Genomic DNA, 221477 nt, shown 5'->3' on the forward strand with positions numbered 1-221477 from the left:
CATCAATAATCGGTTTGTCGGTTGGCCACTCAATTAAGGCGGTTTTGTCGGTGCCGAAGATGTGGCGGCCGAGCGTTGACTTTCCCGAACCGGAAGGGCCGACGACGAGGCCAAGGCGCCAATCCGTGTCCTCGATCGGGAGGTCGACGGAGAGTTCAAAGCGACTGCCGTCGTCGACATTAAAGAGGCTCCGGACGCGAGCCGCCCGGTAGCTGTCGAAACTTTCGCAGGTGTTGATGAGATCAAGTTTCAAGTCACCACCACCTTAATCTTGCAATTACGGATGGCGGAAAGCGCGTCATAGAGCTTTGCCTGCTCGCCTTCGCTTTCGCAGACGAGAATGACGCCCCACTGCGGTTTATAGCCGTACTTGTTTTTACCGGGGGAAGATTTTGGAAGTGGTGGAAGGTCTGTCGTTTGAGGCATTAAGCCGCTCCTTAAATCGCCGCTCCTGGCGGTCGGTTAAGGGCTCTGCTGGCCTCAAGTGATTGATGGTGCCGCAACGGCGGCACTTGATTTCGATATCGTTAGATATGGCGCCCTGTCCAGCCCGAAACAGCAAGGCTGAACAGGTGCCGCAACGAATGTTTTGCATATCAAAAAGCTCACGAGTCAGTCACAAGAAACCCGCCCTGCAGGGTACGGGTGCGACGGTTATCGTGTGTCGCTGTCGGACGGGTTAGGTCGCCAAACTTTGGCCCGTCGCTTGGGGTGTTTCAGCACCCCGGCCACCCGGTCTTGTCTGGGTGGCTGTTCGCAAATCCTACGGCCTTACGAGGCCGAGGCGGGGCACAAGTCCCTCTATGATAACGCACCGCTGAAGCCAGTTCACATCAGCTGTGGGAGCGGCAGCGCCACCGAAGGCCGGGGCAAACCTGTAAGTGGAATTCGCGTCGTCATTGACCGCGTCACAGGGTATGCCGCCATAGACGATCGGCATCCATCCGCCTGCGCCCGAGTTGGCTCCCCACATCAAGCCGCCGCCAGTGTAGGTTCGCAGGCCATTGTTGGCGCGCGTGACGAAACTGGTCGTTGGGGTGCGCTGCAATGGATTGGCTTTGGCGAGCATGATTGCCGTGACTGTTTTCCCCGCCATTGAAGCACGCTCGGCCGCATCGAACGAGTTGGACAGGCTGGAGAAGTGCCCGTTTGCATCGGCCGGCTTGACCCTGGCAGAATAGGCCGCTCCGGAACCGGGGAAGATGTTGGCGGGGTCCGTATCCTTCGTGACGGTGTTACCTGCCACGTTCTGGAAGTTCACGGGAACCGTGCTCGGCCAGTTCGCGAGATCACCATTGCCAAAGAGATTGGCGCCGACCGGCAGTTCCATCCAGCTGACCGTCGAAAACGCAGCCTTCCGTGCTCTCCTGAATGTATCCAGAAGCGCATCGGTGACCTTTTGCGCACCGGCCGCATTGGCTTGAGTGTCCGAAGGGTGGACTACGGGCGTCGCCTCGCCAGTCCGGTACAGGCTCGCATCCTTGCCGGCGTCGATAAAAAGCTTGTGGCTGTCGACAACCGTAAGGCTCGGGAAGACAGAAGCTACGCCAAGAATGGCGTTATAGACCTTGTCGTAACCGGATGTGTCGCGCCACGGGTTTTGCGTCGTGATGACCTGCGGAACGCCTTGCCATTGCCAGCTTATCAGGCCGATGACCGACCAGAACAAGCCGCGTCCAATCGCCAGATCGTTGCCGGGCGTTTCAAACGTGGACATGTTGTGGCCGTGATGGATGATTGCCACGTCCGGTTTCGGAATGGCATCGACTGCGGCCGGTTTGCGCGAGGCCTCGAACATGCAGCCGGCAACCTGTCCCGGCAAAGAGGCGAGCCAGACATCAATGGTCTGCGATGTACCGTTACGCAGGGTCACCGGCGCTGCATATTCCTTCGGGCCATTGGCAGATGAACCTCCCCATTCGGCCCAGCGGTGCATGATGACGGTGGCGTTATAGAGATCGCCCAAAGCCACCGCGAATTTGTAATAGGTGCCGAACTCCGAATGCGCCGTGCTGTCGCCGTCGATAAAGATGACGACGTTTTCACCGGCTTCCAGCTTCGTCTTTATCGGGCCGAAAGCATTGGCAACGGATTGTTCGCCCCTCAACGGCGAGGGCATGAGCGACACGTCGGCCGGCTGCGCCAAAGGGATGTTAAGGGAGCGAAACAGCCCGTTCATTCGCCGCTCCACGCCTTGATGACCTTGCCGTCATTGTTGCCCGAAAGGGTGAGGCGCACATTCGGGCATTTGGCGAACCGGCGCATCGGCGGAATGGTGCTGGCGCTGATACCGCCAAGCGACACCCACGGAGCGGCAATATCTGCCTGCCCCTCGATGTTGACGACGGCGGAAGAGCCGGACGGAATGTCGGCCTGGATGGAAAAGTCACCAGCAGGGTTGAATACGCCGCCGATAGCGGTTGCTGTGTTCGCATTGAGACGCTCGGTCATCGTGTGTCCTTTTGTGTCTGGTTAAACTGAGGGGGCGAGAATTTGCGCCGCACGCTCGGCGCCAAAGAGGTCGGTGGCGATCTGCACCAGGAGCTGCCACAGTTCATGGTCGCTGCGGTAGGAGTTGGCGCTTTCGAAAATTCTGCGGACGCGAAAGGGCTGCTGGTCCATTGCCGCCCCGACCTGATCAGCCTCGGCGTTGGTCATACGCGTCCAGAGATCAACCGAGTAAACGACCGTTACAGGATCGGGAACTACCGGGGCCTGAAACTCGCCATCCACCAAAAGCCACCCGAGCTGCGGAACGGCTTCGCCGGTCTCAAGCTCGATCATCTCGAATTGAGACGGCAGCGAAAGCATGGACACATCAGTACTCAGGCAGACCGCGGTCCCACCCACGACAACAACCTTCATCGTTCCCGATGTGTCAGCGCCACCCGTGAATTCGTAAAACAGCCGGCTCCATACATAGAGGTCCGCACCGTCCGACTGCCGCCGCCAGAACAGGGCATTGGCAGGCATACCGAACGGTATTTCGTCGGGAACATAGCTTTCCCACACACCACGATTTTTCATGAAATCACCTTTACCCGGTCGCTACCGTTACCCAGTTGCCGCTAACGTCTGTTTGCTGAACGGTTCGATGCCGGACGTTTCGAACTCCCCAAGCACCATCTAGAAACAGGCCAGTTACGAACGCGCCAGACGGGGCTTCATTCCAAACAAATGCAGTAGTGCCAAACTCGGCTAGAGCACCAAGGCGCACTTGCCGAGCCACGGACGGAACAACGTCCATAACGGTTCGCGCTTGCGCTGCCGTGAGGTCCTGCACATCGCCGGTTCCTGCGGCAGTCCTTCCTTTGATTGTTGCCGTAGCAACATTCGAAAGCAGTGCATTTGTAACAATGCTGTTCGGTGCCTTCTTCAGAACCTTGGCTGTCGCGTCTGCGAAAACTGCCATATCATTGGCCACTACGCCGCCGTTGGGTCCGGTAACGTCTCCGACCGTATCACTAGAGCCGTCAATCCTTTTCCATGCCGTCCACGTACCGCCCGCTTGCCTTCTGTGCCAGATGATGTTTGTACCGCTGAGATTGTATGCGGTTTGAACACATCCGCCGCTTCCGAAGCTGGTTTGATCCATGACAAACGAGCCGGAAGAAGGTGGGTTTGATGGTACCGACGTACTTCCCCACCGATACGAACAGGTTGCGATGGGCAGGCTGTTGAGATCGTCTGTTGCGGTCAGCAGAACGCCGGTGCCACCCAAACCAAACGCGCCGACGATCATGGAAGCACCCGAACGGGTGTCGGTGACACTATCCTGTGGGTATGTCACAGGACTATCTCTGAAAGCGCCGATCCAAGCTAACTCAATCACTCCACCCGCAGAGTTGGTGAAGTCAATTCTAACGTTGATAATAGTCGAGTCTTTCCAGTCCGATCCGCCTGCCGTCAAATCCCACATATCGAGAACAACAGTAGTCCAATCACCAGAATTCTCCCTAGTCCATGTCTTTCTGTACGAGGAGCTGTAGGCATGGCCAGAGGTAGAATACAGGACGATGTTTTCTAAGGAACCCGCCGTCCTTTTCATCTTGAACGCGATGTAACGCGCTCTACTTCCCGGAGCGCCAACCGCGAAAACGAACTGCGGGTCTGTCCCGGTAGATGTCAAAACAAGATTTTCACCATTCTGCGACTTTGAGTAGCCAGAAGATGAAAGGGCATTTAGCCGAGAGAACCCGCTAAACAAAACCTCAGCCGAAAGCATACCGGCTGCCTTCAACCCCGGAGGAAGAACAGTGTCGGATATCTCTCCAGTCAGGAGATTTGATGCATTCTTTGCAAAGTCCTCCGTGGCAATCTTCACCCACGCGGAAATGTCCGCATTGAGCTTTCGCCTGAAGAACACAGTGTTGAGCGCACCGACGCTGAAATACCACTGGAACATCGCCGCGCCATTGTGAACGCTTGTGAAGCAATTACCGGCCCCGGCTCCTGGCGGGCCATTCACTATAGCAACGTTGCTGTTCGCGACGCCTACCCATCCGGTTTCGCTGATAACGTCGAGAGCATTGGCAGCTGTCACAAAGGCGGGCGACCCCTGCAACCGCGTCGGCAACTGGGCATTCGGGATCGCTCCAAGCGCAGCATAAGCCGCAGAACTGTTGAGGGCGGCAATCAGCGATTTGCCGAAGGGCGAGAGATCAGCAAGGGAAGCTTCGCTGTTCTCACCAAAGGACAGGACCTTGCTGGCGGCAGGTGTCAGCGCCGCAAGACCGGACAGCACTGCGTTGTTAAGGCGCTGGATTTGGGTCGCCAGTGCCTGCGCGTTGGCAACGCTCTGCTGACCATAGGCTGTATCGCGCATGATCGCGTAGGGGTAGGTTCCGCTCGCTCCCTTCCACTTGGTCGCGGCCGTTATCTTCGTATCGGTGTCGACCGTGACGATCGGCATGGCGTTGCCGTTAGCCGCTTCCGGATAGACAATGCCGCCAACGACAAGCGAAGTCTGCCAGCCGGTACCAGTACCGGTGATGACATTTGATCCATTGGTGAGCGTGATGGTGCCCGTGGCGTAAGGTGCAGTCATGTTCAATCTCGCTTCGGGATGCCAAAGATGTAGTAACGGATGCCGACGACCGGCGATGATGGGTAGGTGTAGGAAACGGAGTAGCTGCCGCCACCGTTGTCGATGACGCGAGCGTAGGCGGGAGCTCCCGAGAAGGTCGTAAAGACGGCCGCGTCCGGGTAGATGGTCACATATGAACTGTCGCCTGAATCTCTCCAGCTAAAACCGACGGTCGGATGACGGACACGATGTTTGGCGGTAATCGGTGGGCGGATCATCTTGGAATAGGAGTTGTCGCCGCCATTCTGCCCGCTGAAACCGGAGTGCACCGTCATGTAGCGGACGATCGGATAGAAGTTCGTCGTGTCGATCGGGATGGACGTATTCTGTGCGCCGCTACCGACACCGAAGTAACCTTGGGCAAGCATCGAGATCGCCGGCCAACGGCTGTCGATAACGATGTCGGCGAAGGAAGGAGGATCGCCTGAACCCGGTCGCAGAAACTGCACAACGTCTTCGCCGTTCACGTTGAACATTCGGAAGACATCGTTGTTGCCCGTTGTCGGCGGTGTCTGGTCGTAGGCAATGACCATGAAGCGCGCCCGGCATCCACCATTCGGATTGCTGAAATAAAGCCGGTCACCGGCAATGCGCCAGTCCGCTCCGCTCTGTGCTTCGTGAGGATTGGCAGGATAGACGATCGTGCTGCCCGTATAGAAATTGACGATGCACATAGTTCCGTCAGGCACGGCCATCGGCAGCACATATTCCGAACCACCCGGAGGCACGTAGATATCATCAGCCGCAACAATTTTTGTAGGTCGATTGGAAGCATCGAAGGCGAGTTGCGTTCCGGAAGCGGTGTCGACATTGTAACCGGGCTTTGCAATGCGAAATCTGTCACTGCCTATATCGACTGCATAGTGCGCCGGATTGCGTGGTAATGGCTGGGCATCGACGATGCCGGCCTCATCACCCGGCAGGTTCCAGACCACGAGCTCGTTGGTCAGATAGTTGTAGTTCCCGGAGTTAACCGAACCGAACATGTTGGAGAGCGCCAGTATGTCGCCGAAGGTGCGGTAGTTATTATCAACGATGGTGCGGTTATTGAGCTTCCAGCCGAAGTCACTTTGATCGTTGAACGGCATCACGGTGGCGATGCGCTCGCCACGGCTTTCGTAACCGTAGGTGCTTAGGATCGAGCGCGCGTTGACGTAGTAATTGTCGGTGATGCGACGAACCAGGACATCAAACAGAGGCAGTGTGTAGTTTAGGCCGGGAAAATATGCCGCCCGGTAAAATACCCGGTTTTGGGGAACATCGGTCGGGTAGCGCCAACTGCGCATAGTGAAGTTATCGACGCTGGCGCCAGGCGGATAATTGTATTCGCCGTCCCGGAATGGCTGGGTGTCGCGGCCAGCAATCTTCGCCTGGACGGCGAATTTCGAATTGTAGAGGAAGGCTCCCAGCGTGCTGTCATGGGTCATGGCCGGGTCGTAAGTGCCCTTGGTCATCTTTAGGCTACCAACACCCTCGTAGTCGTCGCCGATATGAATTTGGATCATGAGCGAATCCTTATCCGCCCGTTCTTGATGTCGATCGTCATCTTGCCGTTGTTGCCTTCGATCAGGCCGGCTTTGATGGTGCCGATGTCGGCGACGGCAAGCTTTGCGCCTTCTTCACCGAATGTGAACACGCCTTGGCCGCCCGAGCCGTCCGGGGCGACAATGATAAACCGGTCCGAATAATGGATTTCCTGCGCCTTCAGAACGCCGCCCTGATTGATGATTTCGAGGATGAATGCTCCCAGCGCCGTTTGGTCACCTTTTTGGGCACGCACCGCAAATTCGACGTTTGCAAGAGTGTCGCCGACCGTGGTGGCTTTCATCGAAAGATAGCCCTGCGCCGACACGCCGTTCACTTCCGCCCGCACCCCGTTGAGACTTGTCGCGAACGCGGAGTCGGCCTCGGCCCGTGCCGTTTTCTCTTCGATGACATCCGCGCGGGCCTGATCTACCTCAGCCTTAACAGTCACGATACTGCCGGCGAAAGCCTCATCAGCTGACGCGCGAGCAAGCCTTTCCTCGACGATTGATGCATTGGCATTCGCGACATCTGCTGAGACTGTCGTTATTCTCTGCGCAAGCGCCGCGTCCTCTGTAGCTCTGACGGTGCTTTCCGTTTGTATCAGCGCCTCAGTCGTATCAACCCGCGCCGTTACGGATGAAATCTCCTGTGCCGCTGCTTCATCTGCAGTGACACGCAGGCGTTTTTCGGTGGCGATCGCAGCGAAGGCTTTTCCGGCCGCCGCTCTCAGCTCCTGCCGATCGACCTGGCTGGCGCTGCCTTCCAGTGAAAGCGCCACTGCGATTTCTTCCATGCGCTGGAAGACGTTGTCCATGTCTCGATTGAGGCGGGTGATGGTCTCCTTCACGTCGTCGCGAACCTGCCCGAGACCGACTGTTACATCGGAAGGATCAATGTTCGGCGTCCGGACCGGAAGCCAGCCGCCCCAGTCGGTCGGGCGGTTCGAGGTGGGAACGAACTTTCCGCGCGCCTGGTAATCTGCATTACCGGCAAGCACGGCATTCAAAATCCATGCATAGGGAGGCTCGTACATGACAGTGGCATCGCCGCTATCGAACACGAGCTCGTCTGTCGCCGTCAGTTTCACCTGGACGCGCACATAGCTGACATCGTCCTGACCGGGTGCGCAACGCACCTCGATCGTCGGGTAACGCGGATTGCCTTCAGCGTCGGGAAGCGTGGCCGGAAACACCTGCCAGCCGTACATGGGCTGCGGCGGTACCGGAACGGGACCAATCCAGCCAATGACGGGCGGCACGATGATCGACGGCGGATCATAGTCGGACGGGTCGATTTCCTTGATGACGACGCGCTGAAGGCGGCCGGGCATCGGGATTGCCCGCACAACCAGAAACTTCTTGTTCGAATAGCCGTTTTCGTCGCTCGACCATGCAACGGGGTCGTTAGGCTCAAGTGCTGCCGCATTCGGCGGCAAGGTTAGTTCGTGCGTGCGCCAGCGCTGTTCATCCAGAATCATCGTCGAAGTAAGGGACTGCACCTGGGCAGATATGAACACGGCGTCGAAACGGAAAGACACAGCCAGACGCTCGCCACCGTCACGGGCAAGCAACTCAGGCGATGACTGTTCCCGAGCGTCCTTGTCGGCCCAGCGCTGCGCCGGTTCCGGATATACACCGGTGATGGTGTTGTGCGTGGCTGCGATCGTCGGGAAGGGTTCAAAGTCCTGGTCGGACGTGACGACAATTTCCCGATCGGAAAAACTATAGACGGCGGCACCTGGCGCGCCGATGAGCACTTTGATCCGGCCACCCACTTCGGCCAGCCGGCCGCTGCAACCGAGGCGCAAATCCTCGATTACATCGAGGCCTTCCCGATCGACGGTGACTTCCAGGCCGCCCTGGAACTGGCGACGGCCGCCGCCCATATCGCGATCGGCTTCGTTGAGTGCAGCAATCCACGAGGAGACCGGGAAACGGTAGGCGGAGAAGTTGCGGCCGCCGTGAACCCACCGGCCATTGTAATAGATGCCGCGCGCGATGTTGTAGATCATCAGCGGCAGGTTATTGCTCGTTTCCCAAGTCGAGGGATCGTGCCAGCGGTGTGGGCCATTGCCGCCGACGCTGCTGTCCTTGCGGATGTCGTAGAGCCGCATAGGTCGCGGCTGGTAAAGGCCCTGCGGGAAGCCGTTGCGGAACAGCTCCTCGTGGCGACGGGCGGTTACGATGACGATCTGGCAACCACGACCGATCATCGTGTCCTTGTACGGGCGTTCGGCGCGGCCACCAAAACGCGACAACAAAAAGCTGTCGGCCGTGGTCTGCGATCCATCGAGATACTTGAACCAGAGATAGTCCACGCCGTTACGCCGGTATTGCGCGACGGGAAAGCCACGGCCGTCCGGGTGCGGTTCATTCCAGAGGATCGTACCGGCCGTATCACCGAACCACGTAGCATCCACGCCCTGCGGACCGGCATAGGAGGGGAGGCAGGAAATCTCGATGACTTCTGTCGCATAAGCGTTAGGGGTGTTTTCTTCCTCGCCCCAGCTTCCGAAATACGCGCGGCGTCCCGCCGTTGCCCTGGTGCCGATCAGATAGGCGCGTGGGTTGCTTTCTCCCATCTGGATCGAGAGCTTGACGCCACCGGTGCTCTGCTGGTTCTTGCGGGCATCGCGCCGCGCCTTCGCCTGCTGGTAAAGTGACAGGCCGACATTGATTGCAAGGCCGATTGCGAGCTTGACGAAAGTACCGGCAGACAGGATCGAACCGGCAATACCGGCGATCAGACCGCCGACGGGCGCGGCTTTAACAGCCGTCGCGGCAAACAGCAGAAATGCGAGTGTCCATAAAAGGCGCTTCAAAGCCATTCTAACCCACCTTGAAGCACATGGCGGCTTTGAGCAGATCGACAGTGCCGATGCCCGTTTCGCCGAGAACAAAGATGCGTTCGCCATTGACGACGCCAAGCGCATGGCCGATCGGCCCGCCGACTTCGATTGCGGCGATATCGCCCACACGGGCTTCGCTCGGATGGATGACTGGCAGCATCGAGCCGACCAGTTCGCCCAGCGTCTCGAAACCGAGATCGCGGATCAGGCGGGCGGCGCTGGCGGCATCATGGTAACGGTCAATGGCAAAGCCGGTCATGTCGACGCCGGTCTGTGCCTTGACGAGGCGGCCGGCAAGTCCGGGGCCGCAATCGTGATCGTACCAGGCAAAGGGCTTGGCCTTGATATCGTCGATCGCGGTTTCGAATTGCCGTCTCCAGTCGGCCAAGCGGGTGAGCGTGATCATTTCGTCCCCCACGGAACTTCCCAGGTGTCGATCTGGCCGGCGTAGAGGTAGAATTCGTCGTTGTCGCGCAGGCGCTGTGCCTCATAGGAGGTCTTTTCGGGATTGGTGCGGCCGAGCATGCGCATGACCTCGGAAACGACCTTCAGCGTTGCCTTGCCCTGTCCACCGACGCGCGGCACCTTGATCGGCGCGCCGTCAACGATACCGATAAAAACCGGCTCTTCAGGCGCTGCCGGCATGCCGGTGTCCGGACGCAAGGTGATGTCGTGGATCTCGACGTAAGCGCGGTGCACGTCATATTCGCGGGTGATCTTGCGGGCGATATCGGCGATCTTCGAAAGGTCGATCGTCACGGTCTGGATTGTGAAATCCGAAACACGCGGGATATCGCCGATCGAAAGCAGGTTGCCGCCGCCATAATAGGGCCGCGTCACGGTCGTGCCGTTCTCGCCCTCGATGACGGTCAGGCCGAGATCCTCGTCACCGCTCCAGACGCCGAGACCTTCTTTAAGGCCGGTCTGTCGGTTCTTGGCGACAATCCAGACCGCCTTCCGGTCGACAAGGCTGTCATCCTTCACATTGTTGAGGATCTCGGTGATTTCGGTTGGTTGGTTTCTCACGTCAGCTCCTCTTCTTCTGGAGTGCGGTAAAGGCCGCGCCCTCTGTCACCGATCGGCGTGCGGTTCCGGGCTTGTGGGTGGTGGGCTGGATGATCATGGCGCAGGCCGGGCGGGCGAGCGTGACGGGGGCGCCGATGGCGAGCGTCATGGGCAGGCGCGGATACACGCGGATGTCGGCAATCCCGCCCGCCGTGCCGATCACGTCCTGCGACACTTCGACAAAGGCGTAGCGCGGCGCTTCCTGCGTGCCGTAGACGATCTGCATTTTATCGCCTTCGGTCAGAACGTAGTTCGCCGGCAGGCCGTTTACCTGGGCGAGATAGCGGTTGCCCGTCGCGCGGATTTTAACGGTCGCGCCGGCAACAATCGTGCCTTTCGGATCGGCGGCCGGGAACGGCGACAAGGGGTCGACCAGCAGGAAGGACTGCTTTGCGCCTTCCAGCGCCCGGATGCGGGCAGCTATTCTTTTCAGCTCCGCATGCAAGCCACGGCCGAGCGTGACGGTCGCCCGCCAGAACGGGTCCGCCAGTTCGGCCTGCCAGAGATCGCCGTTACCGTCACCAGACAGTTCGTCGTTGCGCTGGATGTCCCATTCGACGGTTTCGATCGGCAGGATGTCGTTGATACGGGCAAGGGAAAGCGGGGCGACCATCAGCGCAACCTCGGATCGCTGTCGATCTGCGCCATGCGGTTCGGCAGATTGCTGTCATAGGTTTCGACAATGCTTAGCGCGATTTCAGGCGCGTCCTCGGCAACGACCTTCTTGACGATCGGAATGATGTTGCCGCTGTCATCGACTGACAGGCCAAGCTTTATCGCAAGCTCGATACGCTGCCCGCCGGCGCCGGCGCTGATGTTGCCGGCCTGCTTTTGCGACATCAGCGGCGAGACATCGGCCGAAACACCGAGACGGCCGGATGCATCGCGGGTGAGCGGCATGATCGCTTCTGCACCATCTTCGCCCATCAGGCCGGCGCCTTTGGCGAAAGCGAACATGGTGGGTCTGTTCACGACCTGGTTGGAAAAGCCGTTGATGCCATCAAGGAAGGTGCCGCCCTTGGCATAGAGACCGCCCGGAGCGGACGGGAAAGCACCCTTGCCACCGCCGAACAGACTGCCGAGACCGCCAAGCAAGCCGCTGAAAAGACCGCCGCCTGAACCGCTCGATGCGCTGGACACGCTAAACATGCTGTTCAGGACATCGTTCATGAGCGTGTCGGCAATCCGCTGAAGCGCTTTCACACCGGCGTTGCCGAAAGCATCCCAGACGCTTTCGCCTTGGCGCAATCCGTCGAAGAAGGTCGATGTGAAATCGCCGGCCAGATCGCGGGCATATTGAAGCTGAAGGTTTGTCCGGAGGAGACCGGCCTCGTAGCTGTTGAAATCGACCGGCAGGCCGGATGACCGAAGGCCACCGGCAATCTGCTGGTCGATTGCGGAGCGGCCGAGCTGCTCGCGTTCAAACAGCAAGTCGGCCTTCAGCTTGGCAGATGCCGCCGCCTCGGCATATTTCTTGAAGGCTTCAACGCGGCTGTTGATCGCCTCGACCTGTGCGGCGGAAAGCGAGCGGCCCTTCTCCTCGGACTGCTGAAGCAGATCGAGCTTGAAGCGCAGAGCGTCGGATGCAACGCCGGTCTGTCCCGCAAGTTCAGCCTCAAGTTTCATCTGGGCAACGCGGTCATCGGCCGTCTTGATCAGATCGCGATAAGCGTTGGCGGTCGAACTGGCGGCACGCTCGGCCGCGCGATCGCGGTCGCCAATAGTGATTGGTTTGGAGCCCGGCAGGGGGACATTCGTGCGGTTGCCGTCGGAATTGATTACGGTAGGATTCTGGTTGTCGATCCTCCGAAGCGCGTCCTGATAGACGCCGTATGCGTCATCACGTTGTTCACGGTTCCTCGCATTGGAAAGAGCTGTTTGATACAGCCGCTGAGCATTTTCTGCTTGGGTCATCGCTGGAATTGCGATGCCAGCGAGTTCGCGAAGTGCCTTATTCAACTCTTGGACGGCGGAAACTTGATTCTGTGCCTTGCCACCAATCAGGCCAATTTGGTCGACCATTCCGGGAATGGCACGGGCGGTCTCGACAACGCCTTCATCCTTGAAGTCGCGCATTTCCTTTGCAAGCTTGCGTAGACCTTCAGGCACGTCATTGTTTGCTGCTATGCGTGCCATCGCATCGCGAAAGCGCAAGATATCAGGTTCACCGCTGCGGATAGAATCGCGCAACTCGATAAATGCTTGACGCCACTGTTTTACGACATTCGTGTCGGTGTCTTTCACATACGGCGCGATCATAGGTGAGTAGGAGCTGCGAGCGGTGGCCGCTTCCGCTATCAAGTCGCGGGCGTCCCGCAGGCGGTCGCGGATGTCAACGAGGGTGCCGGTAGAGCCCTCGTTGACATATTCCCGAAGCCCCGAAGCAGCCTCGCCATAGCGCTCCTTCAAAGTCTTGATCGTTTCGGCGTGCCCCTTCAGAACTTCGTCTGTCGACTTGGCTCCCTCTTTCGCGGACGTGAAATACTGGATTGCAGCAGCACCGGCCGCAATGACGCCGATCGTCACCAGCGAGACGGGTGACACGACTGACATAAAAGCAGCAGCTAAACCTCGAATCGGGTTCTGCATGCCGCCGATAATTGCCGAGAGCTGAGTGCCTTGCTGGAGAGCAATCTGTAATGGCGACATGCCCATTGCGGTGGTGACACCGATATCCTGCAATTGCGCAGCGATGTTGGCAGTCTCGAAACCCCTAACGCCAGTGTTTACGCTGGCTGCGACGGGTGTGTCCGCGATCGCTTTGTTGCGACCCTTGATCGCGTCGATGCTGGCAAGCGTTGATCGACGGCTACGATCAATCGCCGCTGTCATCTCATCGGCAGAGAGTGCGCCGGCAGCGTGCGCGCCCCGGATTTCCAACTGCGCCTGTTTGTACTGCATAATGACCGCATAGAGCGGATTGTACTTGGCGCGCAGGCGGTCCAGTTCAGCGCCGGTACCGCTTCCACCCAGAGGCGTCCGGAGACCTTCACCGGCAGCCCGGTTCAGTTTTTCCAGCTGCTCGGCTGTCTGATCGGCCGCAGTACCTATCGAGGATACGGCCTTGCTGGCCTCGGCGGCACCCTGTTGCGCCTTGCTCGGATCGATCTCGATTCGGGCGGAAATTCTCAATGGGTCAGCCATCAGCCATCCACCTCGTTGAGAACGCGCATCGCGACACCTTCCATGTAACGGAGATCGGCGAAAACATGCGCCGGCGCGGCGATGTCATCGAGGACGAGACGGCAGGCAGGATAATCGAGGCCAAGCCAGATCACTCCGGACATGCCAATAGCCATGCGCCACTGCGTTTCGCAGGCGCGGAAGGCGATGTAGCTATCCCAGGCGGTGGGCATGATCTGGATATCTTCCTCAACATCAGGTGCGGCGGTGAAACGAACGCCCATCTTTTCGAACTGCTTGCGGGCGTCGTCATCGATGGCGACGGGTTTGCTTCTGTCGGCACGGCCGAGGCGGGCATGCGCCCAGGCCGTAGCGACTAATTCGAGTTTCCCAGGCGGGCCTTGTCTTCGGAGATGGATTCCCGGTAGGCGCGGATAAGTGCGTTTTTCACACGGGTGTGGGCGCAGACGATTTCGACCGTTTCGGGATTGAAGGGAATGGCATTGTTATAGTCGTCAAAGACACCATCCCAGCCACGCAACACGTCGGTCAGGGATTTGAAGTCGTGGGCGGCAAGCTCATCATTGATCCTGCGCAGCTCCTCTCCCTCGGTCTCGGGTTTGACCTGCTCAAGAATGGCAAGGCGCTCTGCATCCCTCGCTTTGGCGCGATCTGGCGAGATCAGTGCGAACTGCGCGATGAACTCCTGTTCGAGCAGTTTTCCGGGAACGTGCGGGTTCGGCTCGATCACTTTTACGGGCCAGGGGAAGGTAAGTTCCTGAGAGAGTTTGAAGGCCATTTGAGTTCCCTTAAGCGCGCCTCAAAGGCGCAATGTCAGTCCCGGATGATGATGCCGCCCTCGGCCGGTTGGCTCCGGATTTTCGGGCAGGCCTCGTAATTGTGTTTGTTTGAGCCGCAATAGGCGCACCGCAGATGAAGCCGCGTTGCGCTGCCGTTCCATGTTTTCGGGCACGCTTCGAAGGTGTGGAGCTGGGAGCCGCAATAGGTGCAATAAATGCGCATCGGCTCCGGTCCTCACTGGAAGGTGAGCAGGATCTCGTCATTGCCTGCTGAGGTGGGCGTGAACATCAGCGGCAACGTGTTGTTCATGATGCGCTGCGTTTCGCCGTAGGTGGGGCGGCCGATCTGGACGGCAGGCGCATCGAACTTGACGATGTTACCTGCGACCGTGCCCTGCTGCGCAGAGAGGACGCCCTTGGTGTGGGCACGGGCGATCTGGAACCAGTTCTTGTCGGCAAGGTGCGTGGCTTCCATGATCGCGCTACCCGTCATTTGGCGGTCGGTCTGCTCGATCGATTCAGAGTTGATGAGCATGCGCGGCTCGATCTGGTTTGCCAGATCGAAGGTAATGCCCTCACAGGCGCCGGCGTAACCGAACAGGGAGAAAGCTGTATTCGCCTTGTTGACGGGAAGTGGCGCGATGAATTTGGTGACATCGACGGCAGGCAACGCGGTGTCAGCAATCGTCCCGATCAAACCGGTCATAGTGAAGACAAAACGCGGAATCTGGCGCGGTGTCAGTCCAAACGTCATGGTGCCACGCGTGCCGACCAGAACGTGATTGACGCCGTCGATGTTGAAATAATGCGTGGTGCTTTCGAACAGCTTCGAGACCGGTTTGTATTCGACTTTCTGACCGGCCGTTACGATTTCCTGCCAACCGCAGGAGCGCAACGCCGGGCCGAACGCCGGGGCTGTGCCTGCGACACCGGAACCGGCAATCTCGATCTCGTAAGAAAGACGGGCATAGTTGCCATCGAGAATGATGCCCTGATGACCCATGTAAGGCAGCACCAGGTCACGGCTCAAATCTTCGCCGAGCAGCGGCTCAAGGCTCACATTCGTGCCAAGCATCGCGTTGGCGAGGCCGGTCGGTACAGCGTCCACGCCATAGGTTGCCTCGGGTTTCAACATCAGGGCGCGATTGCGCCAGTACCGCTTAGCCATTGTTCTGTTCCCTTGGTTTCCGACCGGAACCGGTCATGTTCTTGCGGACCGCCTCAAGGGCAGCTTCGCTCAGGCCGGCGTCGGCCTCTTTCTGTTCGGTGCGGCTCACCAGTTTCAGGGAGCCGTCCTCATTGCGGATGTATGAGCCACCCTGGCCGTCCATCATCGTGTCTCCTGGTAGTAGGCGCTGGTGAACACGTCCTCGAACCAGACGACGCCGTTCAATGCCTGTTGAATTTCGCCTTCGACATGCTCCAGCGGGTCGGATGCGCCTTCCGGCAGGAAGCCGAGCAGCTGGCCACGCACGAAAGCCTTCAGCGCCTCGATGTCGCCGCGTGCCGCGCCGTTGTCGCCTCGGGAAAGGTTCTCGGTGACAATCACGACCGCGACATCGAAGGCCGTTCGTTGGCGAACAATGTTGACGTGCTGATTTGGCGCGGACTTTTCGTGCGAGACGTAGACATAGACGGCAGGAAGATTGTTCGGCCGATCCTTCACGTCCGCGAGTTCGGCCGCATCGCCGCCGATCGCAAAGGGCGTGTCGTCTTCCAGGAGACGGGCGAGAATTGAATCGATCATCGTGCTTGACCTTCCAGAAAATCCTGACCGATCTCGACAAGCCGTGTGCGATCCTCGGCAGAAAAACCAAGGTACGGGCGTGCCGGAACGGCGATGGTATGTTCGCCGATCGTGATTTTCTTCTCGACCGAGCCTTTCTTCCCGCGTGTCACGAACCGCGACTTGCCGCGTATTTTCGCCAGCGATGCCCGTTGGCTACGGGCGTACATCTGGATTTGGCCGCCTTCCTGGTGGACACGGGCATAAACAAGGTTCGAACCGACAGAAGCGGACCGATCATCGGAATGCCCGACGACGCTGCGATAAAGCGCGGTAGTCACCCGCAGGATGTTGTTTGCGCCGCGCTGCCGGCCGCGTATTTTCTTCAGCTGCGTGCGACGGGCGAGCGCCTGCCACTTCTGCCCGTCTGGACCCGTCTCCAGTTCAAACCGGCGTTGTGTCGAAAAGACCAGGTACGCGGCAAAGGCCGATGTCAGTTCGCCGGGATGCGCGACAGCAAGGCCGATCCGCGAGAGAACCGGCGTCAGTTCGTCATCGAGATAGATGGCCGAGCCCGTCATCAGAAATCCTTCAGGCTGTCACGGGTGAAGACGCGACCAGGCGCAGACGCCCGAACCGAACCGCCGCCTGCAGGCGCCGGCGTCTCGCCGCCGTCCGTCAGTTCGACCAGGCCGCGAGACACATCGCGCAGGAAACCGATCGCCTCGTTATAGGCGCGGGTGACCGGGCTATCCTTTTCCGCCGCCTTGCCGTGAAGGTAATAGCGGGCGATATCGGCCGCGTTCTTCGTAAGCACCGGTGGAACGACGCTCAAAGGCAGTTTGAGGACCTTTTTCAGGTAGCCATCGATCAGGGCGGAGGCGTCGGAAATGGCGCGCTCGACGACAACAGGATTGATCGTTGAAACCGGCTTGTTGACGCGGTCCGTCAGTTCGATCAGTTCTTTTTCGCCGAAACGGTCGATCAGGTCCTGTTGCGTGACGTAGGTCAATCGATGACCTCAACCGTTAGGAGCGGCTCGGCAAGGATTGCTTCCAGCTGCTCGGGCAAAAGCTCGCCGGGGCGATAATCGATCGGCCTGGACGAATGAGCGATGCCGCCGCGACGGAAGCCGTCTCGCTTTGAGGTGACGCGCAGCAGGGGCGGGTATTCAGCGGAGAGGGAGTCAGTGAAGGGAGACAACAACGCATAGGACAGCGGGAAACGGCGCTCGAATTCATCTCGGGTCATGGAAGCGTAGTCGCCGGCATGCTCCTGCAGGCCGGTATCCTCTTTTTTAGCGTACTCCCGGATTTCCTTCAGGATCGCGTTTTCTTCGACCAGCTCACGCACGATGCTTGCCGGATTGTCGCTGCCGATCCAATCCTGAAGTTCGGGATATTCCCGCGCAACTTCTACGATGATCTCAAGCAGCTTGCCGCCGATCGCAGCCAGCGCGAGGGTCTCGTTAAGATGGGCGATATCCTCGACCTTAAGCGCAGCGGAACCGGCATTCGCGCCGGCTCCGTCCGCAACGCCCTGGGAGGGTTCGGTGGAAAGGTCGACCGATGCGGTGGCCGCATCCGCATCGGTCTGAGCGTGCCCTTCGCCGGGGAGGTCCTGGTCAGCAGCAGAACCATCGGCGTCGGCCGGGCCGGTATTGTTCCCGTCAGGTGCTCTCAAACCTGACGGGTCAGATGCAACCGATGTGGTAACGGCTGCATCATCCTGCGTGCCATCCGTCTTGACGGTCTCAAGATCGACGGCGGGCGCGGTGGAACGGGATTTCTTCGGGGATGTCGTAGGCTTCGACATAAGAGCTATCCTTTCGAGGGCTTTGCGAAAGCGGCTGGGGAGCGGTTTTCAAAAAGCCCTCCCGACTGAACGGGAGGGAGGTAGGCGGCCGGAGGCAGATCAGGCCAGCCAGGGAACAACCATGACTTCGGCGGTATTTGCCCAAGGGTTCGATTCACCGCCGTTGACGAGGATGCTCTGGACGATGCGCTTGGCAGCGCCTTCGAGGCTGGGCGGCACGACCAGGAGAGACGGCATGATGCCGAGCGGGCGACCAAAATCACCCTTCATGCCAGTCAGCGCTGCACGGGCAGCTTCGTAATGGGCGACATCGAGCGTCTGCTTGGAGCCCCAGGCCTGTTGCCAGAAACCGAAACCGACTTCGCATCGGCCATCCACGCCGTAGATGTATTCCTTGCGGAAGAAGACATTATCGTCGTCTTCCTTGTCCTTGCGGACGAGGTTCGTGAACGGTTTACGGTTCTGGTAGATCAGCGGCTTCAGCGGACGGGAAACATCAAGCAGGAACCACGGTGTGCCGTTTCCGCCGTCAGTGTTGGCCACATTGATGAGCTTGCCGTTTTCGTCGAGCACGGGATGATCGGTATCGAAGAAATACTGGCCATCGTAGCAAAGCGACGTGAATGCTACTTTCAGCAAGGCGAAGACGAGTTCGTCGGGGAAGGTTGAGGCCGAATTGCCCAGCTCCTGGAACAGCGGGCCATAAATACCAAGATTGTCGTCCTCGAAGTCGGTACGATCGACACCGATGGTGTTCTCGAACGAACGGTTCTTCAGCGTGTAACCGCTTTTCGTCATCGCATTGATGACGCGATCGCCAATCCATTCACGGAAGCGCGGAGCCTTGCCCAGCCAGCCATATTCATTCGACGCGGTGGTCGAGTTCACGATCGTGGCAACGCGCTGGTAGAGCGACGTTGCGGACCCCAGGCCCTGCTGGAATGAGGCATTGAAGCCAATACCAGCAGAGCGAAGAACAGCACTATTGAGTTCCATTGACTTGCCTTTTTCAGGTGTGAGTGATCCAGACACCCTGGTCATCGACATCGGCGATCCTGCCGACGATCGAGCGGGTGCCGCCGCCGTTGGTTTTCGCGACGGTCTGGTCATCGACGCCGTAGGCATCGCTGCCGATATCGGCGCGGGTGATGAGGTCTGCCGCGGCCGAATTGTCCCAGCGGTAGGTTCCGAGTTCCTGCTCGGCCAGTACAGCGCCGTTGCCGCCGCTCGTGTTGTCGACGAACTTCGCGTTTCGGGCTGCGGCCTTCAGGGTCGCGGCGGCCGTGACCGGCACGAGAAAGCCGGTCGCGCTGATCGCGACCATTGCGCCTGCATAAAGCTTGACGCCGGCGGCGACCGGGACGTGACGCGTGGTGCGTTCACGACGCGGGGTGTTGCGGTCTGCGGAAAGGGCGGTCAACGGCTTGCCTCCATCGCTTCCCTGGACTTCACCATGTCCTCGGGCTTCAGGTTGAGTTGCCGCATGATCGCGATATCCGCATCATCGAGAGTGGCAGTGGGGCCGGTTTTCGGGGCGGTGACCTGGGCGCGCTGCGCCGAGGTGAGCACCGGGGCCTTGCCCACGAACTCCTCGAACTTCTTCGGATCGGCCTTGTGCATGGAAACCGCCCAATCCTTCAGCGACGGCGCAAGCTTGCCATCGCGGATCGCGTCGCCGACTGCGGCCTCCGCATCCTTGTTGGCGTCCTTGTCCTTCAGCGCCTTGAGATCGACCTGCATGGCGGTGACCTGCTCGATCGGAACGAACTTCGTCGGATCGGGCGTGGTGGCAGTGTGGGCCGACGACAGAACGCTGACGATGTCTTCGACGCTGGCGTCTTCCTTTTTCCCGGCCGCGATTGCGATCTTCTTGCGGTCGGCGAAAGCGGTATGGACCGCCGTGGCGATCGCCTCGGACTTGGCGTCCTTTGTAAGACCGGCAGCAACGGCAATTGCCGTCGAGCTGGTCAGCAGCGAATTGATGGCGACAAGCACATCGTCTTCGCTGCCGCCCTCGGCAAGACCGAGAGCAGCGAGCAAACGTTTCATGGAAACCTCTGTGGTTTGGGCTGCGGAAAAAATGGAGTGCGCCGAGATCTCGAACAGGTCGAGATTGGGGACATTGGTCAGCGCCACGGTCTGAAGGGCGAGAACCTCGCCCGCCTTGGTGTGGAAATAGACCGGGGAAATGTAGCGGTACTCTTTCGCCTTGATCGCGTTGGCGGCGGTGGCCGTCCATTCGACGCGGCCATAAAGTCCGTCCGGACGCGCCTCGACTTCCTTGATCCAGCCGGCCGCAGGGGCGGGCTTGCCATTCTCCTGGCTATTACGGCTCTGGTGTTCGTAGTCGACAAGAATATCCGTCGAACCGGCATAGCGCCGGGTCGTGTCAGCGATGCGCTGAAGGGATACGAGATCGCCGGCATGATACGGGCCGCGACCATCGCGACCGGAAAATGTGCCGGCCGGAATGAGCTTCAGCCAGACATCGTCCGTGGCAGTTGCCACCAGCTCGGCGGAGTGCGCCGTCAGGAACGAGGAAGAAAGAAGGGTTGCGAGAGCGTTTTTCATGCTCCTATCTAGAAGCGGAGCGGCTCTCTTCGCTCACGTGCAAAACTGCACCACGGTTTGGAGCTTTGCGCCGGAACCGAACGGATCATGAATAAGGCGACAGATCGAACCGGGCAAGGGACGTAGGCACCAAAGTTGAGGCCGATTAAAAGCCCGTAGAAGCGTTTTTGCCGTCCGGATGATGGATGGCGCGGTTCGATCCCTGCAAACGCTCTCTGCGGGCTTGTGTTCCTTTCGAAACTATGGCGGCGGTTGAGGCGATCCTAACCCGTTTGCCATCTTTTGCGCCAGCAGTTGCGCAACCCTCGCTTCATACCCTGCCTTGCCCGGATTATAACCCCAGCCTGGATCGATGCCATCGGGAACGCGGGTCACTTCGCCGGTGCGCTTGTTGACGAAATTGCGCCAGGTGTTTTCCGGTGGCTCGAAGATCAGCTTTTCGCCCAGGGCAATCAACCGGTCGATGTCACGCTGCGAGAGGCTCTGCAGCGTGCAACGGCATCCCCAGCCGCAAGGCGGTGCCCATTCGTTCCAATAGGGATGGTCGATCGGCAGAACGAGATTGTGCCGGCGCGCATGCTCTGGGCGGACATGGTCGTCGCGCATCGTGACGTAGCGAAGGAACGGGCGGTTGCGCCGGTTCTGCTCAAAGCTCGTCCAGTGACCGGCCGCGTAGGACACGCGCATGTTGGTGTCGAAGATGGTGCGCAGCCGTCGCGCGCTGCCGAGTTGCGCCGGCACACTTTCCCCCGTCACGGGATCCGCGACGAATTTCTTGCCCCACCAGCCCTTCGCTTCGAGGATCGGCCGCAACTGGCGGGATGCCTGCTCGATGGTCTGACCTTCATTCAAGAGGCGCTCAATGGCCGCTAGAATGTCATTCAGGATATCGAAACCGGCAGACTTCGCGACGGTGAAGCTGGTCGCATGCTCGGCTTGCCACATATCGAGATAGGAAATCGTCTCGACCGGCGAACCAGTTCGGGCGGCAAAGGCGGCGATGGCATCGCGGGGCGGCAGGGGCTGAAGGATTGCTGCCACGCGTCAGGCCTCGTCAGAGAGGGTTTCGTTGCCAAGCCCCGCCAGGCGAGCGGAGAATGCAGCACGGGCGAGTATTTCCGTGAGCGCGTTCACGTCCATGGACACGAGGCGCTCCTGAAAGATGGCACGGATCTCGGCAAGGTCTTTTGCCTTGGCGATCTGTGCTTCAAGCCCTTCGACAACAGGCGCGACCATCGGCTCCCAACCATCGTCAGAAAGGATGCTTGCGATACTGTCGTCGATCGCATCGCCCGGCGCCGGTCGGTCTGCCACGCGGTGCATGGAAATCTGCGGTTTGGGTGGCGGCAGTTTCTCGGGCTTTGTCGATGGGTCGGTTTCTTCAGCGCTCGCGCGACTGGCTGGGCGCAGCAGCTCCTCGTCCTTGTCCGGGTCTTCGATACCGAGCTTGTCACGAACCTTCGCCATGCCAACCTTGCCGCCCAGGTTCACGAACGCGGTGACGTTCTTCATGTATTTTTCGAGGTCGACTTCCTGCGGCCGGCCGATGCGGATTTTCGGATAGGCTTTCTGCGGTCCCTTGTTGAGGGAGATGTAAGCCACCACGAAATCACGATTGAGCGTTGCCGCCAGTTGCTTGGCATCCGAACGCTCGATGTCGGCTTTCACGCCGTCATGAACCTTGCCGACTGCATAGCCGCCCGCGATCGCGTCCGTGGTGCCGGTCTGCCCGAGAACGACTTTCGATGTCTGTTGGTCGAGAAAGTTGGCGCGCTTCTCGTAGAGTTCATGCGAGCCGGAAATATCCGCTTTGACGAACTCAACCGACATTGAGGCCGGTACGATCGCAGAATAATCAACGCCAATATTGGCAACCGCCTGCAGCAGGACTTCCTTATCCTTTTCGCTTGCACCTTCTCCCCATTTCCCCAGGCGGAGCGGCTGACCATAAGCTTCGCAGAAGATGGCCCAGTCTTTCATGGTGAAAGACTTGAACAGGAACGTCCAGCAGACGGCGCGGGCAATACCGCCACGGATCGGCAGGCCGGATTTCACCTTCGCCTGGTGAACGATCCACTTAAACGGAGCAAGCGGCACGTCGCCGGCGAGGTCCCGCAACAGGAGCGTTTCGCCGTCGAGCTCGTCGAATCGGAACCAGCGCGGATCTCGCCATTTGAGCGCGACCGGGTTCCACTGGCTCGACGAGGTTTCCCAGATGATTTCGGTAGCGGAAAAACCTTTGCCGATCGCATCGAGCATATCGATAAGCTCACTTTCGAAAGCGTCACGCTCGATGAAAGCGCGCACCATATCGGCATTCTCGACATCGTTCGCATCTTCGCTTGCCGCTTCGACGGTTATTTCCAGTCCGGCCACCTGCAGCTTGCGGGCGGCAAGCACGCCGGCATAGTGCAGGTCGCGTTCCTCCATGTCCTCGGCAAGCTCGAGATATGCCTGCGGCTCGCCGTTCACGGATGTCCTCAAAAGGCGGCCGAGCTTCGCCGGCGTCAGACCGCTGGCTTGATGCTCCGTGTTTGGACGGCGCACGCCCATCATGGTCGGGGCGGCCTGCTCCTGCTTCAGGGCGGCGGAGGTGATCGGGTTTCCCCACTGGTCGATGAGCTTGGCCATCAATAAATTCCTCTCGATCGACGCATGGAAGAAAGGCGCGTCGGCGCACCGTCATCGCGATCGGTGTTTGGGCTGTCGAACTTGGTGGAGGCTCTAGGGACAGCGACGTAGCCGTACTCGTGCCACTGCATGCGACTGGCGAAATAGGCCAACGCCAGTGCAATCGTGTAGTCGCCGTGTCGCTTCTTGCCGGTCTCGCCGACGCGCACTGGCGGCACCATCGGGATGCCCCGGATAACCTTGACCAGGCGAAGGTCGGCAAGATGATTGTCGTTCTTCGAGATCGAGATGGCGTTGTCTTCAAAAGCCGCTTTAACAGGCGGCATATTGATGCGGTACCAGTCCTGTGAGAACTTGATGGCCCACACGAGGCCGCTGCCCTGGTCGTTCTCCCTCAGGCCGAATATGCGACCCATATCTTCAGCGACCGTCCAGCCCATGCCGGTCGCGTCGAAGGCAGCACCGATCAGCCGCGGCGCGGCCTTAAGGATCATCTTTACGATCTGCTTTTGCTCATCACCCGGTACGCCGCGCATCTCCACCGTCAGTGCAGTTTCACGCCGGAGGTTTTTGGTAAGCGCAAGAAGGGTCGCAACCGAAAGGTCAGCGACACGCGCAAAGTCGAAACCAAACGCGTAAAGCAGTTCGGGATCGAGGACTGACAGGGCGGCCGCCAGTTCTTCGATGAATGGAGCGACCAGGGCTTCCTGATCCAATTTTGGGCGTTGTAGAAAGTCGAGAGGCAATTCGAGCGAAAGCACTGGCGCGTCTGATGTCATCCGCGCTTCGATCAATGGCGCTGACAGCCATGTCCCGCTGCCCATGGTCGGAATGCAGAACAATTCCTCATCGGCACCATCGCCATAGAACTTGATGATGTCTTCGCGCCAGTCAGCCTCTGCTTCAGGCGTCCATTCCTTGCCCGTGACAAGGCAAATGCGCTCATAGAGACCAGCCTCTAGAGCCTCATCGAAATCGATCCGCATATGCTTGTAGGCAGACCGGCCGGAAAGGATGTCCTGTATCTGAACGTTGAATTCATTCTCGACGCCGTTGTGCGTCGAACAAACAACGACCTGGCCGCCCCACATCAGGAATGCCAGGGCAGCTTTCAGAAGCTCTTTCAGGCTGTCCACGAAGGCCGCTTCGTCGATCATGACGACGCCCTGTTTACCACGCAGCGAACGCGGCGCAGACGACAGGCCGATGACCTCGAAGCCGGAAGCGAACTTAATGCGGAATGCCTGTATCGAACGCTCGCCTTCCTTGTCGCTGTCGTCGAACAGAAACTCTTCCATTTCCAGCGCGGCCTGATTGTAGGCTCGCGACCACATGGCGCAGGCATCGATAAACTCGCGGGTCATTTCCTGCGAATAGGAAATGTACATTACGTCCATGCCACCCGCTTCGCGGGAACGCGCAGCGCGCAGGACGGCGTAGGACGCAAAACCCCATGTCAGGCCGATACGGCGGGATTTTTCGATGAACAGGACGCGGCAGGCCGTGCTTTCCAACTGCGCAATTGTCTTGGCCTGATATGACAAAAGCGCCTTGCGGGCTTCGATCTTGTCCAGGAGGGCGTCGGTCGAGAGCCTGCGAGCCTCGGCCCACTGTTCCTTTGAGATCGGGCCGGTCATTTCGAGACACCCAAAATCTGGTCAAGGATTTGCTCCGCACTCTCGGCGGATATGCCTCTTGCCTTGGCAACGGACTTGACGGCCTCGGTAGCTTTGGCAGCAAACTCCGCTTCGACCTTCTGGCGGCGATTGGTAGACACACCCTGGGCGCGGGATGCAGAAAACAGGGCATCCGCGAGAGCCTTTGCGCCCTTTGGATCAAAACCGGCCTCGCCACCGTTGGTCACCAGTTCGAAGACAAGCGTCTTGATGGCCTCGGATGCAATCAGGGTAAGATCGTCGGAAGCGGCTGCATCGAACTTGCTGGCCAGTGTGGATGCGATTTCTCGGGTCTGGTTGAGCCGTTGCGTCAAAGTTGCAAGACGGATCGAATAGCGGTTGAATGCCGAAAACGACGGTATGGAAAATTCCAGCTCGCCACGATGCTCCCGGTGGAGCAGTTCCAGCTTGCCGACAAACTCTTCGTAAATGTCGGTCTGGGTGCGCTCCCTGTTCTGGAGTTCAGACGCTGCCCAGGCAACCGCATCTGCGCAAGCCTCGGGCAGCAATTCGATACCGGAAAGTCGTCCGCGCCCCTTCATACTCATTCGCCCGGCTCCGAAGGGCGTGTCACGCCTTCGATTGTCGTGTCGCGCTGAAGGTGGCGGCGGCCGCGCTTGTTCAGCGTGGCGATTATGACGCTACCGGCTTTCGCCAGCGTCACAGCGTCCCGCTCGGCCAGAAATTCCATTTGCTCGTGGATCCACAATCTGGTTTCCCGGATAGCGAAAAGCGGCATGATTTCTTCAATCATGCTGCTGTCGAGCGATCCGTTTTCTTGTTCGGCCAGCGCTTTGAGAATGATCAGCCGGGCGCGCTCGCGGCGTATGCGTGCCCAGTCAATACCGATGTTAGACATTGGTCTGCTTAGCCCTTTCCAGTAGGAGCTCGTTCATCGCTTCGCCGTTCGCCTTGATCGGTTTCAGCGTTTCATTGAGGGTGTCGAGACGCCCGTTGACCTTCTCAAGAGCAAGCTCCAGACGGTGCTGGCTTTCACGGTCGGGCAGATGCTTCATGTCGCTTTCGACCGATTGAACGCGTCGATCGAGGCCGATCAGCTTTGTTTCATGTGCTTCGGTATCGCGCTTGAGCGCGGCGACATCCTTTGTCAGTTCCTTCTCGCCGCTGTTCATCCAGACCTTGATGTGGCCGAAGATGGCAATGACGGAGAGGGCTAGGCCGCAGTAGAGGGCGATATCGGTAGCTTGCATCAGCGCAGCCTCTTTTCGTGTCGGGTTTGGCAGGCGATGCAACGTGTCGCCGATGGCATGGCGATGCGGCGCTCACGCGGAATGTCGTTTGGACAATCCTCGCAAACCATCGTGCCGGGACCCCTCAAGGCCTGTCTCGCAGCCGCTATCTTTGTTTCGCGTTCCTGTTCGGCCCGCTCGGCAGCGAGATCAAAGGCGGCGTTTCCACCTAAATTCATCTTGGGGTCTCCGGCGCATTGTCGATCGCTGCGACGGCGGCCGCACGGCGGGCATCGCAGGACAGGATTTCGGTGCGATCGGCTCCCCATCGCGTAGTGACTTCCCGCTCCGTCATGTCGCGGTCCGGCAGATCGCCAGTAACGCAGGGAACCCGCGAGGCGGGGGGGACTGTAGCTTTGACTGTTTTGACGATAGTCGGCGGTGCCGGCTTCGGGTCAGCGGGGGAGCAGGCGGACGCGATCGCGGCCAAGGCCACAAGCATCGCCATTCGGCAAGGCCGCATTCTCATTCTCCAGTTTCTCTTTGTTGACGTTTAGTGCGGCGATCCGGATAGACGTGTCCCGCTCAAGCTCCATGGCGAGATGAACCTGCGCCGCCTCGGCATTGGCAGCCCTGGTGTTGGCTGTCTCAATCTCGGCTTTCCAGTGTGCGTTCCGCTCGGCCGCTTTCGTCGTGACTGCCGTTTCCACCATGCTGTTGACGGCGGAAATGGAGAGCCAGCCGAGGAAGGCAGCGACAGCAAGAAACGCCGCTGCAATGACCAGGGGCGTGACCGCCTTCGAAAGCCACGCCCCGATCATTGGGAACCCTCCGGGAATTCGGCCGGCACGTCGCGCGGATTGTAGGGGGGTCGCGAAGGCAAAACGGAATCGGAGCGGAGTGTGTTGGCGTAGTCCATGGCGCCGGCGAAACGATGGATGCCGAGCATGGCCGCGATAAGAAGGATCATGGACGGGACAACGATGTTAGCGAGTGCCACGGCGTTGTCGCTCCCGTTAAGGCCAGCCCAAACGATGCCAATGATGACTGACCAGGCGAACCAGAGCGAGATCCACAACTGCGCTTTCGTTGTGCGGTAGGATGGCTTTTTCATCTCTGCTCACGCCTCACTTTTCGAGGCGGGCGCACCGGACGCGGTAAGCTGTACCGCGCCGCCGATCGGATCTTCGCCTGTCTTGGGCCAGCGCACGCCACCATCAACAAGGCGATCTTTTTTGACGCGGGCGATGGACACGGCATTGTCCTGGTTACCGCCCAGAACATGATAGTGCGTCCGATCCTCACCGACATAAATGCCCACATGCCCGCCACCACTCCGCTCGAAAACAAGGATTGCGCCGCGTGCGATGCGGCCTTCCGTGCCGAACTTTTTCCAGTTCAGCGCGCCGAGCGGGTTGGCGAGGAGGGGTTCTCTGGGGAGCGTGGCAGCAATCACATTGCCGATAAACAGGCCGCACCAGGGTGTGTCATCATTCTGGTACCAAGAGGCAATCCAGCCGCCGAGCTTCTTTGCCCACCCCATAATGACGGGATTGGATTTCGAACCGGGGATTTCGGTAATGCCGATGTATCGGCGCGCTTCTCGCATCCAGACAGGTTCGGTCGGAACCGGCACCTTAGCGTAGGTGATGAGATTGCTTTCAGGGTTCTTGCTCTTGACCTTGCGCAGAGCATCGACAGTCACTGCATCCGCCCTGCCGGTGAGAGGCAGATGATAAGCGTCCTGAAAGCGTTCGATCGCCTTGATGACTTCGCGCCCATAGACGCCGTCCGTCCTGCCGCCATAAGCACCGGCATCCCGAAGTCGGGAAATCAGCCATTCATCAAATGTTTGGGTGGTCATTATAGCCCCTTCAAGAGGGGCTTAAGGCGCCCCCGTCGAGAGGACTATTGGGCCGTTCGGCCCATGTTCTCATGAGTGCATTTCTGCACCACGGAACTAAAACAGGGAGGCTTGTCGATCGTCCGGCCGCTTGCGGCGATGCTCGATTACTGTGCGGCGTGATACGCCGGTAAGCGCTACGATCTGATTATTGGAGTAGCCTTTTTCGATTAGTTCCGCAATCGTCGAAGCGCGACGGCGTTTGTCCCCGTTCATGGCAGGGGGAACCACTAAATGTTTGCTGCCCCATGCAACGGCTATGGCTTTCGCTGCATCGAGCCCGACAAGGTCGGCCAACCAGTGGTTTGGGGTAACAGTTTCCGGAATGTAGATTTGCAGGCCCGCTTTTTCACGGCCGAGTATGATCGCGGCCCGTTCGCCGGCAACATCGGCGATACGGTTCAACAGCGGTGTCATGTAGGCGCGATCAGGCAAGTCGGACATCAGTTGCTGCCCTCAATTTCTGCAACGATCATGCCGTCAAGGCGCACATTACGGCGAAGCGCACGCAGGCGCTGTTTGGCATCACGTTTCGAATAGGCCCAGAGAGAGAACGACCAGGGCTTGTCGCCGTGGCGGTAGCTGAAGGAATAGAGCTGCATTGCGCGGCCAGCCGGATCGACAAGCGACGGAGCGGCAACATCGCGCAGGGCAGGATCGCGGACGAGCGGGACGGCGGTTTGCGTCATGATTTGCCGCCCTTCTTCTGGCGGCGAACCTGCGGCCCGAAATGGTTCATGACTGTGATCCACTCGGCATCGCTCAAATTCCGGTAGCCGATGCTTTCGTTGGCAATGTGGGTGACGGCCTGCCAGAAAGCGTTCGGCTCGCCCGGATGCAGGATCGCCCACTGCGCGCGGGCGATCTTGTAACCGTGGCTTTTCTCGAATGGCTCACAAGGCACCCGATCGGTCCAGGTGACGCCGGCACGCGCAAGCATGCTCTTCAGCGCCTCAACGACACTGGCACCGTCGCTCGCCGTATGGACAAAACGCAGGTCGGAAATTTCAGGCAATTGCCGGCCCATGGCAAAGGCTTCCAGCGCGCTGTCGCGGCGGTCCTCGATGACACCGAGATTGTAGCAGGCGATCCAGAGCGCCCGCATCTTCGGCAGGTACTTGCCGGAAAGCTTGCGCTTGCCGTCGCGACCGTCCTGGCGAACCGGGGCGGGTCTCGCCACGTTGCCGCGCAAGCTTACAAGAACCTTCTGGCGCTCGGCCTCGGTCATGTCCTTGGTCGATGATTTGCCTGTCAGGATTTCCAGCTTGGCGCGATAGGTGAAATCGTCCAGGCCGAGTTTCTTCTGCTCGATCTTGATGGCGGCAATGGTCTTGCTCATCTCGACAGCCTCCCCGCAACTTGGGCTGCGATGTCGGAAAGGCAGAACTCCGAAGAGCGGCTTTCTTCGCCTTCCTCGGTCACGACCAGGACGAACATCTTGCCGCCCTTGGCGTGAACAAAATGGCCGTCCTTCAGAAATGCGTCGATCAGCGCCGTCAGCAGCTGATCAGGTTCAAATGTCCTCGGCATCGTAGGCCTCGCTGATTTCGGTGGTTGTGAAGGTGGCTTTGAAAACCGGGATGAAAAAGCGGACGTAGACGAACTGGACGGACCAGCCGCGCGATTGCGCCTTTTCCCAGGTCTCGCGTTTGCGGTACTTGGATGCGATCGCCTTGGCGGCGGTCTCACCCCATGTTTTCGGCTGAAGCTTTCCGGACGGAGAGCAGAGCACGTGGCCTTTGGTGAAGGCCGCAGGGATTTGGCGCTTACTCGTCATGGGCGACAAACTCCAGTTCGCGGGGGTGGCAGTTGCTGTAATGGTCGTCACCATGGAAATGCACTTTGACGTAGTGCCGATGCGATCGGCCTTCCGGCTTGATCTTGCCGTACCGGGCGGTCACCGTGTGCCGGACAAGCCGGTTCACGGTGATCTCAATGCCGTAATAGTTGCGGATGTAGTCGTAGCTCATAGCAGCCTGCGCCCCTTTGTGCGGCGGTGCGGACCCTTCGCCAGGCGGACGCGCAGCATCTCCTCGAAACCCTTGACTGCCGAGATCGCCTGAAGGTCGTTTTCAGCCTCGGGCAGGCCGGGAACGAGCAGTGTGTTGCCGTCATAGGCATGGCGGGCGCACACAGAAAGAATGCGCTTCAGGCGGCGGCCATGACCGGTGACGATCCTCATAGTGCCTTTCGGCACGCGGCGGCTGACAAAGGTTTCGCCCGATCGGTAGCAAACGATGTGGGCCATCAGTTCACCCCGTCATCCATGACAGCATCGACAAGGCCGTCCTCGGCGATCTTCTCGACCAGATCGGTGATAAGCGTTTCCACCGACATGTTGCGTTTCGCCGCGAAGGGCCGAAGCATCTGCCGGATTTCGAAGTTCAAACCGATCCTGGCGACGTTCTGCTCCCCGACGCGGTAACCCGTCTCGCGGGGTATCGGCACAGATGCGGGCTTTGGTTTCATCGGCACCAGAGCGCAGACGTTGTTGAGCGGAATACCCGTCTTTTCTGCGATTTGCCTGTTTGAAAATCCTTCGGCCCGAAGTGCCCGGATGGCATCAGTTCGCGACGGATAATTCAGGCAGGGTTTAGGAAGGCCGGTGTTGTTCATGCCACACCGCCTTCCGGGAATACGCGTTCGATGTAGTCGTAGTCATCGTTTGCGGCGACGTGGATGCCTGCTTCACTGACCGGCCCATACCCTTCGACGAAGTCACTCTGGTTGAAGTCTTCCAGGCCATGGGCAAAAAGATCAGCGATACGCCCGGCGTGAGCAAGATAAGCATGCTCATCAGTTCCGAGATCAGTGATGACGGAATTGAATTCCGCCATGGTCTTGGTGGTGAACTTGCTTTCGTCCAGAGTGACGACGACGCGGCGGGTGACATCAAAAACGAAGGTTTTCATTTCCACCTCACGCATCAGCAATGTTGAGAGAAATGCGGATCCACTCCGCATCGTGCGATTCCCGGAAGCTGAAATGCAGGTACTCTTTCGAGCCGATGACCCGCACGGCGGCATTGATCGCCTCCATCGCATTGATCCAGCGCGGATCATCGCTTTCGATCTTGAACAGTTCAAAGACGGCGTCCTTGCTGATCTTGCCAGCCTGATCGACATTGAAGGCACGAGTGACGAGGCCACGGATTTCAGCGCGGCCGTCTTCCGTCCATTCGTTCAGGCATTCGTCGATCAGACCTTTCGCGACCTGTAGCTGCGGCCCGAACTCGATCAACTTGTTCACGCGGGTCTCGACGGACATCAGCCCGTCGATGGTGCGGTATTTTTGGTTACCGGCTCCGGCGCGGCCACGTTTGACGAGGCTATACTGGGCCTCAAGATTGCGATCGAACTCGGCAATATCGGCGCGGGTGTGCTTCTTGAACCGGGCCAGCTCGGCGGAAAGCGGCTTGGCGAACGCGATAATCTTGCGGACCATCTGGTCCTCAAGAAAGTCTGCGGCCTTCACCAGGGCGAGCGGCGTCAGGCCGCCGTCTGCGTTGGTGACATATTGCTTGCCGTTCACGATGGTGATGCCGGCTGCGGCCTTTTCTTCCAGAATTACAGCTTCCATGGGTTTAACCTCATAATTTAATGTGAAAGGGGATCAGGCCGCGTCGCCACCGGACGGCGCGGAAGGTGCAGGGGCATTGGAGCGTCTCGGGCGGAACTGGACGACGTTGCCGCCGTCCTCGATGTCCGGCCGCATCAGCTGAAGAACCTCGGCCGTAATCGCGTTCATGCTGGAAATCAGCTTCAGGCGATCCTCGAAGGCGCGGCGGTTCCACTCCGCGCACGACCAGGCGTTTTCGAGGTTGCGAGCATGATCGGCAATCTTGCCAACGCTCACCACCAGCCTCGACGACATGGCGCGGTCGAGATGAATGTGGCCCTTCTCGGCCAGCTCCGCATTGAGGCCTCGGTAAAGCTCACGCAGAAGATCGGAAACGCATTCAGGCTTCGCCGTCATTCTTCTTTCCTCCAAAGTTCGGGCGGATGATGTTGCCTTCGGCCTTTTTCAGAAGGCCGGTCAGTTCGCCGGTGGCGAGTTGCTCGGCCGTCTTGGCGAGAAGCTTCCCGGCCTCACTGTCGCGCAGGATGGAAAGCTCCAGCTCAAGATGGCCGGCCTGCTGTGACAGGGCGCGAAGGGTTTTCAGGACGGTCTGGGCGGAACGTGCATCCAGCTCCAGCTTTTCGTCCGCCTTCATCTTTCTGGCTTCCGCGAAGATGCTGGCGAGATACTCCAGATGAGTTTTCAGGGAGGGAGCCGCCGATGTCATAGGCTGTCTCCCATGTCGCGGTTCTTCCAGGCGGCCTGAAGATGCTCCAGACGCACACCTTCCTCGCCATCTCCGATGGCAAGCATGGAGGCGGCTTTCATGGTGCGATCGATCTGGCGCAGCGCGCCGGGCTTGCTGGCAATGCCTTTCAGGAAGGTGGCGCAATCGGTGCCTTCCTCAACGCCCCACGCCTTGATGAGGATCGCAGCGTCCGCAGCCGGGTTGCGCGCCGTCCTGACCTGTCGGTCAAACCGGGAAAGCACCTGCGCGCGGCTTGCGACTGAACGCCCGACGTCCTTTATGAAGGCCGTGGCGGTATCCTCATTGCCGAGCAGGGCAACACCGCACTGGTCGTTATCGACGAAGTGGCGCAACTGGTTGATGGCTTCCGGTACGGCGTTCTGCGCCTCGTCGATGATCAACAGCGAGCCTTCACCGACACGTTTCAGCTTGGCGCCGATCGAGCGGACGAACCGCGCGGGGTTATGCTCATGCACTTCCAGTGCCGCGCAAAGTTCAACGAGCATGCCGTGAACGGTTTTGGTGCTCGGGCTAAGTGTCGCCATGAAGACGTGCGGCCGCGTGTTCAGGAAGTGCTTTGCAGCGGTGGTTTTACCGGAGCCTGCGGGCAGCGTGACGCGGATGAAACCCGATGTCACTTGGGCAAACAGCAGGGCGTTGTAAACGTCCATCCCCACCGCCGTGCGCTGGAATGGGGGCGACACCGGCATCGTGGCCGCCATGTTCTGGCTCGCGTCGAGCGCATCGAGCCAGTTGGCAACCTTCTGGTTGATGTTCGACAGGACGCCGAGATATTTGCCGCCAAACCACGGCGACAACGTGCCGTCAGGTACGTCGGTGCGGCGGGACACTTCGGCTTTCGTCCAGCCAAATTCTGTCGCAGCGTCAACCATGCGCGATGTCAGCTTGCGCCACTCGTCTACGTCCGGAGCAGGGTGCTTCGCGATAAACTCGATTGTCGGTTGAGACTGGTCCCACACGCTGTTTGTGTTGGTCGTCTTTTTCATGCTAAGGTTCCTTTGTTCAATTGCGGGGCGGCCTTCGGGTCGCTCATTTTTTTTCGCCCTGTTGGACTGGAACCGTACTCAGTACTTTTCGGCTCTTCTCTTGCGGGCAGGCTTGCTGCCTGCCTCGGTATTCCCCGTGGGGAATTGGATGATTGCGCTTTCCCCGCCCGCCAGTCGGGCGAGGCCACGCGCAAAACTGTCTTCGAATTGATCGGGGCTGACCGTCTCGACCGGCGCATGTGCGAGGTTGCCGGTGACGAGGCGCGTGACGACGGACCGAACCGGTGTCTGCGGACGCTTCGCGGCCTCGGCCTTCCGGCCTTTCTCCATGATCTCGCCAAGCTGCATCGGTGAGAGCGCCGCATTGCTTTTGGCCACCGCCTGAAGGTTCTTGACGTGCGTCTTGCGCGCCTTCTCCTGACGACGGGCAGCGCCCGTATCGGCAAAGCCGGTTTTAGCCAGGCAGTCGGCATCACAAAGGAAGCGGCCTTCGGGGTCATAGACCTTGACAGGCTTATGCAGGTCGGCCGGGTCGAACCGAACCGTCAGCTTCTTGCCGATCCACTCATTAAGCACAGCATTCCAGTAGCGGTTGCCATGCATATGGATCGCGCCGTCCGGCTTGCGCGCCGTGATGGCAACGGCCGACAGCATCCAAAGCGAACGCTGTGCCATGCTGGCATAGCGAACAATGGTGGATGGTTCCGCGATCGACGCGTCGAACGTCTGCGCGAAACTGCGACCGTTGGCGGTTTCCGTGGTGCGGTTGAGCCGGTGATTATGCTCGTCAACGCAATGCGCGACATGGCGCTGGAGCGTTTCGAGCGGAATGGCGCTGTTGCCGTAGTTTTCTGGCTTCGCCTCTGGCTTGTTGCCGGTGTAGCAACCGGACATCGACGGGTGCTTGGAGATTTCCTCGGCAAGATCGCGCCAGGCGCGTTCGATCGGCTTCGACTGACCGGAGCGTGGCTTGACGAAATGCGGCTCGATGTCGAGGGTTTTCAGGAGGCCGGCAACGTCGTCCTCATTGACCTTGAAACGGTGGCGGGTTTTTGCCCCGCCCGAAATCATCTTGCCCGCAAACGCGCGGCCGTTGTCCATATAGATGTGATAGGGCAGCATGCCGTCATGGTTCTCGATCATAGAACCGATGCAGGTGCGGACGGCCTCCCAAGTCTCGGCCTCGGCCAGCGTCCACGAAAGCACCTTGCGGGAATAGATGTCCTGAATACCGATGAGTATGATGCGCACCGGCGTTTGAGACCACGGAACCCGAACAAACAGATCGAGCTGGTGACCGTCGGTGTTGACGATCTCCATGGCATGCAGGTGCGCCACGGTGCGCTTTTGTGCCGGGAAAAGCTGTTTCGCCTTGTCCTTGCCTTCGCGGGCAATGATCTGGGCGGCCTTCGGCACTTCCGCGTCGAGGCGGCGGCGCAAGGAACGCTCCGAAGGGATCGGTGACAGGTTCTGGTCACGGGCGACCATCATCATGCGACGGTAGCAGGCGCTAAAGGATGGACGTTCCGGCCGCAGGAAGTCGGATTTCAGGATTTTCCATGCTTCCGGGTGGCAAGGGGTGACATCGGCGGCTTCACCGTTGGCGCTGCCCGTAAACGCTGGGGCGAGGGCGGCAAGCCAGTCCTGGCGGGAATGGCCTTCGACCATCTTGCGCCACTCGTAGTAAGTTGCCGGCACGATATCGGCCTTGCGGGTAACGTGGGCGACGGCATGTTTCATGCTGATGCCCGAGGCCCGCAGTTCCTCAACTTCCGTCAGGACGGCGAAGCGGGTCTTGCAGATGGCTTTATGGGCATCTGAAAGGGCCTCAAAACGGTCCCAAAGCATCTTTGAGAGCTTCGTTGGGCGCGGATCGGTCGGCTCCGCATTGAGGAAAGCAAGCTTCGCCTGCGCTACCGGAGGCAGGAAGGAATAATGGTACTCAAACCCGCCGCCCTGACCGGCCTTCGTACGGGCTTTCGCGGTGGATCGCACGCCAGAGCGAGCGATAAACAACTCAAGCCCTTGGCGCGTGCTCGGAACGCCCGGCAAAGCTGCCTGGGCCAGTTCGGCGGATGTGAACCATTCTTTCTTCATTTGCGCACCCGACGAATGTGCACCGGCGTCGCCTGAAGAACTTTCAGTTCCTGGGCGAGCTTCTTTTGCTCTTGGCGAATGCGTGACATTTCCGCGAGGCGGGCTTCGTCACCTTCAAGCAGCAACAGGCCGTCATCGGAAACGACGACATCCCAGAGCCAGAAGGCGTTTGTCGCGCGGACAAAGGCCTTGAAGCGCGGCATGCTGATGTCGTGGGCCGTCTTGCTTTCAGCGGTGTAGCTGTCGAGAGCGGACTTCGAGACCTTGTCGAGGCCGAGGTAATAGGCCATGCGTGCCGCGATGGTGTCGCGGTCATACTGGCATTCGCGGATGGCACGCGCCATTTCGCGTTTAAGGGTCGAACGGAAGCGGTCGATATCGAGACGTTCCGATGCAGAGCGCACCGGGAAAACTGTCTCTTTGAAAAAGTCCATCTGGTTGGGATCGCGTTTCGTGCTCATGCTGCCTCCTCGCGGATCGCAGCCATGAGGGCATCCGGCGTGTTCGACATGCCGATGTGCTCAAGGAAGCTTTCGCGGGTTTCGTCGCTCGCCTCGTCCCAGGCGGCGATCAGTTTCGTGAGGATGATGGATTGAGAAGGGGCGGGTGGCGTGGCCACCAAAGCCGGGGGCTTGGTGAAAGCCAGTACCTTTTTCACATCCGGGGTATGCTTCAACGCGGCGGCTACAGCGATCTGGTCTTCACGAGGAAGCTTGGCCAAGGTCAAAAGCTGCGACTGATCGTTCTCAGCCGTAGTACCGCGCACCGCGTGCCTCAAAACCGGATCAAGCTTAGTCCCAATACTGACAGCCCGCTTGTAGGTGTCGTGGCTAATCCCGAGGCGTTCTTGCACTTTCTCGGATAGAGCGCGCCCCTTTGCGAACAGCAAAGGCGCATCGTGCGCCTTTGACTGGTCGCCTCCACGAGTAATTTTTCCGTGCTTTTCTTCCCACAGCTCGCGGTACTTCATGACGAAGATGGCGCGATCGAGCGGGTTCAACTCGTTTCGATAGAGGTTCTCGGAGATTTCAAGCAGCTGCGCTTCAACGGCATCGGCCTTAACGACAATGGCGTCGATCTCCGTCCATCCAAGCAAGGTCGCTGCGGTGGTGCGATAGCCGCCCGCAATGAGAGTAAAGGGCGTGCCCTTCCTCGCAGGCGTCTTGCGGATCATGATCGGGCTGATCTGCCCGTGTTCTGACATCGAAGCGGCAATCGCCTCGACGTAATCCATGTCGATCGGGCGCAGGCGCTCGCCGATATGGATACTGGTTACGGCAACGCGAATGAACTCAGCCATATGCTGCGTCCTGTCCGGCTGCTTCGTGCAGCATGGTCATGAAGTTGTCTTTTGCCCGCGCGGCAATCCGCTCGTAAGCCTTGTCAAATACCGGTTCGAAGCGTCTCGCCTCGACGATGCGGACAGCCTGCATCACGGTCCATCGGGCGACGCCGAGCAACACGACCAGGCGTCGGCGTGGCACGTTGAAATCGACATGAAGCACATAGATCGCCAGCTGGCGGGCAAGCTTGGCGTCGAACATTTCGGCTGGCGGGTTGATGATGTGACGAAGGGGAAGGTGATTGAAGTGAGAGCGGGTGGCGCGGTAGCTGGACGCCACCATCGCCTGCAGGCGCTCTTCATCGGAATAAGGATTGACCATCGAAAACCTCGGGTTCGTCGCGCGGCGACGGCATTGCGGCAGATCGATGCCGGGGCGGTGGGGACCGGGATTTGGGCCGCCCCGGCATCTGGCGTCGCTCCCAGGGGGTAGTAGAGCGACGGTTCGGGAAATCAGCGAGACTTGAGGCCACCAGCGCGGGCGAGGATGCGGCAAAGCTCCGGCTGCATGTCCATCGTGAGGCAACCCACAAGCTTGTCGTCGATGTCGTCGGCACCCTCGCCAAGGAGGAGATCGACCAGCTTGTTTCCGGTGGTCATGTGAACATCGGCGTCCATGACAGTGGCACCCGCCTCGGCCGTCAAAAGGTCGGTCAAAGCCTGCTGCAAGATCGTGTCGTCGAGTGTGATGGATGCAGGGGAATAGCCTGCTGCAAGCTTGGCCTCGTTAAGCGCGTGGGCCGCCAGTACGATGGTGCGGGCATGACGCAAACGTTCGGTGTCCGCAGCTTCCAGACCGACGACGCAGGCGATGGAGTGCGGCTGCTTAATCCCGCGTTCCTCTTTTCCCTTCGGAGTGTGCTGATAGGGCGATACCGAAGCGGCACTGAAAAGAAGCACATCAGAAGGGTGCGGCCGATCGATCAGGCCGTTTTTGACGCGTTCGTGCCAGTGGGCGAAGTCGTCGAACGTTGGCCCTTCGAGATTGCGCTTTTTCACGGCGTTGCCGAAGAAATAATATGCTTCACGAACTGACTGTCCGCGCTCGACGATGTTGTCGAAAGTGGTGATGACCAAGTCCATAATGCGTGGCGGGACACGGTCAAAGAAAGGCACGGCGACGTAGTTGCGGACTGCTGCGCTCATAGAGCTGCTCCATAGTGTTTGAGGACGGTGAAAAGGACGGCCGAAACGCCTGCGAACGCAGGACTAAAAATCAGCAGGGTTTCGGCCCACCGGCACACGCGAGAGCGGGCCGGAATGAAAATCGGGGTGTCGAAATTGGCATGCGGTTTCGTCATTGTGGGGTGACTGCTGATCGGCGATGGTCGGTGTGTGGAGCGGTCGAGAGATTGGGACTGACAGCCGGGGCGAATGAACGCCTTGCACTCGTGCGGTAGGCTAGAGCAGCAATTCGGAACCGCTTCACGCTTCATGCTGCGGCCTGATCCGCTTCGACGGCGCGACGGCCGTTCCGGTAGTTTTCCGATGGCTGCGGGCTAAGCCTGCGACCATCGGCCAAGTAGCGGGAGAACCAGAGAAGGTGCGGCCGGGTATCAAGGGCCGCTGCAATAGCGCGTTCGCCAGCCACATGAGGCTCGTAAACGGCGTTACCGGCCGTGCCGGTCGGCAGGCAATATTTCTTGTCGATCTCGGCAAGCGTAATTTTGGCAATGATGAGCATGCCCTTAATCCGGGCAATTTCTTCCAGCCGCCTGCGTTCGGCAAGGGTAACCTTGCCGTTGTCAGAGACACGGTGCATAAAGGATTCCTTCCAGAAGGGAGGCCCTGACCGGCCTCCTTTTTTGGGGTTATTAATTCTGCGAACACAGAAAGGATTAATGCAAATACCGGGTATTGTAAACCTGTATTTTGCATTATTGCGACGGATTTGGCGCGACCTGAAACATTCAAGACCCCGCTAGCTCTGCGACTGCGGGAAATTCGTAAATCTCTTGGTGATCCACCAAGGGACCTCTTCGCGAAAACGCTCGACATTTCCGAGAAGACGCTCGGTAACTACGAGCGCGGAGACAATGAACCGGACGCCTCCGTTTTGCTTGCGTATAAGCAGGTTTACGGCGTTGATGTTGCGTGGCTGCTGACGGGAGAAGGACCTATGTTCAGCGAGTCTGCCATGCCGGTCGCTGGAGCCGATCTTGTTCAAATCCCTCTATTCGATGTTCAGGCCGCAGCCGGTTCGGGTTTGATAGCGAAAGAGGACGGCTTCCACACGTCCGTTGCCTTCAGTCGCGCGTTTCTTAGGAGTATCGGGGCAAAACCCGAAAGTTGCATTATGCTGGAAGCTAAAGGCGAAAGCATGCTGCCGACCATTCCTGACGGCGCGTTCATGATCGTCGATCAAAGCAAGACCAACATCGTCGATGATCAGGTTTTCGTGTTCCGGGTTGGCCCCGGCATCAAGGTGAAGCGCGCAAACTGGCGCATGGATGGTTCGCTCGAATTGCGCTCCGATAACGAGCAGAACGGTTACCCGAAGGAAGTCATCGGAGAGGACGTCGCTGATGATCTATCCGTAATCGGCCAAGTGCTCTCTCTCCTTCGTCGAGCATAAATGCAAATTCAATGAGAGGTGGCATTGACTCATTTTGCAATGAGAACAAAATAGGAACGTAGTAACGCCAAATGTGAGGTAGAGGGTATGGCGCCAGCTGATAAGTTCGTTGTTGTTCCATTCGCGGAGCGGAGACCTGAGATGGTGAATGTTGATTGGAAGCTTGCGCCGAAAAATGCCCGCTGGTGGGCCGTCGATGCCAATGGCGAAGCGCACTGGTTTTGTGAACCGGATATCGCAGCGTTTACGGACTTCTGGTTTTCAGAGTCGATCAGTGCACCTTCGTTCAGCTTCGACGGCGATTGGAGAACGAGCCTAACAGAGCGCCCGTCACGGTTTGGCCTGGTCAGGTAACGCAAAAAGCCGCGTTGCATCTTCACGCAACGCGGCTTTTCCTAATTGTCTTTGATTTCATTGCAAAAAATCGGATTTTCTCGAACCTGCAAGGCAGTTGCATGTTCAATTTGGCTTCTGGCCGGTCATTCGTGCCTGTTTGAGAGATACCCGCGTCAGGCTGCCGATTTCTTAAAGGCCGGTTTTCTGGGGTTTAAGGGGTCTTAAAAGACAGATAGGGTGGTTTTTGAAGAGTTGTTGAGGGCAGTTCGGATTTTCGCCGGTTCTGCCATGACGGATCGCAGATCGCGCCGCCAGTCTGTCAAACTCGATTTTGATTGCTGCTCGCCTGCACGCTTGAAAGCCCCTGATTTATAAGGCTTTCTCGCCAATTCCCACATATTCCCGGATGTTCCCAGAGATTCCAGTAAGTGGTGACAAAGTACACTGGACGTGCGTTGAGAATTTGCGGCATTCCTCGCACTGCCTGTGGCTGGCCGGACGCCAAAAAAAGGGAAACCCGCTTGCCGTATCGAAACAGCCAGCGGGTCTCAACCTTTACCCCCTCCCACAAGGGCGAGCGAACAAAAGCACATCAAATGAATTATGACAAGATCAAGGCGACCATATTGTTGCGGTAGAAGACTCTGTTTGCCAGTTTAGCGGCGGATGGCAGAGAGTAACCACTTCCGTATGCCGCTCGTAAGGGGAGCGGTAAGACACGATATTCTCGTTGCAGCGTAAGGGTGCGCCGGCAGCATACACATTTGCAACGGCACGTGGGTGATGGTGCACTTTGTATTTCGGGGCCGTTTCCCTTCCGTAAGTGATCATGTCGGCAGCGAAAGAAGCGGCCGGGATGGACAGGACGGCAAATACGGCAACCACACAAGTTCGTCTGAGATTTATGGACATGAGCTATCCCCTCGTGTTGACCAACGCAGGAAAACGCGATGCGCCCGGGAGCTGTTCCCTGTGCCAAATGGTATTTTCACGGGGTGACAAAAAAATGCCCGCTCGCGGCGGGCAATTCAGAGGGGAACTGAGGTTAGGAGCCTCGCGTCAAGAACGGATATCCTCGCCATAAGTTCCGCCTGATTACACGTCGCCCGATAAAAATCATGCACGCCAAGCCGACAGACCGGGAGCGGCGTCTTCATAAGCAATCGAAATAACGCAAATAACTGTGTTCTGGGAAATTTGGAGCGGGCGAAGGGATTTGAACCCTCGACCCCAACCTTGGCAAGGTTGTGCTCTACCCCTGAGCTACACCCGCTCAAATCCATCGGTCCGGGGTAGTACGCTGAACCGTGGGCCACCGCAATGCGGCGACGGGCGCTATATCGCTCAATCGATTTTGGAATGCAACAGGGAAATGACAAAAACGCGAAAATTTCTTTGAGAAATGCGACAAGCGGCGGAAATGATTGGGAATTTTCGCGCCGTCGCTTTTTCACGCGTTGCCAAGCCGCGGTTGCCCCCTTAATCATGACGGAGAGGATATCGGAATCGGCAAAGGCAGGCGGCAGGATATGGCGGAAAATTCTCCGAAGACGGCAGCGGACTTGTTCGCGTTTCTGGACGGGCTCGGCATCGAGCATAAGACAAAACAGCATGAGCCGGTCTACACCGTTGCTGAATCCCAGTCGTTGCGTGATCTAATCCCGGGCGGCCACACGAAGAACCTTTTTGTGAAGGACAAGAAGGATCAATATTTCGTTCTGACCGTTGAGGAGAACGCGGTCGTCGATCTGAAAAGCGTTCACAAGACGATTGGCGCGGCAAGCCGCGTATCCTTCGGCAGGCCGGAAAAAATGCTTGAATATCTGGGTGTCGTGCCGGGATCTGTCACGGTTTTCGGCGCCATCAACGACACGGGTGGGCAGGTCACCTTCGTACTCGACAGCGATCTTCTGGAAAACGAGCTTATCAACGGTCACCCGCTTTCCAACGACCAGACGACGACGATAGGAAACAAAGACCTCATTCGCTTCCTGGAGGCGACCGGCCACACGCCGCTTGTCTTGAAAGTCAGCGAGTGAGATACGATCTTTGCTTCAACCAAGACAATACGACAGAGATTACGGGAGACCGGCATGAGCGGCACGAACAATCCTTACGGCAGTTCCTATGGCGGGCAGATGTCCGGCAACGCGCAATATAGCGGGGAGCTGAACGGCGCGTCTTCCGGTCACATCAAGGACACCACAACGGCGGCCTTCTCCAAGGATGTTCTCGAGGAATCGCGCCACCAGCCGGTTCTGGTGGATTTCTGGGCACCGTGGTGCGGCCCATGCAAGCAGCTGACGCCGGTTCTCGAAAAGGCAGTAAACGAGGCGAATGGCCGCGTGAAGCTTGTGAAACTGAATATCGACGATCACCCGTCTATTCCAGGACAACTCGGCATCCAGTCCATTCCCGCCATCGTTGCTTTCCTGGATGGCAGGCCGGTGGATGGCTTCATGGGCGCGGTACCGGAAAGCCAGATCAAGCAGTTCATCGACAAGATCGCCGGACCTGATGCGGGTGATCCGAAGGCTGAGATCGAAGCGGTTCTGGCAGAGGCAAAGCAGCTTCTGGCGGATGGCGATCATAATGGCGCGGCACAATTGTTCGGCGCGGTTATGCAGGCCGATCCCGAAAACGCCGCCGCAATCGCTGGTATTGCCGAATGCATGATTGCCGTTGGACAATATGAACGGGCAAGCGAACTCCTCTCGTCCCTGCCGGCGGAAGTGGCCGCAGATGCTGGCATTCAGCTCGTTTCGAAAAAGATCGCGCAATATGAAGAAGCCCGCAAGATTGGCGACCCGGTGGCGCTGGAACGTGATCTCGCGCTCGATCCCGATAATTACGAGGCGCGTGTGAAGCTTGCCAAGGTCCTCAATGCTCAAGGGCGGCGGGATGAGGCAGCGGATCATCTGCTCTATGTCATGCGCAAGGACAGAACCTTTGATGATGACGGCGCGCGCCGCCAGCTTCTGGAGTTTTTCGAGGCCTGGGGCTTCAAGGATCCGGCAAGTGTGGCCGGGCGCCGGAAGCTTTCGTCGATCTTGTTTTCGTAATGCGGGCATATCCCGGCCATGGCGGTTGATCCGCCGGCCGGGCAGCGGTGAACAGGGGGCTTGATCCCATGCATGTCGGAAATGCGAGATATGTGAAGAACAACGATTTGCCGGAAACTGTGCCGGTATTTCCATTGTCGGGCGCGTTGCTTTTGCCGGAAGGCCACCTGCCGCTCAATGTCTTCGAGCCTAGATACCTCGCCATGATCGATATGGCACTGGCCGGCCACCGGGTCATTGGCATGGTGCAGCCGGCCCTTCACGTCATTGAGGGGGGGCATGATGGTGGTGCTTTGAGCGCTGTCGGATGTCTTGGTCGCATCACTTCCTTTTCGGAAACCGGGGATGGGCGTTATGTCATTTCGCTCACTGGCATCTGCCGCTTCCGCCTGCTGGAAGAGGTGGATGTGGGCAAACCCTATCGCAGTTTCCGGCACGCGCCCTTCATCGCCGATCTTTCCGGCGAGTATGATGAGGACGCTGTGGACCGCGAAAATCTGCTGCGGGTATTCCGTGCGTTTCTGGATGCGAACCAGCTGGAAGCCGATTGGGAAAGCGTGGAGCGCGCAGGCAATCGTGTCCTCGTCAATTCGCTTTCCATGATGTCTCCCTTTGGTCCCGCCGAAAAGCAGGCGCTGCTGGAAGCGCCTGACCTGAGGACGCGGGCCGAAACATTGATCGCCATCACAGAGATCGTTCTTGCCCAGGGCTCGGGCGAGGCCGGTACTGTGCTGCAGTAGGATCGCCGCCATGGACGACAGGATGAGCAATGCCGATCCCAAGCTGCTCGAGCTGCTGGTCTGCCCCTTGACGAAGGGACGTCTTTCCTACGATCGCGCCCGCAACGAGCTTGTGTCCGAAAGCGCAGGGCTCGCCTACCCGATCCGCGACGGGGTGCCGATCATGCTGATTTCCGAAGCGCGCAAATTAGAAGACTAGCGTTAGCCCTGCCTGCCGCTCTCTCCACAGTGTCACGTCGCAAATTGACGATGATGCGTTGACAACCGTGCGTGGATTTGACCAGAGTCCCGCCCGACATGTCTGTTGCGGGGAGAAAACTGATGTCGTTGCGCGCGCTCGTCCGGATCTCGTTGATTGCGGTCTCAACCGCCATTACTTTTATTCCAGCTGTGGCGGCGGAACCTTCCCGCAAGGTGGTTACCACCAAAAATGGCGATTATTTCGGGTTCGATCTCAGAACCGAGCAGAATGTCTCGCTTGAGCAGTGCGGCGAGATTTGCGTCGGCGATACCGCCTGCAAGGCGTTCACCTACAATCCCAAGGTGCAATGGTGTTTCCTTAAATCGGATTTCAATCAGCTCAATGCCTTCCCCGGTGCCGTCGCCGGCAAGATCGTGCAGGTTGTCGCTGAAGCCGATATCGGTGCACCGCAGCGTCTTTCTTTCGTGACTGATAGCCTGCAGCAGGAAGCGCGCCGGCTGAAATCGGGCCTTGCGGCAAGCGCGGAGCAGGAGAGCCAGGGACTGGAGAACCTGCTGCAAACGGCAAGGCAGCAGGCGGCAGCCGACGCGATCGAAACCTACAAGGCGGCTCTTGCGATTTCGCCCGATGACGGTGCTCTCTGGGCCGAATTTTCGCAAAGGGCGGCGCAGGTTACCGACAATTACGCGATTGCGGGCCAGGCCGCTTCCGCTGCCATCAATGCCTATCAGTTGAGCCGCACGGTCAGTGCCCGCACCGAGGCGTTGAACCGGCTGGCCCAGGCTTTCGAAAAGACCCAGAATTATCGCGCGGCGCTTAATGCCTATAAGGAGAGCCTCACACTTTCCGATAATGCGCAGACGAAGGCGGCCTATGCCGATCTGCGCACGCGCCAGGGATTCCGCGTCATCAACAATACGATTGATACGGATAGTGTCAGCCCGCGCGCATGCGTGCAGTTTTCCGAACCGCTGGTGAAGAACGGTGTCGATTATTCCTCTTTCGTCACATTGGATGGTGCTGCACCCAAGGCGATCGAGTCGAAGGGCAGTGAGATTTGCGTCGAGGGGCTGACCCATGGTCAGCGTTACAAGATTGCGTTCCGCGCCGGCCTGCCGTCCTCGGTGGAAGAACCGCTGGAAAAGCAGGTCGATCTCGATATCTACGTGCGTGACCGTGCAGCGAGTGTCCGCTTCACCGGCGAGAACTTCGTGCTGCCGGGCACGGCGCGGCGCGGCGTTCCCATCGTTTCGGTCAATGCCGAAAAGGCCGATCTGAAGCTTTACCGTGTTGGCGACCGTAACATCACGTCGGTCTTGGCAAACTCGCAGTTTTTGACGCAGATGGACGGTTACAACGCCGACCGTATTGAAAACGAGATCGGCGAGCTGGTCTGGCAGGGTTCGATAGACATTCAGCCGGATCTCAACAAGGACGTAGTGACGAGCTTCCCGGTGGACGAAGCCTTGCCAGAGCGGAAGCCCGGCATCTATGTGCTGACCGCCGTACCGCCCGGCACCGCACCGGAGACATGGGATTCGCGCGCCACACAGTGGTTCCTCGTTTCCGATACGGGCATCACCACCTATGCCGGCACCGATGGCCTGAACGTATTCGTGCGCTCACTCGGCAGCGCCGCACCGCTTGGCGGGGTGGATTTGCAATTGCTCGCCAAGAACAACGAAGTGCTCGGCACGGCAAAGACGGATGCAGACGGCAGGGCAGTATTTTCGGCAGGCCTGATGCGTGGCACAGCGGCGCAGGCGCCCGCCATCCTCACAGCGCGCAACGGCGACAAGGACTACGTCTTTCTGGACATGACGCGCGCCGGTTTCGATCTTTCCGACCGTGGCGTGACTGGCCGCGCGGCCCCCGGCGCCATCGACGTGTTCAGCTGGACAGAGCGCGGCATCTACCGCGCCGGCGAGACCGTGCACGCGGCAGCGCTGGCCCGTGATGTTGACGGCAAGGCGATCGAGGATCTGCCGCTGACCTTTATCTTCTCGCGTCCTGATGGCGTCGAGGACCGGCGTTTCGTGAGTGACGGCAAGGCGCTCGGCGGCCATGCGGTCGATCTGCCCTTGCAGGCGAATGCCATGCGCGGCACCTGGACGCTGCGCATTCATACCGATCCGAAAACGGCTGCGATCAGCGAAAAGAGCTTTCTGGTCGATGATTTCGTGCCTGATCGCACCGAATTTGATCTTTCCAGCAAGGTGAAACAGATCGAGCCGGGTGCGGAAACGGCAATCGACGTCGATGGCCGTTATCTCTACGGCGCGCCCGCAGCCGGCCTGACGCTGGAAGGCGAGGTCGCCGTCAAGCCGACCCGCACGAGTACCGACTTCGAGGGTTATTTCTTCGGTCTGGCCGATGAGGAAAGCGAAGAGGAAAATCGCACCGCGCTTGCCGATCTGCCGGCGCTGGACGAAGAAGGCAAGGCAAGCTTCAATGTCGATCTGACGGATTTGCCTTCCACCACGCAGCTGCTTTCCGCCAACATCACTGTTCGGATGCGCGAGGCCGGTGGCCGCGCCGTCGAACGATCTCTGACGCTGCCGGTGAAGGCGCAAGCACCTGTCATCGGCATCAAACCGCAGTTTTCGGGTGATCTCGCCCAGAATTCCGTTGGCCGTTTCCACATTATCGGCGTGACAGCTGATGGCGCGAAACAGGCGATGAGTGGCCTTAACTGGAAGCTCATCAAGGTAGAGCGAAATTATCAATGGTATCGTCAGGGTAACTCCTGGCGGTACGAACCGGTGGAATATACCAAACAGACCGAAACCGGCACGGTTTCCGTCGATGCCAATGGCGGTGAGATTTCCGTGCCTGTCACCTGGGGCCGCTACAGGCTGGAAGTGGAAGGTGCCGGCAATGGCGCACCGGTTTCGAGCGTCGAATTTGATGCTGGTTTCTACGTCGAGGCAAGCTCGACAGAAACGCCGGATGCGCTGGAAATCGCGCTGGACAAACAAAACTACAAGATCGGCGATACCGCAAAACTCAAGGTATCGTCGCGTTTTGCCGGTCAGCTGATGGTCACGTCAGGTTCGGAAAAGCTGATTTCCGTGCAGAATGCTGAGATCGGTGAGGATGGCGGCGAGATCGACATTCCTGTTACCGAGGAATGGGGCGCGGGGGCGTATGTGACGGCCACGCTGTTCCGTCCGGGCGATGCGCAGGAAAGCCGCATGCCGATGCGCGCCATAGGCATCAAGTGGCTTGCCGTCGATCCCGCCGAGCGCAAGCTTGCGGTAACGCTAGGCGCGCCGCAGAAGACGCTGCCGCGTCAGCCGCTCGAAATTCCGATCAGTGTCGCCGGCGCGGGCGTGGGCGAAAAGGCCTATGTCATCGTCGCGGCTGTGGATGTCGGCATATTGAACCTCACCCGCTATGAACCGCCGAAGCCGGATGAATGGTATTTCGGTCAGCGACGGCTGGGGCTGGAAATCCGCGACCTCTATGGCCGCCTGATCGACGGCTCGCTTGGCGCCACCGGTCGCCTGAGAACGGGCGGTGATGGCGGGGGCGCAGCACTGCAGGGCAGCCCGCCCACCGAAAAGCTCGTGGCCTTCTTCTCGGGACCTGTCGAACTTGACGCAGACGGCAAGGCGACGGTGAGCTTCGATATTCCTCAGTTCAACGGCACGGCCCGCATCATGGCTGTCGCCTGGACGAAGACGGGCGTGGGACATGCGGTCTCCGACGCCGTCATTCGAGACCCCGTGGTGGTGACTGCCAGTGCACCGAAATTCCTCGCGCCCGGAGATGTCTCGCAATTGCGGCTCGATATCGCCAATACCGATGGCGAGGCCGGCGACTACCGGCTGGATGTGACCAGCAACACGGCGCTTACAGTCGATCAGGGTGAGATGTCGCAGACCCTGGCACTGCAAAAGGGCGGGAAGTCGTCGCTGACCGTGCCGTTGACAGGCGAACAGCCGGGCAATGGCGCAATCACCATCAAGGTCTCCAATGCCGCCGGTCTTTCGCTGGAGCAGGTATTGAATGTTCCCGTGCGTCCAGCCGTTCTGCCGGTCACGACGCGGCGTGAAATCAAGATCGCGCCCAATAGCAGCCTGACGATAAATGGCGACCTTCTGGCCGATAGCATGCTTCTCGGTTCGTCCGTCGCCGTCAACGTCACACGCTCGCCAGCCTTCGATATTCCGGCGCTGGTGATGATGCTCGACAAATATCCTTACGGCTGCGCCGAGCAGACGACGAGCCGCGCTTTGCCGCTGCTTTATCTCTCGGAAATGACCAAGGATAGCGGCATTGCCGAGGACCCGGATACCCGCCGCCGCGTGCAGGAGGCGATCTACCGGGTGCTGTCCTTCCAGTCGAGTTCCGGCAGTTTCGGCCTCTGGTCTCCCGGTTACGGAGATCTGTGGCTGGATGCCTATATCAGCGACTTCCTGACCCGTGCGCGCGAGCAGGGTTACGATGTTCCCGAACAGGCGATGGTGCAGGCTTTGAGCAACCTGCAAAACGGTCTTTCCTACGATAGCAACGTCAAGGATCGCGGCAACGAGATCGCCTATTCGCTTTACGTTCTGGCGCGCAACCGCAAGGCGGCGATCAACGATCTCAGATATTATGCGGATACGGCGCTTGCCGATTTCCCCACACCGCTTGCCAAGGCGCAGGTTGCCGCGGCCCTTTCGCTTTATGGAGATCAGGCACGCGCGAAGACTGTGTTCGGTGCCTCGCTCGATATGGCGAGCCGTGCCACCAAGGTTAGCTTCGCAAGGGCGGATTACGGTTCCGCCCTGCGTGATGGCGCAGCGACGCTGGCGCTTGCGGCGGAAAGCCGTCCGGTTCCTGCCGTCGTGCCGCAACTTGCAGGTGCCGTGGCGAAGGAATGGGAAAAGAAACCCTATACCAGCACCCAGGAACAGGCATGGATGCTGCTTGCCGCCCGCGCCGTCAAAGGTGAGGACAAGGATATCCGTCTTGATGTGAACGGCGATTTGCAGACCGGCGGGTTCGGCAAACGGATGACCGGCGACGAATTGCTGGCGGCACCCTTGAAGATCGCCAACGCGTCGGCTGATCCGGTCACGGCGGTGGTCACCACGGTCGCGCCCCCGGCACAACCGCTTGCCGCCGGTGGCGAGGGGTTCACCATTACCCGTACCTATTATTCCATGGATGGCGAGGAGGTGAACGCGAGCGAGGTGGTGCAGAACGAGCGTTACGTGGCGGTGCTGAATGTCACTCCTAAAAATGACTGGCAAGCACGCATTCTCGTGACTGACCTTCTGCCTTCCGGTTTCGAGATCGACAATCCGAGCCTCGTCAATTCTGCCGCCCTTTCGAATTTCGACTGGTTGCCGGAAACCGAAGCTGCGCATACCGAATTCCGCTACGACCGGTTCGTTGCGGCCTTCGACCGCACGGCTGGCGACAGTTCGGAAATCACGCTGGCCTATGTGGTCCGGGCCGTCACCCCGGGCACTTATGATCATCCGGCGGCCTCGGTCGAGGATATGTACCGGCCGCAATTTTCCGCCCGCACGGCAACGGGCCGCATGGAGGTGCGTTCGGCAACCCCATGAGGCGAAAAAAGGCGATCATCGTCGGCATCGTGTCGGCCGCTCTGCTTGTAGGCGGTGCGGCCTTCGGTCTCGATGCGCTGGACAACGCCTATCCGCCACCGCTGGAGGCTGCGCAGCAGCGGTCCTTCGAGGTGCTGGATAGAGACGGGCGGTTGCTGCGCGCATTTGCGACACCTGATGGCCGCTGGCGGCTGAAAACCAGCGCTGCAGAAGTCGATCCGCAGTTCCTGCGCATGCTGATCGCTTATGAGGACCAGCGTTTTTACGACCATCACGGCATTGACCCTTGGGCGCTGCTGCGCTCCGCCTGGCAATTGGCAAGCAACGGCCGGATCGTCTCCGGCGCCTCGACGCTTTCCATGCAGGTGGCGCGGCTGATCGAACCGCGCACCGACCGGTCGTTTTCGGCGAAATTTCTGCAGGGATTGCGAGCGCTCCAGATCGAAAGACGGCTCGACAAGGCGGAAATCCTCGATCTTTATCTGAATATCGCGCCTTATGGCGGCAATCTTGAGGGTGTTCGTGCCGCAAGCCTCGCCTGGTTTGGCAAGGAGCCCGCCCGGCTCGACACGGCAGAGGCGGCTCTTCTGGTGGCGCTGCCGCAATTGCCGGAGAAACGCCGACCGGACCGCTTTCCGGATGCGGCAAGGCAGGCGCGGGAGAGGGTTTTGCAGCGCCTTGCCGTAGAACGCGTGGTGGGTGAAGGGGAAGCAGAGCGGGCGACCCTTGCAGCCGTTCCCGCCAACCGGCGTGATCTGCCGGCCTATGCACCGCATATGGCGGCTGCCGCACGCGTGAAGTTTGCCAATGCCACCGAGGCGCACTCGACGCTCAGATTGCCGATCCAGCGGGAACTGGAAGCCGTTGCCCGCCATGCAGCGGAAAAACTGACAGAAAAGGTCTCCGTCGCCATCGTCATGGCCGACGCGCAGACCGGTGATATTCTGGCTGAAGTTGGTTCCGCGGATTATCTCGATACTGCAAGGCGCGGTTTCGTGGAGATGAGCCGCGCCGTGCGCTCGCCGGGCTCCACCCTCAAGCCGTTCATCTATGGCCTTGCCTTTGAAAATGGTCTCATCGGGCAGGAAACCATCATCGAGGATCGCCCGGCGGATTTTTCCGGTTACCGCCCGCGTAATTTCGATATGCATTATCAGGGTGATGTCAGCATCAGGCAGGCACTGCAACTGTCGCTCAATGTGCCCGCCGTAAAGCTTCTGGATGCTGTCAGTCCGTCTGCGCTGATGGTGCGTTTCCGCCGCGTGGGCGTGAAGCTCGTGCTTCCCACCACCGAGGCGCCGGGGCTTGCCATTGCGCTAGGAGGTGCTGGTATTTCGCTGGTTGATCTGGTGCAGCTTTATGCGGGCCTTGCCGGCGGCGGCGACCCTGTGCGGCTGGGGGACGGTGTGCGCTCCGCGCCGCAACGGCTTGCCGGAGATCGGCTGTTTGCCGACGCTGCGATCTGGAACGTCTCCGACATTCTGTCCGGTGTGCTGCCGCCACTCGGCATGAAGCAGCGCGGCATCGCCTATAAGACCGGCACTAGCTACGGTTACCGTGATGCCTGGTCGGTAGGTTATGACGGGCGGCATGTCATCGGCGTGTGGGTCGGTCGTGCCGATAACGGCGCCGTCCCGGGCATTGCCGGTTATGCGACGGCAGCCCCGATCCTCTTCGAGGCTTTCGAGAAATCCGGCATAGCTATCACGCCAATGCCTGCTGCACCTTCTGGCGTCGCGCGGGTGGCCGTGAGCGACCTTCCCGCCAACCAGCGGCGTTTCACATTGACCGCAAGCGGCCTGCTTTCGGCCTCAAGGCGCGAAAGCGCGCCGCGCATCGTCTATCCACCGGAAGGGGCTAGGGTGGAGCTCTCCAGCCATTCAGGCATTTCGCCGCTAGTGCTGAAGCTGCAAGGCGGCCGCGCGCCCTTCCGCTGGCTCGCCAACGGCAGGCCGCTCCCGGATGCTTCGCTCCGCCGCAACAGCGAATGGCGACCGGAAGGGCAGGGGTTTTCAACGCTGACCGTGATCGACGCCGATGGCCGCGCTTCGAGCGTGCGCGTTTTCATCGAGTGAATTTTTGAGGTCTTCGCTGAGGCCGTTATCGACGTTACCTTCCCAGTCAGTAGGGGTGGTGAAGCTGATATTATCGTCCGTCTGATCGGCGCGGAAGCGCGCTCCATACGACCTCAAATGGTTCACCTTAACGGCATCATTTCATTGCGATTATCGTTCACGACCGGCTTCATCAAGCGATTGAGCAATGGGTGAAAGCAAATATTGGATGATTTTTCGTTGACCAGTCTTGATTTCTGCTTGCACAGACAATCCAAGCCCTAACTTGTGTTCCTTGTTTTGCACTTTAATCGTTGTCGAAAGCAAGTGAATCCGTGCGGCGTAGACAAGCCCTGGTTGGGCCGGACGCGCTGTATCGCTAAGTTCAGGTTTACGGTATTCCGACAGATCAATTGCGTCCCGACTGATGCTTTCGACAACGCCAGGCACCAGGCCGTAGTCTGTAAAAGGGAAAGCCTCCAACTTGACCCGCACTTCCTGACCTTCGCGAACCTTTGAGTTACATCGTAAGCCAACGGCGAAGGCCAAGTTGTGGGTGGCGTTATACCTCGGAAGTCCTGATGCAAACATTATCGATAGTTCTATGATGAAGCGTCCAATTCAGGTGATCAAGTCTAGACGGCGATTGCGGTTCCGATAACAGCCACTGCGACCAGAGCCGCGGGCTGCCGCATCTTTGCTTTCTCACCGTTTTGGGGCATTGATAGAACCGCACGCCCCATCGGCTGAGCTTTTTTTGCTAGGTTCCGCTGAAACACTGGATCTGCTTCTGTTCTCATCTGCTGCCAAATACATCGGTGCCCTTCATGGCGGGCGACATCGGAGATGAGGAACAGATTTGGGGTGGGCCTGCTCATTGGGAATTAGCTATTACTTATAACAAAAAATGAGCCTCTGATCTGTGACGTTAGGGGGGCCTATTGGGAATACGTAAAATAAGTCGCGCTAGGTTATATGTTGCCGGCACCACGCATGGACTAACGCGGAGTGTTGGCCGACTTTTATAGAGTGGGCCTTTTCTCCTTCCGTCTCGGCAATTGCGAAGCCTACAGGATGTCTAGTTAATATAATTTCAGTCGGCGCCTTTCCGTTTACGAGCTTAAATGCCGTCCACAGAAACGTCGCGTGAATCACTATCGATACGCTCCTGAAGTGAGAGCACAACAGCTTGCAGGAATTCTCGGCGTCGAGGATCGGCAGTCGCACCCAACGTCATCTTCAATCGGCCGCGAATCCTGTTCATAAACCCTACGTGATCGAAGCTGTCAGCAGCAATGTTCACCTCAACTTCGTCCATGTAGTGCGAGAGGTAAGGTTTCAGCTCGAGGTTGGCGTCCATTTGATAACGAGTGGCCATCTGCTCTCCGAGCGTAGTCATCTGTACGTACGGGCCATATTCGTCTATCATTAAATTTCCTTCCTGTGCGTTGGCACCTTAGATAGGAACCCTTTTCGACAAGCGCGAGATGTATTTAATCCCATCGCGAAAACGTGAGCCGCTTGTTAAGCCGAAGTGAAAATGCTTCTCAGCTTTGTATATCGCCTTCGGTGAGTACGCCGGAGATTCTAAGCGCTTGACTTATTTCGTTCCACTGCATGATTGCCTGCTGGGCAAAAATCGTCGGCGTTGCCGCTGAATTACATTCGTAAGATTGGACACCAGTCGTCTTGTGTTTTTCGGTGTAGGCGAACGTTGCCCGGAGTACACCTAAAACATGGGTTCAAAGGGGTTTTCTTTGCTGCTTCCGAAGATTTCCCCGCGTCGATAGCGCCAAGTATGAGAAATAGCACACCAATGATAAGTAAAGCCCCGAGCCCAATCCATCCCACGCCCCAAGTTTATTTATATCAGAACTGAAGAATGCCTGGGACAATAGGACAGCGCAAGAAACGAAGCGGCAAATCCTCACCGAGAATGAGAGGATGATGAAGCTGTGTGGGGTGAAGCCATGACCGGCCCCGAGATAATGGCTGTCAGCGGGTTCTTCGTGCTGCTGTTCGGTTGCCTCTTCGGCCTCTGGCAGTACGTCGACGCGAAGATCAGCGCCGCAAAGATGGAGGCGTCTGGCGCCGCAACTGCGGCTCCGGCAATGGCGCCCCTTGCGAGGGAAGAGCTCGCGGCTCACCGCCTGCATGTGGCGGAAACCTGCGTCCGAAAGTCCGGCCTTCGCGAACAGACTGAGCAGATTATGGGCGCTATCGGCGCCGTGAAGGATACCGTCGACAAGATGACGTTGCGCGTGGATCGCATCGTTGAAAACAATCAAAGCCGCGCGCGACGCGGGGCTCTTGAGTTAACCCGCCTGCCGATAGGTGGGCGGGTTTTATTTGCTAGTGAGGGTAGTGCCCCCAGACAGCGCCAAGTCGACGGTTCGCCCTTCGATCTGCAGCACCTGGCGGCGTGCTTTTAGTTGCCCTACTGGACGTCTTTCCCCGTCCTGTAAATGACCTGCCCGTTGACGACGGCTCGCTCGTACCCTCTCCCACCGCCTTGATCGATCCATTCCCTGCTGTTTCCGGAAGGATCTCTTTGCGGTTCCCTCTCTGGTCGAACATAATCATGGCGGTCACGGTCACGACGCACATAGTCGCGACGATTGTAATTGCGCCGGTCATAGTCGCGGTAGTATCGTTCACGCTCATTGGAACGATACTGAACGCTCGACGCGTAGTAACCGCCCGATCGATATCCGCTGTCATCCACGCATCCAGAGAGGATACCGACGGACAACATACCAATTGCTACGCTTAATAGTCTCATGATTTCGACTCCCGATGAGTGATTTAACGTCGACAAAGCGTCGCAGTTCCATGGACAATGACGCTTGCGATCTTAACCAGGGGTGAATGCTCAATTGTGGCTTGCGACGGTCGAGGACATTTCCAGTGAGCAAGACGATTGTAGGATGAGTTGCCTCGGTAGCGATGGTGGCAATATTTGGTAACGGGGATTCGCCATAACGGCCAATGCCTCGGCCTCGCGCTTCTGTCGAGTGATGCGAGTTATCATCTGGGCGGCTCCTTGTGAGGGTAATGCTCCCAGCAGTGCCAGGATGACTTCTCAGCTTTGCTCCGGTTGTAACTAAAGCCACCCCATTTACGGCAACCCGAATGCTCGCACCTGATTTTCATGAACGCCGTCACCGGCCTTACTGTGCTGGTCCGCTCATTGGTCTGTCTCCAGCTGCCACAGTCGCCAGCCTCCAGCTGGTGGAGCAGACTTTAACTTGGTGGCGCGCTGCGTGTGATAAAATCCCCTTCTGATGGGGGAGGCCGCCGCGCTGGACGCATGTGAACGCCTCGTTGTCATTACCTTTAGATATCTACTCGCTACTTTTTGATGTTTTTGCCCTCAATAAGATGATAATTCCACGTACAACTTTTCGCCTCGAGGTGGCTCGAGACGCTAATAAAGCTCCTTAAAGCCTCCACGAACGAGATATCTAACTTGAGCAGGTATGCAGCGGAAAGGATCTGGGCTCTATTTGCAGTGCAAAGTGGTTCCTTCGTTGCCAGATTGATCATTTTAAATGCAATCTGTTTTCCTCTTGCCGCCGATTGGTATGTATAAAAAGGTGAGGGATCCGGGTCGGGTTGCGTAATGAAATCAACGGCCCTCGCAGGACGTTAGGTGAGGGCGCACAACTGTCGGCCCGGACCCTTATTTGTTTTTATTTTCAATGCGTTATGATCTAAAATCTGCAAGATTTTGGTGTCCACGAGAGGATTCGAACCTCCGACCCCAGGATTCATACCACTTCGGCTTTAGCCGCCGCCCATCTCCATTGGATAGGACGTTCGTGGTCTGGACTGTCCCTTCACCATGAGCCTTTCGGCTTTTAGGTGCTGCCCATCCAGTCTCTACACCTTCACCGGATTTCTCCGGAGCTTGGCTCGGGATTGGCATGCTGGAAGACCAGCGAAGCTTTCCCCGACTTTGAGCAGATCGATTGCGTCGTTTCCGGGCGCAACCCCCAATTTGTCTTAGGAATCCTGTGCTCTATCCTGCTGAGCTACGTGGACACTGAATTGCTCTTTAACCTGCCGTAGCCGGCGGATCAACCGCGTTCTTTATCGCGGTCGATCCGTTCCTCTGCTTTCTTTGCGTCCCGGCAGTCAGTTCGTCAGGCGTTGCTCGGCAAGTTTCACCCAATAGGAAATGCCGTAGGCGATGGCGTCGTCGTTGAAATCGTATCCAGGGTTGTGAAGGCCGGCCGAATCGCCGTTGCCGATGAAGATGAAGGCACCCGGCCTTTCCTTCAACATGAAGGAAAAATCCTCGCCCGCCATGGAAGGGTCGACATCGGGGTCGACGTTCTTTTCACCAGCCACATCGCGGGCGACGCGGATGGCGTGGTCGGTCTCGTCCGCATGGTTGAAGGTCACCGGGCAATAACGCTCATAGACGACCTCGGCTTCCGCTCCATTTGCTAGCGCTATGCCTTCCGCCATCTGCTTTATGCGATCCTGCGCGAGATCACGCACCGTCTCGTCCAGACTACGCACCGTGCCGGCAATCAACGCGTCGTTGGGAATGATGTTGTGGCTCGAGCCGGCATGAAAGCGGGTGACGGACACGACCACGGATCGGATCGGATCTGCATTGCGCGAGGCGATCATCTGCAGATTGCCGACGATCTGTGCACCGATGGTGATCGGGTCGATCGTGCGGTGCGGCTGGGCCGCATGGCCGCCACGACCTTTGACAGTGATCGAGAACTTGTCCGGTGCCGCCATGATACCGCCCTTGCGGATGGCGAACGAGCCGAACGGAATACCCGGCATATTGTGCATGCCGTAGACCTCATCGATGCCGAACCGCTCCATCAGGCCGTCCTCGACCATGGCGAGCGCACCCGCACCGCCTTCTTCGGCGGGCTGGAAGATAACCGCGATGGACCCGGCGAAATTGCGGGTTTCCGCGAGATATTTGGCGGCGCCGAGCAGCATGGCGGTGTGGCCGTCGTGGCCGCAGGCATGCATGGCGCCTGCGGTTTTGGAAGCCCAGGGTTTGCCGGTTTCCTCAAGGATGGGAAGAGCATCCATATCCGCCCTAAAGCCGATGGTGCGATTGCCCGGAATATTGCCTCTGATGATGCCGACCACGCCCGTGCGGCCAAGACCGGTCACGATTTCGTCTACGCCGAAAGATTTCAGCTTGTCCGCAACGAAAGCTGCGGTGTTGTCGACATCATACAAAATCTCGGGATTTTCATGCAGGTGACGCCGCCATTCGCTGACTTCCTGCTGAAGTTCGGCGGCTCTGTTCAAAATCGGCATTCGTTCATTCCTGGGTTCATCGGTGCGGCATGGCGTAAAAGCCTATCCTCCGCGGTGGATAGTGCGCCGCATAATTGACGTAATCAATGTACTTTGCCATTGCTAGGACATATATGGTGAATATTGCCATTCCCTGACTGAAGACGGGAATTCGAGGATAAGCCTTGCCACAGAATCTTAAATCGCCAAATGCCGCCCGGCGGCTCTCCGCAGCCATTGCCATCATGACCGCCGGCCTTGTTGCCGCTGCACCCGTGGCGAATGCCAATCCGAAAATGGTGGTGGATGTCAAAACCGGCAAGGTGATTTCCCACCAGGAAGCGTTCCGCAAGTGGTATCCGGCCTCGCTGACCAAGCTGATGACCGCCTATATCGCCTTTTCGCAGATGAAGGCCGGCAAGCTCAGCCCGCAGACGGAAGTGGTGATGAGCAAGAAGGCCGCCGACCAGCCGGCCTCGAAAATGTATTTCAAGCCCGGCCAGAAACTGACGATGGACAGCGCGCTGAAGCTGCTGCTCATCAAATCCGCCAATGATATCGCCGTGGCGATTGCCGAAACCATCGGCGGCACCAGCGATAATTTCGTGGCGCAGATGAATGCGCAGGCACAGCGGCTGGGCATGAGCTCCACCCGTTACATCAACGCCAACGGCCTGCCCGGCAAGGGCCAATATACGACGGCGCGTGACCTTGCGCTTCTGGCGTTGATCATCAAGCGGGAATTCCCGGAATATGCCCATTATTTCTCGCTGGAAGGTGTCACCACCGGCAAGAAGGACTACGCCAACTTCAATATGCTTGTTGGCCGCTTTGATGGCGCAGATGGCATGAAGACCGGCTTCATCTGCGCATCCGGTTTCAACCAGGTGTCCTCCGCCGTGCGCAACGGCCGTTCGGTCATAACTGTGGTGCTGGGGGCAGATAGCCTTGCCGGGCGAACCGACCAGTCCGCTGATCTGCTGCAGATGGGACTGACGGCGCCCTCGGGCCAAGGCGTTTCACTCGCCTCGCTGGCACCCTATGGCGATACCGCCGAGGTAAACGACATCAGTGCCGAAATCTGCAATCCGAAGGCAGCCAAGGTGCGCAGCGAAAGCCGCGACGAGACCGGCCGCATGGTCATCCATTCGCCCTACGTTACGGAAATGACCCGTCCGCCGGAATATTCTTTCGCGGGTCTCATTCCCGGCAGTGAGACGGTGGCGGTCAACACCGCCAAGGGTGCAAGCGCCAAGGGACAAGTGGCCAACGTGCCGATTCCCATCCCGCGTCCGACATTCTGATTTCGCCTAACCGCACTCTTTATGGATGAGGGCGCGCGCGAAGCCTGAACGCTGCGCGGAATGTGTATTCGCAGCTTCGGTTTGTTATGATATTACAGTGTCGCTCGTGGCCTTCAGGCTCCGGGCGATTTTTTGTGATTATTGCGCGGTTCCGGATCTAATCTCGTCCAACGATCTGCCGGAGCGGCCATCAACATACAGGCAAGACATGTCTCGCGATCGCATACCGGTTTCCATCATCACGGGATTTCTCGGCGCCGGAAAATCGACGCTGCTCAACCGGCTTCTCAAAGACCCCGATATGAGCGACGCCGCGATCATCATCAATGAATTCGGCGATGTCAGCATCGACCATATGCTGGTTGAAAGTGCAGGCGAGGGCATCATCGAACTGGCGGAAGGCTGCCTTTGCTGCACCGTTCGCGGCGAGCTGGTGGATACGCTGGCGGAACTGATGGACGGCATCCAGACCGGCAAGCTGACGCCGGTGAAGCGGGTCGTGATCGAAACCACTGGTCTTGCTGATCCTGCTCCCGTCATGCAGTCTGTCATGGGCAACCCAGTGATTGCGCAGAATTTCGTTCTGAACGGCATCATTACGGTTGTGGATGCCGTGAACGGCCTGTCCACACTCGATAATCACGAGGAAGCGGTCAAGCAGGCGGCGGTGGCCGACCGGCTGGTGATGACGAAGCGCGCGCTTGCTGATGCTTCCACAATTTCCACGCTGACGGCCCGCCTTCAGGCGCTAAACCCGCGCGCGACGATCGAGGATGGTGACCGGGCCGACTGGAGTGCTGCCGCACTGCTGGATAACGGTCTTTACGATCCCGGCAGCAAAAATGCCGATGTCGGCCGCTGGCTGGGGGAAGAGGCGGAACACGATCACCACGACCACGACCACGACCACGATCATGACCATGACCACCACCATCATGGCGACCACGATGGCCACCATCACCACCACGATGTGAACCGGCACGACGCGTCGATCCGTTCCTTCTCGATCATTCACGACCAGCCGATAGCCCCGATGGCGATAGACATGTTCGTGGACTTGCTGCGTTCGGCGCATGGGGAAAAGTTGTTGCGGATGAAGGCCGTCGTCAAGCTGTCGGACAATCCGGACCGACCCCTTGTGCTGCACGGGGTACAGAACATTTTCCACACACCCGAGCGCCTCGCGGCATGGCCGGACCCATCTGACCAGCGCACGCGCATGGTGCTGATTACCAAGGATTTGCCGGAGGCGTTCGTGCAGGACCTGTTTGCTGCTTTCACCGGCACGCCGGTCATCGACCGTCCGGACAGGCAGGCGATGACGGACAATCCGCTGGCGGTTTCGGGGTTGAGGTTTTAGGTCGCAAAACTGTGGTTTAAACCTGTGGGCAGGGCACCCTTTACCTTGTCGAGTATCTCTCCCTCAAGCGGGAGATCGAGTGGAGTATTCTCGGCAGCGAGGGTAATTACGCTCCCTTCACGATCCTGAATCGGTGTCCTTTGGTCAACGTCGTAGTTTCAACCAGGCTATGCCCATCCTGGTTGCACATATGGGCAATATCGATAACCGCCAGCGGGTCGGTCGTCTCTACAACAAGAACATCGCCCGCCTGCAGGCCAGAGAGTTTTTTACGGCTTCTTAAAACCGGAAGGGGGCATTTAAGCCCCCTCAAGTCGAAAACTATGTCAGCCGTGTCGGTCATTCCTTGGCCCAGAACTTCCAGAACGGCTTCTTTTCCGGCGCTTCCGCTGGCGGTGCTGCGGAAAAAGCGAGCGGGTTCATGGCCGGCACAGGGACCTGGGCGGCAGTTCCGTTCTGACCGGGCCCCGAAGCCGCAGGCGTAGCAGCGGCAACCATTGTCGGGGCCGCCGGGGCAGGGTTCGATTGCGGAGCTGCGGGCTGGGTTGCCGAAGGATGCGGGGTCCGCAGAGAAGACGCGGTTGCGGTGGTCGCCGGCGAAGACGAGGTCACCTGCTGCGCCTTCTTCTCCATCAGCGCGGCATATTCCGTTTCCTTCATCAGCTTGCCGGCCTTCAGCGCCGAGCCTGTCGGAGCATAAGCGGGTTCGCGGCCCTTGCGTTTTTCGGCAACCAGCGCCTTGCGCTCCGCCTCGCTCGGGTCGTACCAGGCCATGCCGTCATATTTCTTCATCGCCTTTTCATAGGCGAGATCATAGGTCTTTTCGTAGGTCGAAAGCGCGCTCACCAGTGCCGGCGGCGTGCTCATGGCGGGGCATTGCGCAGATGCGTTGAACGTGCCGCCTTCGGTCTGCTGGTTGAAGACATATTTCTTCTCGCAGACATTCACTTCTGGCGGGCGTTTCGTGACTTCGAAATTGTCGTAACCGACCTTCAGCATCTTCCAGAAATCGAGATGTTCGCTCTGGCGGTGGCGGGCCATGTTTTCCGCGGTCATGCGGAAGGGAAAGGCCTGCAGCTGAACGGTCTTCTGGCCACCCTTGAAGGCGTCGCGGGCGAAACCGTAGATTTCAAGAATCTGCGCGTCCGTCATCGAATAACAGCCGGAGGACGAGCAGGCGCCATGGATCATCAGGTTGGTGCCGTTGCGGCCGTTGGCGGCATCGTAGCGGTTCGGAAAGCCGGTGTTGATGGCGAGGTAATATTTAGAGTTGGGATTGAGGTGCGCGGGCGTCAGGTTGTAGAAACCTTCCGGCGCCTGCCGGTCGCCCTCTTTCACCTTGGGGCCGAGTTTGCCGGACCAGGCGCAAATCTGGTATTCGGCAATCTTGTCGAAGCGGTTGTCGCGCTTGGCCTTCCAGATTTCCAACGCGCCTTCTTCCTTGAAGATGCGGATCATGATCGGCGAGGTGCGATCCATGTTCTTCTTGTCGATCTCGGCAAGAATGGACGGAGAAAGCGGGTAATCAACCTTGTTCTTAACGTGGGAGACGTCGCGTTCGACGGTTTCGAGCGTATCGTTGCAGCCGCTGAGAATGAGCGCGGTGCAGGCGAGAAGTGCAAAATGTGTCAAACGCATGATCTGATCCGAAAGACGATGGCACGGGCGACGGAGTTCTACACCGTCCCGCGTGTATTTTAAATACGGTATTAACCGTTTACATCTTCTTAACTCAAATCGGACCCGCCCCTGCGACCGCCGATACATCTGTTGATGTGACCGGACTATGGCCGAGTTGGGGCGAGATTCAAGGAAAATAAGGCTGGAGCTAGATTGTTTTGGCTTCTTTTCGATCCACCAAAAAATCTAACTCCCTCTTTTTGCGCATTTCCGGACGTAAACCGCTGCGCACTTTTACTGGAAACGCTCTAAAGGTTTCTGCCGATATCCAGGAATTTCTGGCGGCGTTCGGCGCGCAGCTGCGTGCCCGAGCGCTGCGAAAGATCGGCGAGCGCCTTGGCGATAACGTCACCCGTGGCACCAATCACGGCCGCCGGATCACGATGCGCGCCGCCCATCGGCTCGGGAATGATGCCGTCGATGACGCCAAGCGACTTCAGATCTTCCGAGGTGATTTTCATGTTGGTCGCGGCTTCCTTGGCACGGGTCGAATCGCGCCAGAGAATGGAAGCGGCACCTTCCGGCGAAATCACCGAATAGATCGCATGTTCGAGCATGTAGACGCGGTTGCCCGTGGCGATCGCGATTGCGCCGCCCGAGCCGCCTTCGCCGATGACGACGGAGACGATCGGCACCTTGACGTTGAGGCACATTTCCGTCGAGCGGGCGATGGCTTCTGCCTGACCGCGCTCTTCTGCGCCGACGCCGGGATAGGCACCTGCGGTATCGATGAGGGTCACGACCGGCAGCGAGAAGCGGTCAGCCAGTTCCAGCACGCGGATCGCCTTGCGGTAACCTTCCGGACGCGGGCTGCCGAAATTGTGCTTCAGGCGGCTTTTGGTGTCATTGCCCTTTTCCTGGCCGATAATGGCGACGGGCTGGCCATTAAAGCGGGCAAGGCCTGCCTGAATGGCAGCGTCTTCGGAAAATTTGCGATCGCCTGCAAGCGGCGTGAAATCCGTGAACAGCGCCTTGGCGTAATCGACGAAATGCGGGCGCTGCGGATGGCGCGCGACCTGCGTTTTCTGCCAGGCGTTCAGCTTGGAATAGATGTCCTGCATCGCGTCATTGACGCGTGATTCCAGGCGATTGATCTCCTCCGAGGTGTCTATGCTCTCGTCTTCATCGGCAAGCTTCTTCAGCTCGATGATCTTGCCTTCAAGGTCCGAGATAGGTTTTTCGAAGTCGAGATAATTGTGCATGAGATCCGTTTCCGATCGTTTTGCGCAAGGTTTGAGCCGGATTATCCGGCGGTTCCGGTCGCTCTAATCAAGGTTTTTGCCCTGTTTGGCAAGGGGGTGATGTGTTTGTACCAGCTCTTGCAGGCGTTCTTCCAGCACATGTGTATAGATTTGTGTCGTGGAAATGTCGGAATGGCCGAGCAGTTCCTGCACGGCGCGCAGGTCGGCGCCGTTCTGCAGAAGGTGGCTGGCAAAGGCGTGGCGCAGGACATGCGGTGACACCGCCGAGGGATTGAGGCCCGCTCGAATGGCAATGTCCTTCAGGTCGCGGGCGAAAACCTGTCGCGGCAGATGCCCTTCCTTGCTGTTTGAAGGAAACAGCCACGGACTTTCCGGACTGTCAGCCTTTTTGGGGGACGCGGGCGTCCTGCTTTTCTCAGGTACGAGCGACTTCCTGGCCGCGTCGTATTTGTCCATCGCGTCGATGGCCGCGCGAGACAGCAGCACCATGCGGTCCTTGTTGCCCTTGCCGCGGATCATCAGGAAGCGTCCCTCCTGGCGCAAAACCTTGACCGGCAGCGAAACGAGTTCGCTGACGCGCATACCGGTCGCGTAGAGAAGTTCGAGCAGGAAATGCATGCGGATGCGGGCAAGCTGGCCGGGGCCGGTTAAGGCGGCCTCTTCAGCAGCGATGCCAAGAAGTTTTGTCACGTCCGCGACGCTCATCGTCTTGGGCAGGGTGAGGCCCTTCTTGGGCGCATCAATGGTACCGGTCGGGTCGTCGCCGCGAAGTCCTTCAGAATAGAGGAACCGGTAGAATTGCCGCATGGAAGACAGGCGTCTTGCCTGCGACGTGGCTGCAAAGCCCTGAGTGGAAAGATGGGTCAGATAGGCCGACAGGTCTGCCGTGGCGGCTTCCATCAAGGACTGGCCTCGGCCACCGAGAAATTCACGCAGATCGGAAAGGTCGCGTTCGTAAGAAGAGAGCGTATTGGCGGCGGCACCCCGTTCGGCGCTCATCATTTCCAGAAAACTTTCGAGCCGCGCGCCGTCCCGCCCGCTCATCTCTTTGCTACTCATGGGGTGCGCCTTGCCGGCTCCGCCGACGGCGGGTTCAGCCGCTCGGAAGGAATGCGCACCGTCACCTCGCGATCATTGGGCTTGACGAACATGACCAGCAGCACCATGCCGCCATAGATCAGCCCCGCGATGGTTGCCAGTATCATCGTGAAGCGGAAGAGGGTTGGCATGGCGGCTCCGTGAGGGTGGCAGTCTGAATGTATATGCGGTGCAGCGAAAGCGGCGACAAGATCAAAAAGCGGTAGTCCGCCGCTGCCGCATGCGGCGATGAATGTGATTCAACGCAATTCAGTCAGCAATTTGGCTTGACGCTTCGTAAACATTTGCAGATATCCATGCCAAACGGGCTTTCAATTTTATGAATGAAAAGAATTTATCTGTCCCGGTCACACTCGGGGAGCAAGCGCGGGCCAAGCTCGCCGGGCGCAACGTCGTCTTTGTCGGACTGATGGGGGCTGGAAAGTCCGCGATCGGTCGCATGGTCGCCCAGCAGCTCAAGGTCTCCTTCATCGACACGGATGTCGAAATCGAGCGTGTTTCCCGCATGACGATAGCCGAACTTTTCGCCACCTATGGCGAGGAGGAGTTCCGGGCGCTGGAAACGCGGGTCGTCAAGCGGCTGCTGCGCGGTGGCCCCAAGGTCATTTCTACCGGCGGCGGCGCTTTCATCAACGACAATACCCGCCGGCACATCACGCGCGGCAGTGTGTCGCTGTGGCTGAAGGCCGATATCGAGGTTTTGTGGGAAAGGGTCAACAAGCGTGATCATCGCCCGCTTCTCAAGACCGAAAACCCCAAGGCCACGCTGGCGGCCCTGATGGAGAAACGGTATCCGATCTATGCGGAAGCGGATCTGACCATCGAATCCCGCGATGTCCGCAAGGAGATCATCGTGACCGAAGTGCTGGCCGCCATCGCCGGCCTTGAACAGAAAGACTGAGCATCATGACGCCTTCCGAAATCCACACCGACGAACGTCTTGTCCATGTGCCGCTCGGTGAGCGCGCTTACGACATTCTGATCGGACCGGGCCTGATCGGCAGGGCGGGCGGCGAGATTTCGTCGCGGCTGAAGGGCAGGCGTGCCGCTATCATCACTGACGAGCATGTTGCACCGCTTTACCTCGAAGGCCTGATGGACGGCCTGCAGACGGATGGCATCGAAGCCGTTTCGCTGACCTTGCCCGCAGGCGAGAAGACCAAGAGCTTCGAACATCTGGTCACTGTTTGCGATGCCGTTCTCTCCGCACGGGTGGAGCGCAACGATGCGGTGATTGCACTTGGCGGCGGTGTTATCGGCGATCTCGCCGGTTTTGCGGCGGGCATCGTGCGTCGCGGCGTGCGTTTCGTGCAGATACCGACCTCGCTTCTGTCGCAGGTGGATTCCTCCGTCGGCGGCAAGACGGGCATCAATACCCGCCAAGGCAAGAACCTTGTCGGCGTTTTCCATCAGCCCGATCTGGTGCTGGCCGATACGGCGGTGCTCGATACGCTGAGCGAGCGCGAATTCCGCGCCGGTTACGCCGAGGTGGTGAAATACGGCTTGATCGACAAGCCGGACTTCTTCTTCTGGCTGGAAAAGAACTGGGATGAAATCCGCACCGGCGGTCCCGCCCGCATCCAGGCGATTGCCACAAGCTGCCAGGCGAAGGCCGATGTGGTGGTGGCCGACGAGAAGGAAAACGGCGTACGCGCCCTTCTGAACCTCGGCCACACATTCGGCCACGCGCTGGAGGCAGCAACGAATTATGACAGCAAGCGGCTGGTGCACGGCGAAGGTGTCGCCATCGGCATGGTGCTGGCGCACCAGTTTTCCGCCCGCCTCAACCTTGCAAGCCCTGATGATGCCGCGCGCGTCGAAGCGCACCTCAAGGCGGTTGGTCTGCCAGTGTCAATGAAGGATATTCCAGGTGAACTGCCGCCGGTCGAGATGCTGATGGCGGCAATTGCGCAGGACAAGAAGGTCAAGGGCGGCAAGCTCACCTTCATCCTCACTCACGGCATCGGCCAGTCCTTCGTGGCCGACGATGTCGCGACGTCCGAGGTGCAGTCTTTCCTGTCGGAAAAGCATCCCGGCTGAGGCTTAAGGCGCGCGTTACCTAGAACCGCGTCGGCTCCCCCGGCGCCGCCGCCTCGATGGCGAGGGCATGCAGCCCGGCGTCGAGTTCCGGTTTCAAAAGTGCATTGATCGCCCGGTGGCGCTCAATGCGTGACTTGCCTGCGAAGCTTTCAGACACTATCTGAATACGCATATGCGTCTCGCCGGTGCCGGTTATGTCCGGCTGATGGCCGGCATGCATCTGGCTTTCATCGATCACCACCAGGCGTTCCGGCGAAAAGCTCTGCCGAAGCTTTGTTTCTATGCGTTCTCGCAGGGACATGCGATGGGCTCCAATCCTGTTGGCTGGTCTTTAAAAGGGGCTACCTAAAAGCCTGCAACATTCCGCTTTGTCAATTCTTGTTGTGCGCCTTTTCGCACCCCATAATCAGGGCATCATGAAACTGGATTCGAAATATTTCGACCGCATCCGTACACGCAGAAAAAGGGACAGGGAACCTGAGGTTCAGGCCCCGACCTGCCAGTGGGACGGATGCGACAAGCCGGGCGCTCACCGTGCACCTGTCGGCCGCAATGCCGAGGGGCAATTCTTCCTGTTCTGTTTCGAGCATGTGAAGGAATACAATAAGGGCTATAATTATTTCTCCGGGCTGTCTGACACCGAGATCGCCCGTTACCAGAAGGAAGCGATCACCGGCCATCGTCCCACCTGGACGGTTGGCGTGAACAAGACTGCGCGCGACAGCCCGCTGCACTCCACGCTGCGTTCCGGCGCGGCGGGCGCGGCCAATGCCCGCATCCGCGATCCTTTTGGCTTCACGAATGGTTTTGCAAACGGGGCAAAGGCCGGCGGCCAGCGCCTGCAGCAGGACCGCAAGTTGAAGACGCTGGAGGCGAAAGCCTTCGATACGCTCGGCCTTTCTGCGGGTGCAAAGCAGGAAGAGATAAAAAGGCGCTATAAGGAGCTTGTCAAAAAGCACCATCCTGATGCTAATGGTGGCGATCGGGGCTCGGAAGAACGTTTTCGGGCTGTTGTTCAAGCATATCAATTGTTAAAGCAGTCAGGTTTCTGCTAAGCCAACGTTCGTGTTTACCGCCTGATTGATGATGTGGCCGGGTGGCCGCCGCCCGCCTTGGAGACGTGATGAGCAAAATCGACCTTGATATTTCCAACCTGCCCGACACGACGGTGTCCGTGCGGGAGGTTTTCGGCATTGATACGGATCTGCGGGTTCCCGCCTATTCGCAGGGCGACGCCTATGTGCCCGACCTTGATCCCGACTATCTTTTCGACCGCGATACGACGCTCGCTATTCTTGCTGGTTTTGCTCACAACCGACGCGTCATGGTTTCCGGCTTTCACGGCACGGGCAAGTCCACCCACATTGAGCAGGTAGCTGCCCGCCTGAACTGGCCCTGCGTGCGCGTCAATCTTGACAGCCACGTCAGCCGTATCGACCTCGTCGGCAAGGACGCCATCGTCCTTAAAGACGGCAAGCAGGTCACCGAATTCAAGGACGGCATTTTGCCCTGGGCTTACCAGCACAATGTCGCGCTTGTCTTCGACGAATACGATGCCGGTCGCCCGGACGTGATGTTCGTCATCCAGCGCGTGCTGGAATCCTCGGGCCGCCTGACGCTGCTCGACCAGAGCCGCGTTATCCGTCCTCACCCAGCCTTCCGCATTTTTGCGACCGCCAACACGGTCGGCCTCGGCGACACGACGGGCCTTTACCACGGCACGCAGCAGATCAACCAGGCGCAGATGGACCGCTGGTCCATCGTCACCACGCTGAACTACCTGCCGCATGAGCAGGAAGTGAACATCATTGCCGCCAAGGTAAAGAGCCTCAACAATCCGAAGGGTCGCGAAACCGTCTCCAAGATGGTGCGTGTGGCCGATCTTACCCGTTCGGCCTTCGTCAACGGCGACCTTTCCACGGTCATGAGCCCGCGTACCGTCATTACCTGGGCGGAAAATGCGGAAATCTTTGGCGATCTCGCCTTTGCGTTCCGCGTGACCTTCCTCAACAAGTGCGACGAACTGGAGCGCACGCTGGTTGCCGAACAATATCAGCGGGCTTTCGGCGTCGAGCTGAAGGAAAGTGCTGCGAACATCGTTCTCAGCGCCTGATCTTCCCCGGCTTGTCCGGAGAACATCACCGATGACTTGAAGACGCCGGCGGGCCGCGCATCCTTGGATGGGCGGCTCCGAAGCGTCGACAACTGACAGGAAAGACAATGGCAGCGCGCGGCGACAATTCCAGAGCAAAACCGGGTACGGCGGTCGATACCGAACCGTTGCGTCAGGCGATTGCCGGATGTGTGCGATCGGTTGCCGGCGATGCAGAGGTTGAGGTCGTTTTCGCCAATGAGCGGCCTGGCCTTGCCGGAGAGCGCATGCGCCTGCCGGAAATTTCCAAGAAACCCACCGCGCAGGAAATCGCCGTCACCCGTGGCCTTGGCGATTCCATGGCGCTTCGCCTTGCCTGCCATGACGCTGACACCCATGCGGTGATGTCGCCGCAGGGTGCCGAGGCGCGGTTGATCTTTGACGCTGTTGAGCAGGCGCGGGTGGAATCCATCGGTGCACTGCGCATGCCGGGCATGGCCTCCAACATTCAGGCCATGAACACGGAAAAATATGCCAAGGCGAATTTTTCGGGCATCAACACGAAGGACGATGCACCGCTTGCCGAAGCCGTCGCCCTTTTGGTGCGCGAGAAGCTGACCGGCGAAAAGCCACCGGCCAGTGCCGGCAAGGTTCTCGACCTGTGGCGCGACTTCATCGAGGACAAGGCCGCCGGCGACCTGAGCGACCTTTCCAAGGTGATTGGCGACCAGAAGGCTTTTTCGCGGCTGGTGCGCAAGATGCTGACCTCCATGCAGATGGCGGAGGAATTCGGCGACGACGATAACGAGCCGGAAAGCCAGGAGGCAGAATCCGACGAGGAGCAGCCGCGCACTAACGAGACCGAAGAAGAACAGGTCGAGGAAGAAGCCGGTTCCGATGCGACGCCCGCTGATGAAAGCGAGGCCTCGCAGGAGGAGATGGAAGAAGGCGAGATGGACGGCGCCGAGATGTCGGACGAGGAAATGTCCGACGATCTCGATGAGGATTCCGAGACGCCCGGCGAGACCCGCCGCCCCAACAGCCCCTTCGACGATTTCAACGAGAAGGTCGACTACCGTATCTTCACCCAGGAATTCGACGAGGAAATCCACGCCGAGGAACTGTGCGACGAGGCGGAGCTTGACCGCCTGCGCGCGTTTCTCGACAAACAGCTCGCCCATCTTCAGGGCGCCGTCGGACGTCTGGCGAACCGGCTGCAACGCCGCCTGATGGCGCAGCAGAACCGTTCGTGGGATTTCGATCTGGAAGAGGGCTATCTCGATCCGGCTCGCCTCGTGCGGCTTATCATCGATCCCATGCAGCCGCTCTCCTTCAAGAAGGAGCGCGACACCAAGTTCCGCGACACGGTGGTTTCGCTCGTCATCGACAATTCGGGTTCGATGCGTGGCCGCCCGATCACGGTTGCGGCCACCTGCGCCGATATTCTTGCGCGTACGCTGGAACGGTCGGGTGTGAAGGTGGAGATTCTCGGCTTCACCACCAAGGCGTGGAAGGGCGGTCAGTCGCGCGAGCAATGGCTGGCCAGCGGCAAACCCGGTTCGCCGGGTCGGCTCAATGATTTGCGCCATATCATCTACAAGTCGGCGGATGCACCCTGGCGGCGTGCACGGCGCAATCTTGGCCTGATGATGCGTGAAGGCCTGCTGAAAGAAAACATTGACGGCGAAGCGCTGATGTGGGCGCATAACCGCCTCATCGGCCGCCCCGAGCAGCGCAAGATCATGATGATGATTTCGGACGGTGCGCCGGTGGACGATTCGACGCTGTCGGTCAATGCGGGCAATTATCTGGAGCGGCACCTGCGCGCCGTTATCGAACAGATCGAGACACGTTCGCCAGTGGAGCTTCTGGCGATCGGTATCGGCCATGATGTGACGCGTTATTACCGTCGCGCCGTGACGATCGTGGATGCGGACGAACTGGCTGGCGCGATGACCGAACAGCTTGCTGCTCTCTTCGAGGATACCAATACCGCCAGCTCGTCCCGCAAGGTTCGCCGTGCGGGATAAGCGGGGCCGGGCTTTTCTTTCCTGTAAATCGCTGGCGATGGCTGCAGTTCTTGCGGTCGCAGCGCTTGTTCCGGTTCCCATCGGCGCGTCGACCATCGATGTTCCGGTCAGCGTTCGTCTGTTGTCAGGCTTCGAGGTTGGCACCAGCGCCAGGCGTTTCGGCAAGCTGGAATTTATCGGCGGCATGGTGATGAGCACGCCGGAAAAACTATTCGGTGCCATATCCTCCATCCGCTTTCGCCCAAACGGGCAGGAATTCGTTGCTGTGCTGGATACCGGCCACTGGCTCACGGGCAAGATCGCACGCGGCCCGTCGGGCGCGCTGTCCGGGTTGGCTGACGTGCGTATCACTGCCATGCTGGATGCCAGCGGCCGTGAACCTTCCCGCAAGATGGAAATGGATGCGGAAGGTCTGGCGCTGCGGGATGGCAAGGTATTCGTCAGCTACGAGCAGCGGCACAGGATCGATGCCTATCCCGATCCGGGGTTCGAGACCTCAAAGCCGCTCAGCCGCCTGCCTCATCTCATTCCCAACAGCGAACTACGCCACAATGGCGGCATGGAGGCCCTTGCAGTCTCGCCGGCTGATTCGCCGCTTGCCGGTGCCCTTGTCGTGGTGGCTGAAAAAAGCATCGATGCCGACGGCAATCTTCTCGCCGCCGTACTAGAAGGCCCGTTGAAGGGCACATTCGCGGTCACCCATCACCCCTCATTCGACGTGACGGACGGCGCTTTCCTGCCCAATGGCGACCTGCTGCTTCTGGAGCGTCGCTTCAATTTCGCTGAAGGGGTGGGGATGCGCATCCGCCGCATCAAGGCTGCCGATATCAGGCCAGGCGCGGTGGTGGATGGCGAAATCCTGCTGGAAGCAGGCATGGTCTACCAGATCGATAATATGGAAGGCATGGATGTGGTGAAGGGGCCTGATGGTTCCACGCGCCTCATCATCGTTTCCGATGACAATCACTCATTTCTCCAGCGCAATCTGATGCTGGAGTTCAAGTTGGTGGAGTGAAGGTTCACACCTGCTGCGCCGCCTTGTAGGCAGCCATCAGATCCTCGACGGGAATGCCGTCGATCTTCATCCCGGTCATTCGGCATCCTGTTATCTGCGCGCCGGACAGGTTGGCGTTGCTCAGTTTCAGACCGGAAAGATTAACATCGTCGATCGACCAGCCGGACATGTTGCTGTCGGTAAATGACGCGCCGGAAAAGTTGATCTGGTTGAAGCTGGTTCCGGCGAGATTGACGTCGTTGAACATCGTACCCGACAGATTGACGTCGTTGAAGGTGGAGCCTGAAAGCGTGGCGCTGGCGGCCTCCACAATATCGATAACGTCATTGATCTGCATATCTGCCTGCCTCTGAGCTGTGCCACGGACCGCAGACTGCAACGCAGTCGGCTGGTTTGCAAGCGCGATTCGATCCACGCTCCCACCCCAGCCTTAAACCTGGATGACAATGGTGTCAGCCCGATTTGGCGACCTTTGGCATCGGCTTCAGCGTGTTCATTAGTGCGCCGTAGGGCAGGAGCATCACGAGGCCGACGAGGATCTTCACCGAGAGGTCGCCGAGCGCCCAGGAAATCCAGCGCGGTGCCTCCAGAGCGAAGATGCCGAGCACGGGGGCATTTTCAATGGCGAAGGCATCGTTGGGACCGACGAAGGAGAAACTCGCAGCAAAGGCGATGGAGAAGAACAGCGCGGTATCCAGCACCGAACCCAGCATGGAGCCGGCAAGCGGTGCGTGCCACCAGCGCTGGCGGCGCAGGCGGTTGAAGACGGAAATATCGAGCAGCTGGCCAATCAGATAGGCGGTGCCGGAGGCAACGGCGATACGCGGGATCGAGGTCCAGAAGGACAGTGTGACACCAACAATAAAACCGGCAAGTACGACGCGGCGCGCGACTGACGGCCCGAACTGGCGGTTTGTAAGGTCTGTGACGAGGAAGGCGACCGGATAGGTAAAGGCACCCCAGGTCAAAAGATCGCCGAGATTGACGCCGAACAGCGATCCGGAAAGCGGGTATTGCACCAGAATATTGGACGCGACGACCACCAGTGTCATCAGCAGAACGTAAATGAGCGTGTAGCGCAGGTAGGGCATTTTTTTATCCTGGGTGATGCCACCAGTTGGAGCCGAATTAGAACAAGCAAAAGGCTTGAGCGGCATAAGCCATTCAAGCCTTTTGAATATCAGTGATGTCGAAACCGCTAATTAAGCAGCTTCGGCCGTCTTCTTGGCGATCTGGCGGCGCAGGAGACGAGCGCGCATGCTCAGTTCGTTTTCGCCGGACTTCAGAAGGAAGGCATCGAGGCCGCCACGATGTTCAACGGAGCGCAGAGCTGCTGCGGAAACACGCAGGCGGAAACGCTGGCCGAGAGCATCGGAGATCAACGTAACCTGGCAGAGGTTCGGAAGGAACCGGCGCTTGGTCTTGTTGTTGGCGTGGCTGACGTTGTTGCCCGTCTGGACGCCCTTGCCGGTCAATTCGCATACACGGGACATGGGTACACCTATTTCGTTTGTCTGTTTCACCACTGGCTCGCCACCGGCAAAACCGTGGTGGCAATCCAACTGGCCATGATTGGAAAGTTGCGGTTCTATAGTCAGACGGGACTTAACAGTCAAGCCGCTCGCGAGCAAATGAAAGGAAATTCCGGCGTTTTCAACCGGCATCCGCTTTTTTATTGCCACAAGTCGGCGTATATGATCGCCCCATAAGGCCGCTTCCGCGCCTCTTTTAAGGTGATATCCAAATGATTGCCAGAGGAAAAAGCATTTTCATGGCTGTGACAATGGCGTTTGCAGGCGTATCTCCCTCGCTCGCCGCCGAAGCCCGCCATACAAGCGAATACAGCATCAATCTCGGTATTCTACCAATTGCCAAGGCAAGTTTTTCGACTCGCATGAACGGCCCGAACTATTCGATTTCCGGTTCCTTCAGCTCAGCAGGGCTTGCAAGCGTTCTGGCGGATATTTCCGGCAAGACGACGATTTCGGGTGCCAAACGCGGCCATCGGCTGCAGGCGAACACATATTCGCTTGTTTACAAGGACGGCAAGCGGGTGCGGACCTATGATGTGGTCTATCGTAACGGCAACGTCACATCGACGACGGTGAAACCGGAGCCGAAGGCGCGGCCGGACAATTGGGTGAATGTGAAGGACGGCGACCTTCGCTCCGTCCTCGATCCAATCTCTGGCCTCATCATTCCCGCCGGCGGCCGCATCTGCCCGTCGCGCCTGCCGATCTATGACGGCGAATCGCGACTGGATCTGGTGTTGAGCCCCAGCGGCACCAAGCCCTTCAAGACGAATGGCTTCAGCGGCGATGCCGTGGTCTGCAAGGCACGTTACGTGCCGAAGTCGGGCTATCGCCAGGGGCGCAAGGATATCGAATACCTGAAATCCATTTCCATGGAGATCTGGTTTGCCAAATCCGACAATATGGATGTCTATGCCCCGGTCTACGCCGTCATTCCGACGCGGGTAGGCCAAGTCTACATCACCGCCACCAAATACGGCGGTTGATGCAGTTACGGCGTATCGCCCGGCGACCAGCCGGGTTCGGCCATCACGAAGCTTGAAAAGGCGAAACCCGGCGAGACGGTGCAGCCGACGAGGGTGAAGTCGCCGAGGCTTTCGGCCGATTGCCAGCAATTGGCAGGCACGATCACCTGCGGGCGCTCGCCTTCCAGAATGTCGGGGCCGAGGGTAAAGGTCTGTACCTCCCTGCCATCTTCGGAAAGATGCAGGGTGATCGGAGCGCCGGCATAATAGTGCCAGACCTCCACCGCATCGGTGACGCGATGCCAGTGCGAGCGCGTCCCCTTTTCCAGAAGATAATAGATCGCCGTCGAATGGCCGCGCTCACCACCTGCCTTGTCGCGAAATGTCTGGTGGTAAAAGCCGCCCTCGGGGTGCGGCTCCAGTTCCAGTTCGCGAATGATCGCTGCCGAAGACAGATCGGCGCCCATCAGAAATTGTCCTTGCGTGTGCGGATTTCGGCAAAGACTTCGGCATCGGTTGCGCCTTCAAGGCCAAGATGACTGCGGATGCCGGCATCGGCCACCCGCATATAAGGGTTGGTCTGTTTTTCCAGCCCGATGGTGGTGGGAATGGTGAATTCATTCGCCTGCCGCGCCTTTTCGACGCTTTCGGCGCGCTCGATTAGAGCCGCGTTATCAGGATCGACGGTGAGCGCGAAACGGGCATTCGAAAGTGTATATTCGTGGCCGAAATAGACTTTCGTGTCATCCGGCAGCGCCATTAACTTCTGGAAAGAGTGCCACATATCTGTTGCCGTACGTTCGAACAGGCGACCGCAACCCATGGCGAACAGCGTATCGGCTGCAAACAGCAGGCCGTCATCGGGAAGGTAGTAGCAGATATGCCCCGCCGTATGACCGGGTGTGGCAATGACCTGAACGCGCCGTCCGGCAAATTCGAACTCGTCGCCATCGGCCTGGGACCGGTCGAGACCGGGGATCGCAATCGCCTCATCATGTGGGCCATGTATTTCGCACTGGAATTTGTCCTTCAGCGCCAGATTGGCTTCCACATGGTCCTGATGGTGATGGGTGGTGAAGATATGCGTGAGCTTCCAGCCATGCCCATGAAGAGCCTGCAGGATGGGGCCTTCCTCCGGCGCATCGATCGCGGCGGTCGCCCCGCTTTCTGGATCGTGCAGCAGAACGCCAAAATTATCACTGCGGCAAAGAAAGACGTCTATTTCCAAAGGTTTCATCGTGGTCCTCTCCATTTGCCGGCCTTGGCCGGCGCATTTGTCCGCCTGAATTTCAATGTAGGCGCAGACGCCTTGAAGTCCAACCGCCTGATGCTACATTCTCGCCCATGAACACCGATATCGTCGATCTGCGCGAATTCTATCATTCCCCGCTTGGCCGCTCGGCCGAGCAGGCGATCACCATGGCGCTTTCATCGCTCTGGCCGCCTTTGCCGGAGGAAAGGCTGGTCGGCCTCGGTTACGCCGTGCCGTTTCTGGAGCGGTTCCGTCATGACACGGAGCGCACCTTTGCCTTCATGCCGGCGGGGCAGGGAGCGGTGAACTGGCCGGCAGGCGAGCTTTCCTCCACGGCGCTGGTGTTTGACGAGGAGCTGCCGCTACCCGATTCGTCGATAGACCGGGTGTTGATGGTGCATGCTCTGGAATTTGCCGAAAATCCGCGCGAAACCCTGAAAGAACTCTGGCGGGTGCTGGCGCCCGGCGGGCGTCTGGTGATCGTGGTGCCGAACAGGCGTGGGGTCTGGGCACGCATGGAACACACACCTTTCGGCTCGGGCCGGCCCTATTCGCGCGGGCAGTTGACGGCGCTTCTGCGCGAGACCAATTTTACGCCGGGGGCAAGCGCCGAAGCGCTGTTCTTTCCGCCCACCACCAGCCGCCCGGTACTGAAATTCCGCCGATACCTTGAGCTTACCGGCCGCAGGCTCTGGCCGCTGTTTTCCGGCGTTATCGTGGTTGAGGCACAGAAACGTCTCTATCAGGGATTGCCCGTTACCCAGCGCGCCTCACGCCGGGTTTTCGTGCCGGTCCTGGCGCCTCAGGGTGTGCCCACCACCCGCACCGCCGCAAAGCACGGAAAGCCGCGCTGACCCTCGACAAAGGGGCCATTCCGGTCTAATGCCTCCGGCATTGCTTTTGCCGGGCTCCCCGGCGCATTTCCGAAGGTCGATCAAATGAGTGCAGAGCTTAGCCAACCTCTTCCGCGTCCGGGTATTCTGGATATCGCCGCTTATGTTCCCGGCAAGGAACACGTGGATGGCGTCGCGAAGGTTTATAAGCTCTCCTCCAACGAAACGCCGCTCGGGCCAAGCCCGAAGGCGATCGAGGCATTCGCCGCCACCGCCAGCCATCTGGAAATCTATCCCGACGGACAGGCGATTGCGCTGCGTCAGGCGATTGCAGACGTGCATGGCCTCAACATAGCGAATATCATGTGCGGTAACGGCTCGGATGAGCTTCTTGGCCTGCTCTGCCACGTCTATCTGGGTACGGGCGATGAGGCGATCATCACCGAACACGGTTTCCTCGTCTACAAGATCCAGATCATGGGTGCGGGCGCAACGCCGGTGACGGTGAAGGAAAAGGATTGCGCCGTCGATGTGGACGCCATTCTTGCCGCCGTCACGCCAAGGACGAAGATGGTTTTCATCGCCAATCCCGGCAATCCCACCGGCACCTATGTTCCGGTCGCGGAAATCCGCCGCCTTCAGGCTGGTCTGCCGAAACATGTCGTGCTCGTGCTTGATGCGGCTTATGCCGAATATGTACGCAAGAACGACTACGAGGCCGGTCTCGAGCTGGTGTCTGGCAACCGCAACGTGGTGATGACGCGCACCTTCTCCAAGGTTTACGGTCTGGCCGCACTGCGCGTCGGCTGGATGTATGGTCCGGCCGCCATCATCGATGCGCTGAACCGGGTGCGTGGTCCGTTCAACATGAGCGCGCCGGCGATCGCAGCGGGTGCCGCGGCCATCCGCGATCAGGCATTCCTGGAAAAGGCGATCTCTCACAACACGCTCTGGCTGGAGAAACTCACGACGGTCTTCACCGGTCTCGGCCTCAAGGTCACGCCATCAGTCACCAACTTTGTCCTGATCCATTTCCCGGACCAGGATGGCAAGCGTGCACCAGATGCGGACGAGTTCCTGAGCCGCCGCGGTTATATCCTGCGTGCCGTGCGCGGTTACGGTTTCCCCAATGCCTTGCGTATGACGGTTGGTTCGGAAGAAGCCAATCTTGGCGTCATCGCCGCGCTCACCGAGTTCATGGGGCAGGCGTAATGGGCGAGATCATGTTTGAGCGCATCGCGCTTGTTGGCATCGGCCTGATCGGCTCGTCCATTGCGCGCGACATCAAGGAACTGGGTCTTGCCCGGCATGTCACGATTTCCACCCGCAGCGCGGAAACGCTGAAGCGGGCAGAGGAACTGGCGCTTGGAAGCGAGTATACGACATCCGCCGCGCAGGCGGTCAGGGATGCTGATCTTGTGATCGTTTCAGTGCCGGTCGGTTCATCCGGGGCGGTTGCCGAGCAGATCGCGCCGCATCTGAAGCCCGGCGCCATCGTCACCGATGTCGGCTCTACCAAGGCCTCTGTCATCGCGCAGATGGCGCCGCATATGCCTGACAATGTGCATTTCATTCCTGGACATCCGCTGGCGGGTACGGAAAAATCTGGCCCGGATGCCGGTTTTTCCGGTCTTTTCCGCGAGCGCTGGTGCATCTTCACGCCGCTGCCGGGCACGGATGCGGAGGCGCTGGAAAGGCTCAAGGATTTCTGGCGGGCGCTCGGCTCGCGTGTGGATGAAATGGATGCCGAACACCACGACAAGGTTCTGGCGATCGTCTCGCATCTGCCGCACATCATCGCCTACAACATCGTCGGCACGGCGGACGATCTGGAGACGGTAACCGAGTCGGAAGTCATCAAATATTCCGCTTCCGGCTTCCGAGATTTCACGCGTCTCGCCGCCTCGGACCCCACCATGTGGCGCGATGTCTGCCTGCACAACAAGGATGCCATCCTCGAAATGCTGGCACGGTTCTCGGAAGACCTTGCTTCGCTGCAAAGGGCGATCCGCTGGGGGGAGGGCGACAAGTTGTTCGAACTGTTTTCCCGCACACGCTCCATCCGCCGCTCCATCATCGAGGCCGGTCAGGACGTCGATACGCCTGACTTTGGGCGTCACGCGCTGGATCAGAAGAAGTAGGGCGCTGAAGTGATATTGATATCGGCGGCGACGGATGACGATATCGAATGGCTGCTGCGGGAAGACAAATGGATCGATGAGGATTGGTTGCGGCGTTGCGTCGGACGCCGCGAATATCTCGTCGCGAAAGAAGATACGATTCTAGTCGGTTTTCTGCGGTTCTCGATGTTCTGGGGTAAGATTCCCTACATGGACATGATCCGCGTCGTTCCTGAGTTTCGGGGACATGGCGTCGGCGCAACGCTTACAGTTTTTTGGGAAACTCTGATGCGTGAGCAGGGTGCCTCACTGGTGATGACGTCCAGCCAGCAGGACGAGCGGGAACCGCAGATGTGGCATCGTCGCAATGGATACAAAGAAGCCGGCATCCTGCATCTTTCAAAAATTCAGGATGCCGCTGAGGTGTTTTTTACAAAAGCTCTCTGTTAAATCGGCGGGATCTTCCCCAGCGGAATGAAACCGCTGACGGTGGCGCGGCCGCGATCCACCACGAGGTCGACGGACGCCCTGTCGCCGCCGCCGGCGAGTGCGCGGAGCATTTTGCGGGCGGTATCGATGGTGGATTGCAGCTGCGGAAACGCCTGCTTGGCATTGTCCGACCAGGCGTCAAGCTTTTCGATCTCCAGCTTGAACTGGCCGGAGAGATAGCCCTCATTATCGAAGGAGAAAGGGCCGCTGATACGCATGGTGCGGCCTTCGCCGATATCAGCGACCAGCCGGCGAAGCTCGCCGCTCGCACCGTAAAGCCCGGCCGTATCGCTGCCGTCTACCATACCCGCCTTGCCGGCAAGGGTGACATCGGCGATGGCGTTGAGGCGCGGCAGAAGTTGCGGCCAATCCTTGATGACGGTTGACGAGTCGGTCAACGTTATCGCGCCGTCTAGATCGGCGCCGTTCTGGCGCAGATGCATTTCCGTCTTGGCGGCATCGAAATCGATCGTCTGGCCAGTAACGGTGGAAACCGCCTGAGCCTTCAGGCCGTCGATGACAAGCGAGGTCCGGTCGATACCCCTAAGCTTGGTGACGATGCTCGACTGCATGTTCTGCCAGAGGGCTGAAACCGTCAGGCCATGCGCGGTGCGGATTTCAGCCGGTGCATCCAGTTCCCAGACAATGTGGCCGGGATTGTAGACCTGCGCTGCGGAACGCAATTCTCCGAACGAGGCTGAAACGCCATTCTGCTTGTCGTCCACCGTTACCTTGGAGCAGAAAAGGCCGATGCGGAACGGATAACCCTTGAAGGCAATGTCGCCGCATTCGCCGCTGACGTTTCTGGCCTGCGAAGGCGAGATGACGTTCAGAACCGTCTGCTTCAGCTTGTCGGCGGCATAAAACCACCCGGCCGTGTAAAGTCCGATAACCAGCACGACGGCGATACCAAGCCAGAGGAATTTTTTGACCGTGCCGGATTGGCTTGACGATGCCATATTGATCTCCGATGAACAGACTTCAGATAAATTCGATTTGGCTTGGGATATGGACGATTTTTGGGTCTTTGGCTACGGTTCGTTGATGTGGAACCCGGGCTTTGCCTTTGAGGAAAGGCAGCAGGCGCGGCTCCACGGTTATCGACGCTCCCTCTGCATCAGTTCAAATGTGTACCGCGGCACTGAGGAGAAGCCCGGCCTTGTTCTCGGTCTGGAGCGCGGCGGCTCCTGCCTCGGCGTTGCCTTTCGCGTGCGCGGAGCGGACCATGGTCCGGTCATGGCCTATCTGCGCGAGCGCGAGCTGGTAACGAATGTCTACAAGGAACGCGTCGTTGCCATTGCGCTCGCCGATGGCACGCGCGGCAGTGCCGTGACCTATGTGGCCGATCCCGCCCACGAGCAGTATATTGGTGGTCTGGGTGTCGCGGAAGCGGCTACGATCGTGGCTGCCGCATCGGGCCGGTCCGGCCCGAATACCGATTACGTCTTCAATACCGTGCAGCATCTGCAGGATATGGGTATTCGCGACACGCTGCTGGAAAGCATTGCCGCCAGTGTCGGCACGATCGCGGTTTAGCCGGCGGGAGTGTCTTGCCCCTGAAGTTCTGCGATACGCTTCACGGCGGTCGGTGGCAGCGGCAGGTGCGGATTGTTGCGCGCGGTCTCCAGCAGCAACTCGTCGCTCGCCTTTTCCGTCACCTCGATCAATGTCTTGAAAAACACGTCCGGGTCCAGTCCCGGCTCGATGGCCGGCAAGATCCGCACCTTGAAATGGCCGGGATAACGCATTGTCGAGCGGCGTGGCCAGAAGAGGCCGGGATGCATGGCGACCGGAATGACGGGGACTTTGAGGTCGCGGTAAAGACGTGCGATGCCATAACGATATTCGGGCTCAGCGCCCGGTGGCCGGCGTGTGCCTTCGGGATAGATTATGAGTTCGCGGCCAGCCGCCATCTCCTCTCTCGCCCGCTCCATGACCTTCAGCATCACCTTGCCGCGCGCGGCGCGGTTGACCGGGATCATGCGCTGCTTCATCGCATACCAGCCGAACAGCGGGATCCACAAAAGCTCGCGCTTCAGAATATAGACCGGATCGGGAAGGTTGGGCAGCAGCGCATAGGTGTCCCAGAAGGACTGGTGTTTGGGGGCGAAGATACAGCCGGTTTCGGGAATGTTTTCCAGCCCCTCGATCTCGAAGGTGGTGCCGACAATGGTCTTCATCAGCCAATGGTTGGATCGCGCCCAGTTCTTGGGGATTTCATAGGCTACTCTGCGCGGCAGGATGAAATAGATCGGCGTGAGCACGATCATGCGGACAATCAGATTGAGATAAAACAGCGTATTGAAAAGAAAAGAGCGCAGCTTGAGCATCGACAGACTTCCCGGGTTGCAGCCGTTCCGAAGCTCAGGCGCGCCTCGATGCCGGATGCCGATGCCAGACGCCTACACGAAAACAAGGCTCCGCAGCAAGCGTGTTCTCTCCGTTCTTCCATTCACGGGGAGGAGGTTGCCGCCTTGATCGTGGGGTGATCGGCGCCCGCCTTGCGCAGACCGTCGCCCTTGCCGAGCCCGGTCAGGTCTCGTCCTGCTGCAATCACGAATTTCATGTATTCGTAGAGCATGGTTCGGACCACATCCGGCTCCGCGAACCAGTTGGTGCGGGCAAGGTCGGCGCTGATAACGGGATAGGCGATGAATTGGGTCTGCGGGCTGGCATTGTGCAATTCATGCAGGCTGCGATGCATATGGTAATTGTTGGTGACGACGACGATGGAGGAATAACCGTGGTCGCGTATCCAGCTCGCCGCCTCATTGGCGTTGCCGATAGTGTCTATGGCCTTGTAGCCCATGTCCACGCAGCAGGAAAACATGTCCGAAGAGCCTTGCGTCATCTTGCGGATTTGCGTGCGGGTGGTGGCCGGATTGACGCCGGAAATCAGAAGGCGCTTGCCAACGCCGTCCCGCAGCAAGCCGACCGCCTGTTCGATGCGCTGATAACCGCCGGTCAGAACGATGATCGCGTCGCCCTTGGCGCCTTCGGGCGGGCGCATGGAGGCGACCGAATCTGCGAACCACAAAAAACCGCCGGAAAAAGCCCCGAGAGTAATGACGCAAAGCAGGATGAGACCGCGAATAAAACGGCGCAGGCGACTTCGCCGCGACAACAGGCCCTTTTTTGCCTGTCGCGTGGTCGTCTGCTCCTGATCATGGTCCGTCCGACTCACAAACATTCCTCCTGAATACTCGCCGATTAAGGCAAGGAACAGGCATTTTTGTCCACCGTCCGCAAGTTACATCCGGCGTGTGAAGGGTGCAGTTTCCTCGCGAGATCCGGGAGACGGCGTCACGATGCGACACCGTCGCTTTTAGACGGATCGGAACGGACGCGGTCGATATCGTCGATCGTGCGGATGACGGTCACACGCGCGGTGATGGTGGTGAGCAGCGCGATGATGATCATCGTCGTGGCGATGCCGATATAACCACTGAGGCCAACGGAAAAGGAGCCGAAAAGCGCACTTGCCTGATCGCTTTGCGGCGTTGCAACCGTGCTCGATTGCCAGAAACCGGCGGCAAGGAAAACCGCCGCGGCAAGGGCGCTGCCCGCTGCCGCACCTTTCAGGCTGATCTTCAGGAAGTGCTTCTGGAATTCCCGCGCGACGAAGCTGCTTTCGGCGCCGACGAAATGCAGCACCTCGACGATGTGCCGGTTGCCGGAAAGCGCGCCGCGCGTTGCAAACACCACCGTCAGCACCATGGCGGTGAAGACGAGGATCAGGACCCCGACGCCGATCATGACAGTGGTCCTGGCCATGGAGACGAGCCTGTCGACCCATGTACGGTGGTCATCCAGAAACGCCTGTGGAATTTCAGCCTTCAGCATATCGCGCATGGCCTGAAAATCGGGCGGGTGGTTTTCGTCGATGGTAATCACGACGAGGCGCGGTACGGGCAGTTCGGAAAGATCGAGGCCACTGCCGAGCCACGGCTCCAGGAGACGCGCGGTGGCGGCATCATCGAGGATCGTGCCATCCCGCGTGCCGACGAAGGTGAGCGCCAGAGTACGCGCCTTGGTGAGCGCTGCATTCATGTCCAGCCCGTCCTCGGGTTTGATCTGAATGGTGATTTCGCGAGAAATCTGGCTCTGCCAGGTGGCGGCGGTGGCACGTACCATGGAAACGGCACCAAGCGTCAGGCAGGCGAGAAAGGCCATGATGGCGATCACCACCATCAGCGCATTGCCCTGAATGTTGGAGGGCGGCAGAATGGGTGCCATCGGGCGGATACGCATCGGCGGCCGCTTCGGTGCGGTCGCCTCTGGTCTTAACTGTTTGCGGTTGATCTCATTCATAGATGTCGAGCCGCCCTTCGGTGAGGATCATCCGGCGTGCGTCGATCTGGTCCATCAGGCCGAAATCATGGGTGGCGATGACCACAGCGGTACCCAGCCGGTTGAGCTCCAGAAAGAGGTTGAGAAGGCGCTTGGCCATCGGCGGGTCGACGTTGCCGGTCGGCTCGTCGGCCAGCAAAATTTCCGGCTGGTCCATCAATGCGCGGGCAATGGCGGCTCGTTGCTTTTCCCCACCGGAGAGGATGGCCGGAAGCACGTTGATGCGCTCGCCAAGCCCGACCCATTTCAGAAGCTCGATGACGTCGTTGCGGTAGGCGCTTTCTTCCTTGCCGCGCACACGCAGCGGCAGGGCGACATTCTCATAGGTCGTCAGATGATCGAGCAGTCGGAAATCCTGAAAGACGATCCCGACGCGGCGGCGCAGCATGGGCAACTCGCTGCGCGGAATGCGCGACACATCGCGGTTGAACATGCGGATATTGCCGCGTGTGGGCTGCAGCGACATCAGCAGCAGGCGTAGGAACGTGGTTTTGCCGGCACCGGAAGGGCCGGTCAGAAACTGGAACGAACCCTTGGGAATGTCGAAGGTCATGTCCCTCAGGATTTCGGGGCCCATGCCGTAACGCAACCCGACATTTTCGAAATGGATCAACGGACTTCCAGTCTCTTCGTTTCGTGGTGGTTCGCAAACCGCTGGCGCGTGAGGCCCGGATGCGCCGTTTAACCCGGTTCCGGTGGCCTATGCGAGCCGTTTTTGCGAAGCATTAACCAATTAAATTTAAAACTTGGCAGGATTCGTTGCAATGCCCAGTTTTGCGGGCCGGAAAACCTCACCCAAGGAATTCTATGGCTATGTTCCGTTCATCTCGCCGGCAAGCGGCATTCGATTTCGACCTCCTGATGCCGGAAGCGCCAGTGCGCCGTACGGCGCGGGCAACCCACGCCGGCCCCGATGTGGTAGACGCGGAATTTGTCACCATCAAGGAAAACCGTGTCCGTCAGCCCGGAAACGATAATCGCGGCGCGATGCGCCGTCAGATGGAAAAACCGCCCGTCACCGCCAGTGCTCTTGGTTACGCGTTCATCGGCTGGGTGGACCGCAAATTGTCGCGCTTGTCTGTGGATGCCTATTCGGCGTTGGTTGCGGCGCTCGTCATTTTTGTTTTCATCTGCTCAGGCGGCCTGTCGGTGGTCGTGCCGGAAAAGCCGGTCGTTGCGGCCGCAAACCCGCTTGCCATTTCCCATGTCACCATCACGCCGCAGGAGGCTGGCGGCATGGATGTCCTGCTCATCAACGGTATTGTGGAGAACAACGGTACCGCTCTGGAAGAGGTGCCGGCACTTCGCGCCGACCTCTTCGTTGCCAAGGGGCAACTGGTCGCCAGCATGGTCATCGAACCGCCGGTCAGGCAGATGCAGCCCGGTTTCAGCCACGGATTTTCGGCAAAGTTGCGCCATCCCGGTGGAAAAACGCCTGACATCAAGCTTTCCTTCGTCGAAGCGGGTGCTTCCGAACGTTGACTGTGCTAACGCGTGGTCTTCGTATTTTTACTGAAAGGTAAAATCGGCAAGGCGCAGCACAGGAGAAAGAATGCCCGTCGTCCGTGGAAAAAACATTGAGCCGCTTTACACCGCCGAGCAGATTGCCGAGCGCAATCGCGACATGGCCAAGCATATAGCGAGCGGCCCGACCAAGGATTTGCTGGTCATCGCCGTGCTCAAGGGATCGTTCATTTTCGCGGCCGATCTCATCCGCGCGCTGCATGACAGCGGCCTTGCCCCCGAAGTCGAATTCATCACGCTTTCGAGCTACGGTGCCGGCACCGTTTCGCAAGGGGTGAAGATCGTCAAGGATATCGACAGCGACGTGAAGGACCGCGATGTTCTTCTGATCGACGATATTCTCGAATCCGGCCGCACGCTGCGTTTCGCCAAGGAACTTCTTTACGAACGCGGCGCCCGTCACGTCACCATCGCCGTGCTGCTCGACAAGAAGGTCAAGCGCAAGGAAGATCTGGAGGCCGACTATGTCGGTTTCGAATGTCCCGATTATTTCGTCGTGGGTTACGGCATGGATGTGGCTTACGCCTTCCGCGAACTACCCTTCGTAGGCGTCGTCACGGGCGACGCCTGACGATTTCTGCCGTGCCGGGATGGGACATGCCGGAGACGCCTCATTAACCATTCACCCAGCGAAACCCTGGGTGTTTACCTCTTGAAAAGAGGAGCCTGCGATGTTGCTCACGGCTGGAAATGATGCCCAGGAGCAATGATTAATGGCGAAGATTCTGATTACCGAAGATGAGGATGCATTGCGGGCTTTCGTTGCCCGTGCGCTGCGTCTCGACGGTCACGAGACCCACGAGGCGGCAGACGGCGAGCAGGGGCTGGAGAAGCTTCAGGAAACCAATTTCGATCTCCTTCTTTCGGATATCCGCATGCCGGTCATGGATGGCATCGAGCTGGCGCACCGCGCCGCCGAACGCTTCCCGGCCATGCGCATCCTGTTGATGACGGGTTATGCCGAACAGCGCGAACGTGCTGATGATCTGGCAGAAAAGATCGTGGACGTGGTTTCAAAACCTTTTGCGCTTCCGGATATCCGCAAAGCTGTTGCGCGGGCGCTCGCGGCCTGAGCGATAAGGCTACAGAGATTTGAGAAAGGGTGGCCCTTTGGGCCGCCTTTTTTGTTGCGGAGTTGTCAACTCTCTCCGCCGTCATGCTTGGCACAAGGCCGAGGATCACGTTGAGTGTTTGATAAGCTGGCCTTTCCTCAAAAATGCGCGAGGTTAAACAGGCCCGATCGCTAGGAATGGCGGCCTCCATCCTCACCGTATATCCAGCAACCGCTCCAGATAACGCCGCTCGATTTCACCCGGCGGGTTGTTGCCGAGCTTTTCCCGGATAGCCTCGAGAATTTCGCGGGCGCGCTGCACGTCGATCTCATCAGGCACCTTCACCTGGTCGCCGAAATCGGGGCCGGTTGTGCTGCGCGGACGGCCGAGTGGATCGCGGCCGTTCTGTCCGCCTTGGCCCGCCATGCCTTCCTGCCCCTGTCCGGGCTGCTGTCCCTGCTGGCGCATGGCCTGCATGATCTGGCCCATCATATCCTGCGCGCCCTGTCGCAGCGCGTTCAGCGCATTGCCCTGACCTTCGACCGCCTGTTCGCCCTGGCTTTTGCCGAGTGCTTCGCCGGCGCCTTCCATTTCCTGCTGCGCCTTGCCGAAGTTTTCGCCCGGCTCCATGCCGAGATCACGAAGGCCCTGCTGCAATTCGCCCAGCTGCTTGCCCAGCGCGTCCTGCTGCGCCCTCAGATTTTTCAGCGCCTCGCGCAATTGTTCGGCGGTCATCTGCTCGCTCGGCTGTCCGCCTTGCTGGCCGTTTTCGCCCTGCTGGCCCTGTTGCGGTGATTCACCGTTTTCACCCGTCTGCGGGTCCTGACCTTCGCCGCCATCCTGCGGGTCGCCGCGCTGCATGCGGTCACGCAGCGCCTGATCGAGCTTGAAGGTCTCGTCCATCAGCTTCTGCTGCTGTTGCAAAATTTCACCCAGCTTGTCGATCTGCTGGCGCATCTTGCTGCTTTGCTGCTGCCCCTGCTGGCCCTGACGTTGCGGCCGTCCCGCCTGCAGGTTGTTCATCATGCGTTGCAGCTGCGAGAGCATTTCCTGTGCTGCGTCACGGTTGCCGGAGCGCGCGAGGTTTTCGATCTGGTTCATCATGTTTTCCAGATCGCGCTGCCGCAAGACGTTTTGTGCCTGCTGGTTCATGTTGGCTTGCGGCGCATTCTGCATGCGCTGTGCAAGCTCGCTCATGAACTGCTGCATCGCCTCACGCAGTTCCTGCATCAGCTTGGCGACTTCCTCATCGGAGGCATTGCGCTGAAGCGCCTCGGAAAGCGCTGTCTGCGCATCACGCAGGCGTTTTTCCGCCTGCGAAAGATCACCATCCTCGATGCCGAGCGCGATCTCCCAGAGATAATCGGCGGTGTTCTTCAGCATCTCCTCATTATAGGCGAGCCGCATGCGGGTCTGCGCCGATTGCAGCAGGAGATAGTGCGTGGTGTTGGGAATGGTTTCATCCGGACGCAGACCAACCGCCTCGTTATAGGCGATCGCCTTTGGCATCTGGCGCGTGTCGAGTGAGAATATCTGCCGCTGTTCGGCAACCGAAGCCGCCAGCGGTTCAGAGAAATTGCGGCCCGGCAGCACCATTTCATGCGCGGGGCTGCGGCCGGTCTGGCCGGCACCGTCTGTTGCCACCAGCGTGATGCGCACGCGCTTACCTGCCATGGGATGTTCGGTCAGGTTGCGGCTGGTCAGCCCCTTGATCTCGCGGTTGTTCTGCCGCGGCAGGTCGAGCTTGAATTCCGGCGGCGGGTAAAGTGCTGTTGCACCCTCCGCAACGCCAAGCGGCTCTATGATGGCGTGGGCTTCCTTGATGCCATAGTCGTCCTTGGCGGTGAAACCCACCTCCAGCGCACCATTGACGGCGCGGCGCGGCATGTTGTCGAAGCCGATGGTCGGTGGCTGGTCAGGAATGACGTTGAACACCCATTGTTCGCCATTGGCGGTGATCATGCCGCTTTCGGTCACATCCATCGCAAAGGTGCGCGGCGTGACAGGTTGATCCGGCGCGCGTTTTTCTGTCTGTGCCGCCACATCGCCACTTGCGCTGTCGGCGCGTGCCGCTTCGGGGGCAAGCTTCTGCAGGGCGCCGGCGGTCTCAGGCTCGAAGGTCACTTCCTCGCCGCCATCGCCACCGGTCATACGGATCGTCAGTTTGGAGGATTGCGGCACGGACACCGCGTCGTGGCCTGTCGCATCGCGCCCTGTCAGAAAAATCGGGGCGCGGCCGGTATAGGCGGGCGGCGTGACCCAGGCGTCGAGACGGATATCGGGATTGAGCGGACCGGCTGCCGGTCGGCTACGGAAGGCATCTGCAATCGTGCCTGCACCATTGGAATAGGAAAAACCGAAGGCGACAACCAGAAAAAGGGCGGGAATGGCGCGTAGTGCCGAGCGGTCGTAACGGGCGATATCGGGTTTCGGCAGGCCGGCATTCAGCGCGGCGATGCGTTCCGCCATACGGATCTGGTGTTCTTTCCACAAGGCGCGGGAAATGGGGGTGTCCAACGCTGGTTCGTCTTCCTGCACGCCGACTGGCTGGTGAGCGAGACCATTGCGTTCTTCCAAAAGGCGGGACGCGTCGTTGTCTGTCGGCCATTTCAGCCGGACGATTGGCAGGATGGTGCTGATGAAACCAAAAACCAGCAGGAAAACAATGCCCAGCCGCACGAAATCAGGCATCTGACGGTAAAGTCCGAACCATGCGAGCGCCAGAAACGCGGCGGTGATGGAAAGTGGCCACAGCGTCTTCGGTGCTACTCTTTCCGCAAACAATACGATTTTTGCGAAGAAGCGTTTAGCCGCAACCCGGCGGGCAAGATCCGGCCGCTGCGCGAATGCGCCGGTTGGGCGCTTTCTGCCTGTCCTGTCCTCTCCGGCTGTGGTCATCAATCCGTTCTCCCGGTTCTGGCCACGTCAAACGCCATTCCCGGAACGGCGAGCTGCTTGTATTATGAGAAGCAAGGATAACATTCTTTGTGGCGAAGACGAGGGCAAGCGGATGCTCACCCCCATTTTTTAGGCAGCTTCGCTCAATTGTGATCGACCAAGCCGGATGTATGGCGGATCAATCGAGCCAGGCGGGTACTGAATCGAGAGCGATCAGCTCTTCATAGGTTCCGCGCGGGCGGATGACGTGGAACTTGTCGCCCTTTACCAGAACTTCCGGCACCAGCAGGCGCGAATTATAGGTGCCTGCCTGCACGGCGCCGTAAGCACCGGCGGAGCTGACGGCAATCAGATCACCCGGCTGCGGTGCGGCCATCTCGCGGTCCAGCGCCAGATAGTCACCCGTTTCGCAGACGGGGCCAACGATATCGGCCTTGATGCGAGGGGCGTCCACCGCGGGCTGCACGACCGGGCGGATGCCGTGATAGGCCTCGTAAAGCGTCGGGCGGATGAGGTCGTTCATCGCGCCATCGACAATCACGAAGTTCTTTTCGCCGCCATCCTTCACATAGATCACCTCCGTCACCAGAATGCCGGCATTGCCGACGATCAGGCGTCCCGGTTCGGTGATGATCTTGCAGTTGAGGCTCTTCAGCTCGTTCTTGACGATATGCGCATAGGCATCCGGCAGCGGCGGCGGATTATTGTCCTCGCGGTAGGGAATGCCGAGACCGCCGCCGATATCGACGTGACTGATCGTGTGCCCGTCCGTGCGCAGGGATTCCACCAGTTCTCGCAGCAAGCGGAACGCATCCTCGAAGGGCTGCAATTCTGTGATCTGGCTGCCGATATGCATGTCGATGCCGGTGACATCGATGCCGGGCAGGGTGGCGGCATGCGCATAGACCGCACGCGCCCGCTCATAGGAAATGCCGAACTTGTTCTCTTTTTTGCCGGTGGAAATCTTGGCATGGGTGCGCGCATCCACATCCGGATTGATGCGGAAGGACACATGCGCCCTTTTTCCGGCTTTGACGGCGCGCAGGTTGAGGACCTCAAGCTCCGGCTCGGATTCGATGTTGAAGCAGTAGATGCCGGCTTCCAGCGCGTAATCCATTTCCGCCACCGTCTTGCCGACGCCGGAGAACATGATGCGGTTTGCCGGTACACCGGCGCCAAGCGCGCGGCGCAATTCGCCGCCGGATACCACGTCGATACCCGCGCCAAGCTTTGCCAGCGTCTTCAGAACGGCCTGGTTGGAATTGGCCTTCATGGCGTAACAGACCATGGCGTCCACATCGGCGAAAGCGCCTGAGAACACCTTGTAGTGGCGCTCCAGCGTCGCGGTCGAATAGACATAGAACGGTGTGCCGACCGCCTTGGCGATCTCAGGCACGGGCACGTTTTCGGCGTGAAGCACGCCGTCGATATAGCCAAAATGGTTCACAGGCTTTTTCCCGTCAGAGAAGCTTGTCGAGGATGAACGGCCGCTCCGCCGTTGCCGGCTTCGTCTCGGTTCCGTCGGCATTGCGCTTGTTGCGCATTTCGACCGGCGTGCTCGGCGGATCGATATCGCCTTTTCGCCCGCAGGCACTGAGAGCAAGACTGACGGCGAGTGTCATGCCGATGGGAACGATGAGATTGCGCGCGGTTTTTGAAAGCATGAGCCTGTCCAAAGGAAATATGTGCTTCTCTGATAACGAAAAACAGGGCGCTTGTGCACCCTGTTTCTTGTGATCGCAGCGTAACGCAGATTTATGAGGGCGGCGGAGAAAAATGGAATCGTTTCCGCCGCTCATTTTAATTTGTCTGCGCATCGGATTTTCCGAAAACCGCTTCACACTTTTCGGTCCGATGCGTTAGTTGCGTCCACGCCACCAGGCGATCTGCTTCTTGACCTCGGAAGGAGCCGTTCCGCCGAAGCTGGTGCGGCTGGCAACCGATGCCTCGACTGAAAGAACGTCGAAAACGCCGCTTGTAATGGCCGGATGGATCGCCTGCAGGTCTTCCAGCGAAAGATCGGCCAGATCGCAGCCTTTCTTTTCCGCCAATGCCACCGCATTTCCGGTCACATGGTGGGCGTCGCGGAAGGGCAGGCCTGCCTCGCGCACCAGCCAGTCAGCAAGATCGGTGGCGGTGGAATAGCCCGAACCGGCGGCCGCACGCATGCGGTCCTTGCGCACCTCAAGGTCGCGGATCATGCCGGTCATGGCGGCGATGGCCAGTTCCAGGCTTTCGGCGGCATCGAAAACCTGTTCCTTGTCTTCCTGCATGTCCTTGGAATAGGCGAGTGGCAGGCCCTTCATCACAGTCAAAAGCGCCACCAGCGAGCCGTTGATGCGGCCGGTCTTGGCTCGCACCAGTTCGGCGGCGTCGGGGTTCTTCTTCTGCGGCATGATCGACGAGCCGGTGGAAAAGGCATCGGACAGGCGGATAAAGCCGAATTGCGGCGTCGACCAGATGACGATTTCTTCGGCGAGGCGCGACAGATGCGTGGCGCAGATCGAGGCGATCGACAGGAACTCCAGCGCGAAATCGCGGTCGGAAACGGTGTCGATGGAGTTGCGGGTCGGCTCGCGGAAGCCGAGGGCCTTTGCCGTCATGTGGCGGTCGATAGGATAACCGGTGCCGGCCAGCGCTGCTGCACCGATCGGGCTTTCATCCAGATGTTCGATCGCGTGACGCACGCGGGCGCGGTCACGGCCGAACATTTCCACATAGGCCATGCAATGATGGCCGAAGGTGACGGGTTGGGCCGTCTGCAGATGGGTGAAGCCGGGCATGACCGTATCGGCATTTTCCTCGGCGCGGTCGAGGAAGGCGGCGATGAGCGCGGTCAGCATGCCTTCCGTCTTCTGCAGCTCTTCCTTGACCCAGAGGCGGAAATCGAGCGCCACCTGGTCGTTGCGCGAGCGGGCGGTGTGCAGACGCCCTGCCGCCGTGCCGATGAGGGTGGCAAGTCGCGCCTCGATGTTCATGTGAATGTCTTCGAGCTTGCGCGAGAATTCGAAGCTGCCGGCCTCGATTTCTGACAGGATCGTGTTCAGGCCGTGAACGATCTTGTCTTTATCTTCCTGCGAAATAATGCCTTTTTCCGTCAGCATGGTGGCATGCGCTATAGAGCCGCGGATGTCCTGGGCATAAAGCTTCTTGTCGAAGCCGATGGAGGCATTTATCTCTTCCATGATGGCTGATGGCCCGGAAGCGAAACGTCCGCCCCACATCTGGTTGGAGGATTTATGATCTGTGCCGTCAGCCATGTTCTGCGTGCCCTGGAGTATTCGATGACAGAAAAAAGGCCGTTCAGGCTTCCTTCCGCCAGATTGGTTGCAATTGCTGCCGTTGCCGGTGTCGTGTTCGGCGCGGGTGCGGTCTGGTTCAGGCATATTGGGTCTGAGAGCCCGGTTCAAGGGGCAGCGGTTGCCGAGGCCGGTTTATGTGAAGGTGCGGCAAACCGCATCGCCTCGCTGAAACCCCTTCTGAAGGGCCAAGTGGCGGCCATGTCGGCCACGGATACGCCGCGCGTCATCCCGCTGTCTTTCAAGGGTCCGCAAGGGTCGGACATGTCGCTTGCCGATCTCAAGGGCAAGGCGGTTCTCCTCAATCTGTGGGCCACCTGGTGCGTGCCATGCCGGGAGGAAATGCCTGCGCTGAACGCACTCGAGAAGGAAAAGGGCAGCGATGGCTTTGAGGTTGTTGCGGTCAATATCGACACCGGCGCGGACGAAAAACCGAAAGCCTTCATTGACGAATACAAGATCGACGCGCTGAAACTTTACCGCGACAGCTCCATGGGCGTCTTCAATGTTCTGAAAAAGGAAGGGCTGGCTTTCGGCCTTCCCGCAACGCTTCTTCTGGACGAAAAAGGCTGCCTGATTGCCGCCATGAACGGTCCGGCAGCCTGGGACAGCGAAGATGCCAAGGCGTTGGTATCGGCAGTGAAGGCTAAATAATTGTCCAGTGCGGGAGGGATTTTCCTCCTGTCATCTCGAATGATATCAGAGGAATATCTCTTGCGCCTTAGCGCGTCGGAACAGGTGTCTCGCCACGGTAATCGTAAAAACCGCGACCAGATTTGCGGCCGAGCCAGCCGGCCTCGACATATTTCACCAGCAGCGGGCAGGGGCGGTATTTGCTGTCGGCCAGCCCGTCATGCAGCACCTGCATGATCGACAAACAGGTGTCGAGACCGATGAAGTCGGCAAGCTGCAACGGTCCCATCGGATGGTTGGCGCCGAGCCGCATGGCGGTGTCGATTGCTTCCACCGAACCGACGCCCTCATAGAGCGTGTAGATCGCCTCGTTGATCATCGGCAGCAGGATGCGGTTGACGATGAAGGCGGGGAAATCCTCGGCGACGGTGATCGCCTTTTCCAGCGTCCGCACATAGTCCTTCGCCGCATCGAAGGTCTTTTCGTTGGTGGCGATACCGCGCACCAGCTCCACCAGCTTCATCACAGGCACCGGGTTCATGAAGTGGATGCCCATGAACTGTTCGGGACGATCGGTGGCGGACGCAAGGCGGGTGATGGAGAGGGAAGACGTGTTGGTGGCCAAAAGCGCTTCGGGCTTCAGTACCGGGCAGATCTGCGCATAGATCTTGCGTTTTATTTCCTCGTTTTCGGTAGCAGCCTCAATGACCAGATCCATGGGCGCCAGATCGTTGACGTCAGTCGAACCGCTGATGAGCGCGAGCGCATCTTTGCGGGCGTCGTCGGAGAGCTTGCCGTTGGTGACCTGACGGGCAAGATTGCCGTTGATCGTGGCAAGGCCGGCTTCGATGCCGTCCTTGGAAAGATCGTAAATGTGCACCTTGTAACCGGCCAAGGCGGAAACATGCGCGATGCCGCAACCCATTTGACCGGCTCCGATGATACCGATGTTTTTAAAGGGGGCGGTCATATGCTGGTCTCCTCATGGGATTTCATCTGCGTCATTTGCGGCGATGTTACGCATATCGCCGAAAAAGAGAAGGCGGCGCGTTCAAAAAACGCGCCGCCTTTGGCTAAAGGCTTAAAATCACAGAGCCTTCTGGAGTTCTGGCAGAGCCTCGAACAGGTCTGCGACGAGGCCGTAATCGGCAACCTGGAAGATCGGCGCTTCCTCGTCCTTGTTGATGGCAACGATGACCTTCGAGTCCTTCATACCGGCCAGATGCTGGATGGCGCCCGAAATGCCGGCAGCGATGTAAAGCTGCGGTGCCACGACCTTGCCGGTCTGACCGACCTGCCAGTCGTTCGGTGCATAACCCGCATCGACGGCTGCGCGCGATGCGCCGACGGCTGCACCGAGCTTGTCGGCAACCGGCAGGATCACTTCGCGGAACTTTTCCGAGGAGCCGAGTGCGCGACCGCCCGAGATGATGATCTTCGCAGAGGTCAGTTCCGGACGATCGGAAGAGGCGAGCGCGTCGGATACAAAGACAGAAACGCCGGGGTTCTCGGCAGCACCGATGGTTTCCACCGGTGCCGAACCACCTTCAGCGGCTGCCGCAAACGCGGTGGGGCGCACGGTGATGACCTTCTTGGCGTCGCTTGCCTGCACCGTCTGGATGGCGTTGCCGGCATAGATTGGACGTTTGAAAGTATCCGGGCTGACGACCTCAATGATTTCCGAGACCTGGGCCACATCGAGAAGGGCTGCGACGCGCGGGGCGACATTCTTGGCCGAAGCGGTCGCCGGTGCGATGATGACGTCATAGGAAGGGCTGAGCGAGACGATCAGCGCCGCCAGCGGCTCGGCGAGCGCGTTGGCATAGGATGCGTCGTCGGCAAGCAGTACCTTGGCAACGCCGGACAGTTTCGCCGCCGCGTCGGCGGCACCCTTCGCACCGGAGCCGGCAACGAGCACGTGGACGTCGCCGCCCATCTGCGTTGCCGCCGTCAGCGTCTTCGCCGTCAGGTCGGAAAGGGTTGCGTTGTCGTGTTCTGCCAGAAGAAGAATGGCCATAATGTAATCTCCCTTTTCTGAAACCTTAGAGGACGCCGTCGGCTTTGAGCTTTTCGACCAGCTCAGCCACCGAGCCGACCCTGATGCCGGCCTTGCGGCCTGCGGGCTCCTCGGTTTTCAACACCTTCAGACGCGGCGTGACATCGACGCCGAAATCGGCCGGGGTCTTCTTGTCGAGTGGCTTCTTCTTTGCCTTCATGATGTTCGGCAGCGAGGCGTAACGCGGCTCGTTCAGACGAAGATCGGTGGTGACGACAGCGGGAAGTTTCAGTTCGACCGTCTGCAGGCCGCCATCGACTTCACGCGTCACAGCGACCTTGCCATCAGACGGTACGACCTTGGAGGCGAAGGTGCCCTGGCCCCAGCCGAGAAGGGCGGCCAGCATCTGACCGGTCTGGTTACTGTCGTCGTCGATCGCCTGCTTGCCGACGATGACGAGGCCGGGCTGCTCGGCTTCCGCCACGCCCTTCAAAAGCTTGGCGACGGCTAGCGGTTCGACCGTCTCGTCGGTCTCGATCAGGATGGCGCGGTCGGCACCCATGGCGAGCGCCGTGCGCAGCGTCTCTTCCGCCTTGGCAGGGCCGATCGACACGACCACGACTTCTTCGGCCTTGCCGGCTTCTTTCAGTCGCAGAGCCTCTTCCACCGAGATTTCGTCGAACGGGTTCATCGACATCTTCACATTCGCGAGTTCAACGCCCGAACCATCCGACTTCACGCGGATCTTGACGTTGTAATCAACAACTCGTTTGACAGGGACAAGGATCTTCATCGGCGGTTTTCCTCAAACTCCTGTCCGCGAGGCGACAAGACCGCGCGGACCTCCAAAAACAGGTTGGCGACATGGATAAGCATTTTTCCCGCAAATACAACGGAGCAATGTTCATTATCACATGCACGCAAGGCATACCTTACGTTGACGTTAACGTAAATAATTTATCTCTTCGTCAACGGCTCATCTGCTCCCGTCATAGCCCCGTTCGATTTGCGACAACCCCGCCGTTTGCGACGGATTCTTGAACTGCGCCGCCCTTGGCGGAACAATCGTGCGGTCGAACAGGGGAACGTCCGGCCGGCGCATGAAAATTACCATCACAGCCCCGGCCAATATGCCGCCCACATGTGCCCCCCAGGAAACATTTTCCTCAAGGCCAAGTGCCAGCATCAGAAATTGCTGTCCGATCCATAGCGCCAGCGGAATGAAGGCAGGCAAGGGCAACGGAATGCGCATGAACACCAGAACCCAGACGCGCACCTTGGGATGCAGGAGAAAATAGGCCGCGACGACGCCGGAAACAGCGCCTGATGCACCGATAAGCGGCCCTTCCGACATGGGTGCGACAAAGCCGTGCAACAGCGCGCCGGCTATGGCGCAGGCGATGTAAAAGATAAGGAAACGGAAGTGGCCGAGTGCGTCCTCGACGTTGTCGCCGAAGACCCACAGAAACAGCATATTGCCTGCCATGTGCCAGAAATCCAGATGCAGGAACGCATAGGTGACGACGGTCAGGTCATCCGGCACCACCTGCAAGGCGGGCTCCAGGTAGGCGTAGTCGAACACCACAGCCGGGATGAAACCGAGGCCGAGCGCTGCGGCATTGGCCTGGACGTCGCTGGCAAGCACGCCGGTAAATAGCCATACCAGCACGTTGACCACGATCAGGCCGATCGTGACATATTGCAGCCGGATATGTTTGAGGGAATTCGCATCGTGCAGCGGTATGAACATCGAACGCCCTTCGTTTGTGCGAGAGATAGGCTTTAGCGGTTCTTGCCGGGAACCCACAATATGTCAGCCTTGCCCATATCATTGGCAAAACGGGCGGCAACGAACAGGAAGTCGGACAGGCGGTTGACATATTTCAGCGCTTCCGGGCTGACGATCTCGTTTTCAGCAACCGAGAGCTCCACCATGAGCCGTTCCGCCCGTCGGCAGATCGTGCGCGCCAGATGCAGATTGGCCGCCGCCGCATTGCCGCCCGGCAGCACGAAGGAGGTCAGCGGTTCAATTGCGGAGTTGAGGTCGTCGATTTCGTTTTCCAGCCGCGTGACCTGGCTCTCGACAATGCGCAGCGGTTCGTAGGCCGGCGGCTCGCCGGTTTCCGGGGTCGCGAGATCCGCGCCGAGGTCGAACATGTCGTTCTGGATGCGGAACAGCATGGCATCCAGCTTTTCCATGCTGGCAATATCAGTATTGGCGGTATGCAGCCGCGCCACGCCGATCGCCGAATTCGTTTCGTCCACCGTGCCATAGGCCTCGACGCGAAGATCGTGCTTCAGGCGGCGGGGACCGGACACCAGCGCCGTCGTGCCCTTGTCGCCGGTGCGGGTGTAGATCTTGTTCAGTTTCACCATGTCAGCGTCCGCCGCCGGTGAGCCAAAGGGTCAGCATGATGAGCACGATGGCGATGGCCTGCAACAGGAGGCGAAGCTGCATCAACTTGTTGGAACGGTTGGCGTCTTGGCCCTTCAGCATGTTGAAAAGGCCTCGTATCAGCACGATGACAACGAGGCCCATAACGATAAGGGCCAGAACAGTGGTGAAGCCGGACATTTAGGGGGTACTCCTCCTCAATCGAATCTGCGCAGCAGACGATAGAACAGTCCGGCAGGCAAGAGCCGTTTCAGCAACAGCCCCTGTTTGGCGGGAACGGTGACGGGATAATGCGGTTTTGGCTTTGCGGCGGTCAGGGCGTGTTTCAGCACGGCGTAAACGGCATCGGGGCCAAGCTTGTGGCGGTTGACCGGGCCGGACCCATCCATCCGCGCCAGCTGACGCTTGTATTCCACAGCATGGGCCGAGTTTTCCAGATCGATCTTGTCCCTGACGTGGGCAAGCGCCGTCGTGGTGAATTTCGACGTGATCGGCCCCGGTTCGATCAGGCTCACATGGATGCCGCTGCCCTGAAGTTCCATGCGCAGCGTGACGCCAAGGCCCTCGATCGCGAATTTCGATGCGGTATAGGCACCACGATAACGATAGGGAACAAGGCCGAGAATGGAGGAGCAATGCACGATGCGCCCTGAACCGCGCTGGCGCATGAAGGGAATGACCCGCCGCGTCAGATCGTGCCAGCCGAAGACGTTGGTTTCGAATTGCTGCCGCAGTGCTTCCACCGGCAGATCCTCCACAGCACCCGGCTGGCCATAGGCGCCATTGTTGAACAGCGCATCGATGCGGCCTCCGGTTCTGGCCGCAACCGTATCCAGGAGAGCCGCGATGGTTTCGGGCTTGGTATAGTCCATGATCAGGGTTTCTATGCCCTGATTTTCGAGCGCGGCCATATCGACGATGCGACGCACGGTGGCAAACACCCTCCAGCCGTCGCGGTGAAGCGCGCCGGCACAATGGGCTCCGATGCCCGAGGAACATCCGGTAATTATGATGACGGGTTTTTCAGGCATCTATGCCGCTCCGGAAAACCGAATGTTGCGCTGGCCCGATGGTCTGGCCTGTGAAAATTGTATTGCGCAAAATCTGTATGCCTGCGGGAACCGAAAGGCGGGCTTGTGCGCTGTACAAAGTAGAGCTGACTTCCCATATTCGGGGCGAAGTTACAAATGAAATGCCGATGAATGGAGGCGACATGGTTGCCGCAGTGCGCCTGGCAGGCAAGGTTGCCTTCGATGCCTATTCTCATTTTGCCGAGGATGACGGCTGGGCGATGGCGAGCCACATGGCGCTTTCCATCCTGCTGGCGCTGTTCCCGTTCCTGATTTTCGGTACGGCTTTGGCCGGTTTTCTGGGGGCTGACCAGTTTTCCGAGACGGCGGTGCATCTGATTTTTGACACCTGGCCGGAAGCGATCGCAGGTCCGCTTGCCGCGCAGGTGCAGCAGGTCCTGACCATTCCGCGCGGCGGACTGCTCACGATTTCGGTGCTGGCGGCCGCATATTTTGCCTCCAACGGCGTCGAGGCGCTACGAATCTCGCTCAACCGCGCCTATCGCGTCACGGAAACGCGCTGGTGGTACATCACCCGTCTTCTCAGTCTGCTTTATGTGTTGATCGCAGTGGTGGTCTTTACCGGCATCAGCATCGTGCTTGTTGCGGTGCCGGTCGCAACGTCATTTGCCGAGCAGCGATTTCCCTGGCTGACGGATGCGCTGAACACGGTTTCCAGCCTGGGACTTTACGGCACCATCGTCGTTCTGACGGTCGGGCTGGTGGCGGCGCATCTGTGGCTTCCGGCCGGCAAACGCCGCATCTGGGATGTCTGGCCCGGCATTCTGCTGACAATGATCTTCTGGGTCATCGGCGCGGCGATCTTTGCCTATTACCTCTCCACCTTCGCCAATTATGCCGCCACCTACGCCGGTTTGGCCTCGGTGATGGTGGTTCTGGTGTTTCTTTACATGGTGGGTGTCATCTTCATGCTGGGCGCGGAAGTGAATGCCGCTCTGATGAAATACAAGGTCCGGCAGATCATCCGCCGCAATATCTCCGGCAACAGTGCGCGCCGCGAGCAGGTGCTAGAGGAGCCCGACAAGCCGGCGGATATCTGACGGCGTTTTTCCTTCCGCCCGAAGCGCTGAAAGGCCGGTGCTGCCTTCGCTTTTCGAGAGCTTGCGCCCATCAGCACCCAAAATCAGCCGGTGGTGGTGATAGGCGGGTGGCGGCAGGTCCAGCAATTGTTGCAGCAGCCGGTGAATGGCGGTTGCGTTAAACAGATCCATGCCGCGCACCACATGGGTGATGCCTTGCAGCGCGTCATCCAACACCACGGAAAGATGATAGCTCGAGGGGGCGTCGGAGCGCGACAGCACCACATCGCCCCACAGCGCCGGCAAAGCTTCGATTTCCCCGGTCTGCCCGTCGCCGCTCTCGCGCCAGAACAGCTTGCTGTGCAAGGTGCGGACCGCCTTTTCCATGTCGAGCCGCCAGGCGTGTTGCCTGCCTGATGCCAGAAGTTCGGCCCGTTCCGCCTGCGGCCTTTGCCGATCTATTGCGGGGTAAAGCGGCGCGCCGTCGGGATCGCGCGGCCAGAGCCTTCCCTCTGCCTCAAAGGCCCTGACAACGGCTTTCGTCTCACCCCGGCTTAAGAAGGCGGGATAGGCGAGGTCGGCCTCGACCAGCCTGTCGAGTGCTGTGCGATACTCATCGAAGTGCTCCGATTGCCGCCGCACCGGCTTTTCCCATTCCAGTCCCAGCCAGCCAAGATCATCATAGATCGCCTGCTCCAGCTCCGGAGTGCAGCGCGTCTGGTCGATATCTTCGATGCGCAGCAGAAAATGGCCACTGTTTTCCCGCATCATGTCGTGGTTCAGAAAAGCGGAAAGCGCATGGCCCAGATGCAGGGCGCCATTGGGGCTGGGCGCAAAACGATAAACCGGTTTTTGACGGACGGGCGAAGGCATGGTTTCTTCTGCCATGTTTTGAAGCGCCTCGCCACCCGGTGCCGGGCCAACGTGAATATGGGCTGTGCAGACATGAAAATCATCAGGGGCCTCGACGATATCAGCGAAGGTCTGGCGCATCTTGCCCGCCTCGATCCGGCTCTTAGCCTTATTATCGAAAAAGCCGGTCCGTTGGAGTTGCGTATTCACGAGCCCGGCTTTGCGGGCCTTGCCCATATCGTCGTGTCGCAGATGGTGTCGCGCGCCAGCGCCAACGCCATATGGGTGCGTATCCTTGCCGGCACGGGCGGGGCGGTGACGGCGGAAAACTATCTGGCGGTGCCGGAAGAATTGCGCGCCACATTCGGCCTTTCCCGGGCCAAGGCAACAACGCTGGAAGGGTTGGCGCACGCGGTTGCGGATGGCCGCATCGATCTTGATGCCGTCAGTCGCAAGGAAGCGGATGTGGCCCTTTCTGAGCTGGTGGCGCTTCGCGGCATTGGTCCGTGGACGGCGGAAGTATATCTGATGTTCTGCGGCGGCCACCCCGACATTTTTCCGGTTGGCGATGTGGCGCTGCGGGCTGCGGTGGGCCACGCGCTTTCGCTCGAGGCACGGCCGGATGCGAAATGGTTGGCGGCGCGGGCGGAACTCTGGACGCCCTGGCGCTCCGTCGCCGCCCGGCTGTTCTGGGGCTACTATGCAAATATCATGCGGCGCGCGATGGTGCCGCTACCCTGATATGGCCGCGCGGCGCTAGAAGTCTGCGATCCGGTAGGGCAAGGCCCCACGTGAGAGATGATCGACATGTAGTTTGCGTTTTAGCGGCGGTACGGCGCGCTGCACGCAGTCGACCCTTTCGCAAACCCGGCAGGAAACGCCGATGGGCTTGAAGGAGGCGGCATTGGCGAGATCGAGTGTATCGGCATAGACGAAATTCTGCGCATGGGAAATTTCGCAGCCGAGCGCGATGGCATAGCGTGGCCTGTCCGTGTTGAAACCGGCGCCGGCTTTTTCGATCTGTGTGGCGATGGAAAGATAGCGCACGCCGTCAGGTGTTTCCGCCAGCTGGCGTACTATCCTGTCGGAGCTTTCGAAGGCCTGATGAATGTTCCAGAGCGGACAGGCCGCGCCGAAACGGGCAAATTGCAGCCTTGTGGCGCTGTGGCGTTTGGTGATGTTGCCAGCCCGGTCGATCTTGGCGAAAAAGATCGGTACGCCTTTCTGACCAGGGCGTTGCAAAGTGCTGAGCCTGTGGGCCACCTGTTCAAGGCTCGCGCCGAAGCGCACGGCCAGAAGTTCCAGATCGTGGCGCAATTCCTGCGCGGCCCGGTGAAATTGCCCATATGGCAGGATCAGCGCGGCGGCGAAATAGTTGTGAAGGCCGATGCGACAGATTTCCGCGGCTTCGGCGCTACGGAAACCGGCGCCGGCCAGCACTCTGTCCACGGTTGCTCCCGCATGAAGCTGGGCGATCTGAAGCGCAAGCTGAAAACAGCGGGTCGGTACTGCCATGTAGGAACTGAGCGCCAGCGTTTTGCCGGCCGGATCGAAATGCCGGATCAATCCGCCCGCCGCCTCCGTTCTGGTGATATGGACACCGAAGCGGCTGCGTAGATGGGCCGCGAGAATGCCGTAGGTCTCGCCGCCCTCTATCTCCAGTTCGTATGCAAGTTCTTCCGCCAGAAGATCGATCTCGGCAACGTAATTGTCGACGAAGTGGAAGAAATCGCGGACCTCTTCGTAAGGTGTTCTTTCCACCTGCGCGGTTCCCCGCCCCAGCCTGTCATCCAGCTGCACCAGCTGCTCGCTATTTTGCCGGTAGGCCTGGTGGGCGCGCAAAAGCGCATGGGCAAAACCCGGTGCGTTCTGCGCAATCAGCTTCAGCTCCTGCAGCCCGGGCTCGTAATTCAGGAACAGCGGGTCTTTCAGGGCCTCGCGCACAGCGGAAACCAGCCGGTCGTTTTCGCCGGTTGCCAGCTCCGTCACGTCGAGCTGGAATTTTTCCACCAGCGTCACCAGAACGCTGGCGGAAACGGGTCGCTGATTGTTTTCGATCTGGTTCAGATAACTGGCCGAAATGCCGAGCCGTTCGGCAAACTGTGCCTGCGTGGCGCGGGCGTTTTCGCGAAGGCCGCGGACCTTGCGGCCGATGAAGAGCTTTTCCATAGCCATGTTGCAACTTTGCAAAAGTAAATATTGCAAATATTTATGCCACGCATACGCGCACGATCAAGGCTTCTAGGCGAATGTTTTCTAAGCTATTGATTTTGAGGAAACGCATGGAGGAAACATGCCCAGCATTCTGGAGCAATTGCAGACGCGCCGCGACGAAGCGCGGCTCGGCGGCGGCGTCAAGCGCATTGAGGCGCAGCATGCCAAGGGCAAGCTGACGGCGCGCGAGCGCATCGATGTGTTGCTGGATGAAGGTTCCTTCGAAGAGTACGACATGTACGTTACCCACCGGGCGGTGGATTTCGGCATGGCCGAACAGAAGGTGGCGGGCGATGGCGTCGTTACCGGCTGGGGCACCATCAACGGCCGGCAGGTCTATGTTTTCAGCCAGGATTTTACCGTGCTCGGCGGTTCGCTGTCGGAAACCCATGCCCAGAAAATCTGCAAGATCATGGATATGGCCGTGCGCAACGGCGCGCCCGTGATTGGCCTCAACGACAGTGGCGGCGCGCGCATTCAGGAAGGTGTTGCTTCGCTCGGCGGTTATGCCGACGTTTTCAAGCGCAACGTCATCGCCTCCGGTGTCGTGCCTCAAATCTCTGTCATCATGGGGCCGTGTGCCGGTGGTGCCGTTTATTCGCCTGCCATGACCGACTTCATCTTCATGGTGCGCGATACCTCCTACATGTTCGTAACCGGGCCGGATGTGGTGAAGACCGTGACCAACGAGATCGTCACGGCGGAAGAGCTGGGCGGCGCCTCCACACACACCAAAAAATCCTCCGTTGCCGATGGCGCCTATGAAAACGACATCGAGACGCTGGAACATGTGCGGCTGTTGTTCGATTTCCTGCCGCTGAATAATCGGGAAAAACCGCCAGTCCGGCCTTTTCATGACGATCCCGCACGGCTGGAAGCGCGCCTCGACACGCTGATCCCCGACAGTTCCAACAAGCCATACGATATGAAGGAACTGATCCATGCGCTCGCCGACGAGGGCGATTTCTTCGAATTGCAGGAGGCGTTTGCCAGAAACATCATCACCGGTTTCATGCGTCTGGAAGGCCAGACGGTAGGCGTCGTCGCAAACCAGCCGATGGTGCTGGCCGGGTGTCTGGATATTGACAGCTCACGCAAGGCCGCCCGCTTCGTGCGCTTCTGCGATGCCTTCAACATTCCCCTGCTGACACTGGTGGATGTGCCCGGTTTCCTACCGGGAACGGCGCAGGAATATGGCGGCGTCATCAAGCACGGTGCGAAACTGCTGTTTGCCTATTCCGAGGCGACGGTTCCGATGGTGACGCTGATTACCCGCAAGGCCTATGGTGGCGCGTATGACGTGATGGCCTCGAAACATATCGGCGCTGATGTGAACTATGCTTGGCCAACTGCGGAAATCGCTGTCATGGGCGCAAAAGGGGCAGCGGAAATCCTCTATCGCTCGGAGCTTTCCGATCCGGACAAGATCGCCGCGCGCACAAGGGAATATGAGGAGCGTTTCGCCAATCCCTTCGTGGCGGCAGAGCGTGGTTTCATCGATGAGGTTATCATGCCGCATTCCTCGCGCCGCCGCATCGCCCGTGCCTTTGCTTCGCTGCGGGGCAAGAACGTCGAAACCCGCTGGAAAAAGCACGATACCATTCCGCTCTGACCTGCTCTGGGGCTGGAAAAATACTTTGGCCACCTTACTATAATGATGTTCAGGCGCCCGACCTTCGGTGCCCTCCCGAAACGCACAAGGACTGATTTTTATGGCCGAGAACTCCTCCGCAGATAATTTTCCCGCCGGATATGAAGTGCCCAAGGTCTGGACCTGGGACAAGGGTAATGGCGGCCAGTTCGCCAATATCAATCGCCCGATCGCCGGTCCCACCCATGACAAGGAATTGCCGGTCGGCAAACATTCGTTGCAGCTTTATTCGCTGGCAACGCCGAATGGCCAGAAGGTCTCGATCATGCTGGAAGAATTGCTGGCCGCTGGCCACAAGGGCGCCGAATATGATGCCTGGCTGATCAAGATCGGCGAAGGCGACCAGTTCGGCTCCGGTTTTGTCGGCGTCAATCCGAACTCCAAGATCCCGGCGTTGATGGATCATTCGACGCCCGAGCCGACCAGGGTTTTCGAGAGCGGCTCGATCCTCGTTTACCTCGCGGAAAAATTTGGCGCTTTCCTGCCGAAAGAGGGCAATGCCCGCACGCAGGCGCTGAACTGGCTGTTCTGGCAGATGGGTTCCGCCCCCTTCCTCGGCGGCGGTTTCGGCCATTTCTACGCCTACGCCCCGATCAAGATCAAATATGCTATCGACCGTTACGCCATGGAAGTTAAACGCCAGCTTGACGTGCTTGACCGTCATCTGGCCGACAACCGTTATCTGGCGGGCTCGGAATATACGATTGCCGACATGGCCGTCTGGCCCTGGTATGGCAAGATCGCGCTCGGCCAGGCTTATGGCGATGCCGGTGCTTTCCTTGAAGCCGCCGGTTATAAGAACCTTATGCGCTGGACGCTTGAAATCGGCGAACGCCCTGCGGTCAAGCGCGGCGTGATCGTCAACAAAACCTCGGGCGATCCGTCCGAACAATTGCATGAACGCCACGATGCCTCCGACTTCGAGCAGAAGACGCAGGACAAAATCGGCAAGGCATAACGAAAAGACTAGAGCGCTTCTGGTTTTAATAGGACCATGGAAGCGCTCTAATTATTTGAATTTACGCATATCCAGACGTAAAAGCGGACCCGCTTTTAATGGAAATGCTTCTGGAAGGACAAAAGATGGCGAACCTGCCCGAAATGACCAAACACAAGGGATTTCCCTCCGGCATGCCGAGCACGGGCATCCAGTTCACCATCCGCCGCGCCAATCCAAAAGGGGTAACGCCCATCAAGATGATACCCCGAAGGGCGCGGGACGATTCCAAGGAACACCGCATCGATGCGGCCTTCCTGCACTCGCTCTGGCACCATTTTGGTCCCGAGCCGTTCGAGCGCGGTAATCTCGACGCGGCCCGCCTCAGCCTGCTGTTCGGCCGCGAGGTCTTGCCGGCGGAAAAGAATTTCGATCCGCTTTCCTACCAAGCGATGCTTGTCATTGACGAGCGCGTCGCCCGGCAGAATTTCCCGGAATCCTTCGAGAACTTTTTCGAGATTTGAGGACGGCATACGGCATTTGTCGTGAGGGGAAGAGGGGAGAATAATCGCGTGATCAAGAAAATCCTCATCGCCAATCGCGGCGAGATCGCCTGCCGGGTCATCAAGACGGCGAAGAAGATGGGCATTGCGACGGTTGCCGTCTATTCGGATGCTGATGCCAATGCTTTGCATGTGAAGATGGCGGATGAGGCCGTTCATATCGGTCCGGCGCCCTCGTCGCAGTCCTATATCGTCATCGATAAAATCCTTGCTGCGATCGAGAAGACCGGGGCTGATGCGGTGCATCCCGGCTATGGCTTCCTGTCGGAGAACGCTGCCTTTGCCGAGGCGCTGGAGAAGGCGGGTGTCATCTTCATCGGCCCGCCGGTCGGCGCTATCCAGGCCATGGGCGACAAGATCACCTCCAAGAAGCTCGCGGCGGAAGCCGGTGTTTCCACCGTGCCCGGCCATATGGGGCTGATTGGGGATGCAGATGAGGCGGTGAGGATCGCCTCCGAGATCGGTTATCCCGTGATGATCAAGGCTTCGGCCGGCGGCGGCGGAAAGGGCATGCGCATCGCCTTCAACGATGCGGAGGCGCGCGAGGGTTTCCAGTCTTCAAAAAACGAGGCGAAATCTTCCTTTGGGGACGACCGCATCTTCATCGAGAAATTCGTCACCCAGCCGCGCCATATCGAAATTCAGGTGCTGGGCGATCAACACGGCAATATTCTTTACCTTGGCGAGCGAGAGTGCTCGATCCAGCGCCGCAACCAGAAGGTCATCGAGGAAGCGCCATCGCCCTTTCTTGATGAGGCAACGCGCAAGGCCATGGGCGAGCAGGCCGTGGCTCTTTCGAGAGCAGTCGGTTACCATTCGGCCGGAACGGTGGAATTCATCGTCGATGGCGAGCGCAATTTCTACTTTTTGGAAATGAATACGCGCCTGCAGGTGGAACATCCGGTAACGGAACTCGTCACAGGCATTGATCTTGTCGAGCAGATGATCCGCGTGGCATCAGGCGAAAAGCTGTCCTTCGGGCAGACCGATATAAGGTTGAACGGCTGGGCAATCGAAAGCCGGCTTTATGCCGAAGACCCCTATCGTAATTTCTTGCCCTCCATCGGCCGGTTGACGCGGTATCGCCCGCCGCAAGAGGGCGAGCAGGAAAACGGCACCGTGATCCGCAACGATACCGGCGTCTTCGAAGGCGGTGAAATCTCGATGTATTACGATCCGATGATCGCCAAGCTTTGTAGCTGGGCAAAGGATCGTGAAACCGCCATCGATGCCATGGGGCAGGCGCTGGATCGTTTCGAAGTGGAGGGCATCGGCCACAATCTGCCGTTCCTCTCGGCTGTCATGCAGCACGAGCGTTTTCGGGCCGGCCGTCTGACGACGGGTTTTATCGCCGAGGAATTTCCGGAGGGCTTTTCCGGGGTGGAGCCCGATGAGGCTTCCGTGCGCAAGCTCGCAGCCATCGCCACCGTTATCCACCAGCGGCTTCAAAACCGTGCGGTCGAAATTTCCGGTACCATTGGCAATCATCGTCGCATTGTCGGTCAGGACTGGGTGGTTTCGCTTGGTCAATCCCGTCGAAGCGTCAGCGTGGAAACCGGTGCTGAAGGCATGGCAATCCGTTTTGAGGATGGTGCTGCGCTGACGGTCGCTACCGGCTGGCTTCCCGGCCGCAGCCTTGGCCTGTTCACGGTGGGGGGCGAGGTGATCGCCGCCAAGGTCGATCTTGCCGGTGCGGCGGTTCGTCTGCGCTGGCGCGGCATGGATGTTCTCGCCCATGTGCGCAGCCCGCGCGTGGCGGAACTGGCGCTGCTGATGCCGGAAAAGCTGCCGCCCGATACGTCGAAACTGTTGCTCTGCCCGATGCCGGGCGTCATCACCGGGATCTCGGTTGGCGAGGGGGACGAGGTGGAAGCCGGTCAGGCGCTGGCGACGGTGGAGGCAATGAAGATGGAGAACATCCTGCGTGCGGAAAAACGCGGCCGGGTCGCCAAAGTGTCGGCAAAGCCGGGCGATAGCCTCGCCGTGGATGAGGTTATCATCGAATTTGAATAGGGCTTGATACCGTTTTTGAGGAACGGATGAGGGGCGGAGCGGGTTACGGGGTAGGCTGGATTTCGGTCACGATCACCAGTCACAGTACTGAAAATGAAATGCAGAAGGGGAGATATGCATGTCGGGTGAAAAAACGGTGCGGGATTGGCTGCAGCTTGCCGAAAAGGAGCTGAAGCGTTCACCGGATGCACTCGTCTGGCATACGCCCGAAGGCATTGACGTCAAACCGCTTTACACGGCCGATGACCTGAAAAAGGCTTCACATCTCGATGGCCTGCCGGGCTTTGCACCCTTCACGCGCGGCCCGCGCGCCACCATGTATGCCGGGCGGCCATGGACGATCCGCCAATATGCCGGGTTTTCGACTGCCGAAGCTTCCAACGCCTTTTACCGCAAGGCGCTCGCCGCCGGCCAACAGGGTGTTTCGGTCGCCTTCGATCTTGCCACTCATCGCGGATATGACAGCGACCACTCGCGCGTTGAAGGCGATGTCGGTAAGGCAGGCGTAGCGATCGACAGCGTCGAGGACATGAAAATCCTGTTCGATGGTATACCGCTCGAAAAGGTCTCCGTCTCCATGACCATGAACGGGGCCGTCATTCCGGTGCTCGCCAATTTCATCGTTGCGGGGGAAGAGCAGGGTGTCTCGCGTGCCGCACTTTCCGGCACCATCCAGAACGACATTCTCAAGGAGTTCATGGTCCGCAACACCTACATCTACCCGCCCGAGCCTTCGATGCGTATCATTGCTGATATCATTGAATATACGGCGAAGGAGATGCCGAAATTCAACTCTATTTCGATATCCGGCTATCACATGCAGGAGGCAGGTGCCACGCTGGTGCAGGAGCTTGCCTTCACGCTGGCGGATGGGCGGGAATATGTGCGGGCCGCCCTTGCCAAGGGACTGAATGTCGATGATTTCGCCGGCCGCCTGTCGTTCTTTTTTGCCATCGGCATGAATTTCTTCATGGAGGCCGCAAAGCTGCGCGCCGCCCGCTTCCTCTGGTCGCGCATCATGGAAGAGTTCAAGCCGCAAAAGGCATCGTCGCTCATGCTGCGCACCCATTGCCAGACATCCGGTGTGTCTCTTCAGGAACAGGACCCTTACAATAACATTGTCCGCACCGCTTTCGAGGCCATGTCCGCCGTGCTGGGCGGCACACAATCGCTGCACACCAATTCCTTTGATGAAGCCATTGCCCTGCCGACAGAATTTTCCGCCCGCATCGCCCGCAACACCCAGCTTATTCTCCAGCATGAAACCGGCGTCACCAAGGTCGTCGATCCGCTGGCCGGTTCCTACTACGTCGAAAGCCTGACGGATGAACTGGCGCAAAAAGCCTGGGCGCTGATTGAGGAGGTGGAGGCGCTTGGTGGCATGACCAAAGCGGTGGCCGAAGGCCTGCCCAAGCGATTGATCGAGGAGGCGGCCACGCGTCGGCAGGCGGCCGTGGACAAGGGCGAGGAAGTCATCGTCGGCGTCAACCGCTACCGTCTGGAAACCGAGGAGGATATCGACGTTCTCGATATCGACAACGCCGCCGTACGCGCCGCGCAAATCCGCCGCCTTGAGGACACCAAACGTCGCCGCGACGGCGGGGACGTCTCGAAGGCGCTGGCGGCATTGTCTGAAATTGCCCGTAGCGGCAAGGGTAATATTCTCGAGGCGGCAGTCGTCGCCGCCCGCGCCCGCGCCACCGTCGGCGAGATTTCCGATGCGCTGCGTGCCGTCTTCGGCGATTACGTTGCCGTGCCGGAAGTGGTGGAGGATATTTACGGAGAAGCCTACAAGGACGAGCCGGAGCTTGCCACGCTCGCTACGCGGCTTTCCGGCGTGGCAGAACGGCTCGGCGTCAAACCGCGCATCATGGTCGCAAAGCTCGGGCAGGACGGGCATGATCGCGGCGCGAAGGTTATCGCGTCGGCCTTCGGTGATATCGGTTTTGATGTGCTGGCCGGGCCGCTGTTCCAGACGCCTGCCGAGGCAGCCGATCTTGCGGTTCAGAACAAGGTGCATGTGGTCGGCATGTCGTCGCTTGCCGCAGGCCACAAGACGCTCGCGCCGCAGCTTGTGGAGGCGCTCAAGCAGAAGGGTGCCCAGGACATCATCGTCGTCGTCGGCGGCGTCATTCCGCGCCAGGATTATCAGTTCCTGCTCGACCACGGCGTTTCGGCGATTTTCGGACCCGGCACCAATGTCATGGATGCGGCCAACAAGGTTCTCGATCTGCTGGAAGGCATCCGGCGCAACGCGTGAGAGGAATACGGCCATGTTCGGAAGATTGAACCACGTCGCCCTTGCCGTGCCCGATCTTAATGCCGCGGTTTCGCGATACAGGGCGCTTGGCGCTCAAGTTTCCGAGCCGCAATCCCTGCCCGAACACGGCGTGACAGTGGTTTTCGTTCAGGCTGACAATACCAAGATCGAACTTCTTCATCCGCTTGGAGAGAACTCCCCGATTACCGCCTTCCTCGAAAGAAATCCGGGTGGCGGCACGCATCATCTGTGCTTTGAGGTGCCGGATATTCTGGCCGTGCGAGACGATCTCGTCCAAAAAGGCATCCGCATTTTAGGTGATGGCGAGCCGAAGATCGGCGCGCATGGCAATCCCGTTCTCTTCCTGCATCCAAAGGATATGGGCGGCGTGCTTTACGAGCTTGAGCAGGTCACTCCGACACACGTCTGAAACACAGACCCCGTACCGACATCCCAAAACACGCTGGCGAAGTGATTCACCGGCGGCAGTTGCCGTTCGCTTGTGCTGAAAACATGGGTTTCGTTTGTTTTCTTTTGACATTCGTTTTGTTTTCGTTTTTATGACGATAATCTTTCAACGTAGGGGGAAATGGTCCCCGGCGCTGTCTTGGGAGGCCCTATGTCCGGCGAAAACATATTCGATCTTTTTGTCATCGGCGGTGGCGTGAATGGTTGCGGCATTGCCCGCGATGCCGTGGGTAGGGGCTATTCCGTGGCGCTTGCGGAAAAGGGCGATTTTGCCTCCGGTACGTCTTCGGCAGCCACCAAGCTCATCCATGGCGGCCTGCGTTATCTCGAACATTATGAGTTTCGTCTGGTGCGCGAAGCCTTGATGGAGCGTGAAATTCTGTGGGCCATGGCCCCGCACGTCATCTGGCCCATGCGCTTCGTCCTGCCGCTCCAGAAAGGCGGCGTGCGTCCGGCATGGATGCTCCGGCTTGGCCTCTTTCTTTATGACAACCTCGGCGGCCGCAAGCTTTTGCCGCCGACGCGCACGGTCGATCTACGGCAAGACCCGGCAGGCAAACCTCTGAAGCCGGTCTTTGCCAAGGCTTTCGAATATTCCGACGGCTGGGTGGACGATGCCCGTTTCGTGGTTCTGAATGCGCGTGACGCGGCGGATCGCGGTGCGACGATCATGAACCGCACGCGGGTCGTTTCCGCACGGCGCGAAGGCGGCGTGTGGCTTATCGAGACGCTGGACGAAAAGACCGGCCGTTCAGCCACGCACAGAGCGCGCATGCTGGTGAATGCCGCTGGCCCATGGGTGGATAACGTGCTGTCCGGCGTGTTCGGCCGCAACGATGTGCACAATGTTCGTCTCGTGCAGGGCAGCCACATCATCGTGCGCAGGAAGTTTTCCGATCCGCGCGCCTATTTCTTCCAGAACCCGGACAACCGCATCATCTTCGCCATTCCCTATGAGCAAGATTTTACGCTGATCGGCACCACGGACCGCGACTACAAGGGCGATCCGGCCAAGGTACGCATCTCCGAGGAAGAGATTTCCTATCTTTGCAATGCCGCCAGCGAATATTTCAGCGAGCCGGTGAAGCCGGATGATATCGTCTGGACCTATTCCGGCGTGCGCCCGCTTTTCGATGATGGCGCTTCAAAGGCGCAGGAAGCCACACGCGACTATGTGCTGAAGGTTGAAGAGGCAGAGGGCGAAGCGCCGCTGCTCAATATCTTCGGCGGCAAGCTGACCACCTACCGGCGGCTGGCGGAACATGCTCTGGAAAAGATCGGCGCAGCCATCGGAGAAAAGGGCAAGCCCTGGACGGCGGGCTCGTATCTGCCGGGCGGTGACTTCGGGGTGGAAAGATATGACGCCCAGGTGAGGGCGCTTGTCTCCCGTTACCCATTCCTTGATGGACGCCATGCCGAGCGGCTGATCAGAAACTACGGCACGAAGGCTGCGGAACTGCTCGGTGTCGCCACCGATGTTTCCGGCCTTGGCCGGCATTTCGGCGGCACACTTTACGAATGCGAAGTGCGCTGGCTGGTGGAACACGAATGGGCCTTTGCAGCCGAGGATATTCTCTGGCGGCGCACTAAACAGGGCCTGCGGTTGAGCAGGGACGAGGCTGCCGCTCTGGATGAATTCGTTTCCACGCTGACTGGTGTCAAGGAAAAGGGCGAAGCCGTGACGGAGCAGGCCTGAGCTTTTACGAGTTGTCCCGTCAGTTCCCCGAGTTCCTTGCCGCTCTTTCAGGGCCATCAGCGCTCAATATATAGTCGTCGGCGGCGGACAGAGCGTGTTCCATATGCCCTTCGAACACCAGTTCCGGTTCGTTGGGCGCGATGCCGATTTTTGGCATTCCGCCGAAGCGTACCGACTGCGATTGCGCAAGGCCATCGTGAAGGCCGATTTCCAGAAGATCGAAATAGCGTGTGCCGGGGCCAGTGATGAAGACCGGCATATGGCCGTGCAGGCTGAACAGACGTGAAAGGCCGTTGCCGAGTGCAAGCCCGGCTGTGCGGAAGGCAAGCCGCGCCATGCGCCCGCCGGCGCGGGCGGAAGCGGCGATCTTGTCCACTTCGGCAATCGGCACGAATTTTGCCGGTTCCGCCTGCGGCGGGGCCTCGAATGCCGAACGCAGGATTGCATAAAACCCTGAATAGGCCTCGATACAGCCTCTGGTGCCGCAGCGGCAAAGGGCGCCATCGGCCAGATGCAGCATATGTCCGAAATTCGGCGCGCTAACCTCTATCCCGCCACCCGCGGCGCGGGCAATGCCGAGGCCAATGCTGTGGCCGAGCGACAGGGTGACAAGTGCCTCCGGTTTCGGGCCGTCCTTTGCCTGCTCCTGCATCCAGATGGCTTTTGCGGCCAGCAGCGTTTCGTTGTTCAGCGTCACGCGGATGCGGCCGTCCTGAGAAATGAGCTGCTGGAAATCTATCTTTTCGGTTCCGAGCACCGGCGACCAGACGAGCACCGCCGCTGCCGCGTCCACAAGCCCCTTGCTGCTGATCGACACCTGGAGAATGTCGTGCCGGTCGATGCGCGAACGGTCCGCAAGCCGTGCGAGGCCGGAGAGGATCGAGCCGCCGAATGACCCTTTTTCAGCCGTGATCCTCTGCTCGGTGAAGCGGTCCACCAGCTTGCCGGCATAGTCGACCAACGAATATTGCACGCTGTCGGACGAAATGATGACGATGGCGACGTGGCAGAAAGCACCATCAGGCCCAAAGAGGATGCGCGGCCGCCCGCGCCCGGCGGCGGCTAGCTGCTCTTTGCGCAGGATTAGGCCGGCCCGCTCGAGTTCCGTGGTGATTGCGGAAACGGTGGCGGAGGCAAGCCCGGTGAAGGAGGACATGTCCGTATGGGATAGGCTGCCATGAAGGCGCAGCGCTGCCATCACCGACAGGCTGTTTTTCTGGCGCACCAGTTCCGTGCTTGCAATGGCGGACATGGGCTGGGGTATGCTCCCTGAACGGCTTTTTTCCTGTCGTGCTTATCCCCTCTGATGACGCACGCCACGAGCAAGATCAAGGCACCCGGATGCTGCCCGCAGCCGTTGTTGACAGCATGGGGAATCTCTGACATTAATTTTCTCGACTGTCGAGAAAATTGTGAAATCACAGAGCCCGACAGCTTTTTCCGGGCGTTTTCCCTGCATGGAGGTGCAGGCTTCGCCCTTACCGGGAGGACATCATGAATTCGTTTGCCAAGCTTTTGGCGGGTACAGCTGTACTCGTTTCCCTGCACACCGCAGCCATTGCTGCTGATCTCGTCGTTGGCGTTTCCTGGTCCAATTTCCAGGAAGAGCGCTGGAAGACGGATGAGGCGGCAATCAAGGCAGCTCTCGACAAGGCCGGTGCGAAGTATATTTCCGCCGATGCGCAGTCGTCCGCCGCAAAACAGCTGACCGACGTGGAATCGCTGATTTCCCAGGGCGCCAATGCGCTGATCATTCTTGCGCAGGACAGCGACGCGATTGGCCCGGCCGTTGAAAAGGCCGTCGCTGAAGGTATTCCGGTGGTGGGTTACGACCGCCTGATCGAAAACAAGAACGCCTTCTACATCACCTTCGACAACAAGGAAGTCGGTCGCCTTCAGGCCGCCGAAGTCTTCAAGGTCAAGCCGGAAGGCAACTACGTCTTCATCAAGGGTTCGTCTTCCGATCCGAATGCGGACTTTCTTTTTGCCGGACAGCAGGAAGTCCTGAAGGCCGCTGTCGACGCGGGCAAGATCAAGAATGTCGGCGAAGCCTATACCGATGGCTGGAAGCCGGAAAATGCCCAGAAGAACATGGAGCAGTTCCTGACCAAGAATAACAACAAGGTCGATGCGGTCGTCGCCTCGAACGACGGAACGGCCGGTGGCGCAATTGCCGCTCTTGCCGCGCAGGGCCTCGCAGGTTCTGTTCCCGTATCCGGTCAGGATGCGGACTTCGCCGCGCTCAACCGCGTTGCGCTCGGCACGCAGACGGTATCTGTCTGGAAGGATAGCCGCGAACTCGGCAAGGAAGCTGCCGGCATCGCGCTGGAACTTGCGGGCGGCAAGAAGATGACGGAAATCAAGGGCGTTGCCGCTTTTGATGGCGGTCCGAAAAAAGTGACGATGCAGTCAGTCTTCCTCAAGCCCATCGCCATTACCAAGGACAATCTGAACGTCGTCATCGACGCCGGCTGGATCAAGAAGGAAACGGCCTGCCAGGGTGTAAAGGCCGGATCCGTCAAGGCCTGCAACTGAGACCGCTAGGTTGATGTTTGGGCGCCGCGCCACTGACACGTGGCGCGGCGCCTTTCAGATGTAAGGAGGACCGGCAGTCCATGGCCGACATGACACAATCCAATTCCACAGCGTCCCCCAAGACGGAAAAGACGGGCTCGATTTCGCGTTTCATCAGTGCCACGGAGCTTGATACCCGGCTGCTCGGCATGGTCGGCGCGCTTCTTCTGATCTGGATCGGTTTCCATATTCTTTCGGGCGGGCTGTTCCTGACGCCGAGAAACCTCTGGAACCTCTCCGTCCAGACCGCTTCGGTCGCGGTGATGGCGACAGGCATGGTGCTTGTCATCGTTACCCGCAACATCGATCTGTCGGTCGGGTCGATCCTCGGTTTTTCCGGGATGATCATGGGTGTTATGCAGGCGGAAATCCTGCCGCAGCTCCTCGGCTTTGAACATTGGGCGACATGGATCGTCACGCTTCTGGTCGGCATTCTTGTCGGCGGAGCGATCGGCATGCTGCAGGGCTCGATCATCGCTTTCCTGAACGTGCCGTCCTTCATCGTCACACTTGGTGGCCTGCTGGTCTGGCGCGGTGGCACATGGTTTGTCACCAGCGGCCGCACCGTGGCGCCGATGGATTCCACCTTCCGCCTGATGGGTGGCGGCACCAGCGGCTCGATCGGTGCGACCTGGAGCTGGATCGCCGCCATTGTCGCCTGCGTCGCCATTGTTGCGGCAATCCTCAATTCCCGCCACCAGCGTCGCCGTTTCGGTTTTCCGCTGCGGCCCGTCTGGGCGGAATATTTCCTGGTGGCACTTGGCTGCGTCGTCGTCGTCGGTTTCGTGGCTGTCGTCAACAGCTATCCCTGGCCGGTCAACATTGCCCGCAACTATGCCGATGCCAACGGCATAGCCTGGCCTGATGGTGGTCTGTTCATTCCGCACGGCATTGCCATTCCGGTGCTGATGGCGCTTGCCGTCGGCGCGGTGATGACCTTCATCGCCACGCGGCTGCGCTTCGGACGCTATGTGTTCGCAATCGGCGGCAACCCGGAGGCGGCGGAGCTCGCCGGCATCAAGACCCGCTGGGTTACGGTCAAGATATTCACGCTGATGGGCGTTCTATGCGCCATCGCTGCGGCAATCTCGACTGCCCGCCTCAACGCGGCCACCAATGCCCAAGGTGAACTGGATGAACTTTATACGATCGCGGCGGCGGTCATCGGCGGCACCTCGCTTGCCGGCGGCGTCGGCACCATAGCGGGCGCGATGCTCGGCGCGCTCGTCATGCAATCGCTGCAATCCGGCATGGTGCTTGTGGGCATCGATACGCCCTTTCAGCGCATCGTGGTCGGTGTGGTTCTGGTCGTCGCCGTCTGGCTCGACACCATCTACCGCGCCCGCGCCAAGTAAGAACCGAGGAGAACCCCAATGACGGAACAAGTCACGCCCCTCGTGGAAATGCGCAATATTTCCATTTCCTTCGGTGGTATCCATGCGGTGGAAAACGCCTCTGTCGATCTTTTCCCAGGTGAGGTGGTGGCCCTTCTTGGCCACAACGGCGCCGGCAAATCGACGCTCATCAAGATATTGTCCGGTGCATACCGGCGGGATGGGGGCGAAATCCTCATCAACGGCGAGGATGCGGATATCCGCAATCCCCGCGACGCCAAGAAATACGGCATCGAAACCATCTACCAGACGCTGGCGGTGGCGGATAATGTCGATGCGGCGGCCAATCTTTATCTCGGCCGCGAGCTGAAGACGAAATGGGGAACATTGGATGATGTCGCCATGGAAGCTTCGGCCCGCGAGGTCATGGGGCGTCTCAACCCCAATTTCCGGCGGTTCAAGGAGCCGGTGAAGGCGCTTTCCGGTGGCCAGCGGCAGTCCGTGGCAATCGCCCGCGCCATTCTGTTCGATGCCCGCATCCTCATCATGGATGAACCGACGGCAGCACTCGGGCCGCAGGAAACGGCACAGGTCGGCGATCTCGTCAAGGAACTGAAACGGCAGGGCATCGGCATCTTCCTAATCAGCCACGATATCCATGACGTCTTCGATCTCGCCGACCGGGTGTTCGTCATGAAAAACGGCAAGGTGGTCGGCCATGCCCGCACGGAAGATGTGACGAAGGACGAGGTCCTCGGCATGATTATTCTGGGCAAGGTGCCGCCGGGTGCTGTGGCGGGTCCGGGCGCGGTCGTTGCCTGACGACAGAATTCTGTCGTCTTTACTTCCACTACAAATCGAGGCCCGGTAAAAACCGGGCCTCGACAAATGCTGGGAACAAAAGTTCTTGGAGTTGACTAAAAAATATATGCGTCCGGTGTGTTTCAGCCCAGCCGGAACCGCAGACGAAAAATGTCTGCGGCTCTGCGCAATTGCAGACGCGGTCGTTAAAAAGCGGTGTTTTAATGGAGTTCGGCGTGTGCGAAACTGCTGCCGTTCATTTCTGCGCCGGCCGGTAGCGAGCCATGCTGATTGATGTCCTGGGCCAGCGACAGCAATGCCATTTCTAGGAAATAGGTCGACATCCCCAGTTCCAGAGATTTGGAGCGCTGGCAAAGATAGGAAACCATCCGCCCGAGCGCCAGAATCTCGTCTGCATTGTCCTCTTCAAGTATTGCTGCGGTAGACGCCACCATGATTCCCTCTCGACAGTCGACAGTATGAAAACGCGTTGATCCCGCGTTGTTCATTTTCGACCACATCGAGCGTCACGCGAGCGTCACACCTGCGTCAATCGTCGCTCTTGTTTTCCGGCGCGCCGTTATTTTCCGCCGCTTCGGTAGCCGCAAGCGATGTCACGAGGGCAACGATGCTCTTGCGCACGGTTGCGCTCTTGATTCGGGCAAAGGCCTGATTGAGCGAAAATCCTTCATTCGACGCAACGAAAGACTGCATGGCATTGATCGTGCCAAGGGCGGGATTGGCGTTTCCGACATCCGGCGTCGCATTGGCGAACAAAGAGCTGACATCGACGCCGAGAACCGATGCAATGGCTTGCAAACGGGACGCGCCGACGCGATTGGCACCCTTTTCGTATTTCTGGACCTGCTGGAAGGTAATGCCCAACCGGCCCGCCAGCGCGCTTTGACTCATGCCGAGCGACTTGCGGCGCATTCGGATTTGTGTACCCACATGCACATCGATCGGGCTGGGTAGTTTGGCCTGCATCATGAACTCCTCCAGTTGTGAGGTTCTTAAATTGGATATTTATCAATTAATATTGTTGAAGGTAGACATTCAACACAATTTCCACGGGTATTGTGAGGTGTTACTGATAAAGTAAGGCTGTTTTCCGTCGGTATGCTGTGCTGGTTGACGGTTTATCACCTTTGTTGCACATCGCAATGCCCCGTTTCGGCTGGCAAAATGGCTCCAGCCTGCCACGCCGATGGCTTGAAAGCCCAGTCTTTCCCAAATTTTCCTGTTCTCTCGGTCGAAACCGTCGAGCGTTTCCGCATCACCGAAATGGGGAACCCAGACGAATGGCTTCTCTTGGTCGGAGCGCACGATATTTTCGACAAGCACGTTGTTATAAAGCCGAGGCAGGCATTTTTTGGTGTCGATGGCGGGTAAAACCGGAATGGGATTTCGCAGGATTGCGAAGCCCTGCTGTGCCAGCAATAGAACGGAGGCATCCAGTTTTCGTTTCAAATCCATCGCATTACGGGCGTTGCATTCATGGGCCACCGGATCCGCAACCAGCAATAGCGGGTGGCCATCGCGTCTTAGACCTGTGACCGAAACGAACTGGTCGACGTGGAAACCGCATTGGTGGATTTTTCCGAAGGTGATCGCCGGAGGCGACGTGTTTGCCAAGGTAAGAGCGATTGAGGCCGAGGCATTGCCGAGGTCTTCCGGCCGATATCCGAAACTGCGCACGGTTCTGTAGTCGAGTGCCTGAACCCGCCGCCATTGTTGCGGCCGTTCGGTTGCCGCATTGTTTGCCATACCCCTGTCGTCCTGCAGGCTGGAATGGCCCACCAATCGAAAGTCCGGCCCGACTAGCTGGTTACCGCCCGGCAAAGTGACATGCGAAGCGTTGGCGGCAAGCCCGAGACGATTGGCGAGCTCGCCAATGATGGCGCTTTCCGATGCACAAAGCAGTTCGGTTGCGATCCCATCAGCAGTCCGAACGTGGAACACGTCCTGTATCCACGGGTGCGAAACGCTGCTGGTTGCATCGAGCGGCAACAGTTCTGCGGTGCAGGTGGCTGCCAGCCTGCTGAGCCAGCTTTCAGCGGAGGCGAGACAGGGGCCATCGATAAGAACAAGGGCCGTGACGTCGGAAGGCAGAGCCGAAAGCAGGTTTCCGATCGGGATGAGAGGAGATACGCCCCCGTCAGCCCTGTCACCCGCAAAAAACGCGGCGGGCAAGGCAAGCGCGATTGTCCGGATCAGCCCTCCGCAATCGGGCAGCAGAGATGGGTGCGGGGCAGCGGTCAAGACGCTTTTTCTCCCGCCGTCTTCCGCGTGGCCAATTGCTGGAAAAGTACCGTGTTCTGTAATTTCCACGATTGCGGCGGCGGGGATGGCAATTCTCCGCTGCCAAGCAGGCCTAAAAGCCGGGCCGCATCGTTGCGTTTGGCGGAAACCGCGTTTCCGGCCAGAAAATTTGCGGTCTCGAGGTTGAGGTTTGCCTCAGTTGCCATTGCACGCCATGTCCTGCGGTTAAAATGCAGCTTGCGGGCGGCGTTCAGCAAGGCGTCGTGTTCCTCTGGGGCGATAGCGGCGCGACACGCTTCGAGCGTCGCTTCGGCATCGACAAGCGCGATTGTCAGCGGGCGGTAGTCGAGTTCGCCGGGCGCGTGGCTGACTGCCACATCGGCGTCGGAAAAACGCAGCCCGTCCCGATAGGCTTCAAAGATTTCGCCGATGCCGATCATGCCGAAGGCCGCGCATTCCGCCGCTCTTAGCGCGCCCATGCTGGCGGCACCAAGAACAGTGACGCCGCCTGTCAGTGCAAACAGGATTTCCTTGTGCCACACGGCGGCGCAGTCACCGTAGAGGCCGTCGATCAGCCCGATTGTCCGGGCACCCTGCTTTACCGCGTCGAAAATATCGCCGCAGGCAGCCGGGCCACGAAGATCGAGGCCGGAAATCTGCGCGGGTGTGATGCCGTGGATGGACGGGCCCGCAAAAACCACCGGCTTCATCAAAGGCCTCCGAGGTTCAGGAACCGGTCGAGCGTCCGCTGCGATATACGTTGAAGGCCACCACCGGCAGGGGTGAGGCCGCTTGCCAGAACCCGGACGACATGCAGACCGGATACGCCCGTTTCCAGCGCAAAGACATAGATGTCGTCGATCCCGGCGGCAAAAAGATGCTCTGCAAGCTGACGCCACGGGGGTAGAGCCGGATCGCTAATCGCAAAATCGAGACTGGCCGGGATCCGGTCCATCGGCCGCACCTCGGATGCCGCCGGTCCCGCCGCAAACATATCCCGCTGGTAGCGCAAAGGAGAGAGATCGTCCCTTGCGCCGCTGATGTCAGTCAGTCGCGACTGGATCGCCTCCAGCAGCGCGGCAATTGCCGCGTCATAGGTGCCAAACCGGCACGCTGCGCCGGCAGCGCTGCGGGTGGCAAGTCCGTCCTGCGCGTGGATTGACCGTGGCAGGCTTGCCATGACTACAGGCACGCCGAGCGTATTGGTGAGATCAAAGAAGCGGGGCGGCAGTCCGATATGTGAAAGGTGTTGAACAAGAGCATCGAAGGATGCGTCGACACCCATCGGCAACACGACCGGTTCCGGCGCGATATTGCGGGTTTCGAAGGTATCGACGAGAAAGCAGGCGTCGTTTTCGATGAGTTCGAGCAGGGCGTGCAGAACCGCGTGGTCATGGTCGAAACCCGCCGCAAGACCTTGCGAACTCATGAGAAAGGCCTGCCGGTCCCAGGGGAAATCCGTGCGAAAATCCATGCCCACCAGTTCATAGGGGGCAAAAACCTCCAGCTGCTGGCGTATGGATGTTCCCTTCACCCAGGCGCGTTGGTTTCGCAGATCAAGAGTGTCCGGGTCGACCCGGCCGATTGTTTCGAAAGGAACGAGAGGGGCGCCCTTGTCCCGCATCTCACGAATGGAGCCGAAAGTGGTGATATGTTTGCGGGTGTCTTCGGCGACGGCACCTTCGATCGCTTCCATGATCGCGGAAAGCCGTGCCTGCTCCGCGACAAGCCCCTTGCCCTGGGAGACAGACAGTCCGCGTGAATTGGGCCGCGTCGCGAACCAGACGGGTATGCCGATAATATCGAGACCGGTCACGTCTCCGACGCGGGTAATCCCGAACCGCCGAAGCAGTTCGGGATCAAAGAACGAAGCGTCCGGATGCCCTAAAGCCGCTGTCGCTGGAATATGTGCGCCGTCAGCGGTCAAGGCTGCGGGGCCGCAATCAAGGCGCCGCGTTGGTGTCGTCGGCAAGGATGGCGTCGAACAGCTCGCCGGTGACGGAACCCGCCGGACCAACAGCCTTCAGGGCCGATTCGATCGGTGCCTGCACCATGCGGTTGAAATCCCAGCCGGCATCGATCACTTCGCCGACAAAGGCGAAATCGGCCTCGGAAACGACAGCGCCGCCGGCGACGAGGGCTTCGATGCCCTGGATCTGTACCTGATCCAGCTCGTTTTCGGGCTGGCCGTCCTGACGAACGAGCATGGATTTTGCTGCCGCAGCAACGCGCGCGTAACCGTCCACACCGGGATGGCTGGCTTCATAGGCGGCAATCGTCTCATGCGAGACGGACGCAACCCTGAGCGGTGCCGTGCGAATGAAGAGAACGCCGAAACCCTTTTTTCCGACAATAAAGAAGTGCGAGGACATAATAACTCCTATTTGATCCCAGCTAATCGAAGTGCGTTATAGAATTTTTCATTCGCTACCGGGTCTCGGTCTGGGGACAGGCTGCTGATTTCCCTCGCCGTCATACCCGGATAGTTTTCCTGAAGCCTGCTGCCGGTTTCCCGGGCAGCGTCCAAATCACCATGGAGCGCGTGGCTCGCGGTCAAGACGCGCAATGCCGGCTCGTCATTTTCCATGCGCGCGCACAGTTCTACTGCCGCGCCGTAATCCTCACGCTTGAACGCGATGCTGGCGCCCGCCCACCAGTATATGTCGGGTGCGAGCGGATTGAGGTCGATGGCTTGCTGAAACTTTTCCCATGCGGTTTCGGCATCGCCGAAATGGGCGAGCGCATCGGCATGCTGGAGCAAAAGGTCGGCGGAGTTGGGCGCAAGCGCCTCGGCTTCGAAGAACCTTTCGGCGGATATGTCGAAATCCCGCTGGTAGAGCGCCACGACGGCGCACATCCAGTGGCCGACGCCAAGAGCGGGATCGATTTCGACGGAGGCGTCTGCCTCCGCCTTGGCGCGGTGCAGCAGGTGGGGGTCGTTGCCGCCCAGCATCAGCCATTCCAGCTGCAGGCTCTGCGCCACGCGGGCGCGGGCAACCGCCATGCTGTTATCCAGATCGACTGCCTTACGGAACATCGAGCGGGCTCTTCGAAGAAGCGGCAGGTCGCATTTGCCGCGCAGAAGCTGCTGGCCCTCCAGCAATTGCCGGTAGGCCTCGCCGCTGTGGTTGCGGTCTGGTTCCACCTGAAGCCGCTCGATCTCGCGGGCAAGCCCCGCGGCCACCTGTTTGGACAGCAGTCGAAAAGCGGCGTGAATATGCCGCGCGGTCAGCACAACCTCCAGCGACCAGACGATTTCTCCGGTCGCTTCCTCGATCAGCGCTACCGACATGCGGGCATCGTCGAAAACCGTGGAGACGATGCGGTAATCCGCCCGCAACATTGCATAACTGTCGTCGGTCCGGTCGTGTGTCGCTACAAAGGTGCTGTGCGTCGAAAGAACGGTGAAGGTCCGGTATCGAACGAGACTATTGGCGACATCCTCGACAAAGGCGCTCATCACCGGCGATACCGCAAGCCCGTCCACCCGCACCGGACGGCTGAAGGCGACGCGTGGTTTTGCCATCGGTTTTCGGCGGCTACCCTCATCCGGTTCGGCGGGGGATACTATCGTCGAGGCCAGACTTTGTATCCGCCGTCGAAGCGCCACTGTCTCGGCCTCCGGAGGTCGGTCCTCCTGGCGGAGCTGTTCCATCAGAAGCTGGAAAATTCCCTCGCAGGCGCTGGTGTTTCCCACCCGCGCATAGGCCGCCATGGCGGCGCGGTAGGTTTCCTCGCGCTCCGGCTCGATCTTCAGCGCGCATTCGGCAAGCGATGCGATGTTGTTCGAACTGGCGCGGCCGAACCGCGTCAACTCCTCCAGAAGCGGTGTATAGCTTGAAAAGAACAGGTCCTTGAGACGGCGTCGCTCAGACAGCAGCCAGAGATAAAGGTGGTCCTGCCCAGCCTCCAGCCCCTCCAGCAGATCGCCGCCGAATTCGAGCAGGGCTTGCAGCCGCTGCATCGGATCTTCTGCTCTCGCACCGGCAAGAAAGATCGCAAGGTCGGTTCGCTGCGCCAGCTTTCCGGCCTTCAGGTCGTTTCCTTCTGTCAGAAGGATGGCATCGTCATCGCTCGACAGCTTCTGGAGGCGCAGGATCAGCTGCCGCAAATTGCCGAGTGCCCTTTTTTGCTCGACGTTTTCCCACAACAGCGATGCGGCCTGCTGGCGGGAAAGGGACTGGTTGGGAGCAAGGATCAAGGCGGCAGTGAGCGCAAAGCCCTTGGACGGGAAAAACGCTTGCCGCACCGCATCGCAGCGCGGGGTGCCAAAAAGCCGGATCGGTATCAGTTCAGCGTTCCCAGCCAATTTCGTTCCCTCATGAATCACCATCTAACAATGTGTCCGGGAAATTGAAAGTCATCATTGGCGTTCCATTTGACGCTGGTGTGACGCCGCTTGCCTATTGTCGTGAATAGAGGCGCGGGCGACGGGCGGAAAACATCAATCATGCATCAGGCAGGCATCGGGAATTTTCGAAATTGATAGCGTTTAACGGAAGCTACATGGCGTTCGAGCCGCGTACTGAACCTTACCAGCGTGCCGACGACGTCGGTTATGCGGTGTGTGAGTTCATGTGGTTCAAAGGGCGCCCGTTCTATCCGGTCTCGGCGCTGGCCCATGCGAAGGTTGCCCATGCCAGACTGTCGGCATGCGACGACGAAGATGAGGACAATCTCGATATTATTTTCCGCATGCCATTTGCGGCCGGCGGGCATTTTTTCGAGATCGTGCTGCGCTCCAACGAAGGCACTTCTTACGGTGGCTGGCTGTGGGGAGAAGAGCTGGAAATACTGAACGAGGTCGTCAACGGCTATCGCGTTCTGGCGGGGAAGTTCGAAGACAGGCGGATCCGGTTTGAATATTCCAAGCGGTCTCATCGCTACCGGACAGCCGAACCGCTGCCGGTCGAGAAATCCGTCTTCCTGATCCAGCGGGAGGTAAGGCCTTACGCGGGAAGGCACGATTTGCCGGGAAGCCCGGCACGTTAATGGCGGGGCTGATGCCGATGCGTTTCCGGGGGAGCGCAAAAGCGTGGGGCGAGAAGGGGTTCAACTGGCGCGGCGCGTATTGCGCGCATCGCAAATATGCCCGGTAAAGCCAAGGCTTTGTCGGGAGCAGCAGGTGAATTTTTTTATTTTTATTGTGTGGAAGATTTGTGATGCCCAATGGAGGTAACATGCGTAACAGGCGGGTGTCATCACAGCTATTAGCGGTGAGTTGCGCCTCGGGTGACGACGTGCTTTCCCTTGACGGGAGCGCCAACGACGGCCCGCGTCCATCAGTTGCGAACGACAGGCTTTATGTCGTGGGCGAGCCGGTTTCCAGGAAGGCGCTGAAATCTCGCCCGCCGGAGAACCAGGTTGAGGAAGAGGCTTTTCGCGTGGCGGAAATCAGCAATACCGTCATCGATGTCGATATCAGACTTGCAAAATGGGCCTGGGCCGTGCTGGTGATAGCGCATTGCTGGCTGATCTATTTCATGGTGACCAATCTCGGCTGAGGCCTTCCCCGGGACATGCGCTCCGGCCTTTAACGCACTTCTCCGACGCCGTGCAGGATCATCGCCGCCGCACCGAAGGCCACGGGGTCTGTCGCAACCACATCCGGCAGCTGGATTTTCGGCTGTATCACCTTTGCGCCGTCGAACGGGTCCGAGCGTTCGTAATCCAGCCATTCCGCCAGCCGCTGTCGTACGATCCTTGGTAAGGTGCCGCCGACAAAGATTGCCGTGGGCGCCAGAACGGCGCTGACAGCGAAGGCGAGGCGCGCAACCTCGGGTCCCGCCCGTTCCAGCCACGCCTCAAACACGGCGGAGTTGCGCAAGAGGTAATCCGTCCAGACCTCGGGTGCGCGCCCCGAGGGTTTTTCTCCCACATGCTCCAAGCACCATGCCGCCAGGTCTTCGAAGGAGGGCCGCGAGGTGCTGCGGCCGCGCAAGGCGCCGATCTCGCCGGCATTGCCGAGATAACCGCGATAAAGCTCATTTTTGATAATGATGCCGCCGCCGATCCCCTCGGAGAGATAGAGATAAGCGAAATTTTCGTGTCCGTCCGCATTGCCAAGCGTCAGTTCACCCATGGCTGCGGCATTGGCATCATTTTCTATGATCACCGGACAACGCAGCGCCTCGCGCAGCATGGCGGAAAGGTCAGGCCCGGCCCAGGAAATAACCTCTTCGGCAAGATCGAGCGACATGGCTTCCTTGCGAAAGCGGGTCGGCATGGCAATGGCCGCGCCGATCAGTTGGCTCCTGTTGATTGCATTTTTCGTCAGTAGTTCTTCGGATCCGTCCTGAAGTGCCCGTTGGACATCGGAAAACGCGTCATAGGAGCCGCGCATCTGCAATTCTCCGACAATCTCTCCGCCGAAATTCAACAGCGTCAACATCACCGAATAACGGTTGGCGTGCGCACCAAGGGCGTAACCGACGGTTTTTTTGAGCGTGAGGTCGATATGGGGCGCGCCACGGCCTTCCTGCCGGCGTGCACCTTCCTCGATGATACCGCGCTCAAGCAGATTTCGCGTCATCATGCTCACGGCAGCCGGCGTTATGCTGCAATAGTCGGCAAGTTCGACCCGCGAGGCCGAACCCTTGCGCCTGATATATCCCAGAAGCGCGCCCTGTGTTGCGCCAATGCCTGCCAGCCCGCCCTGCCGTCTCTCAGTCAAAGTTTCACTCTCCCGCGCTTTACCTAGGGAAATGTCATGAAGCTGTTAATTAAGCAACTTAATTAAATAATCAGTTTCAACGGGAATGGATCACATGTTCAAGTCTCTCACCCTGATGGCCACGGTTGCCCTCGGCGCGCTTTTGCCGGCTGTCGCCTTTGCCGAAGACATCAACATCAAGCTCTGGACGCTCGCCGACAAGAATGCGCCCGGCCGCGTCACCAACATCGAAGCTGCCGCCGGCATCATGAACGCGCAGTTCAAGGCAGCAGGCGTCGACAAACGCGTCGTCATCGACATCAACAACAGCGCCGTGCAGGGCTGGGACTCCTTCGCGCTCGACACGCTGAAGGCGTTTTCGGTGGGGCAGGGGCCGGATATCTACATCCTGCCGCATGAATGGATCGGCCAGTTCGCGCAGGACGGCTATGCCATGCCGATGGAAGACAAGATCGCCGCTGCTCCCTGGGTCTATGGCGATATCCTGCCGGTTCTGTGGAATTCGGCCAAGGCGACGGACGGAAAGATTTACGGCATTCCGCAGGACGCGGAAATCCGCATGTTCTTCTACAACAAGGACATGCTGCGCAAGATCGGCAAGGACGAAGCCTTCATCGAAGGCCTTCCGGCCAAGGTCGACGCCGGCGAATTCACGCTCGACGATCTGACGGCCCTGTCGAAGGAAGTGGTAGACGGCAAGGCCGCACAATACGGCATGCTGCACCGCCCGAATGTCGGTATCGACTATCTGATGGTGTTCCAGTCCTATGGCGTGAAGTTCATGGACGAAAAGACCGGCAAGCTGATGTTCCCCAAGGCCGAAATGGCCAAGGCGCTCGGCTGGTATGAGCGCAATGCCAAGGAAGGCGTGACGCCCGTCGACAATACCGCCATGAGCTGGGAGGCGATCCAGACGGCCTTCAAGCAGGAAAAGGCCTTCATCTTCCATCAGGGTGTCTGGGCGGTTGCCTGGCAGGTGGGGGACAAGAACGGCGCGACCTGGCCGACCGACGGCAAGGGATATTTCAACAAGATCGGCTGGATTTCCGCTCCGGCAGCCGAAAAAGGCGGCAAGCCGGCCAACCTGTCGCACCCGCTGCTCTACACCCTCAATCCGAAGAGTGCCAATGCCGATATCGCCGCCGATCTCGTGGCGCTTGCGACATTGCCCTATTTCAACAACGAACACGCCGTGACATCCTATCATACGGCCATCAGCAACGCCCAGACGGCCATGCCGAAATACCGCGATAACTGGGTACTCTCCGCTGCTTCGCCGATGATGAAATACGCGCAGTTCGTGCCCAACCACACCAAGTTCGGCAGCTACAACAAGGTGCTGTTCAGCGGTCTGCAAGCGGTTGAGACAGGCAAGATGACGGCCGCGCAGGCGGTCGATTTCATCGCCGACGAGCTTGAGCTGCAATTTGGCGCGGAGATCGAAATCCGCGACGCCGCAAGCAACTGAGTTTGCCCGAAACCATGCCGCCCGGTTCTGCCGGGCGGCTTTTCCGCGTTCCCACCGGTATATCGTAATGTCTCAATTTCAGCTTCGGGCGCGCCGCCCGGCCCGGCCGATCTTTTATCTGGCTCCGGCTCTCGCCTTGCTTGGCCTGTTCTTTCTTGCCCCGATCGTCGTCAATCTGGTGATCGCCTTTACCGATATGGGCGCAAATCTGAGGGTCGGCAAATTCACGGTCGAGAATTTCCAGCGCATGTTTCAGCGCGACGTGCGCCTGCCGATGGTGTTGCTGACGACGCTGATCTATGTCGGCGCAACGCTGTTCATCTTCAATATCGGGCTTGGCGCGCTTCTGGCCGTTATGACCACGGCGATACCGGACCGGCTAGGCAACTTCTTTCGCGGCCTCTGGCTGCTGCCGCGCATGAGCCCCGCCGTACTTTATGGCGTGCTGTGGATATGGATCGCCGATCCGACGTCTTCCGGCCTGCTCAACCAGTTTCTTGGCGCGCTCGGCGCACCCGCTCTCAACCTGCGCAACGACTTTCCGCTGTTTCTGGTAGTGGTGGCGAACGGTGTCGTCGGCGCGTCTTTCGCCATGGTCATCCTCACATCGGCCATCCGCTCCATACCGTCGCATCTGGCCAATGCCGCGCGCGTCGATGGCGCCAGCGAATGGGGTGTGCTTCGCCATGTCGTCGCACCCGCGCTCTCGGCACCGATCCGTTTCATCACGCTCTATCAGGCGCTCTCACTGATGACGACCTATGAATATATCCTGCTCATCACCGGCGGTGGGCCTGTCTACGATTCCACGACCTATCCGCTTTATATCTACCGGCGCGCCTTTGAAAACGGTGCCTATGCCTATGGTGCTGCACTTGCGCTTGGCCTGATGGCGATAGGCGTTGCCATCACCCTCATTCAATGGCGCATCAGCAATATGCGCTCGACTTTTGCTCCCGCCAAAATCGAGGTGCTGTGATGACGCTCGCCCACACCCACTCACCTGCCCACAGCAGGCGTGCCCTTGATCTGAAGCCGGACTGGACGCGTCTTGAAAGGCGCAGCCTTGCCCATCGCGCCGGTTTCGTTCCCGTCATTCTTGTGTTCCTGACGGTGATTTCGGTTCCGGTTCTCCTGCCCTACCTGTGGCTGCTGGTGAAGTCGCTCACGACTTCCGACGACAATCTCAGCCGACTTGTGCTGTGGCGCAGCGGCGCAATCGCCGCTTTTGCCTATGGCGGGGCGATAGCAGTTGCGCTTCTTTCCGCGCGCCTGCGCAATCCCACGCTGCTGTGGCTGGCATTTGGTGCCGTGGTTGCGGCGCTCGTCTTCGTACTGGTGCTGCCGCATCTGACTATCGACAACTACAGTTTCCTCTGGAGCCGCGATATCGAGAAAACCGGCACCACGCGCATGGCGCTGATGCCATCCGTCTGGACCGCCATGCGCAGTTCACTGCTGTTTGCCGCTTCCCAGACGCTGATCGTCGCGCTGGTCGCCACGCCGGCCGCCTATGCGCTGTCGCGCTTCACCTTCGCCGGGCGTGAAAACGTGCTGCGCGGGCTTTTGCTGCTGCATGCCTTTCCGGCGCTCGCGCTCACCGTCGCGATCTTCGTGCAACTGCATTACATGGGCCTGCTCAACAATCTCTTCGGCGTCGTGCTGGTCATGAGTGCGCTTGAGCTGCCGTTTGCAATTTTTGTTCTCAAGGGCTTTTTCGACAACGTTCCCTGGGACATCGAAATGAGTGCCGTCACCGATGGCGCGACCCGCTTCCAAGCCTTTCGCATGGTGGTTCTGCCGCAGGTAAGAAGCGGGCTGATCGCGGTTGCCACCTTCACCTTTCTGCGTGGCTGGGAAGAATATGTCTTCGTCCAGACCCTGCTCATCGAAAAAAGCCAGATGACGATGAGCCTCTATCTCTTCTTCGTGGCACAGGACAGCGCCGGCGTGAACTACGGCATGATCGCTGCCGTAGGCATCATCTATCTGTTGCCTGTGCTGATCATTTACATCTTCACGCAGAAATACATCACCCAGATGAGTTTCGGCGGGATCAAAGGATAATCGCCATGGCCAGGATCACCCTCGACAATGTCACCAAAAGCTGGGGCGACACCCGCGTTCTGCAACCGATGACCCTCTCCATCGAAGACGGCGAATTCGTCGCCGTTCTCGGGCCGTCCGGATGCGGAAAGTCGACCACGCTTTTCCTGCTCGCCGGGCTCTACGCGCCGACCGCGGGTCAGATTTCTTTCGACGGCCACAACGTCAATCGCATCGATGCGCGCGACCGCAATGTCGGCATCGTCTTCCAGTCTTATGCACTTTATCCCAACCTGACAGTGCGGCAGAACATCGCCTTTCCGTTGCGTTTCAAGAATGTTCCGCGTGAGGAGGCAGCGCGACGGGTGGAGGAGGCGGCAAGCCTCGTGCAGATCAGCGCGTTGCTCGACCGACGGCCCTCGCAGCTTTCCGGCGGCCAGCAGCAGCGTGTGGCGCTTGCCCGCGCGCTGGTCAAGGAACCGAACATCCTGCTACTGGACGAGCCGCTTTCCAATCTCGATGCGACCCTGCGCATCACCATGCGCGCCGAGCTGAAAAGCCTGCAGAAGCGCCTGAAGATCACCACGCTGATCGTCACCCATGACCAGATCGAGGCGATCACCATGGCGGACAGGATCATTTGCATGAACAACGGCGCCATTGCCCAGATCGGCACGCCCGATGATCTTTATCGCAGGCCCGACAATCTGTTCGTGGCCGGTTTCATCGGCACGCCGCCAATGAATCTCTTGAAAGGATGGGCGCAGGGCGGGCAGTTGCAGATTGGCGATGCCCTGCTCGACCTCAATGCCCGCTGTGACGGCGAAGTCACCTTTGGCCTGCGCCCGGAAGATATCGCCCTCGTCACATCGTCCGAGGCGCGGCTTGAGGGGCAGGTTACCACCGTCGAGCCCATGGGGCGCGAGGTATTCTACACGATCGATACGCCCGCAGGCATGATCCACGCGCTCGAATATGGCGAGACGATACGCCACGCGCCGGGAGATCGTGTCGGGATCAGCTGCAAATCGGCGCTGACGCTCGTGTTCGATGCCGCCGGTAACCGCATCGCCGGGCTGCATGCCGATCTTTCCCACCATTCGACTATTCCGGCGCGTGAACCGGAAGCCGTAAACTGACAGGAATTTCCATGCCTAAAATCGTCTCCCATCGCGGCGCCAACCATTTTGCGCCCGAAAACACCTTTGCCGCCGCCGACCTCGCCTTACAGCAGGGAGCGGATTACATCGAGCTCGACGTGCGCGAGAGCGCGGACGGCGTGCTTTATGTCTTTCACGACGAAACGCTGGATCGTACCACCAATGGCACGGGTCCCATCGGCCACATGCTGTCGAGCGAGATCGATGCATTGGACGCCGGCAGCTGGTTCGGCGAAAACTTCAAGGGTGCGGCTGTACCGCGGCTCGATGCCTATCTCAGCCATTTGCGCGGCCGCTGCGGCGTCTATGTCGAGCTGAAATATTGCGATCCCGTCAAGGTGGCGGCACTGGTACGGAGCCTCGGCATGGTGCGCGACACCTTCTTTTTCTCTTTCTCCGAAGAAATGCGCCGGGGCCTGGCCGCCGCCGCGCCGGAATTCCGCAAGATGATGACGCTCGATATCGCCAAGTCGCCTTCGCTGGCTGCGGCTGTTCACCATGCCTCGATCATCGAGATCACACCTGCGCAGATGCGCAAGCCCGGCCTTGTCGCGGCATGCCGCAAGGCGGGTCTGGAAATCATGGTTTATTATGGCGGCGATGATGCCAACCTTCATAATGAGATCGCATTGGCCGGGGTAGACTACGTCAATATCGACCGCCCGGACCTGTTCGATACGGCGCGCCGCGCCGTACGGCAGCCTGAACTCGCATGACCTTCCTTACCCCTGGAGATGATGACATGAGCAATCTTATTGGAACCGGCTTCAACGCCAGCTCGGACGACGGTGAACTGGCCACACTCGAAAGCGATCTTCGTGCGCTTGCCGAAATTGGCTGCGACACCGTTGAAATCGCCGCAACGAGCCTTGATCTGATCGCAGGCGGTCGCATCATCGAGGAGCGCGCTCAACGGTTCGTGGCGCTCGCCAAAGAATTCGACTTCCGTTACACGGTGCACGGTCTTGTTTCGTCCAATTTCATGGACCCGGTAACGTGCCGCTACCAGATAGATGCAGCCAAGGCGCTGGCCGTCCTGTGCGATCGCATCGGCGCGGGCATCCTCGTTCAGCATGGTGGTGCCCTGCGTGCCGACCAGATCGCCGAGCGGGCCGATGCCGATGCCCGTGAGCGGGAGGCGCTTTTCGAGCTGGCGGAATTCTGCAAGCCCTATGGCGTGCGGGTCGCGCTTGAGAATATCTTCTCCACCGAACCCGGCCAATATCGCCAGACGCCTGCCGAGGTGGCCCAGACAGTTAAGGCCATAGGCCATGATAACGTCGTGGCGCTGATCGACTTTAGCCACGCCTATCTCGAATCCACCTATCGCGGGCTCGATTTCCGCGAGCAGCTTCGCGCCATGGCGCCGGTCGCCGGCCATCTGCATGTGCACGATTCCTTCGGCCGGCCACAGGGCTTTTATCAGCCGTATTTCGACCAGGAAAATACCGCTCTCGGCATCGGCGATCTGCATATGCCTCTCGGCTGGGGAGATATCGACTGGCAGGGCATCTTCTCGGAGCTGACCTTCCTGCCGGATACTGTGCTGATGATGGAAATCGGCCGCCGCTACCGGGCCGAACAGCCCGCGAGCCTTGAAACGGCGCGTCATCTCATGTCGCTCTACACTGAGCGGATGCAGATCGCGGCTGAATGACTGAACTGAACAAGGCCCAGCCGACAGGCTGAGGTCTGAAGCGCCGGCAGTTCTGAACGCAACTGCCGGCGTTTTTCGCTACGCGGCCCAGTCGGAAAGCGAATAGGCTTTGATGTAATCGATCATCATTTGCGAACCGTCGCTGAAATCAACCGCCGACGGCGTTCCTGCCATGCCGCCGACAGCAAGATTGACGACCATATACATGGGGTCGTGCATGTCATCAGGCGTATCCGTCTGCGCCACGGCGACGTCGTCGAAATACCAGGTAATATGTTCCGCATCCCACAACACGCCATATGTGTGGAAACCTTCCGTGCTCGGCACGCTGACATTGTTTATGACTGATGTCTGTTCTCCCGTTGCATTGGAGTGGGTGGACATGATCAGCGTATTGGGGTTTTGCCCACGCATCTCCACGACATCGAGTTCCGGTGGCCAGGAGCCGTCCTCAGGCAAAAGCCAGAAGGCCGGCCAAGCGCCCCGGTCGGTCGGCATGTCGGCGCGCATTTCGAAATAACCATAGGTCTGGCTGAACGACGAATAGGTGTTCAGCATACCCGAGGTATAATCATAGCCCTCAACCTCGTTGGCGATCGATTGCGGGGTTTCGGCGGCGGTGATGGTCAGGACACCGTTGTTGATGCTGAAGGGATTGACCTCTGATGTGCCGGCATAAGCGGGGTTGATGTACCATTGCGCCTCGCCATTCGTCGTCAGCGAGCTTCCCTTCTCCGGTGCCCACCAATATTTGGCATCCCAAGTCCCCTGATCGCCGCTGCGAAGTGAAAGTGCATCGAATTCGTCGGCAAAGGTCTGGGTGAGGGATGATCGGTCGAGGCTGAGCTCGAACTGGTCTGCCTGAAGATCGTCGATGGTCGTTCCGGCAAGAACGACGGCCTCGCCGTTGGCAAAGTTCAGCCAGAGATTATCGCCCTGTTGGGTGGCATTGCTGACGAGCTGCTCGAAGGACGTGATGCCGTAACCGTTAAGCCGGACCGTGTCGTTGGCGCTGAAATCCATGATGAGATCGGTGCCGTTGCCGCTCGTAAAAACGAATGTATCCGCACCGCCACCGCCGATCAGCACGTCGTTACCACCCCCGCCATCAATGGTCTGGCTGCCCGCTCCGCCGGTTATGATGTTGTCCAGCTCATTTCCGAAGGCATAACGACCATCTCCTGTTACCCGCAGATTCTCGAAATTGTCGGGCAAGGTATAACTCATCCAGGTGTCGATGGTGTCGATACCCTCCCCGGCATTTTCGACGGCGCGGTTAATGCTGGAATAGAGGTAATAAATATCGTCGCCCGTGCCGCCCGCCATTGTCACATTGACGGAACTGTCGCCCCACATGGAATCATTGCCGGCAGTGCCTGTCAGCAGCGGTCCGGAACCCGTGGCGGAAAAAAATCCGGTGGAATTGTCGCTGTAGTAGAGTGTGTCTCCAAGCGCATTCAATACTGTCCGGGCCATTGACCGTCTCCTGTCCGTTAGCGTTGGCTTTCTCACTCCTCTTGGGCAATACCCTAACAGGGCGAAAAGCCTCCTGTTAGAGCCAGAAATGAGGGGTACATGGGCGGTTTCTGTGGTGCACGCTATTGCAGCATTGCGATGGGCGGTGGCAGGATTGGACGGCAAGGGAGATGCTCAAAGCGGCATCTCACGGGAATGGAGTGCCAGAATTGAGTGTAGCCTTTACCAAGGAAGATAGTGCCGAAACCGCAGCCGAAACGGTTCTGCCGGACCGGGTGATTTCGCCTCATCCCAATCTGGTGACGGAGGCTGGGCTGAAAGCGCTGGAGCAGCAGCTGCAATTGGCGCGCGAAGCCTGCGAAACGGCCAATGCCGTCGAAGACGTCAATGAAAGACGTCGGCTTTCGGCCAATCCTCTGCGGGACATTCGGTATTTCGCGGAGCGCGTTCGCACCGCCCAGCTGATGCCGAGCCCGCCTGCTGATGGCACCGTTGCCTTCGGCAGCGTGGTAACATTCAGCCGTGATGACGGGAGGACGCAACGGTTTCGGATCGTAGGCGAGGATGAAGCCGATCCGGCCAATGGATCGATGTCTTATGTCTCCCCGGTCGCAGGAGTGTTGATGGGAAAATCTGCCGGTGATGTTGTCAGCCTGGGTGGCAAAGAGATTGAAATCATCGAAGTGACCTAAAGCGTCCACTTGAAAACCGAACAAACTTTGGCAGCAAGGATGTGCGGTTTGGAGCGAGAGAACCTCGCCGTAATTTAGGCGGGTCGTGCCGTCGCCAAAGTGTCCTCTTCTGCCATTCCAGCCATCCGCATCATCGTATTTTTCAGAAAGAACCTGAAATCCAGATCAATGAAAGTATAGGCGAGTACGAGCCCCATGAAGGCCATGAAAACGGGATTGAAATTCAGCTCTTCAAATTGATAGACGATGACGATTCCGATCGCCGAATAGGCGAAGAAACCGACTTTTCGTTTCCGGAGGATCGCGTAAACAAGCGCAAAGGCGCTGAGAAGGCCAAATCCTACGCCGGATGCATAGGCCGTGGCGAGAAAGCCATTATGCGGCGTTCCGATCCTCGATATTCTCGACAGTTCTTCGTATCGGGCGGTAAAACCAATGCCTAAAGGGTGATGGAGCATCACCTGAAAGCCGCCAGTGAGCGTATCCCAGCGTTCCTGCGCATTGTTGCTGCTGTTGCTGTCCTCGAGAAACCGTTTTGAAAAGATCTGCTCCGCAAAATCGAAAGCACCCAATGGCAAAACAGCTGCGATGACAAGGGCGGACAAGGCAAAACCAAAATAGGTGCTGAGCAGCATTTTGATGGAAAAATTTCTGATGTAGAAATAAACCCCGATCGCAAGAACCGCAAATACTCCGGACCGGTTGAGAGTAAGTGTGAAGCTCGCCAGATAGACCAGCAGAAATACGGCAAACAGCGCGGGACGTTTTTGCCTTTCGGCAAGATAGGCGACTGCCGCTCCCGCCAATGCAAAGGCAGGTCCGGCTGTGTTGCCCACCGGCCAGATTCCACCCGCTTTTTCGACACGCAAAAGCAACGGGCTCAATTCGCCTTTTGCCGCAGCTGCCAGCACGGCGGTTTCATCGAACATGAAAGAGAGGCCAAGGGAGGCGAGCTGGTCGTGAATGACGATGTCCAGAAAAAGCAGGATCGTCACCGCGATGAAGCCGGCGAAGATGCCCCAGCAGAACAGTTCGAGAAGGCTCTCCTTAAACAGCATATAGGCAAAAAACAGAAAATAGACCGCGTAAAAATATGCCATCGCGGTGGTGTAAAATTCACCTTCGCCACGTTCGTCGGCAAAAACAGCCGATAGTGCAAAAAAAATGGTTAGCGGAACGAGATAAAGCAGGATGATCGACGGCGTCAGACAGCGAATGTAAAGCAGGGCAATAACGGGTAGCGTCATCAGGACAAGCATGTCGGTGATGTTGAGGAAGCGCAGGCCCAGATTGCTGGTCAGCACATTGCATTGAATGAAAAAGCCAATGGAAAAAACGAATATCGCCAGAAAGAGACCGGGCACCTGTATGGTTTTTGAAGGATAAAGAGGCATCGCCAAAACGAAACCCGGCAACGGGGATTGATGCGATGCCGCCATATTTCTGCTTCTGGTCATTCCCGGCCTGTATCCTTCACTGGCGGACCTTGGTGCGGCCCTGTGGGAGAGGACGTCATCACCATGAGGCGACAGGGTGATGACGATGAATAGTGGTCTTGATGACGTTGCCGCGCAAGACAATTTTCCATGGTTTTCAGTCGATCAGATTGCCTTTTGGCAGAGCGCCCTCAACGGCGATCACCCGCTGTATGTAAAGCGGTTCGTTGGAAACCGGCGCGCTCATGCCGAATGCCGGCATGATCCTCACATAGAAACCGTATCCGCTGGGGCTGATATCAGGATCGATCGCGATCTCGTTGGCTATCGCCCACATCCAGCCGCTATTGTCGAGGGCATTCGCACCACCGAATTGCAGGGCGGAGCAGCTTATCGTCCGGACCGCGCCGCCGCTTTTCGTAACCAGTGTGACATAGGGCGCTCGCTGCCCCTCGCTATTTTTGTAAAGCACCGCGAAGGAGACGGTTCTGCCAATCATCGCGGCGGCCTCTGCATTCCGGAAATAACGAAACAGCGCGGCTGACTGGCTGCCGTTTGCACGCAGATCCAGGCTGTAAGCGAAGGCCGGAGAAAAGGTCACTGCGGCGGTTTTGCCGGCAGAGGCCGGCGCGGTGAGATTCCAACCCGATGGAGCGGACCCCGTCCAATCGGTGAAATCGCCGTTGACGATAAGATTGGCGGCGGGAAGTTTTGGCCAACAAGGTGTCTGAAAGACGTTATCGGGCGCCGATGCAAGATAACAACTGAACAAGGTTCGGGCGATGAGCTGAGATCCGGCATCGTTCGGATGGACGTTGTCGCGGTAAAGCGCATGGTCCTTGCCTCTCGCTACAAATGACGCGTGTGTATCCACCAGCGTGAGGCCCGGGTGCGCTCGGGCAAGGTCAAGGATCGCATTATAGACCTTGTCGTAACCGGTGCTATCGCGCCAGGGGTTCTGGGTGGTGATGAGTTGGGGGGCACCCGGCCATTGCCACTCCATCATGCCAAGCGGTCCGAGCAGGGCGGCTCGTCCGGAGCTTAGGATACCGCCCGGCGTCTCGAAACTCTGCATATTATGCCCATGATGCGTGATGCACAGGTCGGGACGCGGAATCTTCAACGCCGCCGCGCGCTGGTCCGCGAGCATGTAACCGGCCATGCCGCCGGGCAGTGCCGCAAGATAGACCGTGAGCGTTGGCCCCATGCCTGCGCGCAGCGTAACCGAATCCGCATAGGCCTTTGGCCCGGTGGGGGCGTTTGTCTGCCATTCTGCCCAGCGGTGTAGCACAATCCTTGTGTCATGCAGATCGCCGAGCATCATGGCGAACTGCTGGAATGGTCCGGCATCGGCATAGGCGGTGCTGTCACCATTCACGAAGATCGTGGCATTCTGACCCGCAGTCAAACGCGCGCGCAAGGGTGAGAGCGCGTTCAGGGAAGGGACCATGGTGGGGATGTTTCGGGGGGTGATACCGAGCGATACGCCGATCATGCCGGCACCTCTTCCGTTCCGGTCATATATATGCATATGTTGCGTTTGAGCGGTGTCATCATTCGTTCTCCTGGCCTGGCCCTAGGATAACTCCGCCGAAAGGCCGGGGGACAAAACGCAGGAAACGGGACGGCGAAAAGCAGTAAAATTATACGTCACGAATTTTTCTTCGACTTCTTTTAAAATATATAGATAGAATATTTTTCTTTTAATTTACATATATCGGATTTTTATCCGCATAAAGGTTTGAATGTTATTTTTTCTAACCACAATCAAGCATTGTTGTTCTTATAATGAAATTGCCGGTGAAACTATCCCTGCCGTTGGCAAGTGCACTCGTCATTTTCACGCGCTGTCCATTCATGCCCGCAATTTAGGACAATGGCAACTTGGGTGCTCTGGTACTTCACAGGTGATGTCATGACATCCGCTCTATTTGTCAGTCACACAGGAGAGAAGGGTGGCGCCGAACTTTTTCTGACGGACCTCGTCAAGGCCGGACCGCATTCCTGGCGAGCGTGTTTTCTCAGTGGCGGTGGTGCTGCTGATGATCTGGCAGCGGCCGGGAGGCCTCCGGTCATGTTATCCGCTGGCGAAAAAATGCTGTCGATCCGCCGTGATTCATCGTTTGGCGCAATGCTGCGTGGCGCGGCCGATGTTGTCGCCGTCGCTTGGCAATTGAGCCAGCAGGCGAGACATTACGACGTGATCTGCGCCAATTCGCAGAAGGCGCTGTTCGTTTGCGCGCTTGCCGCGAAACTCAGCCGCCGCCCACTTGTCTGGGTTTTGCACGATATAGTCACCGATCCCGCATTCAGCTCCGCCAATCGCCATGCCTCGCTGGCATTCGCGCGCCTTTTCGCAAGGTTGGTGGCCGTCAATTCGCAGGAAACCGGCCGGGCTTTCGTTGAAGCCGGCGGGCAGGCAGAAAAGGTCCGCATCGTTTATAACGGCTTCGATCCCGCAAAGGCTGTGGCCCACGATCCCGGCAGAGCTGCGCGGTTGCGTACGGAATTGGGCCTTGGTCCTGAACCGCTTGTCGGATTGTTCGGCCGGCTGAGCGAATGGAAGGGGCAGCACGTCTTTCTGGACGCGATCGCGGCGATGGATGGCGTTCAGGCCGTCATCGTTGGCGGCGCGCTATTCGGGCAGGACGCCTATGAGACGCGCATTCGCGAGCAGGCATCCCGTCTCGGTCTGGATGGTCGTGTCCGCTTCCTCGGTTTCCGGTCGGATGTACCAGAGCTGATGGCATCGATGGATGCCGTTGCCCACACCTCTGTTGTCGCCGAACCGTTCGGGCGGGTGGTGGTGGAGGCCATGATGTGCGGGCGGCCGGTTGTCGCTACACGCGGTGGTGGGGTTACCGAAATCATTAGGGACGGCGAAACGGGTCTTCTGGTGCCGCCGGGCGACGCATCGGCGCTTGCGGCAGCACTAGGCTGCATCCTGTCGCAGCCGGCTCTGGCGGAAAGGCTGGCGCAGCAGGGCCGCGAGGATGTGAGCCGGCGTTTTTCGCTGGAGGAGACCTGCCGGTCCGTTTCCGCTTTGCTGTCGGAAGCAGTGTGAGGGGCCTCTTGGCGATCAATTCGGGCAGAAAGTGCAGGCAAGCGGAAGGGTCAGGATGCGTATTCTCGTAAACATGCCGAGCCAGTATGGCGGCAAACCTTCCGGCGTTGCCCGCGTGACCTTCAGCCTGCTGGAGCGGCTGCTGGATCAGACGCGGGATGACTACATCCTGCGCTCTCCCTGGACGCGGGCACAGCTGCCCGAAAACCTGCGCGAAAGCCGCCTTCAGTTGATTGAGACGCCGCGGCCGCGTATCATGGTGTTTGATGTGCTTCGTCAGGCCATGACGTTACCGACACTTTGCCGCAAGCTCGGCATCGATGTGCTGTTCAACGCCGATCCCTTCGGAAGTCCCCGCGGCGGCAAACGGCGCGTCACACTGGTTCACGATCTTTATTTCAGGACCATTCCCGAACAGATCGGCTGGCGGGCAACGTTGACGACGGATTTGATCTTTCGACTGATGATGGCTGGTTCGAACCGGATCACCTGCGTATCGGAAGCGACGCGTAAGGATCTGGCGCAGTTTTATCCATCGGCTGCCGGGAAAAGTCTGACTATCCATTCTGACAGCACCTTGAGTGTCGATCCAGCGAGTTCGAACGGCCCGCCGCCGGTTGCTGCGCCCTACATACTGGCGGTCGGAAACGCGACGTCGAATAAAAACTTTTCGCTTCTGGGCAAGGCTTTTGCCGTGATTGGCAAGGTTAGGCCGGATTTGCACGTCGTGCATGTTGGCCGCGACGATGCCGAGGAAATCGGCAGCGTACTAGATGATCCGGAGCTGAAGGCGCGACTGATCCGCCTTTCCGGCATAGACGACCATCAACTGGCAGACCTTTACCGTCACGCCGCCTGCCTTTGCGTGCCTTCCACATATGAAGGGTTCTGCCTGCCGGTGCTGGAGGCGCAGCAACTGGGGTGTCCGGTCGTCTGCTCCAACCGTTCCGCAACGCCGGAGATCGCCGGAAAGGGCGCACTCACCTTCGATCCCGCGGACTCTGACAGCCTTGTCGCGGCACTTGAGCGGCTTTTTCGGGCGCCGGATCTGGCAAGCGATCTTCGCCAGGCGGGTTATGAAAACCGCAAGCTGTATTCATGGCAGAAGGCGGCGGAAAGCTATGCGCAGATTTTCCATGAACAGACCTGACGTCTAGAAGTCATGTCCCCGGGTGAAATCTTGCGGCTCATGCCCTGATGCCGCTGCGCAGCTCCGAGTAGAGAGCTTCGTATGCCCCGATTACCCGTTCGGGCGCGACGCCCTGCGAAATGCGCGCTTTGGCTTCCGGTGTTTCCGCGAGAATGGCGGGGTTGCGCATCGCGTCAGTCATGCGGGCGGCAAGCTCGGCGGCGTTGCCCGGCGCGAAAAGGCGTTCCGGCCGGTCCCGACCGATCTGTTCGGCGACACCGGCGAGATTGGCGCCGAGAACCGGCACACCGCGTAGAATAGCTTCAGCGACCGTGCGCCCGAAAGCCTCTGGCCAGAGTGGTGGAACGATCAGACAATCTATACCGGCGAAGAAACTATCGGCGTCCACGTAGCCGGGAAATTCGACCGGAAGGTTGGCGGTTTTTTGTTCGTAGGCTTCGATGCCGCCCGGCGCGCGACCCGCCATGACCAGTCGCCAGCCCTTCGGCGGCAGGAGCGGCAGCGACTCGATCAGGAGATCTGCACCCTTGGGTGCCTCGATGCGGCCCAGATAACCGAAAACAAGCGGGTCCCCAGGCGCGCGTGGAATGCGCTGTGTCTGTGAAGCTGGCGGCGCGATGGCATTCCAGATGACCGTGCGGCGGCTTTCCGGTACATGGATGAAAAAGCCGGCCTGCACATGGCGCTCGACAATATCGTGGCCGACACCGGCGACAGCGTCGACGGCGCATTGGCAACGCCGGTGCAGGTAGGAGAAGGCGCGGCATTTTTTGCTGGTGCCGTCGCAGATGTGCCCGTCATGAAACAGGGAGCCGTTGGTGCACATGCTGGTGAAATCGTGCAGGGAATGGACGAGCGGAATGCCGCGCTTGCTGATCATCGGCCAGATCAGCGGTGTCAGCTCCGACAGCGAATGGGTGTTGACGACGTCAGGCCGGAAATCATCGATGACGCGGGCAAGCCGGCGCACGAGACCCGGATCCAGCTGCACGGCGATCTTGTAGTATTTTCGCTTCCATCCGGGTTGCTGTTCCCAGTCCCCGATAAAAAACGGCGTGGTATGTCCGAGGCGGTAAACGGCGAAATCATCCCGCAGCTCCACGACCTGTTGTTTGCGGGAGATCGCCGCCACCGCTACCGTGTGTCCCTTCTCCGCCAGCCCGCGCGCTAGATCTTCCACGAATATCTCCGCGCCGCCGACCCGGTCCGGAGAAAACAGCGACGTTATTTGCAATATCCGCATGCCCAAATTCTCGCGTCTTTGTGTGGTTTGTAATCGTTACAACTATTGCGCATCAGCGAAATGAAGGCTGCTGCCATCCGGACTGATCTAGGCCGGCATTGCGGGATCGGTTGGAGATAGTTCGCGCCGCCGCGAACGGTCCCGTCCAACCCCTGGTGGGTTCAGGCAAAGCGTGACGACGGGCGCAAGGAATACGGCGTAAGCCATTGCGAAGCCGGGGATCTGCAGCGAAAAATCGAGTGTCGAATGCAATGCGACGAGCAGCAGCCCGGCAAGGCCGAGATGGGAGGCGTAACGGTAGTTTTTGCGTTTGCGCGCCCCGCGAATAAAAATGGCGAGTTGGACGAGCACGAAAAAAGCCGCATAAAATGGAAATGCGAGGCCGAGCGTCAGCAGTCCCTCGGCATAGACATTGTGGGCGTGGGTGACGATGGCGTCCACCCCGCATTGCGCCGCGTGATAGGGCGCATAGGTTTCCGTAAAGCTTGCAAGGCCGGTTCCCCAAGGCCAGCTGTCAGAAATGGCACGCGCGATGCCCGGCATGTAGCAGAAGCGCATGTCGTCTTCCAATCGCGTTTCCATGCGAAGCGCCACGCGATTGGCGAAGAGCAGGAACAGGCCAAGCGTAATGGCGAGCACGATCGCCGCGCGGCGCTTCGTGCCGCGCCGCTTGCGCCGCAGGGCAGCCGCGTTGCGGCCTGTTTTGATGGGTGAGTTGAAGACGGTCAAAAGAATGAGGAAACTCAGTGCCGCAAAGCTTGATGCGATGCCGGCGCGCGATCCGGTCAGCATCAAGGCGATGAAGCAAAAGGCAGTGAGCACGCCGATGAAGGCGGCCTTGCGGATGAGGCGTTTCTGGCCGACTGGAACGGTCAGGCGATTTGCCACCAGCGCCCTGACCATTCCCCAGTCTGGAGCCGTCAGCCGTTTGTGCAGCATCACGACGAGGGTCAGGAGAATGAGACCGAAGAAGGTGGCGGCGGTATTACGGTTGACGAAAAGGCCGGTCAGGCTGCCGAGATAGAAGCGCTTCTGAATGAAGCCGAGTGTTTCTGGAAAAAGCAGAAATTGCACGATTGACAACAGTGCCAGCCATCCGCCGGCAATTGCGAACCATCGCAGCGCTTTTGCCGCGCGCTCGTCGGTATCGAAAATGACGAGGCCGGCCATGAAGGCGCCGAAGGGCAGGGCGGCGCTTAACAGGCCGAGCCGATCATCCGCCGGGGTGAGCGAAACCGTGGCGTCGGGCGCGAACTGCATAAACATGGCGGCGGTCGACCAGGCGGGATTGGGTGGAGCAATACCCGGCACAGATGATTGCAGCCACATCTGGATGATGAGTGCCCCCAGCAAAAGGCAGGTCGCCACAAGTGCCAAGCTTGAACCAGCCCGGGGCGGCCCGAACAACAGGATGGCGGGCACGAGCAACAAATAAATTGCAACGGTGACGACGATACGGCTCTCGATTTCGGTTGCGCCGCGATTGAGAAGCGCAAGCAGGAAGATAGCCCAGAAGATGACTATGGCGGCCGTTCGAAAATAGTCTGGAAACGCAACCGGTCGCGGTGGCGATGAGGATAGCGGTTCTGATTGGGCTTCGATGGACGACATTGGCTTTCGGCTTTGCAATAACTGTTGCTGCGACGATGTCTAAGGTAGAGGACGAGCTAGGCCGCTATGTCACGGAAGCGGCACGGTGCGTTTCATGCCGGCCTGCGGCGGCTGCGGACAGATCTTCCGCAGGGTCCAGCGCAGGATTTCCCCCTCCTTCCCGCAGACGATTGCCGTGTCCGCATTGCGGGCCGCATCGGCCTGAGGCAGTGTGTCTTTTGGAAATTGCTGCCACATCACGAAGCGCCCGCGTATCAGGTTGGCGTCTGCAGGCCCGTAAAGTTGGGAAAAATTCATCAGAATGGCGATTTCCATTGGCGAGGCGTTACGCAGCGAACGAACCATGGCAAGGCGCAGCCACACATCGCCATTTGCAGGCAAACAGGAGAGCGCGTGACGAATATAGCTTTCGGCAAAGCCGAGACGCGCCGCACCGGCCTCCGACGTCGCATCTTGGCCATTTGCATCGAGATCTGCGAGAACGAGCCGTAACCCGGCCTTGACGATATCCGAACGGCAGATTTTCTCCGCAACGACGGGGTGCAGCCCATCGACCGTCTTCGCCAGAAGATCGTGCGCCAGGCCGCTTTTGTCGTCGGCAATTCTTGCCAAGGCGACGACATCGGAAAACCGCCGGGTTTCGGAAAACGCCTGTGCGGCGACGGATAAAACAAACACGGAAAGGATGAGAACCGGCACGACCGCGAAGAATTTACGCAGGCCCGCCATTCCGTCCCGCCTAATCATGGTAATATCGCGTGTAGCGCGCGTGATAATATTCGCTTGAACCGTAAGCCCGGTAAAGCTTCAGCTTTTCCGTGTCCACCTTGTTGAGGATGACACCGAGACACTTCTTGCGGATCTGGACTTCGTTTTCAATTGTATTGCGTACCGCCCTGCGGGCGGTTTTGCCCCACTCTGTGACGAAGACGAAACCGTCGATCCGGCCGGCCATCGCGCGGGCGTCCACCACCGGCCCGAGAGGCGGCAGATCGACGATGATGTAGTCGAAGAGACTGCTCGCTTCGGCCAGCAATTTGTACATTTGCGCCGATGTCAGCAGCTCGGAGGAGTGCGGTACGCGCTGCTTGACGACCGTTGGCAGGAAAGCGAGCCGCGTCTTTTCGTCGTGCAGCAGCACATCGCGCATATTGCGGCCTTCTAACAGCACTTCGAGCAGGCCTTCTGCAGCATGGCGCCCCAAAGCGCGCGTGGCGCCCGGGTTGCGAATATCCGCATCCAGCAGAAGAACCCTTGCTCCTTGTCCGGCCAGAAGCTGAGCCAGATTGATGGAGATCGTCGATTTGCCCTCGCTCGGCAACGCCGATACGACGCCCACCACCCGCGCGCCGGTTTTCGGGGGAATGCCAAGATCTATCGCAAGCCGTGTGCTGCGCAGCGTTTCGGCGAAGGACGATAGCGGGTGATCGACAGTGTAGCGGGCAACGCTGGACGGGCGTGTGGCGGTAGGCGGCCCCTCCTGTCCCTTTGGCAACACATCCGTGCCCGGCTTGTTCTGGACGAGCGGGGTGTTGCCCAGAAATTCCAGCCCGAGAACGTCGCGAACCTGTTCTCCGGTGCGGAAGAAACGGTCGCGGAACTCGCGAAACATGGCGATGCCACCGCCGGCCGCGGCGCCCATGATCATGAACAGCGCCAAAAGTAGCGGTTTGTTCGGTTTGCTTGGAATGTTGGGCGGAACTGCCCTCGAAATCACGCGTGCTTCCGTTACGGGGAAGGATTGCTGCTGCATCGCTTCCTGATAACGCTGCAGGAAGGTCTGATACATGTTCTTGTAAGTTTCCGCCTCACGCTGCAATTCGCGGAGCTGAACCTGGGTCTGGCTGGCCGAGTTGCTGACGCTGGTAGCCTTGGCAACGCTCTCCGCAAGTGATTTCTCTCTTGCTTCCGAAACCTCCAAATCGCTCTTGTAACTTTGCGCAATACGGCTGATTTCCTGGAACATCAGCCGGCGGTATTCTTGCATTTCGTTGCGCAGACGCACCGCCTGAACATGGTTGCTGCCAAGCCTGCGGGTGATTTCCGTTTCGATCTTCGAGGATTCGAGATATTTCTTGCGCAGATCGTTCGCGACCGAGCTCTCGAGAATATCGGTGACGACGGCGTCGACATCGTCTGTGGCAAGGATATGTTCGATGCGTTGTACCCGCGCTCGCGACCTCGCCGTTTCCGACTGCGCCAGAATAAGCGCGCTGTTGGACTCGGCCAGTTGCTGATCGGAAAGCAGGCCGTTATTGCCGGTCTCGATCAAGCCGTGTTCAGCGCGAAATTTCTGTACGGCAAGGTCGGTGTCGAGTGCCCGCTGACGCAACTCGGCAATACGGTCGGACAACCAGTCGCTGGCCCGCTTCGTCGCCTCGTATTTGGAGTTCAGCTTGTCCACCAGATAGGCCGACGCCACCGCATTGACGATCTGGGCGGCTAGAACCGGTGATGTCGAGTTGTAGGTCAGTTCCAGCGCGTAGGTCCGGCCGATACGCTTGACGCTGAGACCGTCCAGCAGCCGGTCCGACAGCGCCCGCTTCAGGGTGCCGTCATCGATGACGGTCTCTTTCGCCGGTGAGAACCATTGCGAAACGTTGACGAGCGAACGGATGGTGCCGAATATCGAACTCAGAAGCGAGGCGCGGTTTGCCCTGAATTCCTGATTTTCCGTCAGGTTCAAACTGTCGACGACGGCAATCCCGATGGTTTCCGATTGCAGGACCTCGACCTGGCTGAGAATGGAAGCCTCGTCCTCCACGACGCCGCCGATTGTCGAAAGCTGCTCGACGACCTGGCTGTTGTTGCGGTCGATCAAAAGGGTAGCCGAAGCTGAATAGATCGGAACGGCCGTCGCGGCGTAAGCGAGACCGATTGTCCCGGCAATGGCGACTGCCGCGAGAACGACGCGCCACTGTCGGCGGACCGTGGCAAGAACGGCGTCTATATCGATAAAGTCGGCTGTAAATCCGCTTTTGTCGATATCGGCCATAGTCAGGGGATCGTGCCTTTGCAACAACTGTCAGCCTCGCTCTTTTTGGCGGGCGTGGCACCCGCCAAGTCTCGGTTGCATGGTAGGACAGGCGGCCGCCATTCCCGCAGGAAGGGCGGCAAAACCGGGTTCAAACGGGACTTGTGCTGACTGGCGTGCTGGTGCTGCCGGTTGAAAGGGGCGCGGCAAAGAAGTTGTTGGTTGTGGTGGTTCCGCCGCTGCCGGTGCTGCCACCGCTGCCTCCACCGCCAACCGGTGCGGCTCCGCCGCCGGCCTGTGCCGTACCGGCTGGTGAGCCCGCCGCTCCCGAGCCGCCAATGCTGTTGCCGCTTGCAGGTGAAGAGCCGGCGCCACCGATCGGTGAGGCAGCAGCTGCAGCTGCCGCAGGCGCTGCCGGACCGGCCGCCGTTCCCTGAATATTTTCGCTAAAGGCGATCAGAAGATCGGAGGGCACGCCGACACCCTTGGTCTGCAACTGGATTGCGGCGGCAAGTATCGTGTTGCCCCTCTGCATCGCCGTAGAATAGGCGAGTGCCAGACCTTCGCCGACAACTTCGGAGAAGTCCTTGTTGCCGACCTTCTGGGCCAGTGCGACGATGGTGGGCAACTGGCTGGAGTCGCTCAGGATCAGGCCAGAAAGCTGTTCGGAGAACTGCGCCGCGCTGGTGGAAACGGCAATGATCGGAAAGCCGTTCGTCACCTTTCCCGCCATGTCGGCGTTTGCCGCATCGGTGCTGGAAGCGATGCCGGCCAGATCCTTGACCGTTGCCTGCGTCGGAGACTGCTTGAACAGTTCCGCGGCAGCAAGGGAAACCGTGTCCGGATTGGAGCTGTTAACGCGAGCCAGAAATGCGGCGTTGGTTTCGTCGGCGGCCTTTACGGGTGCGCCAGTTGTCGCAGTCTGTACCGGCGGCGTCTGCTGCCCGGCAGCTGGCGGCGCTGGTTCCACGTTCTGGGCGTTGGCGACTGCGGAAAAAAGACCGAGGCTGGTGATCAATACCGCACCAGTGAGCGTCGAGCCAATACGAAGGCGGGACATCACAACTCTCCAAATTTTTAAAAAATACGATTTTAAGTAAGCTGAAATGCTGAATATGGTTATCCAACATCTAAAATTTTCTTTTTAAATCGCACAGCCCTAGCCAACGATCAAGTGCTAAAATAAACTTGTGAACGGAACTTCGGGGTATACTTAACAGCAGAAACGAGGACTTTTCTCTGGGCGTCAGGACACGGCGACTTTTCGCCGGGGTGTTATCAGCCGGTCACGAAGCCAGATATTTGCGGGCGTTTCGACAAGGACGTGAAATGTGTGGGCGATGGCGATGGTGCTGGCGACGACGATGAGATAGACGACATTTTTCCACTCCTGCGGCCAGGTGATGCCGCCGGAAGCAACCAGGAATGCCCGAAAGATGAATGGGTGCAGAAGGTAAAGCGCGTAGGAGGAATCGCCCAGTTTCGCCAGCGGCTGCGCAAAACGGGGCAGGGAGATGCCCCTGGTCAGGGTTGCCGCGGCCATCAGGAAAATCGCGCCACCGCCAAAAACGAGCAGCCGGGTATAGGAATAACAGCCCGGATTGCATTGGAATTCGAACCTTTTCAGATCGATAAGCGTCCAGATCGCCACGCCGCAAAGGGCCACCGCAATCCCCAGCAAGGGCGGCAGGCGCACGCCGCGCAGGAAAAGCACGGCGAGCAACATTCCCGCCACGAACTCCAGAATGATGGGCTGAAACCAGAAACTAAACGGCAAGGCGAGACTGAAGTTGGAGCCGATGAGCACTGCGGCGAGCAGCACAGCCGCTGTTGTCAGCACGGCGCGTTCCAGCGGCAGGAAGATAAAAACCGCGAATACGACATAAAAAAACATCTCGTAATTCAGCGTCCAGCCTAGATCGATGATTGGAAACGGATAAGCGTCACCATAACCCATGCTGTCATAGGGAATGAAGAGGTAGGAGGTTAGGACGGCCTGCAAGGACGGGAAGGCCTTGGCGCTGAGAAGAACGGCGACCGCGGCCATGGCGAGCCGCATGGTCAACACGAACCAGTAAAGAGGAAGGATGCGGAGAAGCCGGCGCACAAGAAAGGCCGAGCGCCCTCCCTCCGCTGCGAAATACGGCCGGGAGGCATAAACGATGACAAAGCCGGAAATGACGAAAAACAGATCTACGCCCGCACCCAGCCTCAGGAGATGGAGGTTGACGAGCGAGAACTCCCAGTTCACCTGCGCGTGCAGCGCAACAATCATGATTGCCGCCAGGGCACGCATCATTTGAAGAATATCGAGACGCTGCGCCCCGGAAACAGGCGCTTTTTCAATTTTTTGCATCGTCATCATCTATAAAAAGAAAAAATTTATACAGTAATATTTTGCGCTCGCAGCAGCGAGCAAAAGTGCTCTATTTCAGAAGGCTATCATGCAATAGGCTGACACGATATATAAAATTTGTCGGCCGGAAATTTTCGCCCGCACGCCGTTCAGAAAACCTCCAGCACCGTAAGCTGGTCGCTGACGGAAAGCCGGTATTGCCCACCTTCCTTTGCGATCACCCGCTGGCTTACGGAACCGTCATCGCCGAACCGGTGCGCGATGACTTGGCTATGCGGGCCGGTTACCGAAAAGGCCGTTGCACGTTCGGCTGGCGGATTTTCGATCCGCGCCGGCCATTGCCAGCCGCGTATGCCAAGCCACACCGGGGCGAGCAGCGCGCCGTCTGGTCTTGTCAGGCGCAGGGAAAACCTTTCGGAATCATCGTTGAGGAAAGCGAGGCTGCGTTCCGCTGGCTCTGTTTGTCGACTTGCCTTGCAAAGCGCAAGAAGGGCACGAACGGCCCCGTACGCAGGGGTCCGGCTCAGATCGTGGCGCAGCAGGCCAAAGGACGATTCCGGATTTGTCTCGTCTTCGGCAAAGCTGGAGACCATTTCATAGATGTAAGCCCGGCGGATGCCGCTGATGAAGGACCACAGGAGCGTGCGCGGCATGTAGCGCGCCTTGATGCCTTCGGTGACGGGAAAATGGAAGGTCTTCGGTTGCAGTGAGGTGTGGTACCCTATCTCCGTGGCGATCACCGGCCGGCCGGCTGCTATATGCGCCGAGGCCGCGACAGATTTGGAGAGCGCCCCCGGCCCAGTCGTTTCGGGATGTTCCATTCCGGCGTAGGGGTGAATATTGCCGAAGTCGCACACGTTCTGCAGGTTTAGCGCCAGCGCCGTATTCGCCTGGATATAGCTTGGCGCGACAAGCGGTACGTTGCTCACGGCCGGAGTTGAGCGGATCGTTGCAAAAAGTGCAGCCTGATGCTCTGCCGAAATGCGCGGCGCATTGGCCGGGTCTTTCGTCAGCGTCGGTTCATTGCTGCCTTCGAAAACTTCGATGCCGCCGTCGCACCAGTTGTAGAAATCGGCAATCCTGTTCAGTGGCGTTGAGACGTAGGGGTTGAGATTGTCGTAACAGATGATCGTGAGGCGAACGTTGGACGCCACAATCCTGCGCAGGCGCTGGAAAGCCGGGCTGTTGCGGCTGTCCCTTGCGGTAATCAGTCCCTCGTCACGCAGGTGGCCCACACCAAGCGCTTCCAGTTCAGGCAGGATGCGCTCGAAGCTTTCCGGATAAATGCCGTTTGTCCGGGCGAAATGGCCACACACGCCCACACTGTCCAAAAAGACTTCCGTGCTGGCCGAAAAAACGGATTGAGTCTGCGCGAAAGCGGGGCGCACACCCGTGGCGGCAACCAGTGCGAAAGGTGCAGCTGAAAGCAGGCCGCGCCGTGTCAGGTGGCCCATGGTGATCGGCTGTTTTCCGTTCATCTGCGTCTCCTGGTCATTCCGGCGAGATTATAAAAAGCAGCCGCGATCATATCGGCGGCTCCTCTCAATATGTCAGATTGTCCTGGAAGTTTTTGGCATCTTCATTCGCCATCAAATCCATGTTTCTGAAATGAAATAAATATATAAATTAATGATATTATATGCGGACGAAACAGAATTCACCGCTTCCGCCCGTACGTTTTTTCATATGAGAATGAAGCTAACACGGGACAGGTTCTTTTCGCAACACGGCATGACTTTTGTCGCGCCGCGAAAAAAAAGCACTTGAAATGCCGTCAGTTCCCGTGCTTTTTGAAAGTGGATTTTTGGTTATTCATATTTTCAAGCGTTAAATCTGCTCTGCCTTTTGTGTTTTTTGCACATGTCTCATTGGTCCCGGAGTATCCGGCAACATGGGCGAGGCCAAGCGGAAGTCATAAATTTTCGATAAGGAAATAGAGCGTATCCGTATGCGAATTCTCCATCTCAGCAGCCTTTATCCGCCGCATATCGTTGGCGGGTGCGAACGCTCGGTCGAACATCTTGCCGAGGAACTCGTCTCCATGGGACATGAGGTCGGTGCCGCCTGCATAGAGCGGCAGGCCGAACCCAAAACGGTGCGCAATGGCGTCAGCGTCTACCGCATGTTCCACAATAACGATTTCTGGCTCGAGGACTGGCCACAATATACGCCGCAGCAAAGGCGTATGCAGAAGATCAAGCAGCAATGGAATTTCAACGTCGAGAAGCAGTTCGAAGCCGTTCTTGACGATTTCAAGCCGGATGTTCTCAATACGCACTCGCTGCTGGATGTGACGACGCTGGTGTGGCGGGCGGCGCATAAACGCAACATTCCGATCGTCCACACGATCTGCGAATATGATCTTCTGTGCGGTAACGCCGCCATGTTCAAGGGCGGCAAGCCCTGCGAACACATCCATCTCGGCTGTCAGGTGGTGAATTTCACCAAGAAATTCACGCAGCGCTACATCGGCGCGGTGGCAAGCGTTGGCACGGAAATCCTTAAAACCCATGTCGATCACGGGCTTTTCCATCACCTGCCGGAAAGCATGCGCCGTGTGATCTTTTATTCCTGCACGGTTCCGGAGGGCGACCCGGTCGCACGCAGGCAGATCGACCGAACCGGCAAGCCGATGACCTTCGGCTATATCGGCCGCATCAACACGGAAAAGGGTGTCGGCAACATGGTCGATGCCTTCAGGGAAATCGGCCACGGTAACTGGCGCTGTCTTGTTGCCGGCCACGCGATGGACGATTCCATCGAACGCTTCAAGGCCCAGGCCGGCGACCTGCCGATCGAGTTCGTCGGCTGGGCAAAGCCGAAGGAATTCTTCGAAGAGATCGATGTGCTCATCGTTCCCTCCTTCTGGGCTGAACCTTCGCCGCGCACCATCTACGAGGCTTACGCGATGGGGGTTCCGGTCATCGGCGCTGCCTCGGGCGGCATTCCGGAACTGATCGGCGAGACCAACCACGACTGGCTGTTCGAACCGGGCAACGCCACGGACCTTGCCGCACGCATTCGCCGGGTGTTGACGCTTTCGCGCGAGCAATTGCCGACGGAGGCCGATTTCGGAAATATCGTCGAGGAATCCACCTCGCGCCGGGTGGGTGAGAACTATGTGAAGCTCTACGAGGACGTGCTGGCGAAAAGCAGGGAAAGCCGAACCTTACGCGCATCTTAGACCGGCAACGGACCGGGTCCGTTGCAAGCGTTTCTTCCAAGGAAAGAGCACATGGTAGAAAGCAATATCGGCAAAGTCCGTTTCCCCAAGCTGGACTTCGATCGTTTTCTGGCCGCTGCGGTGGTCGGGCTGTCACGACCGGCTTTGCAGGCGGCAGGTTGATGGCGGAGCAAAGTTCGATAGGCAGCGCCGCGATAACAGGCGTTTTCTGGTCCATCGTCCAGAACTGGGGTGGAAAGCTTTTTACCTCCATTCTTTTCATCGTTCTTGCCCGGTTCCTCAGCCCCACCGACTACGGCATGGTCGCTACGGCGGGCCTGGTTCTGATGCTCATCCAGATGCTGTCGGAGTTCGGTTTCGCAGATGCGATCGTGCAGAAACGAAATCTGGAGCCAAGCGACGTCAATCTGCCATTTTATGTGTCCGTTGCGCTGGCAACGGTGTTTGTCATCGTTGTTTGTCTGCTGTCGCCCAGACTGGAAAGCTGGTTCGAGGTGGAAGGGCTGGCACCGATCATCGTGGCAATCTGCATATTGCTGCCGCTGAATACCGCCTCGCTTTTTCAGGAAGTCAATTATCGGCGTGCGCTCGCGTTCAAGCCGCTGGCAATAAGAACCTTCATTTCGAATATTATCGGCGGTGGCGTTGCGATTGCTTTCGCCATCATGGGCCTGGGCGTCTGGAGCCTTGTCGTTCAGACTTATGTCGCAACCATTGTGACGCTGATCTGGCTCTGGCGCAAACCGCACTGGCTTCCGGGCACCACGCTCAAGCCCGACACTTTTTTCGAATTGCTTCGCTTCGGCTCGTCGGCTCTCGGTCTGCGCATCGTGGATTTCGGAGCCACGCGGCTGATCGACGTCATGATCCTGGGGCGTTACGGGGTTGCTCTCTTTGGGCTCTACACCGTCGGCAGCAGGCTCTATCAGCTTCTCATGCAGCTGCTTCAGGCGGCGCTATATGATGTTTCGTTGACGGTGCTGTCCCGCATATCGCACGAGCGGGAGCGCATGGCGGAACTGTACAAGCAATCCATCACCATATCTTCGATCTTTTCGACACCGATCTTCGTGCTCTCGGCTGCGTTGGCGCCAGAGATCTGCAACGTCCTGTTCGGCGCGCAATGGCAGGGTGCCGACGGGGTTGCGCGGCCGCTGCTGCTGCTGGGTGCATTGCAATGCGTCCAGTTTCAAAACGGCCCGTTTCTGTCCGCACGCGGCAGGCCGGACAAGGTGCTGATTGCCGGGACGGTCAAGGCAATCTCTACCATCCTGTTGATATTGCTTGTCCCGACGGAAAACATCCGGGAAATCGTCATCGTGTTTGTCTTCGGGCAGCTCACTTCGACGCCTTTCACATTTTATTTTGTCGCCCGGGAACTCGGCATCAAGCTGTGGAGAATTCTCCTCCTGCTTTTGCCAAGCTTCGGTTCCAGCGGTCTCTGCTTCCTGCTCGTTCAGTGGATGCGACCTGAAGTTAAAATGCTGGGTGCGGGCGACCTCGTATCCGGCATCCTGCTCGGTGGTATGTTTGGCGTCGCATATCTGTTGCTTTTGGCTCTGACCGCGAGAAGCGAGGCCCGGTCCGCCATCGCCCTCATCATGAGCAAAATAGGTTCTCGAAAGGAAAGAAAATGCGCAAGCTCGTGAAAAAAATACTCCCTGCACCACTGCGTCGGAAGCTGGTGCAATATAACGAGCGGCGCAATCTGGATAATGCGGTCCAGCAACTCTTCAATGATCTGCAAGAGCTGAAGCACAGTATCAAGCCTATCAACGTCGGAGATCGGCTGAACCGGCTTTTGATCGTGGCTGGTGATCCCATCACCCTGTTCGGTTCCGCCGGCGATGACGCGATGATCACGGCGACCGTGCAGAATGCCCGTGCGAGCAATCCCAATGTCGAGATAGACATCCTCGTCGACGGAACGAATTTTGGCGACTCTGCTTTGCAGAGAGGCTTTGTTACCGTCGATATCTTTGGAAAGCCTGACTTCATCCAGGCCCTTGCCCAGCAATTTTCGGTGCGGAAGTACGATTGCATCGTCGTTGTCGGTGCCGACGTGATGGATGGCTATTATCATCCGCTGGTCAGCGCAAAACTTCTGGCAAGCGCTGATCTGGCTGCCGCCGCCGGGATCAAAAACGTTATCCTCGGTTTCAGTTTTAATGAAACGCCGCACCCCGCTTTGGCGAAGTTCTACAGCTCCCTTCATCCGGGGGTGTCGCTCAATGTGCGTGACGTTGTTTCCCTCGAGCGTCTGAACGCCTTTGCCACGGCCAAGGCGGCACTGGTTTCCGATTCTGCATTTAGTCTTGTCCCATCGGAACCCGATGAAGATACGATCTCGTGGATCGCGCGAAAGCGCGCCGAGGGATACAGGGTCATGGGCTTCAATCTGCATCCCATGCTGTTCAAGAATGCGGATAGCGCGCAGATCGCGGCGATCATCAGGCGCGGGGCCGAAGCACTGGAGTTCGTTGCCGATGCAAGACCGGTCTGCTGGCTGGTCATTCCGCATGACTACCGGAAAGACGTGGGCGATCAAGCCTGCCTCAAGGCCATTACCGAGCTTGCTCCATCTTCACAGACAGACAGGGTTCGATATCTGGATGGCAGATGGCCAGCCCCGGTTTTAAAAGGCGTTGCCGGTAAACTCGATGGCCTCGTCAGCGGACGCATGCATCTTGCGATCGCTGCGCTGGGCAAGGGCGTTCCTGTGATATGCATTGCGTATCAAGGCAAGTTCGAAGGGTTGTACCAGCATTTCGGTCTCTCCGCGGCTGAGCTGCTTTCGCCCGCCAAGTTCCATACGGATGATGGCATCAAGAATGCCTTGATCAATTTCGTGGATCAGGCCGATGAGATTCGCGAAAAAGTCGGGAAAAGGCTGCCTGAAATTCTGGACCTTTCCAAAAGGAATTTTCAGGTGTTCGAGACCTTCGCCAAGCAGCCTTGAGTCATTTTCATGAAAGTCGCTTTTGTTTCCGTATTCCCTGCCGTTCCCGCCAACGAGGGTGCGCGGAACAGGATTCTCCAGCTGACACGCGCCGTGCGTAGCCTCGGACATGAAGTGCATTTCGTCTATGTCGATACTCCGATGATAGCTGATTTCGATCCCGCGGCCCATGAGGTCGAGTTTGGGGCCGGGCATATGCACGTCGTGTCCAGGGAACCATGCGGGTTTGCAGCACGGCTCATCGACGACTTCAGGTTCGAGATTGGGTTGACCGCATTTCGAACCCGTCGGAAAATTCAACGGCTCCTTGGCCGCGACAGCGGTTTCTACAATTACCTCGACGAGTTCTATTATCCGGAAATAGGCAGGCAGGTCCTGGATCTTCAGCGTCGACTCGGGATCAACGCCGTTATCGTCGAATATGCCTTTCATTCGAGAGCTTTTCTTGGGCTGCCGGATGATGTGCTTCGCATTCTCGACACGCACGATTCCTTCGCCGATCGTCACAAGGCGTTCGTGAACACGGCCAACAGATTTGGGTACTGGTTCTCGGTTCCGCCGGACGTGGAATGCAAGGCATTCCGCCGCGCCGATGTCGTTGTCGCCATACAGGAAGAAGAGGAACGTTCGTTCAAGCAGCGGCTGGCAGGAGAGCCGCCGGCGGTTGAAACGGTGAGCCATATTCTGGATCTCGGCCAGAGAGTGGAAGACTTCACTTCCGCTGATTTTCTGTTTCTCGGTTCAGGCAACGACGCGAACGTCATTTCTCTCAATAGTTTCCTTCACAATGTCCTGCCTTTGGTGAGGGCGGCCCGTCCGGACATTCGCCTGGTGCTGGCAGGTAGCATATGTGGCAAGGTCGAGGACATGGAGGGGGTTCTCAAGCTTGGCCGGGTGGAGAACTTGAAGGATGCGTTCACACGCGCGCCACTTTCCATCAATCCAATCACGCTTGGCACGGGCATCAATATAAAACTGCTTGATGCTCTGGCTGCGGGTGTCCCAACGATCAGCACCCAGACGGGTGTGAGGGGGCTTTCAGAAGGATATCGTGGTGGCGTGATTGTCGTTGAAGACGGAGATCATCAGGCCTTTGCCAATGCCATTGTGCGGCTCTCTTCCAGTCGGGAGCAGCGGCAGGAATTGGGAAACAATGCGTTCCTTGACGCTGTCGAATGGAACCGCCGGCAAATGACGGTGCTCGGCAATATTCTGAAGGGCAAATAAATCGCGATTGTGATGCGTCTGGCTGGTGCAACCTGATCCAACGATGGCAAGCCATCAGGCAATAAGTCGTGGCCCCGCATCCGTCAGCTTTAGAATGGTAAGCCTGCCCGTCGTAAACGCTCCGGTGTCGATGCCGATCCGTTGCGGACCTGTCTGTGGTTCCGGCGCCGGCGTATGGCCGTGGATGATGAGAAGGTCCAGTCCCGCCCCTTCCGACAGGAAGGGTTCCCTGATCCACAACATGTCCTCATCGGTCTGCGCCTCAAGCGGCACCCCGGGTTTAAGGCCGGCATGAACGAAAAAATAGGGTCCCATGCGGACGCAGATAGGCAGGCTGACTAGAAGTTGCCGATGGGCCTGCGGGATCGCGCCAATCAGCGCATCCCTGAACGGCTGGAGCCGCAGACGGCCGTTGTTCATGAAGTAGCTGATATCGACCCCGTAGGACAAAAGCGTCTGGCGGCCGCCGAAATCCAGCCAGTGCATGTTGTCTTGCGGATTTTCGAGGAAATCGCTGAAGAGCTGTTCGTGATTGCCGCAAAGCGAGATGCGGCGCAGGGGCGCCGGCGGTGGTTGCAGCAGATGCTGGAGAACACCGCACGAATCCCGGCCACGATCGACATAGTCGCCCAGAAGAATAACCAGAGCGGGGGATGGATTGCTTGCGAGATCGGCAAGGATTTTCTGTTCCGCCTGCAAAAGCAGATCGAGGCTGCCATGGACGTCGCCAATGGCGTAGATCGGAAAAGACGGAGATTTGTCGCCGAGGTCTATTCTGCGCCGCCTCCGGTCGTCGCGGGGGGCTGGCTGTTTACGACCGCGAATCCAGTTGAGCACTTTAGGCATAGATGCCGATACTGTCTCTCTTGCACGAGGTCAAGAGTGTTGAAAGCCAACGCCACAGAGCCCGTAAATCCTGGGTCCATGCAACGGCTACGGCATCCGCCAAAGCCCTGTCGGACAAAGCTATCCGGGGCAGGGAATTGCGAAAGCCGGTGTCGATTTTCGCAAGGCGCGCCGCGGCGATTGAAGAGGAACGGAGCGCCCCCTTCCTGTTCGAAGATGACTATCCTGTGCGAGATAGACCTAGAGTTTCAGCCAGACACGCGGGTTTTCGTGTGACTGGATCTTGATCCATTTCAGGTCAACCGCTTTCCAAGGTTTGACGACGTTGGTGCGGTTGTCCAGCACCAGATCGCCCTGGCTGGTGCTGACGACCAGAACGGCGTGGCCTATGCCGGTAGGGGTGCGGGCGGTGGCAATGCGCAGGGCGCCCGAGGGCCAGCCGGCGCGCAGAAGGCGTTGCCGCTTGGTCACCGCGTAGTCGTCACAGTCACCGCTTGCGGGGTTCAGATTCCATTCGTCCTGTCCGTCCGCTTCGCTTGTATAGATTATCGATGTGTTGATCTCGGCGTTGATGCGCTGGAGTTCCGTGCGCTTCTGCTTGGTCAGTTCGACCGTGTCGCGATCACCGATCCGGACACATTGGTCGGCGGCGTCGTCGCAAAATTTTGCGAAGGCGATTGGGGCAATTGTCGGGCGGCTTGTCGTCATGAACAGGCCGGGGCGCGATGCGGTCGGGTTCTGCGCCAGGCCCGCAAGCGGGGCGGCCGATGCCATTGTCGCGATGCTTGCCGCCACGCTGACGGCAACTGCCAAAGTCTTTGCCAGACGGATTTGTCTCTTCGCCATGTCTCTGCCTCTGCCCGGTTGTTGTCTCTTGTGCATGGCAACATAGCGACCCTTCGTTGCGGGCCGTTTAAGTCGATAGATTGCTTTTTAGCGAAATCCAATTTTATTAAAGCGAGATAGAACAGCGGGGAAACCGGTGAGTTTGCGCTTACTTGCAGCGGGTGCGGCCCTCGGCATCTATGATACATGTCTGTTGTGGCACAGCGTTTCGGTACTCACGCCGCGTATCGGTTGAGTTGCTGCGACTTGCCGGCGGCCGGTCGTAATTGCGGTAGACCTCGAAATTGCGCCCGCCGATCGTTCCCTGCGCACCGCCACGGCCATCCGGCGTGACTTCGAAATTCTGATATTGCTGGGCAGAAGCGGAAGCGGGCAGGCCCATCAGCACGGCAAAGGCGCCAGCCGCCAGGCCCTTCCATAACGCTGCCGTTTGGTGCCTGCGCAAGATCATGGCCGTTTCCTTCCCTCGACAGAACGACAGATACGCATTCTGCTTTCCCAATCGTTCGTCGCGTTGACTATATCACTGATCTCGCATTGAGGGTGAGAACGAATATGGCGTTCGTCGGCAGGCGAATCGCTTCGGTACCGCTGGGGGCATCACCAGATAGTGGCCAGACGACTATCTCGCCGCCCGATTGTCCGGAACGCAAAAAAGACGTTTTTAGAGCTGAAAAATTAAGCTCTTCTCCGCTGCATTTATGGGCTTCACAATCCTGTAACAACGGACCTAATATACAAGTGCAGATGCCGAATCGATCAGGAGAAGCCCTTGACGATTGCAGTTTCACCACAGGCCCTGCCGGCGCTCGTTCTGAACGCAGACTACAGGCCACTGAGTTATTATCCCTTGTCGTTATGGTCCTGGCAGGACGCGATCAAGGCCGTCTTTCTAGACCGTGTGAACATCATTGCAGAATATGATCACGCGGTGTCGTCACCCAGCTTTTCCATGCGGTTGCCGAGCGTCGTCAGCCTCAAGACCTATGTCCAGCCCACCCGCAACCCCGCCTTCACACGCTTCAACGTGTTCCTTCGGGACAAGTTCGAATGCCAGTATTGCGGCACGCGGGACGACCTGACCTTCGATCACGTGATTCCCCGCGCCCATGGCGGCGAAACCACGTGGCACAATGTCGTGGCGGCCTGCTCTCCCTGCAATCTTAGAAAAGGCAGCAAGCTTCCCAAGCAGGCGGGCATGTTCCCGGCGCAGAAGCCTTTCCAGCCGACGGTTCAGGACTTGCACAATAACGGGCGGCTGTTCCCGCCCAACTACCTGCACGAAAGCTGGATGGACTATCTTTACTGGGATACCGAGCTGCAGCCCTGATCCTTTGAGGACTGCAACGCGGCTTTTCCGTTTAACGGCTTTTCCGGCTCGCGCCAAAAAAGGCAACGGCCGCAAGCGCAACGCTTGCAATGACATTCCAACCGGCAAACGAAAGGCCGAGCACCCGAAGTGCAGCGTCGTTGCAGGAGGGTGCCTTGATGGCATTCAGATTGCCAAGCAGGTCACCGGCATTGGTGGTGATGGATGGCGCACCCGTGGCGCAGGTGATAGGCCCTGCCCAGAAACCCCATTCCACACCAGCGTGATAAACACCAAGCCCGGCGCCGATCAGCATCGCCACGCCGATGAGGGCGAGAAGCAGCCGCGTGATCTGAACCGGCAGCTTGAAGATGCTGGTCGCTATGGCCAGAATACCCAACGGAATGGCGTAGTAATAGGGATCGCGCTGCAAAAGGCACAATGCGCAGGGCGTATAACCGCCAATATGCTGGAAACCGAGGGCGGAGCCGACAGTAAAGATCATTCCCGCCGTTACGCCAAGAGCGGCGAGCGTGCGGCTATTGTCGGCGGTTGTTGCAGTGGCCATAATGTTTTCCCCAAACTTCACGAAGAAGCAGATATCCCGAACGGGCTTTCAAAAAGGCGGGCGTGATGGCGAAATTAAGTCGCCGGTTCAACGGTGTATTCCCGGATTCGTCTAATCCAGTCCTTTGCATCTGGCAAATGAAAGCCCGGTAATATTCGAGGGGCGAATGAGCAAAGTTTCGTGAGTGTCTTGATGGCCGCGAAGCAATCGACAGGTCTTTTGTGAAGACCCGGATAAAGCGAAGAAAATCAATGCGGTTTTGGAAATGGTACCCCAAGCCGGGATCGAACCAGCACTCCTTGCGGAACCGCATTTTGAGTGCGGCGCGTCTACCAATTCCGCCATTGGGGCAACGGTGGTAATGCCACGGCGTCTATCACGGCCAATGGCATGCGTGCAACCCCAAAGCTGATTTTTCCTGTCTAATGACGTGCGTTTGCAGCCTTCATTTCAGAGCTTTTACCGGGCGGGGAATGAAAGGAGAGTGGCGCTTGTCCGTCCCGTATCGGTACACCGACGGTTGTGGCGTTAAAGCAATATTAGATACCACTAATAAATTAGAATATACACAATTGCTAATTGAATTATGATGTTTGCGTGGAGTTTCCACGCGGGGCGGGAGAAGCCAGAACTCATAGGAGGAAATTATGAGGGCGCTTTCTCGCAATTTGTTACTGTCTGCCTGTCTGATTTTACCGGTCAACGCCCACGCGCTGGATATCGGGATTGGCGGTGAGAACGGGGTGAATGCCAGTGTGGGCGGCAATGGCAGCGGTGGGCTCGGTGTCGATGCTTCCGTTGGTGGCAGCAATGGCGTCAATGCCAGCGCTGATGTCGGCGGCAGAAGCAGTGGCGGACTGGGCGCGGATGTCAACGCGTCGGTCGGTGGCAGCAGCGGGGTTAATGCGGATGTCAACGCATCCGTCGGCGGCTCGAGCGGTGTCAGTGCGGGCGCCAATGCTTCGGTTGGCGGCTCCAGCGGCATCAATGCAAATGTTGGTGCGAATGTGGGCGGATCGAGCGGTCTTGGCCTTGGTGTCGGGCTTGGCATCGGCGGCTCCAGCTCGCCAGGCAATCCGGGGAACCCCGGTAATCCGGGCAATCCTGGAAACCCCGGCAACACGGGGCCGGTATCGCCCGGTGGCATGCGCAATGCCATACAGGCCTATAACGACATGTCGCGAAACGAGCAGATCAAGCTTGCCCGTCGTTGTGTCGATATTCTCGGCGGCGGATATGACGCCGCACTGACCCAATTGTGCAAGATGATCCGGACGGCCTCGCGCTGACGCAGCGTCAGCCCCGTCGATAGTCCGATACCAAACCGAAGGATGCTGCGGCATCCTTCGGGATTAACTGTTCTTGCGCCCGAAGGAGAGGATTTTCTGGCGCAGGCTGCGGGCGAGGTTGCGGGTGTTGCGATACATGTCCACCTGCGTGGAAACCTGTCGCACGTCACGGTCGCTGTTCTGCGCAAGCCCGACGACCAGAGTGCCCATTTCCTGCCGTTCCTGCCAGAAGCGGCTCATGATCGGATGATCGGGCACTGCGCAGCTGTCGCTGCGCAGAATATTAGCGTCGTCCAGCTGCCAGTCGGTCAGTTTCTGCACCAAAAGTTTGCCGGGTGAAAACCGCGAATAGGATTCGTCAAAGGCGGTCTTCCACGTATAGGCCTCGCCAGCCGTCATGAAGACGATCATGGAGGCGATGGCGCTGCCATTGAGATCGATGGTGTGAATGCGCACCGCATCCGCTTCAGCCAGATTTGTGATTGCCTCGCGGGCGAAGGCGGCGCGATAGCGGTCGTTCACCAGCGCGCTGCGCTTGCGGCCTTTCCAGCCACTCGCTTCCAGCGCCAGGAATTCCTCCATGCGGTAGCGTATGTCCTTCGGTTGCCGGGTAACGGTGTAGGAAAGGGCCCCGAGTTTTTCGAGCTGTCGCCACTGCCTGCGCATCTCCCGCAAATGATGCGGCGCAAGTGAATTACGCAGATAGGCTTCGCCGTCCAGAAGGCTCTCCAGCATCGGCCGCTGATAGTTACCAGTCGTCGTCACCGGCAGGTTGCGGCTGATTGCTATGGCCTTGAACATCCGGGCAAAAGGCCCTTCAAGCCGTACATCCGGCAGTACCAGAACATTCGGCAGGCGCATTTCCCGGTCGGAAAGCGCATCGAAAAGATTGTCGAGCGTCTCTGCGGCACCTTCGGTATCGACCAGCGGCGTGCCGAGAGGGCCGAAGGGGTTGGCCCAGCCACGGATGATGGAGGGACCGATGGAAAAACCCGGCTTTTCCACGGTGAAGGGCATCAGAAACCGCATGCGGCTTCTAGCGCCGTTCTCGTCGCGAATAAGGGCGAAGCGCACGGACTTGTCATCGATACGCGGCATGGCGGGTGCAAGAAGCCGCCCTGTGAAGAAGACATTTGCCTCCATGACGCGGTTGGACAGGAAGTCGAGTTCTTCCTGCATGTCGTAACCGAGCCGGCCAGGATAGATGCAGAATTCGCGGCCGTCGCGTCCCACGCGCCGGCTGCTGTCGGCCACGGGGCGGTCACGCTCCGTAGACGCCATCAGCGCAGCGATGCGCGGGTCCTGAAAATCCGGATTCTTTGGGTCGCTGGACATGCTTATCGTTACACCGCCTTCCCAGTGTCTTGACCCGCCCGGGGATCGTTGAAGGCAAAAAGGACGATCCCGAGTGTGCGGCGAATGGCAATATGCAATAGCACAGCTTCTATACACATTGCTATCGCGACAGCTGCCGCAGCGCCTGTCAGACCATAGACCGGAATCAACACCATGTTGAGTATAATGTTACAACCGAAGATAATAATATAAAGAGCTACGCACAATTTTTGTTTGCCGGCCATATTCAGCAGCGTTTCTCCCGGGCCGATCAGTGCTTTTGCGAGGAAGCCGGCAAAGAGGAAGAACATCAGCTTGTAACCCTGTACGAAGCCGGGACCGAACAGGGACAGCAAAAACGGCCCTGCCAGAAGCACGAGACAGCCAACGGCAAGTGATGGCCAGAAGGCCCAGCGCGCCGCCTGGCTGGCGAACCCGGCCAGCCCCTGCCTGTCATTGGCAGCAATGAGCGCGGCCAGACGCGGGGCCGCAGCCGCCTGCACGGAAAAAAACACGAATTGCATCAGCACAATGGTTTTTGCCGCGGCAAAATAGATGCCTACCTGATCCGGCGGCAGATATAGACCGACGATTACTACATCTGAATTGGTCATCAAAAAACCGATGCCGTCGATCAGGAACATCGGAAAGGCAAACCGTATCCACGGACGGAAATGCACCCTGCGGGCAACGCTGCGGAAATGCCGGTTGAGCCGGCGGTTCATGAACACGAAGTGGAAAAGCGTGGTGACATAGGTGGCCAAAAGGGCCGCAAGCATCGCTGTCGTTGCGGTTTTTTCCGCGCCGAGACGGATCGCCACCAGCATGAACAGCAGGATCAGCACCGGGCGGATGATATAGGTGGGGCTGAGGGCTGAAACCGCCCAGCCGTTAGCACGAGCTGTCCCGTTCAGCACATCGCCAAGCGCCACCATCGGCAGGGTGAAAAGCGCCAGCGAAACCGGAATGAGGTAATAGGCGGAGATGCGCTCGCCGAAGAAATACAGGAAGACGAAACCGAAAAATGCAAGCGCGCTGGCCGAAAGCATGGCGAAGAGGCGCGCTGTCGAGGTTAGACCCATGATCTTGTCATGGGCATCCTCCAGGCGATAGCCGGGCAAAAAGCGGATGACGGTGGTGTGAAAGCCGAGACAGGAGAGGTTGCCGAACAGGATGACCAGAACCCAGACAAAGGCGAACAGGCCATATTCGAATTCGCCCATCAGGCGGGCAAGGACGATCTGGGAGATGAAAGCGATACCGGCGCTGATGATGCGCACCGCAAAGGCGACGAGCGCCATGCGCTGGGCCCGGGAGACATCGTCTCTGCCGGAAACGACGACGGCGATTTTTGCCCCCAGCGGCGCCAGTTTAGCGCGCAGGCCTGCGGGTAAGGCTTTTTCCGCCGTGTTGAGGATAGCCATAATCCACACGCCATCATTTCCAGTTGAGTAGGCAACTGGATTATAAGCACCTTATCATTAACGAAGGGTTTGGGAGACAGGCACCTGTGTGCCGATATTGGCCACCGGCCTCGGTTTGCGGATCCCGTTGAAGAGAAAAAGGGCAAGCGGACTACGGCGTATCGCCTGATGCAGCAGATAGGCCGTTATCGTGGTGGCGACGACGATGATGGCGAATTCCAGGATCGGCGGCAGCGAGATCAGGATGAAGAGGGTGCCGAAGGCATAAATCAGCGGGTGGTGAACCAGGTAGATGGTGAAGGAAGCGTCGGTCATTCTCCTGGCAAGCCGGCTTGGCCGGTCGAAAAAGCGGCAGGCGATGTCGATCAGCAGACGGCTTGCCGCCACGGCGGCGATTGCGGAGACGAGTACCAGCAGGGCCGAGTTCGAAAAAGGATATTCCAACCGCAGCGTGACCGCTGCCGCGATCCCGGCAAACGCGATGACGCCCGTGAGGATGCCCGTCTGGCGGAAGCGGTGAAAAAGAGCCCGGTCGCGATGAAGCAAAGCCCCGATAAGGAAGAACGGTACGTAACGCGCGTAAGGGTCGGAGGCCCGTTCATAGAGAACGAGAAGGCTGTTCCCATTTTTGCCAGCAAGCAGGCCCGAACCATAAACCGTCAGCTCCCATAAAACAGGGAAGGCGCAGAGCGCTGCGAAAAACGCGGCTGGATATTGACCCCGCATCCTGCCGAACCAGTCTCTTACATAGGCGAGGGGCGGGCGCCCCGCCAGAAATAGCAGGCCGGCAAGCAGACCCGAATAGGCGATGAGGGCGGGTAGGAACCATAGATGCATGATCCATTGCTCACCCGGAAGCAGCAAATCCGGCAGGTTCGCGAGCAGCCGGTCGGCGGGAATATCACCTTTGGCGATACCCGCCAGTTTCAGCAGGAAAAGCTGCGATGGCCCAAGCAGCAGCACGGCCACGATGAAAGGGACGCCAAGGCGAAGGAAGCGCTGTCTGAGCCATGGCATCTTGCCCTTCCTGCCGATGACCATGGTGGAAAAATAGCCGGCCACCAGAAAAAACGAAGGCATGCGGAAGGTGACGAGCGCTGCCCCAAGCGCGGTCAGGACTGGGCTGGTCTCGAAATCCTTGATGTCCCAGGGCAAAGCATAGCTGTAGAGCAGGGAGGCGTGATAGGGTATGCCGAGCAGCATGAGGAGTGCCCGCAACGGGTCCCAATAATGCTCATAGTCTGATTTGCCCGGTTGCATTTTCCCCTCGCGTGACGAACGCGATCCCGCCTGATCCGTAACGATCAACACGACTATTGGTGGAAAACGCTAATAAACCCTTCATGCACCCGACGGGGTGGGCGGGGCCTTTTTCTTGGGCATGAGGTCAAGCACCAGTGCGCAGCCCAGAATGATGATGCCGGCACCGAACAGCTGGGGAAGCGACAGGGGTTCGTCGAGCACCAGGGCGCCAACAAGCACCGCCACAACGGTGACGGCAAATTCCACGCTGATCGCCTTCGTTGCGCCGATCGAGGAGACCAGCTTGAAATAGGTGATGTAGGTCAGGCCGCTCATGACGACCGCCTGTATCAGAAGATAACCGTAATCGACGAGATCGGGCGTTCCGGGCAAGGGCACAGCGAAAAGAAGCGGTAAGGTCATCAGGCCGCCTGTCAGGAAGGAACCGATGGTTATTTCCCAGGATCCAACCCCCTTGAGGTGCAGGCTCGCAAAATTGCTGCCATAGGCGGCACAGATGCAGGCGGCGACAGCGGCAGCACAGCCAATGACAAAGCCGGATGTGACAGGAACGGCGGGAAAACCAACGAGCAGGACGATGCCGGCAAAGCCGATGACGAGACCGGCAATACCCTGCCGCGTCAGGCGTTCCAGACCCCAAATCTGCGAGATCAGCATTGAAAAAAGCGGGATGGTCGCCACCAATATGGCTGCCATCGCAGTGCCGATCTGAGGCGTCGCGTAGGACAGGCCGATTAGTTGCCCGGCGACCGTCGTTGCGCCGACGATTGCGAAAGCGCGCCAGCTTGCGGAGAATACCAGCTTCCGGCGTGCCGCACGCGCAATGAGAAAAAGTGCTACAGCGGTTATGAGCGAGCGAAGCGTGACTGCGCCAATCCAGCCGAAGGCTGCGACGACATGTAGAAGCAGCAGGAAAGACACGCCCCACGTAATCGCGAGAAAAATATAGGCGGCAAGATCGCGAGGGGCCATGAAAGCAGTTTCCGCAGGATGATCCGGCTCCCATATGGAAAGTGCCGATACCAGTCAACACCCCGACCAGCAGCAATGATCCTGCCCAAACAAAATCGCCCGTAACGCAGGTTACGGGCGATCGATTGCTGGCATAAAGCCCTGGCCTTTTACGCCTGTTCGTAAACGCCGTGGCAGTGCTTGTACTTCTTGCCCGAGCCGCAGGGGCACATTTCGTTGCGGCCGATACGGCCCCAGGTGGCGGGGTTGTTCGGGTCGCGGTCCTCGGCCGGTACGAAAGCGACCGGCACGCCCTGCGCCATCTCATCTTCCCCGGTGACGGGGTCGAGGTGATGCGCGGTCATTTCCGGCAGCTCCGGCTGCTGCGGTTCCTGCTGCACCAGTTCCACACGCATCAGCTGCGCCGTGACGGCTTCACGCAGGTTGGTAAGCAGCGACTGGAACAGCTCGAAGGCTTCCGCCTTGTATTCCTGCAATGGATCGCGCTGGGCGTAACCGCGGAAACCGACGACGGAACGAAGGTGATCGAGGTTGACGATGTGTTCGCGCCACAGATGGTCGATTGTCTGAAGCACGACCGAGCGCTCGACATAGGTCATGATCTCCGGGCCGAAACGTTCCGCACGTTCAGCGGCGTATTTGTCCGCGGCCTCGGTAACGCGCTGAAGAATGTCGTCCTCGGCGATGCCCTCTTCCTTCGCCCATTCCTCCACCGGCAGGTCGAGGTTCAGGAACTGGGCGATACCGGCCTTGAGACCGGAGATATCCCACTGTTCGGCATAGGCATTTTCAGGAATATGCTTGGTGACGAGCGCTTCGATCACTTCGTGGCGCATGTCGGCTGCGGTTTCACCGATATTGTCGGATTCCATCAGCTCGAGGCGCTGCTCGAAGATGACCTTGCGCTGATCGTTCAGCACGTCGTCATATTTCAGCAGGTTCTTGCGGGTCTCGAAGTTACGGGCTTCGACCTTCTTCTGGGCGCGTTCCAGCGCCTTGTTGATCCACGGATGGACGATGGCCTCGCCGTCCTTCAGGCCGAGCTTCTGCAACATGCTGTCCATGCGCTCGGAACCGAAGATGCGCATCAGGTCGTCCTGAAGCGACAGATAGAATTTCGAGCGGCCGGGGTCGCCCTGACGGCCGGAACGGCCACGCAGCTGGTTGTCGATACGGCGGCTTTCGTGGCGCTCGGTCGCGATGACGTAGAGACCGCCGGCGGCAAGCGCCTTTTCCTTGAGAACCTTGATCTCGGCGCGGATGGCCGCTTCCTTCGCATCACGCTCCGGACCCGGCTCCATGCCTTCCAGCTCGCGCTCCAGACGCATCTCGACGTTGCCGCCGAGCTGGATGTCCGTACCACGACCGGCCATGTTGGTGGCGATGGTGACCGCACCGGGAACACCGGCCTGCGAAACGATATAGGCTTCCTGCTCGTGGTAACGGGCGTTCAGAACCTGGAAATCGGTAAAGCCGGACTGGCGCAGCATGTGGGCCAGAAGCTCGGATTTCTCGATGGAGGTCGTGCCGACGAGAACCGGCTGACCACGATCATGCGCCGCCTTGATCTCGGCGATGATGGCAAGGAACTTCTCTTCGCCGGTACGATAAACCTCGTCGTCCTCGTCGATACGCTGGATCGGCAGGTTGGTCGGCACCTCGATGACGTCGAGACCGTAGATGTTGCCGAACTCTTCCGCTTCCGTCGACGCCGTACCGGTCATGCCGGCAAGCTTTGCATACATGCGGAAGTAGTTCTGGAAGGTGACGGAAGACAGCGTCTGGTTTTCCGGCTGGATCTGCACCTTTTCCTTGGCTTCCAGCGCCTGGTGCTGGCCTTCGGAATAACGGCGGCCCGGCATCATGCGGCCGGTGAATTCGTCGATGATGACGATTTCGTCGTTGCGGACGATGTAGTCCTTGTCGCGGGTGAAGAGCTTGTGGGCCTTCAGCGCATTGTTGATGTGGTGAACGATGGCGACGTTTTCGATGTCGTAAAGCGATTCGCCCTTGAGCAGGCCCGCCTGCCGCAGCAGGTTTTCAAGCTTCTCGGTGCCGTCTTCGGAGAAGTTGGCCGAACGCTGCTTCTCATCGATTTCGTAATCTTCCGGCGACAGAAGCGGAATGAAGGCGTCGATGGTGTTATAGAGATCGGAGCGGTCGTCCAGCGGGCCGGAGATGATAAGCGGCGTGCGCGCCTCATCGACCAGGATGCTGTCCACTTCGTCGACGATTGCGTAGTTGTGGCCGCGCTGCACCATCTGGGCGCGATCATATTTCATGTTGTCGCGCAGATAATCGAAGCCAAGCTCGTTATTCGTGGCGTAGGTGATGTCGCAGCCATAGGCCTCGCGGCGCTGGTCGTCATCTAGCCCGTGCACGATCACACCGGTCGTCAGACCGAGGAAACGGTAGAGCTTGCTCATCGTGGCGGCGTCGCGCTGGGCGAGGTAGTCGTTGACGGTAACGACATGCACGCCCTTGCCGGCCAGCGCATTGAGGTAGACCGCAAGGGTCGCCACCAGCGTCTTGCCTTCACCGGTCTTCATTTCGGCGATGGCGCCCTGGTGCAGGATCATGGCACCGGTCAGCTGCACATCAAAGGGTCGCATGTGTAGAACACGGCGCGACGCCTCGCGGGCGACGGCAAAAGCCGGGATCAGCAGATCGTCCAGCGATTTGCCGTCCGCAAGCTGCTGGCGGAACTCCGCCGTCTTTGCCGCCAGCGCGTCGTCGGAAAGAGCCTTGGTGGCTTCCTCCAGCGCATTGATGGCTGCGATCTTGCTTTTATAGGAGCGGACGCGGCGTTCATTTGCCGAACCGAACAATTTGCGGGCTATTCCGCCGAGGCTGACCATCTTACTGGCCCTTTCTGAAATTCCGTTTTCGCAGGCGGTTTTTTCCATCACGCCGATTTCGGCAACAAATGACGGACTTCGCCCTTCAACGTATCTGGACGCGAGGTTGCGTGACAGATAAGAGGGGGGGCAAATGATGTCAACGGTTCTGCCCGTTACAGAATGGCCACAATCCGGTGTTTGGAAGTTTTTTCAGAGCCGGAAACCATGTCTGGAGCCGGCATTGTCCCCGAAAGGTTCAAAATGTTGCGCTATAATAAAATTGCGGCTGCGGTGATTGTGGCCACGCTCGGCCTCCAGTTTCCTGCCTTTGCACAGGAAGACAAGGTTGTCGCCAAGGTTGGCGATCTGGAAATCCACCAGTCCGAACTCGACCTTGCCATGGGCAATCTCGATCCGCAGCTCGCACAGCTTCCCGACGAGCAGAAAAAGGTCGCAGCCCTTTCCGGCGCGATCGACGTCAAGCTTCTCGTGAAGAATGCCAGCGCCGAAGGTCTGGAAAAGACCGAAGACTTCAAGAAGCGCATGGAGTTCATTCAGGACCGTGAGCTGCACAACGCCTATTTCCGCAAGCATGTGGTTGATGCTGTCACCAATGAAGAGGTGAAGGCGCGCTACGACAAGGAAGTCGCAGCCTTGCCGAAGGAAGAAGAAATCAAGGCAGCCCATATTCTGGTTGCAAGCGAAGACGAAGCCAAGGACGTCATCAAGCAGCTTGATGCGGGCAAGGATTTCGCAGCACTTGCCAAGGAAAAGTCGACCGACTCCAACAAGGATGATGGCGGCGATCTCGGCTGGTTCGGTAAGGGCCGCATGGTTCCGGAATTCGAAGAGGCCGCTTTCGGTCTCGAAAAGGGTGCCTACACCAAGACGCCTGTCAAGACGCAGTTCGGCTTCCACGTCATCAAGCTGGAAGACAAGCGCATCGCACCGCCGCCGGCTTTCGAGCAGGTCGAGCCGCAGGTTCGTCAGCTTGTCATGCGTGACAAGTACGTTGCCCTCATCGAGAAGGCAAAGGCTGACCAGAAGATCGAAATCATGGATGAGACGCTGAAGAAGGGCTACGACGAAGCCACGAAGGAACAGCAGGCACAGCCGCAGCAGTAATAAAACCATGTTACGAGGCGGCCACAGGCCGCCCCGCTTCATCTCAGGCACTTCCAAACCTTCCCCGTTTCCAGAATCTCAGGCGCTTTCCCATGTCCGTTGCCGTTTCCCCGCTCGCTCCGAAATCCTATCCCGACATGCCCGCGCTGCGTGGTGTTCGCATGGCGACGGCTGCCGCCGGCATCAAGTACAAGAACCGGACCGACGTTCTGTTGATGGTGTTCGACAAGCCGGCAAGCGTGGCTGGCGTTTTCACGAAATCGAAATGCCCCTCGGCCCCCGTTGATTTCTGCCGCGCCAATCTCGGCGGTGGCGTGGCGCGCGCCGTGGTGGTCAATTCCGGTAACGCAAACGCCTTTACCGGCGTCAAAGGCAAGGCCGCGACCGAATTGACGGCGAAATCCGCAGCCGCTGCAGTCGGCTGCTCTGAAAATGAAGTGTTTCTGGCATCGACCGGCGTAATCGGCGAACCGCTTGATGCCACCAAGTTCGCCGGGGTTCTGGGCGACATGCAGGGCATGGCTGAAGCCGATTTCTGGCAGGAAGCCGCCAAGGCAATCATGACGACCGACACTTATCCCAAGGTCGCGACCCGCACGGCCGAAATCGGCGGTGTCGTGGTCACCATCAACGGTATCGCCAAGGGTGCCGGCATGATCGCTCCCGATATGGCGACGATGCTTTCCTTCGTGGTGACGGATGCCGATATTGATCCGGTCGCGCTGCAATCGCTGCTTTCCGCCGGTGTCGGCCCGACCTTCAATTCCGTGACTGTTGACAGCGACACCTCCACCTCCGATACGCTGATGTTGTTTGCGACAGGTGCGGCGGCTGAGGACGGTCAGGTCAAGGTGACGCGCGCCGATGATGAGCGGCTTTCCTCCTTCCGCGCCGCCTTGAACGATCTCCTGAAAGATCTGGCCCTGCAGGTGGTTCGCGACGGCGAAGGCGCACGCAAGATGGTCGAAGTCACCGTTACCGGCGCGGAAAACGATGTCGCGGCCAAGAAGATCGCCCTTTCGATTGCCAATTCACCGCTGGTGAAGACCGCGGTTGCCGGCGAAGATGCCAATTGGGGTCGCGTCGTGATGGCTGTGGGCAAATCCGGTGAAATGGCCGACCGTGATCGCCTTGCCATCTGGTTCGGCGGCGTGCGCGTTGCCGTCAATGGCGAACGCGATCCGGATTATTCGGAAGCGGAGATCACCGCCGTGATGCGGCTGGAAGACATTCCGGTGAAGGTTGACATCGGTCTCGGTGAGGGCAAGGCCACCGTATGGACGTGCGACCTGACCAAGGAATATGTTGCGATCAACGGCGACTACCGGAGCTGACCGTTGGAGCCGAAGAGAATGCAGGACAATAAAATCGTCAATCTGCCGCTGGTTCGCCGTCTGGAAGCAGTCAGCTTTCGGGCATGGCCGGCCTCGTCGGTGATTTATGACGGTAGCTGGCAAATCCGCCTGACGGGGTCGCATCCATCCAAACGCATCAATTGCGTGGTGCCGCTCGATCCTTCCGATTATGGAAACTGCGCGGTGCGGCTGGAAAAGGCGCGCAAGCGCTTCGAGGATTTCGGCCGTCCGCTGGTGGTGCGCGAAACGACGCTGATGCCGCCGCAGCTCAAGGATTTTCTGGTAAAGGACGGCTGGTCCATGGTTGAGGAGGTCAAGGTCATGACGGTCGATCTCGCTGGCATGGAACTGCCGGAAACGCTGGTCAGTCTGCCGAGCCACGATATTGGCCGTTTTGTCGAGGCGAGTATCAAGGTCAGCGATGGCGACCCGACCCTGCGCCCGGCGATCGCTGAAATCCTCAGTTCGATCAAGCCGACCCTTGGCCTGTTCATCAACGAAGAAGCAGGGGGCAGCGCACTCGCCACCGTTATCTGCGTGCAGGATAACGATCTTGCCGGCATTCTTTCCCTCGATGTCGAGAAGTCGCAGCGGAAAAAGGGCCTCGGCACGCAGCTGCTGGCGTCAGCACTGCGCTGGGCCCGCATCAGCGGCGCCAAAAGCGCCTGGTTGCAGGTCGTCTCCACAAATGCGCCGGCGATTGCACTTTATGAAAAATTCGGCTTCACCGAGGCCTATTCCTATCGCTACTGGCGCAAGGCTGGTGAAGAATGAGCGAAGCGGGCAAAAAAATCCTGCTGGTTGCCGCCTGCGCCCTTCTTGATCAGGACGGCCGTATTCTTCTGGCGCAACGACCTGAGGGCAAGTCGCTCGCCGGCCTGTGGGAATTTCCAGGCGGCAAGGTGGAACAAGGCGAAACGCCGGAGGAGACCCTCGTCCGCGAGCTGGACGAGGAGCTGGGTATCAAGACCAAAATAGCCTGCCTCGCGCCGCTGACGTTCGCCAGCCATACCTACGAGACTTTTCACCTGCTGATGCCGCTTTACGTGTGCCGTCGTTATGAAGGCATGGCCCATGGGCGCGAAGGACAGGCAATTAAATGGGTAAAGCCGCAGGCTCTGCGTGATTATCCGATGCCGCCGGCCGACGAGCCGCTCATCCCCTTCCTTCAGGATTTGCTTTAAAGCGACCTACCTGGCGGGTTCGATCCCCTCGCGCAGCCTGTTGAAAACATCCCGTAACTCCGCTTTACCGTGCCAAAACGAGGCTGTGTTAACAGATCGTTCAGCACCCTCTGGCAGATTGTTAAGCTAAAGAAGCGGTAAACTGCGCGTATGAGGTTGGCTATGAACGAGGATTTCTGGAAGACGGTGGAAGGTCGTCAGTCTTACTCCAACAAATCCCGTCGCACCGGCGTTCTTAATGTCGCGCTGCTTTTCGGGACGGCTGTGATTGCTCTTTCCCTGATCGTCACCCCCATGCTTGCCGGAAAATCATCAACGCGCGTCGCGCAGTTCTCCGACAATTACGACATGATAAGCACCGGCTCCATCAAGAAGACCGATGCTGGCAAGACCTATTCCATCCGCCGCAGCATAACCCAGCCGATGCCCGAGATGCCCTGTGTCGTGACGGGCTATAGCAGCGAGAGCGGTTGCTGATCGTTTACCATCATCGGTAACGGATTACTCATGCCAGTGGCATAGTATAAATTCGATTTTAGCAATATATAATGCCGGTTAGCGTAAGCACCGGATGGCGGATGGAGAATATCCCGTGCTGCATTGTTTTATTCGTTTCTTTAAAGACGAAAACGGCGCGACCGCAGTCGAATACGGCCTGATCGTCGGCGTTATTTCCGCCGCCATCATCGGTGGCGGAACCACCATCGGCAGCACCATCAATGCTGTATTCCAGTTCCTCGCCGATACTTTTGCCAACATCTGAGGCCTGCGCTACGCCTATCAGGAAAGCTTGACTTCGGTCGTCTTCAGGGCATCGGCAAGGCGCATTTTGGCGGAACCAGGTTTCAGCGGTTTCTGCTGGCTCTCGTGCGGTGCCCAGCCTGAGACATAGATGATGGAAAACGTGGCTCTGATCCGCCCGTCCGGATCGGAATAACGTTCGGCGTAAAGCTCCGCTGCCCGCAGGAAAAAAGCGCGGTTGAGCGGTTTTCTGCTGCGGCTTGCCAGCGGATTGGCCATGCCCATGGCGCGCAGATCGCGCATCAGGGGAAAAATCGAGTCGTAACGCACCGTATAAGTTTCCGCGTCGGTGACGGGAAGCGCAAAACCGGCACGCTGCAACAGTGCGCCAACATCGCGCACGTCGGCAAAGGGAATGACGCGCGGGCTGGCGCCGCCGGTCAACTCGGCTTCTGCCGTCAACAGCACATCGCGCAGTTCCTGCAATGTGCCGCTGCCGGGGATGGCTCCGAGAAACAGCCCGTCCGGCTTTAGCGCCCGCCTTATCTGGATCAACGCACCGGGGGTGTCGTTGGTGAGGTGGAGGGCAAGCGGGGAAACAATGAGATTGGCGGAGGCTTCTTCGAGCGGCAGATGCTCCATGGAGGCCACCTGCGGCACATTCCCATCCGTCGCAAAGGAGGTATCCGTCTCGATACGACGGATAGCATCCACCTTGCCCGTCTCAGTCACACGCCGGGCGGTGATGCCCGTCCCGCCGTGCAGTTCGATTGCGGTCTCGAAACGGCGCTCGACGATGGCGAGCCTGTCGGCAAACTCGTCGGCGGCCATGTCGAGAAGAAACAGGGCCTTGTCGTCACGCCGGTTCCACGCCCGGCGGCGATTTTGTTCGATCAGGGCCTGGTCAAAGAGAATATCCATCGTCGTGCCTGCTCGGCCTGTAGCGCCTTTGGGATCGGCGGGCCGCATCGTTGCTGTCATGCCGCTTCGGGCATTGTTTTTCCGGTCAGAGGCCGAAACATATCTCTCTCGCAAAGGCACCCGTTCGGCGCTAAAGTCAACCTCATGGGCGCTGGTGAAGATCTGTTTTCGGGATTGCTGTCGAAGTCCGCGACGGTGTCGGTGGCGGCACGCAGCGTGTTGCACTCGGCCTTTCGCATGGTCTATCCGCCCACTTGCGCAGGGTGTTCCCGCATGACCGGCGGCGAGGGTGCCCTGTGTGCTGATTGCTGGCGGGATGTGGCCTTTATCGATCGGCCTTTTTGTGAGGTTCTGGGCATTCCCTTCGCCCGGGATCACGGCGCGGGCACTGTAAGCGCACAAGCCATCGCCGACCCACCGCCTTTCGACCGTCTGCGTGCTGTTGCCAGCCATGAGGGAACCGCGCGTAAACTCGTACACCGGCTGAAATATCAGGACCGGACCGATCTTGCGCGTTTCATGGCGCTGTGGATGCTGCGGGCAAGCGACGGAACGGTTGATAGGTGCGACTGTATCGTGCCGGTTCCGCTGCATCGCCACCGCTTCTGGCGTCGCCGTTTCAACCAGTCCGCTGAGCTCGCACGGCATCTGGCAAAAAGCCACCGGCAAACCGCTGCTTGCCGGCACGCTGTTGCGCGTGAAGCCGACCGAGCGGCAGGTGGGGCTTTCAGCGCTTGCCCGGCAGGACAATGTGCGGGGTGCTTTTGCAATAGCGCCCGGCCGAAAAACCGATGTTTATGGCAAGCGAGTGGTGCTGGTGGATGATGTTTATACCACTGGTGCAACGGTGGGCGCGGCAAGTCGCGTCTTGCGGAAGGCGGGTGCTACGGATGTGACCGTTTTGACCTTTGCAATGGCCATTTCCGGCCCTATATGAAGCCTGAATGAAACGAGGATATCGTGCGTTTCAGCACACGTTTGCGAGGCTTCGAAATACATGGCACCGGTAACGATCTATACACGGGATTTTTGTGGTTATTGCGCGCGCGCCAAGGCGTTGCTGGACAGCAAGGGCGTCGATTACGCCGAATATAACGCGACGACGACGCCGGAGTACCGGCAGGAAATGATCGAGAAATCCGGCGGAACCACCTTCCCGCAAATCTTCATCAACGGCCAGCATATCGGCGGTTGCGACGATCTGCATGCACTGGAGCGTGCTGGCAAACTCGACGTTATGCTGGCCGCTTAATCGGCTCGATTTTCGATACGGAGGACGTGATGATTTTCAAGGCTGCCGCCATTCAGATGCGCTCGGGTGTCGATGCGGTGAAAAACGCCGCCGATATGGAGCGCCTGGTACGTGTTGCTGCGGCTGCGGGAGCTGTCTATGTTCAGACGCCGGAAATGACCGGCGCTCTCCAGAAGGACAGGCAGGCGCTTCGCGCCCAGCTGCGTGACGACGATGGCGATATCATCGTTGCGACCGCCGCGCGGCTGGCACGCGAACTCGGCATCCATGTCCATGTCGGCTCGACAGCGATTGCCCGCCCGGATGGCAAGATTGCCAATCGCGGTTTTCTGTTTGCGCCTGACGGTTCGCGTATCTGCAGCTATGACAAGATCCATATGTTCGATGTCGATCTCGACAATGGCGAAAGCTGGCGCGAAAGTGCGGCTTACGAACCCGGCGCTGTCGCTCGCGTTGCCGAACTGCCGCTGGGGAAATTCGGCTTTGCGATCTGCTACGATGTGCGCTTCCCGCAGCTTTTCCGGGCGGAGGCACTCGCCGGCGCCGAGGTTCTGACGGTTCCGGCCGCCTTTACCCGCCAGACGGGTGAAGCCCACTGGGAAATTCTGCTGCGTGCCCGCGCCATTGAAAACGGCGCCTTCGTCATTGCCGCCGCACAGGCCGGCCTGCATGAGGACGGGCGGGTCACGTTCGGCCATTCCATCATCATCGACCCTTGGGGCAAGGTGCTGGCAATGGCCGGCGGCGCCGGGGAAGAGATCATTTTCGCAGAGATCGACACGTCTCTCGTGGCTGCCGCGCGCGGGAAAATCCCCAATCTACGCAATGCCCGCGAGTTCGGACTGGACACGGTTATTCCTGCTGGAGGTGAGGCGGCGTGATCCGTTATGCGTTGGCCTGTGAAAAGGGCCATGAGTTCGAAGGCTGGTTTTCCGGGAGCGACGATTTCGACAATCAGTTGCAGCGCGGCTTCCTGTCCTGCCCGATGTGCAATTCCCCGCAGGTTTCCAAACTTCTGATGGCGCCCTCGGTCTCCACCGCCCGCAAAAAAGACGAACGCCAGTCGCTCGCCATGGACACGGCCAGAAAAGAGGCTATCGCAAAAATCCGCGAGGCGGTCGCCAATATCCGCGCAAATGCGGAAGATGTCGGAGATAAATTTCCCGAAGAAGCCCGCAAGATTCACTATGGCGAGGCCGACGAACGCGGCATCATCGGCCACGCGTCTGCCCAGGACGCGAAGGCCCTGATTGACGAGGGCATCGAGATTGCACCGTTGCCGGTGCTGCCCGATGATGTGAATTGAGTTTGCCTACGATTTTGATGACGTCCACCACTTGGGGCGACGTCATCCGTCGTTCATGACCGGAGAATTGGGTGCGCTAGCTTTACGCGGGTCTTTTCGCCAGCATCATGTAGTTGACTTCCATGTCTGGCGAGAGGTTCCAGCGGTCCTGCAATAAGTTGTAGAAGACGCCGGTACGGTGGACGATATCCATGCCGCTGGCCACCAGCGGCCGTTCAAGCTCATCCGGGCGAACCAGCTTCTCATATTGGTGGGTGCCGCGCGGCAGCCAGCGCAATACGTTTTCGGCGGCGAAGATCGCGAGCGCGCGGGCTTTCAGCGTGCGGTTGATGGTGGCGGCGAACATCAGCCCGCCGGGACGCACCATTTTCGCGCAGGTGGTGACGAAGAGATCGACATTGGCCACATGCTCGACCACTTCCATGTTGAGGACGACGTCGAAGGTTTCGCCCGCCTCCAGCAACTGTTCGGCGGTCAGGGCGCGGTAGTCGACGCTGACACCACTTTCACGGGCGTGGGTGGAGGCAATGCCGATATTCTTTTCTGAAGGGTCGGCGCCCACCACGTCCGCGCCCATGCGCGCCACGGGTTCGGAAAGCAGGCCGCCGCCGCAGCCGATATCCAGCACACGCAGCCCTTCAAGCGGGCGGTGCGCCTTCGGGTCGCGGCCGAAATTATCGCAGATGCGGTTGCGGATATATTCAAGCCGCACCGGGTTGAATTTGTGCAGCGGCCGGAACTTGCCCGTCGGGCTCCACCATTCCGCAGCCATCGCGGAGAAGCGATCCACTTCGCTCTGGTCGACGGTCGTCTGTGCGGTTTCGCTCATGGTTATGCTCCATATTGCTGTTGCATTGAAGTCGGATGATTGATCCCCGAAGTCAAGACCGGCGGCACATTCCGTCGGCAAATTCCCGGGTGCTTCATTGCCGCAGGTGGAACTGAAACGGGCTGCGATTTGTTTCATGCTGCGTTCATGGAACGCGGCGTATTTTCCAGTCATGGCAGTATGTGGAACGCATGCTCGTCCATCGAAATTGGTGGACGCCGACAAGGGCAAAGCGGGCTTTTGCTTGAGGAGAAGTAAGTGAAGAAAAAACTGTTTGGCGCAATTGCGCTGGTGGCCATGCTCGCCGCGCCGGCCCTTGCCGAAGCTGCGACTCGCGGCTTTGCCACCGCGAATGTGAATATGCGCTCCGGTCCGAGCACAGCCTATCCGGCCGTGGTCGTGATCCCGGTCGGCGCACCATTGACGGTACATGGCTGCCTGTCCGATACGCCGTGGTGCGACGTCTCTTTCGTCAGCGGTCGTGGTTGGGTCGCCGGTCGTTACATCCAGACGACGTTCAGGCAGAACCGGGTCTACGTTGAGCCGCGTTATTACCGCGATCTCGGCGTTCCCGTGATCACCTTCGAAGCCGGTCGTTATTGGGACCGTTATTATCGTGACCGTGACTTCTACCGCGAGCGTGACCGCTGGCGTCGTCCGCCGCCATCAGGCGGTTACTGGAATGCTGCGCCTCCGCCGCCGCGCGGTGACTGGGAACGCCCGCGTCCGCGCGACGAATGGCGTGATGGCCGCCGGGATGAATGGCGCGATCCGCGTCAGGGCGGTGGACCGAATGACGGCCGCTGGGAGCGCCGTTACGGCGACTGGAACCAGGGTGACAGAAACCGGGGCGACGGAAACCAGGACAGGCCGCGTCGAGATGGTGACCGTCCTCGGTTCGAGGAAGAAAATCGCGACCGCAATCGCGATCGCCAGCCAAATCAGGACGAAGGCCAGCGTCGTCCGGAGCGCCGCCAGTGGGATGATCCACGCCGCGCGCCCGCCTCGGAAAACTTTCAGGGCGGTTGCCGGGTCGGTGATCCCGGTTGCGATCCGCGATAAACAGACAAAGCCCGGCGAGATTTCGTCGGGCTTTTCATTTGCCGGTTCAGATTATCACGAGAGTACTTTTATTTCGCGGTTGCTGCCTTGCGTGCGCGGGCCTTGGGTTTTGCGGGGGCTTCTGCCTCCGGCTCCGCAGCAGCGGTCTTCGGCGCTGCTTTCTTGCGCTGGGCAGGCTTTGTCGCCTCCGATGTCTTCAGCAGCGAAAATTCATGCTTTGCCTGTTCCCAATGGTCCGCGTCACGGCCATGTGGATGGCCTTCCTTTTCCCAAAGTGTATAGGCCCGTTTGCTGATCCACTCTTGTTCCGAAACCTGCATGCTCGTCTCCCGTTGCTGTTGACAACGCCTTTGACAAGGCGACATTCCGCTTGGTCCGGCACACGCTCGACAGGAATCAATGCCGGCATTTCAAACTCCATTACATGCCATGATTTTCCGGGCGTCAAGCAAACATGCTGCATTGCGAAAGCGGATTTCAGGCATTTTACGCGGGTGAAAGCGGTTTGAGCGAAAGACGTTCCTGAAGGACAAGATCAACGTTGCGTGATCGCGCCCGGACCTCCAAGATGGGCTGGTGAACGGTAGCGGAGGAGGCGACCTTGGAAGTTGCAACGGAAGCGGAGACGCAGGTCGTCATCGAGAGACGGGGAGGGGCCGGCATCATCCACCTGAACCGTCCGAAAGCCATCAACAGCCTGACGCTGCCGATGGTTCGTGCCATGCTCCAGGCGCTTCGCCGTTTCGAGGATGACCCTGACGTTTCCTGCGTGGTGCTGACAGGAGAAGGCGACAGGGGGCTCTGTGCGGGGGGTGACGTTCGCATCATTCACGATCTCGGCAAAGCGGGCGATCCGCAGGTGCTGGATTTCTGGCGCGAAGAGTTTCCGCTGAATTATCGTATTGCCCGCTTTGGTAAACCTTATGTCGCGTTGATGGACGGCATCGTCATGGGTGGCGGCGTCGGCATTTCCGCCCATGCCAGCCACCGCATCGTCACCGAGCGGACGAAGCTCGCCATGCCGGAAACCGGTATCGGCTATTTCCCTGACGTCGGCGGTTCCTGGCTTTTGCCCAGAGCGCCGGGCGAATGCGGCACCTGGCTGGGGCTGACAGGCAATGCGGTCACTGCTGCCGATGCGATCTATGCCGGTTTTGCCGATTGTTTCGTCCCTTCTGCGCGCCTTACAGATTTGGTGGAGAATCTATCACAAGCGCTCGATCCTGATGGTGTCGAGGCGGTAATCGGAACTTATGCCGTCGAAGCTGGTGAGGGGGTCCTGTCGGCACACCGTGAGATCATCGACGCGGCATTCCGTTTCGACACGGTCGAGGAGATTTTCGCAGCACTTTCGGAGCGTGACGATACGTTTTCGCGCGAGAGTCTGGAAATTCTCAAAAAACGCTCCCCTACCAGTCTCAAACTAACCCTGAAGCTGCTGCGCCTGGGGCGGGAAAGCGCCAGCCTCATCGAATGCCTCGAACGGGAATTTGCCGCCGGCACGGAGATATTGCGGGGTCATGATTTTTATGAGGGCGTGCGTGCGGCCGTGGTCGACAAGGACCGCAATCCGCGCTGGCGACCGGCACAGCTGGAAGAGGTGCGTGAAGAAGACCTTCTGCCATATTTTACCAAACATTCCGGTAATCTCTTTCCGGAGCACCGCCTTTAGATTGCGCAACGCAAAAGAAATCCGGCTTGCGGACATATATGAAATCATCGCCTTTCGAATTGATGTTGCTTGGGTGAAATTTCTAATACGCTTCTGCTTAACGCACGGCTGTTGCTCGCAGGCGTTGTCACCCCCCGTTATGTTGACGACCATTCGATTTTCCGGGGGTATTCATGAAACGTCTTCTCATCATCGGCACTGCCATTGCCGCTCTTTTTGCAGGTGCGGCGCAGGCGCAGTCTCCGACCACCATTCTCAACGCCTCCTACGATGTTGCCCGTGAGGTTTTCGCAGCCGAGAACGAGGCTTTCATCAAGCTGCATCCGGGTATCACGGTTGATCAGTCGCACGCCGGCACCTCCAAGCAGGCGCGTGCCATCGTTGAGGGTCTGGAAGCCGATGTCGTCACCTTCAACCAGGTAACGGATGTCGATTTTCTGGTGAAGCAGGGTTTCGTTTCCGCCGACTGGCAGAAGGATTTCGCGAACGACGCCTCGCCGTTCTATTCCTTCCCTTCCTTCCTCGTGCGTGCCGGTAATCCCAAGCACATCAAGGACTGGGACGATCTTGCACGTGACGACGTGAAGGTGGTTTTCCCCAATCCGAAGACCTCGGGTAACGCCCGTTACACCTATCTCGCCGCCACGGCCTATGCCAAGGAGAAGTTCAACGGCGACGAGAAGAAGGTTCAGGAATTCGTCAAGAAAATCTTCGACAACACCCCTGTTTTCGACACCGGAGGCCGCGCCGCCACCACCACCTTCGTGGAACGTGAAATCGGCGACGTGCTGATCACCTTCGAAGCCGAGACCCGCGGCATTGCCAAGCAATATGGCGCCGACAAGGTTGAGGGCGTGGTGCCTTCCGTCAGCCTGCTCGCCGAATTCCCGGTCGCCGTGGTGGACAAGGTGGTCGACAAGCGCGGCTCGCGCGAGCTGGCGAAGAGCTACCTCGATTTCCTCTACACCGAAGAGGGCCAGCGCATTGCTGCCGAATTCGGCCATCGCGTTCACAACGAAAAGGTTGTCGGCGAGTTCAAGGACAAGTTCCCGGCCATTCGCCTCGTCAATGTCAATGACGTCTTCGGCGGCTGGAATAAAATCCAGAAAGAGCATTTTGCGTCCGGCGCGACGCTTGATACGCTCTACGGCAGCCGTTAATCACGACGATATGCAACAGGTAAAAGACCCGGCGGGAAACTGCCGGGTCGCTTTATGATGAAATGGGGGCGGGGTTTGAAGCGGAATGTTCTGCCGGGGCTTAAATTGTCCCTCGGCGTTACCCTCACTTACGTCGCCATCATCGTGCTTCTGCCACTCTCGGCGCTGGTGTTCAAGGCGGCGAGCCTCGGGCCAGCCGAATATTGGGCCATTATCTCTTCGCCGCGCGCTGTTGCGAGCTATCGCGTCACGGTGCTCTGCGCTCTCGCCGCGACCTTGTTCAACGTCGTTTTCGGACTGGCGCTCGCCTGGGTGCTGACGCGTTACCGTTTCCCCGGCTGGCGCCTTGTCGATGCCATTGTCGATCTGCCTTTTGCGCTTCCCACCGCCGTTGCCGGCATTGCGCTGACGACGCTGTTTGCGGGTAACGGCTGGTTCGGCTCGGTGCTTGCGCAATTCGGCATCAAGGTTGCCTATACGCCGCTCGGCATCATGGTGGCGATGGCCTTTACCAGTCTACCCTTCATCGTGCGCACCGTGCAGCCGGTGCTCGAAGACCTCGATCCGGCATTGGAGGAGGCGGCGCAATCGCTCGGTGGTTCCGATCTCGAAATCTTCCGCAAGGTCATCCTGCCGCTTCTGACGCCAGCTCTGCTGGCCGGTCTCTCGCTGTCTTTCGCGCGCAGCCTCGGTGAGTTCGGCGCCATCATCTTCATCGCCGGCAACCAGCCGTTTTCAACGGAAATTACGGCACTGCTGATCTTCATCCGGCTGGAGGAATATGATTATCAGGCCGCCGCCGCCATCGCCTCGGTGCTGCTCATCGCGGCCTTCGTGATGCTGGCGGTGACCAATTACCTGCAGGCGCGTGCGCTTCGTTATACGGTGAGGAGCTGAGACATGAGCGCCATTTCCTCGCATCGCAAGCCACCGCGCGTCGGTGACGCGCCCTGGGTTCGCCGCAGCCTGATCGCTTTTGTGCTCGTCATCGGCGCGTTCCTGGTTGTCGCTCCTCTGATCATCATCGGGGTCGAGGCTTTTTCGCAGGGGTGGAAGGTCTATTCAGCGACCATCACCCACCCCGATACCCGCCACGCCATCATGCTGACGGTGCTGACGGCGCTGATTGCCGTGCCGATCAACACGGCCTTCGGCGTCGCGGCCGCATGGGCGATCACCAAATTCGATTTTCCCGGCCGGCGCTTCCTGCTGGTGCTTATCGAGATACCCTTCTCCATCTCGCCGATCGTCGCCGGTGTCGCCTATCTCTTCGTTTACGGGCTGCAGGGGCTGTTTGGGCCGTTCCTCGATGCGCACAATATCAAGATACTCTTTGCACTACCCGGCATCGTCATCGCGTCGATGTTCGTCACGGCACCCTTTGTGGCGCGCGAGCTGATCCCATTGATGCAGGCGCAGGGCCGCGATCTGGAGGAGGCGGCCACCTCGCTTGGCGCATCCGGCTGGCGCACCTTCTTTTCGGTGACGCTACCGAATATCAAATGGGCACTGCTCTACGGCGTCGTTCTGTGCAATGCTCGCGTCATGGGTGAATTTGGCGCGGTGTCGGTCGTGTCAGGTAATATTCGCGGCCAGACCAACACGCTGCCGCTGCATATCGAGCTGCTCTACCATGATTACCAGACGGCCGGCGCCTTTGCGTCGGCCTCCATCCTCGCTCTGCTCGCCGTCATCACCATCATCGCCAAGGTGGCGCTGGAAGGGCGCGGCGCGGGGCGCGGGGCCAAGAAGACCAACGGCGGTGCCGCCATCGCCACGGAGACCTGATTCCCATGAAAATCCGCCTCGAAAATGTGGTGAAGACCTTCGATACATTCCGCGCGGTGCGCGATGTCTCGCTCGATATTGAAAGTGGCGAGCTTCTGGCGCTGCTCGGCCCCTCGGGTTCAGGCAAAACCACGATTTTGCGCATGGTCGCGGGTCTCGAATATAGCGATGGCGGCCGCATCTTTTTTGGAGACGAGGACGCCACCAATATTCCGGTGCGCGATCGCGGCGTCGGTTTCGTGTTCCAGCACTACGCACTTTTTCCGCATATGACGCTGCATGAAAACATCGCGTTCGGCATGAAGGTGTCGAAGGTGAAGCGCGACAAAGCCGCGATCGATGCGCGGGTCAGGGAACTGTTGAACCTGGTCAAGCTTGACGGTCTGGGCGCCCGGTTCCCGGCGCAGATTTCCGGTGGGCAGCGGCAGCGTGTGGCGCTGGCCCGTGCGCTTTCGGTCGATCCCAAAGTGCTTCTACTGGATGAGCCCTTCGGCGCGCTGGATGCCAATGTGCGCCGCGACCTGCGCCGCTGGCTGCGTGAAATTCACGGCGCGCTGGGCATTACCACGATTTTCGTGACACATGATCAGGAAGAGGCACTTGATCTCGCTGATCGCGTCGTCATCCTCAATCAGGGCGAGATCGTGCAGCAGGGCACGCCGAAGGAAGTCTGCCGCCAGCCGAACAGCGCCTTCGTCATGCGCTTTCTCGGCGATGCCAACCGTGTGTCCGGCGTGGCGCGCGGCGGCAAGGTCTATGTCGGTGACAACGAACTACCTTTCTCCTACGGTCAGGCGGATGGCGCCGTCGAGATTTATGCCCGTCCGTCCGACCTGGAATGGGAAGATCTGCACGAGGGCATTCCAGCCTCGGTTTCGCGGGTTCTCGACCGGGCAGGCGAGCGGCGGGTGATCGCCAGCACAGATGGCGGCGATCTCCTGGAATTCGACGTGCCGCCGGAAAATGATGTCGCGGCAGGCGATCGCGGTTCCGTCATCATCCGCCGTGCGAAGATTTTCCCGGCGGCTTGAGGGACGCTCTCGCCAGCCTCATATCAGCAGTTCGAAAGAGGCCTCGGCCGCCAGCCTGCCATTGACCATCAGGTCAACCTTGTGAACACCCGCATAGTGCTTGCGGGTGGTGAAATCGCGCATGGCGCGGCTTATCGAGAGCGCGCATGTTTCGCCCGGCTGCAACTCGATTTCTTTCCACTTGAAGACTTTCGCGGAGGCGTCACCGCTCTTTTTCACGTAATGCACGGCATAATCGATCACCAGCTTCTGCGGGCTTTCTGCCGTCGAGGTGAAAGAAGCTGAAATCCGCACCGGATTACCGAGAGCGACCTTTTCAGGAGAAACCTGAAACGCCGAAAGTGCGATCTGAGCCTCCTTATGGGCGCCCAAATGGGCGAGTGCGGCAGCGTCGCCTTTCTTGACCAGAGTGCGCAAGGCCTGCCGCACGATCCAGCGTGTATGCGGGTTTTCCTTCGGCCATGTGTCGATGAGCGCCAGCACGAAAGCGGGATTGTCCTTGGTGATGTCGTTCAGATGATTGGCGACGGATTTGCGCACGTAAAGCGCCTCGTCAGCTTTCATGGCATCAAGGATCGCGGTGACCGGTGAGGGATCATCGATCAGGGCTTTGAGCTGGAACGACCAAGGCAGGCGCGGCCGGCAGCCTTCGCTCGCTAGCCTTCGCACATGCTCGTTGTCATGTCGCGACCATGTTTCCATCACGGCAAGTGTTCGGGCCAGATCCCTTTGCAGGAAATGGCGGATGGCAAATTCCGAGGAGCCGAAACGGGTGAAATATTGCAGCGCCTGCATGGAAAGATCGAAATCGTCGAGACCGTAAAGCGCCACATATTCTGGCAGCGAAATGGATGCGAAACCGTTGCCTATCCCGGGTGCTGCGGCTGTCAGAATTTCGATGTTGAGGGCATAGTCGCCGGGAAGCGTGGCGTGCAGGCTGGTCGCCACCTGCCGCATGCGCTGCATGATGCCCAGCGCTTCGAGATTTGTCGTGGCAAGCGCCATGAAGGAGGGAACATCGAAAGGCGCATGAACGGCTTTGGTCTGATCGGCGATGTGTCGCAGTTTTTCGTGGTTGAAGATTTCCTTCAACGCGGGTGCCGCTGTCTCGCTCATAGGGCCTCTTAAAGTTCACTTTTTGTTCTTTTACGGCATGATGAGGACGGAGGCAAGGGAGGTGGTACTACCGAAGAAAAGACATAGCAGATCTTGATTCTTCACAGATTGACGAAGGCCTTTCACTCCGTCATTCCGGGCTTAATCCGGCATCCGGCATCCGGCATCCGGCATCCGGCATCCGGCCACTGGGCGCCTGCGCGGTGAGTAGTCTTTTGCGGTCAATGACTTGATCGCGCTGGACCCCGGATCTAGTCCGGGGTGACGACGCGTGGAGATTCCGAGTTCGCCAAATTCAGGTTCAGGGCGGATATTGTCATCCGCCCTGAGCTTGCATCCAAAGCTTCAGCTCATCTGGCTGACGAATTTCGTCTCCAGATAGGCCTGAACCGCCTCCGAACCGCCTTCCGTGCCATAACCGGAATCCTTGACGCCGCCGAAGGGGACTTCGGGAAGCGCAAGGCCGTTGTGGTTGATGGTCAGCATGCCCGCCTCGACCTGGTGGCCGAGCGCATGCGCTGTCTTGACCGAGCTGGTAAAGGCGTAGGATGCAAGGCCGAAAGGCAGGCGGTTCGCTTCGTTGATGGCATCATCGAATGTCGAGAAGCGGTTGATGATGGCGACGGGACCGAAGGGCTCGTCGTTCATGATCTTTGCTGTCACTGGCACGTTGGCGAGCACCGTGGGCTCGAAGAAGTTGCCCTTGTTGCCGATGCGGCGGCCACCGGTCTTCAGTTCCGCGCCATGGGAAACGGCGTCGTTGATCAGGCCTTCCAGCGCTGGGATGCGGCGCTCATTGGCGAGCGGCCCCATGACGACACCTTCTTCCAGGCCGTTGCCGACCTTGATCGCCTTCGTGGCTTCCACGAAACCTTCAAGGAAGCGATCCGCCACACCGTCCTGCACGAGGAAGCGGGTGGGAGCGACGCAGACCTGACCGGCATTGCGGAACTTGGCAAGCGAGGTCACCTCGATCGCTTTTTCGATATCGGCATCGTCAAAGATCATCACTGGCGCATGACCGCCGAGTTCCATCGTGGCGCGCTTCATGTGCTTGCCGGCAAGCGCTGCCAGATGTTTGCCGATCGGCGTGGAGCCGGTGAAGGAAATCTTGCGGATGACCGGATGCGGGATCAGATATTCCGAAATCTCGGATGGCACGCCGTAAACGAGACCGATGACACCCGCCGGCACGCCCGCATCCACAAACGCTCGGATCAGTTCCGCCGGCGATGCCGGTGTTTCTTCCGGGGCCTTGACGATGATGGAGCAGCCCGTGGCAAGGGCAGCCGAAAGCTTGCGGACGATCTGGTTGATCGGGAAGTTCCATGGCGTAAACGCCGCGACGGGACCAACCGGCAGCTTGATGGCAAGCTGGGAAACGCCGGTTGCGCGCGCCGGGATGACCTGGCCGTAGGTGCGACGTGCTTCTTCGGCGAACCAGTCGATCGTATCGGCGGCGCCCATGATTTCGGTTGCCGATTGCGACAGCGGCTTGCCCTGCTCGCGGGTCATTATATAGGCGATCTTGTCCTTGCGCTCGCGCAGGATATCGGCTGCCCTGCGCATGATCTTGGAACGCTCGAAGGGCGAGGTGTCGCGCCAGACCTTGAAGCCACGCTCGGCGGCGGCAAGTGCCAGATCGAGGTCCGCCTTTTCGGCATGAGCGATCGCGCCGATGATTTCGTCGGTCGCAGGGTCGGATACGGCGATCGTCTTGCCGGAAACGGCGTCTCGCCATTCGCCATCAATGAGAAGTTTGATGTCGGGATAGGTGTGCATAGGGACTACCTTCATGATGCGGCCGATACGGCAGGGTGCCGTCCAGCCCGGAGACGTGAACAGAATTTTCCTGACCGGAATATATCCGGTATCTCCGCTTGCGCTGCGCGGAACGGGCGTCTGGGCATTTCCGGCAAGAGGAAGCTGAAAATGCCGGAAACGGAAATGACAGCTCTTATATTAAGTTGCGTACGGTATGTTTCAACCGTTCGCTCTGGCAATCGCCATGATTTTTCTGTGATGCGAAACTTGTCTCTCGGCTTTCCTGCCTGACAGGCAGGCGGATGCCGAACGCGCATTGGTCTTGTCCGATACGCGCGAATCATGTGTTGCTGTTGTTAAGCAATCACGCATATGCCGCAATTTGGCCTTTGTCGCACCAGACGGATTGATACGAAGACGTAACTTGTAGTGTTGCTTGCGTCATAACAGGGCGTGAAGTGTAAAAAAGTACAATAAGACGGAAAAATTATCCAAACGGTTTACTCAAAACCTAGAGAAAATACGGATAAAATCTCACTAAGGATATAACATTCATTCCTGATATATATTGCGAGCGTCGGTTCCCTTGACCCTCAGAGGTTGGCGAAAACCCCTCGACCTGAACGCTAGATGGAGAAAGAGTATGAGTTTCGCCCGGGTACTTCTCAGTGCGTTTCTGTCGCTCATGTGGCTTTCCTGTGCCGAGGCCGGGACGATCGCCAAGCCGCAAGGCAAGCCGATATTGACCATCTCCGGAAACATCACCAACACCAATGCCGATGGCGCTGCGGTATTCGATCGCGACATGCTGGAGGGATTGGGCATGGTGACGGTGGAGACCACGACGCCTTGGCACGATGGCCGCGTTCGTTTTGACGGCGTGTCACTGGCAAAGTTGATGGATCTCGTCGGTGCAAAAGGCACCAGCGTAACGGCAGTTGCACTCAACGATTATGTGAGCACCATACCGGTTGAGGATTTTAAGAAATTTAACGTTATCCTCGCGATCAAGCTGGATGGCAACTACATGACAGTTCGCGAAAAGGGTCCGCTGTTTGTCATCTATCCCTATGATAGCGACCCGGAATTGCAGAAGCAGACCTATTATTCGCGGTCCGCATGGCAAGTTGCCAAATTGATAGTGGAATAAAGGTGCCGTTTGCGAAAACTTGTGGCGGTGATCATCTGTTGCTTCGTCCTGGCAACGGGCTATATCGCTTTCGTCATTGCCGAGCGTCAGACCGCTCTGCAGAAATTTGCCCGCTATAACGATTCGTGGGCGGTCAGTCAGACCGTGGCGGAGTATCTCCGCCTTCAGAACAAATTGGCCGTTTTTGCGCTCAGTCCCGGTGTCATAGACCGGGACGAATTGCAGCTGCGCATGGACATCATGCTAAGCCGCCTGGAGCTCTTGAAGCAGGGTAACCTCGGCGCTTTCATCAATGAAAAACAGCAATGGCGGGATCTTGTAACCCGCCTTGACGCGGTTCTGGCCCGCCTGGAACAGCAGATGAACACCCTGGAGCCAAGGGATGTTCCGGATCTGCTCTCCGAGATGAGCTCGCTCGATGCGCCGATGACGACGCTGGCTTCGTCGTCGGTCGCCTATGACGTCAATCTGATCGATACGGCCCATGAGGACGTGCGCAAGCTGCATATCGTCTACACCGCGCTTGCGGGCGGATTGATCCTGTGCGGCATCGCGCTGGTGATATTGCTGCTTCGTCAGAACGATCTGTTGAACCGCGCGCAGAAAAGCATGCGCGGGCTGACGGACGACCTGCGCGCCGCCACGCTTGAATTGCAGGCCAAGAATGTCCGGCTTGAGCATGATGCCTATCATGATGCGCTGACGGGCCTTCCGAACCGCTCGCTGTTCCGGCAGGAACTTATCGAGCGGTTGCGCCGCTCTTTCGGCGGTAATGGAACGACGGCCATTCTTCTGCTTGATCTCGATGGGTTCAAGGACGTCAACGACACGCTTGGCCACGATTCGGGCGACGCCTTGCTTCAGGCCGTGGCACAGCGCCTTTCGGGGATCGGCGGTGACTACGACATGGTTTGCCGCCTTGGCGGCGATGAATTCGCTGTCGTGTCCGATGATCTCAATGAGGACACGGCGCGCCGTCTCGCCTCCAAGCTTATCGAGCAGATCAGCCGGACCTACCAGCTCGGCGAGCAGGAGGTGAAAATCGGCACCTGCATCGGCATCGCCATATCGCATGGTACCGTCGATGCGGATGAATTGTTCAAGCGCGCGGATCTGGCGCTTTATGAAGCCAAGGCCATCGGCCCTGGCCGGGCGAGTGTTTTCAAGGTCCGCATGCAAAAGCAGCTGACCGAAAAGAAATCCTTCGAGGCCGATCTGCAGACGGCGCTGCAGAACGACGAGATGGAGGTCTATTACCAGCCGCAGGTGGCGACGCAGACCCGCAAGCTTTGTGGCTTCGAGGCACTTTTGCGCTGGAAACATCCAGTGCGCGGCGATGTTCCGCCCAGCGTGTTCATTCCCGTTGCGGAACGAACCGGCCTTATCCATTCGCTCGGAAAATGGGTGATGGAGACTGCCTGCCGCGAGGCGATGCGATGGGATGAGGACATGAAGGTGGCGGTCAATCTCTCGCCGGTTCAGTTCCACAGTACCAACCTCATTCAGAACGTGATGGGTGCCCTTGATAAAAGCGGGCTGGAGCCGAGCCGGCTCGAGCTTGAGATCACCGAATCGATCCTGCTGAACAAGAGCGACCAGACGATCAACACGCTAACGCGGCTAAAGGCCGTCGGCATCCAGATCGCCATGGACGATTTCGGCACCGGTTACTCCTCGCTTGCGAATTTGCGCGGCGTGCCGTTCGACAAGATCAAGATCGACCGGTCATTCCTGCGCGATATCACCAGCGACCGCGACGCGCTGGCGATCGTCGAATTCGTGGTCGGCGTCGGGCGCAGCCTTCGAATGACCACCATCGCCGAAGGCATCGAGACGGAGGAGCAATATGAGCTGGTCAAACGTCTGGGATGCGATCTGGTACAGGGCTATCTGATCAGCCGGCCGTTGCCGGCCAAGGAGCTGGTGGCCTGGAGTTCCGTTTGAACGGGTTTGCTTTCGAACAGGGCAAGCCATGTTAAATTTCAGTGGGATACATCGTTGACGGCGAAAACCAATACCGGTTGTCGCACCGATACTGTAGAGCATTCGCGGTCTATGCGGGATCGTTCTGTTGACGAGACCGGGTTTTGAGAAAGGGCTTGGGAAATATGGAAATTCTGGATGTGCATGGAGTAGCCCTGCCTCTTTCTTCCGATGAGGTATCGCCCGTCATATGGCAGGCGCTGACCGACGGCAGCTATGAGGCGAAAGAGGCCCGCAGCGTCCTGAAAGCCATCAAGCCCGGCGACCGCGTATTGGAACTGGGGTCAGGCATCGGCATCATAACCTCGATCATTGCCGGTATTAAGGATGTTTCCGTTTGGGCATTCGAGGCCAATCCGTCCACAGCGGCACTGGCGGAACGGGTGATCAAGGCAAATTGCCGTGGCAATGTCGTGTTTTCCCAAGGACTTCTCACGGCCGACGAGCCGCGTACCTATCCCTTCTATGTCCGCAAGGATCTCTGGATGTCGTCCATGGACGAAAATCAGGGTCCTTATGAAAGGCGCATCGAAATCTCGTCCGAGAATATCGACGCGTTTGTCGCCAGCCGGGGCATCACGGCGCTCGTGATGGATATCGAGGGCGCGGAACGCGATCTGCTCGGCAATGCCGAGCTTGCTGGCGTGGAGCGGATATTCGTCGAGCTGCACGATCACCTTTATGGCCTCGAAGGTGTTCGCGACATCATGCAGGCACTGACCGCCAAGGGATACGCCTATGATCCACGCGGTTCACGCGGCCCTTGCGTGTTGTTTTCCAAGGACGACAGCCCGAGGGAATACGATCCCGACGTGGATTGAGAGTTCGAACAACTTAGCGAGTTTCGTTTCCGGCGGTGTGCAGTCGCGCCCGCGCCCGTGCGCCGTTGATCACAATTTAAAACGCAACTTACCCGGTTGGTTATTTCAATCCGTTTGCGTCTTCTGTCGCAACTTTTCGGTCGTGGTGCCGTTAGCGCCGGTACCGGGGCGTAAGACAGCGGGCGGCACGGCTATTATTGCCAGATCAGCAATTCATTCAGAATTATTGTTGCAATTGTTGCGGATGTTTTCCTGCGTCATCATCCCTCCATCAAACCGGCGCACAACATAGATCGCACCGGAAGATGCCAACGCAACCGAAGGAGAAACGATCATGGGCTTTGTTAAGACGACAGATGGAACAGACATCTTCTACAAGGACTGGGGCCCGAAGGATGCTCAGCCCATCGTGTTTCACCACGGCTGGCCACTCAGCTCCGACGACTGGGATGGACAGATGCTGTTTTTCCTCTCGAAAGGATATCGTGTCGTCGCCCATGATCGCCGTGGTCACGGCCGCTCCGCGCAGATTTCCGAAGGTCACGATATGGACCATTATGCCGCAGACGCCTTTGCCGTTGCAGAAGCGCTGGACCTGAAAAATGCCGTGCATATCGGCCATTCCACCGGCGGTGGCGAAGTGGCGCGTTATGTTGCCAGACACGGTGAACCCGCAGGCCGCGTCGCGAAGGCCGTTCTGGTTTCCGCCGTGCCGCCGCTGATGCTCAAGACCGAGGCCAACCCCGAGGGCCTGCCGATGGAGGTTTTTGACGGCTTCCGTTCAGCACTTGCCGCAAACCGCGCGCAGTTCTTCCGCGATGTGCCCTCCGGCCCGTTCTACGGCTTCAACCGCGATGGAGCGACCGTTCAGGAAGGCGTGATCCAGAACTGGTGGCGGCAGGGTATGATGGGCAGTGCCAAGGCGCATTACGATGGCATCAAGGCATTCTCGGAAACCGACCAGACCGAAGACCTGAAGGCCATCAGCGTGCCCACACTCGTGCTGCACGGTGAAGATGACCAGATCGTGCCGATTGCGGACTCTGCGCTGAAATCGGTGAAGCTCCTGAAAAACGGTACGCTGAAGACCTATCCCGGCTTCTCGCACGGCATGCTGACCATCAATGCAGACGTGCTCAACGCCGATCTCTTGGCCTTCATCAAGGCTTGATCCTTTTGCAAAACGGAATGCGGCTGGATACCCGGCCGCATTTTGTCGTCTTGCGTCAAGCCAGACGGGCCTGCCATTCGCTGCGATAGGCGGGAAGCCCTGCAATGGCATCGGGAGCGAAATGACGCTCGCGGCCGGCAAGTGGTTTAATACCGGTGAGGAGTGCTGCCCCGGCACTGGTGCCCGTGGAACCGCTGACGGCGATGACCTCAGTTTCGGCTAAACCTGCCAGCGCCTTGAGATAAAGCGCATTGCTGGCGAATGGCCCTTCGACCAGTATCGGGCCTTTCCGCCCGATGAGCGATAGGCTGAACTCCGTCATCAGGGCGAGATAAAGCGCCGCTGCCGCGTGCCGTTCCGCAACCGTGGCATTGTCGTCGGCAATCCAGCGCGCTGTTTTGCCGGGGAAGGGGCCGGAACCGCTGACGACGCTGGGCAACAGCATCATGCCTCTGGTGAGCACGCTGCCGAGAGCGGCTTCGGTTTCTTCGCCCGGAGCAGGCCCGAATTGGTGCGTCAGCATTTCATATTCCCTGCCGCCCATGAAGCGGGAGGAGGGAACGGGACGCCCGAGGGCATCGACATTCAAAAGCGTATCACGGGCGGGATCCAGCGCCTCCGCCGTACCGCCGATGGCGAAATTCACCACCCAGGTGCCGGTGGAGACGACCGAAAAATCACCCTGCCGCCGCAGCAGATGCGGGAGGAGCGAGGCGTTGGAATCATGGATGCCGCAATAGACCGATATATCCGCCGAAAGCCCGGTTTCCAGCGCCACCGATTCGCGGACTGGCCCGAGTACATCGAAGGCGGAGCGCACCGGCGCCATCAATTGCGCAATGCCCAAGCGCTCGACCAGCGATGAAAACGCCTTCAGCCGCGGATTCCACAAATCCGTATGGCAACCGAGCGAGGTCGTCTCGGTGGCCTGAACGCCGGTCAGCCGCCCCGCCCAATATTGCGCGTAGGTGACGATGCTGCGTACCCCAGCGAATTCCTGCGGAAAGGCGGTTTTCTGGAAATGGATTTGTGCGCCAAGGTTCAATCCGGCTGGAAGCGAGGGCGAGCCGGTTTCAGCAAAATCTGGCCTGATGCGGAGATAGGCGTCCGTAACGCTTGCGGGGTAGCTGTGCTCGTAATCCAGCACAGGCATGGCAAGATCGCCGTTTTCGTCAAGAAGTGCGGCAGACGCGCCATGGGTCGTGATGGAAATCGCATCGAAACCCGGCTCTTCCGCGAACCGCCGCAGAGAGGTGAGAATGAAGCTCCAGAGCATCTCCACATCGTAATGCGGATAAATGCCGTCACGAAGGACAGGGTTGGAACGTCTGTCACCGGTTATCTCTTCGCCGCTTCGGGTGTCGATGACAACGACCTTGGCATTGGTCTTGCCTATATCGATGACCGCGACGCGGCGTGGCTTTGTCATGTCATTCATGGCAGGTGGAACACTGTCACAAGGTCAGTCGCGACAGGCGAGTTATCGGGATTGCTTTCCATGATGTCAGCCATATGCGCCCACCATTTCTTCATCACGGGATGCTCGGGCAATGCTGCCATGCCGTGGTTCTTCGGGCGGGTCAGCACGCCGAACAGGATGTCGGTTTCCGGGTCGAGGTGGATTGAATAGTCGCTCACACCCGCTTCGTGCAGTAGAGCAACCAGTTCCGGCCATATCTCGTCATGGCGCCGTCTATATTCGGCTTGCTTGCCGGCGAAGAGTTTCATCTTGAAAGCGTGTTTTTCTAATTCCGGCATGGCTTAGCCTCTGATGGCGCGAAGGCGGCGCACAACGATGGGTATGGCGATGGTGATGATCAAAAGCAGGCCGACGAAGATCGACATGACGATGCCAGGCACGTTCAGAAGACCGAGGCCGAAGGTGACGAGGCCCATGACGAAGGCAGCGATGACGACACCTGCAATGGTGCCGGAGCCGCCGAGAATGGACACGCCGCCGAGTACCACCATGGTCACGACTTCAAGCTCCCAGCCTTGAGCAATCGAGGGGCGGGTGGAACCGAGCCGCGAGGTGAGGCAGACGGCGGCGATGCCGCTCATCAGGCCGGTCAAAAGGAAGAGGATGAATTTCACCCGCTCGACGGGGATACCGGAAAAACGGGCGGCAAACGGATTGTTGCCGATCACGTAGACCTGCCGGCCGAAATTGGTGGCGTGCAGCAGAATGGCGAAGATGACGGCCATGGCGAGGAACAGCACGAATTCGAAGGAGATGACCGAGTATACGTAACCCTGACCGAAATAGGCGAAATCCGCCGGATATTTGCCATAGGCCTGGTCACCCAGCACCATATAGGAAATACCGCGAAACAGGCTCATCGTACCGATGGTGACGACGATGGATGGCAGTTTGAGGCCAGCGACGAGAAAGCCGTTGAAAGCCCCGCAGAGTAGCCCGGTTCCGATGCCGATGGCGACGAGCCCCGGCGTGCCGACACCCATCTGCACCGCCGCACCCATTGCGGTGGAGGCGAGAGCGATGATGGCGGCGACTGAGAGATCAATCTCGCCAGCGATGATCAGAAGCGCCATCGCAAAGGCGATGATCGCCTTTTCGGTGAAGTTAAAGGTCGCGTCGGACAGGTTCCATGCATTGAGGAAATAGGGCGAGGCAAACGAATTGGCGATGAAGATGAGGATCGCGACGCCGAGCAGCAGCACTTCCCAGCTTGCCAGAAGACGGCGCAACGGCGTGCCGAGCTTGTCTGGAATGATGCGCGGCTTCTGCGCCGGTTGAGAATTCGTACTCATGCTGCGGCCTCCTTGGCCTGATCGCTTGCCGCCCGGTCGCGCAGGATGATGCGCCCTTTTCGAGCTTCGGCGCGGGCGTTGAAGACGACGGCGAGCACGATAACCACGCCGGAAATCGCCATTTGCGCAAAGGGAGAAATGCCGATGACGGGCAGGGCGTTCTTGATGACGCCGAGAAACAGTGCGCCGAGCACAGCGCCTGCCACCGAGCCAATGCCCCCGGCAATGGAGATGCCGCCAATCACATTTGCCGCCACGCTATCGAGTTCGAAACCGGCGGCGATATCCACATAGGCAACGGCATAACGCGACACCCAGAGATAGCTGGCAAGTCCTGCCAGTGCACCCGACAGAACGAAAGCCAGAAAGCGCGTGCGGCCGACATCGATGCCGGCATAGACCGCAGCGCCCGGATTGCCGCCGGAAGCGTAGGCGGAGCGGCCGAAAGAAGTCCGGCTGAGCACGAGCCAGGCGCCGGCGATGATGAGGATGGCGACCCAAGATAAAACCGGCATGCCGAGGATCATGGTGCGCGGCACGTTGAGGAAGGTCGGCGAAAGCTGGTGCGCATTCACCCAGCCGCCGCCCGACAGCACGAAGGCCATGCCGCGATAGATGGTGAGCGTGCCGAGCGTGACGACGATGGGCGGAATGCCGAGCCACCAGACGAGAATGCCGTTGATCGATCCCAGAAACGCGCCGATGCCGACCGCCATGGCGATGAGAAGCGGCAGTGGAATTCCCGGGAAGGCGGCATTGGTCATCGCCACTGCCATGCCGGTGAAGGCGAGGTTGGCGGCAACCGAAAGATCGATGGATTTGGTGAGAATGACCGCCATCTGGCCAAGCGCCAGGATGATGAGGATGGAGGTATCGTTGAAGATATTGACGAGATTGGCCGGCTTGCCGAAACCGGGCGCGCGCAGCGCAAAGCCTGCGATCATGATGACGATGATGCCCGCCAGCAGCCATTCGCGATTTTTGAGAAAACGTTGCATGGTTTTGCCCCTCTCAGGCGTTGCCGGTGGCGGCGCGCACCAGCTTTTCCGGAGAAAAATCGGCGCGTTCGAACAAACCTGCCATCAGGCCTTCGCGCATGACGATGGCGCGGTCGGACATGCCGAGAATTTCGGGAAGTTCAGATGAAATTATGATGATGGAGAGACCTTCGGCCGCCAGCTCGCTGATGAAGCCGTGCACGGCGGCCTTGGAGCCGATATCGATGCCCTTGGTGGGTTCATCGAGAATAATGACTTTCGGCTGCGTGGCGAGCCATTTGCCGATCACCACCTTCTGCTGGTTGCCGCCGGAAAGCGTGCCGACGGGCACGGACAGGGCGGCGGCGCGCAGGTCGAGGCGTGAGGCATATTTGCGCGCCAGAGCAAATTCGTTTGCGGCGGCGAGAAAGCCCTTGCGAGAGGTGCGGGCAAGAGAGGGCAGCGACATGTTCTGGTAGATCGGCATGTCCAGCGCCAGCCCATGCCGTCCACGCTCTTCCGGCACATAAACGATACCGGCGCGGATCGCATCCTCCGGCGAACGGATGACGAGCGGTTCGCCGTTGAGGGTAATCTGTCCTGAGGCTGGGCGCGTGATGCCGAAAAGCGACTGGCACAGTTCCGACCGCCCGGCGCCGATCAGCCCATAAAGGCCAAGAATTTCGCCTTTGCGCAGATCGAGAGAAATATCGCGAAATTCCGTCTGGTGTGAATAATTTTGGACCGAAAGAACCGTCGGGCCGAGTGTGACCGCCTGTTTCGGAAAGGCGTTCGTGACGTCGCGGCCAACCATCAGGCGCACGATCTCGTCCTGCGGGGTGGCGGCGAGATTACCCGCGCCGACCATCTTTCCGTCCCGGAATACGGCATAATTTTCAGCGATTTCATATACTTCATCGAACTTGTGGCTGATGAACAGGATGGCCTTGCCCTGCCGCTTCAGGTTTTCAACGATGCGGAAGAGATCATCGATTTCCTTGCGGGAAAGGGCGGCTGTCGGTTCGTCCATGATGACGATACGTGCCTCGACGGAAAGCGCTCTGGCGATTGCCACGAGGTGGCGCTGCGCGATGGAAAGGTCCTTCAGCCTAATGGACGGATCGATGGTGCTTTCGAGCTGTTCAAGCAGGACCCCGGCGCGCGTATTGATGGTCTTCCAGTCAATGAGGCCGAAACGGCCTTTGGGCGCATGACCGAGGAAGATGTTTTCGCCCACGGAAAGCTCGTCGAACAGCACGGTTTCCTGATGAATGGCGGTCACGCCGGCATCGATGGCATCCTGTGCGCCGTGAAAGGTGACAGGCCGGCCATCGAGAAGGATTTCCCCTTCATTCGGGCGGTAGATTCCGGTGAGAATTTTGACGAGCGTGGATTTTCCAGCACCGTTCTCGCCGATCAGCGCCGTGACCTTGCCGGGATAAAGCGCGATATCGACGCCATCCAGCGCCTTCACGCCGGGGAATATCTGGCTGATGCCGCGCATTTCCAGAATGGGCGTCGCGCTGGAAGTCTCGGTAACGTCTAAGATTTTGGTTTCAGCACGCATCATTCCGTCTTACCGGTTGGTTTTGAGTGTAGCGGCGAGAGGCACCCCCCCTCTGCCCTGCCGGGCATCTCCCCCACAAGGGGGAGATCGGCAAGCGGATACACCCTGCCTATGGAACGAGCGGGTGCGGCATATCGATCTCCCCCCTTGAGGGGGAGATGTCCGGCAGGACAAAGGGGGTTAGCCTCCGCACTGCCGGAAATTATTCAGATCAGAAAATCTTCGAGAACTGATCGATGTTCTTGGCGTCATAAATGAAGGGATCGGCCATGGCCGCTTCGCTATTTTCGCCGACCTTGATCTTGCCCATGCGGCCGGCTTCGATTTCCGAGCCCGGCTTGCCGTCTGCTTCACCCTTCACAAGGCGGTAGGCAATCTGGGTGGCGGAATAACCGAGGTCGATTGGGTTCCAGATGGCGAATTCCTTGGTTGCGCCTGATTTGATGGCGCCAGCCATCTCCGAGGGCAGGCCAAGGCCCGTCACAAAGACCTTGCCGATCTTGCCCGCATCCTTCACGGCCTGAGAGGCCGCAAGAACGCCAACCGTCGTCGGTGCGACGATGACCTTTACATCAGGATGGGAGGAAAGCAGGCCCTGTGCTTCGCGGTAGCTCTTGTCGGCAAGGTCGTCACCATAAACGGTGGTAACGAGGTTGAGGCCGGGGAAGTCCTTCAACTGCTTCTTCATCTCATCGATCCAGATATTCTGGTTCGTGGAGGTGGTGGTGGCAGAAAGGATGGCGAAATCGCCCTTGCCGCCTTCCAGGTGCGATGCGGCAAGCTGCAGGCACATCTTGCCGATCAGCGCGTTGGACGAGGGGTTGAGCTGCAGAATGCGGCCTTCAGGTGCCACGCCGGAATCCCAGGAGATGACCTTGATGCCGCGCTGCGCCGCCTTTTTCAGCGCCGGAACTACGGCGTCCGGGTCATTGGCGGAAATGGCGATGGCATCCACGCCCTGCGCGATCAGCGAATTGATGACCTCGATCTGGCCTTCCGCGGTGGTGCTGGTCGGGCCCGTATAGATGATCTCGACGCCACCGAGGTCTTTTGCAGCCTCCTGCGCGCCCTTGTTGGCGGCTTCGAAAAAGCCGTTGCCAAGTGATTTGACCACCAGCGCGATCTTCACATCGGCTGCTTGGGCAACGCCGCCAAGACCCGCGACGGAGAGCGCCGCGCTAAGTGCCAGGACGCTCGTCAATGTTCTGCGTGTAAGTTTCATGTTCCTTTTCCTCCCGTTTTTGAACCTGTTCCTCTCTTCGGTGCTTCCTCAAGCGACCGAAGAGGAATCCTCCTCATCAGGCGGGTTGGCTATCTTGCCATCCCCCGCTGCGCCGGCGATCAGCAATTCGACGCCGGCATTTTCAACCATCCGCGCCGCCTCATCCGAAATCCCGTCATCGGTGATGATGGTCGAGACGTTTTCGAGTGGGCATAAAATCAGGCTGGATCGTTTTTTGAATTTCGAGGAATCGACCATCACGATCAGCTCTTCCGCCTGCCGCATCAGCTTCTGCTCGCTCTGGATCACCAGCGCGTCCGATTCCATGATGCCGAGTGCGCCGATGCCCTGCGCGCCGAGAAAAATTCGCCTTGCGTAAAAATTGCGGATGGCATCGTTTTCGAAGGGCGACAGGATAAGGCTTTGATCGCGATAGATCGCGCCACCAGGCACGCTGACATTGCATTTGGAATGTTTGACCAGATGCTCCGCAATCGCGAAGGAATTGGTCATCACCTGCAGCCGTCGCGCCGCCATGTAGTGCACCATCTGGAATGTAGTCGTGCCGCCATTTAAGATGATCGCATCACCGTCATTACAGAGATCAACCGCCTTGCGCGCAATTGCGCGTTTCTTGTCGATGTTGACCGATTCGGACACGCGGAACGGTCGCGCGGCCAGATTACCCAACTGCGGTGGATGCACCGCTTCGGCACCGCCACGCACGCGTCGCAACTTTCCCTGAACATGCAGGGACGCGATATCCCGGCGGATCGTTGCTTCCGACGCATCCGTCAGTTCGGCAATATCCTGCACCGTCACGACAGCTTTTTCCTGTGTGGCACTCAAGATGATGCGATGGCGTTCGCGTTCGTGCATGTGGTCCTCCTGATTGTGATTATTCGCAATCTCTTTACGTTGTCAATCAAGAACGATCAAATTAATCAATATCGCGCTGCAACATGAAAATTTATGATCGTTTTTGATTGACATTCTGCTTTTGTATGCGCGATATCTGCCGTCAACGGAGGCGGGCCGATATCGGCACCGCGAATGCAGACTTGACTTGGGAGGAAGACATGACGGGAAAATCCCGCCTTCTCGAAAGCCGTTGGGACGATGCCTATGCCAAAACGCTCGATGAGCCTGGCAAGCTGCTTTATCGCTCCAATCTGCTTGGCGCCGACAAGCGCATCACCAATTACGGCGGCGGAAACACATCCGCGAAGGTGCTCGAAACCGATCCGCTGACGGGCGAGAAAGTCCGCGTCATGTGGGTTAAAGGGTCCGGCGGCGATGTCGGTACCATCAAGCTCGATGGTTTTGCGACGCTTTATCTCGACAAGCTGGAAGCGCTAAAGGGCATTTACAAGGGTGTCGAGGATGAGGACCGCATGGTCGGCTTCCTGCCGCATTGCACCTTCAACCTCAACCCACGCGCCGCCTCCATCGATACGCCGCTGCACGGCTTCGTGCCTTTTGATCATGTCGATCACATGCATCCGGATGCGATCATCGCGATTGCCGCCTCCAAAAATTCGAAAGAACTGACGCAGCAGATCTTTGGCGATGACATCGGCTGGCTTCCCTGGCGCCGTCCCGGTTTCCAACTGGGTCTCGATCTCGAGGCTTTCGTAAAAGCCAACCCCGAGGCCAAGGGCGTTGTGCTGGAAAGCCACGGTCTGTTCACCTGGGATAACGACGCCAAGACATGTTACGAACTGACGCTCGCCATCATCAACAAGGCGATCGAATGGTTTGCGGCCAAGACCGAAGGCAGGACGATTTTCGGCGGTGCCGTTGCCAGGAGCCTGCCACTTGCCGAACGCCGCGCGATTGCTGCGCGGTTGATGCCGGAAATCCGTGGTCGGATCGGCCGCGAGGAGCGCAAGCTCGGCCATTTCGATGATCAGGACGCGGTTCTGGAGTTCGTCAATTCGAAGGATCTGAAGCCGCTCGGAAATCTCGGCACCTCCTGCCCGGATCATTTCCTGCGCACGAAAATCCGCCCGCTGATCCTCGATCTCGATACGGCAAATCCCGATGTGGATGCGCTGACAGCCGCTCTCGACAAGGCGCTAGAGGCCTACCGCGCCGACTACGTCAGATATTATGAGGCGTGCCGCCATGATAATTCGCCTGATATGCGCGACCCGAACCCGGTGATTTTCCTGATCCCCGGAGTCGGCATGCTGTCCTTCGCCAAGGACAAGGCGACCGCCCGTATCGCCGGTGAATTTTACGTCAACGCCATCAACGTCATGCGCGGCGCTTCCACCGTGTCCGAATATCAGGGCCTACCCGAACAGGAAGCCTTCGATATCGAATATTGGCTGCTGGAAGAGGCAAAGCTGCAGCGCATGCCGAAGCCGAAAAGCCTTGCCGGACGTGTGGCCTTTGTCACCGGTGGCGCCGGCGGCATCGGCCGGGCGACGGCGGAAAGGCTGGCAGCGGAGGGCGCCTGCGTTGTTCTCGCCGATATTGACGAGGCGGCGCTGGAAGCGGCCAAGGGCGATTTCGCGAAGCGCTACAGTGCTGATGCGGTGCGCAGCGTCAAGCTGGATGTGACGCAGGAAGACGCGGTCATTTCCGCCTTTGCGGAAGCGAGCGTGGAATTTGGCGGCGTGGATATTCTCGTCTCCAATGCCGGCATCGCCTCGTCTGCACCGGTGGAAGACACGACGCTTGCCATGTGGAACAAGAATATCGATATTCTCGCGACGGGTTATTTCCTTGTGTCGCGGGAAGCATTCCGGCTACTCAGGCGTCAAAATCTCGGCGGTAACGTGGTGTTCGTCGCCTCTAAAAACGGTCTTGCCTCTTCGCCCAATGCTTCTGCCTATTGCACGGCCAAGGCGGCGGAAATCCATCTTGCCCGTTGCCTTGCTCTGGAAGGGGCGGAAGCCGGCATTCGCGTCAACACCGTCAATCCCGATGCCGTTCTGCGCGGTTCGAAGATCTGGAACGGCGAGTGGCGCGAGCAGCGCGCGGCCTCGTCGAAGATCGAGGTGACCGATCTGGAGGAACATTACCGCAAGCGCTCGATGCTGAAGCTCAATGTATTCCCGGAAGACATCGCCGAAGCGATCTACTTCCTGGCGTCCGACGCGTCGGCCAAATCAACCGGCAATATCATCAATGTCGATGCCGGCAATGCGCAGAGCTTTACGCGGTAGGAATTTCGGCACGTCTCACATCCGTCATCCCGGCTGAATGCCGGAATGACAGAGGGGGCGATGATCGAGCATGCACTGGACCGATTCCGGGGAGGAAGAGATGACCGACACCAAAATCGCCGCCGATGTGATCGCGGCCGAAAACGACAAGCGCGCCGCCGCGCTGAAGGACGACTACGATGCGCTGGGCAACCAGCTTGCGCGCCGTAACATCGATATCGATGCTGTCACCGCCAAGGTCGCGGAATTCTTCGTCGCTGTTCCATCCTGGGGCGTCGGCACCGGCGGCACCCGTTTCGCCCGCTTTCCGGGCGAAGGTGAGCCCCGCGGCATTTTTGACAAGCTGGATGATTGCGCCGTCATCAACCAGCTGACACGGGCGACGCCGAATGTCTCCCTGCATATTCCGTGGGACAAGCAGGACCCGAAGCGTTTGAAGGACCATGCCGACACGCTGGGTCTCGGCTTCGACGCCATGAATTCCAATACCTTCTCGGATGCACCGGATCAGAGCCATTCCTACAAATACGGTTCGCTCAGCCACACCGATGCCGCAACGCGGGGCCAAGCCGTGGAGCACAACATCGAATGTATCGAGATTGGCAAGGCAATTGGTTCCAAGGCGCTGACGGTGTGGGTGGGCGATGGTTCCAACTTCCCCGGCCAGAGCAATTTCACCAGAAGTTTCGAGCGCTATCTCGCGGCCATGGCCGATATCTACAAGGCGCTGCCGGATGACTGGCGCATCTTTTCCGAACACAAGATGTTCGAGCCGGCTTTCTATTCCACCGTCGTGCAGGATTGGGGCACCAACTACCTCATCGCCAATACGCTCGGTGAAAAGGCGTTCTGCCTCGTTGATCTCGGTCACCATGCGCCTAATACCAATGTTGAGATGATCGTCTCCCGGCTCATCCAGTTCGGCAAGCTCGGTGGTTTCCACTTCAACGATTCGAAATATGGCGATGACGATCTGGATGCCGGCTCCATCGAGCCTTACCGCCTGTTCCTCGTCTTCAACGAGCTGGTAGATGCCGAACATCGTGGCGTGAAGGGCTTCCATCCCGCCCATATGATCGACCAGTCGCACAATGTGACCGACCCAATCGAAAGCCTGATTTCCAGTGCCAACGAAATCCGCCGCGCCTATGCGCAGGCGCTGCTGGTGGATCGCGCGGCTTTGGATGGCTACCAGCAAGACAACGATGCGTTGATGGCCTCCGATACGCTGAAACGGGCCTATCGCACCGATGTCGAGCCGGTTCTCGCTAAAGCAAGGCAGTTGGCGGGCGGCGCGATCGATCCTGTTGCCACCTACCGGGCGAGTGGTTATCGCAAACGGGTTGCGGCGGAACGCCCGGCTTCGGTCGGTGGCAGCGGCGGAATTGTTTAGGGGTTGGGGTTTGAGGGATAGGCGGAGAAGCCCAGCCTGCTTACAAACCTTGCCGCAAACGCGACGTCACCCTCGGCCTTGTGCCGAGGATCTGCCGACATTTCACAAAATAGATAGGTAGCAGATGCTCGGGACAAGCCCGAGCGTGACGAAGGTGAAGGTGTACGTCACCACCTCACCAACTCCTCTGCGCCGTTACCTCACTCCGCTGAAGGCGATTGCCTGCGGACCTGAAACGTATGCTCCGGCCCCGGAAACGCACCGGAGCGCACCTCTTCGGCATAACCTGCTGCTGCCTCTGAAACGGTCGCACCCAGATCGGCGAAACGTTTGACGAATTTCGGTTTGAAATCGGTGAAGAGACCGAGCATGTCGTCGGAAACCAGCACCTGCCCATCGCAGGCCGGTGATGCGCCGATGCCGACAGTCGGGACGGAGAGTTTTTCGGTCAATTCGCGCGCAAGCGGCTCGACGGTACCCTCCACGACAATGGCGAAAGCACCGGCCTGATCGACCGCAATCGCATCGCGCCAGATTTTCTGCGTTTCCGCATCTGAATGTCCAAGAGAGCGGAAACCTCCGGCGGTGTGGACCAGCTGCGGCATCAGCCCGACATGGCCGAACACCGGAATGCCGCGCGCCACGAGAAAGGCGATGGTTTCGGCCATTTCCTCACCGCCTTCCAGCTTCACGCCATCACAGCCGGTTTCCTGCATCAGCCGCACGGCGTTGCGGAACGCCTGTTCCTTTGATTCCTGATAGGTCCCGAAGGGGAGATCGACGATGACGCAGGCGTGTTCCACACCACGCATGACGGCGCGGCCATGGGCGATCATCATATCCAGGGTGACGCCGACCGTCGTGTCCATTCCATAAAGCACCATGCCGACTGAATCGCCAACCAGCAGCAGGTCGCAATGCGGATCGAGCAGGCGGGCAATCGGCGTCGTATAGGCGGTGAGGCAGACGATGCGCGCACCGCCTTTCATTTGCTTGATGGAGGCTGTCGTCAGCCGCTTCTGTTTCGCGTGCGTGCTCATCGTACAGCCTCCTGTTTGCCGGTTTTATCACGTCCGATGACGCGGTTGTCGAGAAGGCGGGTGTTACCGACCCGCACGAACAGTACCACCAGCACAGGCCCCGCCTGCAGCGAAGCAACGGGGGCCAGCGTGTCGGGATCGCGCACCGCCACGACTTCGGGCAACGCCAGCTTCTCCTTGGCGATGAATTTGTCTATCGCCGCTTCTAAAGTGGCCGGGTCGTTGCAGCCCTCATTGTACAGCCGCTCGGCCTCATCAAGCGCGCGCGGCACAATTACGGCGGCGGCTCGCTCTTCAAGGCTCAGGTAGACATTACGCGAGGAGCAGGCGAGCCCATCCGCCTCGCGTACGGTGGCGACGGGAACGACGCGGACTGGCTGGGCGAGATCGTCCACCATGCGCCGGATCAGCGTTACCTGCTGGTAGTCCTTTTCTCCGAAATAGGCGGCATCCGGCTGCACGAGATTAAAAAGCTTGGTGACAACAGTCGTAACCCCGGCAAAATGCCCCGGCCGTACCGCACCTTCCAACTGGCTTCCCAGTTCCGGCACATCCACCACGGTCTGCATCGGGCGCGGATACATCTCCGTAACCTCGGGTGCGAAAAGAATGTCGACACCTGCCTCTTCCAGCAGCGCGCTATCGCGGGCGAGATCGCGGGGGTAACGGGCAAGATCCTCATTGGCTCCGAATTGCAGCGGATTGACGAAGATCGAGACCACCGTCACGTCGTTCTCCGCTTTCGCCCTGGCAACCAGCGTCAGATGGCCGATATGCAAAAAACCCATGGTCGGCACGAAGCCGACGGTCTTGCCATCGCGACGAAACTTGGCGGTCAGACCGCGCAACTCGGCGACGGTTTTTACAAGGCGCATAGGTTCTCCTCCGGCTCCCCGATCGCCCTACGGCGAAAGGTGGTGGATAGAACTCGATTTGCCGAACGGGGTCAACGCGGCTGTGGGCATTATATCGATTAAGACCTTGAGCGGTGGTTCAGGACCCGCCAGCCCAGATCGGCGGGCGTTTTCCAGCGAAGGCGTCTCTGCCTTCGCGCGCCTCCTCGCTGCTGCTGATCTTCGCGATGACGCTTTCGGCAAAGGCGAGCCGTTCACTGGCCGGCATGTCGCGCATCGTCAGCAGCGCTGCCTTTCCGGCGGCGACTGCGCCCGGCGCGTTCTGCCGCAAGCGGGCGAGTACTCCCTCGATCACGCCATCGAGTTCGGCACGTGGCGCCGTGCGGTTGATGAGGCCGATGCCTTCGGCCTCTGCGGCGGTGACCGGTTGCCCCAGATAGGCCATTTCGTGGAGGCGGCTCAGCGGTATTTTGGCCAGAAGTTTCGCCGCCACCATGGCCGGGAAAAGCCCAACGCGAACTTCCGGCAGGCCGAACTCAGCATGATCGGCGGCATAAGCGAGATCGCAGGCCGCGATAAGGCCTAGCCCACCCGCCAGCACCCGGCCATTGACGCGGGCAATGACGATTTTGTTGCAGGTCTCGATAGCGCGCATCACATTGGCGATGGGGTTCGTTCCGTCTCGCGAGAGGAACATGCCGCCAGCGCTTTCCTTCAGATCGGCCCCTGAGCAGAAGCTACGGTCGCCCGCCGCCGTTATCACCACGGCACGCAGGTCGCCGTCGCTGGATGCCGTCCGGATCGCATGCGTCAAGGCGTCCGTCATCGCGGCGTTCATGGCGTTGTGGACGTCCGGCCGGTTAAGCGTCAGCCACAGAACGTCCTTGCGCTTCTCGCTCAACAGCTCACCCACCATGTGTATTATCCTCCATCTTTACGGCAAGCAGTGCTTTACCTGCGCGTGCAGCATTTGCCCTGCCGAGATGGCGACTTATCCAGTCTCCCGTTCTCGCCACCGCCATCAGGTCGATGCCGGTTTGGATGCCAAGCCCGTGCAGCAGATAAACAACGTCTTCGGTGGCGACATTGCCGCTTGCGCCCGGCGCAAAGGGGCAACCGCCGAGCCCGGACACTGAACTGTCGAACACACAAATACCTTCCTCAAGCGAAGCCAGCACATTGGCGACGCCCTGCCCATAGGTGTCGTGGAAATGCATGGCGAGTTTTTCGCGCGGGATGCGGGTCGATACATGTTGGATGAGCTTGCGGATTTGCCCGGCAGTGCCGACACCAATCGTATCGCCGAGCGAGATTTCGTAGCATCCCATGGCGACAAGCGCTTCGGCCATCGCCGCCACATCTTCGGGTGCGACCGCGCCGTCATAGGGGCAACCGGCGATGCAGGAGACATAGCCGCGCATGCGGATGTTACGGCTGGCCGCTGCCTCCGAAACATCGCGCAGGCGCTCGAGGCTTTCGGCGCGCGAACAGGCGATATTGTGCTGGCTGAAGCCTTCGGATGCGGACACGAAAACGGCTATCTCGGTCACACCGGCTTCAACGGCGGCCTCGAAACCCTTGATATTGGGAACGAGCGCCGGATAGCCGGTATTAGGATGTCGTTTGAGGCCTAGAAGCACCTCCTTCGACCCTGCCATTTGCGGAACTTTTTTTGGCGAAACGAAGGCTCCTGCCTCCACCGCCGCCAATCCGGCCGCAGCCAGCCGCTCGATCAACCTGATCTTGATGGCGGTGGGAACCTCAGCAGTTTCGTTTTGCAGGCCATCACGTGCGCCGACCTCGACGATCTTGACGGTTTTGGGCAAGGCCATCTCATGCGCCCTCCGGTTCGAAATCCACCAGCATGGCGCCGGCTTCGACCATATTGCCTTCGGCGCAGTTGATGGCGGTGACGGTGCCTTTTGCTGGCGCACGGATAGTGTGCTCCATTTTCATCGCCTCCATCACCACAAGCGCGTCACCGGCCTCAACCGCTGCGCCCTGCTTTCTTAGAATGGCGCGGATGACGCCGGGCATCGGGGCTTCCAGACCGCCGGTATGAGCGGAGGTATCCGCTACATCGACGGGGTCGGGCTGGCTGATGCGATAGTGCTCGCCATCCAGAAAAAGCGCGTGGCCGTTATCGCTGGCAAAGAAACGGCACTGCCTTTGCCTGCCATCGACGGTCGCCCGCAGTGCGCCGTCTTGTGAGATGCTGCCATGAGCGCGGATTGCCCGCGTGCCGATCTCCAGTGAAAAACCATCTGGCTCATGTGTAACGGCGACATCGACCGGCTGTTGATCCAGGACGAAACGCAGGGTTTCCCTCGCTGGCGCATTGAGGCGGAAAGAGTTCGTATTGTTCCAAGGGCTATAAGGATCGGCCTGCGGCTTGGCCCCGTTCCGGCGTGAGAGAAGCAGGCCGAGCGTGGACAAAGCTATTTCGTTCTCGCTCGTGGCTCCGGGGGCAAAAAGCGCCGCTTCGTTGCGGGCTATGAAGCCGGTGTCGAGTTCGGCGGCGGCGAAAGCATCCAGCCCCGCAAGCCGTGTCAGAAAGGCGGCATTGCTGGTGACGCCGCAAATCGCCAGTTTTTCGAGTGCAAGACGCAGACGCCGCACGGCAGACGGACGGTCGTAGTCCCAGACGATCAGCTTGGCGATCATCGGATCATAGTGCACGCTGATGGCGTCGCCGGTGCGTATGCCGCTATCTATCCTAAGGTGAGGTCCTTCTTCCGGAAAGGCGAGGTGGCTGACCGTGCCGATTGACGGCAGAAAATCATGCGTCGGGTCTTCGGCGTAAATCCGTGCCTCGATGGCATGGCCGTTGATGCGCAGATTGCCCCAGTCGTCCGGCAGCGCCTCTCCATTCGCAACACGGATCTGCCATTCGACCAGATCGAGCCCGGTAATATATTCCGTGACCGGATGCTCGACCTGAAGCCTGGTGTTCATTTCCATGAAATAGAACTCGCCGGACGGGTCGAGCAGGAACTCCACCGTTCCAGCCCCGCGATAGTCGATGGCGCGGGCGGCGGCCACCGCCGCGTCGTACATGCGTTGCCTGAGCGTATCGGGCAGGCCGGGGGCAGGGGCCTCCTCTATGACTTTCTGGTGCCGGCGCTGGATCGAGCAATCGCGCTCGAAAAGCGAAAGACAATTGCCATGGCCATCGGCAAAGACCTGCACCTCCACATGTCGCGGCCGTTCCAGATATTTCTCGATCAGCATACGGTCATTGCCGAAGGCGGCGAGCGCTTCGCGTTTTGCGCCGGCGAGCTCTGCCGCAAATTCACGCTTTTCACGGACAACGCGCATGCCCTTGCCACCGCCGCCAGCTGAAGCCTTGAGTAAAACCGGATAGCCGATGGCTTCTGCCTCGCCGGCAAGCTTTTCGTCGGCCTGATCCTCGCCGTGATAGCCGGGCACCACGGGAACGCCCGCCTGCGCCATAAGCGCCTTCGCCTCGCTTTTTCCGCCCATGGCGCGGATGGCATCGGGTGTCGGGCCGATGAAAATGATGCCGGCAGAGGCGCAGGCTTCGGCGAAACCGGCATTCTCCGAGAGAAAACCGTAACCGGGATGAATGGCTTGCGCGCCGCTTGCCTGTGCGGCGGCGATGATCTTTTCAGCATCGAGATACGACGAGCGGGCAGGTGCAGGACCGATCGCAATGGCCTCGTCGGCCAGCGCCACATGCATGGCGTCGCGGTCGGCATCCGAATAGACCGCGACGGTGCGGATGCCCATCTTGCGGGCGGTGCGGATGATCCGGCAGGCGATTTCGCCGCGGTTGGCGATCAGTATTTTTGAGAACATCGTCGCCTCACATCCTGAATATGCCGAAACGGGTGGGTTCAATCGGCGCGTTCAGCGCGGCCGACAGGCCAAGGCCGAGCACGAGGCGGGTGTCCTTCGGGTCGATGATGCCATCGTCCCACAGCCTTGCACTGGCATAATAGGGGTGACCTTCCCGCTCGTATTTTTCCCGGATCGGCTGTTTGAACGCCTCCTCGCCCTCCTTGGACCAGTGGCGGCCATCCGCCTCGATGCCGTCGCGCCGGATTTGCGCCAGAACAGATGCCGCCTGCTCGCCGCCCATGACGGAAATGCGCGCATTCGGCCACATCCACAAGAAGCGCGGCGAATAGGCGCGCCCGCACATGCCGTAATTGCCCGCACCGAAGGAGCCGCCGATGATGACGGTAAATTTCGGCACTTTAGCCGATGCAACGGCCGTAACGAGCTTGGCGCCATCCTTCGCGATACCATCAGCCTCATAGGCCTTGCCGACCATGAAGCCGGTGATGTTCTGCAGGAAAACCAGGGGAATGCCGCGCTGGCAGCAGAGTTCAATGAAATGCGTGCCCTTCAGCGCCGATTCCGAAAACAGAATGCCGTTATTGGCGACGATGCCGACGGGATAACCGTGGATATGGGCGAAACCACAGACCAGCGTCGTGCCGTAAAGCGCCTTGAACTCGTCGAATTCGGAACCATCCACCAGACGCGCGATGATCTCGCGCACCTCGAAAGGCTTGCGCGTATCGGTGGGCACGATGCCGTAAAGCTCCTCCGATGGATAAAGCGGTTCTGCGGGTTCGCGAATATCCAGCTCCACGCGTTTGCGGCGATTGAGGGTGGAGACGATCCTTCGGGTCAGCGAAAGCGCGTGGCGGTCATCGTGGGCATAGTGATCAGTCACGCCGGATTGCCGCGAATGCACATCCGCGCCGCCCAGTTCTTCCGCGCTCACCACTTCGCCCGTTGCGGCCTTCACCAGCGGCGGGCCGCCGAGAAAGATCGTGCCCTGATTTTTGACGATCACGGACTGGTCGCTCATAGCAGGCACATAGGCCCCGCCAGCCGTACAGCTTCCCATCACCACGGCGATCTGGGCTATGCCTGCCGCCGACATATTGGCCTGATTGTAAAAGATGCGGCCGAAATGATCGCGGTCGGGAAACACCTCGTCCTGATTGGGAAGGTTCGCACCGCCGGAATCGACCAGATAAATGCAGGGCAGGTGGTTTTCGGCAGCGATCTCCTGCGCGCGCAGATGTTTCTTGACCGTCAGCGGATAATAGGTGCCGCCTTTCACCGTCGCGTCATTGGCCAAGATGACGCATTCACGGCCTGCGACCCGACCGATGCCGGTGACGATGCCGGCGGCCGGAACGGGTTCGTCGTAGACCTCGTATGCTGCGAATTGCGAGAATTCGAGAAACGGACTGCCGGGATCGAGCAGTGCCTCTATCCGGTCGCGCGCAAGCAATTTGCCGCGTGACAGATGCCGTTCGCGCGCCTTGTCGCCGCCGCCCTTGGAGATTTTTTCGACATGCTGCCGCAGGTCATCCACCAGGCCCGACATGAAGGTGACGTTGGCGGAAAAGGTAGGATCGCGGTTCAGACTGGATGTAAGCTTCATCGCATTCCTCACCCATTGCCTTTGACCAGTTCGCGGCCGATCAGCATCCGGCGGATTTCGCTGGTGCCCGCGCCGATTTCATAAAGCTTGGCGTCCCGAAGCAAGCGACCCGCCGGGCTTTCATTGACATAGCCGGAACCGCCGAGAAGCTGGATCGCATCCAGTGCAACTCGCGTCGCCCGCTCGGCGGCAAACAGGATCGCACCTGCCGCATCCTGCCTTGTGATGCGGCCATTGTCGCAAGCGCGCGCCACGGCATAGACATAGGCGCGGGAGGCGTTCATGGCCGAATAGATATCGGCAAGCTTTCCCTGCACCAGCTGGAATTCGCCGATCGGCTTGCCGAATTGCTTGCGCTCGCGCGCATAGGGTAGCACCAGATCGATAGCCGCCTGCATGATACCAACAGGGCCGGCAGCCAGAACGGCGCGTTCGTAATCAAGCCCGCTCATCAATACCGTCACGCCGTCGTTCAAACGCCCGAGGGTGTTTTCCTCCGGGACCTCGCAATCCGTAAACACCAGTTCGGAGGTGGGTGAGCCGCGCATGCCAAGCTTGTCGAGTTTTTGTGCGGGGCGAAAACCCTTGAAGCTTTTCTCGATCAGAAAGGCCGTGATGCCACGCGCACCGGCGGACATGTCCGTCTTGGCGTATACAACCAGCGTGTCTGCCTCGTGACCGTTGGTGATCCACATCTTTGTGCCGTTCAGCACATAGACGTCGCCCTTACGTTCCGCCTTCAGCCGCATCGAGACGACATCCGAGCCGGCTTCCGTCTCGCTCATGGCGAGCGAACCGACATGCTCGCCCGACACCAGCTTGGGCAGATATCGCCGCTTCTGCTCTTCCGTTCCCCAGCGATGAATCTGGTTGATGCAGAGGTTGGAATGGGCGCCATAGGACAGGCCGATGGACGCGGAAGCGCGGCTTATCTCCTCCATCGCCACGCAATGAGCGAGATAGCCCATGTCAGCACCGCCGAATTCCTCCGAAACGGTAATGCCGTGCAGACCGAGTTCACCCATCCGCGGCCAGAGCTGGCGCGGAAACTGATCGTTGCGATCGATTTCTGCGGCGAGCGGCGCTATTTCATCGTCGGCGAATGCTCTTGCGCTGTCGCGCAATGCTGCGATTTCCGGGCCGAGATCGGCATCGAAAATGGCGGCGAGGTTCAAACTCATCGCGTCTCCTCCTCCGGACGGCCTTTTATCTCCGTCCCTCTCGTCAGCGGCCAGCACCTCCTCCGTGCTGGCAACTCTCATTTATGGCGCGTCACCTCCGGTGAAGGCGGCGGAACGGCGCACGAATGTCTTGATGGCGAAATTGGACTGGATGCGCGACACACCGGGAACCGTGGTCAGGAAATCCAGAAGCTGCTGATAATGCGGTAGATCCCGCACCATGGCATGAATGAGATAGTCGGAACTGCCGCTCGTCTGGTAGCCGCCCACCACTTCTGGAATGGAGGCGACATGGTGCTCGAACGTCGTCAGCGCTTCCTTGATCTGCCGTTCCAGCGTGACGGAAATGAAGACGCCCATATTGCCGAGCAACCGGTTCTCATCGAACACGGCGGTATAACCGCGAATGATGCCTTCTTCTTCCAGCTTGCGCACGCGGCGCAGAGTCGGGGTGAAGGAAAGCCCGATCCGGGCCGCCAGATCGCGCCAGCTCACACGCCCGTCATCGCCAAGCACATGGAGAATCTTCTGGTCGAAACTGTCGAGCTCAATCATGGATCATTTGCTCTATGATATGACTAATTGTTGGATCAAAGATATCGCCAATCAAAAAACTGTCAATCAAAATAGCTTTGAAATGAATTCGAGATAGTGATAGCGTTCACGTCAGTCGCGGTCTGGAGGAGATTGCGATGACGGTCGTTCTCTCGGTGGGAGGATGGCCAAGGGAGGTGAATTTGGCTGTGCATGACCCTGTCGTTATCGTCGGGGCCGCCCGTACTGCTATGGGTGGGTTCCAGGGCGAATTCAAATCGGTGGCGGCGTCCGATCTTGGGGCGGCGGCAATCCGCGCGGCCGTCGAACGGGCTGCAATTTCTTCCGCTGACATTGACGATGTGCTGATGGGCTGCGTGCTCTCAGCCGGGCAGGGACAGGCTCCTGCCAGACAGGCAGCGATTGCCGCCGCCATTCCCAACTCGGTTGGCGCAACAACAATCAACAAGATGTGTGGCTCGGGCATGAAAGCGATCATGCTGGCACATGACCAGCTTGCGGCGGGAAGCTCTTCCATCGTGCTTGCAGGTGGCATGGAAAGCATGAGCAACGCCCCCTATCTGCTGGACCGCGCCCGCAACGGCTATCGTCTTGGCCACGGCAAGCTCACCGACCACATGTTTCTCGACGGTCTCGAAGACGCCTATGACAAGGGCAGGCTGATGGGGACTTTTGCTGAAGATTGCGCGCAAGAGTATCAATTCACTCGCGCGATGCAGGATGATTTTGCGCTCGCCTCACTGGAACGGGCACGACGCGCCATAGAGGAAGGTGCGTTCGAAGCGGAAATCGCGCCTGTTGGCGATGATGGCGTGGACGAGTTGCCGGGGAAGGCAAAGCCGGAAAAGATACCGCAGCTTAAGCCCGCCTTTCGCGACGGCGGAACGGTGACGGCGGCGAATTCCAGTTCTATCTCGGATGGTGCAGCCGCTCTCGTTCTCACGCGCCGTTCCGAAGCGGAAAGACGAGGCCTTTCACCGCTGGCGACCATTATCGGTCAGGCATCCCATGCGGATGCACCCGCCAGATATCCGACGGCTCCCATCGGCGCGATGAAAAAGCTGTTCGAAAAAACCGGCTGGTCGGCGAAGGATGTCGATCTGTTCGAAATCAACGAGGCCTTCGCGGTTGTGGTGATGGCGGCCATGCGTGATCTCGATCTGCCACATGAGAAGGTGAATGTGCATGGCGGTGCCTGCGCGCTCGGCCATCCCATCGGGGCTTCCGGTGCACGCATCGTCGTCACGTTGCTGGCCGCTTTGCAGCGTCACGGACTGAAACGCGGCGTTGCCGCCGTCTGCATCGGCGGCGGCGAGGCGACTGCGCTTGCGGTCGAGCGGCACTGAAGGGAGGCGGAGATGATCCTGAACGAAGCTCAGCAACAGATCAGGGACATGGCCCGCGATTTCGCCCGCGAGCGGCTCGCCCCCGGCGCTTCCGCGCGCGACCGGGAAAGCCGGTTCCCGAAAGACGAGCTGAAAGAAATGGGTGAACTCGGCTTTCTCGGCATGCTGGTCTCGGAAGATTATGGCGGGTCGGAAACCGGTGCGGTCGCTTACGCCCTGGCGCTGGAGGAAATCGCTGCCGGTGACGGCGCCTGTTCCACCATCATGAGCGTCCACAATTCGGTTGGCTGCGTGCCGATCCTGAAATTCGGCACGGAAGAGCAGAAGCAGCGTTTCCTCCCCAAGCTCGCCTCCGGCGAATGGATCGGCGGTTTCGCGCTGACCGAACCGCAGGCCGGTTCCGACGCCTCCAATCTGAAGACAAAAGCGCGGCGCGATGGCGACCGCTATATCATCGACGGCGCAAAACAGTTCATCACGTCGGGCAAGAATGGCGATGTCGTCATCGTCTTCGCCGTCACCGATCCTGCTGCTGGCAAAAAAGGTATCACGGCATTCATCGTGCCGACAGATACGCCCGGTTACGAGGTAATCAGGGTCGAGGAAAAACTCGGTCTGCATTCTTCGGATACCTGCCAGATTGCCTTTACCGACATGGCGGTCCCAACCGAATTGCGGCTCGGTGAAGAGGGGCAGGGGTATCGCATCGCGCTCGCCAATCTGGAAGGCGGTCGTATCGGCATTGCCGCACAGGCGGTTGGCATGGCGCAGGCGGCTTTCGAGGCGGCACGGGATTATGCCCGCGAGCGCAAGGCCTTCGGGCAAGCCATCATCGAGCATCAGGCCGTGGCGTTCAGGCTTGCGGATATGGCAACGCGCATAACGGCGGCGCGGCAACTGGTGCTGCATGCGGCGGCGCTGAAGGAAGCGGGCGAGCCCTGCCTTTCGGAGGCCTCGATGGCCAAGCTCTTTGCCTCGGAAATGGCGGAGCGTGTCTGCTCGGACGCCATCCAGATTCACGGCGGTTACGGCTACATGGTGGATTATCCGGTGGAGCGGATCTATCGCGATGTGCGCATCTGCCAGATTTACGAGGGAACCAGCGATGTCCAGCGCATGGTCATCGCGCGAAACCTCTGAAAATTGTTTCGTCGTCTGGAGGAGATGGCGATGGGAGGAGTAGAATGGATATTACCGAAACCACGCATCTCAGCCTGCATGTTCCCGAACCAGCGGTGCGGCCAGGCGACCAGCCGGATTTCTCCAATGTGAAGATACCCAAGGCCGGCTCCGTGCCACGCCCGGAGGTGGACGCAGCACCTGAAGACATGCGCGATCTGGCCTATTCCATCATCCGCGTCCTCAATCATCAAGGTGAGGCTGTCGGCCCGTGGGCCGGGCTGCTTTCGGATGAGGATTTGCTCGTCGGCCTGAAGAACATGATGCGGCTGCGGGCTTTCGATGCCCGCATGCTGATGGCACAGCGGCAGGGCAAGACCTCCTTTTACATGCAGCATCTGGGTGAGGAAGCGGTCAGTTGCGCCTTCCGCAAGGCGCTCTCCAAAGGCGACATGAATTTCCCGACCTACCGGCAGGCGGGTCTGCTGATCGCCGACGATTACCCGCTCGTCACCATGATGAACCAGATCTATTCCAACGAACTGGACCCGCTGCATGGGCGGCAATTGCCGGTTCTTTACTCCTCGAAGGAGCATGGCTTCTTCACCGTGTCGGGCAATCTTGCCACGCAATATGTGCAGGCGGTCGGCTGGGCGATGGCATCTGCCATCAAGGGCGATACGAAGATCGCGGCAGCATGGATCGGTGACGGCTCAACGGCGGAATCGGATTTCCACTCGGCGCTCGTCTTCGCCTCCACCTACAAGGCGCCGGTCATCCTCAACATCGTCAACAACCAATGGGCCATTTCCACCTTTCAGGGTATCGCGCGCGGCGGTTCCGGCACCTTTGCGGCCAGAGGCCTGGGCTTCGGCATTCCGGCGCTCCGGGTCGACGGCAACGATTATCTCGCCGTTTATGCCGTGGCTCGCTGGGCGGTGGAGCGGGCGCGGCGCAATCTCGGACCGACGCTGATCGAATATGTGACCTACCGTGTCGGTGCGCATTCCACTTCCGACGATCCGAGCGCTTATCGCCCCAAGACCGAGTCCGAGGCATGGCCACTGGGTGACCCGGTTCTGCGGTTGAAGAAACATCTCATCCTGCGCGGCGTCTGGTCGGAGGAGCGGCACCGGCAGGCGGAAGCGGAAATTGCCGACGAGGTGCTTGAGGCGCAGCGTGAGGCGGAAAGCCACGGTACGCTGCATGAGGGCCGCAAGCCGCCAAAGAAGGATATTTTCGAGGGCGTTTACGCCGAGATGCCGCCGCATCTCGCCCGCCAGCGCCAGAAGGCAGGGTGGTGAGACATGACAAGAATGACGATGATCGAAGCCGTCCGCAGCGCCATGGATGTGTCCATGGAGCGCAGCGACGATGTGGTGGTATTCGGCGAGGATGTTGGCTATTTCGGCGGCGTGTTTCGTGCGACGCAGGGCTTGCAGGGCAAATACGGCAAGACACGCTGTTTCGACGCGCCGATCAGCGAATCCGGCATTGTCGGCACGGCCATCGGCATGGCCGCTTATGGCCTGCGCCCCTGTGTCGAAATCCAGTTCGCGGATTACATGTATCCGGCCTATGACCAGATCACCCAGGAAGCGGCGCGCATTCGTTATCGCTCCAATGGCGATTTCACCTGCCCCATAGTCCTGCGCATGCCGACCGGCGGCGGCATTTTTGGCGGGCAGACGCATAGTCAGAGCCCGGAGGCGCTTTTTACCCATGTCTGCGGGCTAAAGGTGGTGGTTCCCTCCAATCCTTACGACGCCAAGGGGTTGCTGATCGCCTCGATCGAAGACCCGGATCCGGTGATGTTTCTGGAGCCGAAGCGGCTTTATAACGGCCCCTTCGACGGCCATCACGACCGGCCGGTAACGCCATGGTCGAAGCACGAGATGGGCGAGGTGCCGGAAGGACATTACACCATTCCGATCGGCAAGGCCGAAATCCGCCGCGCCGGGCAGGATGTCACTGTCGTCGCTTACGGCACCATGGTGCATGTGGCGCTCGCCGCAGCGGAAGAAACGGGCGTGGATGCCGAGATCATCGATCTGCGCAGCCTTTTGCCACTCGACCTGGACACCATCGTGAAATCCGTTTCCAAGACCGGCCGCTGCGTCATGGTGCATGAGGCAACGCTCACGTCAGGCTTCGGTGCGGAAGTCGTGTCGCTGGTGCAGGAACACTGCTTTTATCATCTGGAAGCACCCGTCGTCCGTGTGGCTGGTTGGGATACGCCTTATCCCCACGCGCAGGAGTGGGATTATTTTCCGGGGCCGGCCCGCGTCGGGCGCGCCCTCGTCGAAGTCATGGAGGCCTGAAGATGGCGGAATTTGTTATCACTATGCCCGATGTCGGCGAAGGTGTTGCGGAAGCCGAACTGGTGGAATGGAACGTCAAACCCGGCGATCCCGTGCACGAGGATATGGTGCTGGCCGCTGTGATGACCGACAAGGCGACGGTTGAAATCCCCTCGCCGGTTGCAGGCGTCGTCACATGGTTGGCAGCGGAGGTGGGTGATACGGTGGCGGTTAAGGCACCGCTGGTGCGCATCGAAACCAATGCCTCCGCTGTTGCTGCTGCCCCCGCGGATGGGACTGAGCCGGAAGCGCCATCCGACATGACGGAAGAGCCGCCAGCGGCTGAAATCCAGCCTGCCCGCGAAATACAGGATGCGCCGCCTTCCCCTGAGGTGGAACACCATAAACCTCTGGCGTCGCCAGCCGTTCGCCAGCGCGCCGACGATCTCGATATCGATCTCGGACAAGTGAGGGGAACAGGGCCGGACGGGCATATCACCCACGCCGATCTCGATACATTTCTGACCGCACGGTCGCAATCTGAGCGGCCCGCTGCGCCGATAGCTTCCCGCGATAGCGCTGTCGAAGAGGTGAAGGTGACAGGGCTGAGGCGCAAGATCGCCGAGAAGATGACGCTTTCCGTCTCCCGCATTCCCCACATCACCTATGTCGAGGAAATCGACGTGACCGATCTGGAGGATTTGCGCACGACCATGAATGGCAACCGCCGGTCAGGACAGCCGAAACTGACGATCCTGCCGTTCCTGATGCGCGCACTTGTGAAAACGGTCGCCGATCATTCCGGCATGAATGCCACCTTCGATGACGAAAAAGGGGTCGTCAGTCACTACGAAGCGGTGCATATCGGCATAGCCACGCAGACACCTACAGGGCTGATGGTCCCGGTCGTTCGCCACACGGAAGCGCTCGGCCTTTGGGAGTGTGCTGCAGAAGTTGTGCGCGTGGCCGAGGCGGCGCGCACCGGCGCCGCGCAACGGGACGAGTTGACGGGGTCCACCATCACAATCAGCTCGCTTGGCCCCCTTGGCGGTATCGTTTCGACGCCCATCATCAATCACCCGGAGGTGGCGATCATCGGCGTGAACAAGATCGTGACGCGACCGGTCTGGGATGGCAGCGGTTTCGTGCCGCGCAAGATGATGAACCTCTCCTCCAGCTTCGATCACCGAGTCGTCGACGGCTGGGATGCCGCCGTCTTCATTCAGGCTATCAAGGCGCTGCTGGAAAAGCCGGCGCTGATCTTCATCGACGGCTGAGCTTCGTTCGAAAAGGATTTTCTTCCGTGAAGCACTTCAGCTTCACGGAACTGTTTCGGTGTCGGTATAGGCTTGCGTTCGCGATCTTCGAGTATAGAAGAGAAAGAACGAGAAGCGTGTTTTCTCATCATGATCATAGTGGCGGACGGGGGCGCTCCGGTGCCCAGCGCTTCGCTGTTCGTCGGCAACCGAATGAAGAAGAAGGTCCTTTCATGAGCACTCCCAAACCCGTTGTCCTGACTATTCTCGATGGCTGGGGACTGAGCGAGGACACGTCCAGCAATGCGCCAGTACTGGCAAACACGCCCACCATGGATCGGCTTTTCGCCACCTGCCCGAATGCGCGGCTGACCACCTTCGGCCCGAATGTCGGCCTGCCCACCGGGCAAATGGGCAATTCGGAAGTTGGACACACCAATATCGGCGCCGGTCGCATCGTCGCCATGGATCTTGGCCAGATCGATCTAGCTATCGAAGACGGCAGCTTTTTCAGGAACGCTGCGATGCTCGATTTCGCCGCCAAGGTGAAGGCTGCGGGCGGCGTGGCGCATGTGATGTGCGTCGTCTCCGATGGCGGCGTTCACGGCCACATCGTCCACGGTCGGGCGGCGGTGAAGCTGCTGACCGATCTGGGTTTGAAGGTCGTCGTGCACGCCATCACCGATGGTCGCGATGTCGCACCGCAGTCCGCGGAAGGCTTCGTCGCCGCATTTGCGGCAAGCCTGCCGCAAGGCGCCAGCATTGGCACGGTGATCGGCCGTTATTATGCGATGGACCGCGATAATCGCTGGGAGCGTGTTGAAAAGGCCTATGACGCCATGGTTCTCGGCCGGGGCGAACATGCGCCGGACGCGGTGAGCGCCGTTGCCGCAAGCTACAAAAATGATGTTACGGACGAATTCATCCTGCCAACGGTCATCGGTGGTTACGAAGGCTTCAAATCCGGCGACGGTCTCTTCTGCCTGAATTTCCGTGCCGACCGCGCTCGTGAAATCCTGCTTGCCATCGGTGCGGATGATTTCGACGGGTTTGTCCGTGAAAAGCCAGTGCTTTCGGCGCTGCTTGGCATGGTGGAATATTCCACCAAACATGCGACCTTCATGACGACGGCTTACCCTAAGCGCGATATTGAAAATACGTTGGGCGCCTGGGTTGCCAAGCAGGGTCTGCGGCAGTTCCGTCTGGCCGAGACGGAAAAATATCCGCATGTCACTTTCTTCCTGAATGGTGGCAAGGAAGAACCTGAAGTGGGGGAAGACCGCTTCATGCCGAAGTCTCCCAAGGTTGCGACCTACGATCTGCAGCCGGAAATGAGCGCGCCTGAGGTGACGGAGAAATTCGTCGAGGCGATCGGCAAGGGTTACGATCTCATCGTCACCAATTACGCCAATCCCGACATGGTGGGCCATACCGGTGATCTGCAAGCCGCGATCAAGGCTTGCGAAGCCGTGGACCGGGGGCTCGCCGCAGTCGTTGCCGCTCTGGAAAAGGTTGGCGGCGCCATGCTGGTGATTGCCGACCACGGTAATTGTGAAACCATGGTTGACCCGGTAACTGGTGGCCCGCACACCGCGCACACCACCAATCCGGTGCCGATGATCCTGTTCGGCGGACCTGAAGGCGCGAAGCTGCATGACGGTATCCTTGCCGATGTCGCTCCCACGCTGCTGCAATTGATGAATGTGCCGCTGCCTGCGGAAATGACGGGCAAAAGCCTGATCGACCTGTAATCCAGCGACGATGCGCGAGAGCCTGCTGCTCTCGCGCATGTCCAGGCCAGGCGGAAATGCCTACCGTTTGGCGTAGATTCGGTCGTGAACGAGCATGCCGGCGATCATGGCGCAAACGAAGAGAATGACCGGCATTAGGCCGAGAGCAAGCGCCGATATCGCCGGGCCGGGGCAGAAACCGGCAAACCCCCAGCCTGCGCCGAAAATAGCCGAGCCCACAACCAACGGCGCGTCGACCCGAGTTTTGGCGGCAAGGTGAAATTCCGCACTGAGAACTGGTTTGGCAAGGAAACGGCACAACAGAACGCCCGGCACGGCGACCAAAACCGCGCCGCCGAGAACGAACATCAGGCTCGGATCCCAATGGCCGCTTGCCAAGTCGAGAAAGCCTGAAACGCGGGCAGGATCGATCATGCCGGACAGGGAGAGGCCAAATCCGAACAGTGCCCCGGCCGCAAGTGCCACCACGAAACGCGCCATGACCTGATTTTTCATGACAGCGCTCCGGTTATCGTTGCGGCAAGGATACCGGTGATCAGGAAGATGCCAGTGGCGGTGATGGAGCGCCGGGAAAATCGCGCAAGACCCATGATGCCATGGCCGGATGTGCAGCCGGATCCCATGCGCGTACCGAACCCGACCAGCAGCCCAGCAATGACGATCAGCGGCCAGGGTGCAGATATGGTGAGCGCGGGAAAGCGGCCGAATGCGGCGGCGTAAAGATACGGGCCTGTCAGCAAACCTGCGACGAAGGCCACATCCGTCAAGCGCCGTTCCTTGCCGAGCACATTGCCCAGGATGCCGCTGATACCGGCGATGCGGCCGTTAAAGAGAAACAGAAGAATACTCGCGAGGCCGAGCAGCATACCGCCGAAGAGAGAGGGCCAATAGGCTGTCACGGGTTTTCCTCCGGCGCACAGAAGATGGTATAGAGAGCCTCGATCAGCTGCGCCGCTTTTTCCTCGGTTAACCGGTAGAAGATCTGTTTGGCCTCGCGCCGCGTTTCAACAACGCCCGCCTCACGCAAAACCCCAAGCTGCTGGGAAAGTGTAGGCTGGCGGATATCCAGCTTGGCTTCCAGCTCGCCAACGGAAAACTCCCCCTGCGCCAGCGTGCAGGCGAGCATCAGCCGCGCGGGATGGGCAAGCGTCTTCAAGAGTATGGCGACCTCGACTGCGCGTTCCTCCATCTCGGCAAGCGGGATTTCGGTGACATCAGGTATCTGTTTCCGCATGTTTTCCTTTACCATGTGCTGCCCTCCAGCACGTCAAGCGGGAACTTCAGATAACGTTTGCCATTGGCCTCCGGCTCAGGCAGGCGCCCGCCACGGATATTGACCTGCAAGGCGTGCAGAATGAGCTTCGGCATCGGCAAGGTGCGATCCCTCGCCTCGCGCAGCTGGATGAAGCCTTCCTCTGTCATGCCAGCCAGATGCGGATTGCCGCGTTTCTGCTCTCCAACAGTGCTTTCCCATTTGGGCGCGCGGCCACCGGGTTGATAGTCGTGTCCGGTGAAAAGCCGCGTTTCGTCGGGAAGGGCGAGGATGTCCTGAATGGATGCCCAGAGCTCTCTGGCGCTGCCGCCTGGAAAATCGGCGCGCGCCGTGCCGGAATCAGGCATGAAAAGAGTGTCATGCACGAATGCGGCGTCGCCCACCACGTAGGTTACGGAGGCGAGCGTATGTCCGGGTGAAAACAGCACGCGAGCTTCCAGCGAGCCGATGTTGAACCGGTCTCCTGCTTCAAACAGCCGGTCCCATTGCGAGCCGTCTGTTTCAAGATCGGGCCAGTTATATTTCTCCTGCCACAGCCGCTGCACACCGGTGACCTTGGCGCCGATTGCCGTTTTCGCGCCGGTTCTTTGGCTAAGATAGTGGGCGGCGGAAAAATGGTCGGCATGCGGATGCGTGTCCAGAACCCATTCCACCGCCAGGCCTTGCGCCTTGACATAGGCCAGAATGGCATCGGCATTCACCGTGCCGGTCGCCCCCGATTTCTCGTCGAAATCGTAGACCGGATCGATGATGGCGCAGCGCCGGGTTGCGGGGTCGGAAACGACATATTGCACGCTCGATGTGCTCTGATCGAAGAAAGCCTTGACGTGCGGCTTTGCCGCAGCCTGCCGCTCCAGCCAGCGGACGGCGCCGGCAAGATCGAAACCATGCTGTTGGCCGAAAGTCGCGATCTCGCTTTGTTTCATGCGCCCGTCCAGCGCTTCGCCAAGCACATAGAGGGTCAGTGCTCGCGCTCCACCCTTGCAATGGGCAAATACGGGGCCTTTTGCCTCGGTCATCGTCTGCTGAAAGGCACGAATATCGGCTTCGGTAATAGTCGGGCCATTGACCGGAATGAAACTGTAGGCAAGACCCGCAGCATTGGCGGCGCTTTTTTCATGTTCATTGCCCGGCTGGCCGGGCTCTTCGCCATCCGGCCGGGCATTGATGATGCTTTTGTAGCCCTGATCGGAAAGCGATGAAAAGTCGGAGATATCCGGCTGGCCTGCGACCGTCAGAAGTTCGTTGATCCTCACGGCACTCATCGGTTTCTCCTGTTGTTCTAAATTAATATACGTTATCATATAATGTATATTGTTCGGCGGCAACAGACGGAAGAGAAAATTTCAGAGGTGGCGATTTCCTGTGTTCGCGACGAAATCACAAGCTCGCCCGAAGGGGATCGAGCAAGTGTGCTTTTCCGGGAAGCCCGCAGGTGAGTGTGGGCGGGGGCTGGCTTCAGGCTAAAAGCTTGCGGCGCGTCGCTTTCCAGCCAAGACAGATTGCCGCAACAAGCAGGGCGAGTTGGGCGACAAGGAATGGTGGTTCGTTGCCGTTCGGAGCCAGTGCGTTCAGTGCCTCGACCTTGAGAAAGGACTGAACGATCAGCACGAACATATTCAGATAAAGGCCCATCGTGGCGGTGATCGAATAAACAGTTCGCGCCCTGCCATTGAGACCGTATCCGTAAAGCGCGACCAGCGCGACCGCCAGAATGATGGTCGAGATGATGCCGACGCCGAGTGCCGGTGTGAAGTTGCCGATTGGAAACAGAAAGCCGGTGAGCGTTGTGGCGAGCGTGGTGACGAGAAACAGCGCCATCATGCGCGGCATCCATCGCCCTGCCGCATAAGCGGGCAGGGCGATCAATCCGGTTACGATGCCTATGAGGCTCAAGGCAACGTGCAATGTCGTGAATTGGGGAATGGTCAGTCCGAGGATCATGATGCGTCTCCCTCTATTCAGTTTGGGTGGCACCATACCGGCTGGCGGCATGTGCATGCGATAGATTGGGCCTCAATGCAGCGCGGGCCGCAAGGAAATTTTCAAGGTCTGCCGTATCCGGCAGGGAAGGAATGGTCAGCGTCTCGCCCAGATCAAGACCGGCCAGGGCTGCATCCACCATCTCGTGAGCATCCATGACCATGGCGGCGGGAATGGCGTCGAGACGTTCCTCTTCCCAGATGGCCGTGCGGGTGATGCCCGGCAGGACACCCTGAACCCGAACGCCGGAAGAGGAAAGCTGCGCGTGCAGCGCCTCGGTGAAGGCAAGCACAAAGGCTTTGGTCGCCGGATAAACGGCGGTAAATGCGGCCGGCATCAAGGCAGTGACCGAGGTGATATTGATG

General features: G+C 59.0%; 223 protein-coding genes, 2 tRNA genes and 1 pseudogene (2 of these 226 cut by a window edge). 85 read left to right on the forward strand and 141 right to left on the reverse strand.

Annotation, left to right across the window (positions count from 1 at the left end; translation table 11 throughout):
* The 53 genes from ACQZ5Y_RS06810 to ACQZ5Y_RS07070 form a co-directional block, all read right to left on the reverse strand.
* On the reverse strand, positions 1-253 hold the 5' portion of the coding sequence (locus ACQZ5Y_RS06810; RefSeq protein WP_174060096.1) for a GNAT family N-acetyltransferase. 869 nt of this gene lie to the left of the window's left edge; 253 of the gene's 1122 nt are visible here — the first part of the coding sequence; the start codon lies at positions 251-253; the stop codon falls past the left edge of the window.
* Complete coding sequence (locus ACQZ5Y_RS06815; RefSeq protein ID WP_174060095.1) at positions 250-426, reverse strand: hypothetical protein; 177 nt, start codon at positions 424-426, stop codon at positions 250-252. The genes ACQZ5Y_RS06810 and ACQZ5Y_RS06815 overlap by 4 nt, the downstream gene beginning before the upstream one ends.
* Positions 377-595 carry a Com family DNA-binding transcriptional regulator gene (locus tag ACQZ5Y_RS06820; protein ID WP_174060094.1) on the reverse strand — a complete coding sequence of 73 codons (219 nt, stop codon included), beginning with the start codon at positions 593-595 and terminating at the stop codon, positions 377-379. Before ACQZ5Y_RS06820 ends, ACQZ5Y_RS06815 begins: the two co-directional genes overlap by 50 nt.
* A gap of 168 nt (positions 596-763) precedes the next feature.
* Entirely contained in the window at positions 764-2179 is a 1416-nt protein-coding gene (locus tag ACQZ5Y_RS06825; protein ID WP_174060093.1) for an SGNH/GDSL hydrolase family protein, read from the reverse strand.
* A complete protein-coding gene (locus ACQZ5Y_RS06830) occupies positions 2176-2451 on the reverse strand; it encodes a hypothetical protein (protein ID WP_174060092.1) in 276 nt (91 codons plus the stop codon). The genes ACQZ5Y_RS06825 and ACQZ5Y_RS06830 overlap by 4 nt, the downstream gene beginning before the upstream one ends.
* Before the next feature lie 21 nt (positions 2452-2472).
* Positions 2473-3027, reverse strand: coding sequence for a hypothetical protein (locus ACQZ5Y_RS06835; RefSeq protein ID WP_174060091.1), 555 nt, complete (start codon positions 3025-3027; stop codon positions 2473-2475).
* Between the two features lie 10 nt (positions 3028-3037).
* Positions 3038-5047 (reverse strand): pyocin knob domain-containing protein, encoded by a 2010-nt coding sequence (locus ACQZ5Y_RS06840; RefSeq protein ID WP_419462514.1) that lies wholly within the window; start codon positions 5045-5047, stop codon positions 3038-3040.
* A 2-nt stretch (positions 5048-5049) separates the two neighbouring features.
* The gene (locus tag ACQZ5Y_RS06845; RefSeq protein ID WP_174060089.1) at positions 5050-6591 is read right to left on the reverse strand and encodes a hypothetical protein; all 1542 of its coding nucleotides are present in this window, start codon (positions 6589-6591) and stop codon (positions 5050-5052) included.
* On the reverse strand, positions 6588-9440 hold the full coding sequence (locus ACQZ5Y_RS06850; RefSeq protein ID WP_174060088.1) for a hypothetical protein: 2853 nt from the start codon (positions 9438-9440) through the stop codon (positions 6588-6590). Before ACQZ5Y_RS06850 ends, ACQZ5Y_RS06845 begins: the two co-directional genes overlap by 4 nt.
* A gap of 1 nt (position 9441) precedes the next feature.
* Positions 9442-9867, reverse strand: coding sequence for a DUF6950 family protein (locus ACQZ5Y_RS06855; RefSeq protein ID WP_174060087.1), 426 nt, complete (start codon positions 9865-9867; stop codon positions 9442-9444).
* Entirely contained in the window at positions 9864-10487 is a 624-nt protein-coding gene (locus tag ACQZ5Y_RS06860) for a hypothetical protein (protein ID WP_174060086.1), read from the reverse strand. The genes ACQZ5Y_RS06855 and ACQZ5Y_RS06860 overlap by 4 nt, the downstream gene beginning before the upstream one ends.
* A 1-nt stretch (position 10488) precedes the next feature.
* Positions 10489-11139, reverse strand: a complete 651-nt coding sequence (locus ACQZ5Y_RS06865; RefSeq protein WP_174060085.1) for a hypothetical protein — start codon at positions 11137-11139, stop codon at positions 10489-10491.
* Positions 11139-13670, reverse strand: a complete 2532-nt coding sequence (locus ACQZ5Y_RS06870) for a phage tail length tape measure family protein (protein WP_174060084.1) — start codon at positions 13668-13670, stop codon at positions 11139-11141. The genes ACQZ5Y_RS06865 and ACQZ5Y_RS06870 overlap by 1 nt, the downstream gene beginning before the upstream one ends.
* Complete coding sequence (locus ACQZ5Y_RS06875; protein ID WP_145166610.1) at positions 13670-13933, reverse strand: DUF1799 domain-containing protein; 264 nt, start codon at positions 13931-13933, stop codon at positions 13670-13672. Before ACQZ5Y_RS06875 ends, ACQZ5Y_RS06870 begins: the two co-directional genes overlap by 1 nt.
* 92 nt (positions 13934-14025) lie before the next feature.
* Positions 14026-14448, reverse strand: coding sequence for a hypothetical protein (locus ACQZ5Y_RS06880; RefSeq protein WP_112191627.1), 423 nt, complete (start codon positions 14446-14448; stop codon positions 14026-14028).
* Between the two features lie 236 nt (positions 14449-14684).
* Positions 14685-15617 carry a phage tail tube protein gene (locus ACQZ5Y_RS06885; RefSeq protein ID WP_112191625.1) on the reverse strand — a complete coding sequence of 311 codons (933 nt, stop codon included), beginning with the start codon at positions 15615-15617 and terminating at the stop codon, positions 14685-14687.
* On the reverse strand, positions 15610-15783 hold the full coding sequence (locus ACQZ5Y_RS06890; protein ID WP_162685922.1) for a hypothetical protein: 174 nt from the start codon (positions 15781-15783) through the stop codon (positions 15610-15612). The genes ACQZ5Y_RS06885 and ACQZ5Y_RS06890 overlap by 8 nt, the downstream gene beginning before the upstream one ends.
* Positions 15780-16196 (reverse strand): phage tail terminator protein, encoded by a 417-nt coding sequence (locus tag ACQZ5Y_RS06895; protein WP_112191624.1) that lies wholly within the window; start codon positions 16194-16196, stop codon positions 15780-15782. The genes ACQZ5Y_RS06890 and ACQZ5Y_RS06895 overlap by 4 nt, the downstream gene beginning before the upstream one ends.
* A complete protein-coding gene (locus ACQZ5Y_RS06900; RefSeq protein WP_112191623.1) occupies positions 16193-16756 on the reverse strand; it encodes a phage virion morphogenesis protein in 564 nt (187 codons plus the stop codon). Before ACQZ5Y_RS06900 ends, ACQZ5Y_RS06895 begins: the two co-directional genes overlap by 4 nt.
* A complete protein-coding gene (locus tag ACQZ5Y_RS06905) occupies positions 16756-17187 on the reverse strand; it encodes a gp436 family protein (protein WP_112191622.1) in 432 nt (143 codons plus the stop codon). The genes ACQZ5Y_RS06900 and ACQZ5Y_RS06905 overlap by 1 nt, the downstream gene beginning before the upstream one ends.
* Positions 17184-17990 (reverse strand): hypothetical protein, encoded by an 807-nt coding sequence (locus ACQZ5Y_RS06910; protein WP_174060083.1) that lies wholly within the window; start codon positions 17988-17990, stop codon positions 17184-17186. Before ACQZ5Y_RS06910 ends, ACQZ5Y_RS06905 begins: the two co-directional genes overlap by 4 nt.
* A 99-nt stretch (positions 17991-18089) precedes the next feature.
* On the reverse strand, positions 18090-18986 hold the full coding sequence (locus tag ACQZ5Y_RS06915; RefSeq protein WP_112191620.1) for a Mu-like prophage major head subunit gpT family protein: 897 nt from the start codon (positions 18984-18986) through the stop codon (positions 18090-18092).
* Positions 18987-18999: 13 nt separating this feature from the next.
* Complete coding sequence (locus ACQZ5Y_RS06920; RefSeq protein WP_145166605.1) at positions 19000-19410, reverse strand: hypothetical protein; 411 nt, start codon at positions 19408-19410, stop codon at positions 19000-19002.
* On the reverse strand, positions 19407-20561 hold the full coding sequence (locus ACQZ5Y_RS06925) for a phage protease (protein WP_174060082.1): 1155 nt from the start codon (positions 20559-20561) through the stop codon (positions 19407-19409). The genes ACQZ5Y_RS06920 and ACQZ5Y_RS06925 overlap by 4 nt, the downstream gene beginning before the upstream one ends.
* Before the next feature lie 240 nt (positions 20562-20801).
* The gene (locus ACQZ5Y_RS06930; protein ID WP_174060081.1) at positions 20802-21602 is read right to left on the reverse strand and encodes a phage minor head protein; all 801 of its coding nucleotides are present in this window, start codon (positions 21600-21602) and stop codon (positions 20802-20804) included.
* A 3-nt stretch (positions 21603-21605) separates the two neighbouring features.
* Entirely contained in the window at positions 21606-23192 is a 1587-nt protein-coding gene (locus ACQZ5Y_RS06935; RefSeq protein WP_174060080.1) for a DUF935 domain-containing protein, read from the reverse strand.
* Entirely contained in the window at positions 23192-24829 is a 1638-nt protein-coding gene (locus tag ACQZ5Y_RS06940) for a hypothetical protein (RefSeq protein WP_174060079.1), read from the reverse strand. The genes ACQZ5Y_RS06935 and ACQZ5Y_RS06940 overlap by 1 nt, the downstream gene beginning before the upstream one ends.
* Positions 24826-25416 (reverse strand): DUF3486 family protein, encoded by a 591-nt coding sequence (locus ACQZ5Y_RS06945; RefSeq protein ID WP_112492957.1) that lies wholly within the window; start codon positions 25414-25416, stop codon positions 24826-24828. The genes ACQZ5Y_RS06940 and ACQZ5Y_RS06945 overlap by 4 nt, the downstream gene beginning before the upstream one ends.
* On the reverse strand, positions 25413-25727 hold the full coding sequence (locus ACQZ5Y_RS06950; protein ID WP_112191613.1) for a VpaChn25_0724 family phage protein: 315 nt from the start codon (positions 25725-25727) through the stop codon (positions 25413-25415). The genes ACQZ5Y_RS06945 and ACQZ5Y_RS06950 overlap by 4 nt, the downstream gene beginning before the upstream one ends.
* Positions 25720-26079 carry a DUF2730 family protein gene (locus ACQZ5Y_RS06955; RefSeq protein ID WP_174060078.1) on the reverse strand — a complete coding sequence of 120 codons (360 nt, stop codon included), beginning with the start codon at positions 26077-26079 and terminating at the stop codon, positions 25720-25722. Before ACQZ5Y_RS06955 ends, ACQZ5Y_RS06950 begins: the two co-directional genes overlap by 8 nt.
* Positions 26079-26297, reverse strand: coding sequence for a TraR/DksA C4-type zinc finger protein (locus ACQZ5Y_RS06960; RefSeq protein WP_174060077.1), 219 nt, complete (start codon positions 26295-26297; stop codon positions 26079-26081). Before ACQZ5Y_RS06960 ends, ACQZ5Y_RS06955 begins: the two co-directional genes overlap by 1 nt.
* Positions 26298-26513: 216 nt before the next feature.
* A complete protein-coding gene (locus tag ACQZ5Y_RS06965) occupies positions 26514-26879 on the reverse strand; it encodes a hypothetical protein (RefSeq protein WP_174060076.1) in 366 nt (121 codons plus the stop codon).
* Positions 26876-27172, reverse strand: coding sequence for an NAD(P)+ transhydrogenase beta chain (locus tag ACQZ5Y_RS06970; protein WP_174060075.1), 297 nt, complete (start codon positions 27170-27172; stop codon positions 26876-26878). Before ACQZ5Y_RS06970 ends, ACQZ5Y_RS06965 begins: the two co-directional genes overlap by 4 nt.
* A gap of 6 nt (positions 27173-27178) precedes the next feature.
* Complete coding sequence (locus ACQZ5Y_RS06975; protein ID WP_112191609.1) at positions 27179-27922, reverse strand: NlpC/P60 family protein; 744 nt, start codon at positions 27920-27922, stop codon at positions 27179-27181.
* Positions 27923-28018: 96 nt separating this feature from the next.
* A complete protein-coding gene (locus tag ACQZ5Y_RS06980) occupies positions 28019-28405 on the reverse strand; it encodes a hypothetical protein (protein ID WP_112191608.1) in 387 nt (128 codons plus the stop codon).
* A complete protein-coding gene (locus tag ACQZ5Y_RS06985; RefSeq protein WP_112191607.1) occupies positions 28405-28650 on the reverse strand; it encodes a hypothetical protein in 246 nt (81 codons plus the stop codon). Before ACQZ5Y_RS06985 ends, ACQZ5Y_RS06980 begins: the two co-directional genes overlap by 1 nt.
* A complete protein-coding gene (locus tag ACQZ5Y_RS06990) occupies positions 28647-29300 on the reverse strand; it encodes a regulatory protein GemA (RefSeq protein ID WP_174060074.1) in 654 nt (217 codons plus the stop codon). The genes ACQZ5Y_RS06985 and ACQZ5Y_RS06990 overlap by 4 nt, the downstream gene beginning before the upstream one ends.
* Complete coding sequence (locus ACQZ5Y_RS06995; protein ID WP_174060073.1) at positions 29297-29491, reverse strand: hypothetical protein; 195 nt, start codon at positions 29489-29491, stop codon at positions 29297-29299. The genes ACQZ5Y_RS06990 and ACQZ5Y_RS06995 overlap by 4 nt, the downstream gene beginning before the upstream one ends.
* Positions 29475-29738: a hypothetical protein gene (locus ACQZ5Y_RS07000; RefSeq protein ID WP_112191604.1), complete on the reverse strand. Its 264-nt coding sequence runs from the start codon at positions 29736-29738 to the stop codon at positions 29475-29477. Before ACQZ5Y_RS07000 ends, ACQZ5Y_RS06995 begins: the two co-directional genes overlap by 17 nt.
* Entirely contained in the window at positions 29728-29931 is a 204-nt protein-coding gene (locus ACQZ5Y_RS07005) for a hypothetical protein (RefSeq protein WP_174060072.1), read from the reverse strand. Before ACQZ5Y_RS07005 ends, ACQZ5Y_RS07000 begins: the two co-directional genes overlap by 11 nt.
* Positions 29928-30209: a host nuclease inhibitor protein gene (locus ACQZ5Y_RS07010; protein WP_174060071.1), complete on the reverse strand. Its 282-nt coding sequence runs from the start codon at positions 30207-30209 to the stop codon at positions 29928-29930. Before ACQZ5Y_RS07010 ends, ACQZ5Y_RS07005 begins: the two co-directional genes overlap by 4 nt.
* Positions 30209-30577 carry a hypothetical protein gene (locus ACQZ5Y_RS07015; RefSeq protein WP_174060070.1) on the reverse strand — a complete coding sequence of 123 codons (369 nt, stop codon included), beginning with the start codon at positions 30575-30577 and terminating at the stop codon, positions 30209-30211. Before ACQZ5Y_RS07015 ends, ACQZ5Y_RS07010 begins: the two co-directional genes overlap by 1 nt.
* Positions 30574-30873 (reverse strand): hypothetical protein, encoded by a 300-nt coding sequence (locus tag ACQZ5Y_RS07020; RefSeq protein WP_174060069.1) that lies wholly within the window; start codon positions 30871-30873, stop codon positions 30574-30576. Before ACQZ5Y_RS07020 ends, ACQZ5Y_RS07015 begins: the two co-directional genes overlap by 4 nt.
* Positions 30874-30880: 7 nt before the next feature.
* The gene (locus tag ACQZ5Y_RS07025; protein ID WP_112191601.1) at positions 30881-31540 is read right to left on the reverse strand and encodes a DUF3164 family protein; all 660 of its coding nucleotides are present in this window, start codon (positions 31538-31540) and stop codon (positions 30881-30883) included.
* A 33-nt stretch (positions 31541-31573) separates the two neighbouring features.
* A complete protein-coding gene (locus ACQZ5Y_RS07030; protein WP_174060068.1) occupies positions 31574-31936 on the reverse strand; it encodes a hypothetical protein in 363 nt (120 codons plus the stop codon).
* Positions 31920-32246, reverse strand: coding sequence for a hypothetical protein (locus tag ACQZ5Y_RS07035; RefSeq protein WP_112513680.1), 327 nt, complete (start codon positions 32244-32246; stop codon positions 31920-31922). The genes ACQZ5Y_RS07030 and ACQZ5Y_RS07035 overlap by 17 nt, the downstream gene beginning before the upstream one ends.
* On the reverse strand, positions 32243-33274 hold the full coding sequence (locus ACQZ5Y_RS07040; RefSeq protein WP_112191598.1) for an AAA family ATPase: 1032 nt from the start codon (positions 33272-33274) through the stop codon (positions 32243-32245). Before ACQZ5Y_RS07040 ends, ACQZ5Y_RS07035 begins: the two co-directional genes overlap by 4 nt.
* A 78-nt stretch (positions 33275-33352) precedes the next feature.
* Positions 33353-35371: a transposase domain-containing protein gene (locus tag ACQZ5Y_RS07045; RefSeq protein ID WP_174060067.1), complete on the reverse strand. Its 2019-nt coding sequence runs from the start codon at positions 35369-35371 to the stop codon at positions 33353-33355.
* Complete coding sequence (locus ACQZ5Y_RS07050; RefSeq protein ID WP_035222383.1) at positions 35368-35832, reverse strand: hypothetical protein; 465 nt, start codon at positions 35830-35832, stop codon at positions 35368-35370. Before ACQZ5Y_RS07050 ends, ACQZ5Y_RS07045 begins: the two co-directional genes overlap by 4 nt.
* Positions 35829-36671, reverse strand: coding sequence for a ParB/RepB/Spo0J family partition protein (locus ACQZ5Y_RS07055; RefSeq protein WP_174060066.1), 843 nt, complete (start codon positions 36669-36671; stop codon positions 35829-35831). Before ACQZ5Y_RS07055 ends, ACQZ5Y_RS07050 begins: the two co-directional genes overlap by 4 nt.
* A complete protein-coding gene (locus ACQZ5Y_RS07060; protein ID WP_112191594.1) occupies positions 36664-37035 on the reverse strand; it encodes a hypothetical protein in 372 nt (123 codons plus the stop codon). Before ACQZ5Y_RS07060 ends, ACQZ5Y_RS07055 begins: the two co-directional genes overlap by 8 nt.
* Positions 37036-37166: 131 nt before the next feature.
* Positions 37167-37859, reverse strand: a complete 693-nt coding sequence (locus ACQZ5Y_RS07065; protein ID WP_174060065.1) for a hypothetical protein — start codon at positions 37857-37859, stop codon at positions 37167-37169.
* A 286-nt stretch (positions 37860-38145) separates the two neighbouring features.
* On the reverse strand, positions 38146-38475 hold the full coding sequence (locus tag ACQZ5Y_RS07070) for a helix-turn-helix domain-containing protein (protein ID WP_174060064.1): 330 nt from the start codon (positions 38473-38475) through the stop codon (positions 38146-38148).
* A 129-nt stretch (positions 38476-38604) separates the two neighbouring features.
* On the opposite strand from ACQZ5Y_RS07070, the gene ACQZ5Y_RS07075 reads away from it, so the two are divergent.
* Both ACQZ5Y_RS07075 and ACQZ5Y_RS07080 read left to right on the forward strand, forming a co-directional pair.
* Entirely contained in the window at positions 38605-39288 is a 684-nt protein-coding gene (locus ACQZ5Y_RS07075) for an XRE family transcriptional regulator (RefSeq protein ID WP_112357453.1), read from the forward strand.
* Positions 39289-39429: 141 nt separating this feature from the next.
* A complete protein-coding gene (locus ACQZ5Y_RS07080) occupies positions 39430-39642 on the forward strand; it encodes a hypothetical protein (RefSeq protein ID WP_112357454.1) in 213 nt (70 codons plus the stop codon).
* A gap of 1180 nt (positions 39643-40822) precedes the next feature.
* Here the strand turns inward: ACQZ5Y_RS07080 and ACQZ5Y_RS07085 are convergent.
* Positions 40823-40897 (reverse strand) — tRNA-Gly (locus tag ACQZ5Y_RS07085).
* Between the two features lie 256 nt (positions 40898-41153).
* On the opposite strand from ACQZ5Y_RS07085, the gene ACQZ5Y_RS07090 reads away from it, so the two are divergent.
* The 6 genes from ACQZ5Y_RS07090 to pbpC all read left to right on the forward strand — a co-directional run bounded on the left by ACQZ5Y_RS07090 (position 41154) and on the right by pbpC (position 51267).
* Positions 41154-41663: a prolyl-tRNA synthetase associated domain-containing protein gene (locus ACQZ5Y_RS07090; RefSeq protein ID WP_013761810.1), complete on the forward strand. Its 510-nt coding sequence runs from the start codon at positions 41154-41156 to the stop codon at positions 41661-41663.
* Positions 41664-41717: 54 nt separating this feature from the next.
* Entirely contained in the window at positions 41718-42686 is a 969-nt protein-coding gene (trxA, locus tag ACQZ5Y_RS07095; RefSeq protein ID WP_013761809.1) for a thioredoxin, read from the forward strand.
* Between the two features lie 68 nt (positions 42687-42754).
* On the forward strand, positions 42755-43426 hold the full coding sequence (locus ACQZ5Y_RS07100) for an LON peptidase substrate-binding domain-containing protein (RefSeq protein WP_013761808.1): 672 nt from the start codon (positions 42755-42757) through the stop codon (positions 43424-43426).
* Positions 43427-43436: 10 nt separating this feature from the next.
* The gene (locus ACQZ5Y_RS07105; protein ID WP_003511371.1) at positions 43437-43625 is read left to right on the forward strand and encodes a Trm112 family protein; all 189 of its coding nucleotides are present in this window, start codon (positions 43437-43439) and stop codon (positions 43623-43625) included.
* Positions 43626-43747: 122 nt separating this feature from the next.
* Positions 43748-49192: an alpha-2-macroglobulin family protein gene (locus ACQZ5Y_RS07110; RefSeq protein ID WP_174060063.1), complete on the forward strand. Its 5445-nt coding sequence runs from the start codon at positions 43748-43750 to the stop codon at positions 49190-49192.
* Entirely contained in the window at positions 49189-51267 is a 2079-nt protein-coding gene (gene pbpC / locus ACQZ5Y_RS07115; protein WP_174060062.1) for a penicillin-binding protein 1C, read from the forward strand. Before ACQZ5Y_RS07110 ends, pbpC begins: the two co-directional genes overlap by 4 nt.
* 150 nt (positions 51268-51417) lie before the next feature.
* On the opposite strand, the gene ACQZ5Y_RS07120 is transcribed toward pbpC, so the two are convergent.
* Together ACQZ5Y_RS07120 and ACQZ5Y_RS07125 are read right to left on the reverse strand one after the other, a co-directional pair.
* The gene (locus ACQZ5Y_RS07120) at positions 51418-51837 is read right to left on the reverse strand and encodes a putative HlyD family type I secretion protein (protein ID WP_174027277.1); all 420 of its coding nucleotides are present in this window, start codon (positions 51835-51837) and stop codon (positions 51418-51420) included.
* 529 nt (positions 51838-52366) lie between these two features.
* Entirely contained in the window at positions 52367-52675 is a 309-nt protein-coding gene (locus ACQZ5Y_RS07125) for a hypothetical protein (RefSeq protein ID WP_065659681.1), read from the reverse strand.
* 541 nt (positions 52676-53216) lie between these two features.
* Between ACQZ5Y_RS07125 and ACQZ5Y_RS07130 the strand changes: the two genes are divergently transcribed.
* Positions 53217-53678 carry a hypothetical protein gene (locus tag ACQZ5Y_RS07130; RefSeq protein WP_419462489.1) on the forward strand — a complete coding sequence of 154 codons (462 nt, stop codon included), beginning with the start codon at positions 53217-53219 and terminating at the stop codon, positions 53676-53678.
* Positions 53679-55383: 1705 nt separating this feature from the next.
* Here the strand turns inward: ACQZ5Y_RS07130 and ACQZ5Y_RS07135 are convergent.
* Positions 55384-56547 (reverse strand): M20 aminoacylase family protein, encoded by a 1164-nt coding sequence (locus ACQZ5Y_RS07135; protein ID WP_174060061.1) that lies wholly within the window; start codon positions 56545-56547, stop codon positions 55384-55386.
* A 224-nt stretch (positions 56548-56771) separates the two neighbouring features.
* Between ACQZ5Y_RS07135 and ACQZ5Y_RS07140 the strand changes: the two genes are divergently transcribed.
* Positions 56772-57830: a D-alanyl-D-alanine carboxypeptidase family protein gene (locus tag ACQZ5Y_RS07140; protein WP_051365542.1), complete on the forward strand. Its 1059-nt coding sequence runs from the start codon at positions 56772-56774 to the stop codon at positions 57828-57830.
* A 208-nt stretch (positions 57831-58038) separates the two neighbouring features.
* Entirely contained in the window at positions 58039-59190 is a 1152-nt protein-coding gene (locus tag ACQZ5Y_RS07145) for a CobW family GTP-binding protein (protein ID WP_174060060.1), read from the forward strand.
* Positions 59191-59296: 106 nt separating this feature from the next.
* Here ACQZ5Y_RS07145 and ACQZ5Y_RS07150 read toward each other — a convergent pair whose 3' ends face one another.
* The 5 genes from ACQZ5Y_RS07150 to ACQZ5Y_RS07170 form a co-directional block, all read right to left on the reverse strand.
* Positions 59297-59533, reverse strand: a complete 237-nt coding sequence (locus ACQZ5Y_RS07150) for a sulfurtransferase TusA family protein (RefSeq protein WP_025595404.1) — start codon at positions 59531-59533, stop codon at positions 59297-59299.
* Positions 59530-60828 (reverse strand): L,D-transpeptidase family protein, encoded by a 1299-nt coding sequence (locus ACQZ5Y_RS07155; protein WP_111800361.1) that lies wholly within the window; start codon positions 60826-60828, stop codon positions 59530-59532. The genes ACQZ5Y_RS07150 and ACQZ5Y_RS07155 overlap by 4 nt, the downstream gene beginning before the upstream one ends.
* Positions 60829-61118: 290 nt before the next feature.
* Positions 61119-62072: an acetyl-CoA carboxylase carboxyltransferase subunit alpha gene (locus ACQZ5Y_RS07160; protein ID WP_003511360.1), complete on the reverse strand. Its 954-nt coding sequence runs from the start codon at positions 62070-62072 to the stop codon at positions 61119-61121.
* A gap of 63 nt (positions 62073-62135) precedes the next feature.
* Positions 62136-63116, reverse strand: a complete 981-nt coding sequence (locus ACQZ5Y_RS07165) for a site-specific tyrosine recombinase XerD (protein ID WP_419462512.1) — start codon at positions 63114-63116, stop codon at positions 62136-62138.
* Positions 63117-63127: 11 nt separating this feature from the next.
* Complete coding sequence (locus ACQZ5Y_RS07170) at positions 63128-63301, reverse strand: hypothetical protein (RefSeq protein ID WP_003511358.1); 174 nt, start codon at positions 63299-63301, stop codon at positions 63128-63130.
* 188 nt (positions 63302-63489) lie between these two features.
* Between ACQZ5Y_RS07170 and ACQZ5Y_RS07175 the strand changes: the two genes are divergently transcribed.
* Positions 63490-64071, forward strand: coding sequence for a shikimate kinase (locus ACQZ5Y_RS07175; protein ID WP_003511357.1), 582 nt, complete (start codon positions 63490-63492; stop codon positions 64069-64071).
* A gap of 5 nt (positions 64072-64076) precedes the next feature.
* Positions 64077-65210, forward strand: a complete 1134-nt coding sequence (gene aroB, locus ACQZ5Y_RS07180; RefSeq protein ID WP_003511355.1) for a 3-dehydroquinate synthase — start codon at positions 64077-64079, stop codon at positions 65208-65210.
* A gap of 19 nt (positions 65211-65229) precedes the next feature.
* Here the strand turns inward: aroB and ACQZ5Y_RS07185 are convergent, their stop codons facing one another.
* Positions 65230-65511, reverse strand: a complete 282-nt coding sequence (locus ACQZ5Y_RS07185; RefSeq protein WP_174060058.1) for a BolA family protein — start codon at positions 65509-65511, stop codon at positions 65230-65232.
* Between the two features lie 115 nt (positions 65512-65626).
* Between ACQZ5Y_RS07185 and ACQZ5Y_RS07190 the strand changes: the two genes are divergently transcribed.
* The 4 genes from ACQZ5Y_RS07190 to ACQZ5Y_RS07205 all read left to right on the forward strand — a co-directional run bounded on the left by ACQZ5Y_RS07190 (position 65627) and on the right by ACQZ5Y_RS07205 (position 70347).
* Positions 65627-66265: a J domain-containing protein gene (locus tag ACQZ5Y_RS07190; RefSeq protein WP_013761799.1), complete on the forward strand. Its 639-nt coding sequence runs from the start codon at positions 65627-65629 to the stop codon at positions 66263-66265.
* Positions 66266-66333: 68 nt separating this feature from the next.
* The gene (gene cobS, locus ACQZ5Y_RS07195; RefSeq protein ID WP_003511352.1) at positions 66334-67323 is read left to right on the forward strand and encodes a cobaltochelatase subunit CobS; all 990 of its coding nucleotides are present in this window, start codon (positions 66334-66336) and stop codon (positions 67321-67323) included.
* 107 nt (positions 67324-67430) lie between these two features.
* A complete protein-coding gene (cobT, locus tag ACQZ5Y_RS07200; RefSeq protein WP_013761798.1) occupies positions 67431-69332 on the forward strand; it encodes a cobaltochelatase subunit CobT in 1902 nt (633 codons plus the stop codon).
* Between the two features lie 37 nt (positions 69333-69369).
* On the forward strand, positions 69370-70347 hold the full coding sequence (locus ACQZ5Y_RS07205; RefSeq protein ID WP_174060057.1) for an esterase-like activity of phytase family protein: 978 nt from the start codon (positions 69370-69372) through the stop codon (positions 70345-70347).
* Between the two features lie 4 nt (positions 70348-70351).
* Here the strand turns inward: ACQZ5Y_RS07205 and ACQZ5Y_RS07210 are convergent, their stop codons facing one another.
* From ACQZ5Y_RS07210 to rpmB, 3 genes are all read right to left on the reverse strand, one after another.
* On the reverse strand, positions 70352-70684 hold the full coding sequence (locus tag ACQZ5Y_RS07210) for a pentapeptide repeat-containing protein (RefSeq protein ID WP_003511349.1): 333 nt from the start codon (positions 70682-70684) through the stop codon (positions 70352-70354).
* Positions 70685-70799: 115 nt separating this feature from the next.
* Complete coding sequence (locus tag ACQZ5Y_RS07215; RefSeq protein WP_003511348.1) at positions 70800-71438, reverse strand: queuosine precursor transporter; 639 nt, start codon at positions 71436-71438, stop codon at positions 70800-70802.
* Between the two features lie 111 nt (positions 71439-71549).
* Positions 71550-71840, reverse strand: a complete 291-nt coding sequence (gene rpmB / locus ACQZ5Y_RS07220) for a 50S ribosomal protein L28 (RefSeq protein WP_003509888.1) — start codon at positions 71838-71840, stop codon at positions 71550-71552.
* A gap of 251 nt (positions 71841-72091) precedes the next feature.
* Here rpmB and ACQZ5Y_RS07225 point away from each other — a divergent pair, with 251 nt between their 5' ends.
* Complete coding sequence (locus tag ACQZ5Y_RS07225; protein WP_013761795.1) at positions 72092-72865, forward strand: DUF3108 domain-containing protein; 774 nt, start codon at positions 72092-72094, stop codon at positions 72863-72865.
* A 5-nt stretch (positions 72866-72870) separates the two neighbouring features.
* On the opposite strand, the gene ACQZ5Y_RS07230 is transcribed toward ACQZ5Y_RS07225, so the two are convergent.
* The gene (locus tag ACQZ5Y_RS07230) at positions 72871-73311 is read right to left on the reverse strand and encodes a cupin domain-containing protein (protein ID WP_013761794.1); all 441 of its coding nucleotides are present in this window, start codon (positions 73309-73311) and stop codon (positions 72871-72873) included.
* Positions 73311-74081 (reverse strand): hydroxyacylglutathione hydrolase, encoded by a 771-nt coding sequence (gloB, locus tag ACQZ5Y_RS07235; RefSeq protein WP_003511345.1) that lies wholly within the window; start codon positions 74079-74081, stop codon positions 73311-73313. The genes ACQZ5Y_RS07230 and gloB overlap by 1 nt, the downstream gene beginning before the upstream one ends.
* Positions 74082-74188: 107 nt before the next feature.
* On the opposite strand from gloB, the gene ACQZ5Y_RS07240 reads away from it, so the two are divergent.
* The 4 genes from ACQZ5Y_RS07240 (at position 74189) to ACQZ5Y_RS07255 (ending at position 77499) form a co-directional block, all read left to right on the forward strand.
* On the forward strand, positions 74189-74950 hold the full coding sequence (locus ACQZ5Y_RS07240; protein WP_003511344.1) for a class I SAM-dependent methyltransferase: 762 nt from the start codon (positions 74189-74191) through the stop codon (positions 74948-74950).
* A gap of 84 nt (positions 74951-75034) precedes the next feature.
* The gene (hisC, locus tag ACQZ5Y_RS07245) at positions 75035-76141 is read left to right on the forward strand and encodes a histidinol-phosphate transaminase (protein ID WP_003511343.1); all 1107 of its coding nucleotides are present in this window, start codon (positions 75035-75037) and stop codon (positions 76139-76141) included.
* Complete coding sequence (locus ACQZ5Y_RS07250; RefSeq protein ID WP_003511341.1) at positions 76141-77070, forward strand: prephenate/arogenate dehydrogenase family protein; 930 nt, start codon at positions 76141-76143, stop codon at positions 77068-77070. Before hisC ends, ACQZ5Y_RS07250 begins: the two co-directional genes overlap by 1 nt.
* A 9-nt stretch (positions 77071-77079) precedes the next feature.
* The gene (locus tag ACQZ5Y_RS07255; protein WP_013761790.1) at positions 77080-77499 is read left to right on the forward strand and encodes a GNAT family N-acetyltransferase; all 420 of its coding nucleotides are present in this window, start codon (positions 77080-77082) and stop codon (positions 77497-77499) included.
* Here the strand turns inward: ACQZ5Y_RS07255 and ACQZ5Y_RS07260 are convergent.
* The gene (locus ACQZ5Y_RS07260; protein ID WP_013761789.1) at positions 77496-78497 is read right to left on the reverse strand and encodes a DUF2125 domain-containing protein; all 1002 of its coding nucleotides are present in this window, start codon (positions 78495-78497) and stop codon (positions 77496-77498) included. The genes ACQZ5Y_RS07255 and ACQZ5Y_RS07260 overlap by 4 nt on opposite strands.
* Before the next feature lie 49 nt (positions 78498-78546).
* On the opposite strand from ACQZ5Y_RS07260, the gene ACQZ5Y_RS07265 reads away from it, so the two are divergent.
* On the forward strand, positions 78547-79074 hold the full coding sequence (locus tag ACQZ5Y_RS07265; protein WP_013761788.1) for a gamma-glutamylcyclotransferase: 528 nt from the start codon (positions 78547-78549) through the stop codon (positions 79072-79074).
* Here the strand turns inward: ACQZ5Y_RS07265 and ACQZ5Y_RS07270 are convergent.
* The 4 genes from ACQZ5Y_RS07270 to ftsE form a co-directional block, all read right to left on the reverse strand.
* Positions 79071-79868 carry a lysophospholipid acyltransferase family protein gene (locus ACQZ5Y_RS07270; RefSeq protein WP_019564870.1) on the reverse strand — a complete coding sequence of 266 codons (798 nt, stop codon included), beginning with the start codon at positions 79866-79868 and terminating at the stop codon, positions 79071-79073. The genes ACQZ5Y_RS07265 and ACQZ5Y_RS07270 overlap by 4 nt on opposite strands.
* 122 nt (positions 79869-79990) lie before the next feature.
* A complete protein-coding gene (locus ACQZ5Y_RS07275) occupies positions 79991-80728 on the reverse strand; it encodes a YdcF family protein (protein WP_003511336.1) in 738 nt (245 codons plus the stop codon).
* A 113-nt stretch (positions 80729-80841) separates the two neighbouring features.
* A complete protein-coding gene (locus ACQZ5Y_RS07280) occupies positions 80842-81849 on the reverse strand; it encodes a cell division protein FtsX (RefSeq protein ID WP_003511335.1) in 1008 nt (335 codons plus the stop codon).
* Positions 81842-82501, reverse strand: a complete 660-nt coding sequence (ftsE, locus tag ACQZ5Y_RS07285) for a cell division ATP-binding protein FtsE (RefSeq protein ID WP_003511334.1) — start codon at positions 82499-82501, stop codon at positions 81842-81844. The genes ACQZ5Y_RS07280 and ftsE overlap by 8 nt, the downstream gene beginning before the upstream one ends.
* A gap of 200 nt (positions 82502-82701) precedes the next feature.
* Here ftsE and ACQZ5Y_RS07290 point away from each other — a divergent pair, with 200 nt between their 5' ends.
* The 3 genes from ACQZ5Y_RS07290 to ACQZ5Y_RS07300 all read left to right on the forward strand — a co-directional run bounded on the left by ACQZ5Y_RS07290 (position 82702) and on the right by ACQZ5Y_RS07300 (position 84485).
* Entirely contained in the window at positions 82702-83370 is a 669-nt protein-coding gene (locus tag ACQZ5Y_RS07290; RefSeq protein ID WP_174060056.1) for a hypothetical protein, read from the forward strand.
* A 70-nt stretch (positions 83371-83440) separates the two neighbouring features.
* Positions 83441-83983 carry a hypoxanthine phosphoribosyltransferase gene (gene hpt / locus ACQZ5Y_RS07295; RefSeq protein ID WP_003511330.1) on the forward strand — a complete coding sequence of 181 codons (543 nt, stop codon included), beginning with the start codon at positions 83441-83443 and terminating at the stop codon, positions 83981-83983.
* 142 nt (positions 83984-84125) lie between these two features.
* Positions 84126-84485, forward strand: coding sequence for a response regulator (locus ACQZ5Y_RS07300; RefSeq protein ID WP_003511329.1), 360 nt, complete (start codon positions 84126-84128; stop codon positions 84483-84485).
* Positions 84486-84677: 192 nt separating this feature from the next.
* Here ACQZ5Y_RS07300 and ACQZ5Y_RS07305 read toward each other — a convergent pair whose 3' ends face one another.
* The 4 genes from ACQZ5Y_RS07305 to argH all read right to left on the reverse strand — a co-directional run bounded on the left by ACQZ5Y_RS07305 (position 84678) and on the right by argH (position 90622).
* Positions 84678-87362: a TIGR02302 family protein gene (locus ACQZ5Y_RS07305; protein ID WP_174060055.1), complete on the reverse strand. Its 2685-nt coding sequence runs from the start codon at positions 87360-87362 to the stop codon at positions 84678-84680.
* Positions 87363-87540: 178 nt separating this feature from the next.
* On the reverse strand, positions 87541-88809 hold the full coding sequence (gene lysA / locus ACQZ5Y_RS07310) for a diaminopimelate decarboxylase (protein ID WP_174060054.1): 1269 nt from the start codon (positions 88807-88809) through the stop codon (positions 87541-87543).
* A 13-nt stretch (positions 88810-88822) separates the two neighbouring features.
* Entirely contained in the window at positions 88823-89026 is a 204-nt protein-coding gene (gene lptM / locus ACQZ5Y_RS07315; protein ID WP_003511326.1) for an LPS translocon maturation chaperone LptM, read from the reverse strand.
* A gap of 195 nt (positions 89027-89221) precedes the next feature.
* On the reverse strand, positions 89222-90622 hold the full coding sequence (argH, locus tag ACQZ5Y_RS07320) for an argininosuccinate lyase (protein WP_174060053.1): 1401 nt from the start codon (positions 90620-90622) through the stop codon (positions 89222-89224).
* A 24-nt stretch (positions 90623-90646) separates the two neighbouring features.
* Here argH and tlpA point away from each other — a divergent pair, with 24 nt between their 5' ends.
* Entirely contained in the window at positions 90647-91315 is a 669-nt protein-coding gene (tlpA, locus tag ACQZ5Y_RS07325; protein ID WP_003511324.1) for a thiol:disulfide interchange protein TlpA, read from the forward strand.
* A 67-nt stretch (positions 91316-91382) separates the two neighbouring features.
* On the opposite strand, the gene ACQZ5Y_RS07330 is transcribed toward tlpA, so the two are convergent.
* The 7 genes from ACQZ5Y_RS07330 to ACQZ5Y_RS07360 all read right to left on the reverse strand — a co-directional run bounded on the left by ACQZ5Y_RS07330 (position 91383) and on the right by ACQZ5Y_RS07360 (position 96716).
* The gene (locus tag ACQZ5Y_RS07330) at positions 91383-92264 is read right to left on the reverse strand and encodes a 3-hydroxybutyryl-CoA dehydrogenase (protein WP_013761782.1); all 882 of its coding nucleotides are present in this window, start codon (positions 92262-92264) and stop codon (positions 91383-91385) included.
* A 117-nt stretch (positions 92265-92381) separates the two neighbouring features.
* The gene (locus ACQZ5Y_RS07335; protein WP_174060052.1) at positions 92382-93311 is read right to left on the reverse strand and encodes an electron transfer flavoprotein subunit alpha/FixB family protein; all 930 of its coding nucleotides are present in this window, start codon (positions 93309-93311) and stop codon (positions 92382-92384) included.
* Positions 93312-93336: 25 nt separating this feature from the next.
* Positions 93337-94083, reverse strand: coding sequence for an electron transfer flavoprotein subunit beta/FixA family protein (locus ACQZ5Y_RS07340; protein ID WP_013761780.1), 747 nt, complete (start codon positions 94081-94083; stop codon positions 93337-93339).
* A 183-nt stretch (positions 94084-94266) separates the two neighbouring features.
* Entirely contained in the window at positions 94267-95040 is a 774-nt protein-coding gene (locus tag ACQZ5Y_RS07345; protein WP_003511318.1) for a rhomboid family intramembrane serine protease, read from the reverse strand.
* A gap of 32 nt (positions 95041-95072) precedes the next feature.
* Entirely contained in the window at positions 95073-95666 is a 594-nt protein-coding gene (locus ACQZ5Y_RS07350; RefSeq protein ID WP_174060051.1) for a cob(I)yrinic acid a,c-diamide adenosyltransferase, read from the reverse strand.
* Between the two features lies 1 nt (position 95667).
* Positions 95668-95865 (reverse strand): twin transmembrane helix small protein, encoded by a 198-nt coding sequence (locus ACQZ5Y_RS07355; RefSeq protein WP_003497428.1) that lies wholly within the window; start codon positions 95863-95865, stop codon positions 95668-95670.
* 17 nt (positions 95866-95882) lie between these two features.
* Positions 95883-96716 carry an SDR family oxidoreductase gene (locus tag ACQZ5Y_RS07360; protein WP_174060050.1) on the reverse strand — a complete coding sequence of 278 codons (834 nt, stop codon included), beginning with the start codon at positions 96714-96716 and terminating at the stop codon, positions 95883-95885.
* Between the two features lie 182 nt (positions 96717-96898).
* Here ACQZ5Y_RS07360 and ACQZ5Y_RS07365 point away from each other — a divergent pair, with 182 nt between their 5' ends.
* A complete protein-coding gene (locus ACQZ5Y_RS07365) occupies positions 96899-97816 on the forward strand; it encodes a YihY/virulence factor BrkB family protein (protein WP_013761775.1) in 918 nt (305 codons plus the stop codon).
* Here the strand turns inward: ACQZ5Y_RS07365 and gluQRS are convergent.
* Positions 97784-98668 carry a tRNA glutamyl-Q(34) synthetase GluQRS gene (gluQRS, locus tag ACQZ5Y_RS07370; protein WP_162632826.1) on the reverse strand — a complete coding sequence of 295 codons (885 nt, stop codon included), beginning with the start codon at positions 98666-98668 and terminating at the stop codon, positions 97784-97786. The genes ACQZ5Y_RS07365 and gluQRS overlap by 33 nt on opposite strands.
* 72 nt (positions 98669-98740) lie before the next feature.
* Between gluQRS and ACQZ5Y_RS07375 the strand changes: the two genes are divergently transcribed.
* Positions 98741-99388 (forward strand): DNA-3-methyladenine glycosylase family protein, encoded by a 648-nt coding sequence (locus ACQZ5Y_RS07375; protein ID WP_013761773.1) that lies wholly within the window; start codon positions 98741-98743, stop codon positions 99386-99388.
* A 15-nt stretch (positions 99389-99403) separates the two neighbouring features.
* On the opposite strand, the gene ACQZ5Y_RS07380 is transcribed toward ACQZ5Y_RS07375, so the two are convergent.
* Positions 99404-100822, reverse strand: coding sequence for a helix-turn-helix domain-containing protein (locus ACQZ5Y_RS07380; RefSeq protein ID WP_065704413.1), 1419 nt, complete (start codon positions 100820-100822; stop codon positions 99404-99406).
* A gap of 118 nt (positions 100823-100940) precedes the next feature.
* Here ACQZ5Y_RS07380 and ACQZ5Y_RS07385 point away from each other — a divergent pair, with 118 nt between their 5' ends.
* The 7 genes from ACQZ5Y_RS07385 to ACQZ5Y_RS07415 all read left to right on the forward strand — a co-directional run bounded on the left by ACQZ5Y_RS07385 (position 100941) and on the right by ACQZ5Y_RS07415 (position 110449).
* Positions 100941-102473, forward strand: coding sequence for an acyl-CoA carboxylase subunit beta (locus ACQZ5Y_RS07385; RefSeq protein ID WP_035199610.1), 1533 nt, complete (start codon positions 100941-100943; stop codon positions 102471-102473).
* Between the two features lie 100 nt (positions 102474-102573).
* Positions 102574-103470, forward strand: a complete 897-nt coding sequence (yghU, locus tag ACQZ5Y_RS07390; RefSeq protein WP_113472772.1) for a glutathione-dependent disulfide-bond oxidoreductase — start codon at positions 102574-102576, stop codon at positions 103468-103470.
* Between the two features lie 125 nt (positions 103471-103595).
* Positions 103596-103973: a hypothetical protein gene (locus ACQZ5Y_RS07395; protein ID WP_013761770.1), complete on the forward strand. Its 378-nt coding sequence runs from the start codon at positions 103596-103598 to the stop codon at positions 103971-103973.
* 48 nt (positions 103974-104021) lie between these two features.
* Positions 104022-106025: an acetyl-CoA carboxylase biotin carboxylase subunit gene (locus ACQZ5Y_RS07400; protein ID WP_174060049.1), complete on the forward strand. Its 2004-nt coding sequence runs from the start codon at positions 104022-104024 to the stop codon at positions 106023-106025.
* Between the two features lie 118 nt (positions 106026-106143).
* On the forward strand, positions 106144-108285 hold the full coding sequence (gene scpA / locus ACQZ5Y_RS07405) for a methylmalonyl-CoA mutase (RefSeq protein WP_003511304.1): 2142 nt from the start codon (positions 106144-106146) through the stop codon (positions 108283-108285).
* Between the two features lie 13 nt (positions 108286-108298).
* Entirely contained in the window at positions 108299-108715 is a 417-nt protein-coding gene (gene mce, locus ACQZ5Y_RS07410; protein WP_003511303.1) for a methylmalonyl-CoA epimerase, read from the forward strand.
* Between the two features lie 189 nt (positions 108716-108904).
* Complete coding sequence (locus ACQZ5Y_RS07415) at positions 108905-110449, forward strand: glycerol-3-phosphate dehydrogenase (RefSeq protein WP_174060048.1); 1545 nt, start codon at positions 108905-108907, stop codon at positions 110447-110449.
* A gap of 19 nt (positions 110450-110468) precedes the next feature.
* Here the strand turns inward: ACQZ5Y_RS07415 and ACQZ5Y_RS07420 are convergent, their stop codons facing one another.
* Positions 110469-111701, reverse strand: a complete 1233-nt coding sequence (locus ACQZ5Y_RS07420; RefSeq protein ID WP_162647934.1) for an ROK family protein — start codon at positions 111699-111701, stop codon at positions 110469-110471.
* A gap of 242 nt (positions 111702-111943) precedes the next feature.
* On the opposite strand from ACQZ5Y_RS07420, the gene xylF reads away from it, so the two are divergent.
* The 3 genes from xylF to ACQZ5Y_RS07435 all read left to right on the forward strand — a co-directional run bounded on the left by xylF (position 111944) and on the right by ACQZ5Y_RS07435 (position 115179).
* Positions 111944-112984, forward strand: coding sequence for a D-xylose ABC transporter substrate-binding protein (gene xylF, locus ACQZ5Y_RS07425; protein ID WP_003511300.1), 1041 nt, complete (start codon positions 111944-111946; stop codon positions 112982-112984).
* Between the two features lie 80 nt (positions 112985-113064).
* Complete coding sequence (locus ACQZ5Y_RS07430) at positions 113065-114378, forward strand: sugar ABC transporter permease (protein ID WP_112291988.1); 1314 nt, start codon at positions 113065-113067, stop codon at positions 114376-114378.
* An 18-nt stretch (positions 114379-114396) separates the two neighbouring features.
* Positions 114397-115179 (forward strand): ATP-binding cassette domain-containing protein, encoded by a 783-nt coding sequence (locus ACQZ5Y_RS07435; RefSeq protein ID WP_013761766.1) that lies wholly within the window; start codon positions 114397-114399, stop codon positions 115177-115179.
* A 200-nt stretch (positions 115180-115379) separates the two neighbouring features.
* Here the strand turns inward: ACQZ5Y_RS07435 and ACQZ5Y_RS07440 are convergent, their stop codons facing one another.
* From ACQZ5Y_RS07440 to ACQZ5Y_RS07470, 7 genes are all read right to left on the reverse strand, one after another.
* The gene (locus ACQZ5Y_RS07440) at positions 115380-115613 is read right to left on the reverse strand and encodes a hypothetical protein (RefSeq protein ID WP_065687904.1); all 234 of its coding nucleotides are present in this window, start codon (positions 115611-115613) and stop codon (positions 115380-115382) included.
* Between the two features lie 94 nt (positions 115614-115707).
* On the reverse strand, positions 115708-116145 hold the full coding sequence (locus ACQZ5Y_RS07445) for a helix-turn-helix domain-containing protein (protein ID WP_025595440.1): 438 nt from the start codon (positions 116143-116145) through the stop codon (positions 115708-115710).
* A gap of 69 nt (positions 116146-116214) precedes the next feature.
* Positions 116215-117420: a hypothetical protein gene (locus ACQZ5Y_RS07450; protein WP_174060047.1), complete on the reverse strand. Its 1206-nt coding sequence runs from the start codon at positions 117418-117420 to the stop codon at positions 116215-116217.
* Positions 117417-118130, reverse strand: coding sequence for a TfuA-like protein (locus ACQZ5Y_RS07455; protein WP_174060046.1), 714 nt, complete (start codon positions 118128-118130; stop codon positions 117417-117419). The genes ACQZ5Y_RS07450 and ACQZ5Y_RS07455 overlap by 4 nt, the downstream gene beginning before the upstream one ends.
* On the reverse strand, positions 118130-119326 hold the full coding sequence (locus ACQZ5Y_RS07460) for a YcaO-like family protein (RefSeq protein WP_174060183.1): 1197 nt from the start codon (positions 119324-119326) through the stop codon (positions 118130-118132). The genes ACQZ5Y_RS07455 and ACQZ5Y_RS07460 overlap by 1 nt, the downstream gene beginning before the upstream one ends.
* A gap of 37 nt (positions 119327-119363) precedes the next feature.
* On the reverse strand, positions 119364-119792 hold the full coding sequence (locus tag ACQZ5Y_RS07465) for a hypothetical protein (protein ID WP_003511290.1): 429 nt from the start codon (positions 119790-119792) through the stop codon (positions 119364-119366).
* Positions 119793-119800: 8 nt separating this feature from the next.
* Entirely contained in the window at positions 119801-121753 is a 1953-nt protein-coding gene (locus tag ACQZ5Y_RS07470) for a BTAD domain-containing putative transcriptional regulator (RefSeq protein ID WP_019564845.1), read from the reverse strand.
* Between the two features lie 173 nt (positions 121754-121926).
* Between ACQZ5Y_RS07470 and ACQZ5Y_RS07475 the strand changes: the two genes are divergently transcribed.
* Together ACQZ5Y_RS07475 and ACQZ5Y_RS07480 are read left to right on the forward strand one after the other, a co-directional pair.
* Positions 121927-122412: a hypothetical protein gene (locus ACQZ5Y_RS07475; protein ID WP_065704399.1), complete on the forward strand. Its 486-nt coding sequence runs from the start codon at positions 121927-121929 to the stop codon at positions 122410-122412.
* A gap of 188 nt (positions 122413-122600) precedes the next feature.
* A complete protein-coding gene (locus tag ACQZ5Y_RS07480; RefSeq protein WP_236762999.1) occupies positions 122601-122924 on the forward strand; it encodes a hypothetical protein in 324 nt (107 codons plus the stop codon).
* A 29-nt stretch (positions 122925-122953) separates the two neighbouring features.
* On the opposite strand, the gene ACQZ5Y_RS07485 is transcribed toward ACQZ5Y_RS07480, so the two are convergent.
* Positions 122954-124093 (reverse strand): ROK family transcriptional regulator, encoded by a 1140-nt coding sequence (locus ACQZ5Y_RS07485; RefSeq protein WP_174060044.1) that lies wholly within the window; start codon positions 124091-124093, stop codon positions 122954-122956.
* 94 nt (positions 124094-124187) lie between these two features.
* On the opposite strand from ACQZ5Y_RS07485, the gene ACQZ5Y_RS07490 reads away from it, so the two are divergent.
* From ACQZ5Y_RS07490 to ACQZ5Y_RS07515, 6 genes are all read left to right on the forward strand, one after another.
* Positions 124188-125561 (forward strand): ABC transporter substrate-binding protein, encoded by a 1374-nt coding sequence (locus ACQZ5Y_RS07490; RefSeq protein ID WP_003511284.1) that lies wholly within the window; start codon positions 124188-124190, stop codon positions 125559-125561.
* 67 nt (positions 125562-125628) lie between these two features.
* On the forward strand, positions 125629-126540 hold the full coding sequence (locus ACQZ5Y_RS07495) for a carbohydrate ABC transporter permease (RefSeq protein WP_174060043.1): 912 nt from the start codon (positions 125629-125631) through the stop codon (positions 126538-126540).
* Positions 126540-127628, forward strand: a complete 1089-nt coding sequence (locus tag ACQZ5Y_RS07500; RefSeq protein WP_174060042.1) for a carbohydrate ABC transporter permease — start codon at positions 126540-126542, stop codon at positions 127626-127628. The genes ACQZ5Y_RS07495 and ACQZ5Y_RS07500 overlap by 1 nt, the downstream gene beginning before the upstream one ends.
* Before the next feature lie 5 nt (positions 127629-127633).
* Positions 127634-128746, forward strand: coding sequence for an ABC transporter ATP-binding protein (locus tag ACQZ5Y_RS07505; RefSeq protein ID WP_019564839.1), 1113 nt, complete (start codon positions 127634-127636; stop codon positions 128744-128746).
* A gap of 11 nt (positions 128747-128757) precedes the next feature.
* Positions 128758-129483: a glycerophosphodiester phosphodiesterase gene (ugpQ, locus tag ACQZ5Y_RS07510; RefSeq protein WP_019564838.1), complete on the forward strand. Its 726-nt coding sequence runs from the start codon at positions 128758-128760 to the stop codon at positions 129481-129483.
* A gap of 26 nt (positions 129484-129509) precedes the next feature.
* Positions 129510-130424, forward strand: coding sequence for a TIM barrel protein (locus ACQZ5Y_RS07515; RefSeq protein WP_003511278.1), 915 nt, complete (start codon positions 129510-129512; stop codon positions 130422-130424).
* 78 nt (positions 130425-130502) lie between these two features.
* On the opposite strand, the gene eglC is transcribed toward ACQZ5Y_RS07515, so the two are convergent.
* Positions 130503-131900 carry an endo-1,3-1,4-beta-glycanase EglC gene (gene eglC, locus ACQZ5Y_RS07520; RefSeq protein WP_174060041.1) on the reverse strand — a complete coding sequence of 466 codons (1398 nt, stop codon included), beginning with the start codon at positions 131898-131900 and terminating at the stop codon, positions 130503-130505.
* Positions 131901-132109: 209 nt separating this feature from the next.
* Here eglC and greA point away from each other — a divergent pair, with 209 nt between their 5' ends.
* Entirely contained in the window at positions 132110-132592 is a 483-nt protein-coding gene (greA, locus tag ACQZ5Y_RS07525) for a transcription elongation factor GreA (RefSeq protein ID WP_065687892.1), read from the forward strand.
* 74 nt (positions 132593-132666) lie between these two features.
* Here the strand turns inward: greA and ACQZ5Y_RS07530 are convergent, their stop codons facing one another.
* Together ACQZ5Y_RS07530 and ACQZ5Y_RS07535 are read right to left on the reverse strand one after the other, a co-directional pair.
* On the reverse strand, positions 132667-134049 hold the full coding sequence (locus ACQZ5Y_RS07530; protein WP_174060040.1) for an O-antigen ligase family protein: 1383 nt from the start codon (positions 134047-134049) through the stop codon (positions 132667-132669).
* Positions 134050-134185: 136 nt separating this feature from the next.
* Entirely contained in the window at positions 134186-135523 is a 1338-nt protein-coding gene (locus tag ACQZ5Y_RS07535) for an SGNH/GDSL hydrolase family protein (protein ID WP_174060039.1), read from the reverse strand.
* Positions 135524-135943: 420 nt separating this feature from the next.
* Between ACQZ5Y_RS07535 and ACQZ5Y_RS07540 the strand changes: the two genes are divergently transcribed.
* Together ACQZ5Y_RS07540 and ACQZ5Y_RS07545 are read left to right on the forward strand one after the other, a co-directional pair.
* On the forward strand, positions 135944-137092 hold the full coding sequence (locus ACQZ5Y_RS07540) for a glycosyltransferase family 4 protein (protein ID WP_111789693.1): 1149 nt from the start codon (positions 135944-135946) through the stop codon (positions 137090-137092).
* A gap of 55 nt (positions 137093-137147) precedes the next feature.
* On the forward strand, positions 137148-138242 hold the full coding sequence (locus ACQZ5Y_RS07545; protein ID WP_174060038.1) for a glycosyltransferase family 4 protein: 1095 nt from the start codon (positions 137148-137150) through the stop codon (positions 138240-138242).
* Between the two features lie 37 nt (positions 138243-138279).
* Here the strand turns inward: ACQZ5Y_RS07545 and ACQZ5Y_RS07550 are convergent, their stop codons facing one another.
* The 7 genes from ACQZ5Y_RS07550 to ACQZ5Y_RS07580 form a co-directional block, all read right to left on the reverse strand.
* Complete coding sequence (locus tag ACQZ5Y_RS07550) at positions 138280-139485, reverse strand: glycosyltransferase family 4 protein (protein WP_174060037.1); 1206 nt, start codon at positions 139483-139485, stop codon at positions 138280-138282.
* A gap of 87 nt (positions 139486-139572) precedes the next feature.
* Positions 139573-141096, reverse strand: coding sequence for an O-antigen ligase family protein (locus ACQZ5Y_RS07555; protein ID WP_035199588.1), 1524 nt, complete (start codon positions 141094-141096; stop codon positions 139573-139575).
* Between the two features lie 69 nt (positions 141097-141165).
* Positions 141166-141825 carry a hypothetical protein gene (locus tag ACQZ5Y_RS07560; protein ID WP_174060036.1) on the reverse strand — a complete coding sequence of 220 codons (660 nt, stop codon included), beginning with the start codon at positions 141823-141825 and terminating at the stop codon, positions 141166-141168.
* Between the two features lie 10 nt (positions 141826-141835).
* Complete coding sequence (locus ACQZ5Y_RS07565; protein WP_065704374.1) at positions 141836-144091, reverse strand: polysaccharide biosynthesis tyrosine autokinase; 2256 nt, start codon at positions 144089-144091, stop codon at positions 141836-141838.
* 130 nt (positions 144092-144221) lie between these two features.
* Entirely contained in the window at positions 144222-145130 is a 909-nt protein-coding gene (locus tag ACQZ5Y_RS07570) for a hypothetical protein (protein WP_080801506.1), read from the reverse strand.
* A 186-nt stretch (positions 145131-145316) separates the two neighbouring features.
* Positions 145317-146435, reverse strand: coding sequence for an acyltransferase family protein (locus ACQZ5Y_RS07575; RefSeq protein WP_112191722.1), 1119 nt, complete (start codon positions 146433-146435; stop codon positions 145317-145319).
* A gap of 140 nt (positions 146436-146575) precedes the next feature.
* The gene (locus ACQZ5Y_RS07580) at positions 146576-147904 is read right to left on the reverse strand and encodes a hypothetical protein (RefSeq protein WP_174060035.1); all 1329 of its coding nucleotides are present in this window, start codon (positions 147902-147904) and stop codon (positions 146576-146578) included.
* A gap of 470 nt (positions 147905-148374) precedes the next feature.
* Between ACQZ5Y_RS07580 and ACQZ5Y_RS07585 the strand changes: the two genes are divergently transcribed.
* The 4 genes from ACQZ5Y_RS07585 to ACQZ5Y_RS07600 all read left to right on the forward strand — a co-directional run bounded on the left by ACQZ5Y_RS07585 (position 148375) and on the right by ACQZ5Y_RS07600 (position 153796).
* Positions 148375-149610: a glycosyltransferase family 4 protein gene (locus tag ACQZ5Y_RS07585; RefSeq protein WP_019564824.1), complete on the forward strand. Its 1236-nt coding sequence runs from the start codon at positions 148375-148377 to the stop codon at positions 149608-149610.
* A gap of 161 nt (positions 149611-149771) precedes the next feature.
* Positions 149772-151259: a lipopolysaccharide biosynthesis protein gene (locus ACQZ5Y_RS07590; RefSeq protein WP_174060034.1), complete on the forward strand. Its 1488-nt coding sequence runs from the start codon at positions 149772-149774 to the stop codon at positions 151257-151259.
* Positions 151244-152569: a polysaccharide pyruvyl transferase family protein gene (locus ACQZ5Y_RS07595; protein WP_174060033.1), complete on the forward strand. Its 1326-nt coding sequence runs from the start codon at positions 151244-151246 to the stop codon at positions 152567-152569. The genes ACQZ5Y_RS07590 and ACQZ5Y_RS07595 overlap by 16 nt, the downstream gene beginning before the upstream one ends.
* Positions 152570-152578: 9 nt before the next feature.
* On the forward strand, positions 152579-153796 hold the full coding sequence (locus ACQZ5Y_RS07600; RefSeq protein WP_174060032.1) for a glycosyltransferase family 4 protein: 1218 nt from the start codon (positions 152579-152581) through the stop codon (positions 153794-153796).
* Between the two features lie 54 nt (positions 153797-153850).
* Here ACQZ5Y_RS07600 and ACQZ5Y_RS07605 read toward each other — a convergent pair whose 3' ends face one another.
* The 3 genes from ACQZ5Y_RS07605 to ACQZ5Y_RS07615 form a co-directional block, all read right to left on the reverse strand.
* Complete coding sequence (locus tag ACQZ5Y_RS07605) at positions 153851-154642, reverse strand: metallophosphoesterase family protein (RefSeq protein ID WP_003511251.1); 792 nt, start codon at positions 154640-154642, stop codon at positions 153851-153853.
* A 240-nt stretch (positions 154643-154882) separates the two neighbouring features.
* Complete coding sequence (locus ACQZ5Y_RS07610) at positions 154883-155488, reverse strand: transglutaminase-like cysteine peptidase (protein ID WP_025595463.1); 606 nt, start codon at positions 155486-155488, stop codon at positions 154883-154885.
* A gap of 148 nt (positions 155489-155636) precedes the next feature.
* Entirely contained in the window at positions 155637-155939 is a 303-nt protein-coding gene (locus ACQZ5Y_RS07615; protein ID WP_003511249.1) for a hypothetical protein, read from the reverse strand.
* A 321-nt stretch (positions 155940-156260) separates the two neighbouring features.
* Between ACQZ5Y_RS07615 and ACQZ5Y_RS07620 the strand changes: the two genes are divergently transcribed.
* Positions 156261-156818, forward strand: a complete 558-nt coding sequence (locus ACQZ5Y_RS07620; protein ID WP_003511248.1) for an HNH endonuclease — start codon at positions 156261-156263, stop codon at positions 156816-156818.
* A 31-nt stretch (positions 156819-156849) separates the two neighbouring features.
* Here the strand turns inward: ACQZ5Y_RS07620 and ACQZ5Y_RS07625 are convergent, their stop codons facing one another.
* Positions 156850-157365 carry a disulfide bond formation protein B gene (locus ACQZ5Y_RS07625; RefSeq protein WP_013761732.1) on the reverse strand — a complete coding sequence of 172 codons (516 nt, stop codon included), beginning with the start codon at positions 157363-157365 and terminating at the stop codon, positions 156850-156852.
* A 266-nt stretch (positions 157366-157631) separates the two neighbouring features.
* A tRNA-Leu gene (locus ACQZ5Y_RS07630) sits at positions 157632-157716 on the reverse strand.
* Between the two features lie 296 nt (positions 157717-158012).
* On the opposite strand from ACQZ5Y_RS07630, the gene uppQ reads away from it, so the two are divergent.
* Positions 158013-158654 carry a polysaccharide biosynthesis GNAT family N-acetyltransferase UppQ gene (uppQ, locus tag ACQZ5Y_RS07635; protein WP_003511246.1) on the forward strand — a complete coding sequence of 214 codons (642 nt, stop codon included), beginning with the start codon at positions 158013-158015 and terminating at the stop codon, positions 158652-158654.
* A gap of 63 nt (positions 158655-158717) precedes the next feature.
* Here the strand turns inward: uppQ and ACQZ5Y_RS07640 are convergent, their stop codons facing one another.
* The 5 genes from ACQZ5Y_RS07640 to secA form a co-directional block, all read right to left on the reverse strand.
* Positions 158718-159989 (reverse strand): GNAT family N-acetyltransferase, encoded by a 1272-nt coding sequence (locus ACQZ5Y_RS07640; RefSeq protein WP_003511245.1) that lies wholly within the window; start codon positions 159987-159989, stop codon positions 158718-158720.
* Between the two features lie 8 nt (positions 159990-159997).
* Positions 159998-161413, reverse strand: coding sequence for a Wzx-type polysaccharide biosynthesis protein UppV (gene uppV / locus ACQZ5Y_RS07645; protein WP_174060031.1), 1416 nt, complete (start codon positions 161411-161413; stop codon positions 159998-160000).
* A gap of 57 nt (positions 161414-161470) precedes the next feature.
* On the reverse strand, positions 161471-162673 hold the full coding sequence (locus ACQZ5Y_RS07650; protein ID WP_174060030.1) for an acyltransferase family protein: 1203 nt from the start codon (positions 162671-162673) through the stop codon (positions 161471-161473).
* A gap of 81 nt (positions 162674-162754) precedes the next feature.
* Positions 162755-163648 carry a DMT family transporter gene (locus ACQZ5Y_RS07655; protein ID WP_065704351.1) on the reverse strand — a complete coding sequence of 298 codons (894 nt, stop codon included), beginning with the start codon at positions 163646-163648 and terminating at the stop codon, positions 162755-162757.
* 149 nt (positions 163649-163797) lie between these two features.
* A complete protein-coding gene (gene secA, locus ACQZ5Y_RS07660; protein ID WP_065659718.1) occupies positions 163798-166506 on the reverse strand; it encodes a preprotein translocase subunit SecA in 2709 nt (902 codons plus the stop codon).
* A 243-nt stretch (positions 166507-166749) separates the two neighbouring features.
* On the opposite strand from secA, the gene ACQZ5Y_RS07665 reads away from it, so the two are divergent.
* The 6 genes from ACQZ5Y_RS07665 (at position 166750) to ACQZ5Y_RS07690 (ending at position 170915) form a co-directional block, all read left to right on the forward strand.
* The gene (locus tag ACQZ5Y_RS07665; RefSeq protein ID WP_013761725.1) at positions 166750-167613 is read left to right on the forward strand and encodes a peptidylprolyl isomerase; all 864 of its coding nucleotides are present in this window, start codon (positions 166750-166752) and stop codon (positions 167611-167613) included.
* Positions 167614-167705: 92 nt separating this feature from the next.
* On the forward strand, positions 167706-168947 hold the full coding sequence (gene argJ / locus ACQZ5Y_RS07670) for a bifunctional glutamate N-acetyltransferase/amino-acid acetyltransferase ArgJ (protein ID WP_174060029.1): 1242 nt from the start codon (positions 167706-167708) through the stop codon (positions 168945-168947).
* Between the two features lie 18 nt (positions 168948-168965).
* Positions 168966-169742 carry a GNAT family N-acetyltransferase gene (locus ACQZ5Y_RS07675; protein WP_174060028.1) on the forward strand — a complete coding sequence of 259 codons (777 nt, stop codon included), beginning with the start codon at positions 168966-168968 and terminating at the stop codon, positions 169740-169742.
* Positions 169739-170152 (forward strand): 8-oxo-dGTP diphosphatase MutT, encoded by a 414-nt coding sequence (gene mutT / locus ACQZ5Y_RS07680; protein WP_003511235.1) that lies wholly within the window; start codon positions 169739-169741, stop codon positions 170150-170152. The genes ACQZ5Y_RS07675 and mutT overlap by 4 nt, the downstream gene beginning before the upstream one ends.
* 162 nt (positions 170153-170314) lie before the next feature.
* Positions 170315-170629: a hypothetical protein gene (locus tag ACQZ5Y_RS07685; protein WP_003511234.1), complete on the forward strand. Its 315-nt coding sequence runs from the start codon at positions 170315-170317 to the stop codon at positions 170627-170629.
* Positions 170630-170723: 94 nt separating this feature from the next.
* The gene (locus ACQZ5Y_RS07690; RefSeq protein WP_026330706.1) at positions 170724-170915 is read left to right on the forward strand and encodes a Flp family type IVb pilin; all 192 of its coding nucleotides are present in this window, start codon (positions 170724-170726) and stop codon (positions 170913-170915) included.
* Positions 170916-170932: 17 nt separating this feature from the next.
* Here the strand turns inward: ACQZ5Y_RS07690 and ACQZ5Y_RS07695 are convergent, their stop codons facing one another.
* Complete coding sequence (locus ACQZ5Y_RS07695) at positions 170933-171814, reverse strand: methyltransferase domain-containing protein (RefSeq protein WP_111803509.1); 882 nt, start codon at positions 171812-171814, stop codon at positions 170933-170935.
* Positions 171815-171958: 144 nt separating this feature from the next.
* Between ACQZ5Y_RS07695 and ACQZ5Y_RS07700 the strand changes: the two are divergent.
* The 4 genes and pseudogenes from ACQZ5Y_RS07700 to ACQZ5Y_RS07715 all read left to right on the forward strand — a co-directional run bounded on the left by ACQZ5Y_RS07700 (position 171959) and on the right by ACQZ5Y_RS07715 (position 174372).
* Positions 171959-172751, forward strand: a pseudogene (locus tag ACQZ5Y_RS07700) (ComF family protein).
* A 60-nt stretch (positions 172752-172811) separates the two neighbouring features.
* Positions 172812-173066, forward strand: a complete 255-nt coding sequence (gene grxC / locus ACQZ5Y_RS07705; protein WP_003511229.1) for a glutaredoxin 3 — start codon at positions 172812-172814, stop codon at positions 173064-173066.
* Positions 173067-173095: 29 nt separating this feature from the next.
* On the forward strand, positions 173096-173947 hold the full coding sequence (locus tag ACQZ5Y_RS07710; protein WP_112682464.1) for a carbon-nitrogen hydrolase family protein: 852 nt from the start codon (positions 173096-173098) through the stop codon (positions 173945-173947).
* A complete protein-coding gene (locus ACQZ5Y_RS07715) occupies positions 173944-174372 on the forward strand; it encodes a DUF1178 family protein (RefSeq protein ID WP_003511227.1) in 429 nt (142 codons plus the stop codon). The genes ACQZ5Y_RS07710 and ACQZ5Y_RS07715 overlap by 4 nt, the downstream gene beginning before the upstream one ends.
* A gap of 82 nt (positions 174373-174454) precedes the next feature.
* On the opposite strand, the gene ubiG is transcribed toward ACQZ5Y_RS07715, so the two are convergent.
* Positions 174455-175201 carry a bifunctional 2-polyprenyl-6-hydroxyphenol methylase/3-demethylubiquinol 3-O-methyltransferase UbiG gene (ubiG, locus tag ACQZ5Y_RS07720; RefSeq protein WP_174060027.1) on the reverse strand — a complete coding sequence of 249 codons (747 nt, stop codon included), beginning with the start codon at positions 175199-175201 and terminating at the stop codon, positions 174455-174457.
* A 39-nt stretch (positions 175202-175240) separates the two neighbouring features.
* On the opposite strand from ubiG, the gene ACQZ5Y_RS07725 reads away from it, so the two are divergent.
* Positions 175241-175459, forward strand: coding sequence for a hypothetical protein (locus ACQZ5Y_RS07725; protein WP_127966124.1), 219 nt, complete (start codon positions 175241-175243; stop codon positions 175457-175459).
* Entirely contained in the window at positions 175460-176263 is an 804-nt protein-coding gene (locus tag ACQZ5Y_RS07730) for an SH3 domain-containing protein (RefSeq protein ID WP_003511225.1), read from the forward strand. It begins immediately after the preceding gene.
* Between the two features lie 68 nt (positions 176264-176331).
* Here ACQZ5Y_RS07730 and ACQZ5Y_RS07735 read toward each other — a convergent pair whose 3' ends face one another.
* Complete coding sequence (locus tag ACQZ5Y_RS07735) at positions 176332-176583, reverse strand: DUF2934 domain-containing protein (RefSeq protein ID WP_003511224.1); 252 nt, start codon at positions 176581-176583, stop codon at positions 176332-176334.
* A 281-nt stretch (positions 176584-176864) separates the two neighbouring features.
* Between ACQZ5Y_RS07735 and ACQZ5Y_RS07740 the strand changes: the two genes are divergently transcribed.
* The 5 genes from ACQZ5Y_RS07740 to ACQZ5Y_RS07760 all read left to right on the forward strand — a co-directional run bounded on the left by ACQZ5Y_RS07740 (position 176865) and on the right by ACQZ5Y_RS07760 (position 181914).
* On the forward strand, positions 176865-177935 hold the full coding sequence (locus ACQZ5Y_RS07740) for an enoyl-CoA hydratase/isomerase family protein (protein ID WP_174060026.1): 1071 nt from the start codon (positions 176865-176867) through the stop codon (positions 177933-177935).
* A 173-nt stretch (positions 177936-178108) separates the two neighbouring features.
* Positions 178109-179095, forward strand: coding sequence for a thiosulfate ABC transporter substrate-binding protein CysP (cysP, locus tag ACQZ5Y_RS07745; protein ID WP_013761718.1), 987 nt, complete (start codon positions 178109-178111; stop codon positions 179093-179095).
* 54 nt (positions 179096-179149) lie between these two features.
* On the forward strand, positions 179150-179992 hold the full coding sequence (gene cysT / locus ACQZ5Y_RS07750) for a sulfate ABC transporter permease subunit CysT (RefSeq protein ID WP_013761717.1): 843 nt from the start codon (positions 179150-179152) through the stop codon (positions 179990-179992).
* Between the two features lie 3 nt (positions 179993-179995).
* The gene (cysW, locus tag ACQZ5Y_RS07755; protein WP_174060025.1) at positions 179996-180883 is read left to right on the forward strand and encodes a sulfate ABC transporter permease subunit CysW; all 888 of its coding nucleotides are present in this window, start codon (positions 179996-179998) and stop codon (positions 180881-180883) included.
* Between the two features lie 5 nt (positions 180884-180888).
* Positions 180889-181914 (forward strand): sulfate/molybdate ABC transporter ATP-binding protein, encoded by a 1026-nt coding sequence (locus tag ACQZ5Y_RS07760; protein ID WP_174060024.1) that lies wholly within the window; start codon positions 180889-180891, stop codon positions 181912-181914.
* A gap of 18 nt (positions 181915-181932) precedes the next feature.
* On the opposite strand, the gene ACQZ5Y_RS07765 is transcribed toward ACQZ5Y_RS07760, so the two are convergent.
* Together ACQZ5Y_RS07765 and ACQZ5Y_RS07770 are read right to left on the reverse strand one after the other, a co-directional pair.
* Entirely contained in the window at positions 181933-183030 is a 1098-nt protein-coding gene (locus tag ACQZ5Y_RS07765) for a DNA alkylation repair protein (RefSeq protein ID WP_174060023.1), read from the reverse strand.
* Positions 183031-183375: 345 nt separating this feature from the next.
* Entirely contained in the window at positions 183376-184812 is a 1437-nt protein-coding gene (locus ACQZ5Y_RS07770) for an NAD-dependent succinate-semialdehyde dehydrogenase (RefSeq protein WP_003511213.1), read from the reverse strand.
* A gap of 625 nt (positions 184813-185437) precedes the next feature.
* Here ACQZ5Y_RS07770 and ACQZ5Y_RS07775 point away from each other — a divergent pair.
* The 4 genes from ACQZ5Y_RS07775 to ACQZ5Y_RS07790 all read left to right on the forward strand — a co-directional run bounded on the left by ACQZ5Y_RS07775 (position 185438) and on the right by ACQZ5Y_RS07790 (position 189919).
* Complete coding sequence (locus tag ACQZ5Y_RS07775) at positions 185438-185944, forward strand: putative pterin-binding protein (RefSeq protein ID WP_003511212.1); 507 nt, start codon at positions 185438-185440, stop codon at positions 185942-185944.
* 9 nt (positions 185945-185953) lie between these two features.
* A complete protein-coding gene (locus ACQZ5Y_RS07780; RefSeq protein WP_003511211.1) occupies positions 185954-187888 on the forward strand; it encodes a putative bifunctional diguanylate cyclase/phosphodiesterase in 1935 nt (644 codons plus the stop codon).
* Between the two features lie 164 nt (positions 187889-188052).
* Positions 188053-188748, forward strand: coding sequence for an FkbM family methyltransferase (locus ACQZ5Y_RS07785; protein ID WP_115062765.1), 696 nt, complete (start codon positions 188053-188055; stop codon positions 188746-188748).
* A gap of 334 nt (positions 188749-189082) precedes the next feature.
* Positions 189083-189919, forward strand: a complete 837-nt coding sequence (locus ACQZ5Y_RS07790) for an alpha/beta fold hydrolase (protein ID WP_174060022.1) — start codon at positions 189083-189085, stop codon at positions 189917-189919.
* 55 nt (positions 189920-189974) lie between these two features.
* Here the strand turns inward: ACQZ5Y_RS07790 and ACQZ5Y_RS07795 are convergent, their stop codons facing one another.
* The 7 genes from ACQZ5Y_RS07795 to ACQZ5Y_RS07825 form a co-directional block, all read right to left on the reverse strand.
* Positions 189975-191357: an FGGY-family carbohydrate kinase gene (locus ACQZ5Y_RS07795; protein WP_174060021.1), complete on the reverse strand. Its 1383-nt coding sequence runs from the start codon at positions 191355-191357 to the stop codon at positions 189975-189977.
* Positions 191354-191677 (reverse strand): L-rhamnose mutarotase, encoded by a 324-nt coding sequence (gene rhaM / locus ACQZ5Y_RS07800; RefSeq protein WP_003511206.1) that lies wholly within the window; start codon positions 191675-191677, stop codon positions 191354-191356. The genes ACQZ5Y_RS07795 and rhaM overlap by 4 nt, the downstream gene beginning before the upstream one ends.
* Positions 191678-191680: 3 nt before the next feature.
* A complete protein-coding gene (locus tag ACQZ5Y_RS07805) occupies positions 191681-192691 on the reverse strand; it encodes an ABC transporter permease (protein ID WP_003511205.1) in 1011 nt (336 codons plus the stop codon).
* On the reverse strand, positions 192688-193689 hold the full coding sequence (locus ACQZ5Y_RS07810; protein ID WP_019564797.1) for an ABC transporter permease: 1002 nt from the start codon (positions 193687-193689) through the stop codon (positions 192688-192690). Before ACQZ5Y_RS07810 ends, ACQZ5Y_RS07805 begins: the two co-directional genes overlap by 4 nt.
* A 13-nt stretch (positions 193690-193702) precedes the next feature.
* Positions 193703-195238 (reverse strand): sugar ABC transporter ATP-binding protein, encoded by a 1536-nt coding sequence (locus tag ACQZ5Y_RS07815; RefSeq protein WP_174050612.1) that lies wholly within the window; start codon positions 195236-195238, stop codon positions 193703-193705.
* A gap of 208 nt (positions 195239-195446) precedes the next feature.
* Positions 195447-196457 carry a rhamnose ABC transporter substrate-binding protein gene (gene rhaS, locus ACQZ5Y_RS07820; protein ID WP_003511200.1) on the reverse strand — a complete coding sequence of 337 codons (1011 nt, stop codon included), beginning with the start codon at positions 196455-196457 and terminating at the stop codon, positions 195447-195449.
* A 48-nt stretch (positions 196458-196505) separates the two neighbouring features.
* Entirely contained in the window at positions 196506-197336 is an 831-nt protein-coding gene (locus ACQZ5Y_RS07825) for a DeoR/GlpR family DNA-binding transcription regulator (RefSeq protein ID WP_003511198.1), read from the reverse strand.
* Between the two features lie 200 nt (positions 197337-197536).
* Here ACQZ5Y_RS07825 and ACQZ5Y_RS07830 point away from each other — a divergent pair, with 200 nt between their 5' ends.
* Positions 197537-199633 carry a bifunctional rhamnulose-1-phosphate aldolase/short-chain dehydrogenase gene (locus ACQZ5Y_RS07830; RefSeq protein ID WP_174060020.1) on the forward strand — a complete coding sequence of 699 codons (2097 nt, stop codon included), beginning with the start codon at positions 197537-197539 and terminating at the stop codon, positions 199631-199633.
* Positions 199634-199733: 100 nt separating this feature from the next.
* Complete coding sequence (rhaI, locus tag ACQZ5Y_RS07835) at positions 199734-201026, forward strand: L-rhamnose catabolism isomerase (protein ID WP_174060019.1); 1293 nt, start codon at positions 199734-199736, stop codon at positions 201024-201026.
* A 200-nt stretch (positions 201027-201226) separates the two neighbouring features.
* Here the strand turns inward: rhaI and panB are convergent, their stop codons facing one another.
* The 8 genes from panB to ACQZ5Y_RS07875 all read right to left on the reverse strand — a co-directional run bounded on the left by panB (position 201227) and on the right by ACQZ5Y_RS07875 (position 210084).
* Positions 201227-202066 (reverse strand): 3-methyl-2-oxobutanoate hydroxymethyltransferase, encoded by an 840-nt coding sequence (panB, locus tag ACQZ5Y_RS07840; RefSeq protein ID WP_174060018.1) that lies wholly within the window; start codon positions 202064-202066, stop codon positions 201227-201229.
* The gene (gene panC, locus ACQZ5Y_RS07845) at positions 202063-202941 is read right to left on the reverse strand and encodes a pantoate--beta-alanine ligase (protein WP_174060017.1); all 879 of its coding nucleotides are present in this window, start codon (positions 202939-202941) and stop codon (positions 202063-202065) included. The genes panB and panC overlap by 4 nt, the downstream gene beginning before the upstream one ends.
* A 118-nt stretch (positions 202942-203059) precedes the next feature.
* Positions 203060-203836 carry an enoyl-CoA hydratase-related protein gene (locus ACQZ5Y_RS07850; protein ID WP_115062757.1) on the reverse strand — a complete coding sequence of 259 codons (777 nt, stop codon included), beginning with the start codon at positions 203834-203836 and terminating at the stop codon, positions 203060-203062.
* Positions 203826-204752, reverse strand: a complete 927-nt coding sequence (locus tag ACQZ5Y_RS07855; protein ID WP_174060016.1) for a hydroxymethylglutaryl-CoA lyase — start codon at positions 204750-204752, stop codon at positions 203826-203828. The genes ACQZ5Y_RS07850 and ACQZ5Y_RS07855 overlap by 11 nt, the downstream gene beginning before the upstream one ends.
* A 1-nt stretch (position 204753) precedes the next feature.
* A complete protein-coding gene (locus tag ACQZ5Y_RS07860) occupies positions 204754-206739 on the reverse strand; it encodes an acetyl/propionyl/methylcrotonyl-CoA carboxylase subunit alpha (RefSeq protein WP_174060015.1) in 1986 nt (661 codons plus the stop codon).
* Positions 206740-206746: 7 nt separating this feature from the next.
* A complete protein-coding gene (locus ACQZ5Y_RS07865) occupies positions 206747-208348 on the reverse strand; it encodes a carboxyl transferase domain-containing protein (RefSeq protein WP_112959507.1) in 1602 nt (533 codons plus the stop codon).
* An 8-nt stretch (positions 208349-208356) separates the two neighbouring features.
* Positions 208357-209529 carry an isovaleryl-CoA dehydrogenase gene (locus ACQZ5Y_RS07870; protein ID WP_112153019.1) on the reverse strand — a complete coding sequence of 391 codons (1173 nt, stop codon included), beginning with the start codon at positions 209527-209529 and terminating at the stop codon, positions 208357-208359.
* 81 nt (positions 209530-209610) lie between these two features.
* On the reverse strand, positions 209611-210084 hold the full coding sequence (locus tag ACQZ5Y_RS07875) for an Lrp/AsnC family transcriptional regulator (RefSeq protein WP_003500312.1): 474 nt from the start codon (positions 210082-210084) through the stop codon (positions 209611-209613).
* A 137-nt stretch (positions 210085-210221) separates the two neighbouring features.
* Between ACQZ5Y_RS07875 and ACQZ5Y_RS07880 the strand changes: the two genes are divergently transcribed.
* From ACQZ5Y_RS07880 to gpmI, 6 genes are all read left to right on the forward strand, one after another.
* A complete protein-coding gene (locus ACQZ5Y_RS07880; protein ID WP_174060014.1) occupies positions 210222-211430 on the forward strand; it encodes an acetyl-CoA C-acyltransferase in 1209 nt (402 codons plus the stop codon).
* Positions 211431-211442: 12 nt separating this feature from the next.
* Positions 211443-212570 carry an acyl-CoA dehydrogenase family protein gene (locus ACQZ5Y_RS07885; RefSeq protein ID WP_113048843.1) on the forward strand — a complete coding sequence of 376 codons (1128 nt, stop codon included), beginning with the start codon at positions 211443-211445 and terminating at the stop codon, positions 212568-212570.
* 44 nt (positions 212571-212614) lie between these two features.
* Complete coding sequence (locus ACQZ5Y_RS07890; protein ID WP_003511177.1) at positions 212615-213853, forward strand: 3-methyl-2-oxobutanoate dehydrogenase (2-methylpropanoyl-transferring) subunit alpha; 1239 nt, start codon at positions 212615-212617, stop codon at positions 213851-213853.
* A 3-nt stretch (positions 213854-213856) separates the two neighbouring features.
* The gene (locus ACQZ5Y_RS07895; protein WP_065662529.1) at positions 213857-214870 is read left to right on the forward strand and encodes an alpha-ketoacid dehydrogenase subunit beta; all 1014 of its coding nucleotides are present in this window, start codon (positions 213857-213859) and stop codon (positions 214868-214870) included.
* Positions 214871-214872: 2 nt separating this feature from the next.
* Positions 214873-216126, forward strand: coding sequence for a dihydrolipoamide acetyltransferase family protein (locus ACQZ5Y_RS07900; RefSeq protein WP_112650804.1), 1254 nt, complete (start codon positions 214873-214875; stop codon positions 216124-216126).
* Positions 216127-216338: 212 nt separating this feature from the next.
* Positions 216339-217856 (forward strand): 2,3-bisphosphoglycerate-independent phosphoglycerate mutase, encoded by a 1518-nt coding sequence (gene gpmI, locus ACQZ5Y_RS07905; RefSeq protein WP_174050601.1) that lies wholly within the window; start codon positions 216339-216341, stop codon positions 217854-217856.
* A gap of 60 nt (positions 217857-217916) precedes the next feature.
* Here the strand turns inward: gpmI and ACQZ5Y_RS07910 are convergent, their stop codons facing one another.
* The 6 genes from ACQZ5Y_RS07910 to ACQZ5Y_RS07935 form a co-directional block, all read right to left on the reverse strand.
* Positions 217917-218351, reverse strand: coding sequence for a YeeE/YedE family protein (locus ACQZ5Y_RS07910; RefSeq protein WP_111789726.1), 435 nt, complete (start codon positions 218349-218351; stop codon positions 217917-217919).
* Positions 218348-218755, reverse strand: coding sequence for a YeeE/YedE family protein (locus ACQZ5Y_RS07915; protein ID WP_174050599.1), 408 nt, complete (start codon positions 218753-218755; stop codon positions 218348-218350). Before ACQZ5Y_RS07915 ends, ACQZ5Y_RS07910 begins: the two co-directional genes overlap by 4 nt.
* Entirely contained in the window at positions 218752-219105 is a 354-nt protein-coding gene (gene bigR / locus ACQZ5Y_RS07920; protein ID WP_174050597.1) for a sulfite-sensing transcriptional repressor BigR, read from the reverse strand. Before bigR ends, ACQZ5Y_RS07915 begins: the two co-directional genes overlap by 4 nt.
* A complete protein-coding gene (blh, locus tag ACQZ5Y_RS07925) occupies positions 219099-220394 on the reverse strand; it encodes a bifunctional sulfur transferase/dioxygenase Blh (protein WP_174050595.1) in 1296 nt (431 codons plus the stop codon). Before blh ends, bigR begins: the two co-directional genes overlap by 7 nt.
* Positions 220395-220587: 193 nt before the next feature.
* Positions 220588-221073, reverse strand: a complete 486-nt coding sequence (locus ACQZ5Y_RS07930) for a hypothetical protein (protein WP_003511169.1) — start codon at positions 221071-221073, stop codon at positions 220588-220590.
* Positions 221074-221086: 13 nt separating this feature from the next.
* On the reverse strand, positions 221087-221477 hold the 3' portion of the coding sequence (locus tag ACQZ5Y_RS07935; protein ID WP_174050593.1) for an SDR family NAD(P)-dependent oxidoreductase. The gene runs 401 nt beyond the window's last position; the window shows 391 of its 792 coding nt (coding positions 402-792); its start codon lies off the right edge, out of view — the gene reads right to left on this strand; the stop codon is at positions 221087-221089.

This window comes from Agrobacterium sp. A3-95 (genome assembly GCF_053521785.1).

Excerpts from the sequence above, each read along its gene's own strand:
- uppQ (WP_003511246.1), top strand. The coding sequence starts at position 158,013 with ATGAGGGCGCTTTCTCGCAATTTGTTACTGTCTGCCTGTCTGATTTTA.
- ACQZ5Y_RS07585 (WP_019564824.1), top strand. The coding sequence starts at position 148,375 with ATGCGAATTCTCCATCTCAGCAGCCTTTATCCGCCGCATATCGTTGGC.
- ACQZ5Y_RS07650 (WP_174060030.1), bottom strand. The coding sequence starts at position 162,673 with ATGCAACCGGGCAAATCAGACTATGAGCATTATTGGGACCCGTTGCGG.
- ACQZ5Y_RS07710 (WP_112682464.1), top strand. The coding sequence starts at position 173,096 with ATGATTTTCAAGGCTGCCGCCATTCAGATGCGCTCGGGTGTCGATGCG.
- ACQZ5Y_RS07910 (WP_111789726.1), bottom strand. The coding sequence starts at position 218,351 with ATGAAAAATCAGGTCATGGCGCGTTTCGTGGTGGCACTTGCGGCCGGG.
- lptM (WP_003511326.1), bottom strand. The coding sequence starts at position 89,026 with ATGCTTTCAAAAACCGCGCGCAATCTCATCGTTCCCATCGGCATGACA.
- mutT (WP_003511235.1), top strand. The coding sequence starts at position 169,739 with ATGAGCGAAGCGGGCAAAAAAATCCTGCTGGTTGCCGCCTGCGCCCTT.
- ACQZ5Y_RS06825 (WP_174060093.1), bottom strand. The coding sequence starts at position 2,179 with ATGAACGGGCTGTTTCGCTCCCTTAACATCCCTTTGGCGCAGCCGGCC.
- uppV (WP_174060031.1), bottom strand. The coding sequence starts at position 161,413 with ATGGCTATCCTCAACACGGCGGAAAAAGCCTTACCCGCAGGCCTGCGC.
- ACQZ5Y_RS06985 (WP_112191607.1), bottom strand. The coding sequence starts at position 28,650 with ATGACGCAAACCGCCGTCCCGCTCGTCCGCGATCCTGCCCTGCGCGAT.
- ACQZ5Y_RS07570 (WP_080801506.1), bottom strand. The coding sequence starts at position 145,130 with ATGTCCCGCCTTCGTATTGGCTCGACGCTCACTGGTGCGGTATTGATC.
- ACQZ5Y_RS06990 (WP_174060074.1), bottom strand. The coding sequence starts at position 29,300 with ATGAGCAAGACCATTGCCGCCATCAAGATCGAGCAGAAGAAACTCGGC.
- gloB (WP_003511345.1), bottom strand. The coding sequence starts at position 74,081 with ATGAAACCTTTGGAAATAGACGTCTTTCTTTGCCGCAGTGATAATTTT.
- ACQZ5Y_RS07210 (WP_003511349.1), bottom strand. The coding sequence starts at position 70,684 with ATGCAGATCAATGACGTTATCGATATTGTGGAGGCCGCCAGCGCCACG.
- mce (WP_003511303.1), top strand. The coding sequence starts at position 108,299 with ATGTTCGGAAGATTGAACCACGTCGCCCTTGCCGTGCCCGATCTTAAT.
- ACQZ5Y_RS07065 (WP_174060065.1), bottom strand. The coding sequence starts at position 37,859 with ATGAGCGCAGCAGTCCGCAACTACGTCGCCGTGCCTTTCTTTGACCGT.
- ACQZ5Y_RS07330 (WP_013761782.1), bottom strand. The coding sequence starts at position 92,264 with ATGACCGCCCCCTTTAAAAACATCGGTATCATCGGAGCCGGTCAAATG.
- ACQZ5Y_RS07205 (WP_174060057.1), top strand. The coding sequence starts at position 69,370 with ATGGCTGCAGTTCTTGCGGTCGCAGCGCTTGTTCCGGTTCCCATCGGC.
- xylF (WP_003511300.1), top strand. The coding sequence starts at position 111,944 with ATGAATTCGTTTGCCAAGCTTTTGGCGGGTACAGCTGTACTCGTTTCC.
- ACQZ5Y_RS07155 (WP_111800361.1), bottom strand. The coding sequence starts at position 60,828 with ATGCGTTTGACACATTTTGCACTTCTCGCCTGCACCGCGCTCATTCTC.
- ACQZ5Y_RS07655 (WP_065704351.1), bottom strand. The coding sequence starts at position 163,648 with ATGGCCCCTCGCGATCTTGCCGCCTATATTTTTCTCGCGATTACGTGG.
- ACQZ5Y_RS06865 (WP_174060085.1), bottom strand. The coding sequence starts at position 11,139 with ATGGTCGCCCCGCTTTCCCTTGCCCGTATCAACGACATCCTGCCGATC.
- ACQZ5Y_RS07530 (WP_174060040.1), bottom strand. The coding sequence starts at position 134,049 with ATGACCAGAAGCAGAAATATGGCGGCATCGCATCAATCCCCGTTGCCG.
- ACQZ5Y_RS07175 (WP_003511357.1), top strand. The coding sequence starts at position 63,490 with ATGAATGAAAAGAATTTATCTGTCCCGGTCACACTCGGGGAGCAAGCG.
- ACQZ5Y_RS06950 (WP_112191613.1), bottom strand. The coding sequence starts at position 25,727 with ATGTCTAACATCGGTATTGACTGGGCACGCATACGCCGCGAGCGCGCC.
- ACQZ5Y_RS07170 (WP_003511358.1), bottom strand. The coding sequence starts at position 63,301 with ATGCCAACCCTCTTCCGCTTCACGATGATACTGGCAACCATCGCGGGG.
- ACQZ5Y_RS07440 (WP_065687904.1), bottom strand. The coding sequence starts at position 115,613 with ATGGTGGCGTCTACCGCAGCAATACTTGAAGAGGACAATGCAGACGAG.
- ACQZ5Y_RS07025 (WP_112191601.1), bottom strand. The coding sequence starts at position 31,540 with ATGGAAGCTGTAATTCTGGAAGAAAAGGCCGCAGCCGGCATCACCATC.
- gpmI (WP_174050601.1), top strand. The coding sequence starts at position 216,339 with ATGAGCACTCCCAAACCCGTTGTCCTGACTATTCTCGATGGCTGGGGA.
- ACQZ5Y_RS07090 (WP_013761810.1), top strand. The coding sequence starts at position 41,154 with ATGGCGGAAAATTCTCCGAAGACGGCAGCGGACTTGTTCGCGTTTCTG.
- ACQZ5Y_RS07810 (WP_019564797.1), bottom strand. The coding sequence starts at position 193,689 with ATGCAACGTTTTCTCAAAAATCGCGAATGGCTGCTGGCGGGCATCATC.
- ACQZ5Y_RS07765 (WP_174060023.1), bottom strand. The coding sequence starts at position 183,030 with ATGAGCGAGACAGCGGCACCCGCGTTGAAGGAAATCTTCAACCACGAA.
- ACQZ5Y_RS07855 (WP_174060016.1), bottom strand. The coding sequence starts at position 204,752 with ATGGCCTTGCCCAAAACCGTCAAGATCGTCGAGGTCGGCGCACGTGAT.
- ACQZ5Y_RS07265 (WP_013761788.1), top strand. The coding sequence starts at position 78,547 with ATGGACGATTTTTGGGTCTTTGGCTACGGTTCGTTGATGTGGAACCCG.
- ACQZ5Y_RS07145 (WP_174060060.1), top strand. The coding sequence starts at position 58,039 with ATGTCTCGCGATCGCATACCGGTTTCCATCATCACGGGATTTCTCGGC.
- ACQZ5Y_RS06980 (WP_112191608.1), bottom strand. The coding sequence starts at position 28,405 with ATGTCCGACTTGCCTGATCGCGCCTACATGACACCGCTGTTGAACCGT.
- ACQZ5Y_RS07560 (WP_174060036.1), bottom strand. The coding sequence starts at position 141,825 with ATGGCGGGCCTGCGTAAATTCTTCGCGGTCGTGCCGGTTCTCATCCTT.
- ACQZ5Y_RS07300 (WP_003511329.1), top strand. The coding sequence starts at position 84,126 with ATGGCGAAGATTCTGATTACCGAAGATGAGGATGCATTGCGGGCTTTC.
- ACQZ5Y_RS07805 (WP_003511205.1), bottom strand. The coding sequence starts at position 192,691 with ATGAGTACGAATTCTCAACCGGCGCAGAAGCCGCGCATCATTCCAGAC.
- bigR (WP_174050597.1), bottom strand. The coding sequence starts at position 219,105 with ATGGTAAAGGAAAACATGCGGAAACAGATACCTGATGTCACCGAAATC.
- rhaM (WP_003511206.1), bottom strand. The coding sequence starts at position 191,677 with ATGCCGGAATTAGAAAAACACGCTTTCAAGATGAAACTCTTCGCCGGC.
- ACQZ5Y_RS07735 (WP_003511224.1), bottom strand. The coding sequence starts at position 176,583 with ATGCAGGTTTCGGAACAAGAGTGGATCAGCAAACGGGCCTATACACTT.
- ACQZ5Y_RS07850 (WP_115062757.1), bottom strand. The coding sequence starts at position 203,836 with ATGGTGGGTGAGCTGTTGAGCGAGAAGCGCAAGGACGTTCTGTGGCTG.
- ACQZ5Y_RS07335 (WP_174060052.1), bottom strand. The coding sequence starts at position 93,311 with ATGGCCATTCTTCTTCTGGCAGAACACGACAACGCAACCCTTTCCGAC.
- ACQZ5Y_RS07895 (WP_065662529.1), top strand. The coding sequence starts at position 213,857 with ATGACAAGAATGACGATGATCGAAGCCGTCCGCAGCGCCATGGATGTG.
- ACQZ5Y_RS07260 (WP_013761789.1), bottom strand. The coding sequence starts at position 78,497 with ATGGCATCGTCAAGCCAATCCGGCACGGTCAAAAAATTCCTCTGGCTT.
- ACQZ5Y_RS07015 (WP_174060070.1), bottom strand. The coding sequence starts at position 30,577 with ATGAACAACACCGGCCTTCCTAAACCCTGCCTGAATTATCCGTCGCGA.
- ACQZ5Y_RS07505 (WP_019564839.1), top strand. The coding sequence starts at position 127,634 with ATGGCCAGGATCACCCTCGACAATGTCACCAAAAGCTGGGGCGACACC.
- ACQZ5Y_RS07290 (WP_174060056.1), top strand. The coding sequence starts at position 82,702 with ATGTTCCGTTCATCTCGCCGGCAAGCGGCATTCGATTTCGACCTCCTG.
- ACQZ5Y_RS07430 (WP_112291988.1), top strand. The coding sequence starts at position 113,065 with ATGGCCGACATGACACAATCCAATTCCACAGCGTCCCCCAAGACGGAA.
- ACQZ5Y_RS07590 (WP_174060034.1), top strand. The coding sequence starts at position 149,772 with ATGGCGGAGCAAAGTTCGATAGGCAGCGCCGCGATAACAGGCGTTTTC.
- ACQZ5Y_RS07060 (WP_112191594.1), bottom strand. The coding sequence starts at position 37,035 with ATGGTCAATCCTTATTCCGATGAAGAGCGCCTGCAGGCGATGGTGGCG.
- ACQZ5Y_RS06855 (WP_174060087.1), bottom strand. The coding sequence starts at position 9,867 with ATGATCACGCTCACCCGCTTGGCCGACTGGAGACGGCAATTCGAAACC.
- ACQZ5Y_RS07760 (WP_174060024.1), top strand. The coding sequence starts at position 180,889 with ATGAAAATCCGCCTCGAAAATGTGGTGAAGACCTTCGATACATTCCGC.
- ACQZ5Y_RS07035 (WP_112513680.1), bottom strand. The coding sequence starts at position 32,246 with ATGACATCGGCGGCTCCCTCCCTGAAAACTCATCTGGAGTATCTCGCC.
- ACQZ5Y_RS07640 (WP_003511245.1), bottom strand. The coding sequence starts at position 159,989 with ATGTCCAGCGACCCAAAGAATCCGGATTTTCAGGACCCGCGCATCGCT.
- ACQZ5Y_RS07445 (WP_025595440.1), bottom strand. The coding sequence starts at position 116,145 with ATGCAGGCCAAACTACCCAGCCCGATCGATGTGCATGTGGGTACACAA.
- ACQZ5Y_RS07515 (WP_003511278.1), top strand. The coding sequence starts at position 129,510 with ATGAGCAATCTTATTGGAACCGGCTTCAACGCCAGCTCGGACGACGGT.
- ACQZ5Y_RS07775 (WP_003511212.1), top strand. The coding sequence starts at position 185,438 with ATGAGTTTCGCCCGGGTACTTCTCAGTGCGTTTCTGTCGCTCATGTGG.
- ACQZ5Y_RS07870 (WP_112153019.1), bottom strand. The coding sequence starts at position 209,529 with ATGAGTTTGAACCTCGCCGCCATTTTCGATGCCGATCTCGGCCCGGAA.
- ACQZ5Y_RS07305 (WP_174060055.1), bottom strand. The coding sequence starts at position 87,362 with ATGACCACAGCCGGAGAGGACAGGACAGGCAGAAAGCGCCCAACCGGC.
- ACQZ5Y_RS07595 (WP_174060033.1), top strand. The coding sequence starts at position 151,244 with ATGCGCAAGCTCGTGAAAAAAATACTCCCTGCACCACTGCGTCGGAAG.
- ACQZ5Y_RS06885 (WP_112191625.1), bottom strand. The coding sequence starts at position 15,617 with ATGGCTAAGCGGTACTGGCGCAATCGCGCCCTGATGTTGAAACCCGAG.
- ACQZ5Y_RS06965 (WP_174060076.1), bottom strand. The coding sequence starts at position 26,879 with ATGATCGGGGCGTGGCTTTCGAAGGCGGTCACGCCCCTGGTCATTGCA.
- ACQZ5Y_RS07555 (WP_035199588.1), bottom strand. The coding sequence starts at position 141,096 with ATGTCGTCCATCGAAGCCCAATCAGAACCGCTATCCTCATCGCCACCG.
- cysP (WP_013761718.1), top strand. The coding sequence starts at position 178,109 with ATGAAACGTCTTCTCATCATCGGCACTGCCATTGCCGCTCTTTTTGCA.
- ACQZ5Y_RS07470 (WP_019564845.1), bottom strand. The coding sequence starts at position 121,753 with ATGGTGATTCATGAGGGAACGAAATTGGCTGGGAACGCTGAACTGATA.
- ACQZ5Y_RS07215 (WP_003511348.1), bottom strand. The coding sequence starts at position 71,438 with ATGCCCTACCTGCGCTACACGCTCATTTACGTTCTGCTGATGACACTG.
- ACQZ5Y_RS07240 (WP_003511344.1), top strand. The coding sequence starts at position 74,189 with ATGAACACCGATATCGTCGATCTGCGCGAATTCTATCATTCCCCGCTT.
- panB (WP_174060018.1), bottom strand. The coding sequence starts at position 202,066 with ATGAGCACGCACGCGAAACAGAAGCGGCTGACGACAGCCTCCATCAAG.
- ACQZ5Y_RS07550 (WP_174060037.1), bottom strand. The coding sequence starts at position 139,485 with ATGCGGATATTGCAAATAACGTCGCTGTTTTCTCCGGACCGGGTCGGC.
- ACQZ5Y_RS07020 (WP_174060069.1), bottom strand. The coding sequence starts at position 30,873 with ATGAAAACCTTCGTTTTTGATGTCACCCGCCGCGTCGTCGTCACTCTG.
- gluQRS (WP_162632826.1), bottom strand. The coding sequence starts at position 98,668 with ATGCCTTCGCCCGTCCGTCAAAAACCGGTTTATCGTTTTGCGCCCAGC.
- ACQZ5Y_RS07280 (WP_003511335.1), bottom strand. The coding sequence starts at position 81,849 with ATGAATGAGATCAACCGCAAACAGTTAAGACCAGAGGCGACCGCACCG.
- ACQZ5Y_RS07385 (WP_035199610.1), top strand. The coding sequence starts at position 100,941 with ATGCCCAGCATTCTGGAGCAATTGCAGACGCGCCGCGACGAAGCGCGG.
- ACQZ5Y_RS06960 (WP_174060077.1), bottom strand. The coding sequence starts at position 26,297 with ATGAATTTAGGTGGAAACGCCGCCTTTGATCTCGCTGCCGAGCGGGCC.
- ACQZ5Y_RS07455 (WP_174060046.1), bottom strand. The coding sequence starts at position 118,130 with ATGAAGCCGGTGGTTTTTGCGGGCCCGTCCATCCACGGCATCACACCC.
- ACQZ5Y_RS06910 (WP_174060083.1), bottom strand. The coding sequence starts at position 17,990 with ATGTCGAAGCCTACGACATCCCCGAAGAAATCCCGTTCCACCGCGCCC.
- ACQZ5Y_RS07150 (WP_025595404.1), bottom strand. The coding sequence starts at position 59,533 with ATGACCGACACGGCTGACATAGTTTTCGACTTGAGGGGGCTTAAATGC.
- ACQZ5Y_RS07580 (WP_174060035.1), bottom strand. The coding sequence starts at position 147,904 with ATGAACGGAAAACAGCCGATCACCATGGGCCACCTGACACGGCGCGGC.
- ACQZ5Y_RS07270 (WP_019564870.1), bottom strand. The coding sequence starts at position 79,868 with ATGCTCAAGCTGCGCTCTTTTCTTTTCAATACGCTGTTTTATCTCAAT.
- ACQZ5Y_RS07040 (WP_112191598.1), bottom strand. The coding sequence starts at position 33,274 with ATGAAAAAGACGACCAACACAAACAGCGTGTGGGACCAGTCTCAACCG.
- ACQZ5Y_RS07600 (WP_174060032.1), top strand. The coding sequence starts at position 152,579 with ATGAAAGTCGCTTTTGTTTCCGTATTCCCTGCCGTTCCCGCCAACGAG.
- ACQZ5Y_RS07480 (WP_236762999.1), top strand. The coding sequence starts at position 122,601 with ATGCGTAACAGGCGGGTGTCATCACAGCTATTAGCGGTGAGTTGCGCC.
- cobT (WP_013761798.1), top strand. The coding sequence starts at position 67,431 with ATGGCAGCGCGCGGCGACAATTCCAGAGCAAAACCGGGTACGGCGGTC.
- ACQZ5Y_RS07345 (WP_003511318.1), bottom strand. The coding sequence starts at position 95,040 with ATGTTCATACCGCTGCACGATGCGAATTCCCTCAAACATATCCGGCTG.
- ACQZ5Y_RS07475 (WP_065704399.1), top strand. The coding sequence starts at position 121,927 with ATGGCGTTCGAGCCGCGTACTGAACCTTACCAGCGTGCCGACGACGTC.
- ugpQ (WP_019564838.1), top strand. The coding sequence starts at position 128,758 with ATGCCTAAAATCGTCTCCCATCGCGGCGCCAACCATTTTGCGCCCGAA.
- ACQZ5Y_RS06820 (WP_174060094.1), bottom strand. The coding sequence starts at position 595 with ATGCAAAACATTCGTTGCGGCACCTGTTCAGCCTTGCTGTTTCGGGCT.
- ACQZ5Y_RS07465 (WP_003511290.1), bottom strand. The coding sequence starts at position 119,792 with ATGTCCTCGCACTTCTTTATTGTCGGAAAAAAGGGTTTCGGCGTTCTC.
- ACQZ5Y_RS06850 (WP_174060088.1), bottom strand. The coding sequence starts at position 9,440 with ATGGCTTTGAAGCGCCTTTTATGGACACTCGCATTTCTGCTGTTTGCC.
- ACQZ5Y_RS07000 (WP_112191604.1), bottom strand. The coding sequence starts at position 29,738 with ATGACGAGTAAGCGCCAAATCCCTGCGGCCTTCACCAAAGGCCACGTG.
- secA (WP_065659718.1), bottom strand. The coding sequence starts at position 166,506 with ATGGTCAGCCTCGGCGGAATAGCCCGCAAATTGTTCGGTTCGGCAAAT.
- blh (WP_174050595.1), bottom strand. The coding sequence starts at position 220,394 with ATGAGTGCCGTGAGGATCAACGAACTTCTGACGGTCGCAGGCCAGCCG.
- argJ (WP_174060029.1), top strand. The coding sequence starts at position 167,706 with ATGTCCGTTGCCGTTTCCCCGCTCGCTCCGAAATCCTATCCCGACATG.
- ACQZ5Y_RS07055 (WP_174060066.1), bottom strand. The coding sequence starts at position 36,671 with ATGGCTGAGTTCATTCGCGTTGCCGTAACCAGTATCCATATCGGCGAG.
- ACQZ5Y_RS07900 (WP_112650804.1), top strand. The coding sequence starts at position 214,873 with ATGGCGGAATTTGTTATCACTATGCCCGATGTCGGCGAAGGTGTTGCG.
- ACQZ5Y_RS07815 (WP_174050612.1), bottom strand. The coding sequence starts at position 195,238 with ATGATGCGTGCTGAAACCAAAATCTTAGACGTTACCGAGACTTCCAGC.
- aroB (WP_003511355.1), top strand. The coding sequence starts at position 64,077 with ATGACGCCTTCCGAAATCCACACCGACGAACGTCTTGTCCATGTGCCG.
- ACQZ5Y_RS07045 (WP_174060067.1), bottom strand. The coding sequence starts at position 35,371 with ATGAAGAAAGAATGGTTCACATCCGCCGAACTGGCCCAGGCAGCTTTG.
- ACQZ5Y_RS07050 (WP_035222383.1), bottom strand. The coding sequence starts at position 35,832 with ATGAGCACGAAACGCGATCCCAACCAGATGGACTTTTTCAAAGAGACA.
- yghU (WP_113472772.1), top strand. The coding sequence starts at position 102,574 with ATGGCCGAGAACTCCTCCGCAGATAATTTTCCCGCCGGATATGAAGTG.
- tlpA (WP_003511324.1), top strand. The coding sequence starts at position 90,647 with ATGACAGAAAAAAGGCCGTTCAGGCTTCCTTCCGCCAGATTGGTTGCA.
- ACQZ5Y_RS06925 (WP_174060082.1), bottom strand. The coding sequence starts at position 20,561 with ATGAAAAACGCTCTCGCAACCCTTCTTTCTTCCTCGTTCCTGACGGCG.
- ACQZ5Y_RS07610 (WP_025595463.1), bottom strand. The coding sequence starts at position 155,488 with ATGGCGAAGAGACAAATCCGTCTGGCAAAGACTTTGGCAGTTGCCGTC.
- ACQZ5Y_RS07665 (WP_013761725.1), top strand. The coding sequence starts at position 166,750 with ATGTTGCGCTATAATAAAATTGCGGCTGCGGTGATTGTGGCCACGCTC.
- ACQZ5Y_RS06895 (WP_112191624.1), bottom strand. The coding sequence starts at position 16,196 with ATGATCGATTCAATTCTCGCCCGTCTCCTGGAAGACGACACGCCCTTT.
- grxC (WP_003511229.1), top strand. The coding sequence starts at position 172,812 with ATGGCACCGGTAACGATCTATACACGGGATTTTTGTGGTTATTGCGCG.
- ACQZ5Y_RS07565 (WP_065704374.1), bottom strand. The coding sequence starts at position 144,091 with ATGGCCGATATCGACAAAAGCGGATTTACAGCCGACTTTATCGATATA.
- ACQZ5Y_RS07230 (WP_013761794.1), bottom strand. The coding sequence starts at position 73,311 with ATGGGCGCCGATCTGTCTTCGGCAGCGATCATTCGCGAACTGGAACTG.
- ACQZ5Y_RS06830 (WP_174060092.1), bottom strand. The coding sequence starts at position 2,451 with ATGACCGAGCGTCTCAATGCGAACACAGCAACCGCTATCGGCGGCGTA.
- ACQZ5Y_RS07350 (WP_174060051.1), bottom strand. The coding sequence starts at position 95,666 with ATGGTGAAACTGAACAAGATCTACACCCGCACCGGCGACAAGGGCACG.
- scpA (WP_003511304.1), top strand. The coding sequence starts at position 106,144 with ATGTCGGGTGAAAAAACGGTGCGGGATTGGCTGCAGCTTGCCGAAAAG.
- hisC (WP_003511343.1), top strand. The coding sequence starts at position 75,035 with ATGAGTGCAGAGCTTAGCCAACCTCTTCCGCGTCCGGGTATTCTGGAT.
- ACQZ5Y_RS07380 (WP_065704413.1), bottom strand. The coding sequence starts at position 100,822 with ATGGCTATGGAAAAGCTCTTCATCGGCCGCAAGGTCCGCGGCCTTCGC.
- ACQZ5Y_RS07355 (WP_003497428.1), bottom strand. The coding sequence starts at position 95,865 with ATGTCCGGCTTCACCACTGTTCTGGCCCTTATCGTTATGGGCCTCGTT.
- ACQZ5Y_RS06845 (WP_174060089.1), bottom strand. The coding sequence starts at position 6,591 with ATGATCCAAATTCATATCGGCGACGACTACGAGGGTGTTGGTAGCCTA.
- ACQZ5Y_RS07365 (WP_013761775.1), top strand. The coding sequence starts at position 96,899 with ATGGTTGCCGCAGTGCGCCTGGCAGGCAAGGTTGCCTTCGATGCCTAT.
- ACQZ5Y_RS07495 (WP_174060043.1), top strand. The coding sequence starts at position 125,629 with ATGTCTCAATTTCAGCTTCGGGCGCGCCGCCCGGCCCGGCCGATCTTT.
- ACQZ5Y_RS07225 (WP_013761795.1), top strand. The coding sequence starts at position 72,092 with ATGATTGCCAGAGGAAAAAGCATTTTCATGGCTGTGACAATGGCGTTT.
- ACQZ5Y_RS07110 (WP_174060063.1), top strand. The coding sequence starts at position 43,748 with ATGTCGTTGCGCGCGCTCGTCCGGATCTCGTTGATTGCGGTCTCAACC.
- ACQZ5Y_RS06875 (WP_145166610.1), bottom strand. The coding sequence starts at position 13,933 with ATGGGCGTTCGTTTCACCGCCGCACCTGATGTTGAGGAAGATATCCAG.
- ACQZ5Y_RS06935 (WP_174060080.1), bottom strand. The coding sequence starts at position 23,192 with ATGGCCAAGCTCATCGACCAGTGGGGAAACCCGATCACCTCCGCCGCC.
- ACQZ5Y_RS07825 (WP_003511198.1), bottom strand. The coding sequence starts at position 197,336 with ATGCACGAACGCGAACGCCATCGCATCATCTTGAGTGCCACACAGGAA.
- ACQZ5Y_RS07625 (WP_013761732.1), bottom strand. The coding sequence starts at position 157,365 with ATGGCCACTGCAACAACCGCCGACAATAGCCGCACGCTCGCCGCTCTT.
- hpt (WP_003511330.1), top strand. The coding sequence starts at position 83,441 with ATGCCCGTCGTCCGTGGAAAAAACATTGAGCCGCTTTACACCGCCGAG.
- ACQZ5Y_RS07860 (WP_174060015.1), bottom strand. The coding sequence starts at position 206,739 with ATGTTCTCAAAAATACTGATCGCCAACCGCGGCGAAATCGCCTGCCGG.
- cobS (WP_003511352.1), top strand. The coding sequence starts at position 66,334 with ATGAGCAAAATCGACCTTGATATTTCCAACCTGCCCGACACGACGGTG.
- ACQZ5Y_RS07675 (WP_174060028.1), top strand. The coding sequence starts at position 168,966 with ATGCAGGACAATAAAATCGTCAATCTGCCGCTGGTTCGCCGTCTGGAA.
- ACQZ5Y_RS07535 (WP_174060039.1), bottom strand. The coding sequence starts at position 135,523 with ATGATCGGCGTATCGCTCGGTATCACCCCCCGAAACATCCCCACCATG.
- ACQZ5Y_RS07540 (WP_111789693.1), top strand. The coding sequence starts at position 135,944 with ATGACATCCGCTCTATTTGTCAGTCACACAGGAGAGAAGGGTGGCGCC.
- ACQZ5Y_RS07250 (WP_003511341.1), top strand. The coding sequence starts at position 76,141 with ATGGGCGAGATCATGTTTGAGCGCATCGCGCTTGTTGGCATCGGCCTG.
- ACQZ5Y_RS06815 (WP_174060095.1), bottom strand. The coding sequence starts at position 426 with ATGCCTCAAACGACAGACCTTCCACCACTTCCAAAATCTTCCCCCGGT.
- ACQZ5Y_RS07435 (WP_013761766.1), top strand. The coding sequence starts at position 114,397 with ATGACGGAACAAGTCACGCCCCTCGTGGAAATGCGCAATATTTCCATT.
- ACQZ5Y_RS07080 (WP_112357454.1), top strand. The coding sequence starts at position 39,430 with ATGGTGAATGTTGATTGGAAGCTTGCGCCGAAAAATGCCCGCTGGTGG.
- rhaS (WP_003511200.1), bottom strand. The coding sequence starts at position 196,457 with ATGAAACTTACACGCAGAACATTGACGAGCGTCCTGGCACTTAGCGCG.
- ACQZ5Y_RS06900 (WP_112191623.1), bottom strand. The coding sequence starts at position 16,756 with ATGACGGGCTCGGCCATCTATCTCGATGACGAACTGACGCCGGTTCTC.
- ACQZ5Y_RS06975 (WP_112191609.1), bottom strand. The coding sequence starts at position 27,922 with ATGACCACCCAAACATTTGATGAATGGCTGATTTCCCGACTTCGGGAT.
- pbpC (WP_174060062.1), top strand. The coding sequence starts at position 49,189 with ATGAGGCGAAAAAAGGCGATCATCGTCGGCATCGTGTCGGCCGCTCTG.
- ACQZ5Y_RS07100 (WP_013761808.1), top strand. The coding sequence starts at position 42,755 with ATGCATGTCGGAAATGCGAGATATGTGAAGAACAACGATTTGCCGGAA.
- ACQZ5Y_RS06835 (WP_174060091.1), bottom strand. The coding sequence starts at position 3,027 with ATGAAAAATCGTGGTGTGTGGGAAAGCTATGTTCCCGACGAAATACCG.
- panC (WP_174060017.1), bottom strand. The coding sequence starts at position 202,941 with ATGCGCCTTGTAAAAACCGTCGCCGAGTTGCGCGGTCTGACCGCCAAG.
- ACQZ5Y_RS06945 (WP_112492957.1), bottom strand. The coding sequence starts at position 25,416 with ATGAGTATGAAGGGGCGCGGACGACTTTCCGGTATCGAATTGCTGCCC.
- trxA (WP_013761809.1), top strand. The coding sequence starts at position 41,718 with ATGAGCGGCACGAACAATCCTTACGGCAGTTCCTATGGCGGGCAGATG.
- ACQZ5Y_RS07575 (WP_112191722.1), bottom strand. The coding sequence starts at position 146,435 with ATGATGACGATGCAAAAAATTGAAAAAGCGCCTGTTTCCGGGGCGCAG.
- ACQZ5Y_RS06970 (WP_174060075.1), bottom strand. The coding sequence starts at position 27,172 with ATGAAAAAGCCATCCTACCGCACAACGAAAGCGCAGTTGTGGATCTCG.
- ACQZ5Y_RS07795 (WP_174060021.1), bottom strand. The coding sequence starts at position 191,357 with ATGAATGACATGACAAAGCCACGCCGCGTCGCGGTCATCGATATAGGC.
- argH (WP_174060053.1), bottom strand. The coding sequence starts at position 90,622 with ATGGCTGACGGCACAGATCATAAATCCTCCAACCAGATGTGGGGCGGA.
- ACQZ5Y_RS07165 (WP_419462512.1), bottom strand. The coding sequence starts at position 63,116 with ATGAGCGGGCGGGACGGCGCGCGGCTCGAAAGTTTTCTGGAAATGATG.
- eglC (WP_174060041.1), bottom strand. The coding sequence starts at position 131,900 with ATGGCCCGGACAGTATTGAATGCGCTTGGAGACACACTCTACTACAGC.
- ACQZ5Y_RS06880 (WP_112191627.1), bottom strand. The coding sequence starts at position 14,448 with ATGGCCTTCAAACTCTCTCAGGAACTTACCTTCCCCTGGCCCGTAAAA.
- ACQZ5Y_RS07830 (WP_174060020.1), top strand. The coding sequence starts at position 197,537 with ATGACGGGAAAATCCCGCCTTCTCGAAAGCCGTTGGGACGATGCCTAT.
- cysW (WP_174060025.1), top strand. The coding sequence starts at position 179,996 with ATGAGCGCCATTTCCTCGCATCGCAAGCCACCGCGCGTCGGTGACGCG.
- ACQZ5Y_RS07885 (WP_113048843.1), top strand. The coding sequence starts at position 211,443 with ATGATCCTGAACGAAGCTCAGCAACAGATCAGGGACATGGCCCGCGAT.
- ACQZ5Y_RS07130 (WP_419462489.1), top strand. The coding sequence starts at position 53,217 with ATGACCGGCCCCGAGATAATGGCTGTCAGCGGGTTCTTCGTGCTGCTG.
- ACQZ5Y_RS07340 (WP_013761780.1), bottom strand. The coding sequence starts at position 94,083 with ATGAAGATCCTTGTCCCTGTCAAACGAGTTGTTGATTACAACGTCAAG.
- ACQZ5Y_RS07880 (WP_174060014.1), top strand. The coding sequence starts at position 210,222 with ATGACGGTCGTTCTCTCGGTGGGAGGATGGCCAAGGGAGGTGAATTTG.
- ACQZ5Y_RS07790 (WP_174060022.1), top strand. The coding sequence starts at position 189,083 with ATGGGCTTTGTTAAGACGACAGATGGAACAGACATCTTCTACAAGGAC.
- ACQZ5Y_RS07030 (WP_174060068.1), bottom strand. The coding sequence starts at position 31,936 with ATGACGGCGAAGCCTGAATGCGTTTCCGATCTTCTGCGTGAGCTTTAC.
- ACQZ5Y_RS07420 (WP_162647934.1), bottom strand. The coding sequence starts at position 111,701 with ATGTCCGCCATTGCAAGCACGGAACTGGTGCGCCAGAAAAACAGCCTG.
- ACQZ5Y_RS06940 (WP_174060079.1), bottom strand. The coding sequence starts at position 24,829 with ATGACCGGCCCGATCTCAAAGGAACAGTGGGCCGAGGCTCGCAGGCTC.
- ACQZ5Y_RS07005 (WP_174060072.1), bottom strand. The coding sequence starts at position 29,931 with ATGAGCTACGACTACATCCGCAACTATTACGGCATTGAGATCACCGTG.
- ACQZ5Y_RS07615 (WP_003511249.1), bottom strand. The coding sequence starts at position 155,939 with ATGATCTTGCGCAGGCACCAAACGGCAGCGTTATGGAAGGGCCTGGCG.
- rhaI (WP_174060019.1), top strand. The coding sequence starts at position 199,734 with ATGACCGACACCAAAATCGCCGCCGATGTGATCGCGGCCGAAAACGAC.
- ACQZ5Y_RS06840 (WP_419462514.1), bottom strand. The coding sequence starts at position 5,047 with ATGACTGCACCTTACGCCACGGGCACCATCACGCTCACCAATGGATCA.
- ACQZ5Y_RS07140 (WP_051365542.1), top strand. The coding sequence starts at position 56,772 with ATGACCGCCGGCCTTGTTGCCGCTGCACCCGTGGCGAATGCCAATCCG.
- ACQZ5Y_RS07070 (WP_174060064.1), bottom strand. The coding sequence starts at position 38,475 with ATGCACCGTGTCTCTGACAACGGCAAGGTTACCCTTGCCGAACGCAGG.
- ACQZ5Y_RS07105 (WP_003511371.1), top strand. The coding sequence starts at position 43,437 with ATGGACGACAGGATGAGCAATGCCGATCCCAAGCTGCTCGAGCTGCTG.
- ACQZ5Y_RS07010 (WP_174060071.1), bottom strand. The coding sequence starts at position 30,209 with ATGGCCCACATCGTTTGCTACCGATCGGGCGAAACCTTTGTCAGCCGC.
- ACQZ5Y_RS07360 (WP_174060050.1), bottom strand. The coding sequence starts at position 96,716 with ATGCCTGAAAAACCCGTCATCATAATTACCGGATGTTCCTCGGGCATC.
- ACQZ5Y_RS06915 (WP_112191620.1), bottom strand. The coding sequence starts at position 18,986 with ATGGAACTCAATAGTGCTGTTCTTCGCTCTGCTGGTATTGGCTTCAAT.
- rpmB (WP_003509888.1), bottom strand. The coding sequence starts at position 71,840 with ATGTCCCGTGTATGCGAATTGACCGGCAAGGGCGTCCAGACGGGCAAC.
- ACQZ5Y_RS06955 (WP_174060078.1), bottom strand. The coding sequence starts at position 26,079 with ATGCAAGCTACCGATATCGCCCTCTACTGCGGCCTAGCCCTCTCCGTC.
- ACQZ5Y_RS07770 (WP_003511213.1), bottom strand. The coding sequence starts at position 184,812 with ATGCACACCTATCCCGACATCAAACTTCTCATTGATGGCGAATGGCGA.
- ACQZ5Y_RS07375 (WP_013761773.1), top strand. The coding sequence starts at position 98,741 with ATGAAAATCATCAGGGGCCTCGACGATATCAGCGAAGGTCTGGCGCAT.
- ACQZ5Y_RS07605 (WP_003511251.1), bottom strand. The coding sequence starts at position 154,642 with ATGCCTAAAGTGCTCAACTGGATTCGCGGTCGTAAACAGCCAGCCCCC.
- ACQZ5Y_RS07185 (WP_174060058.1), bottom strand. The coding sequence starts at position 65,511 with ATGTCCCTGCGAGAACGCATAGAAACAAAGCTTCGGCAGAGCTTTTCG.
- ACQZ5Y_RS07875 (WP_003500312.1), bottom strand. The coding sequence starts at position 210,084 with ATGATTGAGCTCGACAGTTTCGACCAGAAGATTCTCCATGTGCTTGGC.
- ACQZ5Y_RS07545 (WP_174060038.1), top strand. The coding sequence starts at position 137,148 with ATGCGTATTCTCGTAAACATGCCGAGCCAGTATGGCGGCAAACCTTCC.
- ACQZ5Y_RS07125 (WP_065659681.1), bottom strand. The coding sequence starts at position 52,675 with ATGATAGACGAATATGGCCCGTACGTACAGATGACTACGCTCGGAGAG.
- ACQZ5Y_RS07690 (WP_026330706.1), top strand. The coding sequence starts at position 170,724 with ATGGCGGATGGAGAATATCCCGTGCTGCATTGTTTTATTCGTTTCTTT.
- ACQZ5Y_RS07190 (WP_013761799.1), top strand. The coding sequence starts at position 65,627 with ATGAAACTGGATTCGAAATATTTCGACCGCATCCGTACACGCAGAAAA.
- ACQZ5Y_RS07275 (WP_003511336.1), bottom strand. The coding sequence starts at position 80,728 with ATGTTTGTGAGTCGGACGGACCATGATCAGGAGCAGACGACCACGCGA.
- ACQZ5Y_RS07490 (WP_003511284.1), top strand. The coding sequence starts at position 124,188 with ATGTTCAAGTCTCTCACCCTGATGGCCACGGTTGCCCTCGGCGCGCTT.
- ACQZ5Y_RS07160 (WP_003511360.1), bottom strand. The coding sequence starts at position 62,072 with ATGCACAATTATCTCGACTTCGAAAAACCTATCTCGGACCTTGAAGGC.
- cysT (WP_013761717.1), top strand. The coding sequence starts at position 179,150 with ATGATGAAATGGGGGCGGGGTTTGAAGCGGAATGTTCTGCCGGGGCTT.
- ACQZ5Y_RS07890 (WP_003511177.1), top strand. The coding sequence starts at position 212,615 with ATGGATATTACCGAAACCACGCATCTCAGCCTGCATGTTCCCGAACCA.
- ACQZ5Y_RS07120 (WP_174027277.1), bottom strand. The coding sequence starts at position 51,837 with ATGTTTGCATCAGGACTTCCGAGGTATAACGCCACCCACAACTTGGCC.
- ACQZ5Y_RS07865 (WP_112959507.1), bottom strand. The coding sequence starts at position 208,348 with ATGAAGCTTACATCCAGTCTGAACCGCGATCCTACCTTTTCCGCCAAC.
- ACQZ5Y_RS07415 (WP_174060048.1), top strand. The coding sequence starts at position 108,905 with ATGTCCGGCGAAAACATATTCGATCTTTTTGTCATCGGCGGTGGCGTG.
- ACQZ5Y_RS07930 (WP_003511169.1), bottom strand. The coding sequence starts at position 221,073 with ATGATCCTCGGACTGACCATTCCCCAATTCACGACATTGCACGTTGCC.
- ACQZ5Y_RS07695 (WP_111803509.1), bottom strand. The coding sequence starts at position 171,814 with ATGGATATTCTCTTTGACCAGGCCCTGATCGAACAAAATCGCCGCCGG.
- ACQZ5Y_RS07685 (WP_003511234.1), top strand. The coding sequence starts at position 170,315 with ATGAACGAGGATTTCTGGAAGACGGTGGAAGGTCGTCAGTCTTACTCC.
- ACQZ5Y_RS06890 (WP_162685922.1), bottom strand. The coding sequence starts at position 15,783 with ATGATGGACGGCCAGGGTGGCTCATACATCCGCAATGAGGACGGCTCC.
- ACQZ5Y_RS07135 (WP_174060061.1), bottom strand. The coding sequence starts at position 56,547 with ATGCCGATTTTGAACAGAGCCGCCGAACTTCAGCAGGAAGTCAGCGAA.
- ACQZ5Y_RS06870 (WP_174060084.1), bottom strand. The coding sequence starts at position 13,670 with ATGGCTGACCCATTGAGAATTTCCGCCCGAATCGAGATCGATCCGAGC.
- ubiG (WP_174060027.1), bottom strand. The coding sequence starts at position 175,201 with ATGAGCGAAACCGCACAGACGACCGTCGACCAGAGCGAAGTGGATCGC.
- ACQZ5Y_RS06995 (WP_174060073.1), bottom strand. The coding sequence starts at position 29,491 with ATGCCGAGGACATTTGAACCTGATCAGCTGCTGACGGCGCTGATCGAC.
- ACQZ5Y_RS07395 (WP_013761770.1), top strand. The coding sequence starts at position 103,596 with ATGGCGAACCTGCCCGAAATGACCAAACACAAGGGATTTCCCTCCGGC.
- ACQZ5Y_RS07785 (WP_115062765.1), top strand. The coding sequence starts at position 188,053 with ATGGAAATTCTGGATGTGCATGGAGTAGCCCTGCCTCTTTCTTCCGAT.
- ACQZ5Y_RS07500 (WP_174060042.1), top strand. The coding sequence starts at position 126,540 with ATGACGCTCGCCCACACCCACTCACCTGCCCACAGCAGGCGTGCCCTT.